Origin of the sequence: Streptomyces harbinensis, from assembly GCF_900116145.1 — a bacterium.
In the GTDB taxonomy this organism is placed as follows: Bacteria; Actinomycetota; Actinomycetes; order Streptomycetales; family Streptomycetaceae; genus Streptomyces; species Streptomyces carpaticus.
In genome coordinates this window covers 143,336-322,066 of sequence record NZ_FPAB01000007.1, presented here as the reverse complement: position 1 = coordinate 322,066, position 178,731 = coordinate 143,336, and the positions used below count along the sequence as shown (strand labels likewise).

At 72.6% G+C, this 178,731-nt stretch carries 166 protein-coding genes, 3 tRNA genes, 5 pseudogenes and 1 riboswitch (1 of these 175 running past the window's edge); of the genes and pseudogenes, 85 read left to right on the top strand and 89 right to left on the bottom strand.

From position 1 onward, the window contains the following. The 6 genes from BM385_RS20765 to hutU all read right to left on the bottom strand — a co-directional run. Positions 1-293: transposase (locus tag BM385_RS20765; RefSeq protein WP_139275215.1), on the bottom strand; the 293-nt coding region annotated here is incomplete at its 3' end. A 36-nt stretch (positions 294-329) separates the two neighbouring features. After that, a complete protein-coding gene (locus tag BM385_RS20760) occupies positions 330-1,622 on the bottom strand; it encodes an MFS transporter (protein ID WP_175543055.1) in 1,293 nt (430 codons plus the stop codon). A 50-nt stretch (positions 1,623-1,672) separates the two neighbouring features. Beyond that, positions 1,673-2,851 (bottom strand): imidazolonepropionase, encoded by a 1,179-nt coding sequence (gene hutI, locus BM385_RS20755; RefSeq protein ID WP_093843974.1) that lies wholly within the window; start codon positions 2,849-2,851, stop codon positions 1,673-1,675. 17 nt (positions 2,852-2,868) lie between these two features. After that, entirely contained in the window at positions 2,869-4,221 is a 1,353-nt protein-coding gene (locus BM385_RS20750; protein ID WP_175543054.1) for a formimidoylglutamate deiminase, read from the bottom strand. Further along, positions 4,212-5,399 (bottom strand): allantoate amidohydrolase, encoded by a 1,188-nt coding sequence (locus BM385_RS20745; protein ID WP_019435343.1) that lies wholly within the window; start codon positions 5,397-5,399, stop codon positions 4,212-4,214. The genes BM385_RS20750 and BM385_RS20745 overlap by 10 nt, the downstream gene beginning before the upstream one ends. A gap of 145 nt (positions 5,400-5,544) precedes the next feature. Then, positions 5,545-7,206, bottom strand: a complete 1,662-nt coding sequence (gene hutU / locus BM385_RS20740; RefSeq protein WP_093843973.1) for a urocanate hydratase — start codon at positions 7,204-7,206, stop codon at positions 5,545-5,547. Between the two features lie 109 nt (positions 7,207-7,315). Between hutU and BM385_RS20735 the strand changes: the two genes are divergently transcribed. Further along, entirely contained in the window at positions 7,316-8,680 is a 1,365-nt protein-coding gene (locus BM385_RS20735; protein WP_093843972.1) for a type III PLP-dependent enzyme domain-containing protein, read from the top strand. Positions 8,681-8,700: 20 nt separating this feature from the next. On the opposite strand, the gene BM385_RS20730 is transcribed toward BM385_RS20735, so the two are convergent. Then, a complete protein-coding gene (locus BM385_RS20730; RefSeq protein ID WP_093843971.1) occupies positions 8,701-9,588 on the bottom strand; it encodes a MurR/RpiR family transcriptional regulator in 888 nt (295 codons plus the stop codon). An 81-nt stretch (positions 9,589-9,669) separates the two neighbouring features. Between BM385_RS20730 and BM385_RS20725 the strand changes: the two genes are divergently transcribed. Further along, positions 9,670-10,080, top strand: a complete 411-nt coding sequence (locus tag BM385_RS20725) for a hypothetical protein (RefSeq protein ID WP_093843970.1) — start codon at positions 9,670-9,672, stop codon at positions 10,078-10,080. A 261-nt stretch (positions 10,081-10,341) separates the two neighbouring features. Here BM385_RS20725 and BM385_RS20720 read toward each other — a convergent pair whose 3' ends face one another. Beyond that, on the bottom strand, positions 10,342-11,739 hold the full coding sequence (locus tag BM385_RS20720) for a cystathionine beta-synthase (protein ID WP_019435338.1): 1,398 nt from the start codon (positions 11,737-11,739) through the stop codon (positions 10,342-10,344). Positions 11,740-11,946: 207 nt separating this feature from the next. Between BM385_RS20720 and BM385_RS20715 the strand changes: the two genes are divergently transcribed. The 6 genes from BM385_RS20715 (at position 11,947) to BM385_RS20690 (ending at position 16,930) form a co-directional block, all read left to right on the top strand. Beyond that, positions 11,947-13,107 (top strand): SGNH/GDSL hydrolase family protein, encoded by a 1,161-nt coding sequence (locus BM385_RS20715; protein WP_093843969.1) that lies wholly within the window; start codon positions 11,947-11,949, stop codon positions 13,105-13,107. A gap of 84 nt (positions 13,108-13,191) precedes the next feature. Beyond that, entirely contained in the window at positions 13,192-14,412 is a 1,221-nt protein-coding gene (locus BM385_RS20710; protein ID WP_026047708.1) for an acetyl-CoA C-acetyltransferase, read from the top strand. 253 nt (positions 14,413-14,665) lie between these two features. Next, positions 14,666-15,538, top strand: a complete 873-nt coding sequence (locus BM385_RS20705) for a hypothetical protein (protein WP_019435335.1) — start codon at positions 14,666-14,668, stop codon at positions 15,536-15,538. Positions 15,539-15,611: 73 nt separating this feature from the next. Beyond that, positions 15,612-15,926 carry a nuclear transport factor 2 family protein gene (locus BM385_RS20700; protein ID WP_019435334.1) on the top strand — a complete coding sequence of 105 codons (315 nt, stop codon included), beginning with the start codon at positions 15,612-15,614 and terminating at the stop codon, positions 15,924-15,926. A gap of 186 nt (positions 15,927-16,112) precedes the next feature. Next, entirely contained in the window at positions 16,113-16,586 is a 474-nt protein-coding gene (locus tag BM385_RS20695) for a carboxymuconolactone decarboxylase family protein (protein ID WP_093843968.1), read from the top strand. A gap of 26 nt (positions 16,587-16,612) precedes the next feature. Next, positions 16,613-16,930 carry a hypothetical protein gene (locus tag BM385_RS20690; RefSeq protein WP_019435332.1) on the top strand — a complete coding sequence of 106 codons (318 nt, stop codon included), beginning with the start codon at positions 16,613-16,615 and terminating at the stop codon, positions 16,928-16,930. 92 nt (positions 16,931-17,022) lie between these two features. Here the strand turns inward: BM385_RS20690 and BM385_RS20685 are convergent, their stop codons facing one another. Together BM385_RS20685 and BM385_RS20680 are read right to left on the bottom strand one after the other, a co-directional pair. Continuing rightward, a complete protein-coding gene (locus BM385_RS20685; protein WP_093843967.1) occupies positions 17,023-17,880 on the bottom strand; it encodes a Bax inhibitor-1/YccA family protein in 858 nt (285 codons plus the stop codon). Between the two features lie 146 nt (positions 17,881-18,026). Continuing rightward, complete coding sequence (locus tag BM385_RS20680; protein WP_093843966.1) at positions 18,027-18,671, bottom strand: TetR/AcrR family transcriptional regulator; 645 nt, start codon at positions 18,669-18,671, stop codon at positions 18,027-18,029. Between the two features lie 93 nt (positions 18,672-18,764). Between BM385_RS20680 and BM385_RS20675 the strand changes: the two genes are divergently transcribed. After that, positions 18,765-19,703 (top strand): zinc-binding dehydrogenase, encoded by a 939-nt coding sequence (locus tag BM385_RS20675; protein ID WP_093843965.1) that lies wholly within the window; start codon positions 18,765-18,767, stop codon positions 19,701-19,703. Between the two features lie 103 nt (positions 19,704-19,806). Continuing rightward, complete coding sequence (locus BM385_RS20670; protein ID WP_093843964.1) at positions 19,807-20,040, top strand: hypothetical protein; 234 nt, start codon at positions 19,807-19,809, stop codon at positions 20,038-20,040. A gap of 64 nt (positions 20,041-20,104) precedes the next feature. On the opposite strand, the gene BM385_RS20665 is transcribed toward BM385_RS20670, so the two are convergent. From BM385_RS20665 to BM385_RS20620, 10 genes are all read right to left on the bottom strand, one after another. Beyond that, positions 20,105-21,106, bottom strand: a complete 1,002-nt coding sequence (locus BM385_RS20665; protein WP_093843963.1) for an alpha/beta hydrolase — start codon at positions 21,104-21,106, stop codon at positions 20,105-20,107. A gap of 115 nt (positions 21,107-21,221) precedes the next feature. Then, positions 21,222-21,605: a hypothetical protein gene (locus tag BM385_RS20660; protein WP_093843962.1), complete on the bottom strand. Its 384-nt coding sequence runs from the start codon at positions 21,603-21,605 to the stop codon at positions 21,222-21,224. Next, positions 21,602-21,847 (bottom strand): hypothetical protein, encoded by a 246-nt coding sequence (locus tag BM385_RS27310; RefSeq protein WP_093843961.1) that lies wholly within the window; start codon positions 21,845-21,847, stop codon positions 21,602-21,604. The genes BM385_RS20660 and BM385_RS27310 overlap by 4 nt, the downstream gene beginning before the upstream one ends. Then, the gene (locus tag BM385_RS27305; protein ID WP_158687244.1) at positions 21,844-22,359 is read right to left on the bottom strand and encodes a hypothetical protein; all 516 of its coding nucleotides are present in this window, start codon (positions 22,357-22,359) and stop codon (positions 21,844-21,846) included. The genes BM385_RS27310 and BM385_RS27305 overlap by 4 nt, the downstream gene beginning before the upstream one ends. A gap of 113 nt (positions 22,360-22,472) precedes the next feature. Next, positions 22,473-23,693: a helix-turn-helix domain-containing protein gene (locus BM385_RS20645; protein WP_019435323.1), complete on the bottom strand. Its 1,221-nt coding sequence runs from the start codon at positions 23,691-23,693 to the stop codon at positions 22,473-22,475. Positions 23,694-23,933: 240 nt separating this feature from the next. Next, positions 23,934-24,881: an ABC transporter permease gene (locus tag BM385_RS20640; RefSeq protein ID WP_019435322.1), complete on the bottom strand. Its 948-nt coding sequence runs from the start codon at positions 24,879-24,881 to the stop codon at positions 23,934-23,936. After that, a complete protein-coding gene (locus BM385_RS20635; protein WP_093843960.1) occupies positions 24,878-25,858 on the bottom strand; it encodes an ABC transporter ATP-binding protein in 981 nt (326 codons plus the stop codon). The genes BM385_RS20640 and BM385_RS20635 overlap by 4 nt, the downstream gene beginning before the upstream one ends. After that, positions 25,855-26,274 carry a transcriptional regulator gene (locus BM385_RS20630; protein WP_093843959.1) on the bottom strand — a complete coding sequence of 140 codons (420 nt, stop codon included), beginning with the start codon at positions 26,272-26,274 and terminating at the stop codon, positions 25,855-25,857. Before BM385_RS20630 ends, BM385_RS20635 begins: the two co-directional genes overlap by 4 nt. Then, the gene (locus tag BM385_RS20625) at positions 26,271-26,780 is read right to left on the bottom strand and encodes a hypothetical protein (RefSeq protein ID WP_175543053.1); all 510 of its coding nucleotides are present in this window, start codon (positions 26,778-26,780) and stop codon (positions 26,271-26,273) included. Before BM385_RS20625 ends, BM385_RS20630 begins: the two co-directional genes overlap by 4 nt. Positions 26,781-27,233: 453 nt before the next feature. Continuing rightward, positions 27,234-27,315 (bottom strand) — tRNA-Leu (locus BM385_RS20620). A 408-nt stretch (positions 27,316-27,723) separates the two neighbouring features. Between BM385_RS20620 and BM385_RS20615 the strand changes: the two genes are divergently transcribed. Together BM385_RS20615 and BM385_RS20610 are read left to right on the top strand one after the other, a co-directional pair. Next, positions 27,724-28,494, top strand: a complete 771-nt coding sequence (locus tag BM385_RS20615) for an ABC transporter ATP-binding protein (protein WP_026047705.1) — start codon at positions 27,724-27,726, stop codon at positions 28,492-28,494. A 101-nt stretch (positions 28,495-28,595) separates the two neighbouring features. Next, on the top strand, positions 28,596-31,136 hold the full coding sequence (locus BM385_RS20610; protein WP_093843958.1) for an ABC transporter permease: 2,541 nt from the start codon (positions 28,596-28,598) through the stop codon (positions 31,134-31,136). Here BM385_RS20610 and BM385_RS20605 read toward each other — a convergent pair. After that, the gene (locus tag BM385_RS20605) at positions 31,123-32,436 is read right to left on the bottom strand and encodes an SAM-dependent methyltransferase (protein ID WP_026047704.1); all 1,314 of its coding nucleotides are present in this window, start codon (positions 32,434-32,436) and stop codon (positions 31,123-31,125) included. The genes BM385_RS20610 and BM385_RS20605 overlap by 14 nt on opposite strands. Positions 32,437-32,618: 182 nt before the next feature. On the opposite strand from BM385_RS20605, the gene BM385_RS20600 reads away from it, so the two are divergent. The 3 genes from BM385_RS20600 to BM385_RS20590 all read left to right on the top strand — a co-directional run bounded on the left by BM385_RS20600 (position 32,619) and on the right by BM385_RS20590 (position 34,240). Next, positions 32,619-33,041, top strand: coding sequence for a hypothetical protein (locus BM385_RS20600; RefSeq protein ID WP_093843957.1), 423 nt, complete (start codon positions 32,619-32,621; stop codon positions 33,039-33,041). 251 nt (positions 33,042-33,292) lie between these two features. After that, on the top strand, positions 33,293-33,778 hold the full coding sequence (locus tag BM385_RS20595; RefSeq protein ID WP_139275214.1) for a hypothetical protein: 486 nt from the start codon (positions 33,293-33,295) through the stop codon (positions 33,776-33,778). Positions 33,779-33,832: 54 nt separating this feature from the next. Further along, positions 33,833-34,240: a hypothetical protein gene (locus BM385_RS20590; protein WP_139275213.1), complete on the top strand. Its 408-nt coding sequence runs from the start codon at positions 33,833-33,835 to the stop codon at positions 34,238-34,240. A gap of 85 nt (positions 34,241-34,325) precedes the next feature. Here the strand turns inward: BM385_RS20590 and BM385_RS20585 are convergent, their stop codons facing one another. Further along, positions 34,326-35,714 carry an NAD(P)/FAD-dependent oxidoreductase gene (locus BM385_RS20585; protein ID WP_093843954.1) on the bottom strand — a complete coding sequence of 463 codons (1,389 nt, stop codon included), beginning with the start codon at positions 35,712-35,714 and terminating at the stop codon, positions 34,326-34,328. A 309-nt stretch (positions 35,715-36,023) separates the two neighbouring features. Here BM385_RS20585 and BM385_RS27300 point away from each other — a divergent pair, with 309 nt between their 5' ends. Next, entirely contained in the window at positions 36,024-36,164 is a 141-nt protein-coding gene (locus tag BM385_RS27300) for a hypothetical protein (protein ID WP_019435308.1), read from the top strand. 6 nt (positions 36,165-36,170) lie between these two features. Here the strand turns inward: BM385_RS27300 and BM385_RS20580 are convergent, their stop codons facing one another. The 8 genes from BM385_RS20580 to BM385_RS20545 form a co-directional block, all read right to left on the bottom strand. Then, entirely contained in the window at positions 36,171-37,145 is a 975-nt protein-coding gene (locus tag BM385_RS20580; RefSeq protein ID WP_093843953.1) for a Ppx/GppA phosphatase family protein, read from the bottom strand. Then, entirely contained in the window at positions 37,097-37,669 is a 573-nt protein-coding gene (locus BM385_RS20575) for a DUF501 domain-containing protein (RefSeq protein WP_019435306.1), read from the bottom strand. Before BM385_RS20575 ends, BM385_RS20580 begins: the two co-directional genes overlap by 49 nt. 5 nt (positions 37,670-37,674) lie before the next feature. Further along, positions 37,675-38,184 carry an FtsB family cell division protein gene (locus tag BM385_RS20570; RefSeq protein ID WP_019435305.1) on the bottom strand — a complete coding sequence of 170 codons (510 nt, stop codon included), beginning with the start codon at positions 38,182-38,184 and terminating at the stop codon, positions 37,675-37,677. A gap of 93 nt (positions 38,185-38,277) precedes the next feature. Next, on the bottom strand, positions 38,278-39,558 hold the full coding sequence (gene eno, locus BM385_RS20565) for a phosphopyruvate hydratase (RefSeq protein ID WP_019435304.1): 1,281 nt from the start codon (positions 39,556-39,558) through the stop codon (positions 38,278-38,280). A gap of 266 nt (positions 39,559-39,824) precedes the next feature. Further along, positions 39,825-40,517, bottom strand: coding sequence for a LysM peptidoglycan-binding domain-containing protein (locus BM385_RS20560; protein WP_019435303.1), 693 nt, complete (start codon positions 40,515-40,517; stop codon positions 39,825-39,827). Between the two features lie 3 nt (positions 40,518-40,520). Continuing rightward, a riboswitch (cyclic di-AMP (ydaO/yuaA leader) is annotated at positions 40,521-40,727 on the bottom strand. A gap of 258 nt (positions 40,728-40,985) precedes the next feature. Next, positions 40,986-42,020, bottom strand: coding sequence for a LysM peptidoglycan-binding domain-containing protein (locus BM385_RS28275; RefSeq protein ID WP_026047701.1), 1,035 nt, complete (start codon positions 42,018-42,020; stop codon positions 40,986-40,988). A gap of 114 nt (positions 42,021-42,134) precedes the next feature. Then, positions 42,135-43,385: a cytochrome P450 family protein gene (locus BM385_RS20550; protein WP_093843952.1), complete on the bottom strand. Its 1,251-nt coding sequence runs from the start codon at positions 43,383-43,385 to the stop codon at positions 42,135-42,137. Between the two features lie 10 nt (positions 43,386-43,395). Then, positions 43,396-44,784, bottom strand: a complete 1,389-nt coding sequence (locus BM385_RS20545; protein WP_019435299.1) for a sensor histidine kinase — start codon at positions 44,782-44,784, stop codon at positions 43,396-43,398. 136 nt (positions 44,785-44,920) lie between these two features. On the opposite strand from BM385_RS20545, the gene BM385_RS20540 reads away from it, so the two are divergent. Next, positions 44,921-44,993: transfer RNA gene (locus tag BM385_RS20540), tRNA-Gln, on the top strand. Positions 44,994-45,091: 98 nt separating this feature from the next. Here the strand turns inward: BM385_RS20540 and BM385_RS20535 are convergent. The 3 genes from BM385_RS20535 to BM385_RS20525 all read right to left on the bottom strand — a co-directional run bounded on the left by BM385_RS20535 (position 45,092) and on the right by BM385_RS20525 (position 48,960). Then, positions 45,092-46,357 carry a serine/threonine-protein kinase gene (locus BM385_RS20535; RefSeq protein ID WP_093843951.1) on the bottom strand — a complete coding sequence of 422 codons (1,266 nt, stop codon included), beginning with the start codon at positions 46,355-46,357 and terminating at the stop codon, positions 45,092-45,094. Continuing rightward, entirely contained in the window at positions 46,354-46,995 is a 642-nt protein-coding gene (locus tag BM385_RS20530; RefSeq protein ID WP_093843950.1) for a hypothetical protein, read from the bottom strand. The genes BM385_RS20535 and BM385_RS20530 overlap by 4 nt, the downstream gene beginning before the upstream one ends. A gap of 78 nt (positions 46,996-47,073) precedes the next feature. Further along, positions 47,074-48,960: an N-6 DNA methylase gene (locus BM385_RS20525; protein WP_254791679.1), complete on the bottom strand. Its 1,887-nt coding sequence runs from the start codon at positions 48,958-48,960 to the stop codon at positions 47,074-47,076. A 177-nt stretch (positions 48,961-49,137) separates the two neighbouring features. Between BM385_RS20525 and BM385_RS20520 the strand changes: the two genes are divergently transcribed. Then, positions 49,138-49,800 (top strand): DUF4352 domain-containing protein, encoded by a 663-nt coding sequence (locus tag BM385_RS20520; RefSeq protein WP_093843948.1) that lies wholly within the window; start codon positions 49,138-49,140, stop codon positions 49,798-49,800. A 214-nt stretch (positions 49,801-50,014) separates the two neighbouring features. On the opposite strand, the gene mfd is transcribed toward BM385_RS20520, so the two are convergent. Next, complete coding sequence (mfd, locus tag BM385_RS20515; protein WP_093843947.1) at positions 50,015-53,566, bottom strand: transcription-repair coupling factor; 3,552 nt, start codon at positions 53,564-53,566, stop codon at positions 50,015-50,017. Between the two features lie 228 nt (positions 53,567-53,794). Between mfd and BM385_RS20510 the strand changes: the two genes are divergently transcribed. Then, complete coding sequence (locus BM385_RS20510; protein WP_093843946.1) at positions 53,795-54,298, top strand: hypothetical protein; 504 nt, start codon at positions 53,795-53,797, stop codon at positions 54,296-54,298. On the opposite strand, the gene BM385_RS20505 is transcribed toward BM385_RS20510, so the two are convergent. The 4 genes and pseudogenes from BM385_RS20505 to BM385_RS20490 all read right to left on the bottom strand — a co-directional run bounded on the left by BM385_RS20505 (position 54,246) and on the right by BM385_RS20490 (position 59,176). Then, positions 54,246-54,884 (bottom strand): Uma2 family endonuclease, encoded by a 639-nt coding sequence (locus tag BM385_RS20505; RefSeq protein WP_051131197.1) that lies wholly within the window; start codon positions 54,882-54,884, stop codon positions 54,246-54,248. The two genes, BM385_RS20510 and BM385_RS20505, sit on opposite strands and share 53 nt — an antisense overlap. Before the next feature lie 97 nt (positions 54,885-54,981). After that, positions 54,982-55,602 carry a TetR/AcrR family transcriptional regulator C-terminal domain-containing protein gene (locus BM385_RS20500; RefSeq protein ID WP_093843945.1) on the bottom strand — a complete coding sequence of 207 codons (621 nt, stop codon included), beginning with the start codon at positions 55,600-55,602 and terminating at the stop codon, positions 54,982-54,984. 68 nt (positions 55,603-55,670) lie between these two features. After that, positions 55,671-58,304: pseudogene (locus BM385_RS20495) on the bottom strand (ABC transporter permease). 221 nt (positions 58,305-58,525) lie between these two features. Beyond that, positions 58,526-59,176, bottom strand: a complete 651-nt coding sequence (locus BM385_RS20490; protein ID WP_093843944.1) for an antibiotic biosynthesis monooxygenase — start codon at positions 59,174-59,176, stop codon at positions 58,526-58,528. Positions 59,177-59,451: 275 nt separating this feature from the next. On the opposite strand from BM385_RS20490, the gene BM385_RS20485 reads away from it, so the two are divergent. The 8 genes from BM385_RS20485 to BM385_RS20450 all read left to right on the top strand — a co-directional run bounded on the left by BM385_RS20485 (position 59,452) and on the right by BM385_RS20450 (position 66,683). Continuing rightward, positions 59,452-60,660, top strand: coding sequence for an acyltransferase family protein (locus BM385_RS20485; protein ID WP_093843943.1), 1,209 nt, complete (start codon positions 59,452-59,454; stop codon positions 60,658-60,660). Positions 60,661-60,664: 4 nt separating this feature from the next. Further along, on the top strand, positions 60,665-61,987 hold the full coding sequence (locus tag BM385_RS20480; protein WP_093843942.1) for a DUF6716 putative glycosyltransferase: 1,323 nt from the start codon (positions 60,665-60,667) through the stop codon (positions 61,985-61,987). Between the two features lie 128 nt (positions 61,988-62,115). Continuing rightward, positions 62,116-62,775 carry a SurA N-terminal domain-containing protein gene (locus tag BM385_RS20475; RefSeq protein ID WP_093843941.1) on the top strand — a complete coding sequence of 220 codons (660 nt, stop codon included), beginning with the start codon at positions 62,116-62,118 and terminating at the stop codon, positions 62,773-62,775. Beyond that, positions 62,772-63,755, top strand: a complete 984-nt coding sequence (locus tag BM385_RS20470) for a nucleoside triphosphate pyrophosphohydrolase (protein ID WP_093843940.1) — start codon at positions 62,772-62,774, stop codon at positions 63,753-63,755. The genes BM385_RS20475 and BM385_RS20470 overlap by 4 nt, the downstream gene beginning before the upstream one ends. Before the next feature lie 213 nt (positions 63,756-63,968). Then, positions 63,969-64,784, top strand: a complete 816-nt coding sequence (locus BM385_RS20465) for a helix-turn-helix domain-containing protein (protein WP_093843939.1) — start codon at positions 63,969-63,971, stop codon at positions 64,782-64,784. After that, positions 64,781-65,020 carry a DUF397 domain-containing protein gene (locus BM385_RS20460; protein WP_093843938.1) on the top strand — a complete coding sequence of 80 codons (240 nt, stop codon included), beginning with the start codon at positions 64,781-64,783 and terminating at the stop codon, positions 65,018-65,020. The genes BM385_RS20465 and BM385_RS20460 overlap by 4 nt, the downstream gene beginning before the upstream one ends. A gap of 10 nt (positions 65,021-65,030) precedes the next feature. Continuing rightward, the gene (locus tag BM385_RS20455; protein ID WP_093843937.1) at positions 65,031-65,852 is read left to right on the top strand and encodes an APH(3'') family aminoglycoside O-phosphotransferase; all 822 of its coding nucleotides are present in this window, start codon (positions 65,031-65,033) and stop codon (positions 65,850-65,852) included. A gap of 30 nt (positions 65,853-65,882) precedes the next feature. Continuing rightward, a complete protein-coding gene (locus BM385_RS20450; protein WP_093843936.1) occupies positions 65,883-66,683 on the top strand; it encodes a protein kinase family protein in 801 nt (266 codons plus the stop codon). Between the two features lie 30 nt (positions 66,684-66,713). Here BM385_RS20450 and BM385_RS27940 read toward each other — a convergent pair whose 3' ends face one another. Next, the gene (locus BM385_RS27940) at positions 66,714-67,124 is read right to left on the bottom strand and encodes an SUKH-3 domain-containing protein (protein WP_237751361.1); all 411 of its coding nucleotides are present in this window, start codon (positions 67,122-67,124) and stop codon (positions 66,714-66,716) included. A gap of 162 nt (positions 67,125-67,286) precedes the next feature. Next, positions 67,287-67,694, bottom strand: a pseudogene (locus BM385_RS27935) (YwqJ-related putative deaminase); the annotation flags it as partial. A 164-nt stretch (positions 67,695-67,858) separates the two neighbouring features. On the opposite strand from BM385_RS27935, the gene BM385_RS20440 reads away from it, so the two are divergent. From BM385_RS20440 to pth, 6 genes are all read left to right on the top strand, one after another. Next, positions 67,859-68,833 (top strand): HNH endonuclease, encoded by a 975-nt coding sequence (locus BM385_RS20440; protein ID WP_093843934.1) that lies wholly within the window; start codon positions 67,859-67,861, stop codon positions 68,831-68,833. Positions 68,834-68,840: 7 nt separating this feature from the next. Beyond that, positions 68,841-71,240, top strand: a complete 2,400-nt coding sequence (locus BM385_RS20435) for an SUKH-4 family immunity protein (protein WP_093843933.1) — start codon at positions 68,841-68,843, stop codon at positions 71,238-71,240. Positions 71,241-71,358: 118 nt separating this feature from the next. Beyond that, on the top strand, positions 71,359-72,828 hold the full coding sequence (gene glmU / locus BM385_RS20430; protein WP_093843932.1) for a bifunctional UDP-N-acetylglucosamine diphosphorylase/glucosamine-1-phosphate N-acetyltransferase GlmU: 1,470 nt from the start codon (positions 71,359-71,361) through the stop codon (positions 72,826-72,828). 133 nt (positions 72,829-72,961) lie between these two features. Further along, positions 72,962-73,939, top strand: a complete 978-nt coding sequence (locus BM385_RS20425; protein ID WP_019433574.1) for a ribose-phosphate diphosphokinase — start codon at positions 72,962-72,964, stop codon at positions 73,937-73,939. A gap of 172 nt (positions 73,940-74,111) precedes the next feature. After that, complete coding sequence (locus BM385_RS20420) at positions 74,112-74,702, top strand: 50S ribosomal protein L25/general stress protein Ctc (protein ID WP_019433573.1); 591 nt, start codon at positions 74,112-74,114, stop codon at positions 74,700-74,702. A 50-nt stretch (positions 74,703-74,752) separates the two neighbouring features. After that, complete coding sequence (gene pth, locus BM385_RS20415) at positions 74,753-75,328, top strand: aminoacyl-tRNA hydrolase (protein ID WP_093843931.1); 576 nt, start codon at positions 74,753-74,755, stop codon at positions 75,326-75,328. 59 nt (positions 75,329-75,387) lie between these two features. Here pth and BM385_RS20410 read toward each other — a convergent pair whose 3' ends face one another. After that, entirely contained in the window at positions 75,388-76,362 is a 975-nt protein-coding gene (locus tag BM385_RS20410) for a DMT family transporter (protein WP_093843930.1), read from the bottom strand. A 160-nt stretch (positions 76,363-76,522) separates the two neighbouring features. On the opposite strand from BM385_RS20410, the gene BM385_RS20405 reads away from it, so the two are divergent. Next, positions 76,523-76,759, top strand: a complete 237-nt coding sequence (locus tag BM385_RS20405) for a FitA-like ribbon-helix-helix domain-containing protein (RefSeq protein ID WP_093843929.1) — start codon at positions 76,523-76,525, stop codon at positions 76,757-76,759. 194 nt (positions 76,760-76,953) lie between these two features. After that, positions 76,954-77,655 carry a hypothetical protein gene (locus tag BM385_RS20400; protein ID WP_093843928.1) on the top strand — a complete coding sequence of 234 codons (702 nt, stop codon included), beginning with the start codon at positions 76,954-76,956 and terminating at the stop codon, positions 77,653-77,655. Between the two features lie 10 nt (positions 77,656-77,665). On the opposite strand, the gene BM385_RS20395 is transcribed toward BM385_RS20400, so the two are convergent. Beyond that, on the bottom strand, positions 77,666-78,349 hold the full coding sequence (locus BM385_RS20395) for a hypothetical protein (protein WP_093843927.1): 684 nt from the start codon (positions 78,347-78,349) through the stop codon (positions 77,666-77,668). 127 nt (positions 78,350-78,476) lie between these two features. Further along, positions 78,477-81,230 carry a phosphoenolpyruvate carboxylase gene (ppc, locus tag BM385_RS20390; RefSeq protein ID WP_093843926.1) on the bottom strand — a complete coding sequence of 918 codons (2,754 nt, stop codon included), beginning with the start codon at positions 81,228-81,230 and terminating at the stop codon, positions 78,477-78,479. Positions 81,231-81,485: 255 nt separating this feature from the next. Between ppc and BM385_RS20385 the strand changes: the two genes are divergently transcribed. Then, positions 81,486-82,514, top strand: a complete 1,029-nt coding sequence (locus BM385_RS20385; RefSeq protein ID WP_093843925.1) for an acyl-CoA desaturase — start codon at positions 81,486-81,488, stop codon at positions 82,512-82,514. A gap of 7 nt (positions 82,515-82,521) precedes the next feature. Further along, the gene (locus BM385_RS20380; protein WP_019433565.1) at positions 82,522-83,208 is read left to right on the top strand and encodes a TetR/AcrR family transcriptional regulator; all 687 of its coding nucleotides are present in this window, start codon (positions 82,522-82,524) and stop codon (positions 83,206-83,208) included. Between the two features lie 186 nt (positions 83,209-83,394). Here BM385_RS20380 and BM385_RS20375 read toward each other — a convergent pair whose 3' ends face one another. The 3 genes from BM385_RS20375 to BM385_RS20365 form a co-directional block, all read right to left on the bottom strand. Beyond that, positions 83,395-83,799 carry a rodlin gene (locus BM385_RS20375; protein WP_026047394.1) on the bottom strand — a complete coding sequence of 135 codons (405 nt, stop codon included), beginning with the start codon at positions 83,797-83,799 and terminating at the stop codon, positions 83,395-83,397. A 139-nt stretch (positions 83,800-83,938) separates the two neighbouring features. After that, a complete protein-coding gene (locus BM385_RS20370; RefSeq protein WP_380980019.1) occupies positions 83,939-85,837 on the bottom strand; it encodes a rhamnogalacturonan lyase in 1,899 nt (632 codons plus the stop codon). A gap of 111 nt (positions 85,838-85,948) precedes the next feature. Further along, positions 85,949-86,755: a trans-aconitate 2-methyltransferase gene (locus BM385_RS20365; RefSeq protein ID WP_093843923.1), complete on the bottom strand. Its 807-nt coding sequence runs from the start codon at positions 86,753-86,755 to the stop codon at positions 85,949-85,951. Between the two features lie 88 nt (positions 86,756-86,843). Here BM385_RS20365 and BM385_RS20360 point away from each other — a divergent pair, with 88 nt between their 5' ends. From BM385_RS20360 to BM385_RS20340, 5 genes are all read left to right on the top strand, one after another. Next, positions 86,844-87,335, top strand: coding sequence for a MarR family winged helix-turn-helix transcriptional regulator (locus BM385_RS20360; protein ID WP_019433561.1), 492 nt, complete (start codon positions 86,844-86,846; stop codon positions 87,333-87,335). Between the two features lie 47 nt (positions 87,336-87,382). After that, positions 87,383-88,318: an SDR family NAD(P)-dependent oxidoreductase gene (locus BM385_RS20355; RefSeq protein WP_093843922.1), complete on the top strand. Its 936-nt coding sequence runs from the start codon at positions 87,383-87,385 to the stop codon at positions 88,316-88,318. Between the two features lie 195 nt (positions 88,319-88,513). Next, entirely contained in the window at positions 88,514-89,449 is a 936-nt protein-coding gene (locus tag BM385_RS20350; RefSeq protein ID WP_254791685.1) for a bile acid:sodium symporter, read from the top strand. A 114-nt stretch (positions 89,450-89,563) separates the two neighbouring features. After that, positions 89,564-89,989, top strand: coding sequence for a hypothetical protein (locus BM385_RS20345; RefSeq protein WP_019433558.1), 426 nt, complete (start codon positions 89,564-89,566; stop codon positions 89,987-89,989). Positions 89,990-90,040: 51 nt separating this feature from the next. Continuing rightward, on the top strand, positions 90,041-90,460 hold the full coding sequence (locus BM385_RS20340) for a hypothetical protein (RefSeq protein WP_093843920.1): 420 nt from the start codon (positions 90,041-90,043) through the stop codon (positions 90,458-90,460). Between the two features lie 41 nt (positions 90,461-90,501). Here BM385_RS20340 and BM385_RS20335 read toward each other — a convergent pair whose 3' ends face one another. Beyond that, positions 90,502-91,152, bottom strand: a complete 651-nt coding sequence (locus BM385_RS20335; protein WP_026047393.1) for a LuxR C-terminal-related transcriptional regulator — start codon at positions 91,150-91,152, stop codon at positions 90,502-90,504. 470 nt (positions 91,153-91,622) lie between these two features. Here BM385_RS20335 and BM385_RS20330 point away from each other — a divergent pair, with 470 nt between their 5' ends. Next, the gene (locus BM385_RS20330; RefSeq protein ID WP_019433555.1) at positions 91,623-92,372 is read left to right on the top strand and encodes a sterol desaturase family protein; all 750 of its coding nucleotides are present in this window, start codon (positions 91,623-91,625) and stop codon (positions 92,370-92,372) included. On the opposite strand, the gene BM385_RS20325 is transcribed toward BM385_RS20330, so the two are convergent. From BM385_RS20325 to rsmI, 12 genes are all read right to left on the bottom strand, one after another. Further along, positions 92,342-92,617 carry a hypothetical protein gene (locus BM385_RS20325; RefSeq protein WP_019433554.1) on the bottom strand — a complete coding sequence of 92 codons (276 nt, stop codon included), beginning with the start codon at positions 92,615-92,617 and terminating at the stop codon, positions 92,342-92,344. The genes BM385_RS20330 and BM385_RS20325 overlap by 31 nt on opposite strands. A 35-nt stretch (positions 92,618-92,652) precedes the next feature. After that, complete coding sequence (gene galK, locus BM385_RS20320; protein WP_093843919.1) at positions 92,653-93,819, bottom strand: galactokinase; 1,167 nt, start codon at positions 93,817-93,819, stop codon at positions 92,653-92,655. Further along, positions 93,816-94,793 (bottom strand): UDP-glucose 4-epimerase GalE, encoded by a 978-nt coding sequence (gene galE, locus BM385_RS20315; protein WP_019433552.1) that lies wholly within the window; start codon positions 94,791-94,793, stop codon positions 93,816-93,818. Before galE ends, galK begins: the two co-directional genes overlap by 4 nt. Then, entirely contained in the window at positions 94,790-95,845 is a 1,056-nt protein-coding gene (galT, locus tag BM385_RS20310) for a galactose-1-phosphate uridylyltransferase (protein ID WP_093843918.1), read from the bottom strand. The genes galE and galT overlap by 4 nt, the downstream gene beginning before the upstream one ends. A gap of 760 nt (positions 95,846-96,605) precedes the next feature. Further along, positions 96,606-97,298 carry a response regulator transcription factor gene (locus BM385_RS20305; RefSeq protein ID WP_093843917.1) on the bottom strand — a complete coding sequence of 231 codons (693 nt, stop codon included), beginning with the start codon at positions 97,296-97,298 and terminating at the stop codon, positions 96,606-96,608. After that, entirely contained in the window at positions 97,295-98,620 is a 1,326-nt protein-coding gene (locus tag BM385_RS20300; protein ID WP_093843916.1) for an outer membrane protein assembly factor BamB family protein, read from the bottom strand. Before BM385_RS20300 ends, BM385_RS20305 begins: the two co-directional genes overlap by 4 nt. Before the next feature lie 724 nt (positions 98,621-99,344). After that, positions 99,345-101,183, bottom strand: coding sequence for an ABC-F family ATP-binding cassette domain-containing protein (locus tag BM385_RS20290; RefSeq protein ID WP_019433548.1), 1,839 nt, complete (start codon positions 101,181-101,183; stop codon positions 99,345-99,347). A 2-nt stretch (positions 101,184-101,185) separates the two neighbouring features. Next, complete coding sequence (locus tag BM385_RS20285; RefSeq protein WP_019433547.1) at positions 101,186-102,121, bottom strand: 4-(cytidine 5'-diphospho)-2-C-methyl-D-erythritol kinase; 936 nt, start codon at positions 102,119-102,121, stop codon at positions 101,186-101,188. Between the two features lie 113 nt (positions 102,122-102,234). Beyond that, positions 102,235-103,098 carry a 16S rRNA (adenine(1518)-N(6)/adenine(1519)-N(6))-dimethyltransferase RsmA gene (rsmA, locus tag BM385_RS20280; RefSeq protein WP_019433546.1) on the bottom strand — a complete coding sequence of 288 codons (864 nt, stop codon included), beginning with the start codon at positions 103,096-103,098 and terminating at the stop codon, positions 102,235-102,237. Next, entirely contained in the window at positions 103,091-103,933 is an 843-nt protein-coding gene (locus BM385_RS20275; RefSeq protein WP_019433545.1) for a TatD family hydrolase, read from the bottom strand. Before BM385_RS20275 ends, rsmA begins: the two co-directional genes overlap by 8 nt. Positions 103,934-103,978: 45 nt before the next feature. Continuing rightward, on the bottom strand, positions 103,979-104,260 hold the full coding sequence (locus BM385_RS20270) for a hypothetical protein (protein ID WP_019433544.1): 282 nt from the start codon (positions 104,258-104,260) through the stop codon (positions 103,979-103,981). Between the two features lie 37 nt (positions 104,261-104,297). Beyond that, a complete protein-coding gene (gene rsmI / locus BM385_RS20265; RefSeq protein ID WP_175543050.1) occupies positions 104,298-105,188 on the bottom strand; it encodes a 16S rRNA (cytidine(1402)-2'-O)-methyltransferase in 891 nt (296 codons plus the stop codon). A gap of 32 nt (positions 105,189-105,220) precedes the next feature. Between rsmI and BM385_RS20260 the strand changes: the two genes are divergently transcribed. Both BM385_RS20260 and BM385_RS20255 read left to right on the top strand, forming a co-directional pair. Next, positions 105,221-106,948, top strand: a complete 1,728-nt coding sequence (locus BM385_RS20260; RefSeq protein WP_019433542.1) for a dolichyl-phosphate-mannose--protein mannosyltransferase — start codon at positions 105,221-105,223, stop codon at positions 106,946-106,948. Positions 106,949-107,012: 64 nt separating this feature from the next. Beyond that, positions 107,013-108,647, top strand: a complete 1,635-nt coding sequence (locus tag BM385_RS20255; RefSeq protein WP_175543049.1) for a penicillin-binding transpeptidase domain-containing protein — start codon at positions 107,013-107,015, stop codon at positions 108,645-108,647. 21 nt (positions 108,648-108,668) lie between these two features. On the opposite strand, the gene BM385_RS27285 is transcribed toward BM385_RS20255, so the two are convergent. Then, positions 108,669-109,442 carry a hypothetical protein gene (locus BM385_RS27285; RefSeq protein WP_019433540.1) on the bottom strand — a complete coding sequence of 258 codons (774 nt, stop codon included), beginning with the start codon at positions 109,440-109,442 and terminating at the stop codon, positions 108,669-108,671. Between the two features lie 172 nt (positions 109,443-109,614). Beyond that, positions 109,615-111,849, bottom strand: a complete 2,235-nt coding sequence (locus tag BM385_RS20245) for an MMPL family transporter (protein ID WP_026047388.1) — start codon at positions 111,847-111,849, stop codon at positions 109,615-109,617. Positions 111,850-112,027: 178 nt separating this feature from the next. Here BM385_RS20245 and BM385_RS20240 point away from each other — a divergent pair, with 178 nt between their 5' ends. Further along, entirely contained in the window at positions 112,028-115,339 is a 3,312-nt protein-coding gene (locus BM385_RS20240; RefSeq protein ID WP_093843913.1) for a S41 family peptidase, read from the top strand. Positions 115,340-115,411: 72 nt separating this feature from the next. Beyond that, positions 115,412-115,600, top strand: coding sequence for a hypothetical protein (locus BM385_RS20235; RefSeq protein WP_093843912.1), 189 nt, complete (start codon positions 115,412-115,414; stop codon positions 115,598-115,600). Positions 115,601-115,684: 84 nt separating this feature from the next. Here BM385_RS20235 and BM385_RS20230 read toward each other — a convergent pair whose 3' ends face one another. From BM385_RS20230 to BM385_RS20215, 4 genes are all read right to left on the bottom strand, one after another. After that, complete coding sequence (locus BM385_RS20230) at positions 115,685-117,079, bottom strand: LCP family protein (RefSeq protein ID WP_019433536.1); 1,395 nt, start codon at positions 117,077-117,079, stop codon at positions 115,685-115,687. Between the two features lie 88 nt (positions 117,080-117,167). Then, positions 117,168-119,840: a magnesium-translocating P-type ATPase gene (gene mgtA / locus BM385_RS20225; protein ID WP_093843911.1), complete on the bottom strand. Its 2,673-nt coding sequence runs from the start codon at positions 119,838-119,840 to the stop codon at positions 117,168-117,170. Beyond that, the gene (locus BM385_RS20220) at positions 119,824-120,207 is read right to left on the bottom strand and encodes an ArsR/SmtB family transcription factor (RefSeq protein WP_380980034.1); all 384 of its coding nucleotides are present in this window, start codon (positions 120,205-120,207) and stop codon (positions 119,824-119,826) included. The genes mgtA and BM385_RS20220 overlap by 17 nt, the downstream gene beginning before the upstream one ends. Before the next feature lie 35 nt (positions 120,208-120,242). Next, on the bottom strand, positions 120,243-120,842 hold the full coding sequence (locus BM385_RS20215; protein ID WP_019433533.1) for a TetR/AcrR family transcriptional regulator: 600 nt from the start codon (positions 120,840-120,842) through the stop codon (positions 120,243-120,245). A 93-nt stretch (positions 120,843-120,935) separates the two neighbouring features. Between BM385_RS20215 and BM385_RS20210 the strand changes: the two genes are divergently transcribed. Beyond that, positions 120,936-121,931 carry an ABC transporter permease family protein gene (locus tag BM385_RS20210; protein WP_093843909.1) on the top strand — a complete coding sequence of 332 codons (996 nt, stop codon included), beginning with the start codon at positions 120,936-120,938 and terminating at the stop codon, positions 121,929-121,931. Between the two features lie 4 nt (positions 121,932-121,935). Here BM385_RS20210 and BM385_RS20205 read toward each other — a convergent pair whose 3' ends face one another. Then, positions 121,936-122,430: a GNAT family N-acetyltransferase gene (locus BM385_RS20205; RefSeq protein WP_019433531.1), complete on the bottom strand. Its 495-nt coding sequence runs from the start codon at positions 122,428-122,430 to the stop codon at positions 121,936-121,938. Between the two features lie 154 nt (positions 122,431-122,584). Here BM385_RS20205 and BM385_RS20200 point away from each other — a divergent pair, with 154 nt between their 5' ends. From BM385_RS20200 to BM385_RS20180, 5 genes are all read left to right on the top strand, one after another. Continuing rightward, positions 122,585-123,385 carry an exodeoxyribonuclease III gene (locus BM385_RS20200; protein WP_093843908.1) on the top strand — a complete coding sequence of 267 codons (801 nt, stop codon included), beginning with the start codon at positions 122,585-122,587 and terminating at the stop codon, positions 123,383-123,385. Positions 123,386-123,589: 204 nt separating this feature from the next. Further along, entirely contained in the window at positions 123,590-124,579 is a 990-nt protein-coding gene (locus tag BM385_RS20195) for an ABC transporter permease (protein WP_019433529.1), read from the top strand. 59 nt (positions 124,580-124,638) lie between these two features. Further along, complete coding sequence (locus BM385_RS20190) at positions 124,639-125,514, top strand: carbohydrate ABC transporter permease (RefSeq protein ID WP_175543059.1); 876 nt, start codon at positions 124,639-124,641, stop codon at positions 125,512-125,514. Positions 125,515-125,531: 17 nt separating this feature from the next. Next, positions 125,532-127,199 (top strand): extracellular solute-binding protein, encoded by a 1,668-nt coding sequence (locus tag BM385_RS20185; RefSeq protein WP_093843906.1) that lies wholly within the window; start codon positions 125,532-125,534, stop codon positions 127,197-127,199. A 133-nt stretch (positions 127,200-127,332) separates the two neighbouring features. Further along, entirely contained in the window at positions 127,333-129,147 is a 1,815-nt protein-coding gene (locus tag BM385_RS20180; protein ID WP_019433526.1) for a Dyp-type peroxidase, read from the top strand. Here BM385_RS20180 and BM385_RS20175 read toward each other — a convergent pair. Both BM385_RS20175 and BM385_RS20170 read right to left on the bottom strand, forming a co-directional pair. Next, positions 129,141-130,211 (bottom strand): LLM class flavin-dependent oxidoreductase, encoded by a 1,071-nt coding sequence (locus tag BM385_RS20175; RefSeq protein ID WP_019433525.1) that lies wholly within the window; start codon positions 130,209-130,211, stop codon positions 129,141-129,143. The genes BM385_RS20180 and BM385_RS20175 overlap by 7 nt on opposite strands. A 46-nt stretch (positions 130,212-130,257) precedes the next feature. Beyond that, the gene (locus tag BM385_RS20170; RefSeq protein WP_093843905.1) at positions 130,258-131,130 is read right to left on the bottom strand and encodes a putative RNA methyltransferase; all 873 of its coding nucleotides are present in this window, start codon (positions 131,128-131,130) and stop codon (positions 130,258-130,260) included. Between the two features lie 218 nt (positions 131,131-131,348). Here BM385_RS20170 and BM385_RS20165 point away from each other — a divergent pair, with 218 nt between their 5' ends. The 7 genes from BM385_RS20165 (at position 131,349) to BM385_RS20135 (ending at position 136,687) form a co-directional block, all read left to right on the top strand. After that, positions 131,349-131,672, top strand: a complete 324-nt coding sequence (locus tag BM385_RS20165) for a WhiB family transcriptional regulator (protein WP_093843904.1) — start codon at positions 131,349-131,351, stop codon at positions 131,670-131,672. Between the two features lie 80 nt (positions 131,673-131,752). Beyond that, complete coding sequence (locus tag BM385_RS20160) at positions 131,753-132,004, top strand: type B 50S ribosomal protein L31 (protein ID WP_019433522.1); 252 nt, start codon at positions 131,753-131,755, stop codon at positions 132,002-132,004. A gap of 49 nt (positions 132,005-132,053) precedes the next feature. Further along, positions 132,054-132,593: an MSMEG_1061 family FMN-dependent PPOX-type flavoprotein gene (locus BM385_RS20155; RefSeq protein WP_093843903.1), complete on the top strand. Its 540-nt coding sequence runs from the start codon at positions 132,054-132,056 to the stop codon at positions 132,591-132,593. A 66-nt stretch (positions 132,594-132,659) separates the two neighbouring features. Further along, a complete protein-coding gene (locus tag BM385_RS20150; protein ID WP_093843902.1) occupies positions 132,660-133,697 on the top strand; it encodes a FecCD family ABC transporter permease in 1,038 nt (345 codons plus the stop codon). Next, the gene (locus BM385_RS20145) at positions 133,694-134,737 is read left to right on the top strand and encodes a FecCD family ABC transporter permease (protein WP_093843901.1); all 1,044 of its coding nucleotides are present in this window, start codon (positions 133,694-133,696) and stop codon (positions 134,735-134,737) included. The genes BM385_RS20150 and BM385_RS20145 overlap by 4 nt, the downstream gene beginning before the upstream one ends. Positions 134,738-134,851: 114 nt before the next feature. After that, positions 134,852-135,655: an ABC transporter ATP-binding protein gene (locus tag BM385_RS20140; protein WP_093843900.1), complete on the top strand. Its 804-nt coding sequence runs from the start codon at positions 134,852-134,854 to the stop codon at positions 135,653-135,655. Positions 135,656-135,676: 21 nt separating this feature from the next. Then, positions 135,677-136,687 (top strand): iron-siderophore ABC transporter substrate-binding protein, encoded by a 1,011-nt coding sequence (locus BM385_RS20135; RefSeq protein WP_093843899.1) that lies wholly within the window; start codon positions 135,677-135,679, stop codon positions 136,685-136,687. Positions 136,688-136,768: 81 nt separating this feature from the next. Here BM385_RS20135 and ulaA read toward each other — a convergent pair whose 3' ends face one another. From ulaA to BM385_RS20115, 4 genes are all read right to left on the bottom strand, one after another. Further along, positions 136,769-138,175 carry a PTS ascorbate transporter subunit IIC gene (ulaA, locus tag BM385_RS20130; protein ID WP_019433516.1) on the bottom strand — a complete coding sequence of 469 codons (1,407 nt, stop codon included), beginning with the start codon at positions 138,173-138,175 and terminating at the stop codon, positions 136,769-136,771. Positions 138,176-138,298: 123 nt separating this feature from the next. Then, positions 138,299-138,580: a PTS sugar transporter subunit IIB gene (locus tag BM385_RS20125; RefSeq protein WP_019433515.1), complete on the bottom strand. Its 282-nt coding sequence runs from the start codon at positions 138,578-138,580 to the stop codon at positions 138,299-138,301. Then, positions 138,577-139,032, bottom strand: a complete 456-nt coding sequence (locus BM385_RS20120; RefSeq protein ID WP_019433514.1) for a PTS sugar transporter subunit IIA — start codon at positions 139,030-139,032, stop codon at positions 138,577-138,579. Before BM385_RS20120 ends, BM385_RS20125 begins: the two co-directional genes overlap by 4 nt. 34 nt (positions 139,033-139,066) lie before the next feature. Next, positions 139,067-139,795: a GntR family transcriptional regulator gene (locus BM385_RS20115; protein ID WP_175543048.1), complete on the bottom strand. Its 729-nt coding sequence runs from the start codon at positions 139,793-139,795 to the stop codon at positions 139,067-139,069. 244 nt (positions 139,796-140,039) lie between these two features. Here BM385_RS20115 and tkt point away from each other — a divergent pair, with 244 nt between their 5' ends. From tkt to BM385_RS20100, 3 genes are all read left to right on the top strand, one after another. Then, entirely contained in the window at positions 140,040-142,067 is a 2,028-nt protein-coding gene (gene tkt / locus BM385_RS20110) for a transketolase (protein WP_093843897.1), read from the top strand. Continuing rightward, complete coding sequence (locus BM385_RS20105) at positions 142,064-142,714, top strand: HAD family hydrolase (RefSeq protein WP_019433511.1); 651 nt, start codon at positions 142,064-142,066, stop codon at positions 142,712-142,714. The genes tkt and BM385_RS20105 overlap by 4 nt, the downstream gene beginning before the upstream one ends. A gap of 63 nt (positions 142,715-142,777) precedes the next feature. Continuing rightward, positions 142,778-144,148 (top strand): carboxyl transferase domain-containing protein, encoded by a 1,371-nt coding sequence (locus BM385_RS20100; protein WP_093843896.1) that lies wholly within the window; start codon positions 142,778-142,780, stop codon positions 144,146-144,148. A gap of 54 nt (positions 144,149-144,202) precedes the next feature. Here the strand turns inward: BM385_RS20100 and BM385_RS20095 are convergent, their stop codons facing one another. Together BM385_RS20095 and BM385_RS20090 are read right to left on the bottom strand one after the other, a co-directional pair. Further along, positions 144,203-145,711, bottom strand: coding sequence for a cytochrome P450 family protein (locus BM385_RS20095; protein ID WP_254791677.1), 1,509 nt, complete (start codon positions 145,709-145,711; stop codon positions 144,203-144,205). Between the two features lie 63 nt (positions 145,712-145,774). Further along, on the bottom strand, positions 145,775-148,129 hold the full coding sequence (locus tag BM385_RS20090; protein WP_139275212.1) for a right-handed parallel beta-helix repeat-containing protein: 2,355 nt from the start codon (positions 148,127-148,129) through the stop codon (positions 145,775-145,777). A gap of 138 nt (positions 148,130-148,267) precedes the next feature. Here BM385_RS20090 and BM385_RS20085 point away from each other — a divergent pair, with 138 nt between their 5' ends. From BM385_RS20085 to BM385_RS20060, 6 genes are all read left to right on the top strand, one after another. After that, positions 148,268-149,353, top strand: a complete 1,086-nt coding sequence (locus BM385_RS20085; protein WP_093843894.1) for an epoxide hydrolase family protein — start codon at positions 148,268-148,270, stop codon at positions 149,351-149,353. Between the two features lie 99 nt (positions 149,354-149,452). Then, entirely contained in the window at positions 149,453-150,199 is a 747-nt protein-coding gene (locus BM385_RS20080; RefSeq protein WP_093843893.1) for a glycosyltransferase, read from the top strand. Beyond that, complete coding sequence (locus BM385_RS20075) at positions 150,196-151,353, top strand: putative hexosyltransferase (RefSeq protein WP_093843892.1); 1,158 nt, start codon at positions 150,196-150,198, stop codon at positions 151,351-151,353. Before BM385_RS20080 ends, BM385_RS20075 begins: the two co-directional genes overlap by 4 nt. Before the next feature lie 256 nt (positions 151,354-151,609). Continuing rightward, positions 151,610-152,230, top strand: a complete 621-nt coding sequence (locus tag BM385_RS20070; RefSeq protein ID WP_019433504.1) for a sporulation delaying protein family toxin — start codon at positions 151,610-151,612, stop codon at positions 152,228-152,230. Between the two features lie 75 nt (positions 152,231-152,305). Further along, positions 152,306-152,887 (top strand): SdpA family antimicrobial peptide system protein, encoded by a 582-nt coding sequence (locus BM385_RS20065; RefSeq protein ID WP_093843891.1) that lies wholly within the window; start codon positions 152,306-152,308, stop codon positions 152,885-152,887. Then, positions 152,881-153,801, top strand: coding sequence for a sporulation-delaying protein SdpB family protein (locus tag BM385_RS20060; RefSeq protein ID WP_093843890.1), 921 nt, complete (start codon positions 152,881-152,883; stop codon positions 153,799-153,801). The genes BM385_RS20065 and BM385_RS20060 overlap by 7 nt, the downstream gene beginning before the upstream one ends. A 1-nt stretch (position 153,802) precedes the next feature. On the opposite strand, the gene BM385_RS20055 is transcribed toward BM385_RS20060, so the two are convergent. From BM385_RS20055 to BM385_RS20040, 4 genes are all read right to left on the bottom strand, one after another. Further along, the gene (locus BM385_RS20055; RefSeq protein WP_254791675.1) at positions 153,803-153,973 is read right to left on the bottom strand and encodes a hypothetical protein; all 171 of its coding nucleotides are present in this window, start codon (positions 153,971-153,973) and stop codon (positions 153,803-153,805) included. A 129-nt stretch (positions 153,974-154,102) separates the two neighbouring features. Beyond that, complete coding sequence (locus BM385_RS20050) at positions 154,103-154,537, bottom strand: SANT/Myb-like DNA-binding domain-containing protein (RefSeq protein ID WP_093843889.1); 435 nt, start codon at positions 154,535-154,537, stop codon at positions 154,103-154,105. A gap of 150 nt (positions 154,538-154,687) precedes the next feature. Continuing rightward, positions 154,688-155,098, bottom strand: coding sequence for an ATP-binding protein (locus BM385_RS20045; RefSeq protein ID WP_093843888.1), 411 nt, complete (start codon positions 155,096-155,098; stop codon positions 154,688-154,690). Positions 155,099-155,144: 46 nt separating this feature from the next. Beyond that, the gene (locus BM385_RS20040; RefSeq protein ID WP_093843887.1) at positions 155,145-155,576 is read right to left on the bottom strand and encodes an NUDIX hydrolase; all 432 of its coding nucleotides are present in this window, start codon (positions 155,574-155,576) and stop codon (positions 155,145-155,147) included. Positions 155,577-155,663: 87 nt separating this feature from the next. On the opposite strand from BM385_RS20040, the gene BM385_RS20035 reads away from it, so the two are divergent. Together BM385_RS20035 and BM385_RS26870 are read left to right on the top strand one after the other, a co-directional pair. Continuing rightward, positions 155,664-156,452 (top strand): GntR family transcriptional regulator, encoded by a 789-nt coding sequence (locus BM385_RS20035; protein ID WP_093843886.1) that lies wholly within the window; start codon positions 155,664-155,666, stop codon positions 156,450-156,452. 777 nt (positions 156,453-157,229) lie between these two features. Beyond that, complete coding sequence (locus tag BM385_RS26870; RefSeq protein WP_139275211.1) at positions 157,230-157,913, top strand: BglII/BstYI family type II restriction endonuclease; 684 nt, start codon at positions 157,230-157,232, stop codon at positions 157,911-157,913. A gap of 44 nt (positions 157,914-157,957) precedes the next feature. On the opposite strand, the gene BM385_RS20030 is transcribed toward BM385_RS26870, so the two are convergent. The 3 genes from BM385_RS20030 to BM385_RS20015 all read right to left on the bottom strand — a co-directional run bounded on the left by BM385_RS20030 (position 157,958) and on the right by BM385_RS20015 (position 160,691). Continuing rightward, positions 157,958-159,019, bottom strand: coding sequence for a DNA-methyltransferase (locus BM385_RS20030; protein WP_254791673.1), 1,062 nt, complete (start codon positions 159,017-159,019; stop codon positions 157,958-157,960). A gap of 1,010 nt (positions 159,020-160,029) precedes the next feature. Further along, entirely contained in the window at positions 160,030-160,299 is a 270-nt protein-coding gene (locus BM385_RS20020; RefSeq protein WP_093843883.1) for a hypothetical protein, read from the bottom strand. Beyond that, entirely contained in the window at positions 160,293-160,691 is a 399-nt protein-coding gene (locus tag BM385_RS20015) for an ATP-binding protein (RefSeq protein ID WP_093843882.1), read from the bottom strand. The genes BM385_RS20020 and BM385_RS20015 overlap by 7 nt, the downstream gene beginning before the upstream one ends. Positions 160,692-160,905: 214 nt before the next feature. On the opposite strand from BM385_RS20015, the gene BM385_RS20010 reads away from it, so the two are divergent. The 10 genes and pseudogenes from BM385_RS20010 (at position 160,906) to BM385_RS19970 (ending at position 168,442) form a co-directional block, all read left to right on the top strand. Then, positions 160,906-161,220, top strand: coding sequence for a putative quinol monooxygenase (locus tag BM385_RS20010; RefSeq protein ID WP_093843881.1), 315 nt, complete (start codon positions 160,906-160,908; stop codon positions 161,218-161,220). Further along, the gene (locus tag BM385_RS20005; protein WP_254791671.1) at positions 161,201-162,436 is read left to right on the top strand and encodes a helix-turn-helix domain-containing protein; all 1,236 of its coding nucleotides are present in this window, start codon (positions 161,201-161,203) and stop codon (positions 162,434-162,436) included. Before BM385_RS20010 ends, BM385_RS20005 begins: the two co-directional genes overlap by 20 nt. A 310-nt stretch (positions 162,437-162,746) precedes the next feature. Then, positions 162,747-163,094, top strand: a pseudogene (locus BM385_RS20000) (SCO3933 family regulatory protein). A gap of 49 nt (positions 163,095-163,143) precedes the next feature. Continuing rightward, a pseudogene (locus BM385_RS19995) lies at positions 163,144-164,422 on the top strand (FtsK/SpoIIIE domain-containing protein). 89 nt (positions 164,423-164,511) lie between these two features. Beyond that, positions 164,512-165,123, top strand: a pseudogene (locus tag BM385_RS19990) (DUF2637 domain-containing protein); the annotation flags it as partial. Positions 165,124-165,150: 27 nt separating this feature from the next. Further along, the gene (locus BM385_RS27930; protein ID WP_175543058.1) at positions 165,151-165,342 is read left to right on the top strand and encodes a mobile element transfer protein; all 192 of its coding nucleotides are present in this window, start codon (positions 165,151-165,153) and stop codon (positions 165,340-165,342) included. A 14-nt stretch (positions 165,343-165,356) separates the two neighbouring features. Beyond that, entirely contained in the window at positions 165,357-165,551 is a 195-nt protein-coding gene (locus tag BM385_RS19985) for a hypothetical protein (protein ID WP_093843879.1), read from the top strand. 139 nt (positions 165,552-165,690) lie between these two features. Beyond that, positions 165,691-167,004, top strand: coding sequence for a replication initiator (locus BM385_RS19980; protein ID WP_093843979.1), 1,314 nt, complete (start codon positions 165,691-165,693; stop codon positions 167,002-167,004). Beyond that, positions 167,001-167,204, top strand: a complete 204-nt coding sequence (locus BM385_RS19975; protein WP_093843878.1) for an excisionase family DNA-binding protein — start codon at positions 167,001-167,003, stop codon at positions 167,202-167,204. Before BM385_RS19980 ends, BM385_RS19975 begins: the two co-directional genes overlap by 4 nt. Continuing rightward, positions 167,201-168,442 carry a site-specific integrase gene (locus BM385_RS19970; protein ID WP_093843877.1) on the top strand — a complete coding sequence of 414 codons (1,242 nt, stop codon included), beginning with the start codon at positions 167,201-167,203 and terminating at the stop codon, positions 168,440-168,442. The genes BM385_RS19975 and BM385_RS19970 overlap by 4 nt, the downstream gene beginning before the upstream one ends. 120 nt (positions 168,443-168,562) lie before the next feature. Here BM385_RS19970 and BM385_RS19965 read toward each other — a convergent pair. From BM385_RS19965 to galU, 7 genes are all read right to left on the bottom strand, one after another. Continuing rightward, positions 168,563-168,636 (bottom strand) — tRNA-Ala (locus BM385_RS19965). Positions 168,637-168,688: 52 nt separating this feature from the next. Next, positions 168,689-169,612, bottom strand: coding sequence for a divisome protein SepX/GlpR (gene sepX, locus BM385_RS19960; RefSeq protein ID WP_026047381.1), 924 nt, complete (start codon positions 169,610-169,612; stop codon positions 168,689-168,691). Between the two features lie 128 nt (positions 169,613-169,740). After that, a complete protein-coding gene (locus BM385_RS19955; RefSeq protein WP_093843876.1) occupies positions 169,741-170,367 on the bottom strand; it encodes a GNAT family N-acetyltransferase in 627 nt (208 codons plus the stop codon). Next, positions 170,364-170,858: a MogA/MoaB family molybdenum cofactor biosynthesis protein gene (locus BM385_RS19950; RefSeq protein WP_019433496.1), complete on the bottom strand. Its 495-nt coding sequence runs from the start codon at positions 170,856-170,858 to the stop codon at positions 170,364-170,366. The genes BM385_RS19955 and BM385_RS19950 overlap by 4 nt, the downstream gene beginning before the upstream one ends. After that, positions 170,855-171,334, bottom strand: a complete 480-nt coding sequence (gene moaC, locus BM385_RS19945; RefSeq protein ID WP_019433495.1) for a cyclic pyranopterin monophosphate synthase MoaC — start codon at positions 171,332-171,334, stop codon at positions 170,855-170,857. The genes BM385_RS19950 and moaC overlap by 4 nt, the downstream gene beginning before the upstream one ends. Next, positions 171,331-172,641: a molybdotransferase-like divisome protein Glp gene (glp, locus tag BM385_RS19940; RefSeq protein ID WP_019433494.1), complete on the bottom strand. Its 1,311-nt coding sequence runs from the start codon at positions 172,639-172,641 to the stop codon at positions 171,331-171,333. The genes moaC and glp overlap by 4 nt, the downstream gene beginning before the upstream one ends. Beyond that, on the bottom strand, positions 172,634-173,548 hold the full coding sequence (gene galU / locus BM385_RS19935; protein ID WP_026047380.1) for a UTP--glucose-1-phosphate uridylyltransferase GalU: 915 nt from the start codon (positions 173,546-173,548) through the stop codon (positions 172,634-172,636). Before galU ends, glp begins: the two co-directional genes overlap by 8 nt. Positions 173,549-173,602: 54 nt before the next feature. Between galU and BM385_RS19930 the strand changes: the two genes are divergently transcribed. Beyond that, positions 173,603-174,220 carry a 5-formyltetrahydrofolate cyclo-ligase gene (locus BM385_RS19930; RefSeq protein ID WP_093843875.1) on the top strand — a complete coding sequence of 206 codons (618 nt, stop codon included), beginning with the start codon at positions 173,603-173,605 and terminating at the stop codon, positions 174,218-174,220. 103 nt (positions 174,221-174,323) lie between these two features. On the opposite strand, the gene BM385_RS19925 is transcribed toward BM385_RS19930, so the two are convergent. Continuing rightward, positions 174,324-177,065 carry a penicillin acylase family protein gene (locus BM385_RS19925; protein WP_175543047.1) on the bottom strand — a complete coding sequence of 914 codons (2,742 nt, stop codon included), beginning with the start codon at positions 177,063-177,065 and terminating at the stop codon, positions 174,324-174,326. Between the two features lie 280 nt (positions 177,066-177,345). On the opposite strand from BM385_RS19925, the gene BM385_RS19920 reads away from it, so the two are divergent. The 3 genes from BM385_RS19920 to BM385_RS19910 form a co-directional block, all read left to right on the top strand. After that, positions 177,346-177,729: an FmdB family zinc ribbon protein gene (locus BM385_RS19920; RefSeq protein WP_019433490.1), complete on the top strand. Its 384-nt coding sequence runs from the start codon at positions 177,346-177,348 to the stop codon at positions 177,727-177,729. Continuing rightward, positions 177,726-178,559 carry an S-methyl-5'-thioadenosine phosphorylase gene (locus BM385_RS19915; RefSeq protein WP_093843873.1) on the top strand — a complete coding sequence of 278 codons (834 nt, stop codon included), beginning with the start codon at positions 177,726-177,728 and terminating at the stop codon, positions 178,557-178,559. The genes BM385_RS19920 and BM385_RS19915 overlap by 4 nt, the downstream gene beginning before the upstream one ends. A 98-nt stretch (positions 178,560-178,657) precedes the next feature. Further along, positions 178,658-178,731, top strand: partial view of a hypothetical protein gene (locus BM385_RS19910; protein ID WP_175543046.1) — the 5' portion only. Its footprint extends 706 nt past the window's final position; the window shows 74 of its 780 coding nt (coding positions 1-74); it begins with the start codon at positions 178,658-178,660; its stop codon lies off the right edge, out of view.

Sequence of the window (178,731 nt, the reverse complement as noted above, 5' to 3'; positions counted from 1 at the left end):
GTGGAGTCGACGGCGACGACCCAGTCGAGGTCGCCTTCGGCGTCGGCCCGGGCGAGCAGGGCGGTGAAGACCTTCTCCCACGTGCCGTCGGCGGCCCACTTCCGCAGTCGGTTGTGGACGCCCTTCCACGACCCGAAGTGTTCGGGCAGGTCCATCCACGGCGTGCCGGTGCGGTACTTGAACGCGATCGCGTCGATCACCAGACGGTGATCACGCCACCGCCCTCCCCGCTTCGGAGTCCGATCCGGCAGCAACGGCTCGATCCTCGCCCACTGGGCATCAGTCAACGACACACCAGACCAACGATCCGGTGATCCGAAAGAAACGCCCTAGCCGGGCAGCGTACGGGCGGTGAGGTGCCGCCGCAGGTACCAGAACGTGCCGCAGGTGAGCACGGCCGCCAGCACGAACGGCGTGCGCAGCCCCGCCTCGCGCCCCACCCCGTGCTCCACCAGCGTCACCAGGGCCCCGCTCACCACCATCCCCACCGGGAGGCAGCCCCAGCCCAGCAGCCGGTAGACGCTGTTGACCCGGCCGAGCAGTGCGTCCGGGACGAGCGCCTGGCGCAGCGACACGGTGACCACATTCCACAGCACGGCCCCGAACCCGGCGACCGCCACCACCGCGCCCACCAGCAGGGCGCTGGAGGACACCGCGCCCACCGCGTACGCCCCCAGCTCGAGGACGAGCAGCAGCATCAGGGAGCGGACCCGGCCGATCCGGCGGGTGACGCGGTGGGCCAGCAGCCCGCCCAGCAGACCGCCGACGCCGGAGGCGGCGGTGAAGACCGCGAAGCCGAGCGAGCCGAGACCGAGGATCTCGCGGGCGTACAGCACCTGGATCGCCAGCACGGCCGCGCCGGCCGTGTTCAGCAGGGCGAGGGCGACCGCGAGCGGACGCAGCGGCGGGTGCGCCCACAGCCACCGCACACCCTCGGCGATCTCCGCACGCACCGGGCGGCGCGGCCCGGGCGCGGGCCCGGCGGCCCGGTACGTACCACGGAGGGTGAGCAGCAGGACGGCGGCGATCGCGGCGGCCCCGGCCCCGAAGGCGAACGGCAGCGCCAGCGACACCCCGAGCAGGACCCCGCCGAGCGGGCGGCCGACGAAGTCGTCGGTGACGATCTGGGTGCTCATCAGCCGGCCGTTGGCGAGGGCGAGGCCGTCCTTGCCGACGACCGCGGGCAGGATGACCTGCGCCGTGTTGTCGACCAGCACCTCGGCGAAGCCCAGGGCGAGGGCGCACAGATAGAGCACGGGCAGGGAGTGCGCGTCGGCGGCGACCAGCAGCCCGAGGAGGCAGATGACGAGCGCGCGGGCGGCGTTCATGGTGACCATGACCCGCCGCCGGTCGAGGCGGTCGGCGAGCACCCCGGCGGGGAGGGAGAACAGCAGCCACGGCAGCCGCAGGGCCACGCCCATGGCGGCGATGAGGAAGGCGTCGTCGGTGAGGGTGGTGGCCAGCCAGGGGAAGGCGACCATGGTGACGCCGTCCCCGAGGTTGGACGCCGTGGACGCCCCCCACAGCCGCGCGAAGCCACCGCGGGCGGCGCCCGGCGGTCCCTCTCCGGCGGCCGAGGGCGGCTCGTCGGCGGCGGCCGGGGCGCTGGTGCTCTCGCTCACCGGCACACCCTGACACCGGGGCGCGGGGCGCGCCAGGGTGCGGCCCGCCGCTACGGCGCCGGGGGCACCGGGCGGCCGTCGCGCCATACCGCGTGGACGAGGGGGACACCGGGGCGGTAGGCGAGGTGCACCGGGGAGGGGGCGTCGAGTACGGCGAGGTCGGCGCGGGCGCCCGGGGCGAGGTGGCCGATGTCGTCGCGGGCGAGGGCGGCGGCGCCGCCGGCCGTGGCGGACCACAGGGCCTCGTCGGGGGTCAGGCCCATCTCGCGGACGGCGACCGCGAGGCAGAAGGGCATGGAGGAGGTGTACGAGGAGCCGGGGTTGCAGTCGGTGGCCAGCGCGACGGTGACGCCGGCGGCCAGCAGCCGGCGGGCGTCCGGGTACGGGGAGCGGGTGGAGAACTCGCAGCCGGGGAGCAGGGTGGCGACGGTGCCGGCGTCGGCGAGCGCGGTGATGTCGGCGTCGGTGAGATGGGTGCAGTGGTCGGCGGAGACGGCGCCCGCCTCGACGGCGACCTGGACGCCGGGGCCCGGTCCGAGCTGGTTGGCGTGCACGCGCGGCAGCAGGCCCCTGGCCCGGCCGGCGGCCAGGATGGTCCGGGCGGCGTCCGCGCCGAACGCGCCGCGCTCGCAGAACACGTCGATCCAGCGGGCGTGCGGCGCGCAGGCGTCGAGCATCGGGCCGGTGACGAGGGCGACGTAGCCGTCCGGGTCGTCCGCGTACTCGGGGGCGGTGATGTGGGCACCGAGGTAGGTGGTCTCCGGGGTGTGCGCGCGGGCGACGCGCAGGGCGCGGGACTCGTCGGCGGTGGTGAGCCCGTACCCCGATTTGGTCTCGACGGTGGTGGTGCCCTGGCGGTGCATCTCGGCGAGGTGGGCGGTGAGGTTGGCGGCGAGCTGCGCGTCGGTGGCGCGGCGGGTGGCGGTGACGGTGGAGCGGATGCCGCCTGCGGTGTAGGGGCGGCCGGACATGCGGGCGGTGAACTCGGCGGTGCGGTCGCCGGCGAACAGCAGATGGGAGTGGGCGTCCACGAAGCCGGGGATGACGGCCCGGCCGCCCGCGTCGTGGTGACTGTCAGTGGCGGGTGTTTGACTGGTGGTACCGATCCAGGCGATGCGGTCGTCCTCGATGACGAGGGCCGCGTCGTGGAGTTGTCCGAGGGGGCCGTGGCCCAGGGAGGGGGTGTTGGTGATGAGCGTGCCGATGTGGGTGATTGCCGTGCTGGCCATCGTCGTCCCTCGGGGTGTCAGCGGGGGTGGTTCAGGGCGCGGATGCCGCGGGCGAGCGCGGCCGGCACGTCGTGGACCGTCTGGTGCACTCCGTCGCGCACGATGTGCCGGCCGCCGACCACGGTGTGCCGGACGTCGGCCGCGGTGGCGGAGTGGATCACCGCCTCGGTGGCCAGCGCGGGGGCGGGGCCCGCCGTGCGGACGGTGTCCAGCGCCACGGTGGTGAAGTCGGCGAGGGAGCCCGGTTCGAGACGGCCGGCGTCCGCCCAGCCGAGCGCGGCATGGCCCTCCTCGGAGGCGGTGCGCAGCAGTTGGGCGGCGGTCCAGTGGCCGCGGGCGCGGGTGCGCAGCCGTTCGTGCAGTTCCAGGGCGCGGGCCTCTTCGAGGATGTCGATGACGGCGTGGCTGTCGCTGCCCAGGCTCAGCGGGCTGCCGGCGCGCTCCAGGGCGGCGGCCGGGCCGATGCCGTCGGCGAGGTCGCGTTCGGTGGTGGGGCACACGCACACACCGGTGCCGGTGGCGCCGAGCAGGGTGATGTCGTCGTCGGTGAGATGGGTGGCGTGCACGGCGGTGGTGCCGGGGCCCAGGATGCCGTGGTCGGCCAGCAGCCGGGTGGGCGTGGTGCTGTGGGCGCGGTGGCAGGCCTCGTTCTCGGCGGGCTGTTCGGAGAGATGGAGGTGGAGCGGGGCGTTGCGCTCGCGGGCCCAGTCGGCGACGGTGCCCAGCGCGGTGGCGGGGACGGCGCGCACCGAGTGGATGGCGGCGCCGATCCGGGCGTGGCCGGTGGCGGTGAGCGCGGCGGCGCGGGCGGCCCAGGCGTCGGCGGTGCCGTCGCTGAAGCGGCGCTGCCGGGCGGTGGGCGGGGTGCCGAAGCCGGCGGAGAGGTAGCAGGTGTCGAGGAGGGTGATGCGGATGCCGGCGTCGGCCGCGGCGGCGATCAGGGCCTCGCCCATGGCGTTGGGCTGGTGGTACGGGGTGCCGTCGGGCTGGTGGTGCACATAGTGGAACTCGCCGACGCAGGTGATGCCGGCCAGCGCCATCTCGGCGTAGACGGCGCGGGCGAGTTCGTGGGCGGAGTCGGGGGTGAGCTGGGAGGCGACCAGGTACATGGCCTCGCGCCAGGTCCAGAAGGTGCCGCCGCCGATCTGGGCGGCGGAGCGCAGCGCGCGGTGGAAGAAGTGGCTGTGGGCGTTGGCGAGCCCGGGGACGGTGAGGCCGCCGAGCGGGACGGCGCCGATCGGGGGTTCGGGCACGCCGGTGCGCACCTCGGTGATCCGGCCGTCGGGTCCGGTGGCGATGACGACGCCGTCCTGGACGGTGCCGTTCAGCCAGGCGTGGGCGGCCCAGTAGCTCTGCGCGCTCAGCGACACACCAGTTCCTCCAGTACCTCGGCGAGGGCGGTGACGCCGGCCTCGCAGTCGTCCTCGGTGGCGTGCTCGGCGGGTGCGTGGGAGACCCCGGTGGGGTTGCGCACGTAGAGCATGGCGGTGGGCACGGCGGCGGACAGGATGCCGGCGTCGTGTCCCGCGCCGGTGGGCAGCAGCGGCGCGCCGCCGTGCCGTTCGGTGAGCAGGGCGGCCAGCCGGTCGCGCAGCGCGGTGTCGAACTCGACGAGGGCGGTGCGGGATTCCTCGGTGACGGTGACCGTCACCCCGTCCCGGCCGCCGCGTTCGCGGGCGGCCTGTTCGATGGCGGCCACCACGGTGTCCAGGGTGGGCCGGTCGGCGGCGCGGGCGTCCAGCCAGCCCCGCACCAGGGAGGGGATGGCGTTGACGCCGTTGGGTTCGACGGCGACCTTGCCGAAGGTGGCCAGCGCGCCCGCCAGCCGGGCCTTCTTGCGGGCGCCGAGCACGGTGGTGGCGTAGGTCAGCATCGGGTCGCGGCGGTCTTCCAGCCGGGTGGTGCCGGCGTGGTTGGCGGCGCCGTGGAAGTCGAACCGCCAGCGCCCGTGCGGCCAGATGGCGGAGGCGACGCCGACCGGGTGCGGGGTGTCGGCCAGGGCGCGGCCCTGTTCGATGTGGAGTTCGACGAAGGCGCCGATGCGGGCGAGGCGTTCGGGGTCGGGGCCGATGGCGTCCGGGTCCCGGCCGGCGCGTTCCATGGCCTGCGGCAGGCTGATGCCTTGCGCGTCGCGCAGGGTGCGGGCGCGTTCGGGGGTGAGGGTGCCGGTGGCGAGCCGGGAGCCGACGCAGGCGACGCCGAACCGGGCGCCTTCCTCGTCGGTGAAGTTGACGATGCCCAGCGGGCGCCCGCCGTCCGGCACCCGGTCCACGGCGGCGAACGCGGACACCACCCCGAGCGGCCCGTCGAAGGCGCCGCCGTCCGGTACGGAGTCCAGGTGCGAGCCGGTGACGACGGCGTCGCCGCGCTCCGGGTCGCCGCGCCAGGCCCACTGGTTGCCGTTGCGGTCCACCTCGTACCGCAGCCCGCGCGCCCTGGCCTGGTCCCGGAACCAGTCCCGGCACTCCCCGTCGGCGCCACCCCACGCGAACCGCCGGTACCCGCCGGACCCGGCGTCCCGCCCGATGGGCTCCAGGTCCCGCCACAACGAGAGAAATCCGTCCGCCACGGCTATCCGTCCTCCCCGTTCCGCCCCGACACCCTGGCCTCCGCCCCCGCCGCACGCCCGCCACCACCCGGCACGGCCCCCACCGCCCGCGCCCGGCCGGGCCGCGGCCCGGCCGCCGCCCCGCTCACGGGGCCTCCTCCCGCATCGGGACGCGGACGCCGCGCGCCGAGGCGACGTGTTCCGCCGTCTCGTAGCCGGCGTCCACGTGCCGGATGACGCCCATGCCCGGGTCGTTGGTCAGCACCCGCCGGATCTTCTCGCCCGCCAGCCGGGTGCCGTCCGCGACCGTGACCTGGCCCGCGTGCAGTGAGCGGCCCATGCCGACGCCGCCGCCGTGGTGCAGGGAGACCCAGGAGGCGCCGGAGGCGACGTTGACCATGGCGTTGAGCAGCGGCCAGTCGGCGATGGCGTCGGAGCCGTCCCGCATCGCCTCGGTCTCCCGGTAGGGCGAGGCGACCGAGCCGCAGTCCAGGTGGTCGCGGCCGATGACGACCGGAGCGGCCAGTTCCCCGGAGGCGACCATGTCGTTGAAGCGCTCCCCGGCCCGGTCGCGTTCGCCGTAGCCGAGCCAGCAGATGCGGGCGGGCAGGCCCTGGAAGCGGACGCGTTCGCCGGCCAGCCGGATCCAGCGGGCCAGCGACTCGTTCTCGGGGAAGAGGTCCAGCACGGCCCGGTCGGTGGCGGCGATGTCGCGCGGGTCGCCGCTGAGCGCGGCCCACCGGAAGGGGCCCTTGCCCTCGCAGAACAGCGGCCGGATGTAGGCGGGCACGAACCCAGGGAAGTCGAACGCCCGCTCGTACCCGGCCAGCCGGGCCTCGCCCCGGATCGAGTTGCCGTAGTCGAAGACCTCGGCCCCGGCGTCCTGGAAGCCGACCATCGCGGCCACGTGCCGGGCCATCGACTCCCGGGCCCGTGCGGTGAAGGCGGCCGGGTCGCGCCGCGCCTCCTCGGCCATGCCGTCGAACGCGGTCCCCAGCGGCAGATAGGCCAGCGGGTCGTGGGCGCTGGTCTGGTCGGTCACGATGTCGATCGGGGCGCCGAGCGCCAGCAGCCGGGGCACGGCCTCGGCCGCGTTGCCGAGTACGCCGATGGACAGCGGACGGCGCGCCGCCTTCGCCTCCTCCGCCTGCCGCAGCGCGTCCTCCAGGGAGTCGGCGCGGACATCCAGGTAGCCGTGCTCGATGCGCCGGGCGATGGCGCGCGGGTCGCAGTCGACGCAGATGACGACGCCGCCGTTCATGGTGACGGCCAGCGGCTGGGCGCCGCCCATGCCGCCCAGGCCCGCCGTCAGGGTGATGGTGCCTGCCAGGGTGCCGCCGAACCGTTTGGCGGCGACGGCGGCGAAGGTCTCGTAGGTGCCCTGGAGGATGCCCTGGGTGCCGATGTAGATCCAGGAGCCCGCGGTCATCTGCCCGTACATGGTCAGGCCCAGCTGCTCCAGGCGGCGGAACTCCTCCCAGGTGGCCCACTCCCCGACCAGGTTGGAGTTGGCCAGCAGCACCCGGGGCGCCCACTCGTGGGTGGTGAGGACGCCCACCGGCCGGCCGGACTGCACCAGCAGCGTCTCGTCGTCGTGCAGGGTGCGCAGGGTGCGGGTGAGGGCGTCGAAGGAGGGCCAGTCGCGGGCGGCCCGGCCGGTGCCGCCGTAGACGACCAGGTCGTCGGGGTGTTCGGCGACCTCGGGGTCGAGGTTGTTGTGCAGCATGCGCAGCGCGGCTTCCTGTTGCCACCCCCGGGCACTCAGCTCGCTGCCGCGCGGCGCGCGCACGGGTCGCGGTCCTGACATCGCCCCTGCCTCCCTGCTGAGGATCCATATTCAGCCACAACTGTCGCTGAATAATTTCAGTCATCCAGCGTTCTGCCCATCGACGCCCCGCTCATGCTTATGTGGCCGTATGCCTGACGTCCCGCCCGCGGCCGTCCCGGCCGCCGACCGCTCCCGGCGCCGCGACCTGGCCGTCGCCGCCGCCGTGGCCCACGACCTCCTCGACGACGAACACCCGCTGATCGGCCTCCTCGATCTCCAGGACCTGCGTGAGCGTGCTTCCGCCCTCCATGCTGCCTTCGATGAGGTCACCGCGCCCGGCCAGCACGTCCTGCACACCTTCGCCGTCAAGGCCGCCGCCCTCCCCGCCGTGCTGCGCCGCCTCGCCGCCCTCGGCATCGGCGCGGAGGTCGCCAGCCCCGGCGAGCTGGCCCTGGCCCACGCCGCCGGCCTCGACCCCGCGCGCATCGTGCTCGATTCCCCCGCCAAGACCCGCACCGAACTCCGCACGGCCCTGCGCCAGGGCATCGCCCTCAACGCCGACAACCCGCAGGAACTGGACCGCCTCACCGAACTCCTCGCCACCGGCACCGGCACCGAAGCCGGCCCCGGCGGCGCCCACGGCCCGATCGGCATCCGCGTCAACCCCCAGCTGGGCGGCGGCAGCATCGACGCGATGAGCACCGCCACCGCCACCTCCAAGTTCGGCGTCCCGCTCCGCGACGAGGGAGGACGCGCCTGGGTACTGCGCGCCTTCGCCGAACGGCCCTGGCTCACCCGGCTGCACTGCCACACCGGCTCCCAGGGCATCCCCCTGGAACGGATGGCCGCCGGCGTCCGCGCCACCTACGAACTCGCCGAGGAGATCAACACCGCCGCCGGCCGCCGGCAGATCGACACCCTCGACATCGGCGGCGGCCTCCCCGTCCACTTCGGCGGCGACGACACCACCCCCACCTTCGCCGACTACGCCCGCCTGCTGCGCCGCGAGGTGCCCGGCCTCTTCGGCGGCCGCTACGCCCTGGTCACCGAGTTCGGCCGGTCGCTGCTCGCCAAGTCCGGAATGATCCTCACCCGGGTGGAGTACACCAAAACGGCGGGCGGCCGGCCCATCGCCGTCACCCACGCGGGCGCCCAGGTCGCCACCCGCACCGTCTTCGCCCCCGACGCCTGGCCGATCCGGGTGGCCGCCTACGACGCCAAGGGCCGCCCCAAGACCGGCACCCCGGTACGGCAGGACGTGGCGGGACCGTGCTGCTTCGCCGGCGACCTGGTGGCCCGCGACCGCGCCCTGCCCCCGCTGGCCCCGGGCGACCTGGCCGCCCTGCTGGACACCGGCGCGTACTACTTCTCCACCCCGTTCGGCTACAACTCGCTCCCCCGCCCCGCCGTCCACGGCTACGAGCCGGGCCCGGACGGCCGCCTCGGCTTCACCGTGCTGCGCCGCGCCCAGACCCTGGCGGAGGTGGTCGCCGAAGCGGGCGGCGACCTGTGACCGCCGCCGGCCCCGCCGGTTCACTCCAGGAACAGCGCCCGCTCCGCCGCCCGGGCGTCGAACGCCTCCAGCCGGGCCGGCGCCTGAGGCAGCGCGTCGCACATCGCCTCCAGCAGCACCCGGCCCAGCAGCATCGGCGCGCACACCGTGTCGAAGGCGAGCAGGGTGCTCACCGGGGCCGGCAGCAGCAGATCGTCCGGATGCACCACCGGCGCGAACGGGCTGTCGGCCACCGTCACCACCCGCAGCCCCGCAGCCCGGGCCAGCTCCAGCGCCTGCGCCGTCTCCCGCGGATGGCGGGGCAGCGCGAAGCACAGCAGCGCACTCGCCCCGGCCGCCACCGCCGCGTCGATGCGGTCGGCCAGCATCGAGCCGCCCTCGTCCAGCAGCCGCACCTCGGGGTGGACCTTGGCCGCGAAGTACGCGAACCCGCGCGCCTGCGCCGCCGCCGCCCGCAGCCCCAGGACCGGCAGCGGCCGGGACGCGGCCAGCAGCCGCCCGGCGCGCGCCACCGGCGCGGGGTCGGCGAGGGTGTCCGCCAGCTGGCGCAGATTCGCGATCTCGGCGGCCACCGCCCGCTGGTACAGGTTCCCCCCGGCGTCCGCCCCGGTGCCGTCCCCGGCCCCGGCTCCGGTCCCCGCGCCGCCACCCGCCGGCTCGGGACGCTGCGGGCCGCGCAGCGCGCGCCGCAGCGCCGGATAGCCGTCGAAGCCCAGCGCCACCGCGAACCGCGTCACCGACGGCTGGCTCACCCCCGCCAGCCGCGCCAGCTCCACACTGGACAGATACGGCGCCTCCCCGGCCCGCTCCACCATGCAGTGCGCGATGCGCCGCTGAGCCGGAGTCAGCCGGTGCCCCGCGAACAGCTCCCGCAGCCGCGCGCCCGCGCTTACGCTCGCCTCACTCATCCGCCGCAGTCTATGCAGCGCGCCCGGAAGTGGGGCTAGCCCCACTGCCCGCCGTCCGGTGGCGCGCGTACGGTAGCGCCCATGAGCGACCCGGAGCTGGCCACCGATCTCGACGCGGCCGTGCAAACGCGCAAGGAACTCGGCGACGCCTACGAGTCGGAGCTGATCGTGTCCTTTCTGGAGAAGGTCGAGCAGCGCATCGACACGGCCGTCGACAAGCGGGTACGCCGCCAGGTCGCCGAGCAGCAGATGGTCGTCGCGCGCGGCGGCCGGCCCGAGGGCGCGCCGCGCATGGGCGCGGGGTACGAGGGGCCGGGCGCGGCGTTCGGGCTCGCCGCGGTCTCGCTCGTCCTGGCCATCCCGCTGTCGGCGATCGCCGCCGTGAATCTGGGCCTGCCCGGCCTGCTGGTGTGCTGGGGCGGCATCGTGGGTGTCAACGCCTGCTTCACCGTGGGGATGGCCCTGCGCCGCTCCGGCCCGGAGGCGCCGTGAGGCGGGGGACGAGGTTGGCGGGGACCGCCGCACCCCGGTGAGAACACCAGGGGCGGGACGACGGCGGTCCCCGCGGGGACACGGGCCGGGTCGGGGCCGCGCGTCCGGGCGACCAGGGAGGTCCGGGAGCCGCTCCGGAGGTCCTTGGTGCCGACACCCAGAACAATGCCGGAGCGGTGTTAACGACGCGTTGCCCGGCCGTGACACTTCGGAATCCGTTGCGGATATCCCGCGCGCCGTCGTGACATCTCCCGCCGGCGGTTACTTCTCCGGCCGCCGCTGTGCCGCGAGGAACGCCAGCAGGTCCTGCCGGCTGACCACCCCGGTCGGCTTCCCCTCCACCAGCACGACCGCCGCGTCCGCCGACTCCAGCACCGCCATCAGGTCCGCCACCGGCTCGCCCGAGCCGACGTGCGGCAGCGGCGCGCTCAGGTGCTTCTCCAGCGGGTCCTCCAGCGCCGCCCGCCCGGTGAACAGGGCGTCCAGCAGCTCCCGCTCCACCACCGAGCCGACGATCTCCGCCGCCATCACATCCGGGTGCCCGGCCCCCGGCTTGACCACCGGCATCTGCGACACGCCGTACTCGCGCAGCACGTCGATCGCCTCGCCGACCGTCTCCTCCGGGTGCATGTGCACCAGCGAGGGCAGCTCGCCGCCCTCCTTGCGGCCGAGGACGTCGCCGACCCGGGTCTGCGGCTCGCCGCCCTCCAGGAAGCCGTAGTCGGCCATCCACTCGTCGTTGAAGATCTTGCTCAGATAGCCGCGCCCGCTGTCCGGCAGCAGCACCACGACCACGTCGTCCGGGCCGAGCCCGCGCGCCGTCTCCAGCGCCGCGACCACCGCCATGCCGCAGGAGCCGCCCACCAGCAGCCCCTCCTCGCGGGCCAGCCGCCGCGTCATCCGGAAGGAGTCCTTGTCCGAGACCGGCACGATGGCGTCCGCCACCGTACGGTCGTACGCGGTCGGCCAGAAGTCCTCGCCCACCCCCTCGACCAGGTACGGACGCCCGGAGCCGCCGGAGTACACCGAGCCCTCCGGGTCGGCGCCGATCACCCGCACCCGGCCGCCGCTGACCTCCTTCAGATAGCGGCCGGTGCCGCTGATGGTGCCGCCGGTGCCGACGCCCGCCACGAAGTGGGTGATCTTCCCACCCGTCTGCTCCCACAGCTCTGGTCCGGTGCTCTCGTAGTGCGAGAGCGGGTTGTTGGGGTTGGAGTACTGGTCGGGCTTCCAGGCGCCGGGCGTCTCGCGCACCAGCCGGTCGGAGACGTTGTAGTACGAGTCGGGGTGCTCGGGGTCGACGGCGGTCGGGCAGACCACCACCTCCGCCCCGTACGCGCGCAGTACGTTGATCTTGTCGGTGGAGACCTTGTCCGGGCAGACGAAGATGCAGCGGTATCCCTTGCGCTGGGCGACGATCGCCAGCCCCACCCCCGTGTTGCCCGAGGTCGGCTCGACGATCACGCCGCCGGGGCGCAGTTCGCCGGACTCCTCGGCCGCCTCGATCATCCGCAGGGCGATCCGGTCCTTGACCGACCCGCCGGGATTGAAGTACTCGACCTTGGCCAGCACCGTGGCCCGGATGCCCTCCGTGACGCTGGTGAGCTTCAGCAGCGGGGTGTTGCCGACAAGGTCGATCATCGACTCGTGATACTGCACTGTGGTCTCCGCACATCTACGGGGCGGGTTCGTCCACCCACTGAGTGCACCCTATTGCCCCGCGCGTGGACGTGGACGCGCGTTGCGCGGCCCAGCACCCTGGGCAGACAACACACCAGAGACCCGGAAGACGACGGGACGGCCGGCGGGCCGTTACGGAACGGACGAGACGGGAGGCGTGGCGGCCCCATGTCCAGCAGAGAGCGTGTGGCGCGGCGGATCGCGACGGCGGCGGCGTACGGCGGCGGCGGTGTCGGCTTGCTGGGCGGTGCGGCGGTCGGTCTGGTACTGACGGAGGTGCAGCTGGCGCGGCGGCAGTTGCTGCGCAACGGCCGGGAGGACCCGCCGCCGCTGGCGGACGGCGTGTACGGCGCCGAGTACGCGGCGGGCGCGGGCGCCGGGCCGGCGGCGGTGCCGTGGCGGCTGGCGATGCTCGGCGACTCGACGGCGGCCGGGATGGGCGTGCACCGGGCGCCGCAGACGCCGGGCGCGCTGCTGGCCTCCGGTCTCGCGGCGGTCTCCGAGCGGCCGGTGGAGCTGCACAACGTGGCGCTGTCGGGGGCCAAGTCGGACGACCTGGAGCGGCAGGTGTCGATGCTGCTCACCGAGCCGGGGCGGGCCCCGGCGCCCGATGTGTGCGTGATCATGATCGGCGCCAACGACATCACCGGCCGGATGGCGCCGGCCGAGTCGGTGAAACATCTGTCCGACGCGGTGGCCCGGCTGCGGACGGCCGGCTGCCAGGTGATCGTCGGCACCTGCCCGGATCTGGGCTCGGTGGAGCCGGTGGCGCAGCCGCTGCGCTGGATCGCGCGGCGGCTGTGCCGTCAGCTGGCGGCGGCGCAGACGATCGCGGTGGTGGAGCTGGGCGGCCGGACGGTGTCGCTGGGGGATCTGCTGGGGCCGGAGTTCGCGGCCCGTCCCGGGGAGCTGTTCGGCCCAGACCGCTACCACCCCTCGGCGGCCGGGTATGTGACGGCGGCGATGGCGGTGCTGCCCACGCTGTGCGCGGCGCTGGGCGTGTGGCCGGAGGAGGAGCGGGTGGAGCCGCTGCGCAGGGAGGGCTATCTGCCGGTGGAGCGGGCGGCGACCCGGGCGGCGGCGGTCGGCGGTACGGAGGTGAGCGCGGCCGGGGAGGAGTCGGCGGAGCGGCGCTCGCCGTGGGCGCTGCTGAAGCGGCGGCGGCGCCGCCAGCTGCCCGCGCAGCCGGCGGAGCCGGACGGCGCGGACCGCGACGGTACGGAGGGGGACGGCCCGGACCGGAACGACCCGGAAAAGGAAGGAACGGATCGGAAAGCGCCGGAAACCGACAGCACCGGTCGGGTCGCGGACGCGGACCGCGAGGAGCGGCAGGAGTTGTCGCCGTAGGTCTGGACGCGGGCACATTACCTGCCGGTAGCTTATGAGGGCGTGTCCATCCGTGCCGATGGACCTCGACCCGGAGGGAATTCCATGCCAGAAGCAGTGATCGTCTCCGCCGCCCGCACCCCGATCGGGCGGGCCGTCAAAGGCTCGCTCAAGGATGTGCGGCCCGATGATCTGACCGCCGGGATCGTGCGCGCCGCACTCGACAAGGTGCCGGAACTCGACCCCGCCGACATCGACGACCTGCTGCTCGGCTGCGGCATGCCCGGCGGCGAACAGGGCCACAACCTGGCCCGCGTCGTCGCCGTCCAGCTCGGCCTCGACACCCTGCCGGGCGCCACCGTCACCCGCTACTGCTCCTCCTCGCTCCAGACCACGCGCATGGCGATGCACGCCATCAAGGCCGGCGAGGGCGATGTGTTCATCTCCGCCGGCGTCGAGACCGTCTCGCGCTTCGCGTACGGCAGCAGCGACGGCCAGCCCGGCACCCGCAACCCGCTGTTCGAGCCGGCCCAGGCCCGTTCCGCCGAGCGCGCCGAACACGGCGGGGTCGGCTGGCACGACCCGCGCGAGGACGGCGCGCTGCCCGACATCTACATCGCCATGGGCCAGACCGCCGAGAACCTCGCCCGGTACAAGGGCGTCACCAAGGAGGACATGGACGCCTTCGGCGTCCGCTCGCAGAACCTCGCCGAGAAGGCCATCGCCGACGGCTTCTGGCAGCGCGAGATCACCCCCGTGACGCTGCCGGACGGCACGGTCGTCAGCAAGGACGACGGCCCGCGCGCCGGCGTCACGCTGGAGGGCGTGCGCGGCCTGAAGCCCGCCTTCCGCCCCGACGGCCTGGTCACGGCGGGCAACTGCTGCCCGCTCAACGACGGCGCCGCGGCGCTGGTGATCATGTCCGACACCAAGGCGCGGGAACTCGGCGTGACCCCGCTGGCCCGGATCGTCTCCACCGGCCTGTCGGCGCTCTCCCCCGAGATCATGGGCTACGGCCCGGTGGAGGCGTCCAAGCAGGCGCTGGCCCGCGCCGGGCTGACCATCGACGACATCGACCTGGTGGAGATCAACGAGGCGTTCGCCGCCCAGGTCATCCCCTCCTACCGGGATCTGGGCATCGACATCGACCGGCTGAACGTCAATGGCGGCGCCATCGCCGTGGGTCACCCGTTCGGGATGACCGGCGCCCGCATCACCACCACGCTCATCAACTCGCTCCAGTGGCATGACAAGCAGTTCGGTCTGGAGACCATGTGCGTGGGCGGCGGCCAGGGCATGGCCATGGTGCTGGAGCGCCTTGACTGAGGTGATAGAAGAGAGGTTCCGCTTCCGCGATCCGCGCGCCCTCGCGCGCCGGGTCGCGGTGGCGATACCGAAGTGTGCCCGGGATGTGATGCACGCCGCCATCCCGGGCGAATCCGCAGGTCAGCGGAGCGAGCGGGGTGGGCCCAGGGACTGAGGTCCTGTCCGTTTCGTGACGTTTCACCCTGCCCGGCGTGGCCGCGTCCCGGAAACCTGAGATAGGAAGTCAGGGACCGAGAGCACTGGGAGACAGTCAGTGAGCGCCATATCCGTCATCCTGCTGGTGACCGCAGGCACCTCCGTGGCCCTGAGTGCGGCTGCCCTGCACACCATCCGTGGTCTGCGTACCGAGGTCACGAGTCTGCGCCGCGCGCAGCTCCCCGCCGCGCGCGGACCGGTACCGGCCGAGGAGATCCGCGCCGCCGTCGCGGACGCCCTGGCCGACGAACGGGAGCGGGAACTGGCGGAGGCGCGGGCCTTCTGGGCCGAGCAGGACGCCCGCGAGAGCGAGGGCCCCGGGGCGCTGCTCGCCGGGCGCGGCCTGGAGTACGAGGTGGCGGAGGCCGACGAGGACCTGCTGGACGCGCTCCTGGAGCGGTACCTGCTCAGCGACTCGGGGCAGGAGAGCGGCGACGGCACCGTGTTCGTCCCCCGGCAGCAGGACCTGTGCAGCGCGGCCGAGCAGCAGCGGCAGCCGGCCACCGAGCGCGAGGCGGCCGGCGAGGAGGGCGAGTCGGCGGAGCTGGCCGCCGCCCGCCGCCGTCACCCCTCCCACCCCGGCTACACACTGGCCGGCGAGCCCGTCGAGGGCGGCACGCGGCCCGGCATCGAGGAGCAGCAGCGCCGCACCACCGACCAGCTGAGCCAGCTGGCCGAGTCCCGCACCCCGCTGGCGGACGTCCGCCCCGGGCCGCTGGGCACCCTGGACGTGTACCTCTTCGAGGACGGCACCACGCTGTGCCTGTCCCCCAGCCAGCAGGAGACGGCGGAACGGCTGGCCGCGGCCGTACGGGACGGCGAGGCGCCGGTCCTGATGGGCGGCTCGGGCGTCTCCGGCGCCTACGCCCTGACCTTCGCCTGCGGGCAGGACAGCGTCTACCTCCTGGCCGACCGCATCGTCTCCACCTGAGCCCCGCCCCGCCCCTCCCCCGGGCGGACGACACCGGGCTGCGGCACCGCCGGGCCCGGTGTTGGCTTGAGGCATGGACATGCTCACCGACCCCGCCGTACGCGCCTTCGTGGCGGCCGTGAACGCGGGCGACCGCGAGGCGTTCCGCGGCGTACTCACCGAGGACGCGACGATGTCCGACGACGGCTCGGAACGCGACCTCGCCCAGTGGACCGACCGCGAGATCTTCGACGCCGGCGGGCACATGGACATCGAGTCGGAATCGGAGGACGGACGCGCCCTGATCGTCCGGTTCCGCAACGACACCTGGGGCGAGATGCGGACGTCCTGGCGCTTCGAGGTGGCGGACAACGGCCGGGTGTCCCGCTTCGAGACCGGCCAGGTCTGAGGGGGAGCGACGGGCGGGGGCGCCCGGGCACGCGGTCCGGGCGGGCACGGGCGGGGCCCGCCGCCACGGTACGCACCCGCCGCGCCCCGGATGTGACGCACGCCACGGCGCGGGCGGTCACACACCCCGGTCGCCCGGTGTCAGTGAGGTGTCAGCACCCACCACCTCCGCACACCGGGAGACACCATGGACGCCCGCCTGAATCTCTTCGGCAGCACGGTCGGGGCCAAGGCCCTGCGCCACCTCAACGCGGCCGGGCAGGCCCTCACCGACTCCGGGCTGCCGCCCACCACCCAGGAACTGGTGAAGATCCGCGCCAGCCAGCTCAACGGCTGCGGCTTCTGCCTCGACATGCACACCAAGGAGGCGTCCGCCGCCGGCGAGAGCGCGCTGCGGCTGAACCTGGTGGCCGCGTGGCGGGAGGCGACGGTCTTCACCGAGGCCGAGCGCGCCGCCCTGGAACTGACCGAGCAGGGCACCCGGCTCGCGGACGCGGCCGGCGGCGTCACCGACGCCGCCTGGGCGGAGGCGGCCCGGCACTACGACGAGGAGCAGTTGGCCGCCCTGGTGTCCCTGATCGCCGTCATCAACGCCTACAACCGGCTGAACGTCCTGGTACGGCAGCCCGCCGGCGACTACACCCCGGGCCAGTTCGGCTGACGGGAGCGCTCGCTAGAGTCGGGGCCGTGCACGAGAGCGACGAGCGGCTGACGGCCCTGGAAGAAGCGGTCGAGGAACGGGCCGACCGGCTGCGGGGGCTGGCGGAGAGCCGGCTGAGACAGGGGGCCGCAGCCGAGGGCCTGGCCCTGGCCCGGGAGCTGGCCCGCCGGGCGCAGCTCATCGAGCGGCCCGGGGCCGAGCCGCTGACCATGCCGGACGCCGGCCTGTTCGCGGTCGGCGACCAGGTGGCCGTCGCGGGCCACGACCTGGTGCGGGCCCTGCGCGACCACCCCGACCCGGCTGCCGTGGCCGCCGCACTGACCCTGCTGCGGCCCGCCGGCTGACCGGCCCGACAGGCGGCGGCACGTGACGGAGGGCCCCACAGGACACGCGTCCCGTGGGGCCCTCCGTCGTGAAGCCGTTACCCGGCGCCCGCTCAGTCGCCCTGGAGGATGGCGATCAGCCGCAGGAACTCCAGGTAGATCCACACCAGGGTCATGGTCAGACCGAACGCGGCCAGCCAGGACTCCTTCTCGGGGGCACCGTAGGCGATGCCGTCCTCGACCATCTTGAAGTCGAGCGCCAGGAAGCAGGCGCCGAGCACGATGCCGACGACACCGAACAGGATGCCGAAGCCACCGGAGCGCAGACCCAGACCGTCACCGCCGCCGATCAGGGCGACGATCAGGTTGACCGCCATGAGCAGCGTGAAGCCGATCGCGGCGGCCATCACGAACTTGGTGAAGCGTGCGTTCACCCGGATGATGCGCTGCTTGTACATGAACAGCACACCGGCGAAGACCGCCATCGTGCCGAGCACGGCCTGCATCGCGGCGCCGGGCGCCCACTGGTTGATGTAGTTGCTGATGACACCGAGGAACAGACCCTCGGCCACCGCGTACGACAGGATCAGCGCGGGCGAGGCCTCGCGCTTGAAGGACTGCCACAGGCCGAGCCCCATGCCGACGAGGGCGAAGAGGATACCGGCGCCGATGGGCAGGTCGGTGATCCAGGCAACGGCCGCCGCGACGATGACCGTGCCGAGAGTCAGGGCGGTACGCGAGACGACCGAGTCGATCGTCATCACACCCGGACGGGTGGCGCCCGGCGCCATCACACTGCCGTCGGGGCCCACCTGGGGCTGCGCATAGGGGTTGCCTGGCTGCGCGTAGGGGTTGCTCGGGCTGCCCGCGTACGGAGTCCCGGTCTGCGGCTGCGGTCCGGCGTTGAAGCCGGCGTAGCCGCCGTCCCGACTGAACCCCCGACGCGTGAAGACCGGGTTGCTGCTCCTCATCTCACTCCTCCATGGCCGCACGGCACGGCCTTGCGTATCAGGGTAATGCGTTCGCAAAGACCGCACGCTAGTGCACCCGTCATAACGCTGGAAAGGGGCGAGAAGGTTCCCACCGGGGCCGCGTGCCGCACTCTGTGTCCCGATTGTCACCCGGCCAGGCCGATGCGGGCCTGAGAGCCCGTCAGCGCGGCCACCCGGGGGATGGTGGCGAAGGCGGTGCGCATCCGCTCGTACAGCTCCTCACGACCGGGGCCCGCGCCGTCCTCGTACGCGGCCGACCACTGTCTCAGCGCCCAGCGCCAGGCGGACAGCATCAGCTCGAACGTCAGTCTCAGGAGGAGTTCCCGGTCGCGGTCGCCCCGGGCGAGCCGGCCCACCACGCGGTCGGTGACCTGGGCGCAGTGCTCCAGGCTGGACGCCACCAGCGCGGGGGTGCGGTCGCACAGGGCGCGGCTGACCACGAAACGCCGCTCCCAGCCCTCGGCCATGCCGGCCACGGCGGTGAACAGGATCTCCTGGAAGTCGGCCAGGGCGAGCCCGTCGGCCGGCCGGCTCTCGATGTCGGCGGTGTAGGCGGCCCACAGTTCGCGCTCGGGGGCGAGGGCGACGTCCTCCTTGGACGTGAAGTTGCGGAAGAAGGTCCGCTGCGAGACCTCGACCGAGTCGACCAGCTCGTCGAGCGTCGTCTCGGCGAACCCCTGTTCGCTGAACAGCCGCAGGGCCTCTTCCACCAGGGCACGCCGGGTCCGGAGTTTCTTGCGCTCGCGCAGCGTCAGGCCGGTCTCGGTCACGGGGCAAGTGTACTCGGTGAGGACACGTCATATGCTGGCAACCCGCAGATGCCAGCGACCGGCATTTCTGCGCCGACGACGAGGGAGACCACCGTGCACGCCTGGACCATCGACCCCGACGCCCCTTCCCGGCTCACCCTGAACGACGTCCCCGACCCCGAGCCGGCACCGCACCAGGCGCTCATCGAGGTCACCGCCTACTCCCTCAACCACGGCGAGGTGCTGCACGGCCTGCGCCACGGCGCCCCCGGCACCGTCCCCGGCTGGGACGCGGCCGGAACGGTGGTACGCCCCGCCGCCGACGGCTCGGGCCCGGCCGCCGGAACCCCCGTGGTGAGCCTCGCCCCGGACGGCGCCTGGGCCCGGCTGCGCGCCGTGGACACCGCGCTGCTCGGCACCGTCCCCGCCGACGCCGACCCGGGCGCCATCAGCACGCTCCCGGTGGCGGCGGGCTCCGCGCTGCGCGGCCTGCGCAGGCTCGGGCCGGTTCTCGGCCGCCGGGTCCTGGTGACGGGCGCGGGCGGCGGGGTCGGCCGGTTCACCGTGCAGCTGGCGCGCCGGGCGGGCGCCCATGTCGTCGCCACCACCACCGACCCGGGCAAGGAGGCGCTGCTGCGCTCGCTGGGCGCGGACGAGGTGGTGTACGGCGCGGCGGGCATCCGCGACCGGCTGGACGCGCCCGTCCACGGCGTCATCGACACGGTGGGCGGCGACCACCTGGTGGCGGCGTTCGGCGCGCTGGGCCGGCACGGGACGCTGGTGGCGATGGGCCACACCGGCAACGCGGACGCCGTCCTCCCGTACGAGGCGCTCCTCGGCCCGCTGGGCACCGGCCGGTCGATCGAGACCTTCTACCTGCTGGACGACCACGACGGGCTGGCCGACGACCTGACCTGGCTGGCCGCTCTCACGGCACGCGGCGCGCTGGACACCCAGATCGGCCGGCGCGACCCCTGGTCCCGCACCCCCGAGGCCGCCGCCGCCCTCGCGGCGGGCGAGGTGCCGGGGAAGGCGGTCCTGGACGTGCGCTGAGCGCCGCGCCCGCCCGGCGCAGGGGACTGGCGCGCGGGCGCGCGGGTATCTCTGCGGGTATCCCTGGGGAACACGGGGCGTGAGCTGAGGCGCGGGGGGCGTGATGGCGGGGATACCGGGCCGGAACCGGGCGGTGGCGGCGGCAGCCGGAACGGTGGCCGCCGCGCTCGTGGTGGTGACCCTGCTGACCGGCCCGGACACCGCCGACCGCGCCGTCCACCTGGCGGGCGCGCTGGCCGGGATCGTGACCGCGCTGGTCGCGCTGACCGCCGGTGGCACCGCCGGGAAGGACGGGGACGGCGAGGCGGACGGGGACGGTGCGGCGGGCGAGGGCTGACCCCCGCCCGCCGCCGCTCACCGCACCGTGCCCGCACCCGGCCGCACCGCGAACGCCCGCCGGATCAGCGGTCGTGCGACGCCGCCGCACCGTCCTCGTCGTGCAGCGCCGCACGCAGGGCGTCCACCGCCAGATGCCGGGCGACGTTCGCGGCCTTCGTGTCGCGGACGCTGTCCAGCAGCAGGAAGTCGTGCACCATTCCGGCGACCCGGACGGCGGTGACGTCCACGCCCGCCTCCCGCAGCTTGTTCGCGTACTTCTCGCCCTCATCCCGCAGCACGTCCGCCTCATCGGTGATGAGCAGCGTCTTCGGCATGCCCTTCAACCGGTCGACGTCGGCCCGCAGCGGCGCGGCGAACACCTCGGTGCGCTGGGACGGTTCGGAGTACTGGTCCCAGAACCACTTCATGCCGTCCCGCGTGAGGTAGTAGCCCTCCGCGAACTGGATGTAGGAAGGGGTGTCGAAGTCCGCGTCGGTCACGGGGTAGAGGAGCACCTGCGCCGAGATGTCCAGGCCGCCGCGCTCCTTGTTCATGAGCGCGAAGACCGTCGCCATGCAGCCGCCGACCGACTCCCCGGTCACCGCGACCCGGCTGACGTCCAGACCGTGCTCGTCGCCGTGCTCGGCCAGCCACCGGCCCACCGCGTAGTTCTGCTCCACCTGCGTCGGGTACTTCGCCTCCGGCGCGCGGTCGTACACGGGGAACACGCCCGCCGCCCCGGCGCCGACCGTCAGCTCGCGGAACAGGCGGTCGTGCGTCTTGTCGTCGCCGAACACCCAGCCGGCGCCGTGGATGTAGAAGACGACGGGCAGCGGTCCCGTGACGCCCCGGGGCCTGATGATCCGGGTGCGGACCTGCCCCCACTCACCGGCGTCCACGGTCACCCACTCCTCGTCCACCTCGGGCCGGGGCACGTCCTCGCCGCTCTGGAGTCCGAGCAGGATCTCGCGCCCGCGCTCCGGCGGGACCTCGTAGATGCGCGGATGCGGATCGGTCGCCTCGGCCAGCTCCCGGGCGGCGGGTTCCAGGTACGGGGTGACGGGCGGGGGGATGACGGCGGTCATGATGCCTTCCTTTGCGTACGAGGGAACAGCGGCTGCCCGCGTGCGGGCTGTCGACCCCCCGAGTGCGCAGGTCCGCGCGCGGCGAAACCCCGTCCGTCCCGCGATCTCCCGTACGTCACACCGTGCGCCACAGCGTGACGGCCAGCGCCGCCGCCAGCAGCGGCAGCAGCGCCACGCAGCCGCCGACCGCCCAGCGCAGGGCCCGTACGGCCTCGTCGTCCGGGGCTCGCGGCAGCCGGTACGCGGGAACGCTGCCCGTCGTCCCGGTGGTGCGCCGGGTCGCCGGAGCGGGCCCCGGCTCCGGTATGAGGCGGACGTCCGGCAGACAGCCGGCGCACACCAGGACCGGCCGGTACGGGCCGCCCTGCGCCGGTGGGCCGACCCAGGTGACGGGACGGTCCCGGGCGCCGCAGCCGCCGCAGACGCCGCGCTCCCACCAGCCGTTCACCGTCCCGGACCGCCCGAACCCCGCCCGGACGGCGCGGCGCGGCCGGCTCACGGCGCGTCCTCGCCGGGACGGTGCCGGTCGTGCGGCACGAGCGAACGGTACGGACCCGGCACCTCGGGCAGCCGCGCCTGGCCCGCCACCGTGTGGCAGGGGCAGGCGCAGTCGCTGAGCAGCGTGTAGGTGGCGGTGACGCGCGTGGCGCCGGGCCCCGGACAGGTCCAGTGCCACCAGCCGGGGCCGCTGCCCGCGCTCGCCGCGCGGCACACGCCGGTGATGGTGCGGGCGTCGTTCACCGGCCCGTCCCCCGGGCGGCGGCGGCGCGCAGCACGGCCGTCATGGTGTCCGCGCACCGCTGGCAGGTGGTCACCGTGACCGTGCCGCCGCCCGGGGCGGCACCGGTGATCGTCGCGGCGGGGGCGGCGAGCTGGTGGCAGCGGTCGCACCGCACCGGCAGGTCGGCCAGCAGGGCGCGCAGGACGGCGGGATCGGTGAGGCCGGTCCCGCGCGGCGGGGTGCGCCAGGTGAGCCACCACCCGGTGCGCCACTCCCCCGGCGGCATCGGCAGGTGGTACCCGCGCCCCAGCACCCGCACCCCGCCCCGCCCCCACCCGGCCGCCGCGCCGACGGGCAGCAGCCAGGTGAGCACGTCGTCGGACCGGTCCTCCAGCACGCCGTTCCCCGGCGCTTCCTCCGCGAGATCACGCCACCGCAGCCGGGGAACCTGAACGGCATCCCACCACCGCCCGCACGGCACCAGCCGGATCCCCTCCCCCGCGTGCGGAATCCAGCTCCGATAAGCGTTCATGTGCGGCTCCTGTGACGTGACGATCGCTGACCGTCAGCACTGTGCCGAATCGGAAGGGCTCCGGCTTTCCACTCTCTGTGAAAGCCGGAGCCCTTCCGTGAGTGCCCGTGCTGCTACACGCCGACCCACCGGGCGTAGCCGGACAGTTCGCGGGACGGGGTGCGGTGGCGCCGCAGCAGTGCCAGGACCGTTTCGCGGGTGGTCGGGTGGTAGCGGGTCTGCACCGGGGCGGCCACCTTGGCCGCCATGAGTGACTGGAGCGCGTCGGTGGGGCGGCCGAGCTTTTCGTAGGCCCGTGCCATGTCCATGTGGTGGTGGCCGGAGCGGTTGAGTGCCCACCCGCCGGGGAGCCTCAGCTGCTCACCGTGTTCCGCCGCGCCCCCCACGTCGCCGAGGTCGATCTTGGTGGAGGTGGCGTGGATCTCCACGTTGGGCCGGTCGAAGGTGAGGCCGTACGGGTCGGGCTGATCGGCTAGGCGGCCGGCCAGTTCGCGGGCCTCGCCGATGCGTTCGGCGACGTCGGTGGTCGAGGTGGGCCGCCTGCGCCGGGAGTGCATCACGGCTGCCTTGAGGTGCATGGTCCCCATCAGGGAGAGCGCTCGCGGGTCCCCGCGTCGCACCGGGTCCGTGAGCGATTCCTCCATCGTGGCGATCTCGCGCAGGCCGATGTCGTAGGCGCCGTGGTGCAGGAAGTAGTTGCTGCGGTAGTGGCACACGACGACCGCCAGATACGGGTCCGGGCCAAGGGAAGCGGCCTGCTCCATGCGGTCGAGGGCGAGCAGGGCGAGGTCGAGGAATCCGAGCTTGTAGACGAACGCGTGGGCCATGCGGTACGTGTGCGCGAGCGTGCCGTGGATCTTTTCGCGCTCGCGGCCCTCCGGTGTGGTGTGCGCCAGGTGCAGCAGTTCGTCGATGAGCGCGGGGGCGATGGTGCCGATCTCCATGTACTGGCCGCGCAACCGGGCCTCGTCCAGGTAGACGACGTCGGCGCGGATCGCCTCGGGGTCCCGGGGCGAGACCTCGCCCACCGGCAGCATGGGATTGGCGATGGCGTGCCGGATCGGCTGGATCAGCTCCTCCATCTGATCCCGCTTGAGTGCGTCGAAGTACGGCTGGCCGGTCAGGTCGGTCACCGGAACGCGCAGAGCCCGGGCGCAGGCGGCCGTGAGGGTCGGTGTGGCGGCACGGTGGCCCGACTCGACCTTGGTGATGGAGCTGTAGGAGACGTGGGCCCGCTGGGCGAGGCCCTGCTGGGTCAGTCCGCGTTGCAGGCGGATCGCCTGGATACGCTGACCGATCGCGGCGTCGTACCGGTTGTCGCTGCTTTCGGGCATAATGAACTCTCCCCTCTGAACTGGACATTCAGACGGTACTCCGGGCTCAGCCGGGGCAACAGCGGTCGGTTTTCCGTGCTTTGGGCACGGGGGGCCGACCGCTGCGGCGTTCGGGCACCGTTCGCCGCGCGCCCGGGGGCGGACGGGGCGTCCGGGTTCACCCGCACGGGGGCGGCCCGGACACCCGTCCGGGCCGCCCCCGTGGCGGATCCGCCGTCCGCGCGTCCGGCGGGGGTGGGGCTACGCGGGGAACGCGCCGTTCATCGCGGCCTTGTGGTGGCGCGCGGAGAGGCGGGAGCCGGATTCGCGGCGGGCCGCGCGGCGCAGCAGCGGGATGGCCAGGAGGAATCCGGCGACCGCCCACGCCGCCAGTACCAGGGCCACCATGGGCAGTTCCCACGAACCGCTGGGCTCCGCGATCCGCGCGGCGTCCGGCAGCAGGGCCGAACGCAGGCCCTGCGCCATCCACTTGAGCGGGAACACCGACGCCACCTGTTGCACCGGCCCCGGCAGTGAGGTGATCGGGAAGATCGCGCCGGAGGTGAACAGCAGCGCCATCACGGGCAGCACGATCAGCGCCAGCGCCTCACGCGGGTTCGGCAGTACGGCGCCCAGCGCCGCGCCCAGCGGGACGACGGCGAGCAGGCCCAGCGTCGTCACCCACAGCAGCGTCAGCCACCCGGCCGGGTCCCTCGGCAGCGGCCCGTCCGCCAGCAGGGCCGTACCGGCCAGCAGCAGAACCAGGGTGCCGACCGCCACCACGACGATCAGCACCGACTTGGCGATGAGGTACGCCGGGATGCCGCCGGGGGTGGCGCGCAGCCGCAGCAGGGTGCCTTCCTCGCGCTCGGTGACGAGCATCTGCGGCAGGTTGAGCAGCCCGATCTGGAACAGCAGGTACGCGGCGAAGCCCGCGAGAACCAGGTGCGCCATCGGGGTCTCGGTGTCGGGGACGTCGCCGCTGATCCAGGAGGCGAGCAGCAGGGCGACGACCACGTTGGCGAGATGGCCGGACATCTCCTTGGGGTTGCGCAGCAGCTGGCCGAGTTCGATGCGCCCGCGCAGCAGACCGGCCCGCCAGTAACGGCGTGCGGGGCGGTGCGGGGGCCGGGGGCCGCCGTGCTGCGGGGCGGGTCCGTCCGTGCCGGGGGCCGGGCGCGCGGTGCCGGTTCCGTCCGTCGCTGTCATGCGCTCCGTACCTCCGCGCTCTCGTTCTCGTCGCCGTTCCCGTGCTCGCCCGTGGCGGGGTCGTGGCCGTCGCCTTCCCGGTCCGCCCGGTCCGCCGCGTGCACCATGTGCAGGTAGGTGTCCTCCAGGGTGGGCCGGCGGACTTCGAGGCCGGGGATCGGTCCTGCCGCGTCCCGGTGGAGTTCCCACACCAGCCGCGAGGGGTCGGCGGTGCGTTCGCGGCGCGGCGTGCCGTCGCGGTCCGTCCAGCGGACCTCGGCCCGGGCGGCGGCGCGCCGGGCGAGTTCGGCGGGGGTGCCGACGGCGCGGACCCGGCCGCCGACGAGCATCGCGATGCGGTCGGCGAGCCGTTCGGCCTCGGCCAGGTCGTGCGTGGTGAGCAGGACGGTGACGCCTTCGTCGCGGGCCAGCCGTTCGACCAGGAGGTGGAACTCGTGCCGGGCCTGCGGGTCGAAGCCGGTGGTCGGCTCGTCCAGGAAAAGGAGTTCGGGGCGCCCGACGATGCCGAGGGCCACGTCGAGGCGCCGCCGCTGGCCGCCGGAGAGCCGTTCCACCAGCCGGCCGGCCTGGCCGGTGAGACCGACCACGGCGAGCAGTTCGGCGGGGTCGCGCGGGTCGGGGTAGTACGTGGCGAAGTGGTGCAGCAGTTCGGCGACCCGCCAGCGGCGGTGATCGCGCCAGGACTGGAGGACCAGGCCGATGCGGCCCCGCCAGGTGTCGTCGCCGTGGGCCGGGTCGGTGCCCAGGACGCTGACCTCGCCTCCGGAGCGGCGCCGGAAGCCCTCCAGGATCTCGACGGTGGTGGTCTTGCCCGCGCCGTTGGGGCCGAGCAGGGCGAAGACCTCGCCGCGCTGGATGTCCAGGTCGACACCGTGCAGGACGGGGGTGTCGCCGTACGTCATGGTCAGTCCGCGGGCCCGGACGACGGGCGGTGCGGGGTGCGGTGCGGCGTGCTGTGCGGTGTCGGCGCTGTTCATCGGCCCGCCTCCGCTCCGGCCGGGGCCACGGCGGCCGGTGCCGCGGCGGCGCCGGCCCGGTCCGCGTCCGTCCCGGGTCCCGTTGCCGTTCCCGTCCCGAGTCCCGTCACCGCCGCCGGACCGGCCGCGCCCTCGACGATGGCGCGCAGGGCCGCCACATGCCCGTCGAACGCGGTGCGGCCCCGTTCGGTGAGCCGGACGCGCGTGCGCCGCTTCCGGCCGCTGCTCTCCTTGCGGAGGTCCAGGTAGCCGGCGTCCTCCAGGGTGTGCAGCTGCTTGGAGAGCGCGGAGTCGCTGAGCGAGAGGCTGTCGCGGATGAAGCCGAAGTCGGCCCATTCGGTGGAGGCGAGGAGCGCCACCACCGACAGCCGGGTGGCGGGGTGGATCAGCTCGTCGAAGCCGCTGGGGGTGCTCATCGGGCCGCCTCCTCGCGGGCCGCGCGGCGCGCGCCGCGGGTGCGCAGGGCACCCACGGACCAGCGGGTGGCCGGTCCCAGGAACAGCAGGAACACGCCCGCCGAGACGGTGGCCTGGATCAGTCCGGCCGTCAGCGGCGCCAGCGGCTCGACCAGCCGGCCGGAGAGTACGACCGTCGCGCCGGTCACCGTCGCGCCGCCGAGGAACATGACGAGCGACCGCCCGTCGTAGCGGGAGTGGTGGAGCCGCATCCGGCTCCTGCGGTGCTCGGAGACGCCGAGCGCGCCGAGCAGGACGAGATAGCCGGCGAGGGCGAGCAGGCTGCCCCACAGCGGCGGTTCCAGGCCCTGCCCGGCCAGGAAGAGCCACATGAGGGCGGCGGTGAGGTAGGCGGAGCCGGGGCCGCCGGACGCGCCCCGTTCCACCTCGTCGTACACGCGCTCCTGCGTCACTCTGATGCGCTGGAGATCGGTCCAGGCCTGTTCGGCGTCCACCGGTGTGCTCACGGCCGTCGCCCTCCCGTGGTGGTCGTGCTGGTACGGAACGGTGCGGGCAGCGGGGCAGGGGCCGGTACGGGCGCGCGGCGGCCGGGTACCTCGGCAGCCCGCTCCACTTTCCCACCAGGAAAGCTACCGTTGACTTTCCCGTCGGGCAAGTGAAGGGCGCGACGGAACGGCAGCGGGCACCGGTGATCGGACATCGATGCGCAGAGGGAAGAGGGGGAGGGACTGTGCCACACGGGGCGGGGGGCGGGGGGGTGCCCGCACGGTGCCGTCACCGTGGAGTGGAGCGGGGGTGGCGTCCGTACGCTCACCCGTACGTTCCGCCGTACGGTCCCGGGTACGCTCCCCGGCCGCCCGGGGCGCGTGCCCCACGGGTGTTCCCACGGTGTTCCCACGGGGTGCGAAGACCAGGCCGGGACCTGGCGTTTCCGCAGGTCAGCGGCTAATGCTGTGGAGTGCCCGGAGCCGGACTCGAACCGGCACGGCCCGAAGGCCAGCGAGTTTTAAGCTCACCGTGTCTGCATTCCACCATCCGGGCACAGAATCCCCAAGCCGTACCAAGCGCGTGCGCGCAACAGGGTGTGTCCGAGCTTATCGGGGTGACGACGGGCGAACACCGGTGCCTGTCACCGTTGTTGTCTGATTTTATGAGGCCCTGATGGGTCATCAGCTCCCGACCCGCTCCTCAGCGGCCCCTCCGTACCCCGCCCGTCCCCGAGGAATGACGCAAATCAACCCTCGGGAGCACCAGGGGTGACGTCATACCCAGGGATGAGAGCCCGGCCCCGGCCGTACCCCTCAAGAACGCCCCACAACCACCAGCGGGACGGATCCCCGGGGGGCGCGCGGCCGGAAGGATAGGGCGTGGGATGTCGTGCACGCGCCGTCGGTGCCGTACGGCCTCCCGCCAGACCGTCCCGTCCGACAGGAGTCCCCCGTGTCCACCATCGCCACCGAGACCCCGACCACCCCGACCGGCTCCGCGGCGGCCCGGGCCACGGATCTCACCAAGATCTACGGCGAGGGCGAGACCAAGGTGGTCGCCCTCGACCACGTCTCGGTGGAGTTCCGGGCGGCCGAGTTCACCGCGATCATGGGGCCCTCCGGGTCCGGCAAGTCCACCCTGATGCACTGCATGGCGGGCCTGGACTCCATCTCCGCCGGGTCCGCCCGCATCGGCGACACCGAGCTGACCGGCCTCAAGGACAAGAAGCTCACCCAGCTGCGGCGCGACCGGATCGGCTTCATCTTCCAGGCGTTCAACCTGCTGCCGACCCTGAACGCCCTGGAGAACATCCGGCTCCCCATGGACATCGCCGGCCGCAAGCCCGACCCGGAGTGGCTGGACCGCGTCATCGAGACCGTCGGCCTCTCCGGCCGGCTCAAGCACCGTCCCGCGCAGCTCTCCGGCGGCCAGCAGCAGCGCGTCGCCGTGGCCCGCGCGCTGGCGAGCAAGCCGGACATCATCTTCGGTGACGAGCCCACCGGAAACCTCGACTCGCGCTCCGGCGCCGAGGTGCTGGGCTTCCTGCGGAACTCGGTCCGCGAACTGGGCCAGACCGTGGTGATGGTGACCCACGACCCGGTGGCCGCCTCGTACGCGGACCGCGTGGTCTTCCTCGCCGACGGCCGCATCGTCGACGACATGGCCGACCCCACCGCCGAGCGCGTGCTGGAGCACATGAAGCAGTACGACGCCAAGGGCCGTACCAGCTGACGCCCGCCGGCTGACCCGTACCGGCCGGCACCGTACCGCCGTACCACCGCCGCGCCGCCTCCCTTCCGCAGACTTCACCCACCACCTTCCGGGACCGCTCCATGCTCCGTACCGCCCTGCGCAATGTGCTCGCGCACAAGGCCAGGCTGCTGATGACGACGCTCGCCGTACTCCTCGGCGTGGCCTTCGTCTCCGGCACCCTCGTCTTCACCTCGACCATCTCCTCCGCCTACCAGAAGAGCGCCGAAGAGGGCCTCACCCACGTCGACGTGGCCATCCGGCCCGACAACGACGCCGAGGCCGCCGGGCCCGGCGCCGCCGCCGACCTCGGCCAGGAGCTGCTGGACCAGGTCGCCGCGCTGCCCGGCGCCGACAGCGCCATAGGCGAGGCGTCCGGCTTCGCCGCCCTCGCCGGCAAGGACGGCAAGCTCGTCGGCGGCGGCTTCGACTCCCGCGGCGGCAACTACTTCACCGGACAGAACGGCAGCGGCGAGGACACCCGCTACCCGATGTCCGAGGGCCGCGCCCCCGAGCGCACCGGCGAGATCGCCCTGGACGCGCGCACCGCCGAGCGCACCGGCTACGCCGTCGGCGACACCGTACGGATCTCCGTCAACGGCCCGGTCCGCGAGGAGACCGTCACCGGCATCTTCACCACCGACGACGGCAACGTGGCGGCCGGCGGCACCCTCGTCCTGTTCGACAACGCCACCGCGCAGAGCCTGTACACCGCGCCCGGCGCCTACGACCAGATCACCGTCGAAGCCGCCGGGGGCACCTCCCAGCAGCAGCTCAAGGACGCGATCACCGCGCTCCTGCCCGCCGACGCCGAGGCCATCACCGGCCAGCAGCTGGCCGACGACCAGGCCGAGATGATCAACAGCCAGATGAGCGCCATGCGCACCGGGCTGCTCGCCTTCGCCGGCATCGCGCTGTTCGTCGGCATCTTCATCATCGCCAACACCTTCACCATGCTGGTCGCCCAGCGCACCAAGGAACTCGCCCTGCTGCGCGCGGTCGGCGCCAGCCGCCGCCAGGTCACCCGGTCCGTGCTGATCGAGGCGCTGTTCGTCGGCCTGGTCGCCGCCGTCTCGGGCCTGCTGGCCGGCGTCGGCATCGCCGCCGGGCTGCGCGGACTGATGAACGCCTTCGAGCTGACCGTCCCGGACGGCCCGCTGGTGATCACCGCCGCCACCGTCATCGCCTCCCTGGTGGTCGGCGTCGGCGTGACCATGCTGGCCGCCTACCTGCCCGCCCGCCGCGCCGCGAAGATCCCGCCGGTCGCCGCGATGAGCAGCGTGCACGCCGCCGCCACCACCCGCGGCCTGCTGGTGCGCAACACCATCGGCTCGATCCTCGCCGCCATCGGCGGTGTCCTGGTCGTGGCCGGCATCAACCAGGACGACCAGGGCGCCACCATGGGCCTGGGCGCGGCCGTCCTCGTGGTCGGTGTGTTCGTGCTGACCCCGCTGCTGTCCCGCCCGGTGATCGCCGCCGCCTCCCCGCTGCTGCGGATCGGCGGCATCTCCGGCAAGCTGGCGCGGCTCAACGCGGTGCGCAACCCGCGCCGTACCGCCGCCACCGCCTCCGCCCTGATGATCGGCCTCACCCTCATCACCGGCATGACGGTCATCGCGGGCAGCGTCCAGAAGGCCATCGACAAGCTGGCCGCCGAGGCCATCACCGCCGACTACGTGGTCTCCACCGCGAACTTCTCCCCCATGGACCCGGAGATCGCCGGCACGCTCAGCGAGCGCTCCGACGTCACCGCCGTCTCCGCGCTGCGTGCCTCGCCGGCCTACCTGGCGGGCACCACCAAGGACGAGTACCTGACCGGCGTCGACGGCGACTCCATCGCCGACCTGATCAACCTGCCCTTCGAGGAGGGCTCCTTCGACGGCCTGGCCGACGGCAACGCCGTAGTGGACACCACCACCGCCGAGAAGCACGGCTGGGCGCTCGGCGACACCATCGGCCTGACGTACGCGGACAACGCCACCGGTGAGCTGACGATCTCCGGCCTCTACGAGGCCAACGAGATGATCCGCGGCATCATCCTCGACAACGACACCCTCACCCCGCACATGCAGCGGGTGCAGGACATCCAGGTGATGCTGAGCACCACCGGCGGCGTGTCGGACGCGGCGAAGTCGGCGCTGGAGGAGGCGCTGGGCAACAACCCGGCCATCCTCGTCCAGGACCAGCAGGACATCTCCGAGGACATCGCGTTCATCTTCACCCTGATGCTCAACATCCTGTACGGGCTGCTCGCCATGGCCGTCGTCGTCGCCATCCTCGGCGTCATCAACACCCTGGCCATGTCCGTCTTCGAACGGCAGCAGGAGATCGGCATGCTGCGCGCCATCGGCCTGGACCGGCGCGGCATCAAGCGGATGGTCCGGCTGGAGTCGGTGGTGATCGCCCTGTTCGGCGGGGTACTCGGGATCGGCCTCGGGGTGTTCTTCGGCTGGGCGGTCGGCGAGATGATCCGCACCGGCATGGACACCTACGAGCTGGTCCTGCCCTGGGGCCGGATGGCCGTCTTCCTCGGGCTCGCCGCCCTGGTCGGCGTCCTGGCCGCCCTGTGGCCGGCCAGGCGCGCCGCCAAGCTCAACATGCTGATGGCGATCAAATCGGAGTGATCCAGTCCCGGGTGCGCAGCGGCAGTCCGGAGGAACCCTGGGGGGTCATCCGGACGGCGAGAATCTGATTCACACCGATGCGCGCCCGTTCGAACGCCAGCGCCGAGGCGGCCATGTAGAGGCGCCACACCCGGGCCCGTCCCGGGGTGGTCAGCCCGGCCGCCTCGGTCTGGCGTTCCTCCAGATTGCGCACCCACTCGCGCAGCGTCAGGGCGTAGTGCTCGCGCAGCGCCTCCACGTCCCGCACCTCGAACCCGGCCTCCTCCAGCAGCGACACGGTGCGGCCCACCGGGGCCAGCTCGCCGTCCGGGAAGACGTAGGCGTCGATGAAGGCGTCCACGTGGTACGCCTTCTCGCCCCGCTCCCCGCCGGGCGCGGGGCGGCGCGCGATCTGATGGTTCAGCAGCCGCCCGCCGGGGCGCAGCAGACCGTACAGCCGGGCGGCGTACTCGCGGTAGCGGTCCGCGCCCACGTGCTCGGCCATCCCGACCGAGGAGATCGCGTCGTACGGCCCGTCCCCGGTCTCCCGGTAGTCCTGCACCCGGATCTCGGCCCGCTCCTCCAGCCCCTCCTCGGCGATCCGCCGGCGGGCCAGCGCCGCCTGCTCCCCGGACAGGGTGATGCCGGTGGCGTGCACCCCGTAGTGCCGGGCGGCGTGCAGGACGAGCGAGCCCCAGCCGCAGCCCACGTCCAGCAGCCGCTGGCCCTCGCGCAGGTCGAGCTTTCGGCAGATCAGATCCAGCTTGGCGGCCTGCGCCTCCTCCAGGGAAGCGGTCTTGTCGTCCCAGACGGCACACGAATAGACCAGGGAGGGGCCGAGCACCAGCCGGTAGAAGTCGTTGCCGACGTCGTAGTGGTGGGAGATGGCGCGTCGGTCGCGGCGCAGCGAGTGCAGCGGGCCGCCGCGCCGCTGCCGCACCTCCTCGCGGGGCGGGGGCGGCGGCAGCCCGGGCCCGGCCAGCGCGGCGAACTCCCGTACGGCGGCCAGCCGGCGCCGCCCGGACGGCGCGGCGAGCCCTTCGTCCGCCCGCTCCCAGACGAGCGGGGCGAGGGCGCCGAGCACCTCGTACAGATCGCCCTCGACATCGACATCCCCGGCCACCCAGGCGCGGGCCAGACCGATCTCGCCCGGCTTGTACAGCAGCCGCCGCAGCGCCCGCCGGCTGCGCACCACGACGACGGGCCCGCCCTCCGTGCCCGGCGGGCCCGCTTCGCTGCCGTCCCAGGCCCGGATCCGTACCGGAACGGCGGCACCGAGCATCTGCTCGGCGAGAGCGACGAGTCGAGGGGCAACGGCCATGCGGACACACCTCCGTCACATGAGGGGGACAATCCCGCTCACCATGGCATGGAACCCCCCGAATGCCCCGGGGATTCCGCCAGGGGTGGGGGCGGCGCGCCGTACGGAACCCGGGTACGGTGGGCGGCCCGGCCTCCCGGGAACCGCCACGCGGGCCTGCGACCGTGCCGAGGGAGGCGCTGATGTCCGAGAGGGTGTCGATCGTCGCTTCCGACGGCCGGGGCCGGCAGGAGGTGCTGGATCTCGCTCTTTCCTCCACGAGGCCTCCCTTCCGCATCGAGGTGACCCGGCGGAGCGGAAGTTCCGGCTATGAAGGGAATGCCCATTTCATCTGTCTGGCGAAGCTCCAGCGAGACATGTACGAGGAAGGCATGCTGCTCTGCTGTCAGGGGAGCCGTCCTGACATCACCTCCTCGTCGATGCTCAAGGCATCCGGAGGCCGGCAGATGTACGTCTTCGATCCGGAGACCAGGGAGCTCACCGGTGAGCTGGTGGACATCTTCGCCCCCGCGCCGTACGAGGCGGTGGCGACTCCGGATGAGCAGCGGGCGGCGTTCTTCGCGTTTTCCGGGCTCGTGGACAGGGGCTGGCGGATGCCCCGGTGAGGGGAAGGATGCCCGATGAATCCGTTCGCCCGCAGCCTCGTCGAGGACTGGTTTCCGGCGTGACCGTCGTCACCGGGGTGGCGGTTTCACCGTCGTCGTCGGGGCGCGGGGTGGGGAGCTGACGGTGTCGCGAAGGGCAGCTGATGGAGAATTCAGCGGTTCCTGGCAGGCCATGGAGACGCCGTACGACGTCCTGGCCGCACGGGCTGAAGAGGCATGGCTGGACACGCTCCAACGACCCGATGCGGCGGATGCTGACGGGTATCGACCTCGGAGAACTCGACAGCGGTGACCTCTCCGCGGCTCATCGGCAGGTGATCGAGGACGGCTGGACGAAGACCGACGACGGCGCCCTTCTGTTGCGCGGCCTGCTGGAGCGGTACGCCGGGGACCTCCACGCGTTCCACGATGTCGTCGCGCTGGAGTCGGCCGTGAACGGCCGGGGGGTGGTCGACTGGGATCTGCCCATGGACGACGCGCGTCGGCGGCAGCCCTTGGTGCGCAGGGCGTTCACCTTCGCGTACGCGGCGCTCGCCAGGGCGCGGGAGCAGGGCTTCGCGGTCCTCGCCCTTGTGTCGATCTCGCGGGCCGACACCGATGAAGCGCCTCTCACCGCGTATGTCACCTTGTACGGTGTCCACCCGGAACTGCCTTCCTACCTCGCCGATCCGGCATCGGCCAGGGAAGCGGTCGCGGAAATCGGCCACGCGGACCTGCCTCCCCGGGGTGCACGGTGAAAGGACCGTCCGGGGCAGGGGCCGGCGGATGCCCCGGTGAGGGGAGGGGTGCTGATGGAGCCGACGGGGGCGCAGAGCGTGTTTGTCGCGGGGGGTGACTTTCCGGAGCGGGTGCGGGTCTTCATCGGGCGGCAGCTCGACCGGTGGCCGGGGCTGCTGCTCGACGAGGAGCGGTTCGACCGGGGGATGCTCGGTCGCTGGGAGCTTCCCGGGTCGCCGGAGGACCCGTATCCGGAGTGCGTGACCTTCTGCCGTGACGACGCGATGAACGCGTTCTGGGAGGAGAACGGCTACGACCTCGACGCGTCCGGGGAGGGCCCGTTCGCGCTCTTCTTCCGTTGGCGTGCCGCACCTCCCGGAGCGGGGGTGGGCGGGCACTGGGCGGTCACGCTGCTCACCCCGGACGAGCCGGCGGTCGATCCGTTCTCCCGGAGCGTCGTCGCGGACTGGTTCCGGCCGTGACCGTGGTGACGGCGGTGGCGTTTGGGGAGGGCGGAACGGCGAGGGGCCCCACCGTGTGGTGGGGCCCCTTGTGCGTGCTGGGGTGTCAGCTCGCCGTCGCCTTCGGCTTTTCGGCCTTCTTCGCTTCCGCCGCCGCCGTCACCGGGGCCGCGGCCTCGTAGAACTCTTCGCGGGGGTTCTCCACCGCGCCGAGGGAGACCACCTCGCGCTTGAGGAACATGCCCAGCGTCCAGTCGGCGAAGACCCGGATCTTGCGGTTCCAGGTGGGGACCGCCATGCCGTGGTAGCCGCGGTGCAGGTACCAGCCGATGCGGCCCTTGAAGCGCAGCGTGAACTTGCCGAACTTGAGCGCCGCCACGCCCTTGTGCAGGCCGAGGCCGGCCACCGCGCCCTTGGAGGCGTGCTTGTACTCGCCCTGCGGGAAGCCGCGCATGCCGGAGATCACGTTGTCGCCGAGCACCTTGGCCTGGCGCAGCGCGTGCTGGGCGTTCGGCGGGCACCAGGCGTTCTCCACGCCCTGGGCGCGCAGCACCAGGTCGGGGACCTGGGCGTTGTCGCCGGCGGCCCAGACGTAGTCGGTGCCGCGCACCTGGAGGGTGCCGTCGACGTCCACGTGGCCGCGCGGGCCGAGCGCGATGCCGTAGCGGGCGAGCGCCGGGTTGGGCTTGACGCCGGCGGTCCACACGATGGTGTTGGAGTCGGCGACGACACCGTTGGACAGTTCGACGTGGCCGTCCACGCAGGAGTTCACGGAGGTCTTGAGGTGGACCTCGACGCCGCGCTTCTTGAGGTGTTCCAGACCCCACTCGCCGAGCTTGGGCCCGACCTCGGGGAGGATCTTGTCGGCCACGTCCACCAGGACGAAGCGCATGTCCTCGCGCTTGATGGAGGCGTAGTACTTGGTGGCGTCGCGCGCCATGTCCTCGACCTCGCCGATGGTCTCCGCGCCGGCGAAGCCGCCGCCCACGAAGACGAAGGTCAGCGCCTTGCGGCGGACCTCCTCGTCGGTGGTGGAGTCGGCCTTGTCGAGCTGCTCCAGCACGTGGTTGCGCAGCCCGATGGCCTCTTCCACGCCCTTCATGCCGATGCCCTGCTCGGCCAGGCCGGGGATCGGGAAGGTGCGGGAGACCGCGCCGAGCGCGACCACCAGGTAGTCGAAGGGGAGTTCGTAGGGGGTGCCGACGATCGGTGCCACCGAGGCGACCTTGCGGTCCTGGTCGATGGAGGTGACCCGGCCGGTCAGCACCTCGGCCTTGGGCAGAACGCGACGGAGCGGCACCACCACGTGCCGCGGGGAGATACTGCCGGCGGCAGCCTCGGGAAGGAAGGGCTGGTACGTCATGTACGAGCGCGGGTCGACGACGGTGACGGTCGCCTCGCCGTAACGCATCTTCTTCAGGATGCGGCGGGCGGCGTACAGACCGACGTACCCGCCACCCACGACGAGGATTCGGGGACGCTCCGTGGTGCTCATGCCATCGAGTATCCACCCACCCCGAGGGGGGACCTCGTGAGGCCCTTCACAAGGTTCTGCGACCCGTCTGATACACTACGCGCCCCTTTCCGCCCCTTACCCCCGCGACCTGCGGGGTTGTCCCCCGGCCCCCGGAGCGCCGGGTGGTGCGCCGGGGGCCGGGGGGTCCGGTGGATCATGATTCGGCCGTCCTCGGCCGCTCACCGCGGCGCGCCCATGTGAAAAACTTCACGAAGTTCTTCGCCGCCCCGGCATCCGCGTACTGCCCCTACGGTGAAATCCCGCCGATCACCGGAAGGACCGTACGCCGTGCCCCAGCTCTCCGCCCCGCGGCCCGCCGAGCCGCGCCAGGTCGCCGGCCCCCTCGAGCGCCTGCTGGTGGGCGTCGGCTGCCTGATGGTGATCGGGGCGCCGCTCATCGCGCTGGCCTCCTGCGCCGTGGGGCGGTGACGGCCCTCAGGACGCCCGTTCCACCGCGCTCCACAGCAGGCCGTCCAGGATGTCGTGCTCCGAGACGACCACCTCGGCCGCGCCGGTGCGCGCCATGATCCGGGCCAGGATCAGCGCGCCCGCGCCGATCACGTCGGTACGGCCGGGGTGCATCACCGGGATCGCCGCGCGTTCGGCGTGGGAGGCGGTCAGCAGCCGGTCGGAGACGGCCCGCACGGTGGCCGCCGGGATCCGGGAGTGGTGGATCGCCGCCGGGTCGTACGCGGGCAGTTCCAGGGCGATCCCGGCCACCGTGGTGACCGAGCCGGCCAGCCCCACCAGGGTGTCGGCCCCGGCGAGCGCCACCGAGCGGCCCGCCTCGTCCAGCGCCGCGTCGATGTCCGCCGTCATGGCCGCGATCTGGCCGGCCGTCGGCGGGTCGGCCAGAGCGTGCCGCTCGGTCAGCCGGACGCAGCCGATGTTCACACTGCGGGCCGCGCTTACCTCGCGATTCCCCAGTACGAATTCGGTGGAGCCGCCGCCGATGTCCACCACCAGGGCGGTGCCCGCGCCGGTCAGCTCCCGGGTGGCGCCGGTGAAGGACAGCGCCGCCTCCTCCATGCCGGTGATCACCTCGGGCTCGGTGCCCAGGATGTCGCGGACGCCGGCGACGAAGTCCGCCCGGTTCTCCGCGTCCCGGGTCGCCGAGGTGGCCGCGAACCGGATCCGGTCCGGGGTCACCCCGTGCGCCTCGATCGCCCCCGCGTAGCGGCGGCACGCCTCCAGGGTGCGGGCCAGGGCCTCCGGGGCCAGCCGGCCGGCACGGTCCACGCCCTGGCCGAGCCGGACGATCTCCATCCGGCGGTCCAGGTCCTTCAGCGCGCCGGTGGCCGGATCGGCGTCCGCGATCAGCAGCCGGATGGAGTTGGTACCGCAGTCGATCGCCGCCGCTTTCACCGGTCCGTCTCCTCCGCCGTCACGCACGGTCCCTTCCGCCACCATTCGGGAAGCATTTCGAGTGCCTCGTCACCCAGCGGGTTGACGCCGGGGCCCGCCGCCAGCGAGTGCGCCACCAGGACGTGCAGGCACTTCACCCGGTCCGGCATCCCGCCGGCGCTGGGGAAGCCCGCCAGCACCTCGATGGCGTCCCGGCGCGCGATGTAGTCCTCGTGCGCGGCCCGGTACGCGGCGGCCAGCTCGGGGTCGGTGGCAAGCCTCGCGGTCATCTCCTTCATCACCCCGTTCGCCTCCAGGGTGCCGATCGCGGAGGCCGCGCGCGGGCAGGTCAGGTAGTACGTGGTGGGGAACGGGCTGCCGTCCTCCAGCCGGGGCGCCGTCTCCACCACGTCGGGGTTGCCGCACGGGCAGCGGTGCGCCACCCCGCGCAGGCCGCGCGGGACGCGGCCCAGCTGGGCCGCCACCGCCGCGGTGTCCGCGTCCGTGGCCCCGTCCGGGGCCGTGGCCTGGTCCGGGGCCGTGGCCCCGTCCGGGGCCGTGGCCGTGTCGCTCTGGTTCTCGTTCTTCATCGCTCTCATCGCGTCAGGGGTGCCGCTCGGTCGGCCTTGTCGATGCCGTCCCACAGATTGTCGTACCAAGGGCGGTTGGCGGGGGCACCGCGGGTGTGCAGCGGATCGTCCTCGTCGCCCTCCGTGCCGCCCGGCGGGTCCGGCAGGATGTAGCCGGTCTCCCCGGGGCGCACGTAGTGCAGATGACGGCGCGCCTGCTGCTCGACGTACGCCGGGTCCTGCCAGCGGGCCTTCTCGTCCCGCAGTTCCTCCACCCGCTCCCGGGCCTCCTCGGCCTTGCGCCGTTCGTCGCCGATCTCCGAGCGCTGCGAGACGTACTCGCGCAACGGGTAGGCCAGCGCCACGATCAGCGTGCCGATGACCAACGCGAGGAGCGCGGCCCGGCCGGTGAGCCGGCTGCGGCGCACCGGGCGGCGCAGCCGCCGGTTCTGCGCCCGGTAGACCCGGGCGGCGGCCTGCTCGCCCAGCGCCCTGATCCGCGTCGCGGTGGAGAACCGGTCCCGGTCCGCCGCCACATCAGCCTCCCCGTCACGCCGTTGGTACACACAGCTGTCCCCGCCACCGTACGGGACGGGTGGCGGGGACGGCGGCAGCGGCGGACGGGGTTCTCAGCCCTGGAAGCGCGGGAAGGCGCTGCGGCCCGCGTAGACGGCCGCGTCGTCCAGGATCTCCTCGATCCGCATGAGCTGGTTGTACTTGGCGACCCGCTCGGAACGGGCGGGGGCACCGGTCTTGATCTGGCCGCAGTTGGTGGCGACGGCCAGGTCGGCGATGGTGACGTCCTCGGTCTCGCCGGAGCGGTGCGACATCATGCAGCGGTAGCCGTTGCGCTGGGCCAGCTCGACGGCGTCCAGGGTCTCGGTGAGGGAGCCGATCTGGTTGACCTTCACCAGCAGCGCGTTGGCGGTGCCGGAGTCGATGCCGCGCTGGAGCCGCTCGGGGTTGGTGACGAACAGGTCGTCGCCGACGATCTGCACCTTGTCGCCGAGCTGGGTGGTGAGGGTGTGCCAGCCCTCCCAGTCCTCCTCGTTCAGCGGGTCCTCGATGGAGACCAGCGGGTACGCCTCGACCAGCTCGGCGTAGTACGCGGTCATCTCCTCGGCGGTGCGGGTCTTGCCCTCGAAGGTGTAGACGCCGTCGCTGTAGAACTCGGTGGCGGCCACGTCCAGGGCGAGCGCGATGTCCTGGCCGGGGGTGTAGCCGGCCTTCTGGATGGCCTCGATGATGAGGTCGAGGGCCTCGCGGTTGGAGTCCAGGTTCGGCGCGAAGCCGCCCTCGTCGCCCAGGCCGGTGGACAGGCCGCGCTCCTTGAGGACGGACTTGAGGGTGTGGTACGTCTCGGCGCCCCAGCGCACGGCCTCCGAGAAGGACTCGGCGCCGATCGGGGCGATCATGAACTCCTGGATGTCGACATTGGAGTCCGCGTGCGAGCCGCCGTTGAGGATGTTCATCATCGGCACCGGCAGCAGGTGCGCGTTGGGGCCGCCCAGGTAGCGGAAGAGCGGCAGGTCACGGGACTCGGACGCGGCGTGGGCCACGGCCAGCGACACACCGAGGATGGCGTTGGCGCCGAGCGAGGACTTGTCGGCGGTGGCGTCGAGGTCGAACATCGCCTGGTCGATCAGGCGCTGCTCGGTGGCGTCGTAGCCGACCAGCTCGGGGCCGATCTGCTCGATGACGGCCAGCACGGCCTTCTCCACGCCCTTGCCCTGGTAGCGGCCGGCGTCTCCGTCGCGCAGCTCCAGCGCCTCGAAGGCTCCGGTGGAGGCGCCCGAGGGCACGGCGGCGCGGCCGGTACTGCTGTCGTCGAGGCCAACCTCGACCTCGACCGTGGGGTTGCCCCGCGAGTCGAGGATCTCGCGGGCTACGACGACGTCGATGGACGGCACAAGGGGCTCCTTCGTCTGGATGGACGTCTTATGGCGTCTTGAAACCCTCTGAGCCTAACCGGCCCGGGTCCCGCTGCCGCTCACAAGCTCACCACAAACCCCGTCATCGTCCGCGTTCAAGCAGGTCAGAGGCGGTTTGCGGGCCGGGCATCTTTTTGTTTACGGGCGGAAGAAAACCCGGCGCGGGGCGGGGACACGGCGGGTTGCGCCGCCGTTCACCACCCCGCGCCGGGCGGGAGGATCGTTTCGCCGGACCGTCGGTCAGCTCACAGGGCGAGCTGCTGGCCGGGGAAGATCAGGTTGGGGTCGTCGCCGACGACCTCGGTGTTGCGCTGGTACAGCTCCTGCCAGGTGGTGCCGTGGGCGGCGGCGATCTTGGACAGGGTGTCGCCGGACACCACCGTGTAGGTGTCGCCGGTGGCGGCCGGGGCGCTCTCGGCGGGCGCGGTGGACTGCGGGGCGGGAGCCGGGGCCGGGGCCTCCTCCTGCACCGGAGCCTCCTCGACCGGAGCGGGGGCCTCCTCGGCCGGGGCGGGGGTCTCCTCGGCGGAGCCACCGGGGTCGACCTCGGCGGCCGGGCCGCCGGCGGACAGGCCTGCCTGCGCGCCGCACACCGGCCAGGCGCCCGGGCCCTGCATGGAGAGCAGCACCTCGGCGGTGGCGATCTGCTGGTCCTTGGTGGCCTGGTTGGCCTGCGCGGCGTACTGGGTGCCGCCGGCCGCCGCCCAGGAGGAGCTGGAGAACTGGAGGCCGCCGTAGTAGCCGTTGCCGGTGTTGATGGACCAGTCGCCGCCCGACTCGCACTGGGCGACGGCGTCCCAGGTGTCGACCGAGGCGGCGTTGGCGCCGGTGGCACCGATCAGGGGGATGGCGACGGCGGCACCGGTGACACCGGCGGCGGTCGCGAGGCGGGTCGGCTTGGAGGGACGGCGGTGACGGCCCTTGCCGGAGAACAGCATGACGATCCTTCTCACCGGACGCCTGCGAGGTGAGCTGTCGGGTTCGGGTCAGTGAGTTGCCCGGCCGGGACGGACGGATCCGTCCCGGCTTCACCCCGAGCCGTACCGGAGGGTTCCGGTCCGGCGTTCCGCTGCCCGGCCTTGCTGATGGCCGCCGGGTGGCGGACTGGGTCCCCCGCTCCTGCCAAGCGGTTGTGGCGCAGTGGTGGTCCCCCGGCCGGCGGCAGGATTCGGCGTACGGCCGGGGTGCCCGGTATGTAAAACCGAGCGGGGGACACTAAACACACGCCGACTAACGATTCAAGAACGATGAAGATCGCGGCGCGGGCGTGGCTTGACTCCGAACGGGGGATGTCTGCGCAGGTCAGCGGGGAAACGGACAGTGCGGACCTGTCGGGCGCGATCGTCGCATAGAGAGACGATGGTCACACTTAACACCCTACGGAAGTCGTCCTGCCATACCGGCCCTTAATCGGCCTTCGCGCCCAACTCCAGCTCAAGACCGGGGACTATATGGTCGGGGTTGTCGCCAATGACCGATTCGTTCGCGGCGTAGAGCGCGGGCCAACCGCCCTCCACGGTCAGGGTGTCGGCGATCTGCGAGAGCGTGTCCCCGCTGATCACCTCGTACGAACCCGCCGCCGTGGTGCCCTCGGCGGCCTCCGGCGCGGTGGCGTCCCCGGCCCCGTCCGCGTCCGCCTCCGTACGCTCCCCGGCCCGGTCGGCGGGCCGTTCGGCGTGCCGACCGGTGCCGTCCGCGTTCTCACCCGCCCGGCCGTCCTGTTCGTCGGCGGCCTCACCCCGGTGGCGGCCGGTGCCCTCCTCGTCCGCCGTGGCCCCGTCCTCCTCACCGGTGGCGGAGCCGGCGGGCTTGCCGGTGCCCTGCCCGGTCTTCTCGTCGGCGGCCGTGTCGCCCGGCGTGTCGGCGGATGCGTCGGCGGACCGGTCCGTGCCGCTCCCGGAGCCGGCGGAGTCCCGCGCCGTCTCCCCCGGCGTGCTCTCCCCGATGCCGCTCTCGGTGCCGCCGGAGCCGCTGCCCCGCGCGTCCTCGGCCTGCCCGGCGCCCTCGGCGCTCTCCGCGTCCCCGGCGTCCGTCTCCGGCGCGGCCTGCTGCGCGTCCGCGCGGAACTCCTGCCACAGGCCGGTGGTCAGCGCACAGCTGGGGAAGGCGGACCTGCCCTGCGCCGCCAGCATCCGCTCGGCGACCTTGATCTGCTGCGCCCGGGAGGCGAGGTCGGGGCGCTCGGCGAAGTCGGTGCCGCCGTGGGCCTCCCACTGCGCCAGCGGGATCTGGAGCCCGCCGTAGTAACCGTTGTCGGTGTTCGCCGTCCACACGCCGCCGCTCTCGCACGCGGCGGCGGCGTCCCAGGTGTCGGGGCTCACCGCGTTCGCGGACGCCGTGCCCAGCAGTGGCAGGGCGATGCCCGCTCCCGTGACGCCGGCGGCCACCACGAAGGCGGGGGGCTGCTTGGGACGACGATGACGACCAGTGCCGGAGCGCATGTGACTGCCTCTCGTGCGAACAACATTGACGAGGTGGTGCGGTTGAGCGCAGAACCTAGCCCGAGGCCCGGTGCGATCACAAGCTGATCCCACCGAGATCACATACAGATCACACTACTGACTCTCCGTCATATGGCTGGGGGTGAATTGTACCGGCAGTGAGCGCAGTCCCCGCATGATCAGGCCACCGCGCCAGCGCAGTTCGTCCGGATCCACCGCCGGCCGCAGATCCGGCAGCGCACTCAGCAGCATCCCGATCGCCGTCCGTCCCTCCAGCCGAGCCAGCGGGGCGCCCAGGCAGTAGTGGATGCCGTGGCCGTACCCCAGGTGCTGATTGTCCCGGCGGCGCAGATCCAGGACGTCCGGGCGCGCGAACCGGCGCGGATCGCGGTCGGCACCGGCCAGCACCACCAGCACCGGATCACCCGCCGCCACCCGCTGCCCGCCCAGCTCCAGCGGCTCGCGCGCGAACCGCCAGGTGGCCAGCTCCACCGGCCCGTCGAACCGCAGCAGCTCCTCCACCGCACTCGCCAGCAGCTCCTCCTCGCCCGCCGCCAGCGACCGGCGCAGATCGGCCAGTTCCGCCGGGTGGCGCAGCAGGGTGTAGAGGCCGTTGCCGATGAGATTGACGGTGGTCTCGAACCCGGCGAACAGCAGGATGAAGGACATCGCCGCGGCCTCGTCCTCCGACAGGTGCTCCCCGTCGTCCGAGGCCCGGATCAGCTCCGAGATGAGGTCGTCCCCCAGATCCGCCCGCTTGCGGTGGATCAGGTCGCCCAGATAGGCCCGCATCCGCTTCACCGAGCGCCCGACCCCGCCCCGTTTCCCCGACGGATGCAGCATCATCCCGGCCCAGTCGCGGAAGTCGTCCTGATCCTCCCGGGGGACGCCGAGCATGTCGCAGATGGCGTAGATCGGCAGCGGGAACGCGAAGTCGTGGATCAGGTCCGCCTCGCCGCGCCCCGCGAAGGAGGCGATCAGCCCGGCCGTCAGCTCCCGCACCCGCGGCTCGAACGCCGCCACCCGGCGCGGTGTGAACGCCTTCGCCACCAGCCGCCGCAGCCGGGTGTGGTCGGGCGGGTCGATGTTCAGCAGATGGGTCATGACGTTGGCGCCGCGCTCCCCCGGGATGCCGACCCGGCCGCTGTGGTGGGCGGCGGCGCTGTGCCGGTCGGGGTTCTTGCTCAGCCGGGGGTCGGCCAGCGCGGCGCGGGCGTCCGCGTACCGGGTCACCAGCCAGGCCGCCACCCCGCTGGGCAGCTCCGCCTTGTACACCGGGGCGTTCTCCCGCAGCCAGGCGTACGCCGGGTACGGGTCGGCGCCGAACTCGCGGCCGAACAGCTGGGGGCATTCACTTCTCTGCACCCCTGTGACGCTACGACGCCAGCCCCACGCCCGGTGCGGCCGGGGACCTGTCCCGGTCCGGGATCACCGCCGAGACCCGGAAACCGCCGCCGTCCACCGGGCCCGACACAAAGCCGCCGCCCAGCGCCGTGACCCGCTCCCGCATCCCCACCAGGCCGTTGCCGCCGGAGGGCAGCGCGGCCGGTCCGGTGCCGGCGGCGCCGCCCAGCGGGGCCTCGTTGAGCACCTGGACGGCCACCTCGCCCTCCCGGTGCGCCAGCCGCACCCGGGCGGCGGCACCGGCCGCGTGCTTGTGCACATTGGTCAGCGCCTCCTGCACCACCCGGTACGCGGTGGACTCGACCTGGTCGGTGTAGCCGCGCGGCTCGCCCTCCACGCACAGCTCCACCGTCATCCCGGCCGCCCGCGACTGCTCCACCAGCGAAGCCACCTCGCTCAGCCGGGGCCCGCGCGCCGCCGGGCGCCGCCCGGCCGCCGCGATCTCCGCCAGCCGGGCCGCCGCGGCCGCCGTGTCCGCCGGCTCCACCGCCACCCCGGTACTCTCCCCGGCCGGGGCCTCGCGCGGCTTCTCCTCGGCCCGCAGCACGCCCAGCATGGTCCGCAGCTCGGTCAGCGCCTGCCGTCCCATGTCCGCGATCAGGCCCGCGTTCTTCGCCGCCTTGTCCGGGTCCTTGGCGGCCACCGCCTGGAGCGCGGCGGCGTGCACCACCATCAGCGAGACCCGGTGCGCGACCACGTCGTGCATCTCCCGGGCGATCCGGCGCCGCTCCTCGCCGCGCGCCCACTCGGCGCGCTCCTCGGCCCGCTCGGCCAGCAGCCCCAGCTCCCGCTCCAGGCCGTCCGCCCGGTCGCGCAGCGACTCCACCAGCCGGCGGCGGGCCCGGACGTACATCCCCAGCAGCACCGGCGGGACCGTGAAGGCCACCCCGAACAGAATCGCCACGAACGGGGTGAACCACAGCGGTATCGGCTGCTCGCGCAGCCCGGCGTCCTGGTCGATGAGGAGGAAGATCACCAGCGTGTTGCCCACGCACAGCATGGACGCCATGACCCCGATGATCCGGCGCGGCACCTCGGTGGTCGCCAGCGTGTACAGGCCGACCAGTGCCATGGCCATGCCCATCTGGGCCGGCAGGACCGCGATGGACACCAGGATCACCGCCAGCGGCCACCGCCGGCGCACCACCAGCACGGCCCCGGCCGCCGCGCCGATCAGCGCGGTCGCCACCACGGGCAGCCCGGTGCGGCCCGCGAACGTGATCCCCTGGACGGCGCACTCCACCGCAGAACCCAGCGCCAGCGCCACGTCCAGCACGAAGCCGCGCCGCCGCTCCCACCACCACAGCGCGGTGCCCCCCGGCTCCGCCTCCCCTGCCCGGCCCGCCCCCGACTCGCTCATGGCACCCACCCTACGGGCGCGGTCCAGCCCTTTTCCCCGGGCGGCGGCGATCGCCTCCGGGCGGCCGGCCGAAGTGGCCGGAGCCCAGGCGGATTCCGGGTGCCGGGGGTGGCTCGGGTAGGGTCTGTCCCGGTGATCCGCCGTGGGGTAATCGGTAGCCCGCAGGACTTTGAATCCTTGTAGTGCTGGTTCGAGTCCAGCCGGCGGAGCGCAACCGCGGGGGTCCGGCCGGCGGCCGGGCCCCACGCATCGCCGCCCCTCCCCTTCTTCTCCGCGCCCCGCGCCCGTGTCCGTGTCCGCCGTACGGTCAGTGGTGGCCGAGCCGGCGCAGGCACTCCGCCTCGTCCGCCCGCAGCTGGACGACGGTCGGGTCGTACGGGCCGCGCTCGGTGCCGAAGTCCTGGAGCAGCCACTGGATCTCCGGCAGGGCACGGGCGTACTGGCCGGTGTCCATCAGCGTGGCGGCGTACTGCTTGCGCAGCGTGCGCACCACCGGCGAGTGCCGGCCGTAGCGGGCGGCGGCCCGGGGCAGGGTGTGGCTGAGCAGTTCGGCGGCCTCCGCGTACCGGTGCTGGGCCAGCAGCCGCCGTACCTCCTCCACCACCGCCGACAGGTCCTGCTCGCGGGCGCGTGGCCGGGTGGCGGGCCAGGGCGCCATCGGGTGCGCGAAGGGGCGGGTGGGGTCCATGGGGACGGCCGGCGGGGCGCCGGTGGGGCCGGGGCCCGGCAGCAGCGGGGCGAGCGCCGCGAACACCTCGTGGGTGTCGGCCGGGCGGCCGAAGGGGTCCTTGGCGAGCAGCCGGTGGACGAGCGCGGCGAGCGCGGGCGGGATGTCGGGGCGCAGGTGCTGGAGCGGCGGCGGTTCCTCGTGCAGCTTCTTGTAGAGCAGTCCGGCGGCGTTGGGCGCGCGGAAGGGCGGCGTTCCGGTCAGCAGCTCGTAGCCGATGGCGCCGAACGCGTACAGGTCGGCGGCCGGGCCGACCGGCGGTCCGCCGACGGCCTGTTCGGGGGCCATGTAGACGGGGGTGCCGAGCAGGGCGCCGGTGCGGGTGAGGCGGGTCTCCTCCTGCTCGCCGCGTACGGCGGCGATGCCGAGGTCGAGGACGGTGACCCGGCCGTCCATGCGGATCATCACATTGCCGGGTTTGAGGTCGCGGTGCACGATCTCGACGGCGTGCACGGCGGCCAGCGCGGAGCACAGCTGGGCGAGGGTGGCCACCGCCCACTGCCAGGGGTAGGGGTCGTGCTCGGCGAGGTGGTCGGCGAGGTCACAGCCGTCGATGAGCTGCATGACCAGGTACAGCTCGCCGCCCTCGCTGCCCGCGTCGTGCACGCCGACCAGGCCGGGGTGGTCGATCCGGGCGGTGGCGCGGGCCTCGCGCAGGAAGCGGCGGCGCAGTTCCTCGGGGTCGGTGGTGCCGGAGAGCGAGGCGAGCCGGTCTGTGTGCAGCAGCTTGACGGCGACCCGGCGCCCGCCGAGCGCGGTGTCCTGGCCGGCCCAGACCTCGCCCATGCCGCCCTTGCCGAGCGGTTCGGTCAGTTCGTACCGGCCGGCCAGCCGCCGGGGGGTCACCGGCTACCGCCTTCTTCCTCTTTCCTGAGGTACGCGCCCAGCTCGTCGAGTTCGTCGGCGACCTGCCGCATCCGGGGCGAGGCGCCCGGGGGCGGCGCGGCGGGCGCGGGGTACGGGCCGGGCGAGGCGGCGGGCGACGGCGGCGGGTAGCCGGACGGCGGGGTGTAGCCGGTGGGCGCGGGGTACGGGGCGGGGGCGTACCGGGTGGGCGGCAGGGCGGCGGCCGGGCGGGGGCGCTCGAAGCGGTCGCCGCGTACCGCGTGGATGGTGGCGGCGACGATCAGCGACAGCCAGAAGAATCCGAGCAGCGCGGAGACCTCGGCCACCTCCTCGCCGTCCCCGCCGCCCGCGCCGCCGGTGCCGCCGTTCTCGGTCCCCTCGGCGGGGAGCAGGTCGAGCCAGAGCAGCAGACCGGCGGTGAGCAGGACGTACAGCGCGAAGACCGCCCAGTCCAGGCCGCGTTTGCGCTGGAGCGCGAACCGGAGCATCGGCACCCAGGAGAGCAGGCCGAGCGACCACACGGGGAAGGTGGCGAACAGCCACCGCACGATGAGCGCGCGGGCGCCGGGGCCACGGCGCTCCACGGCGGCCGGGCCCGGCGGCGGACCGGCGGGCGTGGGCGGACCGTACCCGTACATCTGCGCTCCCCGTTTCACCCGTTCGCTCGACCCCCGCGAGTGAGGATGATATCCGGGGCGGGGCCGGCCGGGAGCGGGTCAGTCGCCGGGTGGCAGGGCGCCTTCGGTCAGTCCGTCCACGGTGCCCTGGGCGAGCCGGCGGCCGAGGTCGGCGGTGTGCCGCAGGGCCTCCTCGAAGGCGGCCAGTTCCCGGAAGCGGCGGCCGTAGCGGCGCTGCGTCTCCAGCGGCAGCCGGGGCACCTTCAGCCGGCGTACGTCGACGCGGGTGGCGCTGGAGGCGTAGCTGCTCGCCTGCCGGGTGTTGGCGGTGCCGCGCAGGAATCCGGCCAGGAACCAGGGGTCGAGCGCGGCGGTGTCCGGGCGCAGCAGGGACATCCGGCGGTCGGGGGCCTCGCCGCCCGCGTCGTCGGCGACGACCTGGGTGGCGGTGCCGTCCAGGAGCAGCGGGACCAGGACGTCGCCGGGCCGGGTGGGGGGCGGGGGGTCGCCGGCGGCGGAGTGGGTGTGGAGTTCGAGGGCGCCGGTGCGGACGAGTTCGCCGATGGTGACGGTGGACCAGTGGGCGCCGGGTGCGCTCTCCTCGCTGTCGGGGTGGACGGCGGCGGCGAGCTGGGCGGTGCGGTGCAGGGTGCCGCGCAGCTGGGTGCGGACGGCGGTGAGGGCGGCGGCGCCGTCGGCTTCGGCGGGCGGCGGGAGGTGGCGGGCGGGGGCCAGGTCCACCTCGTCGTCGAGCAGGTCGATGACGGGCAGGGCGCGGCGGACGCCGGGGACGGCGGCGATGTCGCCGTCGCGGCGGAAGTCCTGCCAGGCGTCGAGGACGGTGCGGTGCAGGGCCGCCCAGTCGAGCCCGGCGCGGCCGGTGCCGCTCGCCGGGCGGAGCGCGGTGGCGCTGTCCACGACGAGCAGCCGGGGGTCGTGGGCGGTGGTGCCGTCCGGTTTGCGCAGCACCCACAGATGGAGCGGGAGGCTGTGCGGCGGGGCGGCGCCGGCCGGCAGGGCGATGACGGCGCGCAGGGCGGCGCGGCGCAGCAGGGCGGCGCGGACCCGGCGGCCGGTGCGGCGGGAGGCGGCGGCGGGCGGCATCAGGACGACGGCGGTGCCGCCGGGGCGGAGCCGGGCGAGGGCGTGCTGGACCCAGGCGAGTTCGGATTCGGCGCGGGCGGGCAGCCCGTACTCCCAGCGGGTGTCGTAGGTGAGTTCGGCGTGGCCCCAGTGGCGTTCGTTGAACGGGGGGTGGCACAGCACGGCGTCGGCGGCGAGGTGGGGGAAGGCGTCGGCGAGCAGGCTGTCGCCGTCGCGGACCTGGACGGTTGCGGTGCCGTGCAGGGCCAGCCGCAGCGCGCCGAGCCGGGCGAGGACGGGGTCGGTGTCCTGGCCGTACAGCTCGGTGGGGGGTCCGCCCGGCTGCCGCTGGGCGGCGGCGAGCAGGCTGCCGGCGCCGCAGGCGGGGTCGAGGACGGTGCCGGCCGGGCCGGCGAGGGCGGCCATGAGGGCGGCGGTCTCGGGCGGGGTGGGGGTGAGGCGGGCGGCGGCGCCGTCGGTGTAGCGGGCGAGGGCGAAGGCGTACGCGTCGGCGGGGCCGGTCTCGGCGGCGAGGGCGGCGGCGGTGCGGGCGAGGGGGTCGCCGTGGCCGCCGCTGTCCGGCGGGGGCCGGTCGCCGTGGGCGAGGTACTGCTCGCCGAGGGCGGTGAGCGCGGCGCTGTGGCCCCTGGGGTCGGCTTCGATCAGCTGCCACAGCCGTTCGCGCAGCGGTACTTCGGCGAGTTTGCCCTGGTCGCGCAGCCACTGCTCGACCTCGGGGAGGGAGAAGGTGGGGCTGGTGTCGGTGCCGCCGACGGGGCGGGGGAAGTGCGCGTAGCGGCGCCGCCAGTTGCTGACGGCGGCCCGGCCGACGCCGGCGAGCCGGGCGATCCCGGCCGCGGTGACCTCGGTGACGTCGGTGTGGTGGCCCGGCACCTGTCTCACTCCCATCCCTCTCCCCTGTTCGTGCAACGGACCTTACCTACCCCAGGCTGCCCGCTCGATACACAGAACGCCAGTACCGGACCATTCGTTCCCGTGTTGACTCGGTTCACAGGCTGTGCTGTGATTACGCCATCGGTTCACGGAGGGCCGCGACAACACCCTGGGAGGGGATCCCGCATGACCGCCACCGTCCACGCTGAGCACCGGACCGCACCGCAGTCGCCCCGTACGCCCGTCCGGCGGCAGCGGCTCCGGGCCGTCGCCGGCCTCGCCGCCGTCACCCTCGCCCTCGGCGCGCTCACCGCGTGCGGGGACGAGGAGCCGGCCAAGAGCGACAAGAGCGCGGGCACCGAGGACAACGGCGCCGCCGACGACAGCGCGGACACGGCGGACGACGGGGACGACGCGGACGGCGGGCAGGGCGCCGACGACGGCGGCGCGGACTCCGGCTCCGACTACTTCACGCTGGACGACGTCGCCGTGTGGGAGGACAGCGGCCTGGAGATCAGCGTCGAGGCCGTCTCCCCGTACACCCCGGGCGAGTGGGCGCTGCTGGAGAACGAGGACTACGACACCTACAAGGTGGACTTCGCGCTCACCAACAACGGCGACGAGCGGATCAGCACCGTGCTGATCCTGCCCACCGGCTACGACGAGAACGGCATCGAGGCCGCCCGCGTCTACGACGGCGACATCGGCATGGGCTTCCAGGAGAACGTGGACCCCGGGGTCACCGTCACCGCCGAGTACGCCTTCGAGGTCCCGCCGGGCAGCACGTCCTTCACCGTCGAGATCGGCGACCTCATGACCGAGGCGGCCGTATGGAAGTTCGACATCTGAGGCGGCACGGCGCTCCGCACCGCACAGCGCGCACCGCACACCACCCCCCGAGCCGGGGTGCCGTACCGCTCACGGCACCCCGTCCTCCCCGCGCCGGCCCCGCGCACCGGGCCGCGCCCGCCCGGACCGGAGCCGTACGGACCGGGGGCCCGCCGCTCTCCGCAGCGGCGGGCCCCCGGCCGGAACGCAGGAACCCGGTCTCGGGGCCCCGCTCTCAGGACCCCGGGATCGTGGTCAGGAACTCACCCGTCCACGCCAGCAGCTCCCGCCCGGTCAGCGGCTTCCCGCCGATCTTCCCGGTCGTCGGACGCGGCACCAGCACCTGCCCGGCCGCCCGCTTCACCACCGAACCCGGGTACACCCGGTTCAGCCGCAGCTCCTGCGACTCCCGCAGCTCCACCGGCGAGAAGCGGATCTTGTTCCCCTGGAGCGTGATGTCCCCCACCCCGCACGAGCGCGCCAGCATCCGCAGCCCCGCCACCAGCAGCAGGTTCTCCACCGGCTCCGGCAGCGGCCCGTAGCGGTCCGTCAGCTCCTCGCGCACCGCCGCGATGTCCTCCTCGGTGTTCGCCGCCGCGATCGACCGGTACGCCTGGAGCCGCAGCCGCTCCCCCGGCGCGTAGTCGTGCGGCACATGGGCGTCCACCGGCAGCTCGATCTTCACCTCAAGCAGCGACTCCTCCGGCTCGCCGCCGCCGGCCTCCAGCGTCGCCCGGTAGTCCGCCACCGCCTCGCCGACCATCCGCACATACAGGTCGAAGCCCACGCCCGCGATGTGCCCGGACTGCTCCCCGCCCAGCAGATTGCCCGCGCCCCGGATCTCCAGGTCCTTCATCGCCACGTACATGCCCGCGCCCATCTCGGTGTGCTGCGCGATGGTGGCCAGCCGCTCGTGCGCGGTCTCCGTCAGCGGACGCTCCGGCGGGTACAGGAAGTACGCGTAGCCGCGCTCCCGGCCCCGGCCCACCCGGCCGCGCAGCTGGTGCAGCTGGGACAGACCGAAGGTGTCGCCGCGCTCGACGATCAGGGTGTTGGCGTTGGAGATGTCGATCCCGGACTCCACGATCGTCGTGGACACCAGCACGTCGAACTTCTTCTCCCAGAAGTCCACCACCACCTGTTCCAGCGCCGACTCGCTCATCTGCCCGTGCGCCGTCGCGATCCGCGCCTCCGGCACGATCGCCCGCAGCCGCGCCGCCGCCCGGTCGATGGAGTCCACCCGGTTGTGGATGTAGAAGACCTGGCCCTCGCGCAGCAGCTCACGCCGCAGCGCCGCCCCGATCTGCTTCTCCTCGTACGGGCCGACGAACGTCAGCACCGGGTGCCGCTCCTCCGGCGGCGTGGTGATCGTCGACATCTCCCGGATGCCGGTCACCGCCATCTCCAGGGTGCGCGGGATCGGCGTCGCCGACATCGTCAGCACGTCCACGTTCGCCCGCAGCTTCTTCAGCTGCTCCTTGTGCTCGACGCCGAACCGCTGCTCCTCGTCCACGATCACCAGGCCGAGGTCCTTGAACTTCACCTCCGAGGAGAACAGCCGGTGGGTGCCGATCACCACGTCCACCGAGCCGTCCCGCAGCCCCTCCAGCACCGCCTTGGAGTCGGTCTCCGACTGGAAGCGGGACAGCGCCCGCACCGCCACCGGGAACTGCGCGTACCGCTCCGAGAACGTGCCGAAGTGCTGCTGCACCAGCAGCGTGGTCGGCACCAGCACCGCCACCTGCTTGCCCTCCTGCACCGCCTTGAACGCCGCGCGCACCGCGATCTCGGTCTTGCCGTAGCCGACGTCGCCGCAGATCAGCCGGTCCATCGGGACCGACTTCTCCATGTCGTCCTTGACCTCGCCGATCGTGGTCAGCTGATCGGGGGTCTCGGCGTACGGGAAGGCGTCCTCCAGCTCCCGCTGCCACGGGGTGTCCGGGCCGAACGCGTGCCCGGGGGCCGCCATCCGCGCCGAGTACAGCTTGATCAGATCGGCGGCGATCTCCTTGACCGCCTTCTTCGCCCGCGCCTTGGTCTTGGTCCAGTCCGCGCCGCCCAGCCGGTGCAGGGTCGGCGCCTCGCCGCCCACGTACTTGGTGACCTGCTCCAGCTGGTCGGTCGGCACGAACAGCCGGTCGCCGGGCTGGCCGCGCTTGGCCGGCGCGTACTCCACCAGCAGGTACTCACGGGTGGCGCCCTGGACGGTGCGCTGCACCATCTCGATGTAGCGGCCCACCCCGTGCTGCTCGTGCACGATGTAGTCGCCCGCCTCCAGGGTCAGCGGGTCCAGCGTCTTGCGCCGCCTGGCCGGCATCCGGGTGCCGTCCCGGCCCGCCGCCTTCTGGCCGGTCAGGTCGGTCTCGGTGAGCACCGCGAGCCGCAGCGCCGGATCGGTGAAGCCGTGTTCGAGCGCGCCGCACGCCACATGGACGACGGCCGGGGTGATCGCGCCGGCCTCCAGACCCCGGTGCGCCAGCCGGGCCGCGATGCCCTCGCCGGTCAGCACCTCGGCGGTACGGGAGGCCGGGCCCTGGCCCTCGGTGAGGTAGACCACGCGCCAGCCGTCGGCCAGCCAGCCCTTGGTGTCGGCCAGCGCCCGCGCCGTGTCGCCCCGGTAGGACTCGGCGGCGCGCAGCCCCAGCCGTACGGTGTCCTCCTCCGCCTCGGCCGAGGCGTCCGCGCTGAACGGGCTGACCGTCCACCACGGCATGCCCAGCTCCGCCGCGTGCTCGCGCACCTCCGCGATCCCGCGCAGCGAGGCCGCGCCGACGTCGATGGGCGCCTCGCCGCCGCCCGCGCTCGCCGCCCAGGAGGCCATCAGGAACTCCTGGCTGGTGGCCACCAGGTCGGCGGCCCGGGAGCGGACCCGCTCCGGATCGCACACCACCGTCATCGACCCGGCGGGCAGCACGTCCAGCAGCAGTTCCATGTCGTCGACCAGCACCGGGGCGAGCGACTCCATGCCCTCCACCGCGATGCCCTCGGCGATCCTGCCCAGCAGCTCGCCCAGCTCCGGGTGCTCCTCGGCCAGCGCGGCGGCCCGCTCGCGCACCGCGTCGGTCAGCAGCAGTTCCCGGCAGGGCGGCGCCCACAGGCCGTGCTCGGCGATCTCCAGGGACCGCTGGTCGGCGACCTTGAAGTACCGGATCTCCTCGACCTCGTCCCCCCACAGCTCCACCCGCAGCGGGTGCTCCTCGGTGGGCGGGAAGACGTCCACGATGCCGCCGCGCACCGCGAACTCGCCGCGCTTCTCCACCAGCTCCACCCGCTGGTACGCGGCGGCGGCCAGCGCCTCGGTGAGCCGCCCCAGCTCCACGCTCTGCCCGCCGCGCAGGCTCACCGGCTCCAGGTCGCCGAGCCCGGCGACCTGCGGCTGGAGCACCGAGCGGATCGGCGCGACCACCACGGAGACCGGGCCCGCGCCGGGGTCGTCGGTACGGGGGTGGGCGAGGCGCCGCAGGACGGCCAGCCGGCGGCCGACGGTGTCGGCGCGCGGCGACAGCCGCTCGTGCGGCAGCGTCTCCCAGGAGGGGTACTCGACCACGCCGTCCGGCGGCAGCAGCGAGCGCAGCGCGGCGGCCAGGTCCTCGGCCTCCCGGCCGGTGGCCGTCACCGCCAGCACGGTGCGCCCGGCGCCGCGCGCCAGGGCGGCCACGGACAGCGCCCGGGCCGCGGGCGGCCCGACGAGATCGACCTGCCGCCGGTCGCCGCCGCGCGCGGCGGCGACCGCCTCGGCGAGGGCGGGGTCTTCGGTGACGGCATCGAGCAGGCCGTGCAGGCTCATGGGGGCATCCATCCGGTGACGGTCGCGGGGCGTGGGGCACGGGGGCACGCACAACAGCCCGGTACGGGCGCCGCACCGGGTTTCCCCCAGCCTACGCCCCCACACCTCCACCCAAATGGGTGCATCGTGCAAGCGGATGGATACGGCGGGTGAGCGGCGGTAGAGGGTGCCGGGGACGGGGAACGAACCTGGTGGGTCGTTGGCGGTTCGGAGCTTCGGGGTGGTCGTGTGCACAGGCAGCCGGGCACGTACGCGCGCTCCCGCCGCCGCAGACCGGGCCGGCCGCCCGCCTTCCGTTCGCTGGTGGCCGTGGCGCTGGCCATCACCCTGAGCGCCTTCGCCGGACAGTGGTACCTGGACCGCACCGTGAACCACGCGGCGGGCGGCTGGCGGGAGGCCTCCTGCGAGGAGGCGTACGCGGCGGCCGGCTTCGAGCCGCCCCGCGAGGCGGCGGACACCCGGTGCGCGCGCCGCGCGGGCGCCTGGGCGGCGGTGTTCACGGTGGGCGGCGCGGACTTCGAGGACTGGCTGCGCGAGGAGCACGGCGTGAGGGCGGAGGCCCTAGGCCACCCGCCCGCCACGCCGGGCAGCTCGGCGGACCACACATTGGGGTGGTCCCCACCCGACAACGCCCCGACACTGACCCGCTCGCTGCCCGAGGTGACGGTGGCGGCGTACGTCACCCCAGATGACGGAATCCGCGTCCGTTGGTTGCTGCACGGGCAGGGTTGAGCAGGAGATCAACCTCGATTTCGATCTTGGCTCCGATGGACTCGGGGAAGACGAAAGATTCTCCGGCCCTGTGCTCGGACCGTGTGCGGTATTCATCATCCACGGGGTCCGTGAGGACGATGACGTTCTCATGCCTGCGGTCCACGATCACGTAGACCGGTACGCCCGCAGCGGCGTAGGCGGTGGGCTTGCGCTCCAGGTCATCGCGCCAATTGGAGGAAGTGATCTCCACGACCATGCGGAACACGGAAGGCGGATAGCAGTTGTAGGCGAGTTCATGGTCTTCGAAGTCCTCGTCCACCACAGCCAGATCCGGGATCGCATGATCTTCCCTGCCGGTGGTGAGCCACAGGCCTACTGCTTGGACCACATCGGTCTCTCCACCCATCAACGGGTCAAGCGCCTGCATGAGACGGGAAAGCGAACGTGCGTGCACACCGCTGGCGGCTGGAGTCACGATGAGCTGCCCTTCCAGGATTTCCGAGCGATGGCCGGGCAGCACCGTGTTGGTCAGCTCAGCCAGATCCATGAGGGTCTTGGCCCGCACCGCCACGGGCAATTCCGTTCGCTCGGGGGCAACAGTCATGTCGTTCCTCCTGCGGGGCTTATCGGCCATGTCGCCTCTCCGTCCATCATGAAATCCACCCACCCCCGTCAGAATCGATTCTGCTACGCGGGACACGTCAACGGGGCGCGGCGCTCAGGCCCGACAGGAGGAGGTCGAGGCCGGCCCGGAACTCCTCCGCCGCCGGGACCCGGGCGGCCTCGCTCGCGGTGCCGGACAGCAGCGGGTACGCGTCGGGCGGCAGCTCCGCCAGCGCCGTGGTCCCCTCACCGGCGAGCGGGGCGAGGTGTTCGTTCTGGAGCGCGCCGGTCAGGTAGGCGAGCAGGGCGCGCAGCGCCAGCGCGCGCCGGCGGGGGGTGAATCCGGCCGCCGCCAGAACGCCCAGCACCGTCTCGGACCACTGCCGGACCGCCTCGGAGGTGTGCCGGTGGGTGACCGTCAGCGGTACGGTCCCGGGGTGGGCGGCGACCGCCGTCCGTACCCGTTCCAGCAGCCCGGCCAGCTGCCGCTGCCACGGCTGGCCGGCCGGCGGCGCGGTGTCGACGCCGGCCAGGACCAGGTCGACGACCTGCCGTTCCAGGGCCTCGCGGTCCGGGACGTAGCGGTAGAGCGACATGGTGGCGATGCCCAGTTCGGTGGCCACCGCCCGCATGGACAGCCCGGCGAGGCCGTCGCGGTCGATGACGGTGAGCGCGGCGGTCGCGAGGTGCTGCGGGGTCAGGGAGCGGGGACGGGGCACGGCCGAAAAGCGTACACCGCACGCTCACCCGCCCCGTACCGCCCCTGGGTCGGTCGGCACCGGTCGCATCACTCCGTCCCGATCGCCGTGAGGATGTTCATCCGCCCCGCCCGGAACGCCGGGGCCACCGCCGCCACCAGACCGACCAGCGCCGCGCCCGCGAACACGACCGTGATCACCGGCCACGGGATCTCCAGCACCCGCATCCCCTCCAGCGCCATCAGCCGGTGGCTCGCCGCCCCCACGCCAGCCCGAGGCCGACGCCCAGCAGCGCCCCGAACAGCGCGATCACCACCGATTCCAGCCGGATCATCCGCCGCAGCTGCCGCCGGGAGAGCCCGATGGCGCGCAGCAGCCCGATCTCGCGGGTGCGCTCCACCACGGCCAGCGCCAGGGTGTTCACCACACCCAGCACCGCCACCACGATCGCCAGCGCCAGCAGCCCGTAGACCATGTTCAGCAACTGGCCGATCTGCTCGCGGATCTGCTCCTTCAGCTCGTACTGGTCGCGCAGCTCCATCTGCGGGTACGGCTCCAGCGCCGCCTCCAGCGCCACCCGCGCCTCCTCGGCCCGCCCCTCCCGCGCCGTGACGAACAGCAGGCTGGGCAGCGGCAGCGCCTCCGGGCCCAGGTGGGCGCGCGCGGTGTCCAGCGAGACGGTCCACACCCCGCCCTCCAGCGCGGACTTCTCGGTGATCGCCCGCACCGTCAGCGCGGCGGGGCCCGAGTCCCCGGCGAAGTCCACGCGCACCTCGTCGCCCACGCCCAGCCCGAGCGTCGCCGCCTCGTCCTCGTCCAGGGCCAGCCCGCCGCCAGGTTCCTCGTACACCTGTGCGAGATCGCCGGCCACCGTGCTCACCCGCAGATCCTCCAGCATCGAGGGCTGCGCGGCGGCCAGCTGCCGGTCCACCACCGTGCCGTCCGGGGTGGTGGCCGTGGCGGACAGCACCCGGTACTCGGTCACCGACGCCACCGCGTCGCCGTCCGCCCGTACCTCCTCCACCGCCGCGCTCACATCCGGCAGCACCGGACCGAAGTTGCTCGGGCTGAGCATGAAGTCCGCGCCCACCGACGCGTCGATCTCGTCCGTCGCCGAGGCCACCATCGAGGACCCCACCACGGAGAGACCCGACACCAGCGCCAGTCCGATCATCAGCGCGGCGGCGGTGGCCCCGGTACGGCGCGGATTGCGCAGCGCGTTCCTCCCCCAGCCTTCGGCCGGGAGGTGCCCCCATGGCCAGCCGCCCCACCGGCCCGAAAACGCGCAGCAGCAGCACGCCCAGCACCCGCACCACGAGCCCCACCAGCGCCGGGGCCGCCAGGATCAGACCCAGCAGGCTCAGCACGATGCCCGCCGCCAGGAACAACACCCCGTCCGCGGCCGACTCCACCACCGCGGTGCCGGCCAGCAGCCCGAGCCCGGCCACCGCGCACCCGGCGCCCAGCGCCGCCCGCACCCGTCCGGCCCGCACGTCGCCCGGCGTCCCGGCGTCCCGCAGCGCGGCCATCGGCGTGATCCGCCCGGCCCGCCGCGCCGGGACATACGCGGCGAGCAGCGTCACGGCGGTGCCCAGCACCACCCCGGTCACCGGCACCGACCAGCCGATGGTCAGATCGTCCGTGCTGAGGTTCAGGCCGAACGCGCGCAGCGCCACCATCAGCCCGACCGCCAGCCCGATGCCCGCGCCGAAGCCGAGCACCGAGCCGATCAGCCCCAGCAGCAGCGCCTCGATCAGCACCGAGCGGTTGATCTGCCCGCGCCCGGAGCCGATCGCGCGCAGCAGCCCGATCTCCCGGGTGCGCTGGGCGACCAGCATCGAGAAGGTGTTGACGATGAGGAACACCCCGACCAGCAGCGCGATCCCGGCGAACCCCAGCAGCACGTACCGGACCACCGACATCACCTCGCCGATGGCGTCCCGGCTGTCGTCCGCGTACTCCTGGGCGGTCCGCAGCTGGTATGTGCCGTCACCGCCGACCGCCGCCGCGATCGCGTCGCGCAGCGCCTCGTCGGTGAGCGAGCCGTCGCCGTCGACGTACAGCTCGGTGAACGCCTCCTCCCCGCCCAGCAGGAACTCCCGCGCGGCCGGCCCGTCGAGGTACAGGCGGGTCGCGCCCGGGTTGGTGACGGTGTAGGCGGCTATGCCGCTGATCCGTACCGGGAAGTCGCCGAACGCCGTCAGCAGCCGCAGCCGGTCGCCCACCGCCAGGTTCTTCCGGCCCGCCGTGTCGGCGTCCACCATGATCTCGCCCGGCCCGCTCGGCGGCGTGCCCTCCCGCACCTCCATGGAGCGCGGTTCCACCGCGGACCAGGCGCTCGCGAGGGTGGGCGCGCCGGTGGTCGGCCCGATGTTCTCGTTCGCCGCGTCCACGACGACCACCAGCGGCGAGGACACGGACCCGGTGACCCGCTCCACGCCCGGTACGGCCGCCACCTCGCCGGCCAGCGCGGCCGGTACGGTGTCGGGCTTGCCGACGGCGGACGGCAGATCGAAGCTCCCGCCGCGCGACCGCTCGGCCGGGCCGACCATCACATCGGAGGCCGTTCGGGCGAACAGCTTGTCGAACGTCGTGGTCATCGTCGCCGTGAACACCAGCGTTCCGCACACGAACGCCACCGACAGCAGCACCGCCATCCCGGACAGCGCCATCCGGCCCTTGTGGGCCCACAGATTGCGCACCGAGGCCCTGAGCACCGCCATGCCCCGCCCCCTCCCCATGCTTCCGGTCCGATGGCCCGCTGATCCGAACGTCCGATGGTCCGAACGTCCGATGTGCGCCTCTCAGACTAGAAAGCCGCCCCTGCCCCGTCCTCCTCCCCCGGGACGAGCCCTCCGGTCACCCCACCTAGGGGCCGGCCGAGCCCGGCCGGCCCGTCGTCCAGGTCGGAGATGGTGAACTCCCCCTGGAACGGCTGTGCCGTTCAGAACACGGACTCCGCACCCGACGGTCCCGCGCCGTCCACACCGGCGCTTGGCCCTGCGACGGTACCGAGCAGCCGGTAGAGCCGCGCACCAGCGACATCGTTCGCCTCGGTCACCGGCGCGTAGAGCAGGCCACGCGCACGGTCTGCGCTGACGAAAACGTGCGCGACGCCCATCCCGGGGGGCGGAGTCGTCCGTAGCCGGTCGGCGGTGGCCTCGGCCCAGCGCGCGGCGTCGGACGCGGGCTCACTCTCTGCGCGTGCGACGATCACGTCGGTCGTGTCGTCGCACGCGTCGTCCGGCACGACGGTGTGCGCCAACCGGTAGCGGACCAGCCCGGGACGGCGGATCCCCGGGATCTCGCGGTCGATGCGGCCGACCATCTCAGCCCGGTGTTCGCGGACGAAGGCGAGGTGGGCGTCGTCGCTGGTCCACTGCGCGACACAGAGCAGCACCCGCCCGTCCACGCCGGCGAAGCAGCTGAGCCGCAGGAAAGCCTCGGGGCGAAACCTGGCCGACAGCTCGCTCCACTCCCCCAGCAGCGCACGGCCCGCCCGGTCCTGCCGGTCCGGCGTGTCCACCATCCACTCGCTGATCAGCGTGGTTCCGGCGTCGGGCCGGGCCAGATCCGGCAGCTGAGGCGTTGTCACACGAACCTCCTGTTGTCGTCGTGTGCCCAGCGTGAAACGTCAAGTGCGGTTGAGGTCAAGCCGGAGCCCGGAGCCCGGGGCCCGCGTTACCGCCCCGCCACCGTCAAAGCCCTCGACGGGATCGGCCGGCGCACCACCATCACCCGCACCACCGGGGCGTACCCCCGACCGGTACACCGCGTTCACCCGCGCGTTGCCCGCCGTGCATCCGACGACGCACCGGCCCCGCTAGCCTCCACCGGCCCGTTCCCGCACCACCGTTCCCGAGGTCGCCCATGCGCCTGCCCCTCCCCCGGCTGTGGCCCCGCACCAGCAAGGCCCGCCGCGCCAGCCGCGACCCGCACTGGGACAACATCCGCTACTTCTCCGGCGTCCTCGTCGTCTTCGGGCACGCCATGGACTCCATCGCCGACCGCGACGGACTGCGCTGGCTCTACATCGCCAGCTGGGCCATGCGCGTCCCCGTCTTCGTCATGGTCGCCGGCTACTTCTCCAGCGCCGGCGCCCTCACCCCGCGCGAGGGCCGCCGCCTCATCGAGTCGATCCTGCTGCCCTACCTCGCCATCGGCCTGCTGCACACCCTCCAGCGGCACCATTACGACGACGGCGAATGGACGTACTACACCGTCGAACCCGCCTGGGGCCTGTGGTTCCTGCTCTCCCTGCTCTTCTGGCGCGCCGGCCTGCCCTACCTCGCCCAGCTCCGGTACCCGCTGGCCACCTCCGTCGTCGTCGCCCTGCTGGCCGGCTACATCGCCGACATCGGCAGCGCCTTCTCCTTCTCCCGCACCCTCACCTTCCTCCCCTTCTTCCTGCTGGGCTGGCGGCTGCGGCAGGGCCTGTTCCGCGACGCGATGCGCGCGCCCTGGAGCCGGTACGCCGCGCTCGGCGTCCTCGCCGTCACCTTCACCGTCTCCTGGTCCGCCCGCCACGACATCAAGCTCGGCTGGCTCTACATGAAGGGCCCCTACGGCCAGGGCCACCTCTTCGACGCCCCGTTCGCCTGGACCACCCGCGCCGCCGTCCTCGCCGCCGGCGCCGTCATCGCGCTCGCCTTCATCCGGCTCGTCCCGCGCCGCCGGCTGCCCGTCATCACCTACCTCGGCGCCGGCGGCCTCACCATCTACCTGCTGCACCCGCTCGTGCTGCGCCCGCTGCTGGAGCGGTACGGCGTCGACTGGGTCGGCCCCTGGCCCGAGCAGGCCGCCCTGCTGCTGTTCGCGATCGCGCTCGCCTCGCTGCTCGCCACCCCGCCGGTACGGTGGCTGTCCCGGCCCCTCGTCCAGCCCCGGATCGGCTGGCTCTTCCGCCCCGAGACCGCGCCGCGCGCCACCCGCCCGGTACGAGCCGAGGACCCCGCGCCCGCCGACACGCCGGACACCTCCGGTTCACCCGGGCGCCAACTGGCCGTCGTCCCACCGGTGTACAACGGGGTGACGCCCAGCATGACCGAGGACCTCGCGTCCCATCGAAGGGAAACGTAAACGGATGGGAAGCGGAACCCCCCGCGTCGTCGTTCTCGCCGACTCCGACAGCCGCTGGAAATGGGCGGCCTCCGTCGCCCGGCGGATCGCCCCCGACCACGCGATCGACGCCCGCTTCCTGGCCGTCGCCACCATGCCCACCCAGCGGCAGATCGCCGAGGTCGGCATCGTCCCCGACACCACGGCCGTCGTCGACTGCGTCCAGCTGCTGGAGGACCCCGCCGTGCACGCCGCCGACCTGGTGGTGCTCGGCACCACCGGCGGCACCGTCCTCTCCCTCATCCACGCGCTCGGCATCGCCTGGGAGGGCCGCCCGCACCGCCCGCTGCTCGTCACCGGCTACGTCGGCGTCGTGTACGAGAACCTCGTCGACGGGCTGCTGCTGCGCGTCGGCTCCGACCTGATACTCGCCAACTGCGCCCACGACGCCGAACGCTTCCGCGCCGTCTACCGCAGCATCGGCGCCGACCCGGCCGACATCGTGGAGGCCGGACTGCCGTTCCTCGGCGGCGCCCCCTACGACCCGCCCGCCGTCCACGGCGCCTTCGGCCGCACCGCACCCGGCGCCGCCCGCCCGTTCACCGTCACCTTCGCCGTCCAGCCCTCGGTGCCCGGCACCCGCGCCGCCCGGCTCGGCATGCTGGAGAAACTGGCCCGGCACGCCCGCCTGCACCCGGACCGCGAAGTCCTCATCAAGCTCCGCAACCGCCCCGGCGAGGCCGTCACCCACACCGAACGCCACTCGTACCAGTCGCTGTACGACGAGCTGCCCGACCCGCCGGCCAACCTCACCCTCGTCTACGGCGACATGGGCGAGGTCCTGGACCGCACCGACCTGCTGGTCACCGTCTCCTCCACCGCCGCCATGGAATCCATCCACCGCGGCATCCCCACCGCGATCCTCACCGACTACGGGGTCCGCGAGGCGCACGGCAACCACTACTTCATCCACTCCGGGCTGCTCGCCTCCTGGGCCGAACTCGACAAGGGCCTCGTCCCCGGCGTCGACCCCGACTGGGCCGCCAGCCGCGGCGTCGGCCACCCCGACCCGTACGCCGACGCCCGCGCCCGGATCGCCGCCCTGCGCGCCGCCGCGCCCGGCACCCTCAAGGCCACCCGCCCCTACTACACGCCGCAGAGCGCCTCCGACTACCTGGAGACGCTGCTGGCCCGGCGCGGCCTCGCCCTGGACGGCCGGGCGCTGCCGCCCAGCTCCGAACGGCCCGACACCGCCGTCCGCCGCCTCATCCGGCGCGGCGCCGGCGGCCTCTACCAGGTCGGCCGCAAACGCGTCGCCCCGGTGATCCGGCGGCTCGCCAAGGGCTGAACCGGGCGCGGGTGGAAAGGCGGGCTGCACAGGGTAGTCACCGTGGTGCAGCCTGCTTAAGATCGACTGACCCAACCGCACCGGACCCACCCGACACCCGGACACCACGCCACCAGCGGGGAGCCGCAATGAAGCGCCGCACCACTGCCCTGTCCGTCACCGCCGCCGCCGTCCTGGTGGCCGCACCGCTGCTGACCGGCTGCTCCACCGGCGCCCATCCGGGAGCGGCGGCCGTGGTCGGCGGGGAGCGCATCTCCATCTCCCAGGTCCAGGGCCACGTCGACGCGGTCCGCGCCGCCCAGCGCGACCAGCCCGACGCCGACCAGCTCATCGCCGCCAGCAGCACCCTCACGAGGGAAACCGTCAACTTCCTCGTCTACCTCCAGGTCGTGGACCGCGCCGCCCAGTCGCAGGGCGTGGACATCACCCGCCGCCAGGTCCAGGAGGCCCGCGCCGACGCCGAGGCCAACGCGGGTGGCCCCGACGCCCTCGCCCAGAGCGCCATCAGCGGCCAGGGCGGGCTGCCGCTCACCGCCGAGCAGATCGACGACGTACTGCGCAGCAACCTCCAGATCCAGGGCATCGCGGAACGGCTCGGCGTGCTGGAGGACCCGATGGGCGGCGAGAAGATCGGGCAGCTGCTCGCGGAGACCGCCGACGAGGCCGGCGTGGAGATCAACCCCCGCTACGGCACCTGGGACGCCCAGCTCGTCTCCCTGGTCGATCTGGACGAGCCGTGGCTGCGCACCACCGACCGCGATCAGCAGCCGGTTACGCTCGACGGGTGACCTCCGCCGCAGCCGCAGACCCCGGCCGTATCGTCCTGCTCACCACCAGCCACCGGGTGGCGCCCGGACTGCTCTCCTGGCCCGCCTGGGAGCTTCTGCGCGCCGCCGACCGGGTGTACGCGCGCGACGGCCACCCGCTGCTCCCCTACCTCAAGGAAGCCGGGGTGACGGCGGCCGGCCCGGCGCCCGGCGCCACCGGTCTGATGGCGGAGTGCGCGGGCGGCCGGACGGCCGTGGTGCTGGCCGGCGCGGACGGCGAGAGCCGGCTGACCGCCGAACTGGCCACCCTGGCCGGCTCCGGCCGCCACACCATGCCCGCGCTGGAACTCCTGCCCGGCGCGTACGACCTGCCCGGCGCCCGGCTGCTCGACCTCGTGGAGGTCATGGACCGCATCCGCGCCGAGTGCCCCTGGTCCTCCACCCGCACCCACCGGGACCTGGCCAAGCACGGCCTGGAGGAGATGTACGAACTGGTCGAGGCCATCGAGGACGGCGACCGGACCGAACTGCGCGAGGAGTTGGGCGACGTCCTGCTCCAGGTGGTCTTCCACGCCCGCATCGCGGCCGAGGACGCCGAGGAACCGTTCGACATCGACGACGTGGCGGGCGGCCTGGTCGCCAAGCTGATCCACCGCCACCCGCACATCTTCGGCGACGAGCGGGCGGATACGCCCGAGGAGGTGCGCGCGCTGTGGCTGCGCACCAAGGCGGAGGAGAAGCGCCGCGCCTCGGTGACCGAGGGCGTCCCGCTCGGCCAGCCGGCCCTGGCCCTGGCCGCGAAACTGGCGGGCCGCGCCCGCACGGCGGACCTCCCCGTCGAACCCCCGGTCTCGGCCGGCCCGGCCGACTTCGGCGCCCGGCTGCTGGCCCTGGCGGCGGAGGCGGAAGCGGCGGGCGTGGACCCCGAGACGGCCCTGCGCGCGACGGCCCGCGCCTACCGCGACGCGATCCGCGCGACGGAGACCGCCACCACCGACTGAACAGCCCGGAAGGGCAACCGGAAGGGCAGAATCGTCAACCCGGTGCTCGGCGCGTTGCCGTATCGCCCCTCGAACGGGCGGAAGTTTCGCCGATCAGTAGATATGAGTCGATCACCGCACGGATACTCGCAGGCAGTGACCAGGCGGGTACGGCGGGCGGACACGGGGCCCAGGGGACGGCTGATACGCGCCGCGTGAGGGAAGGCAGGGCGTATGTCCGACGAGATTTCCGAACTTCCGACCACTTACCGCTACTTCGGCCAGCAATTCCAACTCTGGCGCCAGGCCGCACAGGTACGGCGCGAGACGGTGGCGGAAGCGACCAGTTACTCCGTGGACATGGTGAAGTCCGTGGAACAGGGCCGCCGGAAGGTGCCCGCGCGGATGGCGGAGATCGCCGACGAGATGTTCGGCGCGAAGGGCATCCTGCTGGCGGGACTGAGCCACTTGAAGCGGGACAAGTTCCCGGTTCGTGCAATGGATTTCATGATCTACGAGGACCAGGCCATCCTCCTGAACTGGTATGAAAACGCCCTGATCCCAGGGCTGCTCCAGACAGAGGAGTACGCATTGGCCCTCATCAGTGGTCGCTGCCCTCCGCTGGACGAGGAGACCGTGGCAGAGCGAGTAGCAGGGAGGATGGAGCGCCAGGCTCTGCTCACCCGCACACCACCAGTCGCGTTCAACTTCGTCATCTACGAGGCAGCTCTGCGAGCTGCCATCGGTGGTCCGGAAGTCCACCGCAGGCAACTGCTGCACCTGTTGGACGCCGGGGCTCCGCACAATGTGGCCATTCATGTGCTGCCGTTCGACCGGACCATCCCCCCGGCGCTGAACGGGCCGATGGTGCTGCTGGAGACTGCCGAACACGAGCACTTCGTCTACTTCGAGGGACAGTCGCAGAGCCAGCTGACTTCAGACCCGGACGAGGTGAGCACACAAGCACAGCGCTATGGGATGATCCGAGGAGAAGCCCTGGATTGCGCTGAGTCGGCGCGCTTCATCGAGCGAATGGTGGCCGAGGGATGAGCAGCGAGCTGCACTGGTTCAAGTCCAGTTACAGCGACGACGAAGGCGGCGCCTGCGTCGAAGTCGCCCTCGGCTGGCACAAGTCCAGTTACAGCAACGGCGAGGGCGGCGCCTGCGTCGAGATCGCCGCCACTCCCGCCTCCGTGCACGTCCGGGACAGCAAGCGCCCCACCAGCGTCCCCCACCTCACCTTCCGGCCCGCCGCCTTCACCGCGTTCCTCGGCTCCCTCCGCTGACACCGCTGAAATCCGCTGGCCCGGCCCCTGCCCGGGGCCTAGGGTCGGCCGGGTGACGCGTCCCGATGATCTCTGGCCCTCCGCCGGGCCCTGGCAGCCGGTGACCACCGGCGAGTCGGGGGCCGCCGTGTTCCGGTCCGCCGATGGCGGGCGGTACGCCAAGTCCGTGACCGGCGCCGAACGTTCGGCGCTCGCGGGCGAGCGGGACCGGGTGATCTGGCTCGCCGGCCAGGGGATTCCGGGGCCCCGGGTGCTGGACTGGCGGGATACGGATGACGGGGCCGTCCTGGTGACCAGCGCCGTACCGGGCGTGCCCGCCGATCAGGTGGGGATCGGTACGCTGCGCGCCGCCTGGGAGGCGATCGCCGATGCCGTACGTGCGTTGCACGGGTTGCCGCTCGCCGGGTGTCCGGCCGGCCGGGATCTGCGCACCATGTACCGGCTGGCGCGGGACGTGGTGGCCCGTGGGGCGGTGAACCCGGAGTTCCTGTCCGAGGAGCAGCGGGGCACACCCCCGGCCGAACTGCTCGCCCGCCTCACCCCGCAGCTGGACCACCGGCTGGCGCAGGAGGCCGACGACGCGGTCGTCTGTCACGGGGATCTGACGCTGCCCAACATCCTGCTGGACCCGGACACCGCCCGCGTGACCGGCTTCATCGACCTCGGGCGGCTCGGCCGGGCCGACCCGTACGCCGATCTGGCGCTGCTGTTCGGCACCGCGCGTGAGGCGGGGCTGGACGGTGCCGCGTCCTTCACCCGCCGGTACGGGATCGCGCACGACCCCGGCCGCGAGCGGTTCTATCGGCATCTCGACCCGCTCACCTGGGGCTGAGCAGTTGCCATCCGCGAAGGGAGAGCCCTTGTGGCTGTCGATCCGGACCCCCAAGTCCTGGCGCTGATCCGGCCGCACACCGGCCGGATCGTGCGGGTGGGCCCGCCCGATGGGCGTGGGTTCAGCACCGACCTGTTGGCGGTCGTCACCGGCGAGAAGGGGCGGTTCTTCGTCAAGGCGATGCGGAACCGTCCGGGTGGTCGGCGGGATCAGCTGCTGCGGGAGCGGGCGATCAACCCGTTCGTCCGCTCCCTCTCCCCGGCGCTGCTGTGGGCGGTCGAGGACGCGGAGTGGATCGTCCTCGGCTTCGAGCTGGTCGACTGCCGGGAGACGGACTTCTCCCCCGGCTCTCCGGATCTGCCGGTGATCGTGGACCTCGTCCGCCGCATCGGGGCGCTGGAACTCCCGCACGTCGCCCGGGACTGGCACGAAACCCGCTGGGACTGGTGGGCCGACAGGGGCGCCGCGCCGCTGTTCCAGGGGGACTGTCTGGTGCACGCGGACATCAACCCGGCAAACCTCCTGCGCGGGCCCGAGCGCCCCTGGGTCGTGGACTGGGCCTGGCCCACCCGTGGCGCGGCGTTCATCGACCCGGCCATGCTCGTGCTCCAGCTGATCGCGGCCGGGCACAAGCCGGAGAGCGCGGAGGGCTGGGCGTCCGGTTGCGAGGGCTGGGCGAGCGCCGACCCCGGGGCCGTCGATGCCTTCGCGGTCGCCACCGCCCGCATGATGGGGCACCAGGCGGCGCGTAACCCGGACGAGCACTGGCTGAAGGCCATGGCGGACACCGCCTCCGCCTGGGCCGCCCACCGTGGGCTGGACCCGGCGTAGGCCCTTGCCCACCGCCGGGCGGCACGCGCTCTACTCGGGGCTGAGCAGCCGGACCGGGCGGCCTCCGGTGAGGAGGGTGATCAGGGCCGTGCGCAGGTCGGGGCCCAGGTACCAGTCGCCGGTGTGGTCCAGGGCGTATATCCGTGCCTCGCGGTCCATCGCCAGCAGGGCGGTGCCGCCGCCCTCCGCGCCCAGGGGGCACAGGTCGGTGTCCAGGGCGCGGCCCAGGTCGCCGAGGGTGCGGGCCCAGTGCAGGCCGCGCAGTGGGTCGATGACCACCGAGCCGGGTGCGTACCAGTGGCCCGGTCCCATCGGGTGCAGCCGCAGGCCGCCGTACTCCGCCCAGGTCTCGAATGCCGCCGGGAACAGCACATGCGGGTGGCCCTGTGGTGAGCGGTGGCCGCTGAGGGTGTCGGCCCAGCGTTCGGCCTGTTCGGTCATGCGGCGGCCGGGGTGCCAGCCCGCGTAGCCGAGGGCCTGGTCCAGGTCCAGATCGCCGGGCGCCTGCGGTGGTTCGCCGTCCGGGAGCCGCAGGGTCAGGGTGGGGCCGGTCAGTCCGGTGTCCGGCTCGCCGCCGCTCACGCTCTGCACGCCGAAGTGCCCCAGCAGCGCCGCGCAGGAGCGGCAGTGCGGGGCGTACCTGCCGTGCTGCGGGTCGCCGTCCTCCCTGATGTGCCGGGTGGTGATCTCCGCGCCGCGCAGGTGCCGGGCGTCGCCGCCCTCGTTCAGGTACCGGGAGATCAGCGCGGCCTCGGGGCAGCGGCCCGCGTGCCGTTCGCGGTCGGCGGGGCCGAGTCCGTCCAGTAACCGGCGCACCTGCGGGTGCAGGCGCGGCGCGTCAGGGGCCGAGCGGTGCACGGCGGCGCCCTTGAGCGGGTGTGCGTGGCCGGGCAGGAGGAGGGCGGCGGCGGTGGTGGGCAGGATGCCGTCCCGCCGGTGCCGGAGTACGGGGGCGGCGGGCCCGGCGTCCGCCGGGCCGTCCTGGCTGTCAAGATCCAGCGTCACCGGCATCCTCGCGCTTTCTCCCCCGGTTCTCCCCACCCTGCCGATCAGCTTGCCACAAGCCGTTGTCACGACCGGTTAAGGCGCCCGGGGGCGGTGCCCATGACACATGGACCTCGTAGGCTGTGCGGAACAGCGTGACCGCGTGTAGGAGCAGCAGGGGGCCAAACGCCATGACGACAGGTCGGCTCGGGCAGCATGCCGCGCCACCGAACGGGGCCTATGCGGGACAGCTGGTGCAGTTCCCGGACCCGGTACGGGCGGCCCGCTATCCGCAGGGCGTCCGGGTGGACGCGGAGGGGTATCCGGATTTCTCCCCGTTCGCCAGAGCCGCCGCCGAGATCGCCGAACCGCCCGAGGGCTTCGGCATCGACGAGCTGCGGCTGACCGACTACGTGTCGGCGAACGCCGCGCTGCACGCCGCCGGGCACGAGCTGTGGGCCGATCTGCCGCCGGTGGCCACGCCGCACGGCTGGACCTGGCACCACGTGGCCCGCACCCGGCGCCTTGAGCTGGTCCCGGTCGAGGTGAAGGCGCTGCTGCGGCATCACGCGGGGCTCGCGACCACCGCCGTGGACCAGGACAAGCGCGGTACCCGTCCGCTCCAGGACCCCAAGCCGGCCCACTTCGCCGCCCCGTACTCGGTGGCGGTGGAGGAGGACCGGCTGCGCGCGGCCGAGGAGAAGCTGGGGTACGCGCTGCCGGGCGCGTACCGCTCGTTCCTCAAGGCGGCCGGTGGCTGCGCCCCGGTGGGGCTGGCGCTGGACGCGGAGCTGGGGCTGCTGATCGACCAGCCGTTCTTCACCCTGAGGGAGGAGGCGGCGGTCAACGATCTCGTCTACATCAACAAATGTCTGCGTGATCATCTGACCAAGGACTATCTCGGGGTCGCGTTCGTCAACGGCGGCATCCTCGCGGTGAAGGTCAAGGGCGAGGACACCGGTTCGGTGTGGCTGTGCGCCTACGACGACGCCCGGGACCGCGACGGGCTGACCGTCCAGGAGCGGGTGGAGACCCTGCTGCTGCCGTGCGGCACCGATTTCGACGACTTCCTGCTGCGGCTGGCGGGCTCGCCGCCGGAGCTGGAGACGGTGGCCGATCTGATGGTGGACGGCGGCTTCGCCCGCGCCGTCCCGGTGGAGGGGTGAGGCGGCGATGGTGACCTTCGCACAGGCGCAGGAGCGCGCCGACCGCTGGGTGAACGGCTCCGCCACCGGGGAGCGCAGCCGCGAGGTGCGGGTGCGCGAGTTCGATCTGGGCTTCGTCGCCTGGGCCGAGGACTGCGGCGGCAAGCTGGTGATCGCGCGGGACAGCGGCGAGTCGACGCTGTGGCCCGCGCTGCCGGTGAGCGAGGTGATACGGCGGTACGAGGAGGCGTACGGCGGCAGCCAGTCCGCCCCGGTGCCGGCCGCCGAGCCGCCGCGCATCGATGTGGAGGCGACGTCGTTCCTGCTGACGCCGCCGGACTGGCTCAAGGAGGCCGCCGACCGGGCGAACGCCGAGGCGGAGGCGAAGGCGGAGGCACGGGCGGCGGCCGAGGCCGAGGCGGAGCCGGAGCCGGTACCGGAGCCCGTCGCCGCGTCGGCCGCCGCGCCGGAACCCGAACCCGCGCCGGAGCCGGTGGCCGCGCCCGTGGCCGCCGCCGAGCCCGAGGCCGCCCCGGACCCGGACCCGTGGGCCGGGACCGACACCGGCGGCCCGCCGTCCTCCGGCGGCTCGGTGTGGGACGCCACCGACACCTCGGGCAGCGGTACGGACATCCCGTCCGTGGCCCCGCCCGCCACCGTCTTCTCGCCCCCCGTGGTGCTGGACCGCGAGCCCCCGGCCGGGCTCGGCGGGACCGGGGGCGGCGCCGAGCCGCCCGCGCAGCCCGCCTCGGAGGCCCGTACCTCGGTGATGCCGCAGGGCAGCGCGCTGCCCAAGACGCAGCTGCACGACGCGCTGCCGCCGGCCGCCACCCCGCCGCCGGGGCTGCCGCCGGTGCCGCCGGCGCCCGCGCTGCCGGGCGGGACCCCGGGCGGCGCCGCCGATCTGGCGTCCGCCGACACCGCCAAGGCGGCCATGGCGCCCACCGCGCCGCAGGGCGGCCCGCCGCCGGCCCCGCCCGGCCTGCCGCTCCCCCCGCCGCCCGCCCCCGGCGCGCCGCCGGCGCCCGGCACCTCCGGCGGCGGCAGCGACGCCTACATCCCCACCCAGCAGGTCTCCCCGGAGGAGATCGCCGCGCTGAAGGCGGCGGCCTCCCGGCCCACCGAGCCGAACCCGTCCGTGCCGCCGCCCGGCAGCATCGGCGGCATCGGCGGGGTGGGCAGCGGCAATGTGCACGCCGCCGCGACGATGCTCTCGCCCGCGCCGGGCACCCCCGGAGCCCAGGGAACCCCGGGCGCACCCGCAGCACCCGGCGCCGGGGACACCGGCGGCGTACCGTTCCCGCCGCCGGCCCCGGCTGGCCCCGGGCACGGCACCCCACCGCCCCCGCCGCCCGGCCCGGCCATCCAGGCTCCCGGCGGCCCGGGCACCCCGCCGCCGCCCGCGCAGCACGGGCCGCCCTCCCAGGGGTACGGCTATCCGCCGCCCGGCATGCCGACCGTCGGCTCCGGCTACATGGCGGTGCTGCGCTACCGCGCGCCCGACGGCTCCGAGCAGCAGCTGATCCGCCGCTCGGCGCCCGGCATGCCGCACCCCGAGTGGCAGTTGCTGCACGAGCTGCACGCCATGAACGTGCCGCCGCAGCAGGTTCTCGAACTGCACACCGAGCTCCAGTCCTGCGAGCTGCCCGGCGGCTACTGCGCCCGCATGATCCGCGACAACTGGCCGCAGGTGCGCATCACGCACACCGCCTCGTACGGCCACGACCACGCCACCCGGCAGGCCGGGGTGCGGCATCTGGTGGAGCACCAGGACGAGCTCCAGCAGTTCGCGGACGGCCCGCCGCGCTCCGCGCCGGTGCGGGCGCCGCTGCCGCAGCAGCAGCCGGCCCCGGCGGTCGGCCTGGACGTGATCGGCCAGGAGCTGGCCGAGGCGTACGGCCCGCAGGCCGTCTTCCGCTACGACCAGCAGTCGGTGTCCCGGCAGGGCGTGCCGGAGATCGTGGCGCACACCCTGCTCTGGGCCGGGCTGCCGCTGGAGATCGCGCCGCTGTTCTGGGCGTACGCGCAGCCGGGCCGGCTGGTGCCGACGCTGGCCGAGGTGGCGGCGGAGCGCGGGGTGCAGCCGGCGCCGGACGCCGGCTCGTACCTGGTGATGGGCACCGACTTCGGCAAGCAGCTGTGTGTGCAGTACGGCACGGCGCACATCGTGGCCGTGCCGCTGGAGGCGGGCCCGGGCGGGGCGCCGGTGGCGCCGCAGTTCGTGAACGCCTCGCTGCCGCAGTTCGTGCGCTGTCTGGCGCTGCTGGGGCGGATGTGGCGGCTGCGGTACGGGCTCAACCCGGAGCAGGCCGGACGCTGGACGACGGACTTCCAGGCGCAGCTGGCCTCGCTCGACCCGCAGGCGGTCGCCGACCCGGAGAACTGGTGGTCGGTGCTGCTGGAGCAGATGTGGGACGGGCTGCTCTGACCGGCTGACGGGCCGCTCCGGCCGGCTGCCCCGGCGGCCCCACGCCGCGGGACCCCCGGCCGGGGGTCCTGCGGTTATCCTGCGGGAACCGGCCATCTCCTTCGAAGGGCACAGTCACGTGAGTTCCGTTCGCCCGGCAGCCGTCATCGTTCTCGCAGCGGGTGAGGGGACCCGCATGAAATCCGCGACCCCCAAGGTGCTGCACGAGATCTGCGGCCGGTCGCTGGTGGGCCACGTGGTGGCCGCCGCCGGTGAGCTGGACCCGGAGCGGCTGGTCGTGGTCGTGGGCCACGCCCGCGAGCGGGTGGCCGCGCATCTGGCGGAGATCGCCCCGGCGGCGCTGACGGCGGTGCAGGAGGAGCAGAACGGCACCGGGCACGCGGTGCGGGTGGCGCTGGCCGAGCTGGGCGGGGCCGGTGAGCTGTCCGGCACGGTGCTGGTGACCTGCGGGGACACCCCGCTGCTGACGGCGGCCACGCTGGCGGAGCTGACCCGGGTGCACACGGCGGAGGGCAACGCGGTCACGGTGCTGACCGCCGAGGTGCCCGACCCCACCGGCTACGGCCGGATCGTGCGCGAGGACGGCGCGGCCGGCGGCGCGGTGACCGCGATCGTGGAGCAGCGGGACGCGACCGAGGAGCAGCGGGCGATCCGGGAGATCAACTCGGGGGTGTTCGCGTTCGACGCGCGGCTGCTGGCCGAGGCGCTGGGGCAGCTGTCCACGGACAACAGCCAGGGCGAGGAGTACCTGACCGACGTGCTGGGCATCCTGCGCGCGGCCGGGCACCGGGCGGGCGCGGCGCGGGCGGCCGATCACGCGGAGATCGCCGGGATCAACAACCGGGTGCAGCTGGCGGCGGCCCGCCGGCTGCTGAACGACCGGCTGCTGGAGCGGGCGATGCTCGCCGGGGTGACGGTGGTGGACCCGGCCACGACGTTCATCGACGCGACGGTCACCTTCGAGCCGGACGCGGTGATCCACCCGGGGACGCAACTGCTGGGCACCACGCACATCGGCGGCGGCGCCGAGATCGGCCCGAACACGCGGCTGGCGCACACCTCGGTGGGCGAGGGCGCCACGGTGAACAACACGGTGGCGGACAGCGCGCGGATCGGCGACGGCGCCAGCGTGGGCCCGTACGCCTACCTGCGCCCCGGTACGGTGCTGGGCCGCTCCGCCAAGGCCGGCACGTTCGTGGAGATGAAGAACTCCACGGTGGGCGAGGGCACGAAGGTGCCGCATCTCTCCTATGTCGGGGACGCCACGATCGGTGACTTCACGAACATCGGTGCCGCGAGTGTGTTCGTGAACTACGACGGGGAGTCGAAGCATCACACCACGATCGGTTCTTACTGCAAGACCGGCTCGGACAATATGTTTGTGGCGCCTGTCACGGTCGGGGACGGTGCTTATACGGCGGCGGGTTCGGTGATCACCAAGGACGTACCGCCGGGTTCGCTGGCGGTGGCGCGCGGCCAGCAGCGGAATGTGGAGGGCTGGGTGGCCCGCAGGCGGCCCGATTCGCCAGCCGCGCGGGCGGCCGAGGCGGCGCTCCTGGCGGACGTGGACAAGCCGGCGGAGCTCTGATCAGCAGGTCGGGTACGGGACCGGCCGCCGTCCGCAGGGCGAACCGCGCCAAGGGGCGCGATGGGCGGGAAGTACCGTAGAGGTGCCCCGAACGGGCCGATACGCGCAGAAGCGGACTCCAAGGAGACACACTGTGACCGGGATCAAGACGACCGGCGAGAAGAAGATGATGCTCTTCTCCGGGCGCGCCCACCCCGAGTTGGCGAAGGAGGTCGCCGCCGAATTGGGCGTGGCGCTGGTCCCGACCACGGCTCGGGAATTCGCGAACGGCGAGATCTATGTACGTTTTCAGGAGTCGGTGCGCGGTGCCGACTGTTTTCTGATCCAGAGCCACACGGCGCCGATCAATACCTGGATCATGGAACAGCTGATCATGATCGACGCTCTCAAACGGGCTTCCGCGCGCAGTATCTCCGTGATCATTCCGTTCTACGGCTATGCCCGGCAGGACAAGAAGCACCGGGGCCGCGAGCCCATCTCGGCCCGGCTGATGGCGGATCTGCTGAAGACGGCCGGCGCGCACCGGATCATCACCATGGATCTGCACGCCGACCAGGTCCAGGGCTACTTCGACGGCCCGGTCGACCACCTCTTCGCGCTGCCGGTCCTCACCGACTACATCGCGGGCCGGGTGGACCACGCCAAGCTGACGGTGGTCTCCCCGGACGCCGGCCGGGTGCGGGTCGCGGACCGCTGGGCGGACAAGCTGGGCGCCCCGCTGGCGATCGTCCACAAGCGGCGTGACCCGGACGTGGCGAACCAGGTGACGGTGCACGAGGTCGTCGGCGACGTGAACGGCCGGGTGTGCGTGCTGGTCGACGACATGATCGACACCGGCGGCACCATCTGCGCGGCGGCGGACGCGCTGTTCGCCAACGGCGCGGAGGACGTCATCGTGGCGGCCACCCACGGGGTGCTGTCGGGTCCGGCGGCGGACCGGCTGAAGAACTCCAAGGTCTCCGAGTTCATCTTCACCAACTCGCTGCCCACCCCGAGCGAGGTGGAGCTGGACAAGATCACCGTGCTGTCGATGGCGCCGACCATCGCGCGCGCGGTGCGCGAGGTCTTCGAGGACGGCTCGGTGACCAGCCTGTTCGAGGGCAACGCGTAACACGATTCCTGCGGCGCCTCCCCCGCCGGGTACACTGCCCGGGTTGCTCGGCGAGGGAGGCCCCCCGGGGTCGTCCGTAATCGACGCGCTCGTGTTCCACGCGGCAGGTCCCATCACGGGCCGGGTGACAGTTGTGTGTTTGTCCACCACCCGAGCCAGAGGGAGAACCACCATGGCCGATGTGAAGATCGAGGCCGAGGTCCGCGAGGAGTTCGGCAAGGGCGCCTCGCGCCGCATCCGCAGCGCCGACAAGGTCCCGGCCGTCATCTACGGTCACGGCACCGACCCGGTCCACGTGACCCTGCCGGGCCACGCCACCATGCTGGCGCTGAAGAACTCCAACGTGCTGATCACCCTGGACATCGCGGGCCGCCAGGAACTGGTGATCCCCAAGGCCGTCCAGCGCGACCCGCTGAAGGGCTTCCTCGTCCACCTCGACCTGCTGGTCGTCAAGCGCGGCGAGCAGGTCTCCGTCGAGGTCCCGCTGAACGTCGAGGGCAACCTGGCGCCGGGCGGCGGCCTGCTGGAGCACGTGCTGTCCGCGCTGCCGGTCGAGGCCGAGGCCACCGACATCCCGCAGTCCCTGACCGTGTCCGTGCAGGGCCTGACCATCGGTGACTCGGTGCTGGCCAAGGACGTGCCGCTGCCCAAGGGCACCTCGCTGGCCATCGACGGCGACGACATCGTCGTGCAGGTCGTGCAGCCGCAGGCCGAGGAGCCGGCCGCCGGTGGCGCGGGCGAGGGCGAAGAGGCGTCCGCCTGACGCACGGGCTGCGCCCGGGCCGGTGACGGCGGGAATGGAAGGATGCAGACATGACGGAAAGCACCTCCCCCTGGCTGATCGCCGGCCTGGGCAACCCCGGTCCGGGTTACGCGGGCAACCGCCACAACGTGGGCTTCATGGTGGCCGATCTGCTGGCCGACCGGATCGGCGCGCGCTTCAAGGCGCACAAGTCCCGCGCGCTGGTGGCGGAGGGCCGGCTGGCCGGGCACCGGGTCGTGCTGGCCAAGCCGATGACGTACATGAACCTGTCCGGCGGCCCGACCGGCGCGCTCAGCGCCTTCTACAAGATCCCGGCCGAGCGGGTCGTCGCCATCCACGACGAACTCGACATCGGCTACGGCGTCCTGCGCCTCAAGCGCGGCGGCGGGGACAACGGCCACAACGGGCTGAAGTCGCTGACCGCGACGCTGGGCCGGGAGTACTACCGGGTCCGCTTCGGGGTGGGCCGGCCCCCGGGCCGGATGGACGTGGCGGCGTTCGTGCTCAAGGACTTCTCGTCGGCCGAACGCAAGGAACTCGACTACTTCGTGGACCGCGCGGCGGACGCCGTGGAAGCCCTGATCACCGAGGGCCTGGACCGGGCACAGGGCACGTACAACGGCTGACCGCACCTCATCCGGCGCGGGCGGGGGCGTTCGTTCCTGTTGGGAAGGCTCATGGAGCGTCAGCGGGCCGGTTGACCGACCTCTCCCGGTTGCCCGGCGTCCCGCGCCGCCACGGCGGCATCGGCCGGGGGCGGGGCCGCGTCCGTCCGGGGGCGGTACCGGGAGACGGCGACGCCAGCGAGGCACAGGGCGCCGCCCAGCAGGCCGAAGAGGCCGGGGACTTCGCCGAGCAGCACCCAGGACATCAGCACCACCAGGGCGGGCACCACATAGGTGGTGGCGCTCATCCGTCCGGCGGTGGTGCGGGCCAGGGCGTACGCCCAGGTGGTGAAGGCCAGGGCGGTGGGGAACAGGCCCAGATAGATCATGTTGAGCGTCGCGGACGCGGGCGCGTCGGCGATCTCGGAGACCAGCGCGCCGCTGAAGGGCAGGGCGGCCACGAGGCCGACGAGCGCGCTGAAGGTGACCACCTGGAGCGGCCCGGCGTGCCCGAGCGCGGGCTTCTGGAGCACCACCCCGGCGGCGTACGTCACGGCGGCCACCAGGCACAGCAGCACCCCGAGGGCGGAGGCGTCGCCGTCACCGGACATGGACACCCCGACGACCACGGCGCCCAGGAACGACAGCCCCATTCCGGCCAGCAGGGTGCGCGGCAGTCCCTCGCCGAGCATCCGGCCGCCGATCAGGGCGACCAGCAGCGGAGCGATGTTCACCAGCATGGCGGCGGTCCCGGCGTCCACCTCCTGCTCTCCCCAGTTGAGGGCGACGTTGTAGACGCCGAACCACAGAAAGCCGGAGGCCGCGATCCACGGCCACGCCGCCCGGGACGGCCACCCCACCCGCCGCACCAGACACACGGCCCCCAGCGCCAGCACGGCGGCGAGCAGCCGCCCGAGGGTGAGCGCCCCGGGCGAGTACGCCTCACCGGCGCTGCGGATGGAGACGAAAGCCGAGGCCCACAACACCACGGTCACCCCGGCGGCGCCCAGCGCCAGCCACTTCTGACGCCCACTGTCAGGCGCATCAGCACTCATGGTGCTGACAGTAGATCGCCGACCGATGCTTTCTCAACGCCCTTTGACCACCCGTTACCGATGCGCCCCCTCCGATACCGCAACGGCCGCACTGGGCCAGCGGCAGCACCATGCATCGATGGGCGGTGCACAGCGGCACCAAGGGATGCATAGTGCTTGCATGGCAAGCCTTCATGTACGAGAGGTGTCGGACGACACCCTCACCACCCTGAAGGTCCGTGCCGCCAGGGCGGGCCTGTCGCTCCAGGCGTACATCCGCCAGTTACTGGACAGCGAAGCCGCCACCCCGACACCCGAGGAGGCCGCCGCCGAGGCCCGAGCCATCGCCGCACGTACCTCGGTCACCAGAGACGACATCCTGAAGGTGATCGCGGAGACCCGCGAGGCGCGACAGTGATCGTTCTGGACGACTCGCGTGCGCGTCCTGCACGCCCCTGGCAGGCGACTGTCAGGCGCATCAGCACTCATGGTGCTGACAGTAGCCGGTGCGGGGCCCGTTCTCCATGTTGTTTCGGCCACCGATATGCCAGCGGCACGAACCCTCTGGCCGGGGCGGACGTCGTGTCCTCCGGGGCTCGGTAGGGTGCGGACGTGGTGATCGATGACAACCGGCTGGCCGCCCTGCACAACGAGGCCGTGACCGGGAATCCGCGGGCGGCGCGGGAGTTGGGGCGGTTGTTGTGTCTCCTGCCGGACGGGGCCGACGGCGCGGCGTGGCCGTTACGCCACTGGCCCGGTGAGCCCTGGCTGCGGGCGGCGCTCACCGCGCGGCCCGGGGACGCCGAGGCCGCCGTCCTGCTGGCCGGGGTGCTGGCCCAGCAAATCGAGTGGTCCTACCTCCTCGGGGACCCCGGCTCCGCCCTCGCCCGCCGCCAGGGCGAGGCCCTGCACCTGTACCGGGGCGTGTTGCGCGCCGATCCGGAGCATCCGGCCGCGCGCGCCGGTCTGGACGCGCTGCGCCGGCCGGCCACCGCGCTGAGCGGTGACAGCGGCTACAGCTACTACCGGCTGGAGGCCACCCTCCCGGACGGCTCCGCCGCCCGCCTGATCACCGCCGACCCGGACGAACTGCACTGGGTTGCCCAGCCCCTGCCGCCCGGCGCGGACCTGGCCCTCACCGTCCACACCCCCACCGACAAGCCGCACACCACCGTGCTGCCGCACGGCCGGCTCCCCCACCCCCCGCCGGCGATCCCCGGCCCGGCCCTGCCGCCCGGTCACCCGGTGCGGCTGGTCCTGGACCGGGCCGAGGTCATCGCCTACTACGGATTCAGCCTGTACCCGGTCCGCTGACCGGGGGCGATCAGGCCAGGTTCCAGATCAGGTTGGCCGGATCCGAGCGGAAGTAGCTGGGGCCCATGTAGATCTCGACCTCCGCCGGATCGCTGTCCTCGGGCACCAGCACCGTCTTGCACTTCTCGATGACGGCCCCGGCCGGCAGTTCCTCCTGCGGGCTGCCGACGTCGTCGGAGCAGGCGCCCTCGAACTGGAGGTTGCCGATCATGGCGATCTCGGTCGAACTCTCGCCCTCGGCCGTGCGCACCCGCAGATTGGTACCGGCGTAGTTGTACGTCAGGTCGTCACCGCTCACGTGCGCGAGGGTGATGTAGACGGCGGCCGGTCGCAGCCCTTCCACGTCCTCGGCGTCGAAGTGGCCTTCCAGTGCGGCGTTCTCCCCCAGTTCCACCCGGTCCACGGTGACCTCCACCGTGGCTTCCCAGCGCTCGCCGTCGCTGTGCTCGATGACGAACGGCACCGGGCCCGAGGACTCCCCGAGCGCCAGCGCGGAGTCCTGCTCCGGCGCGCTCTCCTCCTCGGTCTCGTTTTCTCCGGCCGGCTCCTGGTCCGAGTCGGCGGTCACTTCCGGCTCCGGCGTGCCGGAGGCGGCGTCGGTGTCGGAGTCCGACCCGTCGCCCCCTCCGCACGCGGTCGTCAGAGCCAGCAGAAAGGCTGCCGCGGTCACCGGCAGCATCTTGGTCCCACGCACGGGCAACTCCCCGTTTCCCCTTGAGTGTTTGACTCAAACACCCTATCCAGCCGCCCTGTTGGCGCCGGACGGCCCCGCCGGGCACAGCGTGCCGGACGGGGCCGTGGGGACGACGGGGGCGGGGCCGTCAGCCGGTGTTGCGCAGGCCGGCCGCCACGCCGTTGACCGTCAGCAGCAGCGCCCGGGTCAGCAGCGGGTCGGGGGCCTCGCCCCGCTCGGCCGCCTCCCGCTGCCGGTGCAGCAGCGAGACCTGGAGGTAGGAGATCGGGTCCAGGTAGGCGTCCCGGATGCGCAGCGTGCGCTGGAGCGCCGGGTTGGCGTCCAGCAGCTCCGACTCACCGGTGATGCGCAGCACCTCGGAGACGGTGAGCGCGTGCTCCGCCTCGATCACGTCGAAGATGTGCTGCAACTCGCGCGGCACCAGGGTGTCCACGTAGTGCCGGGCGATCCGCAGGTCCGTCTTGGCCAGCGTCATCTCGACGTTGGACAGGAAGTTGCGGAAGAAGTGCCAGCGGTTGAACGCCTCGGCGAGGGTGTCCTCCAGGCCCGCCTCGCGGGCCGCCTTCAGCCCGGAGCCGGCGCCGAACCAGCCCGGCACGATCTGCCGGGACTGCGTCCAGCCGAACACCCACGGGATCGCCCGCAGCCCGTCCAGGCCCGCGCCCGAGTCCGGCCGGCGCGAGGGGCGCGAGCCCAGGTGCAGCTCCGCCAGCTGGTCGACCGGGGTCGCCGCGAAGAAGTACGCGGGCAGGTCCGGGTCCTCCACCAGCTTCCGGTAGGTGGCGTGCGCCGCCTCCGAGACGGTGTCCATCGCCGCGTCCCAGCGCGCCAGGTCCTCGTCCGACTGGCGGGGCGCGGTGTGCAGCGCGGACGCCTGGAGGGTGGCGGCGACCGTCAGTTCCAGGTTCTCCCGGGCGAGCGAGGGCACCAAGTACTTGTCGGAGATGACCTCGCCCTGCTCGGTCACCTTGATCTCGCCCTCCAGCGTGCCCCACGGCTGCGCCAGGATCGCGTCCTGGGTCGGCCCGCCGCCGCGGCCCACGGTGCCGCCACGGCCGTGGAAGAGCCGCAGCCGGACCCCGTGCCGGTGCGCGACGTCGCGCAGCCGGCGCTGGGCGCGGTGGATCTCCCACTGGGAGGTGGTGATCCCGCCGAACTTGGAGGAGTCGCTGTAGCCGAGCATGACCTCCTGCACGTCGTCGCGCAGCGCCACCAGCCGCCGGTAGGAGGGGTCGGAGAGCATCGCGTCCAGCAGTTCGTCCGCGATCCGCAGCTCGTCGGTGGTCTCCAGCAGCGGGACGATGCCGATCTTCGCCCAGCCCGCGTGCAGGTCGAGCAGCCCGGCCTCGCGGGCCAGGATCGCCGCCGCGAACACGTCGTCCGCGCCCTGGCACATGGAGATGATGTAGGACTCGATGATCTCCGGGCCGAAGGCGTCCAGCGCCTTGCCGATGGTGCCGAAGACGCCGAGCGTCTTGGCGCCCGCCGCGTCCAGCGGGGCCGGGGAGGGGGCCAGCGGGCGGCGCGAGCGCAGCTCCTTGGCGAGCAGCTTGGTGCGGTACTCGCGCGGCATGTCGGCGTACCGCCAGGACTCCTCGCCGAGCCGGTCGAAGAGCTGGCCGAGCGCGTGGTGGTGGGCGTCGGCGTGCTCGCGCACGTCCATGGTGGCCAGCTGGAGCCCGAACGCGGCCACGGTGCGGATCAGCCGCTCCAGGCGGCCGTCCGCGATGAGCCCGCCGCGGTGCTCGCGCAGCGAGCGCTGGACGAGGGCGAGGTCCGCCAGCAGCTCCCCGGTGCCCAGATAGTCGTGCCCGGGGACGTGCGCGGCGCCGGCCGCCAGCCGGGCGCGGGTGTTGAGCAGCTTCTGCCGTACGCAGGTGACCTTGAGCCGGTAGGGCTCCTCGGCGTTGAGCCGCTTGTAGCGCGGGGTGATCTCCGGCAGCGCCTCCAGGTCGGCGGCCAGCGAGGCCAGCAGTTCCTCGGTGGCGCCGCTGTTGCGGATGGAGTTCGACAGGGCGCTGCGCAGTTCGTCGATGTGGTCCAGCGCCATGGTGATGCCGTGCTCGTGCTGGAGCAGCAGCACGTCCCAGGTGACGGACGGGGTGACGTTGGGGTTGCCGTCGCGGTCGCCGCCGATCCAGGTGCCGAACGTCAGCGGGCGGGAGCCGGGCGGCAGCGGGGCGCCGGCCCGCTCCAGCTCGTCCGCCAGGTCCTCCAGCAGGTCGCCGACGGCGCCGTGGTGCAGCTCGTCCAGGTAGTAGACGGCGTTGCGCGCCTCGTCGGTGGGCTCGGGGCGGGTGACGCGCAGTTCGTCGGTCTGCCAGATGAGGTCGATGTTCTCGGCCAGCCGCAGTTCGGTGCGGCGGCGGTCCGGACCCAGCTCGCTCTCCGGCCGCTCCAGGAGTTCGGCGATCTTGCGCAGCTTGGTGAGGACCGAGCGGCGGGCCGCCTCGGTGGGGTGGGCGGTGAACACCGGGCGGACGCCGAGGTGGGCCACGGTCTGCCGCAGATGGGCCGGGTCGGCGTCCTTGAGCATGTCGGCGGTGCGCGTCAGCGGCCCGCCCTCGGCGGCGCGCCGGGCCGCGAGTTCGCGTCCCCGGTGCACCTGTTCGGTCACGTTCGCCAGGTGGAAGTAGGTGGAGAACGCCCGTACGAGCTTGGCCGCGGTCTGGAGGTCGGTGTCCCCCAGCAGGGCGGCGGCGGCCTCGCCGTCGGTACGGGTCAGGGACCGCACCCGCTCGACGAGATCCAGCAGTTCGGGGCCGTCCTGCCGGACCAGCGTCTCCCCCAGGAGATCCCCCAGACGGCGGATGTCCGCGCGCAGCGCGCTCCCACTTTCGGGGCTTTCTGTTCTCTCCGGCTTGCTGTCGGCACTGCTCACAGTTGCGGCTCCTCGCAGCTGAATGAACCTGAATGGACGAGAATCTGGCAGGTCACGGACCGCGCTGTCCGACGGACCCCCATGGTAATGAGGCCGCCCCCGGCGGGCCGGGGGGCTTCAGGGCGTGAGATGACCTCACGGATTGCGATACTTACGTCGCCGTAGGTTACGGTCCCGTAGGTAAGCCGTAGTGGGCGACATCAGCCTCTACGTACCCCCCTTTCCCCATTTCCCTCACCCGAGGAACGCTGCCTCATGACGACCACTCCCGACCTCGTACCCAATAAGGCGGCGTCCCCGGACCCCGCGGCACCCGCCGAATCCCCGCCCCTGTCCGGCACGCTGGGCGGTGAGCGGCGCGGTTCGGTGGAACAGGCGGCCCTCGCCGTCTTCATCGTCCTGCCCTTCCTCGCCCTGCTCGCCGCCGTCCCGCTCGCCTGGGGCTGGGGGGTGAGCTGGCTCGACCTGGGCCTGCTCGTCGCCTTCTACTTCATCGGCTGCCACGGCATCACCGTCGGCTTCCACCGGCACTTCACCCACAGCGCGTTCAAGGCCAAGCGCCCGCTGCGCATCGCCCTGGCCATCGCCGGCTCGCTGGCGCTGGAGGGCCCGGTGGTGCGCTGGGTCGCCGACCACCGCAAGCACCACCAGCACTCGGACGCCGAGGGCGACCCGCACTCCCCCTGGCGGTACGGGGAGAGCGTCCCGGCGCTGCTCAAGGGCCTGTGGTGGGCGCACACCGGGTGGCTGTTCAACGTGGAGCAGACCCCGCAGCACAAGTACGCACCGGATCTGATCAAGGACCCGGACGTCCGCCGGGTCTCGCGGCAGTTCGTGCTGTGGACGGCGGTGTCACTGCTGCTGCCGCCGCTGATCGGCGGCCTGGCCACCTGGTCCTGGCAGGGCGCGCTCACCGCGTTCTTCTGGGGGTCGCTGGTGCGGGTGGCGCTGCTGCACCACGTCACCTGGTCGATCAACTCGATCTGCCACGCCACCGGCAAGCAGCCGTTCCGCTCCCGGGACCGGTCCGGCAACGTCTGGTGGCTGGCCGTGCTCTCCTGCGGCGAGTCCTGGCACAACCTGCACCACGCCGATCCGACCTGCGCCCGGCACGGCGTCGACCGGGGCCAGCTGGACTCCAGCGCCCGGCTGATCCGCTGGTTCGAGAAGGCCGGCTGGGTGTACGACGTGCGCTGGCCGAAGCCCGAACGGCTCGCCGCGCGGCGTGCTCCGGAGACTCCGCAGGCAAACCCCGGGGAAGCCGAGCCCGCCAAGACGGCATGATGGTGGGGTGGCGACCGACGAGAGCAGCAGCAACGGCAAGGAGCGAGCGGTCCGGGGCAAGGAGCGTCCGCCCCGGCGCGCGCGCCGGCGGATGACCGGCACCGAGCGCCGTGAGCAGTTGCTCGACATCGGTCGCACCCTGTTCGCGGAGCGCGGCTTCGAGGGCACCTCGGTGGAGGAGATCGCGGCGAAGGCCGGCGTCTCCAAGCCGGTGGTCTACGAGCACTTCGGCGGCAAGGAGGGGCTGTACGCGGTCGTCGTGGACCGCGAGATGACCCGGCTGCTGGACATGGTGCAGAGCGCGCTCACCGCCGGGCACCCGCGCGAACTGTGCGAGCAGGCGGCGTTCGCCCTGCTGGACTACATCGAGAAGTACACCGACGGGTTCCACATCCTGGTGCGCGACTCCCCGGTGGCCCAGTCCACCGGCACCTTCGCCTCCCTCATCGGGGACATCGCCACCCAGGTCGAGGACATCCTGGGCCTGGAGTTCAAGGCGCGCGGCTTCGACCCGAAGCTCGCCCCGATGTACGCGCAGGCGCTGGTGGGGATGGTGGCGCTGACCGGGCAGTGGTGGCTGAACGTGCGGCGGCCGAGGAAGTCGGAGGTGGCGGCGCACCTGGTGAATCTCGCCTGGAACGGCCTCCAGGGTCTTGAGCACCACCCGCGCCTGGTGGGCCACCGCCGGGTGTGAGCGCCCGCGCCCGTGCCGTGCCCGTCTGCAGGCAGGTACCGGAAAGGGAACCGCCCCCCGGCCGCTCGCGCAGCCGGGGGGCGGTTCTGATGCGGGGCATTGCCGCCGGGTGGCGCCGGGGCCGTACCGGAGGTCGTACGGCCCGGGCGCCGGTGTTCCCGGCGGACTTGGTCAACCGGGGCTGGGTCAGCCGTTGTCGACACCGTTGTAGCCGAGGATCCCCAGGCCGTTGAGCAGGTGCGACAGCGGGGCGTCGCCCTGGACGGAGCTGGAGTTCTCGGCGCAGGTCTGGTTCTGCTTCTGGGTGAGCAGGTCCTGGATGCCGACGTTGACCAGGCCGACGACGTTCTGGACGTCGACGCTGTTCAGCGGAACCGCGATGCACGGCTTGTTCAGCGAACCGTTGATCAGCGCGAAGTTCGGGGAGAACTTGCCGCTGGTCGTGGTGTTGCCGTAGATCTGGTCCGAGGCGTTCCCGTTGCTGGAGATCGGGCCCAGCTGGTCCTCGACCGCCATCGCCGGAGCAGCGGCCGCGCCCGCCATACCAACAGCCGAGACGGCGACGGCGACCGTGGCAAGGGTCTTGTTCACGAGATGTTCCTTCCGTGTGTGGATGCCCCGCTGCGGGAGCATCCTGAACAACACGGCAGAGCGGATTCGGTTGTCATTGTTCACTCGGTCGGACCTATTACGTGCCCCGTTCAGGGGAGATACAGGCTTGAACCATTACCTATTCACCCACAGGTGAGGCGGTGACGGCGGTGGGCCGAGGCGCGGTGCCCATCCCGTGCCCGAGGTAGAAGCTGGTGTGCGGCGGCTGGTTGTAGGCGGTGTTCTGCCACGCGAGCCCGGTGCGGTACATCCGGTCGTGCAGCAGCGTGGTGATCTTGCGGTCCGTCTCGATCGGGGTGGAGTAGATCCGCAGCGCCCGGTTGTCGCTGGTGCGCCAGACCACCTCCTCGCGCCAGTCGCCGAGGATGTCGCCGGAGAGCACGGGCGTCGCCTTGGTGCCGTTGTTGGACGCCACCCCGGAGCCGGTCAGCAGCCGGGTGTCGCCGCTCGGCCCGTACTTGTCGATGCGGGTGTCATCCAGCAGCTCGCGCACCGGGTCGCCGTCCCACCAGACCAGGAAGTTGATGCTGGAGGGCTTGCGGCCGATCTCCTGGCCGTTGACATTGCGCAGCTGCCCGTCACGCGCGGACCACATCTGGGCGCCGGTCGAGCCGGACCAGATGTTGCCGGCCACGCCGCGCCCGTTGTCGCCGCCGGAGGCGGTCTGCCAGCGGATCTGGCCATTGGCCGGGTTGATGGAGAGCGAACCGGGCTGCCCGCTGCTCTCGGAGACCTTGAAGTAGTCGAGGCCCGGGGTGGCCGGGTCGAAGTTGCCCAGGTGCTGGGCGTCGCCGTGGCCGGTGCGGGTGGTCCACAGCCGGGTGCCGTTGTCGTCGACCGCCATCGACCCGTACACGATCTCGTCGCGGCCGTCGCCGTCCACGTCGCCGATGGACAGGCTGTGGCTGCCCTGCCCGTCGTAGCCCTGTCCGACGTTGGTCGAGCTGTTGGTGTCGAACGTCCAGCGCCGGGTCAGCTGCCCGTTCCGCCAGTCCCAGGCGGCGATGACGGTGCGGGTGTAGTAGCCGCGCGCCATGATGATGGAGGGGCGGGAGCCGTCCAGGTACGCGGTGCCGGCCAGGAAGCGGTCCACCCGGTTGCCGTAGTTGTCGCCCCAGGAGCTGACGTTGCCGCGGGCCGGCACGTAGTCGACGGTGGCCATGGCGGCGCCGGTCTGCCCGTTGAAGACGGTGAGGTATTCGGGCCCGTCCAGGACGCGGCCCGCGCTGTTGCGGTAGTCGGCGTTCGCGTTGCCGATCACCCGGCCGGTGCCGTCCACCGTCCCGTCGGCGGTCTTCATGACCACCTCGGCGCGGCCGTCGCCGTCGTAGTCGTACACCTGGAACTGGGTGTAGTGCGCGCCGGAGCGGATGTTGCGGCCCAGGTCGATGCGCCACAGCCGCTGGCCGCTGAGGGTGTAGGCGTCGATGACGGTGTTGGCGGTCACGCCGTCGTGGGCGTTGTCCTTGGAGTTGGACGGGTCCCACTTGAGGACGATCTCCAGCCGGCCGTCGCCGTCGAGGTCGCCGACCGAGCCGTCGTTGGCGTGGTAGGTGTAGCCGGAGCCGCCGGGCGGCTGCTGGATGGGCACGTCGTGGTAGCCGCCGCGGAACTGGATGGCGTGCGGGGACCACTCCTGCTCGACGCCGTTCACGACGGCCCGCACCCGGTAGTCGGCGCTGTTGGGGACGTCGCGGTGGAGGAAGTTGGTGGAGCCGGTGATGGGCTGGTCGTTGACCTTGACGCTGCCCCGGTAGACATTGAAGGCGACGTTGTCGGGGTCGGTGGCCAGGTAGCGCCAGCTGACCAGGTTGTTGCCGCCGGAGTGCACGCTGACCAGGCCGCGGTCCAGGTTCTCCAGCTGGGAGGCGGCGGCGGACACATCACGGGTGCCGGGGTCCTCGCCGGCGGCGGCGGGCGCGGTCGGCGCGGCCAGCACACCGGCGAGTACGGCGGCGCCCAGCAGCAGCCGGGCGCGGCGGCGGGAACGGCGTGGGGACAAGGGGGGAGGTGCCACGGCTCTCTCCTCGACGTTGGGGGGTGACGTCAGCGAAAGGAAGTCGCCACAACCCATCAGAAGGTTGCCGAAGCGCTCAGGCCGGTGCCGGGAATCCGGCTCCGGCGGCCGTCAGGGCGCCACCGCCACCACGAAGATGCGGCGGAAGGGGAAGAGCGTGCTGCCGTCCGGCTCCGGCGGGTAGGCGGCGCGCAGCGCGTCGCGGTAGGCGAAGAGGAAGTCGACGCGGGCCTGCGGCGCGTCCTCCAGCGCGGCCAGGACGGGGCGCAGCCCGGTGCCCATGACCCAGTCGAGCACCGGGTCCTCGCCCTCCAGCCGGTGCAGATAGGTGGTCTCCCAGGCGTCCACGGCGCAGCCGAGACCGGCCAGGGCGGCGTAGTAGCCGGCGGGGGTGTCCACCGGGTCGCCGGTGCGCAGGACGCCCGCGAGCCGGTCGCGCCAGGGCCCGTCGGCGGCCAGTTCGCGCATCAGGGTGTGGCTGGGGGCGCCGAAGTTGCCCGGCACCTGGAAGGCGAGGACGCCGCCGGGCTCCAGCGCGGCGATCCAGCGCGGGAAGCGGGCGGCGTGGTCCGGCACCCACTGGAGGGCGGCGTTGGAGAGGATCAGCCGATAGGTGCGCGGCTCGGGGGCCCACGCGGCCAGATCGGCGCGGGCGAAGTCCACCGAGCCGCCGCCGGGCGTGTCTCCGGCGTACGCGGCGGCCTCGGCGAGCATGGCGGGTGAGGAGTCGTAGCCGGTGATCACGGCGCCGGGCAGGTGCTGGGCGAGCAGCCGGGTGGGCGCGCCGGGGCCGCAGCCGAGGTCGGCGACGCGGGGCCGGCCGGTCAGCCGGGGCAGCCGGGCGAGCAGGTCGCGCAGCGGGCGGGTGCGGTGGTCACCGAAGTGGCGGTACTGGCCGGGGTCCCAGAGATCGTTCATGCCACGACCCTGCACGCTCAGCTATCTCGATGTCAAGATAAACGGCTTCAAGAGACTTCACATCGACAGAACTACTACACTGCCTTGCATGAAGGACGAGGTCGATCGACTGGTCGCGGCCTGGCGTCGGGAGCGCCCCGATCTCGACGTGGAGCCGCTGGAGGTGCTGAGCCGCGTCAGCAGGCTGGCCCGCCACCTCGACCGCGCCCGCCGCCAGGTGTTCGCCGAACACCAACTGGAGACCTGGGAATTCGACGTGCTCACCGCACTGCGGCGGGCCGGCACCCCGTACCAGCTCTCCCCCGGCGCGCTGCTCACCCAGACCCTCGTCACCTCCGGCACCATGACCAACCGCATCGACCGGCTCGCCAAACGCGGCCTCGTCGAACGCCTCCCCGACCCCAGCGACCGGCGCGGCGTCCTGGTCCGCCTCACCCCCGCCGGACGCCAGCACGCCGACGCCGCCCTGGCCGGCCTCCTCGACCAGGAGCGCGCCATCCTGGACGGCCTCACCGCCCCCGAGCGGCAGAACCTGGCCACCCTGCTCCGGACCCTCACCGCCCCCTTCGACAACACCTGACCGGAAAACGTTGACTTCGAGCGCGCTCCCGCTCGTACGGTGAGGGGATGACCACCACCGCACAGCAGCACATCGGTTCGGGGTTCGGCGCCCACAGCACGGCCGAGGACGTCCTGCGGGGGATCGACCTCTCCGGGAAACTCGCGGTCGTCACCGGTGGCTACGCCGGGCTCGGCCTTGAGACCACCCGCGCGCTCGCCGGCGCGGGCGCCCATGTCGTCGTCGCCGCCCGGCGGCCCGGGACGGCCGAGAAGGCACTCGACGGCCACGCCGAGGTCGCCGAACTCGACCTCGCCGACCTGGAGAGCATCCGGCGCTTCGCCGACGCCTTCCTGGCCTCCGACCGGTCCGCCGACATCCTCGTCAACAACGCCGGCATCATGGCCTGCCCCGAGACCCGCGTCGGACCGCACGGCTGGGAAGCCCAGTTCGCCATCAACCACCTCGGCCACTACGCCCTCGCCAACCGGCTGTGGCCCGCCCTCGCCCGGGACGGCGGCGCCCGGGTGGTCGCCGTCTCCTCCGCGGGGCACATGCGCGGCGGCATCCACTGGGACGATGTGCAGTTCACCCACGGCTACGACAAGTGGCGGGCGTACGGCCAGGCCAAGACCGCCAACGCGCTGTTCGCCCTGCACCTGGACACCCTCGGCCGGGACGCCGGCGTGCGCGCCTTCTCCGTGCACCCCGGGCCCATCATGACCACCCTCCAGCGCCATCTGACGACGGAGGAGATGACGGAGCTGGGCTGGATCGACGAGCACGGCACCGTCCGCACCGACTTCAAGACCCCCGCCCAGGGCGCCGCCACCCAGGTCTGGGCCGCCACCTCCCCGCGCCTGGCGGGCGAGGGCGGGGCGTACTGCGTGGACTGCGACATCGCCGGCCCCGACGCGGTACGGGAGTGGGCCACCGACCCGGACCAGGCCGCGCGGCTGTGGGCGCTGTCCGCCGAGCTGACCGGAGTCGACGCCTTCGCCTGACCGGCGGGGCACGGCGGGCGCGACGGGACGACGGGGTGGCGGGGCGACGGACGGCCCCGGCCGAGGACGACGGCGGGGCGCTCGGCTACCGTCGCGGGGCGGCCCCCTCAGAGCGGGAGGTCGTCCAGGGCACCGGTCGCGCGTCGCAAAAAAGGAGCACCCACGTTGTCGCAGTCAGCCGGCCCCGTCGCGGCCATGGAACGGCACCAGGTCGCCGTCTATCTGGGCGCCCTGGCCGCCGGGGCCCTGGCGGGGTGGGTGGCTCCGGGGGCGGGGCCGTCGCTGGAACACGCGATCAACCCGGTGCTCGCCGCCCTGCTGTACGTGACGTTCCTCCAGGTGCCCGCGGCCCAGCTGCTGCGCTCGCTGCGGGCCGGCCGGTTCCTGGCGGCGGCGCTCGTGGTGAACTTCGCGGTGGTGCCGCTGGTCGTCGCCGCCCTGTTCCCCTTCCTGCCCGCCGACCGGGCGGTGCGCCTGGGCGTGCTGCTGGTGCTGCTCGCCCCGTGCGTCGACTACGTGATCGTCTTCAGCGGACTGGCCGGCGGCAGCGCCGAGCGGCTGCTGGCGGCCACCCCGCTGCTGCTGCTCGCCCAGTTGGTGCTGCTGCCCGGCTTCCTGCTGCTGTTTCTCGGCTCCGGGCTGGGCGATGTGATCGAACCCGGGCCGTTCGTCGAGGCGTTCATCGTCCTGATCGCCGGCCCGCTCGCCCTCGCCTGGCTCACCCAGGCATGGGCCGCGCGCCGGCCCGCCGGGCGGCGGGTGAGCGAGGCGGTGGGGACCGCCATGGTGCCGCTGATGGCCGCCACACTGCTGACGGTGGTCGCCTCGCAGCTCCCCAAGCTCGGGGACAGCGCCGGCGACGTGGCCCGCGTGGTGCCGTTCTACGTCCTCTTCCTGCTGGTGATGGCCTTCGCCGGCCGGGCCGTCGCCCGGCTCTTCCGGCTCACCACCCCGGACGCCCGCGCCATCGTCTTCACCGGCGCCACCCGCAACTCCCTGGTCGTCCTGCCCCTGGCCCTCGCCCTCCCCGACGCCCTGGCGGTCGCCGCCGTGATCGTGGTGACCCAGACCCTGGTGGAGGTCGTGGGAATGGTGGCATACGTCCGGGCGATCCCCCGGCTGGTGCCGTAGCCCCCCATTCGCGGTCTCCGTGCGGGTGACCGCGCGGCGTGTGGGCTCCCGGTCGCCGGCCCGGCGTGAGGGCATGGGCGGGTACGTTCCCCCACACCCGAGGAGCACCACCGCATGCGCGCCACCCGCGTATCCCTTCCGCTGGCGGCCGTGGCCGCTCTCACCCTGGTTCCGGTGACCCAGGCAGCCGCCCAGCCGGATGACCTCGTCCCCTGCGGGCACAACGAACTCTGTTTCTACTCCGAGCCGGACGGCGGCGGCGAGATCGTCTACCGGACGCCGCTGACCGTGACCTGGACCCAGTCGGAGGAGGGCGAGTGGGAGCCGTGGCGGATCGGGTTCGCCGATGTCGAGTCCATCGACCCGCCGTTCGTGGCCAGTTCCGCACGCGGCCCGCTGCCGGCCGTGACGGACTGCGCCATCGGGGTCTACTCCGAACCGCACCAGGGCGGCGAGGGAGACGCCCAGTGGGTGGGCTCGTTCCTGGTGAACCTGGCCCCGGACTCCCCGGTCGGCTCCCTGGTCATGGACTGCGGCTGACGCCATGAGCACCTTCGTACCCACGCACCCCCACCCCGAGGAGTCCCCCGCATGCGCGCCACCCGCCTGGCCCTCCCGCTGGCCGCCCTGCTCGCCCTGCCCGTGACGCTCGCTCCCGCCGCGCAGGCCGTGCAGCAGGAGTCCGTCCCGTGCGGATTCGACGAGGTCTGTTTCTACGCCGAACCGACCGCCCAGGGCGAGATCGTCCACCGGGTCCGGATGACGGTCGGCTGGGGCTGGAACGAGCGGGACGAGTGGCATGTCCAGGAGATCGAGTTCGCCGACGAGGAGGTGATCGACCCGGCCTTCACCGCGAACTCGGTCCGCACCCCGATCCCGGCGGTGCACGACTGCGGGGTCGTCGTCTTCTCCGAGGAGGAGTTCGGCGGGGACAGCCAGTGGGCCAGTGGCCCGATGACCGACCTCGCGCTGAACTCGGAGATCCGCTCTCTGATGATGGACTGCGGCTGACCGCCACCGCCACCGCCACGTCGCCGTGGCCACGGCCCGGGTCAGTCGGCCGGGGGGACGCCCGCGCGGCGGGCGAGGGCCACGGCGGCGAGTGTGGAGTGGACGCCGAGCTTGCCGAGGACGTTCTGCATGTGGGTGCGCACCGTGTGCGGGGAGAGGTACAGCCGCTCGGCGACCGCCTTGCGGCCCAGGCCCGAGAGCATGCAGCGCAGCACCTCCAGTTCCCTGGGGGTCAGCGAGGCGACCAGCCGCTGGTGCTCGGTGCGGTTGCGCCGGTCGTGGGTCAGCTCGCGTAAGACGCCGGTCAGCAGGGCCGGCGGCACATGGGTCTCCTCGCGCAGCACACCGCGCACCACCACCAGCAGCCGCGCCAGCGAACTGTCCTTGGCCACCCAGGCGTTGGCGCCGGCGGTGAGCGTCTGGGCGGCGCGGCGCGGATCGTCGTACGTCGCGAGCATCACGGGGCGCAGCTCACCGTGGCGCTCGCGGACCAGGGTCAGCAGGGTCTGCGCCTCGGCCATGTCCACGTCCAGCAGCAGGACGTCGTAGGCCGCCCGTTCCAACTGGTGCACCGCCGCGGGGACCGTGCCCACGGCCGCCGCTTCCACATCCGTCTCGGCCGTGAGCGCGGTGGCCAGCGACTCGGCGAAGATGCGGTGCTCGTCCACCACCAACACGCGTATGCGATCCACTGGATTCCGCCCCCTGACGCGAACGGGCGGGCCTGGTGGGCGCGTTCGGGTACGGCCGCCGCCGTCCCGTAGCACCCACCGCTCTCGCCCCCTGAAAAACAGCTGTCGGCCCCCACCGATGCTGTCCCTCCAATGTACGGGCGGAAACGTCTGGGTGAAGGGGTTTGACGGAAGTCGGCCATCCCGGAAAGCCGTGCGAAGACGGGATCGCACGCCGTGGGAAGCGCCGTGCCCTGCGGGGCGCACACCCATCGTCCGCTATTCATCAGATAAACGCTCTTATCCGATGGAGGGGTGGTATATCAGCCCTCTGGGTAACATCCGCCGTGGACACTCTCGCCAAGACAGAATTTGTCCCTATCCGATCACGTCTTCTGCTGCGCAAGGCCGCGTATCCCTTTCTTCTGATCGCGCTTGTCGCAACGGTCTGGTCCACCCTCGCCTTCGGCTGGGACCTGAGCACCGCCAGCATGCCGTTCCTCATCGGCACGATCGCCTATCTGGCCATCCTGGAGCGGCTGATCCCGCACAACCCCGACTGGCACCCCAGCCGCCGCGAGTGGGGCCGGTACGGCCTCTACTACCTCCTCACCACCATCGGCAGCGTCATCGCCGAACTCGCCGTACTGGCGGGCGTGCAGCGGCTCTCGCCCGACGTGCCGCGGTTCGGGCTCGCCGTCGAGATCCCGCTGGCCGTGCTGCTCGGCTCACTCGCCAGCTACCTCATCCACCGCTGGGGCCACACCAACAAGTACCTGTGGCGGCTGCACGGCGTGCACCACGCACCGGACAAGGTGAACGTGGCCAACAACGGCGTCAATCACGTCCTTGACATCATGATCTCCCAGGGGATCGTGCAACTCGCCCTGGCCCTGGCCGGGTTCTCCGCCGAGGCGGTGTTCGCGGTCGGCCTGTTCGTCGTCGCGCAGGGCTTCTTCGTGCACGCCAACATCGAGGTGAGCACCGGCTGGGTCGGGTACATCCTCGCCAACCCCGAGCAGCACCGGCTGCACCACAGCACGGAGCTGTCCGAGGCCGGCCACTACGGCAGTGATCTGTCCATCTGGGACACGCTGTTCGGCAGCTTCACCTGGTACCCCGGGCGCCGGCCCGACCGGGTCGGGCTGCACGACCCCGCGTCGTTCCCCCCGACCGACGCGGTGGTCGCCAGCATGCTGCACCCGTTCCGTCAGAGGGACAAGCGCCCCACGTCGAGCTGACCCGCCTCCGAGGCGCCGCGGTCGAAGGAGAAGAGCACAGAGTAGGCGTCCTGGACATCGACCCGTACCGGCCGGTCCAGACGCACGCACAGCGCCCGGGCCACCTCGGTGAGCCGGGTGCGCTCCTCCGGGGAGTACGCCGGGCACCTGGCCCAGCTCTTCTCCTCCAGCTCCGCGGCGATGTGCTCCATCAGCACCGTGCGATAGCGCTGTTCCTCTTCCGTCGTGCGGACGTCGCCGATCACTAACTCTCCCGTTCAATAAGCGAGTTGAACGGCGATCAGCGTACGGGCAGCCTCCGCGCGCCCGGCGACGGGATGGCGGTGAAGATCCGCGGGGCGGTGTGCCCGGCCACCGCGAAGGCGTCCGACACGGCCTTGCCGATCGCTTCCGCCGCGTCCTCCTCCACCAGCACGATGGCCGAACCGCCGAAGCCCCCGCCCGTCATCCGGGCGCCCAGCGCACCGGCCGACGCCGACGCCTGAACGGCCAGGTCGAGTTCCGGGCAGGAGACCTCGAAGTCGTCGCGCAGCGAGGCGTGCCCCTCGGCCAGCAGCGGCCCGATGTCCCGGACCCGGCCCGCGTCCAGCAGGGCCACCACCCGCTCCACCCGGTGGTTCTCGGTGACCACGTGCCGCACCCGGCGGCGTACCTCCGCGTCCTCGATCCGGGCCAGCGCCGCGTCCAGGTCCGCGAACGGGATGTCGCGCAGCGCCCGCACCCCCAGGGCCGCCGCGCCCGCCTCGCAGGAGGCCCGGCGCCTGCCGTAGGCCCCGTCCGCGTGCGCGTGCTTGACCTGGGTGTCCACCACCAGCAGCCGCAGCCCCTCGGCGGCCAGGTCGAAGGGGATCTGCCGCTGGGACAGATCGCGGGTGTCCAGGTGCAGGGCGTGGCCCTCGGCGCAGCAGGCCGAGGCCATCTGGTCCAGGATGCCGGTGGGGGCGCCCACGAAGCCGTTCTCCGCCCGCTGTCCGATCCGGGCCAGGTCCTCGTGGCCGAGCCCGAGACCGTACAGCTCGCTCAGCGCCAGCGCCGTGACCACCTCCAGAGCGGCCGAGGAGGACAGGCCCGCGCCGACCGGTACGTCGGAGGCGACGTGCAGGTCGGCGCCGCCGACGCGGTGGCCGGCCTCGCGCAGCGCCCACACCACGCCGGCCGGGTAGGCGGCCCAGCCGGTGACCGAGCCGGGAGCGAGGGAGGCCGGGTCGACGACGGCCGGCGGGGTGCCGATCTCGCGGGAGTGGACGCGCAGTACGCCGTCGGCACGCCGGGAGACGGTGGCGGTCGCGCTGTGCGGCAGGGCGAGCGGCATGACGAAGCCGTCGTTGTAGTCGGTGTGCTCACCGATCAGGTTGACCCGCCCGGGGGCCGTCCATATGCCCTCCGGCGCGCTCCCGTACAGCCGCTCGTGCTCGGCGGCCAGGCCGGCGACGTCCTCGGTGGTCATTCCGCGCTCTCCTGCTGCCGGGCGAACGTCCACGCGTCCGCGATGATCCCGGCCAGGTCGGTCCGGGAGGGGCGCCAGCCCAGCACCTCGCGGGCGCGGTCGGCGGAGGCCACCAGGACGGCCGGGTCGCCGGCCCGGCGGCCGGCCGCGGTCTCGGGGATGTCGCGGCCGGTGACCTTGCGGGCGGTCTCGATGACCTCGCGCACCGAGAAGCCGTTGCCGTTGCCCAGGTTGCAGATCAGATGCTCGCCGGAGCGGGCGGCGGTCAGGGCGAGCAGATGGGCCTCGGCGAGGTCGTCGACGTGGATGTAGTCGCGCACGCAGGTGCCGTCGGGGGTGGCGTAGTCGGTGCCGAACACCGAGATGGAGTCGCGGCGGCCCAGGGCGGTGCGCAGCACCAGCGGGATGAGGTGGCTCTCGGGCTCGTGCCGTTCGCCGTACGCGCCGTGGGCGCCGGCCACGTTGAAGTAGCGCAGCGAGACGGCGGCCAGGCCGTGGGCGGCGGCCTCGCTGGTGATCATGTGGTCCACGGCGAGCTTGGTGGCGCCGTAGGGGTTGGTGGGCGCGGTGGCGGCGTCCTCGCGGATGGGCGTGGTGTCCGGCTCGCCGTACACGGCCGCGGTGGAGGAGAAGACCAGGGTGCCGATGCCCGCCGAACGCATGGCGGCGAGCAGGTCGATGGCGCCGCCGACGTTGTTGGACCAGTACTTCGCCGGGTCGGTGACCGACTCGCCGACCTGCGAGCTGGCGGCGAAGTGCAGCACGGCGTCGTACCCGCCGTCCAGGTGGCGGGCGGCGTCCTGGACCCGGCCCTCGATGAACTCGGCGCCGGCCGGGACGGCTTCGCGGAAGCCGGTGGAGAGGTCGTCCAGGACGGTGACGCGGTGCCCGGCGGCCAGCAGATGGGCGGCGACCACGCTGCCCACGTAGCCGGCGCCGCCGGTGACGAGGTATCGCTTGCCGGTGCTGGTCATGCGGTGGCCACCTCTCGCAGCCGGGCGGCAGCGGCCTCCGGCAGGGAATCACTGACGAACACATTCATACCGGACTCGGATCCGGCCTGGTACTTGAGCTTGTCCGGGCCCCGGCGGATGGTGAACAGCTCCAGGTGCAGGGCGAAATCGGCGCGTGCCTCGTCGCCGATCCCGCGGAAGGGCGCCTGGTGCCAGCCGGAGATGTACGGGGTGGGGGGCATGTCCGGGCCGAAGACCCGGTCGAAGCGGCGCAGCAGGTCGAGGTAGACGGCGGGGAACTCGGCGCGGGCCGCCTCGTCCAGGGTCCGCAGGTCGGGGACGCGGCGGTTGGGGTACAGGTGCACCTCGAACGGCCAGCGGGCGGCGTACGGCACGAAGGCCGTCCAGTGGTCGGTGGCCAGCACGACGCGGGAGCCGTCGGCGCGTTCCTCGGCGAGCAGGTCGTCGTAGAGGTTGCCGCCGCCGGTGGCGCGCTTGTGCTCGGCGACGGCGGCCAGGGCGCGCTCGGTGTGCGGGGTGACGAAGGGGTAGCCGTAGATCTGGCCGTGCGGGTGGGCGAGGGTGACGCCGATCTCGGCGCCGCGGTTCTCGAAGGCGTAGATCTGGGTGACGGCGGGGTTCTCGGCGAACTCGGCGGTGCGGTCGGTCCAGGCGTGCAGGACGAGCGCGGCCTGGTCGGGGGTGAGGTCGGCGAAGGAACCGTCGTGGCGCGAGGAGAAGCAGACCACCTCGCAGCGGCCGAGGTCGCCGGAGAAGGAGGGGAAGCGGTTCTCGAAGACGACGACGTCGTAATCGGCGGCCGGTATCTCGCTGAGCCGGTCGTCCCGCGACGGGCACAGCGGGCACTGGTCGGCCGGGGGGTGGTACGTGCGGCTCTGGCGGTGCGCGGCGTAGCCGACGTACTCGCCGCGCAGCCGGTCGCGACGGATCTCGGAGGAGGGCGCGGCGAGTTCCAGCGGCCTCCGGTCGAGTGCGGTGCGGTCGGCGTCCTCGCGGGAGTCGAAATAGATCAGCTCTCGCCCATCGGCCAGCTTGACCGTGGTCCTCTTCATGCCGTCCTCACTTGCCAGCACCCACTCCAACAGAATCAAACATAATGAAGCATACCCCTGCAGGGGGCGTCAACCGCGTAGGCGGCTTACCGCCGGGCGGGCGGGCGCCTGCCGCGGGCGGGGACGCGGGCGGGGCGGTGGCGCAGGGGCGGGCAGGGTGGCACGCGCGCGGCGGAGCTCGCGTGCCAGGGGCGCAGGGCGCGGGCCAGGGGCCGGGCGCAGGGCCGCGGTACCGCGGGCCAGAGACGCGGGGCAAGGGCGAAGAAGAGGGTAAGCGCGGGCCGAGTGGCGCCGGGGCGCAGCGGGGCGGTGGCGCAGGGGCGGGCAGGGTGGCACGCGCGCGGCCGGGCTCGCGTGCCAGGACGCAGTGCGCGGGCCAGGGGCCGGGCGCAGGCCCGCGGTACCGCGGGCCAGAGACGCGGGGCAAGGGCGAAGAAGAGGGTAAGCGCGGGCCGAGTGGCGCCGGGCGGAGCGGAGCGGGGCAAGGCGGCGCAGGGCGCGCGGGGCAGGCGGAGAGGGCGCGCGGGCCAGGGCGCGCGGGCCAGGGCGCGCGGGGCAGGGCGCGCGGGGCAGGGCGCGCGGGGCAGGGCGGGAAGGTCGGGGCCCTTCCGGCCTTCCCGCCCTGCCCGTGCCGGGACCGGCTCGCCGCCCAGCGGGCGTCGGCAAGGGCCGGCAGGGGCCGAGCCCGGGCGGGGGCCGGCAGGCGCCGCGTCCGGCTGGGGCCGTCCGCCGCTCTGCGGGGTGCCGGCAGGCGTTGGGCTCAGGACGGAGGGGCCTGCCGTGCCGGCCGGTTCGGCAGGTGGTTCAGCAGACCGGTGCGCACCGCCAGCGCCGCCGCCTCCAGCCGGGAGGCCGTGCCGAGTTTGGTCAGCAGGCGCTGGACATGGGTACGCGCCGTGCTCGGGGCCACCCCGAGACCCGCGGCGATCAGCCGGGTGTCCTCGCCCTCCACGATCCGCAGCAGCACATCGGTCTCCCGCTCGGTCAGCAGCGCCGCCAGCCGCGCGCCCTCCGCGTCGGGACCGCTGCTCGGGCTGAGCAGTTCGGTGAACGCCTCCCGCAGCAGGCCGGGCGCGACCGCCGACTCGCCCGCGCGGACCTTGGCCATCGCGCGTTCGACCCCCTCGATGCGCTCGTCGTGCCGCACATACCCGCGCGCCCCGGTCGCGAAGGCGACCGCGACACCGCGCGGGCTGGGCACCGGGCCCAGCACGAGCACCCCCACCCGCGGCGCCTCGCGCCGCAGCCGCTGCACCAGATCGAGCGCCCCTGGCGCCTCCGGCGCCGCCGACCCCAGCAGACAGACCTCCGGCTGCTTCCCCAGCACCAGATCCGCCGCCCGCCCGGCCGGCGCCCCCGCCCCCAGCACCCGGTGTCCGCGCACCCGCAGCGCCGAGGCCAGCGCCTCCGCCACCAGCCGCCGGTCGTCGACGACCACGACCCGGACGCTCATCGGTAGACCAGCACGGCCGGAGTGCCGGGCTCGTCGTGGCTGTAATACTTCTCGTTCACCATGATGAACGCGCCGTTGTGCCACAGCAGCGCGACGTCGTCGCCGATGACATCGCTCATCAGCGTCCGTTCCGCCTCCCGTTGCGCACGGTCGAGCGTCATCAGCGGTGTGGCTTGCTCGGTTTCGGGATCAAGGGCGACCACCATGCCCTCAGTCTGCGAGTCCGCCAGCTGATACGCGAGCACTTGACCGTGCACGACCGCGAACGGCTTGATATCGCCGCCGCCGATCGGCTCCACGTCGTACAGTGCGGTCCCGGTGCTCAGGTCGAAGGCGATCACGGCGTTGCCCTCGCCCTCCGGGGTGCTGCCGAGGAACAGGAAACCGTCCGAGACCATCGCGCCCCGGCACTGGTCCAGCACATTGGTCGTGCAGGGCCGCAGCTGGCGCTGCGGGTCGAAGTCCACGACGTGCGCGATCTCCTCGTACGCGTCGTCGATCACCCAGATCTGCGTCACCGGCTGCTCGGTCATCGCGCCGACCCGGGCCTGGACGACCAGCGGCGAGGTCGAGATGACGGAGTCCACCGTGAACGGCTCGCCCTCGTGCTCGGCGCCGAACTCCCACTCCCACAGGTCCTCGCCGGAGGGCGCGGTGGCGCGGATGCTGCCGCTGTCGAACTCCAGCACGTTGCCGCACGTCATCAGCGCGATCAGCGTCTCGTCCACATTGGCGTAGCCGCGCTCGCGGCAGTCGTCGTCGCTGCGCGGCTCCCATATCTTCTGGGCGTCCGTGATGCTGTAGCCGGAGCCGCCGCTCGCGGTGCCGATCGCCACGATGTCACCGACGATGGCCGGATAGTCCCAGCTGCCGAGCGCGATCCCGGACGTGGCCTCGTGCGGGATGGTGAACAGTTCCTCGCCCACCGCGATGTCCACCACCGTCAGGAACTCGCAGTCCATGCCCTGGAGGACGGCCACCCGGTCCTGGGAGGCGGAGATCGACGCCCGGCAGTTGCCCGCGTGGTGCTCCAGTGGAACGGTCCACAGCTCGGTGCCGTCCGCCAGGTCGTAGGCGACCAGGCCCTCGGGCATCAGCCGCACCAGCTGGTCGCCGGACACCCAGGTGCCGGGTGCGTCGATCATGCCGTCGCTGACGTCGGGTATCGGCTGGTCCCAGGCGAGCGAGGCGTCCACGGTCTCGGTGGGCAGCGGGTCCTGGCCGCCGGGCGCCGCGTCCTGGCCGCCGTCGCCGGTGCCGGCGATCAGCCACACCGCCCCACTGCCGATCAGCGCCAGCGCCAGCACCCCGGCCAGCCCCATCAGCGCCAGCTGCCAGCCGGGCCGCCGGCCCTCCCTGACCTCGATGACGGGATGCGGGGGCGGCGCGGCGGCGGGGCCGGCGGGGCCGCTGTACGGGGACGGGGCGGGCCACGGTGTGCCGGGCGGCGGCTGCGCGCCGGACGCGGTCGGCGGGCCGAACCCGCCCGTCGGCGGCCCGGCGGGTGGCGGTGTGGCCGGACCGAATCCCCCGCCGGGGGCCGGGGTGGTGGGACCGGACGGGGGCGGCGTCGGCGGGCCGTAGCCGCCGCCCGGCGGCGGGGTCGCCGGACCGTAACCGGAGCCCGGTGCCGGGGTCGGCGGGCCGTACCCACCGTCCGGGGCGGGCGGCGGATTCGGCGCGGGCGGACCGTACCCCGAGCCCGGTGCCGGAGTCGGCGGACCGTACCCACCGTCCGGGGCGGGCGGCGGAGTCGGCGGGCCGTACCCCCCGGCCGGCGGCGGGGTCGCGGGGCCGAACCCGCCACTCGGCGGCGGCGTCGCCGGACCGAACCCGTCCGCCGGCGGCCCGGCAGGGGGCTGCCCGCCCTGGCTGTACGGCGAAGGCGGCGGTGTGGGTGGCGGCTGAGACATCTACTCCCCCTGAGCGGCGGCACGCCCGTTCTTTGTACCACCGCGCGCCGACACCCCGGGGCGCCAGTCCCCGCTCCGGGCCCCGCTCCGGCCCCTGCCGCAACGGCCCGGCCCCGCCGGCCACCGGCCGCCCTCAGCTCCCCTCGGACAGCTCCAGCCAGCGGGTCTCCAGTTCGTCCCGGCGGGCCGCCAGCTCCCGCAGCTGCGCGTCCAGACCGGCGACCCGCGCGAAGTCGGTGGCGTGCTCGGCCATCTCCTTGTGCAGCTCGCTCTCCTGGCCCTCCAGCCGCTCCAGTTGCCGCTCGATCTTCTGGATCTCCTTCTGCGCGGCCCGGGACAGCTGCGCGGGCGCCGGGGCGCCGGCCGCCGCGGCGGGGGCCGCCGCCTGGCCGGCCGGCGCCGTCTGCTTGCCGGCCGCGCGCCGCTCCAGGTACTCGTCGATGCCGCGCGGCAGCATCCGCAGCGTCCGGTCCCCGAGCAGCGCGAACACCCGGTCGGTGGTGCGCTCCACGAAGTACCGGTCGTGGCTGATCACCACCAGCGAGCCCGGCCAGCCGTCCAGCAGGTCCTCCAGCTGGGTCAGGGTCTCGATGTCCAGATCGTTCGTCGGCTCGTCCAGGAACAGCACATTGGGCTCGTCCATCAGCAGCCGCAGGATCTGGAGCCGGCGCCGCTCACCGCCGGACAGATCGCCGACCGGCGTCCACTGCCGCTCCTTGCTGAACCCGAACCGCTCGCACAGCTGGGAGGCCGTCATCTCCCGCCCCTTGCCCAGCTCGACGCGGGCCCGCACCGACTCCACCGCCTGGAGCACCCGCCATGTCGGGTCCACCTCCCGTACCTCCTGGGAGAGATACGCCAGCCGCACCGTCTTGCCGACCTTGATCCGGCCGGCCGTCACCAGCGGCGAGCCGCCCCGCTCACCGTCCGGGTCGGCGGCCGACTCCGCCATCGCGCGCAGCAGCGAGGTCTTGCCGGCGCCGTTCACACCCACCAGGCCGATCCGGTCGCCGGGGCCGAGCTGCCAGGTGAGATGCCGCAGCAGTTCGCGGTCCGCACCGACCCGGACCGTCACGTCCTCCAGATCGAAGACGGTACGGCCCAGCCGGGCGTTCGCGAACCGCATCAGCTCGGCGCTGTCGCGCGGCGGCGGCACGTCGGCGATCAGGTTGTTGGCGGCCTCGATCCGGAACCGGGGCTTGCTGGTACGGGCCGGGGCGCCGCGCCGCAGCCAGGCCAGCTCCTTGCGCATCAGGTTCTGCCGCTTGGTCTCCTCGGTGGCGGCGATGCGTTCGCGCTCGGCGCGCGCGAACACGTAGTCGCTGTACCCGCCTTCGTACGCGTGCACCGCACCGCGCTGCACGTCCCACATCCGGGTGCAGACCTGGTCGAGGAACCAGCGGTCGTGGGTGACGATGACCAGCGCGGAGCGGCGGGCGCGCAGATGGCCGGCGAGCCAGGAGATGCCCTCCACGTCCAGGTGGTTGGTGGGCTCGTCCAGGACGATCAGGTCCTGCTCGGCGATCAGCAGCTTGGCGAGCGCGATCCGGCGCCGCTCGCCGCCGGAGAGCGGGCCGATGACCGTCTCCAGGCCCTGCGGGAAGCCGGGCAGGTCGAGTCCGCCGAACAGGCCGGTCAGGATGTCGCGGACCCGGGCGTCGCCGGCCCAGGCGTGGTCGGGCAGGTCGCCGATGACCTCCTGCCGGATGGTGGCGGCCGGGTCGAGCGAGTCGTGCTGGGTGAGCAGGCCGAGCCGCAGCCCGCCGACGTGGGTGACCCGCCCGGCGTCCGGCTCCTCCTGCTTGGCGAGCACCCGGATGAGGGTGGTCTTGCCGTCGCCGTTGCGCCCCACCACGCCGATCCGGTCGCCCTCGCCGACGCCGAGGGAGATGCCGTCCAGCAGCGTACGGGTGCCGTACACCTTGCTGACGGATTCCAGGTTGGCGAGGTTGCGGGAAGAGGGGGTGGACAAGGTCAGGCTCCTGAGATGGTGAGAACGCCGGCACCGGGGGCCGGGGAGGTGGTGGCGCGGGCGGCGCGGCAGGTGCCCGAGCCCTCCAGCACGGTGGCGATACGGGCGGCCGTCGGGGCGTCGGGGGCGAGGAAGGCGCAGGTGGGTCCGGACCCGGAGACCAGTCCTGCCAGGGCGCCCGCGGCGTTGCCGGCCTCCAGGACGTCCTCCAGGGCGGGCCGCAGGGATACGGCGGCGGGCTGGAGGTCGTTGCTGAGGGCGGCGGCGAGCGCGTAGGCGTCCCCGTCGCGCAGGGCGGCCAGCAGCGCGGGGGCCGGCTCCGGGGCGGGCACCGGGGCGTCGCCGCGCAGCCGGTCGCATTCGCGGTACACCTCGGGGGTGGACAGACCGCCGTCGGCGAGCGCGAACACCCAGTGGAAGGTGCCGCCGACCGGCAGCGGGGTGAGCAGTTCGCCCCGGCCGCGGCCCAGGGCGGCGCCGCCGACCAGGGCGAACGGCACGTCCGAGCCGAGCCGGCCGGCCAGCTCCAGCAGTTCCTCGCGGGGGGTGCGGGTGCCCCACAGTTCGTCGCAGGCGAGCAGGGCGGCGGCGGCGTCCGCGCTGCCGCCGGCCATGCCGCCGGCCACCGGGATGTCCTTGTCGATGTGCAGGTGCACGTCGGCGCTGCCGCGGCCGGTGTGCGCGGCGAGCAGTTCGGCGGCGCGGGCGGCGAGGTTGGAGCCGTCCAGCGGGACCAGGGAACTGCCGGGGCCGGCGCAGGTGATGGAGAGCCGGTCGGCCGGGCGGGCGGTGACCCGGTCCTGGAGGCCGACGGCGAGGAAGACGTTGGCGAGGTCGTGGTAGCCGTCCGCACGCGGCGGGCCGACGGCCAGCTGCACATTGACCTTCGCGGGAACGCGGATGGTGACGGCCGGCACGGAGGCAGCGGGATGGGACATGACCCACAGCCTAGGCCGTGTCAGCGACGGGCCGGCCACGTCCTCCGGGACCCGGCACCACCGGGCGGGCGGGACGGCCCGCCCGGTCCGCCGCCGCGGCGGCTCCCGCGCCGTCAGGCGGGCCGGTGCTCGGCGATGCGCGCGAAGTCCTCGACGGACAGCGCCTCGCCCCGTGCGCCGGGGCTCACGCCGGCCGCCGTGCACGCCGCCTCGGCCGCCGCCGGGGAGCCGGCCCAGCCGGCCAGCGCCGAGCGCAGCGTCTTGCGGCGTTGGGCGAACGCCGCGTCCACCACCGCGAACACCTCGGCCCTGGAGGCGGTCGTGGGCGGCGGTTCGCGGCGGGTGAGGGCCACCAGGCCCGAGTCGACGTTGGGCGCCGGCCAGAAGACGGTGCGGCCGATCGCCCCGGCCCGGCGGACGTCCGCGTACCAGGCGGCCTTGACCGAGGGCACCCCGTACACCTTGGAGCCGGGCGGCGCGGCGAGCCGGTCGGCGACCTCGGACTGCACCATCACCAGGCCGCGCCGGATGCCGGGGAAGAGCGCCAGCATGTGCAGCAGCACGGGGACGGCCACGTTGTAGGGCAGGTTGGCGACCAGCGCGGTCGGGGCGGGGCCCGGCAGTTCGGTGACGCGCAGCGCGTCCTGGTGCACCAGCGCGAACCGGTCGGCGCGCTCCGGGAGCCGGGCGGCGACGGTGGCCGGCAGGGCGGCGGCCAGGGTGTCGTCGATCTCGACGGCGGTGACGTGGCCGGCCGTGCGCAGCAGGGCGAGGGTGAGCGAGCCGAGTCCCGGCCCGATCTCCACCACCACGTCGTCCTCGCCGATGTCCGCGGCGCGCACGATGCGGCGCACGGTGTTGGCGTCGATGACGAAGTTCTGGCCGCGCTGCTTGGTGGGGCGCACGCCGAGGGCGGTGGCCAGTGCGCGGATGTCGGCGGCGCTCAGCAGTTCGCCGTCCAGGGGGTCCTCACGCATCGGCGAACACCCGCGCCGTGTTGGCCGCGATGTGGGCGGCGAGGTCGTCCTCCGTCATGCCCTTGACCGCCGCCATGGCGCGCAGGGTGACGGGGATGAGGTACGGGGCGTTGGGGCGGCCGCGGAAGGGTGCCGGGGTGAGGAACGGGGCGTCCGTCTCGACCAGCAGCAGCTCGGGCGGGGCGACGGCGAGCGCGTCGCGCAGCGGCTGGGCGCTGGCGAAGGTCACATTGCCCGCGAAGGACATGTAGTAGCCCTCGGCCGCGCAGATCTCCGCCATCGCCGTGTCGCCGGAATAGCAGTGGAACACCGTGCGCTCGGGGGCGCCTTCTTCCTTGAGAATGCGCAGCACGTCGTCGTGGGCGTCCCGGTCGTGAATGACCAGTGCCTTTCCGTGTTCCTTGGCGATCGCGATGTGCCGGCGGAAGGAATGGTGCTGGGCGGCTTTTCCCTCGTCCCCGGTGCGGAAATAGTCAAGACCGGTTTCGCCGATCGCCCGGACCTGCGGCAGCGCGGCGAGGGCGGCGATCTCGTCGAGGGCCGCGGCCAGGCCGTCGCCGAGCCGGGGTGCCTCGTTGGGGTGCAGGGCGACAGCGGCCCAGATCCGGTCGGGGTGCTCGGCGGCGGTGCGCGCGGCCCAGTGGGCGCGCTCCACGTCGCAGCCGATCTGGACGACGCGGGTGACCCCGACGGCGGCGGCCTGGGCCAGCGCCTCCTCGACGGTGGTGTCCTGCATGTCGAGGTGGGTGTGCGAATCGGCGACCGGCACGGCCAGCGGCGCGGGCGGCGGAGGCGGTACGGACTGCTCCGCCTTCGCCTTGGCGGACTTGGGCATGGGGTCGATCCTACGGCGCCCGGCACCGGGTGCCGCGCCCCGCCCTCAGCGCCAGACCCGCCGCACGGCCGCCACCCGGCCCGGGCGCATCACCCGCACCCGGTGCCCGTCGCAATTGGGACAGGTGGGGTAGGTGAGCGGTGAGCGGACCCGCCGCCCTCCGACCCGGTATTCGACCATGGGCCGGCCGTGCGGGTCGCGCAGATGCTCGATGCTGAATTCCTGTTCCCAGCCGTAGCCGCAACTCAGACACGCGAACGAATACGCGGCGCGGGTGGTGTAACCCTCCGCTCCGCCTTGTTCCGGTGGCACATTCGGATCGTTCATGGTGGCTCCTTGGAGACCTTCCACCATTTTAATCCGATCAGCCGGATTTCGCCGCCACGACCGCGTCGAAGACCTCCCGCTTGGGCAGCCCCGCCTCCTTCGCCACCTGCGCGATGGCCTCCTTGCGGCGCTCCCCCGCCTCCTCGCGGGCCGCCACCCGCCGGGCCAGCTCGTCCGGGCCCACCTCGGCCGGCCCCGGCGCCGGGGCGCCCTCGACGACCACGGTGATCTCGCCGCGCACCCCCTGCTCCGCCCAGCGGGCCAGGTCGGCGAGCGGCCCCCGGCGTACCTCCTCGTACGTCTTGGTCAGCTCCCGGCACACCGCCGCCCGCCGCTCCGGTCCGAACACCTCCGCCATGGCGGCCAGCGTGGCGGCCACCCGGTGCGGCGACTCGAAGTACACCAGCGTGCGCTGCTCGGCGGCGACCTCCCGCAGCCGCGCCGCCCGCTCCCCCGCCTTGCGCGGCGGGAAGCCCTCGAAGCAGAACCGGTCCACCGGCAGCCCGGACAGCGCCAGCGCCGTGAGCACCGCCGAGGGGCCGGGGACGGCGGTCACCCGTACGCCGCGCTCCACGGCCGCGGCGACCAGCCGGTAGCCGGGGTCGGAGACCGACGGCATCCCGGCGTCCGTGACCAGCAGCACCCGGGCGCCGCGTACCAGCTCCTTGATCAGCTCACCGGTACGGACCGTCTCGTTGCCCTCGAAGTAGGACACCACCCGGCCGCCCGGCTGCACCCCGAGCGCCTGGCCGAGCCGGCGCAGCCGCCGGGTGTCCTCGGCGGCCACGATGTCGGCACCGGCCAGTTCGGCGGCCAGCCGGGGCGGGGCGTCCGCGAGATCCCCGATCGGAGTGCCCGCCAGCACCAGGGTGCCGGTCTCCCCGGTGTACGCCGTGTACCGCGTCTCCTCGGTCATGTCCTCCGTCATGCGCCCCATCCTTTCAGGACCCGGATGTCAAGATGGCCCGCGTGAGGAGTACCGACAGCGGCCCGACGCCGACCGACGCCCCGCCCCGCCCCGAGCCCGGCGGCTGGGCGCGGCGGCTGCGGTCCTTCGGCTATGCGCCGCCGGCCGGCCCCGGCGGGATCCGCGAGCGGCTGGTGCCGCCCCACCCGCCCGGGGCCGGCCGGCTGTGGCGCTGGCTGGGCGTCGCCCCCGGCGCGGCGGCCCGGCTGACCCGGGCGCTGGGCTGGCTGGGCCCGCTGCTGGTGGCGACGCTCGCCGGGGCGCTGCGCTTCACCCGGCTCGGCGAGCCGGACGCGGTGATCTTCGACGAGACGTACTACGCCAAGGACGCCTGGTCGCTGCTCCAGCACGGCTACGAGACGATCTGGCCGGACGACGCCAACGAACGCATCATCAACGGCGACGTGCCCGTCACCGACACCGCCGCCTACATCGTGCACCCGCCGGTCGGCAAGTGGATGATCGCGCTGGGCGAGTGGGCGTTCGGCATGAACCCCTTCGGCTGGCGCTTCATGATGGCGCTGCTGGGCACCGTCTCGGTCTTCCTGCTCTGCCGCATCGGCCGGCGGCTGTTCCGCTCCACCGCCCTGGGCTGCCTGGCCGGGCTGCTGATGGCGGTGGACGGGCTGCACTTCGTGATGAGCCGCACCGCGCTGGTCGACCTGGTGCTGATGTTCTGGCTGCTCGCCGCGTTCGGCGCGCTGCTGGTGGACCGCGACCGGGCCAGGGAACGGCTCGCCGCCGCGCTGCCCACCGCCGGGGAGACCGTACTGCGCCCGGACCGGACCACCGCCGAGCGCCTGGGCCTGGGCGCGCGCCCCTGGCGGCTGGTGGCCGGGGTGTGCCTGGGCCTGGCCTGCGCCACCAAGTGGAACGGCCTGTACGTCCTGGCCGCCTTCGGCATCCTCACCGTGCTGTGGGACGCCGCCGCCCGCCGCACCGCCGGCGCCCGGCACGCCCCGCTGGCGGCGCTGCGCAAGGACGCGCTGCCCGCGTTCGTCTCCCTGGTACCGGTGTCGCTCGCGGTCTACCTGCTGTCGTGGACGGGCTGGTTCGCCACCTCCGGCGGCTACTACCGCGACTGGGCGGAGCGGGCGGGCGCCGGGCCCAGCGACTGGGCGTGGGTGCCGGGGCCGCTGCGCAGCCTGTGGCACTACACCAGCGAGGTGTACACCTTCCACCTCGGGCTGACCTCGGAGCACACCTACGAGTCGCACCCCTTCAGCTGGCTGGTGCTGGGCCGGCCGGTGCTGTACTTCTACGAGTCCCGCGACCCGGGCGAGGACGGCTGCGCCCGCGAGGGGGGCTGTGTGCGGGAGGTGCTGGCGCTCGGCACCCCGCTGCTGTGGTGGGCGGCGTGCGCGGCGCTGGTGTACGCGCTGTGGCGCTGGGCGCTGCGCCGCGACTGGCGGGCGGGCGCGGTGCTGTGCGGGGTGGCGGCGGGCTATCTGCCGTGGTTCCTGTACCAGGAGCGGACGATCTTCTCGTTCTACTCGGTGGTGCTGGTGCCGTTCCTGTGCCTGGCGGTCACGCTGCTGATCGGGGCGCTGCTGGGGCCGCCCGGCTGCCCGGAACGCCGCCGGGCGCTGGGGGTGGTGGCGGCCGGGGTGCTGGTGCTGCTGATCGTGTGGAACTTCATCTACTTCTACCCCGTTTACTCCGGCCAGGAGATCTCCCTGGACGGCTGGCGCGCGCGGATGTGGCTCTCCAGCTGGGTGTGATCACGGGGTGTCAGCGCGTGCTTGTAGGCTGCGCACGCGGGGTGGATCGAGGGGCAGGGACGGGATGCGGAACGGGCAGAAAGTTGCCGTCATCGCTGGGGTTTTCGTGGTGGTGGCGGCGGGCGCCGGGTTCGGTGCCTACAGCATGCTGGGCGACGACGGGCCGGGCACACAGAACGCGGCGGCCACCTCGGACGACACACCGGACGACGGTGCGGCGCCGCCGTCCGAGGCGGAGGTGCTGGAGGTCTCCGGTGACTTCCTGGACGCGTGGGCGGCCGGTGACGCCGCCGGTGCGGCGGCGCTGACCGACGACGCGGCGGCGGCCGAGGAGGCGCTGGCCTCGCTGGCCGAGGGCGCGGCGGTGACGGACCTCACGCTGAGCGCGGGCACACCGGAAGGCGAGTCGGTGCCGTTCAGCGTGGCGGCGAGCATCGGCTACGAGGACCTGCCGGTGCGGGAGTGGTCCTACGACTCCGAGCTGACCGTGGTGCGGGACGCGGCCAGCGGCGAGATCGTCGTCGACTGGGAGCCGTCCGTGCTGCACCCGGGGCTGGACGAGGGGCTGCGCATCGAGACCGGTCCGGGCGACGGGCTGCCGCCGGTGACGGTGCTGGACGCGGAGGGCGGCGAGCTGACCGCCGCGGCGCATCCGACGCTGGCGCACGTGCTGGAGGACATAGCCGGGCGCTTCGCGGCCCACGCGGGCGGTTCCCCGGCCGTCGTCACCCGGATCGCGGACGCGGAGGGCGGCACGGTCGAGGAGCTGCTGGAGCTGGCGGAGCCGGTGCCCGGCGAGGTACCGACCACGATCGTGCCGGCGATCCAGGCGGCGGCCGAGGCGGCGGTGGCGGACAAGGACCGGGCGGCGGTGGTGGCGGTCCAGCCGAGCACCGGCGCCATCCAGGGCCTGGCCAACGCCCCGGCGGACGGCTTCGACACGGCGCTCCAGGGCAGTTACGCGCCGGGCTCCACCTTCAAGATCGTGACGGCCGGGCTGCTCATCGACGAGGGCCTGGCCTCGGCCGGGGCGAAGCACCCGTGCCCGAAGTACTTCGAGCACGGCGGCTGGCAGTTCCAGAACCTCGACAAGTTCGAGATCAAGGACGGTACGTTCGCGGACAGCTTCGCCGCCTCCTGCAACACGGCGTTCATCAGCCAGGCCCCGGAGCTGTCGGACGAGGCGCTGGGCGACTACGCGCGGGACGTGTTCGGGCTGGGCCTGACCTGGAGCGTGGGCGTCGCCACGCTGGACGGCGCGGTGCCCACCCAGTCGCTGGCGCAGATGGCGGCCTCGCTGATCGGCCAGGGCGGCGTGCGGATGAACCCGATGACGATGGCCTCGGTGTCGGCGACCGTGAAGTCCGGGACGTTCCGGCAGCCGTATCTGGTGCCGGCCGGGATCGGCGGGCGCGAACTGGCCACGGCCACCGGCCCGTCGGCGGCCACCGCCGAGGAGCTGCGGTCGCTGATGCACCGCACGGCGGTGGGCGGCACGGCGGCCGAGGCGATGTCCGGCCTCGACGGCGACATCGGCGCGAAGACCGGCTCGGCGGAGGTCGACGGCCAGGACAAGCCGAACGCCTGGTTCACCGGCTACCGCAACGACCTGGCGGTGGCGGCGGTGGTCCCCGACTCCGGCCACGGCGGCAGCAACGCGGGCCCGGTGGTGGCCCAGGTCCTGGCCGCCGCGCCGTGAGCGCGCCGGCCGGGGCGCCGGTCAGCAGCTGACGTCCACCTCGGTGGGCGGGCTCAGCGCGAGGGCCCGGTTTTCGGTGGAGGTCCAGCCGAAGGCCGGGCCCTCGGCGTGTACGGCGAGGCTGTCGATGCTCGTGGCGTGCCAGGTGTGGGCGAAGGCCGAACGGACCGTCAGCGGGCCGCAGGTGTCCTGCGCCGTCTCGAAGACCAGCGCGGTGCGTCCGGTGGCCACGTCGGTGTCGGTGGCGTTCTGCCGCGGCGTCATGAGGAAGCCGGTGCCGTGGGCGTTCACCTCGGCGGCGTCCTCGCGGCTGACGCTGGGGTAGGCGGGGGTGGTGCCGCTGTGGTGCAGGACCTGGAGGACGGGCTCGATCGCGCCGTCGAACCAGGTGGCCACGGCCTGGGCGCCGTGCATCGGCGGGCCGGGGACGGTCTGCCACTGCCAGGCGCTGATGGCGACCCAGCGCTCGCGGCCGTCCACGGTGGTGATGACGTAGACGTCGGGGGCGTCCAGGGCGATCAGGTCGGTGCCGGGGACGTCCGGCTCGGTGTCCGCGCGGACCAGGCAGGCGCGGGCGGCGAGTTCGGTGTCGACGGCCCGGTCGTCCGCGCCGTGTGCGCGCAGGGTGTCGACCAGGGTGAGCAGCGCGTCGGCGCCGGCCTCGGTGCCCGGGTCGAGCGCGGCCTCGGGGACACAGCCGGCCGGGCCTGCGGCTGCCGGAGCGGCGTGGCCGGTTCCGGCGGTGGTGGCGGCGAGCGTCACCACGAGCGCGACGGTGCCGACGGTGCGTCGCATCCTGGTCCCTCCCGGGGTCGCCGGCTGCCGATGCTAGCCGAGCGGCCGGACCCGGAACAGGCGGGCGGGGCGGGACGGCCGGGAACGGCCCGGAACGGCCCGGAGCCCGGCCACCGCGCACCCGTGCGGGTGTACGGCGGCCGGGCTCCGCGGGGGAGGCGTCCCGGACGGGTCAGCTGACGCCGGCCGGCTCGGGCTCCTTGGCCTCGGCCGCGGCGCGGCCCTTGCCGTTGGACTCCAGGTACTTCTCCAGCGTCTCGCCCTCGACGTCGACGTTGGGCAGGATGCGGTCCAGCCACTTGGGCATCCACCAGGCGCGCTCGCCCAGCAGGCCCATGACGGCGGGCACGATCGTCATCCGGACCACGAAGGCGTCCAGCAGGATCGCCATCGCGAGACCGAAGCCCATCATCATGACCATCGACTCGCCCATGGTCATGAACCCGGCGAAGACGGAGATCATGATGACGGCGGCGGCGGTGACGACCCGGGCGTTCAGGTTGAAGCCGGTGACGATCGCCTGGCGCGGGTCCTCGCCGTGGACGTGGGCCTCGCGCATCCGGGTCACGAGGAAGACCTCGTAGTCCATGGCGAGACCGAAGACCACACCGATCATGAAGATCGGCATCATGCTCATGATCGGCTGCGGCTCGGCGCCGAACGCGCCCAGCCAGCCCCACTGGTAGACCGCGACGACAGCGCCGAGGGAGGCGAGCACCGACAGCAGGAAGCCGAGGGCGGCCTTCAGCGGCACCAGCACGGAGCGGAAGACGAGCATCAGCAGGATGAAGGCGAGGCCGACGACCAGCGCCAGGTACGGGACGAGCGCGTCCGAGAGAACCTGCGAGAAGTCGCTCTGGGCAGCGGTCTGGCCCGACACCAGGATGTTCACGCCGGTCTCCGACTCCAGCTCCGGCGCCAGGTCGTTGCGGATCTCGGCGACCAGGTCACTGGTCTCGGTGCTGGAGGGGTTGCTGCCCGGGAACACCGACATCATCGCGACGTTACCGGCCTCGTTCGGGAACGCGGGGGCGGTGGCCACCACGTCGTCCAGGGCGCCGATGCGCTCGGCGATGGTGTCGGCGGAGGCCATCACATCGCCGTCGGGGGCCTCGATGACCACCATGAGGGGGCCGTTGAAGCCGGGGCCGAAGCCCTCGGAGAGCAGGTCGTACGCCTTGCGCTGGGTGGTGTCCGGCGCCTGGGTTCCGTTGTCGGGCAGCCCCAGTTCCAGGCTGGCGACCGGCGCGGCCAGCAGGCCGAGACCGGCGACGGAGGCGATCAGCACCGTCCACGGGCGGCGCAGCACGCCCTTGGCCCAGCGGGAGCCGAAGTTCTCCTTGCCGTTGCGGCTGAGGGTGGTGGGAACGCCGGTCTCGGGGTTCTGGCTGCGGAGCTTCTTGCCGAAGATCCGCTTGCCGACGATCGCCAGGGCGGCCGGCACCAGGGTGAGGGCGACCAGCACCGCGACCACGACGGTGGCGGCGGCGGCCAGACCCATCTTGGTGAGGATCGGGATGTTGACGACGGCCAGGCCCGCCAGGGCGATGACGACGGTCAGACCGGCGAAGACCACGGCGGAGCCGGCGGTGCCCACGGCGCGGCCGGCGGCCTCCTCGCGGCTGTGCCCGGCGATGAGTTCGGCCCGGTAGCGGGAGGCGATGAACAGGGCGTAGTCGATGCCGACCGCCAGACCGATCATCATCGCGAGGATGCCGGTCATCTCGGTCAGGCCGAGGGTGGCGGAGAGCGCGGCGATGCCGGACATGCCCACGCCGACCCCGATGAGGGCGGTGAGCAGCGGCAGGCCGGCGGCGACGAGCGAGCCGAAGGTGATGACGAGCACGATGGCGGCGACGATGATGCCGATGATCTCGCCGCTGCCCATGTCCATCTCGGCCATGGCCAGCTCACCGCTGGACTCGACGGTCAGCCCGGCGTCGCGGCCGGTGTCGACGGCGGCGGCGAACTGGTCGCGCATGTCGTCGGTGACGTCCGCCCAGCTGCCGTCGTAGGTGACGTCGAGGTAGCCGATGGAGCCGTCCTGGCTGAGCTGGCCGCCCTCGTACGGGTTGGTGACGGATATGACGTTGTCACCGGTGGACAGCTCGTCGATGACGGACTGGACGATGGCCTGGTTGGCGGGGTCGCTGATGTCCTGGCCCTCGGGGGCCTGGAAGACCACCGTGGTGCTCAGCGCCTCGGCGTTGGCCTGGGGGAATTCCCGCTCCAACAGGTCGAACGCCTGCTGTGCCTCGGTCCCGGGCAGCGAGAACTCTTCCTCGGCGGGGTCACCGGCGGTGGCCGACGCGGCGCCGATGGCGACCAGCAGGGCCATCCATACGGACACCACCAGCCAGCGGCGCCGGAAACTCAGGCGGCCGAGCTTGTATAGAAACGTAGCCACGGGGCAGGTTCTCCTGTCCGGGTATCTGGGCGTGTGCAGGGAAGAGATGTGTCAGTTCATGTCACGAGACGCCGACCCGGTCGGGCGGGATGAGAGAAATTGCCATAATGTGGCCTAGATCACATGAACTGATCCTTCACGAGTTGCCCTGGGGCATGCTGCGCCGAAGCATGGAACCGTGAGCGACGAAGCCGAACACGTTGACAGCTATCTGCGGTTCCCCCATCTGAACGGTGATCTGGTCTGCTTCACCGCCGAGGATGATCTCTGGCTCGCCCCGCTGCCCGCCCCCGGCCACCGTACCGAGCGGGCCTGGCGGCTGACCGTGGACCGTACCCGCCTCGGCACCCCGCGCTTCTCCCCCGACGGCCGGTGGATCGCCTTCACCGGCTGGCGCTCGCTGGACCCGGAGATCTACCTCGCCCCGGTGACCGGCGGCCCGGCGCGGCGGCTGACGTACTGGGGCTCCACCGACACCCGGGTCTGCGGCTGGACCCCCGACCCCGGCGGCGGCCACGAGCCGCGCATCCTGGCGGTCGGCTCGCAGGACCAGCCGTTCTCCCACTTCACCTGGGCCTACCAGGTCGCGCTCGACGGCAGCCCGGGCGAGCAGCTGCCCTGGGGACCGGTCTCCGACATCGCCGTCAGCGGCTGCGGCGGCGAGCGGCGCACCCTGCTGCTGACCGGCAAGGCCCCGCACGAGCCGGCGGCCTGGAAGCGGTACCGGGGCGGGGCGACCGGCCAGCTGTGGCTGCACGGCGAGCGGCTGCTGCCCGACCTGCCCGGGCACATCGAGTCCCCGATGTTCGTCGGCGACCGCATCGCCTTCCTCTCCGACCACGAAGGGATCGGCAACCTCTACTCCTGCCGCCCCGACGGCGGCGATCTGCGCCGGCACACCGACCACGACACGTTCTACGCCCGGCACGCCGCCACCGACGGCGAGCGGGTGATCTACGGCTGCGCCGGCGAGCTGTGGCTGGCCGGGGACCTCAGCGACCCGCGCGCCGTACCGCGCCGGCTGGAACTGCGCCTGGGCGGCCCGCGCGCCGGACGGCGCCGCTACCAGGTCCCCACCGCCAGCCACGTCGACTCGCTCGCCGTGGACACCACCGGGCGCGCCTCCGCCGTGTGCGTGCGCGGCAGCCTCTACTGGCTCACCCACCGCGACGGCCCGGCCCGGGTCATCGCCGCCACCCCCGGGGTCCGGGTGCGGCTGCCGGAGATGCTCGGCGACACCGGCCGGATCGCGTACATCACGGACGCGGACGGCGCCGACACCATCGAGGTCGCGCATCTGCCGCGCGCCAGCGGCGGCCGGGACCCGCGCCGGCTGCGGGCCGGGGACCTGGGCCGGGTGCTGGAGCTGGCCGCCTCGCCGGACGGCAGGACGCTGGCGGTGGCCTCGCACGACGGCCGGCTGCTGGTGGTCGCCGTGCCGGAGGCGGAGGACGAGATGGACGCCGCGCCGGTGGAGCTGATCCGCTCGCTCAACGGCCCGGTCCGCGACCTGGCCTTCTCGCCCGACTCGCGCTGGCTGGCCTGGGCGCACCCGGGCATCGGCCGCTCGCTCTCGCAGATCAAGATCGCCCGGCTCGCGGAGAGCGAGCGCACGATCCTGGATGTGACGGACGGCCGGTTCGAGGACGAGGAGCCGGTCTTCACCAGCGACGGCCGGTTCCTGGCGTTCCTCTCCTGGCGCGGCTTCGACCCGGTGTACGACGTGCACAGCGGCGATCTGTCCTTCCCGCTGGGCTCGCGCCCCTACCTGGTGCCGCTGTCCTCGGCGACCCGCTCGCCGTTCGCGATCACCCCGGAGGGGCGCCCGGCGGCCGGCGGCCTGGACCCGGACGAGACCAGCAGCGCGACCGGCGCGGACGGCTCGGTGCGGGTGGAGGCGGAGGGCCTGGCCAGCCGGGTGGTGCCGTTCCCGGTGTCGGCGTCGAAGTACTCGGCGCTGCGCCCGGTCGCCGGCGGCGGTCTGGTGTGGCTGCGCTGGCCGATCTCGGGCGCGCTGGGCGAGACCTTCCTCAATCCGGCGGACACCTCGGGCAAGCCGACGCTGGAGCACTTCGACCTGGTGAAGGCCAAGCGCACCGAGCTGACCGACGACGTGGACTGGTTCGCGCTGAGCGTGGACGGCACCCGGATGGTGGTGTGCGAGGACGACGAACTGCGCGCCGTGCCGGCCACCGAGCTGGGCGACGGCGATTCCACGGTGCAGCTGGATCTGCGGCGCATCGTGCACGAGGCGGACCCGCCGGCGGAGTGGCGGCAGGCGTACGCGGAGGCGGGCCGGATCGTCCGCGCGTACTTCTGGGACCCCGGCATGTGCGGGGTGGACTGGGACGCGGTGCTGGAGCAGTACCGGCCGCTGGTGGAGCGGGTGGCGACGCCGGACGAGTTCGCGGATCTGCTGCGCGAGGTGCTGGGCGAGCTGGGCACCTCGCACGCCTATGTGACCGGGGCGCGGCGCAGTGAGGGGCCGCGGCACTACCAGCGGGCGCAGGGGCTGCTGGGGGCGGACTTCACCCGGGCCAAGGAGGGCGGCTGGCAGCTGGCGCGGATTCTGCCGGGCGAGTCCTCGGACCCGAAGGCGCGCTCGCCGCTGGCGGGCAGCGGGGTGCGCGAGGGCGCGCTGCTCACCCATGTGGACGGGCGGCCGGTGGACGAGGTGGCGGGCCCCTATCCGCTGCTGGCGGCGACGGGCGGGACGTCGGTGGAGCTGACGTTCGCCGAGGAGGGCGGGTCGGGGCAGCGCCGGGTGGCGATCGTGCCGCTGGTCAACGACCGGCCGCTGCGGTACCAGGACTGGGTGGCGCGGCGCCGGGCGGTGGTGCGCCGGCTGAGCGGCGGGAAGTGCGGCTATGTGCACATCCCGGACATGGGCGGCTCGGGGTGGGCGCAGTTCAACCGGGATCTGCGGCGGGAGTTCGCCTATCCGGCGCTGATCGTGGACGTCCGGGGCAACGCGGGCGGGCACATCAGCGAGCTGGTGGTGGAGAAGCTGACCCGGACGATCGTGGGCTGGGATCTGACCCGGGACGCGCAGCCGGTGACGTACGCCTCGGACGCGCCGCGCGGTCCCGTGGTGGCGCTGGCGGACGAGGCGACCTCCTCGGACGGGGACATGATCACGGCCGTCTTCCGGTTGCAGGGGGTCGGCCCGGTGGTCGGCAGCCGCACCTGGGGCGGGGTGGTGGGCATCACCGGGCGGCACCGGCTGGGCGACGGCTCGGTGATCACGGTGCCGATGAACGCGGCGTGGTTCGAGGGCTACGGCTGGGGCGTGGAGAACTTCGGCGTGGCGCCGGACATCCCCTCGGTGCGTACGCCGCTGGACTGGGCGGAGGGCCGGTACGGGGTGCTGGACACGGCGGTGCGCACCGCGCTGGACCTGCTGGAGCGGCATCCGCCGCTTCAGCCGCCGGGCTACGGGGACGTGCCGGACCGGCGGCGTCCGGTGCTGCCGCCCCGGATGCGGGACTAGGCCGTTCGTGGGACGGTGGATAAAGGGGATGCATCGGACATTTCTTTCTGCCGATTCTGCGAAGGAGCACCGATGGGCATCGGAGACCAGTTCAAGGACAAGGCGCAGGAGCTTCAGCAGCGCGCCAAGGACGCCATGAACAAGGACAAGGACGAGCAGAACCAGAACCAGAACGAAAACGAGAACCAGCAGCAGCGAGGCCGGCAGCAGACCTCCGAACAGGAGCAGCAGGGATACGGCGACGACCGGAACAATCCCTGACGGCCGGCCGCCCTCCGTGCGCCATGCCCCCACCGTCCGCGGTGGGGGCAGGTGCGGTACCGGGCGCCCGGCCCGGGCCGGCGCTCAGCCCCGTACGCCCTGGAAGTCCGCGCCGATCGTCAGGGTGAGCACGCCGGGCAGATCGTCCGTCGTCTGCTGGGTCTGTGCCCCCGGCACCCGCGAGCCGAGCACCTCGGCGTGGCCCTCCAGACCCTCCGGGTAGCTGATGGTGCTGACCTCGGTGCCCGGGTCGGCGTTGCCGGTGGAGACCACCTGGAAGCCCAGATTGCGCAGCCGGTCGGCGACCTCGGCGGCCTGGCCGGTGGTGCCGGTGCCGTTCAGCACCCGCACCCGCACCTCGGACGGGGACGGGGCGGCCTCGGCGGCCTCCTCCAGCTGGTCCTTGGTGATCGGCTCGTCCTTGGCCAGCGAGGTGAACAGCAGCTCGGTGGCCGGGTAGTCCCACACCACATTGGCCTTGTCGGTGGGGACGTCCAGCTCGCGCGGGTAGTTGGGCACCGTGATGAAGTTCAGCTTGTCCTTCGGTACGCCCTGGAGTTCGGTGGCCAGGTTGTACAGCGCGTCCAGGCTGGCCAGTTCCGGGTCGGTGGTCAGCGACTTGGTGACCGCGTCCATGAACCCGTACAGCGAGGTGGGGCTGGTGAGCTTGGACTGCGCCTTCTCGGCCAGCGCGTTCATGAACTCCTGCTGCCGCTCGATGCGCCCGATGTCGCTGCCGTCGCCGACGCTGTAGCGGACCCGGACGAAGCCCAGCGCGTCCTCGCCGTTCAGCGTCTGGCAGCCGGCGTCCAGCGTCACGTGCGCCTTGACGTCGTCGATCGGCTCGTCCAGGCACATGTCCACGCCGCCCAGGGCGTCCACCATGTCCTTGAAGCCGAGGAAGTCGAGCGAGACGAAGTTCTCGATGCGCAGCCCGGTGTTCTGCTCCAGGGTGCGGATGGTGCAGGCCGCCGCGCCGCCCGCGTCGCCGTTGATGCCGCCGAGCGCGTACGACTCGTTGATCTTGGCGTGGTGCGGGTCGGACATCACGCCGTCGCCCATGTCGCAGGCCGGGATCTCCACCCACGAGTCGCGCGGGATGGACACCACGGTGGCCCACTCCCGGTTCTCCGCGATGTGCAGGATCATCAGGGTGTCCGAGCGCATGCCCTCGACCGCGCCGTAGTCGTCCATGCCCTCACGGGTGTCGGAGCCGGCCACCAGGATGGTCTTGGCGCCGGGGCTCAGGTCCTCGGGCCGGTCCTCGCCGAGCTTGTCGTCGATGGTGGCGGAGGTGATGTTGCCGTTCAGCTTCTGGTATATCCAGTACACGCCGCCGGCACCGGCCAGGATGACGAAGGCGAGCACGGCCGCGGACCACAGCAGGACCCGCTTGCCGCGCCCCCGTCCGCCACTCTTGGCGTCCGTGCCGCGCTTGCGTCGCGTCGGCGCGTTCTTCGAGCGATGTGAGCCGGCCACGCTGCTCCCCCCGTTGCGAATTTCGCGCGTATTGGGTCGTTCGATCCGACGCCCTGGAGCGGACACCAGTTCCCCGATTGCGCAAACTCTAAAGTATGGAAATGGCGCTCCGGTAACGCGCCCTGGTGAAGCACAGTGCTCCGGCGTACAGCGCGAGCACGCCCCCCAGCAGCGGATAGTACGCGCCGGGCAGGGTGGCGGTCAGCCCCAGGGCCCCGGCCAGCGGGGACAGCGGCAGCAACAGCCCGACGGCGGTCAGCCCGGCGACCGCCAGCGCGACGGGCAACGGCAGCCGGCGCGCGGAGCCCGGCCGCAACAGCCAGATGACCAGCGCCTGGGTGAGCAGGTTCTCGGTGAACCAGCCCGCGTGGAAGACCGCGTGCGCGTCGAGGCCCGCGGCCGAGTCCTGACTCAGCAGCCAGCCGAGCGCGGCGAACGTGGCCAGGTCGGCGGCGGCGTTCAGCGCCCCGAACCGCAGCACGAAGGAGGTGAAGGCGCGCGGGCGCAGCCCGGCGGGCCGGGACGGCGCGGCGGGCCCGCCCCCGGGTGCCGGGCCGGCCCGGTCGAAGGCGAAGGCCAGCTGGGCGGCGTCGAAGCACAGATTCTGCACCAGGACCTGGAGCGGCAGCATCGGCAGGAACGGCAGCAGCAGCCCGGCCACCAGCATCGCCAGCACATTGCCGAGGTTGGAGGAGAGCACCACCCGCAGATAGGTGGTGATGTTGCGGGTGGTCTCCCGGCCGCAGGAGAGCGCCCGGTCGATCGCGGTCAGGTCCTTGCCGGTGAGCACCACGTCCGCGCCCGCCCGGGTCACCTCGGCGGCGCCGCGCGGGCAGATGCCCACATCGGCGGCGCGCAGCGCGGGCAGGTCGTTGACGCCGTCGCCCAGGAAGCCGGTGGGCTGACCGGCGGCGCGCAGCACCTGCACGACGCGCGCCTTGTGGGCCGGGGTGCAGCGGGCGAAGACGGTACGGGAGCGGGCCAGTTCGGCCAGCTCGGCGTCGTCGAGGGCATCGGTCTGCGCCCCGGTGACCACCGCGTCCGGCGGCCCGGGGTCCAGGCCGAGGTCGCGGCAGGCGCGGGCGGCGGTGGCCGGGTGGTCCCCGGTGAGGACCTTGACGGCCACCCCGTGCCGGGCGAGTGCGGCCAGCGCCTCACCCGCGCCCGGCGCCAGATCGTCGCGCAGCGCCACGAAGCCCAGCAGGGTCAGCCCGCGTTCGGCCGTGGTCGGGGTGCGGCCGGGGCGGCGCGCGGTCGCGACGGCGAGCAGCCGCAGCCCGGCGTCGGCCTCGCGCCCGGCGCGCGCCAGCACCCGCGCCCGGCGCACCTCGTCCAGTTCGAGCTGCTCGCCCGCCGCCGTCCGCAGATGCGAGCAGCACCCCAGGACGTCCTCCACCGCGCCCTTGACCACCACGGTGTGGGTGCCGGGGTGCTCCGGCTCCCGGACGACGGCGGTGGCCCGGCGGCGTACCGGGTCGAACGGCACGGCCGCCACGCCGGTCTCCCGGCCGGGTCCCGCCGCCCGCAGCAGGGCCTCGTCCAGCGCGTCCGGGGCGGGCAGCTCGGCCAGCTGGAGGGTCCAGTGCGCGTTGACGGCGGCCCAGCGCAGCACCTCGGGCGCGGGCCGGCCGGCCGGATCGAGCGCGCGGTGCACCACGGGCCGGTCCCGGGTGAGGGTGCCGGTCTTGTCGGTGCACAGCACCCGCATCGCGCCCAGATCGTGCAGCGCGGGCAGCCGGCGCACGATCACCGAGCGCTCCCTGGCGAGCCGCACCGCGCCCCGGGCGAGCGACACGTTCACCACCACCGGCAGCATCTCGGGGGTGAGGGCCACCGCGACGGCCACCGCCAGCGGCACCGTGTCCAGGGCCGGGCCGCGCAGCAGGGTGTGCGCGGCCAGCACCAGCACGGCGGCGCACAGCATCAGCCGGATCAGCGTCCAGGTGATCCCGCCCAGCGCCCGGTGGAAGACGGTGCCGGCGGCGGGCCGGCACGGCACCGCGCGGGACTGCCGGGCCCGGAAGGTGTCCGCGCCGGTGGCCAGCACCACCCCGGTACCGCTGCCGGTGGCCACGCTGCCGCCCTGGAGGCACAGCTGCGGCTGTTGCGGCAGCTCGCCGGGCGGCGGATCGTCCACGGCGGCCCGGGCGACCGGGGCCGACTCGCCGGTGAGGGCGGGCTGGTGCAGGGTGAGCCCGGTGGCCCGCAGCAGCCGGACGTCGGCCGGCACCACGTCGCCGGGCGCCAGCAGCACCACATCGCCGGGGACCAGCTGGTCGAAGGGTATCTCGCGTACCCGCGGGTCCGCGCCGGGCGCGGGGCGGCGGCGTACCGTCGCGGTCGCGGCGACCAGCTCGCGCAGGCCGGCGGCGGCGCGCTCGGCGCGGTGTTCGCCGGTGGAGCGCAGCACGGAGCTGACGAGCACCAGCACGGTGATGACGGCGGCGGTGGCCCAGGCGGCGACGGCCGCCGACACCAGGCCGAGGACGAGCAGCACCACGCTGAACGGATCGCGCAGGCTGCGCGCGAAGCGCAGCGGCCGGCCGGGCGGCCGGGCCTCGGGGACGGTGTTCTCGCCGTAACGCTCCAGCCGGAGCTGGGCCTGTTGCTCGTCCAGGCCGCGCGGTGAGGCGTCCAGGGCGCGCAGGGCCGCCAGCGGGGTGAGCCGGCCGAGGGCGGCGGGGTCGGGCGGGGCGGGGCGCGCGGCGGGGTGGTGCGGGGGTCCGGCCGGGTGCGCGGACGCCTCAGAGACCCAGGCCATGCGCGCGCCGGGGCGCCGGGGGGCCCGCGCTCCGGCCGCCGGTGCGGTCGGCGAGCTGGCCGACCATCAGCCGGACGACGGTGACCACGTCGGGGTCGTCGACCAGGTAGACGACGCGGCGGCCCTCGCGGCGGGAGCGGACCAGGCCCGCCAGTTTGAGCTTGGCGAGGTGCTGGCTGACGGCCGGGAGCGTGCCGCCGACGCGTTCGGCCAGGCCGCTGACGTCGGACTCGCCCTCGGCGAGCGCCCACACGATGTGCAGCCGGGCGGTGGAGGCGAGCAGTCCGAAGGCGGCGGCGGCCTCCGTCAGCAGTTCGGCGGACGGGTCCCCGTCGCGCCCTCCCACCGCCCCCGCCACTGTGCCCACCACGGTCCTTCCCCCATCGCTGCGTGCTCGAAGGGTCAGTCTAGAGTCAACGACGTCAGGCCCCGAAGACCCGCGCGGAGCACGTCGGGCGGGAGATCGGGGGCGATCAGGGCGCGCTGGACGAGGAAGCCCTGGGCACAGGCGAGGATCGTGCGCGCCACGTGCTCCGGGGGGACGTCGGCGCGCATCAGGCCCCGGCGCTGGTAGTTCTCGGCGATGGTGGTCCAGGACGCCAGCACGCCGGCGATGCCGCGCTGGAGGACGGCGTCGAGTTCGGGGTTGCGCAGGGTCTCGGCCCAGACCTGGAGGATCAGCGAGGGCGGCACGTCCAGGCCGGCCAGCACCGCGTTGAGGGTGTCGGCGAGGACGTCGCCGGGCTGGGCCGGGGGGTCCGGGTGCGCGGCGGCTTCGCTGAAGGCGCCGCCGACCTGCCGCAGCACGTCGAGGGCGAGGGCGACGATGATCGCGTCCTTGGAGGGGAAGTAGCGGTAGACCGCCCCGGCGGACAGGCCGGTTTCCCTGAGCACGTCCTGCATGGACGTGGCGTGGAAGCCGTCGCGTGCGAAGCAGCGCGCGGCGCCCGCCACGATCTGCCGGCGGCGGGCATCGAGATGTTCCTGCGAGACACGGGCCACGGGCGCACCCTAAAACGAACGTTCCTTCTTGACAACTCGCGCGCCCCGGTCGTAAAACGAATGCTCATTCTCTTTATCGCTGGAGCAACCGCCATGCCCTCCCAGAACCGGAAGCTGATCACCGTCCTGGTGGCGCTGCCGCTCGCCGTCACCTTCATCCTGTGGGCCTTCGCCTGGCCCGCCGCCAGAACCGGCCCGCACGACCTGCCCATCGGGGTGGCGGGCCCCGCCGAGGCCACCGCGCCGGTGACCGCCGCCCTCCAGGCCCGCGACGGCGCGTTCGACGTCCACAGCTATCCGGACGCCGCTGCCGCGATCACCGCCATCGAGAGCCGCGACATCTACGGCGCGCTGGTGCCGGGCCCGGACGGCGCCGAACTGCTGACCGCGTCCGCCGCCGGCGCCTCCGTCGCCCAGCTGCTGGAGCAGGTGGCCGCCCAGGGGCTGCCCGAGGGCGCCGCGCTGACCGTCACCGATGTCGTCCCCGCCCCCGCCTCCGACCCGCGCGGCGCGGTCTTCGGCGTCAGCGTGCTGCCCATGGCCATGGCCGGCATCGCGCTCGGCGCGCTGGTCACCCTGCTGCGGCTGCGCGGCCGGTACGCCCTGGCGGCGCTGGCCGGGACCGCCGCCGCAGTGGGCACGGCCGGGGCGCTGATCGGGCACAGCTGGCTGGGCGCCATGGCCGGCGACTGGTGGACGGTGGCCGGGGCGCTGGCGCTGCTGACCCTGGCCGGCGGCGCGACGGTGGCCGCGCTCGCGGCGCTGCTGGGGCCGCGCGGCATCGGGCTCGGCGCGGTGCTCCTGATGATGCTCGGCAACCCGTGGTCGGGCGCCACCTCGGCGCCCGAGATGCTGCCCGCCCCGGTGGGGACGCTGGGTCAGCTGCTGCCCACCGGAGCCGGGTCGACCCTGCTGCGCGGGGTGTCGTTCTTCGACGGCGCGGGCACGGCGTTCCCGCTCGCGGTGCTGACGTGCTGGGCGGTGGCCGGGCTGGCCACGGTCGCGGTGGTGCACCACCGCCGCCCCGCCCCCACGCGCCCGGCGGGCGGACCACCGGCCGGGGCGGCGGCCCCTGCCGTGGCGGTCTGAGGGGTCAGCCCAGCGGCTTGGTGTAGCAGCGGCTGCTGGTGTGGAAGCGGTAGTAGCCGAACTTGCCGCCGTCCGGCACCAGGGCGTACCCGCTGGTCTCGTACAGGCTGATCGCCTCCGGCTGCTTGGTGCCGGTCTCCAGCACCATCCGCCGCCGGCCGGCGGCGCGGGCGGTCTCCTCCAGGTGCGCCAGGATCAGCCGGGAGAAGCCGTGGCCCCGGGCCTCGGGGACGATGTACATCCGCTTGATCTCGGCGTCGCCCAGCGCGTAGCCCTCGCCGAGGGACGCCTCGTCGTGGGAGCGCCAGCCGCCGGTGCCGATGGGCACCCCGTCGGCGTCGTAGGCCAGGACGTACAGCCCGGCCGGCGGGTCGAACATCTCGGGGGCGAGCGGGGTGAGGTCTCCCTCGTCCCCGTAGCGCTCCGCGTACTCCGCCTGCACCCGGTCGTTGAGCTTGCGCGCGTCGGGGTGATCGAAGCGGACGGTGACGAGCTTCATGCAGGTCATCGTACAAAGCAGGGGCGTTGCGACGGTACGCCGCCCGGCGAGCGATTGATCACCATCTGGCCGGATTGTCCACCGGGCGACGCGGTGCGGTAGGTTCGCGGCCGGACACCGCGTCACCAGGGCATCAGCCGGGAGGGCACCCACCGTGCACACCGTCACCACGGTCAACGTCAACGGCCTGCGGGCCGCCGCCACCAAGGGATACCGGGAGTGGCTGGCCGCCACCGAGGCCGATGTCGTCTGCCTCCAGGAGGTGCGCGCCGAGGGGCACCAGCTCCCCGGTGAGGTGCGCGAGCCGGCCGGGTGGCACGCCTTCTGGGCGCCGGCCGCCGCCAAGGGCCGGGCCGGTGTGGCGCTGCTCACCCGCCGCGCGCCGGACGCGGTGCGCACCGGGTTCGGGGTGCCGGAGTTCGACGCCTCCGGCCGCTATCTGGAGGCCGATCTGCCGGGCCTGACCGTGGCCAGCCTCTATCTGCCCTCGGGCGAGGTGGGTACCGAGCGGCAGGCGGAGAAGGAGCGGTTCATGGCCGCGTTCCTGCCGTATCTGATCGGGCTGCGCGAGCGCGCCGCCGCGCAGGGGCGTGAGGTGCTGGTGTGCGGCGACTGGAACATCGCCCACCAGGAGGCCGACCTCAAGAACTGGCGTGCCAACCGCAAGAACTCCGGCTTCCTGCCCGAGGAGCGCGCCTGGCTGTCCCGGGTCCTGGGGGCCGAGGGCGGCTACACGGACGTAGTGCGCGCCCAGCACCCCGGGCAGGAGGGCCCGTACTCGTGGTGGTCCTACCGGGGCCGGGCGTTCGACAACGACGCGGGCTGGCGGATCGATCTGCTGGCGGCCACGCCGGGGCTGGCGGGGCGGTGCGTCAAGGCGTACGTCGAGCGGGCCGCGAGCCACGGCGAGCGCTGGTCGGACCACGCTCCGGTGACGGCGGTGTTCGGCGACTGACGCCCGTTCGGTTCTGTCCGTTCGTGATGGCTGACCGGCCGCGGGCCGCCGTGGCCGGTCACCGCAGCGATACGTTTGCTACCCCTCTCAACAGGCACTTCTGTGCGAACTGTTGACCTCCCTCAGTAATCGCTCTACCTTCCGTGAATCGTTTGAACCTGTTGGTTCCGTTGGGCAGATCGCTCTGAGCTGAGGGAGTGTTCGATGACGAGCACCATCGAGCAGGCCGGCGGTTCCCCCGCCCCGTCCGCCGACCCGCCCGACCGGCCACCGGGCGCACCACCCGGGCGCGAACCCCGCTCCGTACGCTGGCGGCGGGCGCTGCGCGGCCAGCGCACCCTGCTGCTGCTCGCCGTCCCCGGGATCGCGTACTTCCTCGTCTTCCACTACGCGGCCCTGTTCGGCAACGTCATCGCCTTCAAGGACTTCGTGCCCTTCCAGGGCCTGTGGGAGAGCCCCTGGGTCGGACTCGACAACTTCCAGCGGATGTTCGAGGACGCCGCCTTCTGGCAGGCCGCCTGGAACACCCTGTCCATCGCCGTGCTCCAGCTGGTGTTCTTCTTCCCCCTCCCGCTCGCCCTGGCGCTGCTGCTGCACAGCCTGGCGCGCGGCGGGGTCCGCAAGATCATCCAGTCGGTGGTCTACCTGCCGCACTTCCTGTCCTGGGTCATCGTGGTGGCCCTCTTCCAGCAACTGCTCGGCCCCACCGGGATGTTCGGCGGCAACGTCGCGTTCGTCACCGATGTGCTGACCAACCCGGACGCGTTCAAGCCGCTCATGGTCGTCCAGATCATCTGGAAGGACTGCGGCTGGGGCACCATCATCTTCCTGGCCGCGCTCAGCCAGGTGAACCAGGACCTGTACGAGTCGGCCGCGCTCGACGGCGCCGGGCCGCGCCGCCGCTTCTGGCACGTCACACTGCCCGCGATCCGGCCCATCGTGATCCTGCTGCTCATCATGCGACTCGGCGACATCCTCACCGTCGGCTTCGAACAGATCCTGCTGCAACGGGACGCGGTGGGGCCGGAGGCCGGTGAGGTGCTCGACACCTTCGTCTACTACCAGGGCGTCCTCGGCGCCGACTGGGGCTACTCGGCGGCGGCCGGTCTCTTCAAGGGCGTCGTCGGCGCGCTGCTCGTCTACAGCGCCAACAAGATCGCGCACCGGCTGGGCGAGCAGGGGGTCTACAAGTGAGCAACCGGAACACACTGCTCGACAAGGCCCTCGGCCCCAGGGAACACCGCCCCTCCTGGATGGAGAAGCCGCACCCGCTCACCCAGGCGGGCAAGGCGGTCGCCCTGGTCGTCATCTGCGCGCTGATCCTGGTGCCGATCCTGGTGGTCGTCTCCACCTCGCTCGCCTCCCCCGCCGAGGTCACCGCGAACGGCGGCTGGGTGCTCTTCCCCACCGAGCCCACCCTCCAGGCGTACCAGGACATCCTCTCCGGCGGCACCATCACCCGCTCGCTGGCGGTGAGCGTGGGCATCACGGTGGTGGGCACCGCCGTCAGCCTCTTCGGCACCATCACCCTCGCCTACGCGCTCTCCCGCGAACACTTCAGCCTGCGCAAGCCGCTGCTGCTGATGGTGCTGTTCACCTTCCTCTTCCCGCCCGGCATGCTGCCCGGCTACCTGGTGGTCAAGGGGCTCGGACTCCTCGACTCCTACTGGGCGCTGATCCTTCCGGTGGCCATCAACGTCTTCAACCTGGTCATCATGCGCGGCTTCTTCCAGGGGCTGCCGCAGGAGCTGTACGACGCGGCGCGCATCGACGGCGCCGGCGAACTGACCGTGCTGCTGCGGATCGTGCTGCCGCTGTCCAAGGCGGTGATCGCGGTGATCGGACTCTTCTACGCGGTCGGCTACTGGAACAGCTTCTTCTCCGCGATCCTCTACCTCAACGACTCCTCCAAGTGGCCGCTCCAGGCGGTGCTCCAGACGGTCGTCACCAAGGGCGCCAACCTGGGCGGCAACACCACCGACGCGCTCTCCGACTCGGGCGCGGTGGCGGCGCCGCAGACGTACCAGATGGCCACGGTCGTGGTCGCGGTGATCCCGATCCTGATCATCTACCCCTTCATCCAGAAGTACTTCACCAAGGGCGTGCTGACCGGCGCCATCAAGAGCTGAGCCAGGAGGAGCCGGACATGACCGTGAACCCCCGCGCCGGTGGCCCGTCCCGGCGGCGCTTCCTGCGGACCTCGCTGGGCGCGGGCGCCGCGCTCGCCGCCGCCCCCGCGCTGGTCGGCTGCGCCACCTCGCAGGTGCGCAGCGCCCGCAACGCCGGCACCGATCCGGTGCCGTGGCCCGAGTACGTACCGGTGGAGGGGCCGCGCCCCGATCTGCCGCCGGACCCGCGCGGGGTGGACGCGGGCTTTCTGCGCTACCCCGACCACCTGGTCTCCTCGGTGCCCGAGCGGCCGGGCAGCGGGCGCGAGACCCTGACCGCGATGGTGGAGACGTACGAGGCACCGCCGCGCGGGCCCGGCGCCAACCGCTACTGGGCGGCGCTCAACGAGGCGCTCGGCGTGGACCTGAAGCTCCAGCTGGTGCCCAGCGGCAACCTCCAGGCGAAGATCGCCACGATGATGGCCAGCGGCGACATGCCGGACCTGCTGATGGTGCGCAACTGGATCCCCCGGGTCGCCGACTACGCGGCGAACGTGGCCGCCGATCTGAGCGAGCACCTGGCCGGCCCCGCCGTGCGCGCCTACCCGAACCTGGCCAACCTGCCCACCTACGCCTGGCGCGACATGGGGCTGATGGGCGGCCGGATCATGGGCGTGCCGATCACCCGCCCGCGCACCGGCTCGGCGATCCTCTCCCACCGGGAGGAACTGGTGGAGCTGGCCGGGGGCACGTACAACGACTGGACGGCTGAGGAGTTCGTCGACACCCTCAAGCGGGCCACCGGCGGCAAGAAGTACGGCTTCGGGGTGGCCTCGGGCGGCTGGCTGTTCGGGGTGCCGCTGCTGGCGTCCTGGCACGGCGCGCCGAATCTGTACGGGCTGCGGGACGGGGAGTTCGTCAAGGCGGAGCTGACGGAGGAGTACCGGGCGGCGGTCGAGTTCGCGCGGCGGCTGCACCAGACGGAGAAGGTGTACTACCCGGGGACGGCGACCATGCCGACCGAGACGATGAAGTCGCTGTTCTTCAACGGGACGGTCCGCGCCCAGCTGGACAACCTGCCCGGCTACCAGGCGGCCAACATCGCGGTGGGCGACGCCTTCACGGTGGATCTGCTGCGTCCGCCGACCGGTCTGGGGGCGGGGCTGACCTCGCACTTCAGCGGCGGGACGTACGGCTACACGCTGCTGAAACCGGGGCCGCCGGAGCGCATCCGGCTGCTGCTGCGGGTGCTCAATTATCTGGCGGCGCCGTTCGGGACCACCGAGTACGAGCGGACGTACTACGGGGTGGAGGGCGAGCACTTCGAGCGGGTGGACGGCGACCTGGAGCTGACGGAGCTGGCGAAGACGGAGAACCCGAGCACGGTGCCGGTGAAGTACATCACCGCGCCGCCGCCGGTGCACTTCTACCCGGGCAACCCGGACGCGGTGCGCCGGGTGCACGCCTTCCAGACGGCGGACGTGGAGACCGGGATTCCGCCGCTGACCAGCGGTCTGGTGGTGCGGGACGCGCTGCGGCCGTACACCAGGATGCGCAAGCTCTTCGAGGACGCGGTGATCTCGGTGGTGCAGGGGCACAGTTCGATGAAGCACTGGGACGACGCGGTGCGCACCTGGCGGACGCAGGGCGGGGACCGGGTGGACGCGGAGCTGGCGGAGGAGTACGCGGCGGTCAACGAGGTATAGCAGGGCCACTCTTTGGGGTGATTCGGGAGGAGATACCCCCACGGGGCCTTTACTTTGAGTAACGTGGTCCGTGCGAACATCGACGTTCAGTTACCAGGGGTGGTGACTGGCAAACCCGCACGGGGGGCGTGCCATGGGTAATGAACTGCCACTGCGAGAGAGCACCGAGATCCAGGGCGACATCCTGGCCGGGTTCAAGAAGGATCATGTCCGGCTGCTGTTGCTGCGTTTCGGGGACCGGCGCCGGGCGCGGGCGTGGCTGGGGCGGCTGCGGCACCGGATCGCCACCACGGCGGACGTCGCCGCGTTCAACTCCGCCTTCAGCCGGGCCAGGCGGACGGCCGAGGGGGCCGACCCGGTGGATGCGGCGGCGGTGTGGCGGGGGGTCTCCTTCACCTACCCCGGGCTCGCCGAGCTGATCGGCGGCCCGCCGCTCACCGACGTACCGGCCGGCAGCACCCAGGAGGCGCTGGCCCAGGGGTCCGCCCGGCGCAAGGACCTGCTGGGCGACACCGGCGAGTCCGATCCGGCGCACTGGCTGTTCGGCGCCGGGCACCAGGAGCCGGTGCACGCCGTGCTGACCATCGCCGCCGACCGGCCGGCCGATCTGCGCGGCGCGGTCGAGGAGGAGCGGGCTGAGTGCGAACGGCACCGGGTGTTCCTGGTCTTCGAGCAGCGCGGCGCCACCCTGCCCGGCCACCGGCGCGGGCAGGAGCACTTCGGCTTCCGGGACGGCGTCAGCCAGCCGGGGGTGCGCGGCTTCGATCCGCCCGACCCGGTGGATCCGGTCCATGTGAAGGGCAAGCCGGGCACCCGGCTGATCGCGGCGGGCGAGTTCGTGATCGGCCACGAGCCCGACCACCGGGTGGTGACCTGGCTGCCCGGCTGGATGCGGGACGGCAGCTTCCAGGTGGTGCGGCGCCTCGCCCAGGACGTCCCCGGCTGGTGGGCCCAGGCCGAGGAGCACGTCCGGGTGCTGCGCGAGGCGGGCGTCGTCCCGCCGGACGCCACCGGGCCCTGGTACGCGGCCCGGCTGATGGGCCGCTGGCCGTCGGGCACCCCGCTGGCCCACTCGCCCGACCGGGATGTGCCGCTGCCGCCCTGCGCGGAGGTGAGCAACGACGTCACCTTCGCCGACGACCTGGACGGCCGGCTCACCCCGCTCTTCTCGCATCTGCGCAAGACCAACCCCAGGGACGGGCTGAAGGCCACCGAGGACGACGAGGCCGCGCTGGCGCAGGAGGGCATCCTGGACGGGCGGCGGGTGCTGCGCCGGGGCATCCCGTTCGGGCCGCCCTACGATCCGGCGGCCGTGGACACCGCCCGGGGGCTGCTCTTCATCAGCTACCAGTCGGATCTCATCGCCCAGTTCGAGTTCATCCAGCGCACCTGGGTGGAGGCGGGCGACTTTCCCGAACGGACCAGCCCGGTCGGGCGCGATCCGGTGATCGGGGGTGCGGGCTCCGCCTCCTTCCCGGCCGGGGAGAGCGACTTCCACCAGGTCGAGTTCAAGAAGTTCGTGCGCACCGAGGGCTCGCTGTACACCTTCGTGCCCTCGCTCTCCGCCCTGAAATGGCTCTCCCAGGGGGTGATCCCGGTGGGCGGCGGCCCGCTGGAGGACCAGGTGTTCTCAGCCCCGCTCACCCTGCGGCGCGGTGAGGTGATCAGCTCGGGCAAGGCCCGGCTGCGCTTCCAGGAGAGCGGGGACCTGACCGTGCACGACGAGCACGAGAGCGAACGCTGGCGCTCCGGCACCGACAGCGGCGCGGTGCTGGCCCAGTTGCGGCCCAGTGGTGAGCTGGCCGTGCTGTCGGCGGAGGGTGAGCCGCTGTGGGCCACCCCCACCGCCGGGCACCCGGGCGCCACGCTGGTGGCGCGCACCACGGGCGATGTGGAGATCCGCTCGGCGGAGGGGGAGTTGCTCTGGCACACCGATACGGCTCATTGAGCGTAGGCGCCGGCGATCAGCTCGTAGCTGCGCAGCCGGGCGTCGTGGCCCTGCCCCATGGCGGAGAGCATGAGTTCGTCGGCGCCGGTGAGCTTGGCCAGCTCGTCGAGCCCGGCACGGACCGTCTCGGCGGTTCCGTGGATGACATTGCTCAGATACTCCTCCACCACGGCGCGCTCCGGCTCGCTGAACGGATACGCCTCGGCCTCCTCCGGAGTCGGCACCAGCCCGGGCCGGCCCGTGCGCAGCCGCACCATGGACAGCCCGCCGGCCAGCGCCTGACGGTAGGCGTCGCGCGGGTCGTCGGCGGCCAGGGCGTTGGCGGTGACGATCGCGTAGGGCTCGGACAGCGTCTCGGAGGGGCGGAAGGACTGCCGGTACAACTGCAGAGCGGGAAGCGTGTGCGCCGAGGAGAAGTGGTGGGCGAACGCGAAGGGCAGCCCGAGGCGGCCGGCGAGCTGCGCGCTGAACCCGGAGGAGCCCAGCAGCCACACGGGGGGCCGGTGGTCGGACTGCACCCCGCCGGGCACCCGGCCCTGGACGGGGCCCGGCACGGCGTGGATGCGGGAGTAGGGGTGTTCCGGGGGGAAGTCGTCGTCGAGGAAGCGGACCAGTTCGGCCAGCTGCTCGGGGAACTGGTCGGCGCCGTCGGTGCGGCCCCGGCGCAGCGCGGCGGCGGTGGCCTGGTCGGTGCCGGGCGCGCGGCCCAGCCCCAGGTCGACGCGGCCGGGGGCCATGGCCTCCAGCGTGCCGAACTGCTCGGCGATCACCAGCGGCTGGTGGTTGGGCAGCATGACGCCGCCGGAGCCGAGCCGGATCCGCTCGGTGTGGGCGGCGAGGTGGGCGAGGATCACGGCGGGCGCGGAGCTGGCGACGCCGGGCATCGAGTGGTGCTCGGCCACCCAGAACCGGTGGTAGCCCACGCGCTCGGCGAGCCGGGCCAGTTCCACCGTGGTGCCCAGCGCCTGGGTCGCCGTCCGGCCGCTGCCCACGGTGGCCAGGTCGAGCACCGACAGCGGTACGGGGGCGCTCCCGAGGCTGCGTCCCCTGATGGCGTCCGACACGGCGATGTCCTCCCTGTTGCGCTGGTGCGGTCGGCAGGGACAACCGTCAGCCGGTCCCGGTCATTCCCTCGCGGGGGTGGTGGCGGGAGAGTGTGACGGAGATCGTCACCGGCACCGGTCCCGGCCGCTCGGCGAGCCAGGCGCGGGTGGCGTCGCTGTCGAGGTGGTGGGCGGAGGGGCCCATTCCCACCAGGTGGGCCACGTCCGGGGCGGGGAGGTGGGCGGTGTACTCCAGCCGCCGGCTGCCGGCCGGGGCGAAGTGGCCTTCGAGGGTGCGGCGCAGCCGGCGGTCCTTGTCGGGGTCGATGGCCAGCAGTCCCAGGCGTTCCCGGGGCAGGCCGGACAGATGGCGGGCGGTGGGGGTGATCACCAGGAGGGTGCCGCCGGGGCGCAGCACCCGGTGGAACTCGGGGCCGTTGCGCGGGGCGAAGACGTTGAGCAGCAGATCGACGCGGGCGTCGGGCAGGGGCAGCGGGCGCCAGACGTCCCAGACGGCGGCGGCGAGCCGGGGGTGGGCGCGGGCGGCGCGGCGCAGCGCGTATTTGGACAGATCCAGGCCGATTCCTTGCGCTGCGGGGAGGGCGTCGAGGACGGCGGCCAGGTAGTAGCCGGTGCCGGTACCGGCGTCCAGCACGGTGCCATCCGGGGGGACCTGTGCCCCGGCGGCTTCCTCGGCGAGCGCCCGGGCCAGCGGCGCGTAGTGGCCGGCGGCCAGAAAGGCGTCGCGGGCGGCGACCATGGCCTGGGTGTCGGCCCCGGCCGGGGCCCGGCTGCCGGTCAGCAGGCTGGCGTAGCCCTGCCGGGCGAGGTCGAAGGCGTGCCCCGCGGGGCAGCGCAGGGAGGTGGCGCGGCGGCCGAGCGGCTGCCGGCACAGCGGGCAGCGCAGCGCGTCGAACGGGGGCGGTGTGGAGGCGGACACGGAATTCCCTGGAGGGTGCGGGGCACCCGTCACCCTATCTCCGCGTGCTCCGCTCCGTCCCACACACCACTGTTGTCACTCCTGGGGGTGACTTGGCCTGCGGCATGGTCCCTTCGGGCCATGCCAGATGGGACCGACTGGGGGTGTTGCCACGCCGTCGCATTCCGTAACGTCCTCAGCTGAGAATGGTCGTGTGACCGTGGGAGGACGGCAGCGGCATGAGTTGGGAAACCGACTGGACCAAGCACGGGATCTGTCGCAAGACCGATCCGGACGAACTGTTCGTGCAGGGAGCTGAGCAGAATCGCGCCAAGGCGCTGTGCACCGGCTGTCCGGTGAAGACCGAGTGTCTGGCCTACGGCCTGGACCACCGGATCGAGTTCGGCGTCTGGGGCGGGATGACCGAGCGGGAGCGGCGGGCGCTGCTGCGCCGGCGGCCGACGGTCACCTCCTGGCGGCGGCTGCTGGAGACGGCCCGCGCGGAGTACGAGCGGTCCGCCGCACCGTCCGGCGAGGCGCGGGGCGCCGCCGACGCCGCCTGAGCCGGTTCCGGTCCGGGTTGCGGGGGCGCCCGGGTGCGTCGAGCATGAAGGGAGGCATCCGCCGCACACCGGGAGGAACCGTGCAATCGGACATCCACCCCCCGTACCGGCCGGTGGTCTTCCGGGACCGCTCCGCCGGGTACGCCTTTCTGACCCGCTCCACGGCGACCAGTGAGCGCACCATCGAGTGGGACGACGGGGAGACCTATCCGGTGATCGATGTGGAGATCTCCTCGGAGAGCCACCCGTTCTACACCGGCAAGGCCCGGGTGCTGGACTCCGAGGGCCAGGTGCAGAAGTTCGAGCAGCGGTACGGCCGCCGGGAGCGCTGAGCCCACCCGGCCGCACCCCGGGCCGGGCCCGGGTGAGAGCATCGGCCGGATGATGTACGAGCACGCTGTCACCTCCGCCGGTGAACTGTCCGAGATCGTGGGCACCCCGCACCCCGTCGTGATCGACAAGGTCAAGAAGGAGCTCGGGGAGTTCGAGCGGAAGTGGCTCGCCAAGTCCCCGTTCTGCGTCCTGTCCACCTCGGCCGCGGACGGCAGCTGCGATGTCTCGCCGCGCGGCGACCCGGCCGGGTTCGCGCTGGTGCTGGACGACACCACGATCGCGATACCCGACCGGCTGGGCAACCGCCGGGTGGACAGCTGGCGCAATGTGCTGAGCAACCCGCAGGTCGGGCTGGTCTTCATGATTCCCGGGGTGAACGAGACGCTGCGGATCAACGGCCGGGCCACCCTGGTGCGGGACGGGGAGTTCTTCGACCGGATGGCACTCAAGGGCCGGCGCCCGGCGCTGGCGCTGATCGTGCGGACCGACGAGGTGTTCCTGCACTGCTCCAACGCGCTGCGCCGCTCCGGGGTGTGGGACCCGGAGTCCTGGGACGAGGACACCTCGGAGCTGAAGGTCATCTACTGAGGCGCATGTTAGGGTAGCCTTCCCTAACTCAGCTGGACCGGCGCACAGGCAGACGCGAACACACCCATGGGCATACGCACCGAGACGGCCGCGCCGTCAACCCGCAGCCGCCCGCTGCTCGCCGCCGGACTGGTCCCGGCCGCCGCGGCCCTCGTGCTCGCGGTGGCCGCCTCCCTCGCCCTCGGCACCGCCCACATCCCCCTCTCCTCGGTGTGGCAGGCGCTCACCGCCTACGACCCCGGCGACACCCAGCAGCTGATCATCCGTGAGGTGCGCGTCCCGCGCACCGTCATCGGTGTGCTGACCGGGGTCGCGCTCGGTCTGGCCGGCGCCGTGATGCAGGCCGTGGCCCGCAATCCACTGGCCGACCCGGGCATCCTCGGGGTGAACGCCGGCGCCGCCCTGTTCGTCGTCGTCGCCATCAACTCCCTCGGCCTGGACACCCTCAGCGGCTATGTGTGGTTCGGCTTCGCCGGAGCGCTGTGCGCCTTCGCCCTCGTCTACGGGGTCAGCTCACTGGGCCGCGAGGGCGCCACCCCCATCAAACTGGCCCTGGCCGGCGCCGCCACCACCGCCGCCCTCGGCTCCATCACCAGCGCCATCATCCTCACCAGCAACAACGCCTTCGAGCAGTACCGCTTCTGGCAGGTCGGCGCCCTCACCAGGACCGAGGACGGACTGCTCGTCCAGGCCGCGCCGTTCATCGCGGCCGGCGCCGCCTGCGCCCTGCTCAGCGGCCGGTGGCTCAACACCCTCAGCCTGGGCGACGACACCGCGAGGGCGCTGGGCCAGCGGGTCGGCGCGGTCCGCGCCCTGGCGGCCTGCGCCGTGGTGCTGCTGTGCGGCACGGCCACCGCCATCGCCGGACCGATCGCCTTCGTCGGCCTGGTCATCCCGCACATCGCCCGCGCCTTCACCGGCCCCGACTACCGGTGGATCCTGCCCTACTCGGCGCTGCTGGCCCCCACCCTGCTGCTCACCGCCGACGTGGTGGGCCGGCTCATCGCCCGCCCGGGCGAGCTCCAGGTCGGCATCGTCACCGCGGTCATCGGCGTACCGCCGTTCATCGCCCTGGTGCGGCGCAGAAGGACGGGCGCGCTGTGAGCACCGACCTGCAGGTGACCGGCTCCGTGCGCCGCGCCCGCCGGGCACGGCAGCGGCGGACCCTCGCCGTCTGCGCCGGCCTGCTGGCCGCCGCGCTCGCCGCCTTCCTGCTCTCGCTGGCCACCGGGGACAAGTCGATCCCGCTGCCCGACCTCCTGGCCACCCTCGGCGGGGGCGGCAGCCGGGGCGATGAGTTCATCGTCCTGGAGCTGCGGCTGCCGCGCGCCGTCACCGCCGTCGGGGTGGGCGCCGCGTTCGGCCTGGCCGGGGCCATCTTCCAGTCGCTGCTGCGCAACCCGCTGGCCAGCCCCGATGTCATCGGCATCAGCGCCGGGGCCAGCGCCGCGGCCGTGATCTCCATCGTGCTGCTCGGCCTGAGCGGCCCCGCCGTCTCGCTGACCGCGCTGGCCGGGGCGCTCACCGCCGCCGTCCTGATCTACGCGCTGGCCTGGCGGCGCGGGGTCACCGGCTACCGGCTGGTGCTCATCGGCGTCGGGGTGGCCTCCGCTCTGACCAGCACCGTCTCCTATGTGATGACGCGTTCGGAGACGATGGTCGCCCAGCAGGCGTTCGTCTGGCTGGCCGGCTCCCTCAACGGCCGCTCCTGGGACCAGGCCCGCCCGTTGCTGCTCGCGCTCGCCCTGCTCATCCCGCTGACCGCCCTCGCCGCCCGCGCCCTGCCCGCCCTCCAGCTCGGGGACGACACCGCCCGGGGCCTGGGCGCCCGCACCGAGCCCTCCCGGGTGGCGCTGCTGCTGTGCGCGGTGGCGCTGGCCGGCGTCGCCACCGCCGCCGCCGGCCCGGTCGGCTTCGTCGCCTTCGTCTCCGCCCCCATCGCCCGCGGCCTGCTGCGCCGCCAGGACGCCGCCCTGCTGCCGGCCGCCCTCACCGGGGCCGTGGTGGTGCTGCTCTCCGACTACATCGGCCAGCATCTGCTCGGCCCGCACCAGATCCCGGTCGGCGTGGTCACCAGCGTGGTCGGCGCCCCGTATCTGCTGTGGCTGCTGGCCACCGCCAACCGCGTCGGCCGCGGCGGCTAGGGGGTGTCTGATGAAAGATCCCGCCTGGCCCGCGTGCCCCGGCACGGCGCTACCCACCAGCCACCCCCTCCCCACGCCCGTACCCGGCCCCCGTCCGAGGGAGAACCTCCGCCCATGACCGTTCAGCACACCCTGCGCGCCGACGCGCTGCGGCTCACCTACGACCGCCACGAGGTGGTCAAGGGGCTGTCCCTGGACATCCCGCCGGGGAAGCTCACCATGATCGTGGGCCCCAACGCCTGCGGGAAGTCCACCCTGCTGCGCGGCCTGGCCCGGCTGCTGACCCCGGCCTCCGGCGCGGTGCTGCTGGACGGCGCCAGCATCCACTCCCGTCCCACCCGCGAGGTGGCCACCACGCTCGGCATCCTGCCGCAGACCCCGGTGGCGCCCGACGGCATCACCGTCACCGATCTGGTGGGCCGGGGCCGCTATCCGCACCAGGGCTGGTTCCGGCGCTGGAGCGATGAGGACGAGCGGGCGGTCGCCGAGGCGCTGGAGGCCACCGACGTGGCGGAGCTGGCGGACCGGTCGGTGGACGAACTCTCCGGCGGCCAGCGGCAGCGGGTGTGGATCGCGATGGCGCTGGCCCAGGGCACCGATCTGCTGCTGCTGGACGAGCCGACCACGTACCTGGACATCACCCACCAGGTGGAGGTGCTCGATCTGCTGACCGATCTCAACACCTCGGCCGGCACCACCGTGGTGGTGGTGCTGCACGACCTGAACCTGGCCTGCCGGTACGCCGATCACCTGGTGGCGATGCGGGACGGGCGGATCGTGGCGGAGGGGCCGCCGGCCGAGGTGGTCACCGAGCAGGTGGTGTCGGACGTGTTCGGGCTGCGCTGCACGCTGGTGGACGACCCGGTCTCCGGGACGCCGCTGATCGTACCGATGGGGCGGCATCACTCGGCCAAGTAAGGGCAGGCTAACCTAAGCGGCATGAGACATCTGCCCCGTGTGCGGCTGGCCCTGCTCGCCGTCGCCGCCCTCGCCCTCCCCCTCGCCGCGTGCGGCTCCGACGACGACACCGCGGCCCCCGCCGCCGGTCAGCAGGAGACCGCGTCCGACGGCGCCTTCCCGGTCACCGTTCCCACCGCCTTCGGCGACATCACCATCGAGGAGGAGCCGCAGCGGGTCGTCGCCCTCGGCTGGGGCGACGCCGAGACGGCCCTCGCGCTCGGCGTGCAGCCGGTCGGCGCCAGCGACTGGCTGGCCTTCGGCGGCGAAGGGGTCGGCCCCTGGGCCGAGGGCCTGTACGACGAGGCCCCCGAACTGATCGGCACCATGGAGCCCGAGCTGGAGCGCATCGCCGAGCTCGACCCGGACCTGATCCTGGACCTCAACTCCAGCGGGACCCAGGAGCGGTACGACATGCTGGAGCGGATCGCCCCCACCGTGGGCATCCCCGAAGGGGGCCAGCAGTACAAGATCTCCTGGCGCGAGCAGGTCACCATGATCGCCACCGCGCTGGGCCGCGCCGAGGCCGGCGAGCAGCTGATCGCCGACACCGAGGACGCCTTCGCCCAGGCCGCCGCCGACCACCCCGAGTTCGAGGGCAAGACGGTCGTGGTCTCCGCGGTCACCTCCGGCGGCTACGGCGCCTACGTCCAGAACAGCGGCCGGGTGGACTTCGTGGAGGCGCTCGGCTTCACCAACAGCCCCGCCGTCAACGAGCTGGCCGGTGAGGACTTCTCCATCCCGGTCTCCAAGGAACGGCTGGACCTGCTGGACGCCGATGTCACCATCGTCACCCCGATCGGCGTGCCGCCCACCGACATCAGCGAGGACCCGCTCTACCAGGCGATCCCCTCGGTCGCGGACGGCCGCGGGCTGGTCCTGGACGACCCGGAGATCTCCCTGGCGTTCGCCACCAACACGGTGCTCTCCCTGCCCTACGCCCTGGACCTGGTGGTCCCCCTGCTCTCCGACGCGGTGGCCGGCAACGCCTGACCGGCGCCCGGAAACCCGACGGCCCGGGCCCGTACGGTACGTACCGTACGGGCCCGGGCCGTTCGTCGAGGGCCGGCCGGGTCAGGAGACGGGCTGCGTCTCCTGCTCCGGGGCTGCCTCGTCCGCGGGCGGAGCGTTCCGCTTCTCCCGCCGGTCGACCAGCGCACTGCCCACCAGCACACCCACCAGCGAGCCGAGCACCAGCACGATCACCGCGATGTGACCCCAGTTGGCGGCGTTGCCCACCAGGAACCCGGCGACACCGAAGTCGGCGTCCGAGAAGGTGGAGTTCGCCAGGCCGACATCGCCCAGGCGGGGCAGGATCAGCAGCGGCAGGAAGGTGATCAGCAGACCGTTGGCGATCGAGCCGAGGACGGCGCCACGCCGGCCGCCGACCGCGTTGCCGATGACACCGGAGGCACCACCGGTCATGAAGTGCGCCACGATGCCCGGGATGATGATCGTGCCGCCGACGGCCGCCAGCACACCCATGCCGATCAGGCCGGCCGCGAAGCTGGCCAGGAAGCCGATCAGCACCGCGTTGGGCGCGAAGGTGAAGACGATCGGCACGTCCAGGGCGGGCTTGGCGTTGGGGACCAGCTTCTGCGAGATGCCCTTGAAGGCGGGGATGATCTCGGCCAGCACGACCCGCACACCGGCCAGGATGATCGTCACACCGGCCGCGAACATACCGGCCTGCATGATCGCCCAGATCACGAACCACTGGCCGCCGCTCAGCTCGCTCTCCACGTAGCCGGGCCCGGCGATCAGCGTCACCAGCAGGTAGATGACACCCATGGACAGCGCGATGACGACCGTGGTGTCCCGCAGGAAGCCCAGACCGGAGGGGATCTTCAGGTCCTCGGTGGACTTGGCGGCGTCACCCTTGGTCAGCTTGGCGACCCAGCCGGAGGTGGCGATGCCGACGTTGCCGGTGTGACCCAGCGCCACGTTCTCCTGCTTGGTGACCTTGCGCATGAACGGCTGCACCAGGGCGGGCGAGACGGTGGTGACGATGCCCTGGGCGAGGGAGCCCCACAGCACGGCCTCCCACGACTCGAAGCCGTTGGCCATCAGGATCACGGCGGTCATCGCGGCCAGGTACAGCGCCACGTGGCCGGACATGTAGATGTACTTGAGCCGGGTGAAGCGCGCCAGCAGCACGTTCACCACCATGCCGAAGAAGAAGATCAGCGCGGCCTGGGTGCCGAAGTCGGTGAGGACGGTACCGACGATGGCCTCGTTGTTCGGCACCACGCCCTGCACGTCGAAGGCGTGCTGGAACATGTCGCCGAACGGGGTGAGGGCGCCGGAGACGACCCCCGCGCCCGCGGCCAGCACGAGGAAGCCGACGAACGCCTTGATCGTTCCCTTGAGGGTGTCCGAGGCGGACTTGCGCTGGAGGACCAGACCGAGCAGAGCGATCAGGCCGATGATCACGGATGGTTCGCGGAATATGTCCACGAGGGTGTTGAGGAAGCCGTTCACGGTGGCGCCTTTCTACGGCACGACTGGCGGTTCGGTCGCGATGCAGGTGACGTCAGCAGTGGACAGACGTTCCTTGCTGTGGATCGGGGAGCGAGCGGGGGGACGGGTGGAGCCGGGGAAGGGTTACAGCAGGCCCTTGCGCACGGCGGCCGCCTTGACCGCCTCGCGCAGTTCCTCCTTGTCGATGATGCTTTCGAGCACCACCACGTCCCCGAGGCCGGCGGCGGTGTCCGCCAGGTCCTTGGCCACGAAGAAGACATCCGCGCTCTCGGGACCCGCCGAGCCGATGTCGGTGTGGTCGACCTCGACGCCACTGACGCCGAGTTCGCCCAGGACCTCGTCGATGTTCATGTGGACCATGAAGCTGGAGCCGAGGCCCGAGCTGCACATCGCCAGAAACTTCATTTCTTCTCCTCGAATGCGGTGATGAGCCGGTGGACGTCGGAGGCCGAGCGGGCGGCGCGCAGCGCCTCCCGGGTCTCGGTGTCCGACAGAATGCGGGCCAGGGACGACATGGCCTGGGTGTGCGCGGTGGCGTCGACCGCCGCGAAGCAGAAGTAGAGATCGACGGCGTGCTCGGGCTGGTCGAGCAGCGGGGCCGGCTCCTCGAGACGCAGCATCGAGATCGAGGTGCGCACCGCGCCCTTCTCGGGGCGGGTGTGGGCCAGGGCGATGCCGAAGCCGAGGTCGATGTAGGTGCCGCCCGCCTCGATGGAGGCGATCATGGCGTCGACGTACTCGGCGGTGATGTCGCCGGCGGTCAGCAGGGGTTCGGCGACCTGGGTCACCGCTTCCCGCCAGCTGAGGCGGTCGGCGGAGAAACGTATCTTCTCCTCGGTCAGCAGTTCGCTGAGCATGGCACTTTCTCCGTGATCTCTCGTGCTCGTGGTGCTAGTCGGCGTCGGCGAGGATGTCGAAGGACAGCTCGGCGCTCTCCGGCAGGAATTTGGACGTCCCGTGCACCACCGGCCGCCGCTCCAGGTCGAAGACCGTGGAGGTCGCCAGCAGCAGGGGCGAGCCGTCCGCCACATCCAGCAGATGGGCCTCGCGCCCGTCACAGGTGTGCAGGCCGACGACGATCTCGTTCCGCGTGAGCACCACGTCGTGGTGCGCCCGCAGGTGGGCGTACAGGGAGGTGGCGGTGAAGTCCGCCCCCAGCACGTCGGGGAACCGCTCCTCCGCCACGAACGACTCGGCGAGATGGTGCGTGACGCCGTTCACCCGGCGCAGCCGCTCCAGCCGTACGACCGGGGCGGCCGGCGAGATGTCCAGGGCGGCCGCCAGCCGGCTGCCGGCCCGCGTCCGCTTCTGGGTCAGCACCTCGGAGGTGACGGCGTGGCCCTGCCGGGTCATCTGCGTGAAGAAGCCGGTGACCTCGCTCACGAACCGCTCGCGGTGCTTGAGGGCGTAGCGGGGCCGGGAGACGAAGGTGCCCCTGCCGTGCTGGCGGATCAGATATCCGTCGTTGACCAGCTCGTCGACGGCCCGGCGCAGTGTGATGCGGCTCACGGCGTACTCGTCGCAGAGCGCTGCCTCGGCGGGCAGTTGTCCGCCGACCGGCAGACCGCTGACCCGTCGCAGCAGATGGTCGCGCACCTGGGCGTACTTGTGCTCGGCCACCGCCGCCTCCTCACTGAGAACGTGTCGTCGAGACGTCATGATGACTAGAAACCCAGAGGACGTCAATAGGTCAATTCGTTGTAACCGTACTGCGGCGGCGAAGCTTCCGGAATAGGGCAGATCCCCGGTAAATCACTCCCCACAAAAGGGACAAATCACCCTCTAGCGACTGCGAAGCCCCATGAGTTACGTTGTTTCAAGTCATCATGACGACATGATCTCGTAGCTCACAGAGGAGCCCGCCGTGCCCGGAACCGGATCCATACTCGGCCCATCCGACCGCGAGGCGATCGCCGTCGCCCGCGCCCTGGCCATGGACGCCGTCGAAGCGGCCGGCTCCGGCCACCCCGGCACCGCGATGGCCCTCGCCCCCGTCGCCCACCTGCTCTACCAGCGGCACCTGCGGCACGACCCGGCACACCCCGACTGGGAGGGCCGGGACCGGTTCATCCTGTCCTGCGGCCACGCCAGCATCCTCCAGTACACCCAGCTGTACCTGACCGGCTACGGGCTGGAGCTCGAAGACCTGCGGCGCTTCAGGCAGTTGGACTCCCGCACCCCCGGCCACCCCGAACTCGGCCACACCGCAGGCGTCGAGACGACCACGGGTCCGCTCGGCCAGGGCGTCGCCACCGCCGTCGGCATGGCCATGGCCCTCAAGCGCGACGCCCACCGGCTGTCCGGCGCCGACGCGAGCGGCCTCCCCGACCGCACCGTCTGGGTCCTCGCCTCCGACGGCGACCTCCAGGAAGGCATCTCCTACGAGGCCGGCGCCCTCGCCGGCCGCCACCGGCTCGACAACCTCGTCGTCATCTGGGACGACAACAGCATCCAGATCGAGGGCGGCACCGACCTCGCCACCCACGAGGACACCGGCGCCCGGTTCGCCGCCCAGGGTTGGAGCGTGCGGCACGTCGGCCTCGGCCCGGACGGCGACATCGACACCGCCGCCCTGGACGCCGCCCTCACCGAAGCCCGCGCCGAACGCGGCGCCCCCGCCCTGATCGTCCTGAAGTCCCAGATCGCCTGGCCCGCCCCGCACGCCGTCAACACCCCCGCCGCGCACGGCGCACCGCTCGGCGCCGCCGAAGTCGCCGCCACCAAGGAGCGGCTGGGCGTCGCCCCCGAGCCCTTCACCGTGCCCGAGGCCGTCCTCGCCCACACCCGCGGCGCTCTCGCCCGCGGCACGGAACTGCGCCGCGCCTGGGACGAGGCCCTCACCGGCTGGGCCACCGCCCACCCCGAGCGCGCCGCCGCCCGCGCGCACGCCATCACCGCCCCCACCCCCGCCGACATCGCCGACGCCCTGCCCGGCTTCACCCCGGGCGACACCATCGCCCCCCGCGACGCCTCCGGCACCGTCATCCAGGAACTCTCCGCCGCCCTCCCCCGGCTGTGGGGCGGCTCCGCCGACCTCGGCGACTCCAACCGCACCACCATCAAGGACGGCGGCTCCTTCCTCCCCGAGGCACCGGCCGGCCGCAACACCCACTGGGGCGTACGCGAACACGCCATGGCCGCCGCCCTCAACGGCATCGCCCTCATCGGCTACGACACCCCGTTCGCCGGCACCTTCCTCGTCTTCAGCGACTACCAGCGCCCCTCGCTGCGGCTGGCCGCCCTGATGCGGCTGCCGGTGATCCACATCTGGTCGCACGACTCCGTCGCCCTCGGCGCCGACGGCCCCACCCACCAGCCGATCGAGCACCTGGCCGCCCTGCGCGCCATGCCCGGCCTCACCGTGGTCCGCCCCGCCGACGCCACCGAGACCGCCGCCGCCTGGGCCGCCGCCCTCGGCCACCGCGGCCCGGTCGGCCTGGTCCTGGCCCGCCAGGGCCTGCCCGTCCTGCCGACCGCGCCCGCGACCGTACGCGAGGGGGTGGCACGCGGCGCCTACCCCGTCGCCGACGGCACCGACGTGCTGCTGCTGGCCAGCGGCAGCGAGGTCGCCCTCGCCCTCGCCGCCCGCGAGAACCTGGCCGGGCAGGGCGTCTCGGCCCGGGTCGTCTCGGTCCCCAGCAAGGAATGGTTCCTCGCCCAGGACCGCGCCTACCGCGACTCCGTGCTGCCCCCCGCCGTCCGGGCCCGCGTGGTCGTCGAGGCCGCCTCCCCGTTCGGCTGGCACGACCTGCTGGGCGAGGCCGGCACCACCGTCACCATCGACGACTTCGGCCTCTCCGCCTCCGCCGGGGACGCGCTCGAAGCCAAGGGCATGACCGTCGAGGCGGTCACCACCGCCGCCCTCGACTCCCTGAAGGCGGCCGGCCGGTGATCGACGCCACCGTGGACCTGGTGATCTTCGACTGCGACGGGGTCCTGGTCGACACCGAGACCATCGGCCCCGCCGTGGTCGCCGCGCTGGCCGGCGAGGCCGGCTGGCCGCTCACCCCCGACGAGGTGCGCGCCCGCTTCCTGGGCCGCCCCGAGGCGTACCTGTACGAGCAGGTCCGCGCCCACGCCACCGTGCCGGTCGGCCCCGAATGGCTGCTGACCTACCGCGAGCGGGTCAGCGAGGCGTTCGCCGCCGCGCCGCACACCATGCCCGGCGTCACCGGCCTGCTCGACGCCCTCGACGCCCGCGGCCTGCCGTACTGCGTCGGCTCCAGCGGCAGCCACGCCCGCATCCGGCACTCCCTCACCCACGCCGGACTGTGGCCGCGCTTCGCCGGCCGGATCTTCAGCGCGGACGACGTGGCCCACGGCAAGCCCGCCCCCGACCTGTTCCTGCACGCGGCCCGCACCCTGGGCGCCGAACCCGCCCGCTGCCTGGTCATCGAGGACAGCCCGGCCGGTGTGGACGCCGCCCTCGCGGCCGGCATGCCGGTCATCGGCTACACCGGCGGGCCCACCGAACCCGCCGCGCTCGCCCACGCCAGCCACGGCGTGATCGCCGCACTGCCCGAACTCGCCACCCCCTGACGGCGCCGCCCCACCGTGCGACGCTGGGTGCCGACCGCGCGCCCGACTGAAAGCGAGCACCGCATGCGTGACCTCGTCCGGCGGCTCACCGACCCCGGCAGCTTCACCGAACTCGCGGTGGAGCGCCGCGCGCAGCCGCCGGACGGGCCCATCGGCTGGCCCGGCTACGACGCCACCCGCGCCCGCGCCGCGACGCGCACCGGCGAGGACGAGTCCGTCCTGGCGGGCACCGCCACCCTCGGCGGCGTACCGGTCGTCCTGCTGTCGTTCGTCTTCGGCTACCTCGGCGGCTCGCTCGGCGAACGCACCGGCGACCGCATCGAGGCGGCGTACGCGACGGCCCTGGACCGGCGGCTGCCGCTCGTCTCGCTGATCGCCACCGGCGGCAGCCGGATGCAGGAAGGCATGCGCGCGCTCAGCCAGCTCCAGCGGGTGGCCCGGCGCGCGGCGGCCCTGCGCGACGCCGGACTCCCGCAGCTCGCCGTGCTCCAGGACCCGACCACCGGCGGCGGCTGGGCGGTGCTCGGCGGCGCCGCCGACATCGCCCTCGCCCTCCCCGGCGCCCAGGTCGGGTTCGCCGGCTCACGGGTACGCCCGCCCGGCGCCGACCCGGCCGCCTACACCGCGGAGAGCCATCTGGCGACCGGTCAGCTCGACGCCGTCGTCCCCCCGGACGCGCTGCGCACCACCCTCACCCGCTACGTCACCGCGCTCGCCCGCCCCTACCCCGGCACCCCGCCACCACCCGCGCCCCTGACCCGCGCCCCGCTGCCGGACACCGGCTGGGCCGCCGTCCGGGCCGCCCGGGCGATGGAGCGCCCGCGCGCCGACGCCTACCTGGCGGCGTACTTCACGGACCTGCTGCCGCTCGGCGGCGACCGGGCCGGCGGGCTCGACCCCGGCCTGCGCTGCGGCATCGGCCTGCGCGACGGACGGGCCATCACGTACGTGGCGCAGTGCGGCACGGCCAACACCCCCGCCGGATTCCGCACCGCGAGCCGGATCATCCGGCTCGCCGGCCGGCTCGGCCTGCCGGTGCTCACCCTCATCGACACCCCCGGCGCCGCGGGCGACGCCGCGGCCGAGCGGGCCGGGGCGGGGCCGGCCATCGCCGACACCTTCCTGGCCCTGGCCACCGCCCCCGTCCCCGTCACCTCCCTGGTGATCGGCGAGGGCGGCTCGGGCGGCGCCATGGCACTGGCGGCGGCCGGGAACACCTGGGCCACCCCGGACAGCTACTTCTCCGTCATCGCCCCCGAACTCGCCGCCGCCATCCTCAAGAAGCCGGCCGCCGACGTCCCCCACCTCGCGGACGCCCTGCGGCTGCGCCCCCAGGACCTCGCGGCCCTGGGGGTGGCCGGCATCGTCAGCCCGCCGCCGCGACCGGAACGGCAGCCGGATGCAGCACCACCGGCGGATCCCGGCAGCCGTTGACCGACAGCGGGCCCGGTCAGCGGTGGACGGCCCCACGGCCGGGGCCGGGACCCCTCACCGCTTGGGCCACCACGCCACCAGGGCCCGCCACCCCGGCAACAGGCCGCGCGGCCCGGCGGGCTCGTCCTTCCCCGCCGTGGAGCGTGTCCGGGGCGGGGCGGACGGGAACGGGCTGTGCCGCCGCTCCGGCTGCGGGACGACCGGCGTCGCCGGGGAACCCGGAACCGGGGCCCCCTCCCCGGCGTCCGCCCCCGCCTGCGACGCCTCGGCCACCGGCCGGGGGAAACGCACCGGCAGGGCAGTGGGTGTCCGGGCGACGTGCGGCAGCACCCAGTCCAGCCGTTCCCCGGGGACGGCGAGTTCCAGGTCCGGCAGCCGCTCCCACAGCCGTTCCAGACCGGTGCGCACGATGAGCGCGCCGAGTTCCCTGGCCGGGGCCGGGCAGCCGTGGGCCCCGGCGCCCCAGCCCAGATGGGCGTTGTTGGTGCGTGAGGTCTCCAGCCCCACCGCGCGCCTGACCGGGTCGGCGCCCGACGCCCCGAGGCCGACGATCGCCATGTCGCCGACGTCGATCCGGTGACCCCCGAGCCAGGTGGGTTCGGTGGCCCAGCGGCCGATGATGTTCTGGATCGGCGCGTTGCTCCACATGACGTGATTCATCGCCTCATCCATGGAGCAGCGGGCAGCCGCGAGATCCTCGCTGAGCCGCTCGTTGGTCAGCAGCTCCAGCACGGTGTTGCAGATCCAGGCGGTGCTCGCACCGTGTCCCACGGCGATCTGGAGCCAGACGTCCTCGCTCAGCCCGGCGGGCGTGAGCGCGCCGTCCTCGTTGAAGTGCAGCATCCAGGAGACGAGGTCGGCGCCCGGCTCCTTGCTCTTGTGCGCCACGAGGTTGTCCATCAGGGCGGCCAGTTCCCCGGTGGCGTGCGGTGCCCCGGCCGCGCCGGACAGCATGGCGTGGAGGGCGGAGCCGGAGGTCAGCGCGTCGTGCTCGTCCATGCCGGTGAGCCGCATCAGCACCAGCAGGGGAAGCGGCAGCGCGAACTGCCGCAGCAGATCCACCTCGACGGTCTCCGCCCGCGGTCCTTCCGGCACGAAGGAGTCGATGAGCTGATCGGCGAGGTCCTGGATGAGATCGCCGACGCGCAGCATGTCCATCCGGGCCAGCGCCTTGTTGCCCGGGCCCGACAACTGGGCGTGCTCGGGCTCTCCGGCGGACAGCCGGCCGCGGCGGTGGGCGGACAGGTCGATCAGCGGATGGCCGGCGGGCAGGGCGCCCTCGGCGAGGTCGCGGTACCAGCGCGCGTCACGGGACCAGATCTGCCGCTGATTGCGGAGGATGTCCAGCTGGAGCGAGTGGTCGATGACGAGATAGCCGCGCAGGGAGTGGGACTCCTCCAGCGCGACCGGGACCACCGGGCCGACATGGCGGCGCAGATGGTCGTAGTACGCGAAGGGGTCGCGTGCGAAGTCGGGCCCGTGGAGGGGGTAGAGGTGGTCCGGCCAGGCGGAACGCTCGGGCCACGGGGTACCAACCGGGGTTAAGGATACGGAAGTTGCCACAGTGACCAGAGTTGCCGACGGCGCCCCCGGGGTCAAAGGGACCCGGGGGCGCCGCGGCCGTGGTCAGCGCCGGGAGCCGTCCAGCGCGCCGATCACCGAACGGTGGGTGCCCGCCCGGTTCAGCGGGCTGGTGCGCTCGGGCCGCAGGAAGTCGCCGTGCTGCGGCGTGCCGTCCCGGCCGCGCGGGTAGGCCGCGGGCAGGCCGAGCGAGCGGAAGTCGGCGGCCGTGGCGAGCGTCGTCCCGTCCGCGTTCGCCGCCCGCTCCCCGTCGAAGAGGACGTTCGTGCGGTCCACGTCCCCGGAGATGAAGTCGGCCTGCGGGTCTTCGCCGCCCCGGCCGTCGGGGGTCCGGAAGGACAGGTTGTTGCGGTAGACGCCCTGCTCCTCGGGGGTGAAGTACGGGTTGAAGCGGATCAGGTAGTTGAACCGCTTGTTGTCGTACGCGGTGTTGTTGGTGAGGGTGAGGCGGCCCGGGTTGAAGTTGTCCGAGAAGCCGTCCATGTTGTTGTCGTAGGCGATGTTGCCGCGCACCACGTGGTCCACCGGCAGGCCCTCGCCGCCGAGCTTGAAGCCGTTGCCGGTGTTGCTGTCCTCGTTGTACCCGTCGGAGAGCCGGCCGTTGGCGTAGGAGACGTTGTTCTCCAGGGTGATGGGCATGTTGGCGCCCTCGTTGGTGCGGTTGTACAGGTCCCAGCCGTCGTCGATGTTGTGGTGGGCGATGTTCCCGCGGAAGACGTTGCCCTCGCCGACGCCGAGCTTGGCCGCGAAGCCATCGGCGTTGATGTCGCTGGCGTCACGGTTGTCGTGCGACTCGCTGCCGGTGATCAGGTTGTGCGAGGGCCAGTACGCCGGGTCGTCCCCGCTGCCGGTGATCTGGAAGCCGGTGTCGCCGTTGTAGTTGAACGTCATGGCGCTGATGGTGTTGTGGCTGCCGCTCATCCGCAGCGCGTTGCTCGCCGCCCGGGTGATGGTGAAGCCCTCCACCCGCCAGTGATCGGCGTCCAGCCGCAGCACCACCGGGAGCGCGCCGCGCCCGTCGATCACGACGTCCTGGCCGCGGTAGGGCTTGAGCGTCTTGGGCTTGTGCGGCAGTCCGCTGTAGCCGGCGGAGAGGTTCAGTGTGCCGGCCGGCTCGTACGTTCCGCCGTGCAGCAGCACCTGCCCGCCGGGGGCGACGTTGCGCAGCGCGGTCTCCAGGTCCACCGGGCGGGCGGCGGTACCGGGCGCGGCGGCGGTGCCGGTGGGCGCGGCGTGGATGACCGCGCCGTTGCCGCGCTCGCCGTACGCGGTGCGGGTGACGGTCAGCGACCGGGTCACCTCCGCGCCGGTGGCCGGCCGCAGGGTGAAGGTGAAGTCGGTGCTGTCGGCGTGCAGCCGGACCGGGTGCGAGAAGTAGTCGCCGGCCGCCAGCCGCTTCTGGGCGACCTTCTTGCCCTTGCTGTCGGTGACGGTGAGCGTCCCGGCGGTGTTGGTCCTGGCCCGCAGGGTGTACTGGGCGCTGCTGCTCCGGTCCGCGGAGTGCAGGGTGAGGGCGGGCTGGACGGGCGCCGGCTCCACCGGGGTACGCGGCCGGGTGTCCGCCTCGCTCAGCTCCAGCCGGGCGTTGTCGAAGGACACCTTGGCGTTGCGGGCGGCGTAGAAGCCGACGTACATGTGGTCCGGGTCGATGTCCTGGACCCAGTCGGCGCCGTCCACCCGCTGCTCGAAGGTGGCGGGCTCCCCGGCGTGGGTGAAGGTCGCCGACATCACGAACTCGCTGTCGGTACGCTCCAGCCGCAGGGTGACCGGGGTGCCGACCGGCAGGGTGTAGCGGGAGTCGGTGGTGAAGGGGGTGGCCTTCAGGGCGCTGCCCGGGTTGCCCCACGGTTCGGTGACGCCGGTGCGCACCAGGGAGCTGATGCCCTGGCGCATCATGCCGGCGCCGAAGATGTTGGAGGCGGCCGGGACTTCCTCGAAGCCGTCGACCATCGGGTCCTGGCGGGGCGCGCCGTTGACGTCGCGGACCATGATGCCGGCGCTGTCCTGCGAGTTGGGGGCGGCGCCGGTCTCGGGCCCGAACTGCTCGACGGTCATGTCGGCGGTGAGCACGAAGTTGGTGGTGCCGGCGTCCAGGGCGGTCTGGTAGAAAGTCAGTCCGTCGTGGCCGGGGGCGAGTTTGCCGCCGCGGCTCTCCATGACGATGGTTCCGTCGATGGTGCCGGGGTGCTCGGGGGCCGCGTAGTTGGTGCCGATCTTCTCCGGCAGCACGTTGGTGGCGAAGTTGAGGTCGGTGGACTGGCCGAAGGTGATGGCCTCCCACGTCTGTGCGGCGCTCGCCGCCGGTGCGGGTGCGGCGGTCGCCGTGCCCGCACCGGCGGCCAGCAACGCGACCGCGAGGCCCCCGGCCCCGGCTCTTATCCACGTGGAGACGACTCTCATGACCACCACTCCCTTGTCGTTTGGCCGGGCACAGTCAAAGGGAGCCCGAGGCGCGGGGTCAACAGGTAGGAAGCGCTTTCTTTTCGCCCGGACCCTTCCGGACGGAAAGTGACCGCAAGCCCGCCTACCGTCGGCGGCATGAGCACCCTCACCCCCTTCCGCATCGCCGTCCCGCAGGCCGATCTGGACGATCTGGCCGCCCGCTTGGACCGCACCCGCTGGCCCGCCGAACTCCCCGGCACCGGCTGGGAGCGGGGCGTCCCCCTGGCGTACCTGCGGGAGCTGACCGAGCACTGGCGCACCGGTTTCGACTGGCGCGCCCGCGAGGCCGGGCTCAACCGCCACCCGCAGTTCCGCACCACCGTGGATGGCCAGCCGCTGCACTTCGCGCACCTGCCCTCCGCCGACCCGGACGCCACCCCCTTGCTCCTGCTGCACGGCTGGCCTGGCGGCTGGACGGACTTCCTGGACGTCATCGAACCGCTGTCCGGCTTCCACCTGGTGATCCCCTCGCTCCCCGGCTTCGGCTTCTCCACCCCGCTGGCCGGCCCCGGCATGAACGCGGCCCGGATGGCGGACGTCCTGCTGGAGCTGATGACCCGGCTGGGCTACCGGCGCTTCGGCGTCCACGGGTACGACACCGGTTCCTGGGTCGCCCCGGCCCTCGGCCGGCGGGCACCCGAGCGGGTGACGGGCATCCACCTGAACGCGCTGCTGGCCTTCCCGGCGGGCGAGGAGGGCGAGTTCGACGGGCTCGGCGACCGGGACCGGGAGCGCTGGGAGCGGATGCAGAACTTCAACGACGGCTACCTCCAGTGCAACTCCAAGCGCCCGCAGACCGTCGCGTACGCGCTGCACGACTCCCCGGTGGGCCAGCTGGCCTGGATCGCCGAGAAGTACGCCGAACTCTCCGACCTCCCCATCGACCGGGACCGGATGCTGACGAACGTGGCCCTGTACTGGTTCACCGGCACCGCGGGCTCGGCCGCGCAGATCTACTACGAGGAGATCTCGGCCGCCGACTGGTCCGGCACCCAGGACCGGGGCACCGTGCCGACCGGCGTCCTGGTCTCGGCGCACGATGTGACGATCCGCCGCTGGGCCGAGCGCGACCACCACATCGTCCACTGGAGGGAACTCGACCGGGGCGGCCACTTCCTCTCCCAGGAGGCACCCGGCGTGCTGGCCGGTGACATCCGCGCCTTCTTCACCACGCGCGCCTGACCCGCGCCTCACCCGAACGCCGCACAACGGCGGCGATCCCCGCCCGCCCGGCGCGACCATGGCCAGTGTCAGCTCCCGCGGATCCAGGGGTGTGAGCACATGGCAGCAGCGGACGGCCGGGATGTCTCCCTCACCGTCGTGATGCCCACCTACAACGAGGCCGAGGCCCTGCCGGGCATCTCCGCGGAACTGCTCGGCCTGCCGCTGCCCGGGCTGCGGCTGCTGATCGTCGACGACGCCAGCCCGGACGGCACCGGCCGCCTCGCCGACGCCCTCGCCCGCGACCATCCCGGCCGGATCCAGGTACTGCACCGGGCCGGCAAGGACGGTCTCGGGCGGGCGTACGCCGCCGGGATGGCCGCCGCCGTCGCGCACGGGGCGCGGTACGTGCTCCAGATGGACGCCGACGGCAGCCATCCGCCGCGGCACGTCCCGCAGCTGCTCGACAGCGCCCGCGCCACCGGCGCCGACCTGGTGATCGGCAGCCGCTACGTACCCGGCGGACAGCTCACCACCGCCTGGCCCGCCCACCGCCGGCTGCTCTCCCGCTGGGCCAACCGCTACGCGGGCGCCGTGCTGCGCACCGGCCTGCGCGACCTCACCGCCGGCTTCGTGCTGTGGCGCGCCGCTGCCCTGGCCTCGCTCCGGCTCGAACACACCCGCAGCGCCGGCTACAGCTTCCAGATCGAGCTGAAGCACGCGGCGGTGCGGGCCGGCTGCTCGGCCGTCGAGGTCCCCATCCGCTTCGAGGAGCGGCGGCACGGCGCCTCCAAGATGTCCGCCGCCGTCCAGCTGGAGGCCGCCCTGCTGCCCTGGCGGCTGCTGCTGCGGCGCACCGGCCCGTGACCACCGCACGCACCGCCGTCCCCGCGCGCGGCACCTCCCGCCGCACCCGGGCCCGTACCGCCCTGCGCGCCGCCGCCCCGGCACTGCTCGTCTACGCCGCCGTACGCGCCACCGGGCTGCTGATCCTGGCCCGGTGGACGGCCGCCGGGGAGCACAGCGCCCACACCCTGCTCGCCGAACGCTGGGACGCCGTCTGGTACGCCCGCATCGCCGAGAACGGCTACGGGTACACCGCCCACCTCGGCGAGCGCACCGAACACGACCTGGCGTTCTTCCCGCTCTACCCCGCCCTGGAACGGGGCCTGTCCACCGTTCTCCCGCTCTCCGTCCCCGACGCGGGGCTGGCCGTGAGCTGGACGGCGGGCCTGGCCGCCGCCTGGGGCCTGTACGCCGTCGCGTTCCTGGTGACCGGGCGGCGCGCGGCGGGCGTGGTGCTGGCCGCCCTGTGGGCCGCCGTGCCGCCCGGCTTCGTGCAGTCGATGGCGTACACCGAGACGCTGTTCACGGCGCTGGCCGCCTGGGCGCTGTACGCCGTCCTCACCGGGCGCTGGTACACGGCGGGCGCCCTCGCCGTCGCCGCCGGGCTCACCCGGCCCTCCGGGCTCGCGGTGGTGGCGGCCGTCCTGGCGGGCGGTGCGCTGGAACTGCGGCGGCGGCGCCGCGCCGACCCCCGCGTCCTCACCGCGATGGCCCTGGCCCCACTCGGCTGGCTGGGGTACGTGGGGTACGTCGGCGTCCGGCTCTCCAGTCCCACCGGCTACTTCGATGTCCAGAAGGACTGGGGCAACGGCTTCGACGGCGGCGCCGGCTTCACCCGCTTCGTGCTGACCCGGCTGCGCACCGACCCGGGCCACGGGCTGCTGATCCTGGCGGTCCTGGCCTGCGGGACCGCCCTGCTGGTCCAGTGCGTCCGGCAGCGCCAACCGCTGCCGCTCCTGGTCTACACCCTGCTGATCGCCGCGAGCGCCCTGGTCAGCGAGAGCTACTTCGCCTCCCGCCCCCGCCTGCTGATGCCGGCCTTCCCGCTGCTGCTGCCCCTGGCCGGCCTGCTGCTCCGCCTCCCCCGCCCGGCCGGCGCCGCCGCCCTGGTGGCCGCGGCCCTCGGCTCGGGCGGGTACGGAACCTGGTTCCTGCTCACCCAGTCCCCGCCCTGACCGGCGGGCGGAAACAACCCTTCCGCTTCGTGCGGGGATCACCCCGATGCTGGCGCTTTATCTCTTGCCAGAACCGGCAATGAATTGAATCCCCAGGCCATTGGAATACCAAGAATTCCACTGGTCCAGACCACTTATCAATGACACCGGAGAAAATCCATCTCCCTTTTCTCAAAAGGTGGTTGACCGGCGAAGATTTCAAATGCGATGCTCTGCCGCGGGGTTGAGATTCAGCTCCCATGACCAGGGAGGGCCCATGAAGGCTCGCAAAGTCATCAGAACCGTCGCCGCCGTCACCGCCGCCGCCGTCATCGCCGGTGGCGCCGCGAACATGGCCAATGCGTCGACCGCCGACGACCGTCCCGCCATCGAAATCGTCAGCGAGAACAGCGCGGACGACGGCCTGGCGCTCTTCACCGGTATCTACTTCGCCCAGGGCCAGGTCGGTGAATACCTCACCGACACCCTCGCCTTCAGCGACCCCGACGGCGAACTCGCCGCCAACAGCACCCCCGAGGCGCTGGAAACCGTCGCCGAGATCACCGACGCGATCGCCGCCGGAAACCCCGGATTCTTCGCGGCCTTCTCCGAGGACCTCCGCAGCGGCGACCCGCGCCGCGTCGAGTCGGCACTGGAGCGCGGCATCGCCGAGATCGACAGGTACGTCGAGGCCGCCGACGCCGAGGTCCGCTCCGACATGAGCGGCCTGTGCCTCGGCAATGTCTTCGCCGTCGTCAACGTCTTCACCGTGGCGGCGGCCGTCAACATCGCCGCCGTCTACACCGCCGTCAAGTACTGGGCCCCGTCCATCGACGGCGAGCCCCTGGACCGGGACGCCGCCGTGGCCGAGCTGACCACCGTGCTGCGCGCCGCCTGACCCGGCCCTCCCCCGCGGCGGGGCCCCCGGGCCCCGCCGCGCCCCCGCCCACCGACGAGAACGGGGCGCACCCCCATGACCACGCACCACCGGTGGCGCAGCCGCCCGCCGGCCGTCCTGGACGTGCCCACAGCCTGGCTGCGGGCGGTCGCCGGCCTGTGGCTGGTGGCCATCGTCTACATCGCCCAGATCCACCTGCCCAGCAACGTGGTGACCCTGCCCGGACAGACGGCCGCCGCCCCGGCCGTGCGCACCCTCGCACCACAGGGCTGGAGCTTCTTCACCAAATCCCCGCGCGACCCCGAACTGACCGCGTACGCGCTGCGCGAGGGCACCTGGCAGGAACTGCGCCGCGCCCCGCACGCCGAGCCCCGCAACTGGTTCGGCCTGGACCGCGCCTCCCGCGCCCAGGGCGTGGAAACGGCCCTGCTCCTGCACCAGCTGCCCGAACCCGACTGGCAGCCCTGCGACACCGACCTCCCCGCCTGCCTCGCCGCCGCCCCGCCCCCGGCCGCCGTCACCAACCCCTCCCCCGAACCCACGCTGTGCGGCCGGATCGCCGTCGTCCAGCTGCGACCCGTCCCCTGGGCCTGGCGCGACCTGCTGCCGGACACCCACACCCCCGACAGCCTCGTCTCCCTGGACGTCACATGCTGACCCGCGTCCCCGTGCCCTGGACCAACGCCTACGGCATCGCCCGCACCCTGATCGCCCTGGGCACCGCCGGCACCTTGCTGTTCAGCAGCACCGCCACCCTCTTCCGCCCGGTCGCCACCCTGGGCGACCACCCCCGCTGCGAGGGCCTCGGCTCGGCCGGCGCCTTCTGCCTCGTCCCGCGCGAACACCTGGGCTGGATGCAGTGGGCGTGCGTCATCATCCTCCTGATCACCGCCTCCGGCTGGCGCCCCCGCCTCACCGCCCTGCCGCACGCGTACGTGGCCTTCAGCGTCTTCACCGGCATCTCCCTGGTCGACGGCGGCGACCAACTGGCCGCCATCCTGGCCCTGCTCCTCACCCTCCCCGCCCTCGGCGACCCCCGCCGCTGGCACTGGCACCCCCTGCCCGAGGACCCCACCCCCGCCACCCCGTCCCGCCGCGCCTGGGCCCTCGCGGGCGTCAGCGCCCTGGTGATGGTCCGCCTCCAGATGTCCTTCGTGTACTTCCAGGCGAGCATCGCCAAACTCCCGCACGCGGAATGGGCGGACGGCTCGGGAATGTACTACTGGGCCAACGGCCTTTCCTTCGGCGCCCCGCACTGGATGCGCCCGGTCACCGAACCCCTGGTTTCCCACCCCTGGGGAACGGCGCTGCTCACCTGGATTCCCCTGTTCATCGAAATAGCCCTCGCGGCAACCCTCCTGATCCCCCAACGCTACCGCTGGCACCTCCTGGCCGCCGGCCTGTCCTTCCATTTCTGCATCGCCACGATGATGGGCCTGTGGAGCTTCGCCCTGACGATGTGGGGCGGCCTCTTCCTCCTCTGCCTCCCCCTGGGCGGCGCCCTCCACCGCACCCCGAAAGAAACCCCGGAAATGGCTGCGGACCGGATGGGTCGGCACGAGGTTCGCTGATTCAAAGGTCCGCCACGAGAAGCCGGTAACCGGCGTCAAGCGCGTCGCGGCCGAGCAGGCCGGCATGACGCTGGTGCCACCGGCCGGAGACCAGATCGTCGGCGAGCCGGGCCAGACCCGGCCGGAGAACCTCGTCGCCGATCTGGGCGAACAGCGAGACACCGGCCCGCACGCTGGATCGAGGCCACGCTGCGCAGTGTGCGTTCAGCGCCGCGACCTATCCCAGGGGAGATGACCGTTTCCGGCCTGCGTCGTGACCGGCTCGCATGTCCCCGACCACAGACCTCCGAGCCGTGAACGGTCAGGCGAGGCTTTCCAAGCCGAGCTTGGCCAGTCGTGATCGGATAGCACTGGGCTTCCGGCCGAAGTACCTCCCGAGGGTGCCGAAGTCACGCTCCCCTTTCTGGTACAACGCCAGGAGACGAGCGTCGTCCTCCGATGACCAGGGTTGCCCCATCCGCGGATAGCGGGCACGCAGTTCTTCCAGCGGTTCTCGCCCGCTCCCGGACTCGCCTTGCGGACAGACGGACTCGATGATGTCCAGCGGATACTCGCCGACGTGCGTGCCTTCGAGCCAGAGGTTCAAGCGCCCGTCATCGAACGTGATCCGATCGGCTTGAACCGTGACGGCCCGTCGAAGGACGTCGCTGTCCTCCGGGTCCTGGTGATAGTCGGTGAACGTCAGACGGAAAGCTGCGGGCACGGTTGATACCCCCATGACGACATCCTGGCGCATCAGCTGAGTACACGGAAGATCGCTTTCCGCCCCCGCCCACCGGCACCCGGCGCGAGCCCGCGGCGCGCGGCTCGATGAGGTCAATGTGCGAGTCTGCTCCAGGATCGGTTCGGGAGTCCAGAAGCCCCCGGCCTGTTTCGGCGGTCGTCGTCAGGACAGCCCGGCCGTGAGGTCGAGTTCGACGGTGACGGTGTGGCTTCGCCCCCGGTTGTGGATTTCCAGGCGGGTCGCGTACGCGTGCACCATCCCCAGTCCCCGGCCGGACGGCGTTTCCTCATCAGGTCGCACCAGCTGTGGGCGGGTAGCCGCTCCTCCCGCGTCAGTGACGGAAATCGTCAGGATGTCCGGCGAGTGAGCGATGACCAGGCGGAAGTTTCCCAGCCCGCTGGCCGTGTGCACGACGGCGTTCGTGCCCAGCTCGCTCACGATCAGGACCGCGTCGTCCACGCGGGGCACGCCGGTGAGGATGTCGCGGGCCCAGCGGCGGACCCGTCCGATCTCCTCCGGCCTGCCCGGGCAGGTCAGTTCCCAGATACGCACTGCACTCATATACTCGTGCATACAAGTTCCTCCATGCTGATGAGCGGCCCTGTGCCGGACAGGTGAGCTAGATGAGCCTCACGCCGTCATGGGCGCGCACGGCCGGCGGGTTCGTGGTGTTCATGGCGTCGAGCACGCGGATCGCGTAGGCCTCGCTGGCCAGTTCGGCAACCTCGTCCCGGGTGGCCCAGCGCCACGCGCGGGTCTCGGGGCCGGTGGCCGGGCTGCCGTCGGCCGCCTCGCAGCGGAAGACGAGCGAGACGATGAGGCCCGTCATGTTCTGGTAGACACCGGTCAGGGCGGCCGGGAGAGCGATCTTGACCCCGGTCTCCTCCAGCACTTCGCGCTGCAAGGCCTCCGGGATCGTCTCCCCCGCCTCGACCACCCCGCCCGGCGGCTCCCAATGGCCGTTGTCCCGGCGCTGGATCAGCAGCGCACGTCCGGCGCCATCGATGATGACCCCGGCGACGCTGACGGAGTGCGGGCGGTCGATCGGCACAGTGACGGACTCCCCTTCAGGTGACTAGTCTCACCGCAGCAACCACACACAGTAACTTGTCTAGATATCTAAAGGAGTACATCCACGATGGCCACCCTCCCCTCCGGCACGCTGGGCACCCTGGACCCCGCCAGCGACCGGGCGGTGTTCCGCCAGATCGCCGACCAGATCCGCGACGCGATCACCAAGGGGCGCTTCACCGAGGGAGCCAAGCTGCCCTCCGAAGCCGAACTCGTCGAGCACTACGGCGTATCCCGGATGACCGTCCGCAACGCCCTCGGCGTCGTGCAAGGCGAAGGCCTCGTCCGCGCCGAGCACGGCAAGGGTGTCTTCGTCCGGCCCCGTCCCCCGGTGCGGCGCCTCGCCTCCGACCGGTTCGCACGCCGGCACCGGGAAGCGGGCAGGTCCGCCTTCACCGTCGAAGCGGAGGCAGCGGGCAGCCGACCCGAGGTGGACAGCCTGGAGATCAGGGAAGAACGGCCCTCAGCCGATGTCTCTACCAGGCTCGGCGGGCCGCGCCGCGTACTTGCCCGGCGACGGCGCTATCTCCTGGACGGCCGGCCCGTGGAGTTCGCCGCCTCCTATCTTCCCCTCGATATCGCCCAGAGCACCCCGATCACGGAACCGAACCCCGGCCCGGGCGGCATCTACGCCCGGCTTGAGGAAGCGGGGCACACGCTTGATCGCTTCGACGAGGAGATCCGGGCCCGGATGCCCAGCCCTCACGAGATCAGGGCCCTGGAACTCGCCCCGGGCGTGCCCGTCATCCACCTCATCCGCACCGCCTTCGACACAGCAGCACGGCCCGTGGAGGTCTGCGACACCGTCATGGCCGCCGACGCCTATGTCCTCGCCTACCAACTCCCCGCCACCTGACACTCAGCGGTTCGGGAACGCGAAAGCCCCCGTCGATCGAGTCGACGAGGGCTTTCGCCTGTCCGTTCCACCTGGTTCTGGGAACGGCCCTTGTTGTGGACCTGAGGGGATTTGAACCCCTGACCCCTTCGTTGCGAACTACGGGCGAGGCGGTCGTTGAGGTTTCCTAGGCTGGCCGACGGTCATCCGGGGGTGGTACCGGTTGCCTGTAATCAGGGCGGTTGCTGTACTCCGCGGCTGTACAGCAAACGGCTCCGGAGGCCGTGAGCCATTGAGGCGGCGTCGCTGGTCGGAGCCCTGCAAATGTTCGGTCTGCTGCGGCCTGTCCAGGTCTGGTCCACAGCTGTGCGACTGATAGTGCTGCTGGCTATGCCGCCCATCGCCCCTGGACGTGCACGGGTTGCCCCTTTCGGGAAGGGGTCGCCCTTCGCGACCTGGTGTCACGGCTTTCAGTGTTCCCAGGCCCGGCGACTTGGAACGTGCGGATTTGGCGGACCTCTCTCCCTTTTCCATTGAGTGACGCGGACCTGGTGCGCGCCCAGTTGGAACCGCCACTTCGACCCTATAAGGAGATGATCGAGGCCTATTGTTAGAAATTCGGCTAAATAAGGCAATATAGACGTCTTTGCTGCTGACCGGTGCGTGTGCGTGCTTACGCGAAGCCCTACGACTGCGCCGGCATGCCTGGAGCTCACCCGGAAGCCGCCAACTAGTACACGGCTCAAGGGCCGCTCCTGTAGCATCCCTGGCTGTTGATCATCTCGGCTTGGGGGCTCGATGCAGTTTGAGGTCTGCGATTTTTTCGGAGCGGAAAGATTTTACCGAACAGAAGGGCGTCTTGAGTGGCTGGAGATTGAAGATGTAATCTCCAGGATGGATCTACAATTGCAGCCGAGTGGTCAAAATGGATTGCAAGGTCAGGCCATCTTTGACCCGAAAGCGACCAATAGGATTCTTACCGAAGAGGCCGCGAAGTACGGATGGAGTAAGATTCCCGTCCCGGAATCGTTGAGGGCCTTTGGGAGTGACTGGGACGCGGGAAAGAATGCCGTCCTGGCGGAGTGGCAGTTTTCCAACTATCCATTCCTGTGGAATAACATCATCAGAAGTCAAGTCGTTGCCGGTAATGGCTGGGAGCTCCAGGGATTGCATTCAGCCCCTAGGGCCATGATCGTCGTGACTAAAAGTGGGTCTCTTCCAGCCTCGCAGAGTACTCTATATTTTGAGCAGGCGAAGGCCCAGATGGAATCGGTATTCAGTGCACTCGATCTGAATCTGGCTATACGTCTTGTTGGGCTGACCATTCCGGTGGGCATTGAGACGATCCAAGCATCCTGGAACGTCTACTCTGGTCGAACGTCACGAAACGTCGTTTCGTTGGAGACTAAGCACTTCCATGTGACATGGCGTAACCGTGTGCGAGTCGGCGGGGCAATAGCCAGCATTACGCCAGTAAGCTAATCTTAGTGGCGGGCGGGCCTGCGGTCAGGCCCGCCTGCGGTTGTCTAGAAGAGTCCCAAAGGCTCTGTGTCGTCTCCAGTTGCCAGTTGGTGCTTCTGCTGGCTCGGCAACTTGTGAGGTCCGTCCGATTCGCCGCGAACACGCTGCCCGAACGCAGTCTCTTCACTCTCCAGCCTCGTGTGAAGTTCATTGAGGTGGTGTGCCTCATCAAACATTCGAGACTTGCTACGCTCTGTGGGCTTCTTTCCCACCTGTACCTGGAATCGAAACTTTTCGACAGGATCGCCCGTGCGCGCGGTATAATCGCGAAGCGTTTTCAGGTTGGGGAAGACACCTTCAGAGTCCGGCTCTCCGGAAATCCTTTGTAGGGCGATGGCGTGGTAGCTCGGGTCCAGTTCAGCCCCGAGGAAGTTGCGTCCGTGGTCGCGTGCAACGACGGCGACCGTTCCCACTCCCATGTACGGATCTAGGACGGTATCCCCTGGCTTGGTCGTCGAGAGAAGCATGCGGGCGACCATGTCTTCTGGGAACTGAGCGGGGTGGACCGTCTGCTCCTCATGGTTGTGCTTTACATTCTGGAACAGCCAGATGTCTCCTGGGTTCTTGCCGAGAGGGTTACAAGTCAGTTCACCTTTGTTTGCTCCCCTCCATGACTTCTTGTTCTGATACTTCTGGGGAACTCGAATTTCATCGAGGAAGAAGTTATATTCCTCGCCCTTTGTGAACCAGAGGATCGTCTCGTGGCGCGCAGAGAACTTATTCTTGGCGTGAAGTCCGTGCGGCCGAACCCAGACAATCCTGTTCCGTGGGATCATCCCGAGGTCCTCGAGGATAGGGAAGAACTTGACATCAAGAGGGATATGCATCCCCCTGTCGGCGTAAACGCCCACCTGCCAGAAAATCGACCCCGTACTCTTTAGGACTCGGTGGCATTCACGGAGTACCTCACGCTGCATTGCGAGGTACTCATTCAGCTCCCTGCGTGACTCGTAGGATTTTCCAATGTTGTACGGCGGGGACGAGATAATGGCGTCGACGCTCTCAGAAGGGATTCTAGCGAGCCCCTCAAGGCAGTCGCCCAGGTGGATTTCGTTAAGCTTCAGCAATGCGACTCCTTGAATCGTTTGCTCCGTCTTGCCGACGTAACGGCGAACACATCATACGGCAGCGAGCGCCTGGGGAGGGATCGAATGGCTGAGGTAGCATAATCCCCAGGCTGTGGACAGGTTGGATGCAATTTGAGATGTATCTCTCGCCCATGCAGTCCCGCGAAGGCTCGTGGACGAGGCGAGTACCTGGCCGATTGAAGGAGGGTCGCTCGGAGGCATGGGCACAAGGTCGGCGGAGCGGCTTTGGGCTGGAGCTGCTTTGGGGCGAGTGATCATGACCCCGTAAGCTTCCGGCGAGTCGGGCAGTCTGTTGACCTGCCCGTTAAAGCACGGCGTTGGGGCCATGATCTTAGAGGCTCGCCCCAAAGTGGCTGCCTAAAGCCGTGGAGCCGGCCGCCCCAGCCACGACGGGGTTCTGACCTCTGCATCGCCTTCTTACCCAGCCCCGGCCTGGTTTTCGCCCCCTTACGGGCGCGGGCGGGCGGCGACGCGCGGCCCCGGTGACGAAGGCAAGGAGGGGCCGCGCGGCGGCGACCGACCAGCGCCGCCGCGCTGTGCGCGGCACCTCCGATCTGTGATCGGACTGCTTGCAGTTCCAGGAGGTCGGGCGCGACAGCGAGCGAAGCGAGCCTTGAACTCGTAGAGAAGGTTGTAACTCACTGGCTCCGTTGGCGGTCCTGCTCGATGTCGTAGGCAACAGTCTCGGCTGCGGCGACTACCACTTGAAGCTTGGTCAGGATGTCGCGGCGGGCCGCTTCGATGAGGTCGATGTGCAAGTCGGCTCCGGGGTCGGTGTGGGGAGTCCAGAAGCCGCGGTGGCTGTGTTCACGTGCGATCTCGTGGCCAGGCGCGGACCACATGGTTCATGGCGGCGGTGATCTCGTAGCGGTAGAGCTGCTCATGCTGGTACTCGTGCTCGCTCACCATGCTGGCCTCGGCAAGGGCGTGTGTTTCGCTGGCCGGGCGGACAGCAAGTAGCGCATCGCGCCGTCCGGGATCGTCAGCGTTTATAGATCCCCGCTCACCAGAACTTCCAGGGCCCGTTCGTGCTCAGCCTGGTCCGCGAGCCAGCACCGCACCGGATACGCGGCCGGCGGGTCCAGTTGGTCGCTGATGTGGCCGGCCCTCCAGCGAAGCCACCGGATCGCGATCCGGGCCGTCGAGGACAGGGCCGAGCCCAGCCAGTGCGTGGGCAGGCCGTTGGAAGTGTAGGCAATGGCCTCACACCAAAACTCTGTGGCGAGTTGGAGCGGCAGCGCCTTGGTGGTGATCAGCATGTACGGGTGCCGGTCGGCTTGCCGGTGAGTTCAGCGGTCACGGTGTGGCCGTGATGGTCACCTCTGATGTCGACGGTCGACGCGCAGGCGAAGACGAGGAATAGACCTCGGCCGTGAGGGGAGCTGTTGTCCTGGTGCTCGATGTGCGGGCGGTGGTGGGCGCCACCGGCATCGGTGACGGCGATCTTCACCGTGTCTCCGGTACAGGTCACTGCGATGCGGAAGGCAGCGCCTGCACTGTTTGTATGAGTGATGGCGTTGGCGCTGAGCTCCGTGACAATCAGCTCGGCGTCCTGCGCGCAGGGGTGGCCGCCGAGGATCTCCCGGATCCAGTGACGGGCACGGCTGACTTCCTCAGGTAGCCCTGGGAAGGTGCGTCGATGGGTCGGCATGAGCGCTCCTTCATCCTTGGTGACCTGCGGTTTCTTGCACCGATTCGTGCGTTCTGATGACGTCAACCGCAATGACACGTAGAATTAGTACTAGCACTGTACTAAAAATGTGCGTTGCGAAAGTGCGAGATCGTACTTTTCGTGCGGGTGATGCCCGCATAGCGTGCGCGGTGGCGCGATGCCCGGCGCGTACGTCGACGAGAGAGGAACCCCGATGTTCGGATTGATGGTGCGGTTCACCTGTAAGGACGAGGCCGCAGCCGCTGCGTTCGATGAACTGGTCGCGCGGACCGGGGAGCAGATTCGTGCGAACGAGCCGGGAACGGTGATCTACACCGTGCACCGTGTTGACGGGCGGCCGCTGGAGCGGATCTTCTACGAGCTGTACCGCGACGTGGCAGCCTTCGACACGCACGAGTCGCAGGACTACGTGCGCTCCTTCCTCGCCGAGCGGGAGCAGTACCTCGCCTCGACTGAGGTCGACCGCCTGGACTTCGTGTCCGGCAAGGGTGTGGACGTTGAGCACTGACTACGAGAAGACCCTCGGCCGCAAGATCGCGTTCAACCGCAAGCGGCGCGGGCTGTCCCAGAAGGAGTTCGCCGGCCTGCTGGACCGGTCGGAAGCCTGGGTCTCCCAAGTGGAACGGGGCGTGCGCCGCATCGACCGAATGACGGTCCTAGAGAAGGTCGCCGAGGTCCTGGACCTGCCGGTCGCCGAGTTGGCCGCCGAGGCTCCGATCGTCGCCTCGGTGACGGAGCACGAGGCACCCGGTGCGAGCCGTCTCCGGCTCGTGCTCAGCTCCGCGCACTCCCTGAAGGCCATCCTCGGCCAGCCGGAATCGCCGGACATCCCCGCTCTGCGCACCGATGTCGATCGAGCTTGGTCGCTGACACACGAAGGCAACTACGCGGACCTGGCGGAGCTGCTCGAAGGTCTGGTTCCGCGACTGGAGTCAGCCACTCGTGCCGGCAGTGACGGAGAACGCCCCGGACTCTTCCGGCTGTTGGCCTCGATGTACCACACGTGCAGTGCGGCCCTCGCGAACATGGGAGAGCCCGAAGCGGCGTGGATCGCTGTCGACCGCGCCGTCGTCGCAGCTGAGCGGGCAGGAGATCCGCTGCTGATGGCGGCCGGCGAGTTCAGGCTGTCAATCGTCTTCCTCGGGGCACGCCACTACGACCAAGCCGCCCAGGTCTCCGGCAGCGCGGCTGACGCGCTTGCCCCCCTGGCCGACGGCGGTGAACCAGAAGCCATCGCGCTGCGCGGCGCCCTCACCCTTCAGCGCGCGCTCGCCGCCGGCCGCCTCAACCACGCCGACGAGGCATACACGCATCTTCGGGAGGCCAAGGAGCTAGCCGATCGAATTGGCGACGGACGCAACGACTACAACACCGAGTTCGGCCCCACCAATGTCGCGCTCCACGAAGTCGCCGTGGCCGTCGACCTGGGCGACGCTGGAGTAGCCCTGCGCGCCGCCGAGAGCGTGGACCCATCCGACCTGTCCTCGGAACGCCAGGCACGCTTCGGCATCGACCTCGCCAAAGCCCACGCCCAACGCCGCCAGATCGACAGGGCCGTCCACTCCCTCAGCAACGTGCGCGAGTTGCTGCCAGAGATGTTCCGCGCGAAGCCCGCCGTCAGGCAGCTCGTCGCCGATCTCGTGGCCATGAGTCCGCTGCCGTCCGATCAGCTACGAGCACTGGCAGGGGAGTTGGGCGTACAAGAAATGCGAACTGGTACTTGAAGTACTAGACAGTACTTCAGGTGCGGGTTACTGTGGACACTGTCAGCACTCACCTCCTCGCATCCGGCGGGGAGGACTTGCGGACATGCGAACGCGCCGGTCAGGAAGGCAGACCTGTCCGGCGCGGGAGTACGGCCACAGAGATGAATGTGGCCTGAGCGGGAGGCAGCCCACTCAGGCCGGGCGCGCCTTTGGCATCAACGCTCCCTGAGCGTATCGCGTCCGACCCGTATACGGTCAACCTCCCCATGTGCACCACTTAGTGATCTATTGCGCCCTTATTTGGGTGCTGCACAAGGGAGAACTCATCATGCGTTCCATTCGTGTCGAGACGTCCGCTGCGACGATCTTGCTGACCGAAGCTCCTGCGCCGAAGGTGCGGGACCGGCAGACCGGGGAGATCGCCAAGGACCCTGTCAGCGGTGAGACCTGATGCGGATCGGTGTTGTTTACATCGAGGACGGTGAGTCCTCGCTGATCCTGGTCACCGTGCCGGAGAGCGGGGTCTCCGAAGGGCTGGCGCTCGGGGCTCCGGTGTCCCTGCCGGGGCTGGTCGCGCGGCCTTGGGAGTCGGTCTTCAACGGTCAGGAGCGGCACGGCATCGCCTACCGGGCTGCTGCGGTCTCCGGCGGCGTTCCCGGTTCCGGCGGGGGTCTGAGGTGTCTGAGCTGCTGACCGTGTCCGGGGTTGGCGGGCCGCTCGCTGTGATGGGTGGGACGGTGGCTGTGGCCCGGGAGAAGTGTCCTTCCGTGTACTGGTCCGCGGGTGGGGCTGCCGCTGTCCACGGTGCGGCTGTTGGGTTCCTACGGCTCGGTGATGGATGCCTGTGGGCTGACGGTTGCGCCGTCCCGGCTGCGGACCCTGGCAGTGCGGGCCGCGACCCGGCGTGAAGTTCGGCCGGTTCCGCCCGGTCGCGGGCTCCTGTGGCCCACGTCGACCGGGTTGCGGCTTCGTCTGCGGCTGGCCGCCGGCCAAGAGGTGGCGGATGTGGCCGCCTCTGCGGAACGGCTGCGGCACGCCTGGGGCGTTCATGCCGTCCACGTGTCGGAGATACGGCCGGGCACGGTCGAACTGCGGCTGGTCGGCTTCGACGTGCTGAAGGACGTCCGCATGTCCCGCCACATTCACGGCGGGTATCTGCGGGTGCCGGTCGCCCTGTGGGAGGACGCGACGGCGTTCGTCCGCGACTATCGGGCGATTCCCCATCAGCTCACGCTCGGTGCGACGCTGTCGGGGAAGTCCATGTACCTGCGGCACCTGGTGGCCGGCCTGGCCGGACAGGATGTCGCCCTGGTCGGTATCGACTGCAAGCGAGGCGTGGAGCTGGCGCCGTTCGCCTCCCGGCTCTCCGCGCTGGCGACCGACCCGGCGGAGGCGGCCGAACTGCTCTCTGTGCTGGTGCGGCTCATGGACCGACGCTACGACCTGATCCGTAACCGGCAGAACATCCCAGTCGGCACGCCGGACCAAGCGATCACTTCCGATATCTGGGGCCTGCCGGAGGAAGAACGGCCGGTGCCGGTGGTGGTGTTCGTCGATGAGGTGGCCGAGCTGTTCCTGACGGCGACCCGCAAGGACGAGGAACGCCGGGACAAGATGGTCACTCAGCTCATCCGGCTCGCTCAGCTCGGCCGTGCCGCCGGGATCTATCTGGAGGTCTGCGGTCAGCGCTTCGGCGCCGAGCTGGGCAAGGGCGCCACGATGCTGCGGGCTCAGTTGAGCGGCCGGGTCTGCCACCGCGTGAACGATGAGGCGTCGGCGAAGATGGCACTGGGCGACATCGCCCCCGAAGCGGTCATCGCCGCGTGTTCCGTCCCCGCCGACCGTCCCGGTACCGCTGTCGCGGGGGATACCTCCGGCGGCTGGTCTCGCATCCGCACCCCGTATCTGTCTCTGGCCGATGCCGCCGACCGCTGCGTCAAGACCGCGCACCTGGTGCCGGAGCTCCCCGAACTGGCGCCGTTCAAGCCGGTCCACTGCGGTTGAGGCCGGCGGCCTTCCGGCCTGACCACACCGCGATTCCGCTGTGCCACTCCCCTGCCCCGCCATGCCGAAAACAGGAAGGGAGGTGCCCCGTGCGTGCCCGTCTGGCCCGCGTGGATGCCGTCCTGGTCCACGCCGTCATCGCCGCCGCACTGTCCTTCGCCCACATTCACGACCTAACGGCGGCGGCCGGACAGGACGGCTGGAAAGCCTGGGCCTACCCGATCTCCGTAGACCTGCTCCTGGTCGCCGCTTGGCGACGCCTGCGCACCAGCGACACGGGAAAGACCGCCGGTTGGTGCTGGTTCCTGATCGCCCTGACCGCGTCCCTGGGCGCCAACCTCGCCACCGCCGGCCTCCTTGACCTCGACGACGTACCCGTGTGGCTGCGCATCCTCGTCGCCGGCTGGCCCGCTGTCGCTTTCCTCGGCGGCACCCTCCTCGCCCACACCCCACACCCGCTCCCACCCGCCTCGCCGGTAGAAGAACGGCCTGCCGTATCCGCCCCGGCCACCGGGCCACCTCTCGACCCGCCAGCCGTGTCGGAGCCGACGGAGAGGCCGCAGGAAGTCGCTGTTCCCGCCGCGCTGCTGGAGCACGCCCGCAAAGTCGCCGCCGAACACCTCGCCCGGACCGGCACACCGATCGACACGCCGACGCTGCGCGCCCGTCTCAGCGTCCCCGAGCCCTTCGCCGAATCCATCCGCACGCCGCCTCTGAAGGGAGCCCTCGTGGCCCGCTTACACCGCTTCCGTGACCTCGTCAGGATCGGTCCCGTCCAGGTCGGCACCGCCAACGACCGCCGGGGCCGTGAGAAGCACACCGCCGCCTGGACCGCACCGCGCTGTGGCTTCTCCGCCGAGTACGACACCCGGTCCGCCGCCGAACTCGCCGCCCGCACCCACCGCTGCCCCGTCCGCTGAAAGGAACACCTCCCGTGACCGTCAGCCTGCCGCTCGTCCTGGTCCTCGGCCTGGTCGCCTGGGGCTCCATCCGGTTCCTGGGTGTCCGCCCGTGGCTCGTCGTCGTCATCGCGCTCTTCGGCTTCTACCTCGCCGACACCTCGCTCGCCCCCGTCGTCGACTCCGGTACGCGTTCCGGCGTCGACATCGTCAACGGCGACAGCGACTGACCCACCGGATCACCCACTCAGCAGAAAACCCCGGGGCGGCGCCGATACCGCCAAGCATCCGCCGCCCCGGGGCCCAACTCCTCACGACCAATCGCCGCAAAGGAGAAGTCCCATCATCACCCCCGCCGTCCCGCCGCCGCTGCCCGAACTCGGCAACCTGGCCGCGACAGGCATCCTGCCCGCCCTCGGCCGTCAGCTCTCCGGGCTCGGTGGCTGCACCCGGCCCATCCGTCTCACGGGCCACCGCACCGAACACCATCTCGACACCAACACCGGCGAAATCGGCCCCGTCCTGCACCACCTGGACTCCGCCGACCTGCCCGCCGGCCAGCTCCTCACCCGCTGCAACAACCGCCGCGCGACCCGCTGCACGGCCTGCGCCGAGACCTACCGCCGCGACACCTACCACCTGATCACCTCCGGACTACGGGGTGGCAAGGGCACACCAGAAGTCGTCGGCACCCACCCGCGCGTGTTCGCCACCTTCACCGCACCCGGCTTCGGGCCCGTCCACAACCGCCGCAGCGACCGGCTGGCCTGCCGCTGCGGCACCCCACACGACCCGGCCGACGAAGCACTCGGCACCCCCATCGACCCCGACCGCTACGACTACGAAGCCGCCGTCCTGTGGAACGCGCACGCCGGGGCCCTGTGGCGGCGCTTCACCATCTACCTCCGCCGGGAGATCGCCAAGCGAGCCGGGCTGACACAGCGGGCCTTCGCCGACCATGCCCGCGTCTCCTTCGCCAAGGTCGCCGAGTACCAAAAGCGCGGGGCCATCCACTTCCACGCCGTCATCCGTCTCGACGGTCCCGGCGGCGGACACACGCCCCCACCGGGCTGGGCCACCGCCACGCTGCTGACCGACGCGATCCGGGCCGCCGCCTCGGCTGCCACCGTTAACGGCCCTGTCCTCGACGGACGGGCCCACCGCTTCGTCTTCGGCCGCCAGCTCGACATCCGCACCATCCGCAGCGCGGACTTCGACCACGGCACCGCCCTCACCGAACGGGCTGTCGCCGGCTACATCGCCAAGTACGCGACCAAAGGGGCCGAGACGGCCACCGGTGCCCTCGATCGGCCGCTGAAGTTCCTCGCCGAACTCGCCCCGCTCAACATCACCGACCACGCACGCAGCCTCATCCGCACCGCTTGGACCCTCGGCGCCCGCACCGACCTGGAACACCTCCGCCTGCGGGCCTGGGCCCACATGCTCGGGTTCCGCGGTCACTTCTCCACCAAATCCCGGCGCTATTCCACCACCCTCGGCGCCCTCCGCGTCGCCCGCGCCGAATGGCGCCGCCAGCAAGCGGGCCTCGCTCACGGCCCCGGCGACACCACTCTCGTCCTCGCCCACTGGACCTACACCGGCACCGGACTCTCAGCGGCCGAGAAGTGGCTGTCCGCCTCGCTCACCCCCGCCCTTGGAACCGAAGGAGAACCCGCGCGATGACCACTATCACCCGGAAGTGGCACACCACGGCCGAAGTGGCCGCCATGCTCGGCTTCGGGCTCTCCAAGACCAAGATGCTCGTCCTCACCGGAGAGATCCGCTCGGTCAAGATCGGCCGCAACCGCCGCATCCTCCCGGCCTGGGTCGACGAATACGTCGAGCGCTGCACCGCCGACACCTTCGGGGAGCGTGTGGCATGAGCGGCAAGCGAAGCAACGGCGAAGGCTCGATCTACCCCTACCGCAACGGCTTCGCCGCCTACGTCTGGGTCACCACCCCCGAAGGCAAACGCACCCGCAAGTACGCCTACGGACCTACCCGGACGGCCGTCCACGAGAAGTGGATCAAGCTCCACTCGGAAGCCGCCAAGGGGCCGGTCGCCACGGCCGTTCCGACGCTCGGCCAGTACCTGGCGTACTGGCTCCGTGAGGTGGTGCAGCCTGAGCTGAAGCCCAAGACCACAGAGACCTACGCGATGCACGTCCGCCTCTACATCACGCCCGGCCTCGGGGCGAAGCGGCTCGACAAGCTCACGGTCCGGGACGTCCGGAAGTGGATCAACGACTTGATGGTGCAGTGCCAGTGCTGTGCCCAGGGTCGGGACGCCAAGCGTCCGGAGCGCCACCGCGACCCTCGCCAGCGGCAGCACTGCTGCGCGGTGGGCCGGTGCTGCCAGCGGGTGCCCTCCCGGCGGACGGTGCAGGACGCTCGGACGGTGCTGCGGTCGGCGCTCACACACGCCATGACCGAGGAGATGATCGCCAAGAACGTGGCCGGCCTGGTCAAGGTGCGGTCCGTGCGTCGGAAGAAGCCGCAGCCGTGGTCGGTTGACGAGGCGCGGACCTTCCTGGACGCGGCTCGGGCGGCCGGCGATCCGCTCTACCCGGCGTACGTCCTCACCCTCGTGCTCGGCCTCCGCCGGGGCGAAGTCCTCGGTCTCACGTGGGCCAGTGTGGACCTGGACGCGGGAGAGCTGACCGTCGAGCACTCCTTGCAGCGCATTCAGCGGCGCCTGGTGCACGACGAGACCAAGACCGAGGCGTCCACCGCCTTGCTACCGCTGCCCGACATCTGCGTCGCGGCGCTGCGGCTCCGCAGGGAGACCCAGGCGTCGGCCCGGAAGGCGGCGGGAGAGCTGTGGGATGAGTCCGGGTTTGTGTTCACCACCCGCAACGGGACGCCCATCGATCCGAGGAACTTCAACCGTGAGTTCGCCGCCCGGACCGACCGGGCCGGCGTCCGACGTATCCGGCTGCACGACACCCGGCACACCTGCGGGTCGATCCTGGCAGCGCTGGACGTGCACCCGCGCATCGCGATGCAGATCCTGCGGCACAGCAAGATCGCGGTCACCATGGAGGTGTACACGCATGTCCCGTCGGAGGCGACGCGGAAGGCGCTGAGAAAGCTGGGCCGGCAGCTCGACGGTCCCCGATAGCGAACTCAGAACGTCGTTGCTGTACTTCGCTGCTTGCACGCACGCGAAAGCCCCCGTCGATTGACTCGACGGGGGCTTTCGCCTGTCCGTTCCACCTGGTCTTGGGAACGGCCCTTGTTGTGGACCTGAGGGGATTTGAACCCCTGACCCCCTCGTTGCGAACGAGATGCGCTACCAGGCTGCGCTACAGGCCCTTGCAACGAGGAAAACGATAGCACCCGATCCGGGGCGGGCCGAAATCCGGTGTCATTCGCCGGCCGCCCGGGGGTGGTTCTCCTCCTCGAACTGGTCGAAGAGCGGGGTGCGCTGCGGTCCCGGCTGGCCCGGGGTGGCCTGGGGGGGCTGCTGGGCGGGCTGCGGGGGCTGCTGGGCCGGGGTGGAGCGGGCGGCGCTCCAGGTGCCGGGGGCGTCCAGGTCCACGCCGCGGGTGGTGCGGGGGGCCACCGGGGCGCTCACGTAGGTGGGGAGCGGCACCGGGGCGGGTTCCCAGCCGGCCGGCTCGTCCTCGGCGGCCTGGCCGCGGCGGCGCTGCTGGTCGACCCACTCGGCGTGGTCGGTCTGCTCGACCACCGCCCGGGAGGGCTGTTCGGGGCGGGACGCCGCGTTGGCCTGGGTGCGTTCGCGCAGGCGTCGCGCGGCGTCCTCGGCGCGGCGGCGGTCCATGGCGACCGCGTACCGGCGGCGCTCCCGTGCCCGGACGTTGATGATGTACGCGCTGAGCAGCAGGCCCGGCACCGCCGGGATCCACAGGGAGCCGCCCCCGGCGCTCAGCGCGAAGATGCCGCTGCCCGCGAAGGTCACGAACAGCACCATGGTGGTGCGCCGCCGGCGCGCCAGGACCTTGGCGCGGGCGGCCGTGACCGGTTCCGGCTCGGGTTCGGCCTCCGGTTCGGGGGCCGCCGGCTCGGCCGGGGGCTCGGCGACGGTGGTCACCGGCTCGGCGTACGCGCGCACGTCGGCGTCCCGGGCCCCGCTCGCGTCCCCCTCCGCAGCACGCCGGGCGGCGCGGCGCTCCAGTGCCGCGCGGCCGGACAGCAGCCGGATCGCGGTGCTGAAGCGTTCCGTGGGACGGGCCTCGTTCAGCTCGTCCTGTCTGCGGAGCCACATGGGCACGAGGTACGCGGCCCAGGCCCCGACGATCATTGCGAAGATGAGGCCACTGCTGCTCACGCTCACACGGTAGAGGGGTTTGCATGAGTCCATCTGCCAAATAGCGCGGTGTGTCGCACGATCCGAGGCTCATACCGGGCATTTCTTCGGATTTTATGGATCAGTTAAGGGTTATCCGAATAAGCGTTCTATTTGTTGTTCTCGCGCTGCGCCGTCCGTCGGTGCCAGCGCTCGACCAGCCCTTCCGGCACATCCTCCACCGTCAGCGCGTAAATCAGATGATCCCGCCACGCTCCGTCGATGTGCAGATACCGCGGGCGCAACCCCTCCGACCGGAACCCCAGCTTCTCCACCACCCGGCGCGACGGACCGTTCTCCGGCCGGATGCAGATCTCCACCCGATGGAGACCCACCGAACGGAAACAGTGATCCGTCACCAGCGCCACCGCCGCCGGCATCACCCCGCGCCCCGCCACGTCCTGGTCGATCCAGTACCCGATGTGCGCCGAGCACATCGAGCCCCAGGTGATGCCCGCCACCGTCAGCTGCCCGGCCAGCCGCCCCTCGTACGTCACCACGAACGGCAGCATGCGGCCCGCCTGGGCCTCCGCGCGCAGATGCCGGACCATCTGCCGGTACGTCGGCCGGTGGCCCGGCAGATGGCCGGGCGGCGGGGGCGGGATGGTCGCCTCCCACGGCCGCAGCCAGTCCCGGTTGCGCTGGTTCACCTCGCGCCACACCCGCTGATCGCGCTGGCGGATGGGACGCAGCGCCACCGCGCCGTCCCGCAGCTCCACGGGCCAGGAAACGCTCACGGCCGGTGATCGCCGCCGTGCAGCTGCTCCACGGCGTGCAGCGCCAGCGGCTCCAGCACCGCCAGACCGTCGCGCACCCCGCCCGTCGAACCCGGCAGGTTCACGATCAGCGTCCGCCCCGCCACCCCGGCCAGCCCGCGCGAGAGCGCCGCCGTGGGCACCTTCGCCAGCCCCGCCGCCCGGATCGCCTCCGCGATGCCCGGCACCTCGTAGTCGATCACCGACCGGGTGGCCTCCGGCGTGCGGTCCCCCGGCGTCAGCCCGGTGCCGCCCGTGGTCAGCACCAGGTCGTACTCCGCCGCCACCGCCGCCCGCAGCGCCGCCGCCACCGGATCGCCGTCCGGCACCACCTCGGGCCCCTCCGCCGCGAACCCCCACTCGCGCAGCGCCGCCACCAGCAGCGGCCCGCCCCGGTCCGGGTACACCCCGGCCGACGCCCGGTTGGACGCCGTGATCGCCAGCGCCCGGTACGTACGGGCCTCCGCGCTCATTCGGCGCGGCTCCAGCGCCCGGACTTGCCGCCCGTCTTCTCCTCCACCCGCACCCCGTCGATGACCGCGCCCGGGTCCACGGCCTTCACCATGTCCACCACGGTCAGCGCCGCCACCGACACCGCCGTCAGCGCCTCCATCTCCACCCCGGTACGGTCCGTGGTGCGCACCGTCGCCGCGATCTCCACCGCGTCGTCGGCCACCGTCAGCTCCACCGCCACCCCCGACAGGGCCAGCGGGTGGCACAGCGGGATCAGCTCCGGGGTGCGCTTGGCGCCCATGATGCCCGCGATCCGGGCGACCGCCAGCGCGTCCCCCTTCGGCACCCCGGCGCCGCGCAGCAGCTCCACCACGGCGGGCGCGACCCGCACCCGCCCCACGGCCCGCGCCGTGCGTACGGTGATGTCCTTGGCCGAGACGTCCACCATCCGGGCCGCGCCCGAGGCGTCCAGATGGGTCAGATGAGGGCTGCTCATGAGGAGCTACCGTACTCCTGCCCGCCACCGCCCAGCGGCACCACCGTCAGCTCGGCGCCCGCCTCGGCCGTCGTCGCCGCCTCCGGGATCTCGATCAGCGCGTCCGCGCGGGCGAGCGCGGCCAGCAGATGCGAACTCGCCCCGCCCACCGGCCGTACGGTGCCGAGCCGTTCGCCCGGTGCGGGCGGCGTGTACGCGCCGCGCAGATACTGCCGGCGGCCCGCCGGGGACGTCAGCGGCGCGTCGCACACCAGCCGCGCCCGCACCCGGGGCCGCGCCACCTGCGGATGCCCGGCCAGCGCCCGCAGCGCGGGCCGCACGAACAGCTCGAAGGAGACGTAGGAGCTGACCGGGTTCCCCGGCAGCGCCAGCAGCGGCACCCGCTGCCGGCCCACCAGGCCGAACCCCTGCGGCTTGCCCGGCTGCATCGCCAGCCGCCGGAACTCCACGCTGCCGCGCAGCGCCTCCTTCACCACGTCGTACGCGCCGACGCTCACCCCGCCGCTGGTGATCACCAGATCGGCGCGCGAGAGCTGGTCCTCCAGCGCGGCCCGCAGCCGCTCCGGCTCGTCCGCGACGGTGGCCGCCCGGTACGCCACCGCCCCGGCGGCGCGGGCGGCGGCGGTGAGCGTGAACCCGTTGGAGTCGTGGATCTGCCCAGGACCCAGCGGGGTGCCGGGCGGCACCAGTTCGCTGCCGGTGGACAGCACCACCACGCGCGGGCGCGGCCGTACCTCCACCCGCGCCCGGCCGAGCGCCGCGAGCAGCCCCAGCTGCGCCGGCCCCAGCACGGTGCCGGCCGCCAGCGCCAGGGTCCCGGCGGCAGCGTCCGAGCCGCGCCGGCGGATGTGCGCCCCGGGCGCGGCCGGCCGGTGCACCCGCACCGGCGCGCCCTCCCGGAGATCCGCGGCCGGCATCGCCGCGACCGGGCCGCCGCCGAGACCGCCGTCCGTCCACTCCACCGGAACCACCGCGTCGGCGCCGGCCGGCAGCGGCGCGCCGGTCATGATGCGCAGCGCCTGCCCGGGCCGCAGCACGGGCAGTTCGTCCACGCCGCCCGCCGCGCTCTCCCCCACCACCGCCAGCCGCACCGGCCGCTCCCCGGTCGCGGCGGCCACGTCGGCGGCGCGCACCGCGTACCCGTCCATCGAGCTGTTGTCGAACGGCGGCAGCGCGGCCGGGACGGTCACGTCCTCGGTCAGCACGCAGCCGTCCGCGTCCAGCAGCGGCAGGGCGATCGGGTCGAGCGGGCGCAGCGCCCGCAGGATGTCGGCAAGGTGGTCATCGACCGACCACAGGTCACTCAAGTGCCCGCATCTCCTCGTTGACATAGGTCTTCAGCCAGGCCCGGAACTCGGGCCCGAGGTCCTCACGTTCGCACGCCAGCCGGACGATGGTGCGCAGATAGTCGGCGCGGTCGCCCGTGTCGTACCTGCGGCCCTTGAACACCACCCCGTACACCGGGCCGCCGCTGACCTGCGAGGTGGCCATCGTCTCCAGCGCGTCGGTCAGCTGGATCTCGCCGCCACGCCCCGGCGGGGTCTTGCGCAGCACCTCGAACACGCCGGGGTCCAGGACGTAGCGGCCGATGACGGCGAGGTTGCTGGGCGCGTCGGCCGGGTCCGGCTTCTCCACCAGGCCGGTGACCCGGTGCACCCCGTCCTGGCCGGTGGCCTCGACCGCCGCGCAGCCGTACAGGTGGATCTGGGAGGGATCCACCTCCATCAGCGCGATGACGGACCCGCCGCGCTCCTCCTGGACGGCGGTCATCCGGGTCAGCAGCGGATCGCGCGGGTCGATGAGGTCGTCGCCCAGCAGCACCGCGAACGCCTGGTCGCCGACGTGCGGGGCGGCGCACAGCACGGCGTGGCCGAGCCCCTTGGGGTCGCCCTGGCGCACGTAGTGCATGGTGGCCAGCGCGGTGGACTCCTGGACCCGGGAGAGCCGGTCCAGATCCCCCTTGCGGCGCAGCGCGTCCTCCAGCTCGTAGTTGCGGTCGAAGTGGTCTTCGAGGGGACGCTTGTTGCGCCCGGTGATCATCAGCACATCGGTGAGACCGGCGCTGGTGGCCTCCTCGACCACGTACTGGATGGCCGGCTGGTCGACCACCGGCAGCATTTCCTTCGGGGTGGCCTTGGTGGCGGGGAGGAAGCGTGTACCGAGCCCGGCGGCGGCGATGACAGCCTTGCTGATCCGGGGGCGAGGTGATGTCATGCCCGTCACTTTATCCAGCTAGTGTGCTTGGACCCTTTACGCGAGGATGACGAAATGGATCATGTCGCAGGGACCGCGCACGACGGCAAACGGGCGGTGCGCCGCGATCTGCTCGCGGTACGCGCCGCACTGAGCGACGACGAGGTTCTCGATGCCGCCGCCGCGCTGGCCGGGCAGGCGATGGGCCTGCCGGAGCTGGCGGCGGCGCGCACGGTCGCCGCGTACGTGTCGGTCGGCCACGAGCCCGGCACGCTCGCCCTGCTCGACGCGCTGCGCGAGCGCGGGGTACGGGTGCTGCTGCCGGTGCTGCGGGAGGACGACGACCTCGACTGGGGCACGTACGAGGGCCCCGGCGCGCTGGTGGAGACCGAGCGGGCCGGCCGGATGCGGCTGCGCGAGCCCGCCGGGGAGCGGCTGGGCCGCGAGGCGGTGCTGGCGGCGGACGTGGTGCTGCTGCCGGGCCTGGCCGTGGACGCGCGCGGGGTGCGGATGGGGCGCGGCGGCGGCTCCTACGACCGGGTGCTGGCGCGGCTGGCGGCGGCCGGGGCCGACCCGGTGCCGGTGGTGCTGTTGTACGGGCACGAGGTGGTCGGCGAGCTGCCGGTGGAGCCGCACGACCGGCCGGTGCGGGTGGCGGTCACCCCGGAGGGCGTGCACCGCTTCCCGGGCTGAGGGGCGCGCGTACGGCGGCGCGCCCCGACGCGTACGACGGCGGGGCGGGACGGGCCGTACCGCACCCGTTCCCGCCCCGCTCCGGTCCGCATGACCGCGGTGGTCACTCCTCGCCGGCGCCGGCGCCTCCCGGCGTCAGCGTCAGCGTGTCGCGGGTGCCCTCGGCGACCGCCTCCGCCGAGGACGGCCACGGCAGGAACTCGCCGCGCGCCCACATCCCGGTCTGATCGGTGTAGTGCTCGTGGTACGCGTGCCCCGAGGCGCCCGACAGGTTGATCCACAGCGACTCGTCGAAGTCCGCCAGCGAAACGATCATCCGCATGGACGGCACCCAGGTCGTCTCGTAGCCGCCGGCCGCGTTCCAGGCGGTGGCGTTGACCGCGTCCGCGCCACCCGCCAGGTTCCACGGGCCGCGGTTCAGCATCCAGCGCAGCGGTCCCGGGCCCTCCTCGCCGAGCGTCTGGTTGGTGAGCGTCAGCTGGTGCAGCCGGCCCCAGCTCCAGGTGCCGATGTCCTTGCCCAGCTTCGCCGTCAGCTCCCAGCGGGCGTCGCGCAGGGCGCGCGCCAGCAGCTCGTCACGGTCGGTGGCGGCCGGCTCGGTACGGGTCGCGGGCGTCGTCCACCAGTCGCTGTCGGGCTGCTCGATCAGCTCGCGCACCACCTCGAACCAGCGGTCACCGCCGTCCGGCCACGCCGAGTCCGGGGACCGCTCCCCGCACTCCGTGTCGAACAGCGCCTGCCCGTTCGCGTCCTCCAGCGGCGCCGAGTCGTCCGCCGGCCGCACCCGCAGGCACTGGCCCTCCACCCGCAGCTCCTTGGGCAGCTTGTGGCCGAAGGCGAGCTGGAGCATGTTGGCCCACACCGCGTTGTAGTAGGCCGCCGCGGCCGAATCCGAGTCCTGGCTGAAGTCCCAGCCCTCCAGCAGCTCCTGCGCCTCCCGGATGTACGGGTCGGAGATCTCGATGTCCAGCAGGTACGGCACCAGGACGCGCGCCATCTCGTTGCTGTTGTCCAGCTGGATGGACTGCATGTCGCCCATCGAGATCTTGCCGCCGTCCTCGATCTTCGAGACCAGCAGCTCCTCGATGCGGGCGCTGCGCGTGCCGTAGCTCCAGTCGTCGGTCAGGAAGTGGTCGTAGCCGGCCGGGTCGATGACGGCCTGGTTGGCGGTGACGATGTAGCCGCGCTCGGGGTTCAGCTCCCAGGGCAGCTCCTCGGTCGGCACATAGCCGTCCCAGTCGTAGGAGGAGTCCCAGCCGGGCGCCGGGTAGCGGCCGTCGCCCGCGCCGCGCACCGGTATCCGGCCGGGCGCCTGGTAGCCGATGTTGCCGGCGGTGTCCGCGTAGATCATGTTCTGCGCGGGGACCGCGAAGTCGGCGGCGGCGGACCGGAAGTCGTCGAAGTCGGCGGCCGTGTTGAGCGCGAACACCGCGTCCATGGTGTTGGACGGCTCCAGCGCGGTCCAGGTCAGCGAGACGGCGTAGCCGTTGCCCCGGTCCGGCGCGCCGGACTCCACCGGCGCGGTCCTGCCGGTCTCGGCGAAGTCGTCGTGCCGGTCGGAGACGATCGGGCCGTTCTCGGTGGACCGCACCGTGATCTCGCGGTCCTCACCGCCGGCGACCCGGATCGTCTCGGTGCGGGTCTCGTACGGCTTCTCCTCGCCGTCGCGCAGGTAGTTGCCGTTGTCGAGCTTTTCGAGCCGCAGGTCGGTCACGTCCGCGCCGAGGTTGGTGAAGCCCCAGGCGATGTCCTCGTTGTGGCCGATCACCACGCCGGGCATCCCGGAGAAGGTGAACCCGGACACCTCGAACGGGCACTCCTCGGTCACCTCCGTGCAGTACAGGCCCATCTGGTACCAGACGGACGGCAGCGAGGGGCCCAGGTGCGGGTCGTTGGCCAGCAGCGGCATCCCGGTCGTCGTGTACTCGCCGGAGACCACCCACGAGTTCGAGCCGATGCCGCTGCCCGCCGGGCCCAGCAGCGCCGGGATCTCGTCCAGCGTCGCCGCCAGCGCGCCCAGCTGCGTCGTCACGCCGTCGGCCGCGTCACCCGGGGACGTACCGTCGCCCTGGACGTCGCCGCCCGCCGTGTCGCCCGTGCCGCCCGTGTCGCCCGTTCCGCCCGCGAAGTCACCGATCTCCTGGACGATCGGGTTGTTGCGGTCGTACGGGTAGCCGGGGTACAGCTCCTCGATCTGCTCGGGGCTGAGCCGGGCCGCGAGCAGCGACCGGTCGATCTCGTCCTCCATGTTGCCGCGCAGGTCCCAGGCCATGGCCTTCAGCCAGGCCACCGAGTCCACCGGGTCCCACGGCTCGGGCGCGTAGTCGTTGAGGAAGCCGAGCGCCGCGTACTCCACGGACAGCTCCTCGCCGCTGCGCGTGCCCAGGTAGGCGTTCACGCCCTCCGCGTACGCGTCCAGGTACTCCTTGGTCTCCGGTGCGAGCTCCTCGTCGTACTCCTGCTGCGCGACCTGCCGCCAGCCCAGGGTGCGCAGGAACGCGTCGGTCTCCACCTGCCCGTCGCCGAACATCTCCGAGAGCCGGCCGGAGGTCATGTGCCGGCGGACGTCCATCTCCCAGAACCGGTCCTGGGCGTGGACGTAGCCCTGGGCGCGGAAGAGGTCGAGGGCGGAGTCGGCGTACAGGCGCGGGATGCCGTTCCCGTCCCGCTGGACCGTGACGGGGCCGGAGAGCCCGTCCATTTCTATCTCTCCCGACACCTGCGGGTAGGACGCCCGCACGGTGCTCACGGTCCAGAAAGCGCCGTACCCCAATCCGGAGAGGACGACCAGTACGACAGCGATCACGAACACGCGGAGGCGTCGCGAGGGCTTCTTGGCGGGCATCTGTGTCCTTCACAGGCCAGGTAAGCGGATGGAAGCAACCATAGACATACGGCCACTGGGGTGAGCCTACGGGGAGTCAGCCGGGGGCCTCGCGCCTGCCGCAGCCCGCTGAAAACGGCGCGAACCGGGCACGCGCGCCCTGCGGCCGGTGCGCGCGCCCCGGGGTGGCGGGCGGCCGGTGCGGCGGGGTGGTGGGCGTCGGCAGTGGACTTCCGTACCCGGAATGTTGCACGATGGACCGTCGTTAGCACTCGGTGGAGAAGAGTGCCAGGAGGATCACGTGCCGACGTATCAGTATCAGTGCACCGCGTGCCAAGAGGGCCTCGAAGTGGTGCAGAAGTTCACCGATGACGCGCTCACCGAGTGCCCCAGCTGCCAGGGGCGGCTGAAGAAGGTGTTCTCGGCGGTCGGCATTGTCTTCAAGGGCTCCGGCTTCTACCGCAACGACAGCCGCAACAGCTCTTCCAGCAGCAGCCCGGCCGCGTCCTCGGCGCAGAAGGCGGGCGGCGGCGACGGCAAGGACGCCAAGAGCGGGACGGGCGAGAAGAAGAACGGCGGCTCGGACAGCTCGGGCGGCGGCTCCACGGCCACCGCCACAGCGTCCGCGTCCTCCGGCTCGTCCTCCTCGTCCTCGTCCTCGTCCGCCGGTACATCGGCCGCATGAGCGGGGCCGCCGCGGAGATCGGCGTCATCGGCGGGTCCGGGTTCTACTCCTTCCTGGACGATGTGACCGAGGTCACCGTGGAGACGCCGTACGGGGACCCCAGCGACTCCCTCTTCCTCGGCGAGATCGCCGGCCGGCGGGTGGCCTTCCTCCCCCGGCACGGCCGCAAACACGGGCTGCCCCCGCACCGGATCAACTACCGGGCCAACCTGTGGGCGCTGCGCTCGCTGGGTGTGCGCCAGGTGCTCGGCCCGTGCGCGGTCGGCGGGCTGCGCCCCGAGTACGGGCCCGGCACGCTGCTGGTGCCCGACCAGCTGGTGGACCGCACCAAAAGCCGCGCCCAGACCTACTACGACGGCGTGCAGCGGGCGGACGGCCAGGTGCCGAACGTCGTCCATCTGACGTTCGCCGACCCGTACTGCCCCACCGGGCGCCAGGTGGCGCTGGCCGCCGCCCGGGGGCGCGGCTGGGAGGCGGTGGACGGCGGCACGCTCTGTGTGATCGAGGGGCCGCGCTTCTCCACCCGCGCCGAATCACGCTGGCACGCGGCGCAGGGCTGGTCCGTGGTGGGCATGACCGGCCACCCGGAGGCGGTGCTCGCCCGGGAGCTGGAGCTCTGCTACACCTCGCTGACCCTGGTCACCGACCTGGACGCGGGTGCGGAGAGCGGCGAGGGCGTCTCGCACGCGGAGGTGCTGGAGGTCTTCGGCGAGAACATCGGCCGGCTGCGCGAGGTGCTTTTCGACGCGGTGGCCGCGCTGCCGGCGGGCCGGGACTGCCCGTGCGCGACGGCGCTGCTGGGCCAGGAGCCGGGGATCGAACTGCCCTGACGCACGCCCCTCACCCGTATGGGTGAGGGGTTTTTCCACAGGGCCGGAGTTGTCCACAGCCCTCGGCGGGGATCGTGCGAGGCGGCCAGAGTGGCCGCATGACACAGCACGTTGCCACGCCGGGCCCCGCCTTCCCGTCGCTCCCCGCGCCCGTCCCGCCCGCCACGACATC

Coding starts and splice junctions, on each gene's coding strand:
- hutI (WP_093843974.1), bottom strand. CDS start 2,851: ATGGCCAGCACGGCAATCACCCACATCGGCACGCTCATCACCAACACC.
- hutU (WP_093843973.1), bottom strand. CDS start 7,206: ATGTCAGGACCGCGACCCGTGCGCGCGCCGCGCGGCAGCGAGCTGAGT.
- BM385_RS20735 (WP_093843972.1), top strand. CDS start 7,316: ATGCCTGACGTCCCGCCCGCGGCCGTCCCGGCCGCCGACCGCTCCCGG.
- BM385_RS20730 (WP_093843971.1), bottom strand. CDS start 9,588: ATGAGTGAGGCGAGCGTAAGCGCGGGCGCGCGGCTGCGGGAGCTGTTC.
- BM385_RS20725 (WP_093843970.1), top strand. CDS start 9,670: ATGAGCGACCCGGAGCTGGCCACCGATCTCGACGCGGCCGTGCAAACG.
- BM385_RS20710 (WP_026047708.1), top strand. CDS start 13,192: ATGCCAGAAGCAGTGATCGTCTCCGCCGCCCGCACCCCGATCGGGCGG.
- BM385_RS20700 (WP_019435334.1), top strand. CDS start 15,612: ATGGACATGCTCACCGACCCCGCCGTACGCGCCTTCGTGGCGGCCGTG.
- BM385_RS20695 (WP_093843968.1), top strand. CDS start 16,113: ATGGACGCCCGCCTGAATCTCTTCGGCAGCACGGTCGGGGCCAAGGCC.
- BM385_RS20685 (WP_093843967.1), bottom strand. CDS start 17,880: ATGAGGAGCAGCAACCCGGTCTTCACGCGTCGGGGGTTCAGTCGGGAC.
- BM385_RS20670 (WP_093843964.1), top strand. CDS start 19,807: ATGGCGGGGATACCGGGCCGGAACCGGGCGGTGGCGGCGGCAGCCGGA.
- BM385_RS20665 (WP_093843963.1), bottom strand. CDS start 21,106: ATGACCGCCGTCATCCCCCCGCCCGTCACCCCGTACCTGGAACCCGCC.
- BM385_RS27305 (WP_158687244.1), bottom strand. CDS start 22,359: ATGAACGCTTATCGGAGCTGGATTCCGCACGCGGGGGAGGGGATCCGG.
- BM385_RS20645 (WP_019435323.1), bottom strand. CDS start 23,693: ATGCCCGAAAGCAGCGACAACCGGTACGACGCCGCGATCGGTCAGCGT.
- BM385_RS20640 (WP_019435322.1), bottom strand. CDS start 24,881: ATGACAGCGACGGACGGAACCGGCACCGCGCGCCCGGCCCCCGGCACG.
- BM385_RS20635 (WP_093843960.1), bottom strand. CDS start 25,858: ATGAACAGCGCCGACACCGCACAGCACGCCGCACCGCACCCCGCACCG.
- BM385_RS20630 (WP_093843959.1), bottom strand. CDS start 26,274: ATGAGCACCCCCAGCGGCTTCGACGAGCTGATCCACCCCGCCACCCGG.
- BM385_RS20610 (WP_093843958.1), top strand. CDS start 28,596: ATGCTCCGTACCGCCCTGCGCAATGTGCTCGCGCACAAGGCCAGGCTG.
- BM385_RS20605 (WP_026047704.1), bottom strand. CDS start 32,436: ATGGCCGTTGCCCCTCGACTCGTCGCTCTCGCCGAGCAGATGCTCGGT.
- BM385_RS20600 (WP_093843957.1), top strand. CDS start 32,619: ATGTCCGAGAGGGTGTCGATCGTCGCTTCCGACGGCCGGGGCCGGCAG.
- BM385_RS20595 (WP_139275214.1), top strand. CDS start 33,293: ATGCTGACGGGTATCGACCTCGGAGAACTCGACAGCGGTGACCTCTCC.
- BM385_RS20590 (WP_139275213.1), top strand. CDS start 33,833: ATGGAGCCGACGGGGGCGCAGAGCGTGTTTGTCGCGGGGGGTGACTTT.
- BM385_RS20585 (WP_093843954.1), bottom strand. CDS start 35,714: ATGAGCACCACGGAGCGTCCCCGAATCCTCGTCGTGGGTGGCGGGTAC.
- BM385_RS20580 (WP_093843953.1), bottom strand. CDS start 37,145: ATGGTGGCGGAAGGGACCGTGCGTGACGGCGGAGGAGACGGACCGGTG.
- BM385_RS20575 (WP_019435306.1), bottom strand. CDS start 37,669: ATGAAGAACGAGAACCAGAGCGACACGGCCACGGCCCCGGACGGGGCC.
- BM385_RS20560 (WP_019435303.1), bottom strand. CDS start 40,517: ATGCTGTTCTCCGGCAAGGGCCGTCACCGCCGTCCCTCCAAGCCGACC.
- BM385_RS28275 (WP_026047701.1), bottom strand. CDS start 42,020: ATGCGCTCCGGCACTGGTCGTCATCGTCGTCCCAAGCAGCCCCCCGCC.
- BM385_RS20545 (WP_019435299.1), bottom strand. CDS start 44,784: ATGAGCGAGTCGGGGGCGGGCCGGGCAGGGGAGGCGGAGCCGGGGGGC.
- BM385_RS20530 (WP_093843950.1), bottom strand. CDS start 46,995: ATGTACGGGTACGGTCCGCCCACGCCCGCCGGTCCGCCGCCGGGCCCG.
- BM385_RS20520 (WP_093843948.1), top strand. CDS start 49,138: ATGACCGCCACCGTCCACGCTGAGCACCGGACCGCACCGCAGTCGCCC.
- mfd (WP_093843947.1), bottom strand. CDS start 53,566: ATGAGCCTGCACGGCCTGCTCGATGCCGTCACCGAAGACCCCGCCCTC.
- BM385_RS20505 (WP_051131197.1), bottom strand. CDS start 54,884: ATGACTGTTGCCCCCGAGCGAACGGAATTGCCCGTGGCGGTGCGGGCC.
- BM385_RS20485 (WP_093843943.1), top strand. CDS start 59,452: ATGCGCCTGCCCCTCCCCCGGCTGTGGCCCCGCACCAGCAAGGCCCGC.
- BM385_RS20480 (WP_093843942.1), top strand. CDS start 60,665: ATGGGAAGCGGAACCCCCCGCGTCGTCGTTCTCGCCGACTCCGACAGC.
- BM385_RS20475 (WP_093843941.1), top strand. CDS start 62,116: ATGAAGCGCCGCACCACTGCCCTGTCCGTCACCGCCGCCGCCGTCCTG.
- BM385_RS20465 (WP_093843939.1), top strand. CDS start 63,969: ATGTCCGACGAGATTTCCGAACTTCCGACCACTTACCGCTACTTCGGC.
- BM385_RS20460 (WP_093843938.1), top strand. CDS start 64,781: ATGAGCAGCGAGCTGCACTGGTTCAAGTCCAGTTACAGCGACGACGAA.
- BM385_RS27940 (WP_237751361.1), bottom strand. CDS start 67,124: ATGACCGAACAGGCCGAACGCTGGGCCGACACCCTCAGCGGCCACCGC.
- BM385_RS20440 (WP_093843934.1), top strand. CDS start 67,859: ATGACGACAGGTCGGCTCGGGCAGCATGCCGCGCCACCGAACGGGGCC.
- BM385_RS20435 (WP_093843933.1), top strand. CDS start 68,841: ATGGTGACCTTCGCACAGGCGCAGGAGCGCGCCGACCGCTGGGTGAAC.
- BM385_RS20420 (WP_019433573.1), top strand. CDS start 74,112: ATGGCCGATGTGAAGATCGAGGCCGAGGTCCGCGAGGAGTTCGGCAAG.
- pth (WP_093843931.1), top strand. CDS start 74,753: ATGACGGAAAGCACCTCCCCCTGGCTGATCGCCGGCCTGGGCAACCCC.
- BM385_RS20410 (WP_093843930.1), bottom strand. CDS start 76,362: ATGAGTGCTGATGCGCCTGACAGTGGGCGTCAGAAGTGGCTGGCGCTG.
- BM385_RS20405 (WP_093843929.1), top strand. CDS start 76,523: ATGGCAAGCCTTCATGTACGAGAGGTGTCGGACGACACCCTCACCACC.
- BM385_RS20385 (WP_093843925.1), top strand. CDS start 81,486: ATGACGACCACTCCCGACCTCGTACCCAATAAGGCGGCGTCCCCGGAC.
- BM385_RS20365 (WP_093843923.1), bottom strand. CDS start 86,755: ATGAACGATCTCTGGGACCCCGGCCAGTACCGCCACTTCGGTGACCAC.
- BM385_RS20360 (WP_019433561.1), top strand. CDS start 86,844: ATGAAGGACGAGGTCGATCGACTGGTCGCGGCCTGGCGTCGGGAGCGC.
- BM385_RS20355 (WP_093843922.1), top strand. CDS start 87,383: ATGACCACCACCGCACAGCAGCACATCGGTTCGGGGTTCGGCGCCCAC.
- BM385_RS20350 (WP_254791685.1), top strand. CDS start 88,514: ATGGAACGGCACCAGGTCGCCGTCTATCTGGGCGCCCTGGCCGCCGGG.
- BM385_RS20345 (WP_019433558.1), top strand. CDS start 89,564: ATGCGCGCCACCCGCGTATCCCTTCCGCTGGCGGCCGTGGCCGCTCTC.
- BM385_RS20340 (WP_093843920.1), top strand. CDS start 90,041: ATGCGCGCCACCCGCCTGGCCCTCCCGCTGGCCGCCCTGCTCGCCCTG.
- BM385_RS20330 (WP_019433555.1), top strand. CDS start 91,623: ATGCCGTTCCTCATCGGCACGATCGCCTATCTGGCCATCCTGGAGCGG.
- galK (WP_093843919.1), bottom strand. CDS start 93,819: ATGACCACCGAGGACGTCGCCGGCCTGGCCGCCGAGCACGAGCGGCTG.
- galE (WP_019433552.1), bottom strand. CDS start 94,793: ATGACCAGCACCGGCAAGCGATACCTCGTCACCGGCGGCGCCGGCTAC.
- galT (WP_093843918.1), bottom strand. CDS start 95,845: ATGAAGAGGACCACGGTCAAGCTGGCCGATGGGCGAGAGCTGATCTAT.
- BM385_RS20305 (WP_093843917.1), bottom strand. CDS start 97,298: ATGAGCGTCCGGGTCGTGGTCGTCGACGACCGGCGGCTGGTGGCGGAG.
- BM385_RS20300 (WP_093843916.1), bottom strand. CDS start 98,620: ATGGGGCTGGCCGGGGTGCTGGCGCTGGCGCTGATCGGCAGTGGGGCG.
- BM385_RS20285 (WP_019433547.1), bottom strand. CDS start 102,121: ATGTCCCATCCCGCTGCCTCCGTGCCGGCCGTCACCATCCGCGTTCCC.
- rsmA (WP_019433546.1), bottom strand. CDS start 103,098: ATGCGTGAGGACCCCCTGGACGGCGAACTGCTGAGCGCCGCCGACATC.
- BM385_RS20275 (WP_019433545.1), bottom strand. CDS start 103,933: ATGCCCAAGTCCGCCAAGGCGAAGGCGGAGCAGTCCGTACCGCCTCCG.
- BM385_RS20270 (WP_019433544.1), bottom strand. CDS start 104,260: ATGAACGATCCGAATGTGCCACCGGAACAAGGCGGAGCGGAGGGTTAC.
- rsmI (WP_175543050.1), bottom strand. CDS start 105,188: ATGACGGAGGACATGACCGAGGAGACGCGGTACACGGCGTACACCGGG.
- BM385_RS20260 (WP_019433542.1), top strand. CDS start 105,221: ATGGCCCGCGTGAGGAGTACCGACAGCGGCCCGACGCCGACCGACGCC.
- BM385_RS20255 (WP_175543049.1), top strand. CDS start 107,013: ATGCGGAACGGGCAGAAAGTTGCCGTCATCGCTGGGGTTTTCGTGGTG.
- BM385_RS27285 (WP_019433540.1), bottom strand. CDS start 109,442: ATGCGACGCACCGTCGGCACCGTCGCGCTCGTGGTGACGCTCGCCGCC.
- BM385_RS20235 (WP_093843912.1), top strand. CDS start 115,412: ATGGGCATCGGAGACCAGTTCAAGGACAAGGCGCAGGAGCTTCAGCAG.
- mgtA (WP_093843911.1), bottom strand. CDS start 119,840: ATGGCCTGGGTCTCTGAGGCGTCCGCGCACCCGGCCGGACCCCCGCAC.
- BM385_RS20210 (WP_093843909.1), top strand. CDS start 120,936: ATGCCCTCCCAGAACCGGAAGCTGATCACCGTCCTGGTGGCGCTGCCG.
- BM385_RS20205 (WP_019433531.1), bottom strand. CDS start 122,430: ATGAAGCTCGTCACCGTCCGCTTCGATCACCCCGACGCGCGCAAGCTC.
- BM385_RS20195 (WP_019433529.1), top strand. CDS start 123,590: ATGACGAGCACCATCGAGCAGGCCGGCGGTTCCCCCGCCCCGTCCGCC.
- BM385_RS20190 (WP_175543059.1), top strand. CDS start 124,639: ATGGAGAAGCCGCACCCGCTCACCCAGGCGGGCAAGGCGGTCGCCCTG.
- BM385_RS20185 (WP_093843906.1), top strand. CDS start 125,532: ATGACCGTGAACCCCCGCGCCGGTGGCCCGTCCCGGCGGCGCTTCCTG.
- BM385_RS20180 (WP_019433526.1), top strand. CDS start 127,333: ATGGGTAATGAACTGCCACTGCGAGAGAGCACCGAGATCCAGGGCGAC.
- BM385_RS20165 (WP_093843904.1), top strand. CDS start 131,349: ATGAGTTGGGAAACCGACTGGACCAAGCACGGGATCTGTCGCAAGACC.
- BM385_RS20155 (WP_093843903.1), top strand. CDS start 132,054: ATGATGTACGAGCACGCTGTCACCTCCGCCGGTGAACTGTCCGAGATC.
- BM385_RS20150 (WP_093843902.1), top strand. CDS start 132,660: ATGGGCATACGCACCGAGACGGCCGCGCCGTCAACCCGCAGCCGCCCG.
- BM385_RS20140 (WP_093843900.1), top strand. CDS start 134,852: ATGACCGTTCAGCACACCCTGCGCGCCGACGCGCTGCGGCTCACCTAC.
- BM385_RS20135 (WP_093843899.1), top strand. CDS start 135,677: ATGAGACATCTGCCCCGTGTGCGGCTGGCCCTGCTCGCCGTCGCCGCC.
- BM385_RS20125 (WP_019433515.1), bottom strand. CDS start 138,580: ATGAAGTTTCTGGCGATGTGCAGCTCGGGCCTCGGCTCCAGCTTCATG.
- BM385_RS20120 (WP_019433514.1), bottom strand. CDS start 139,032: ATGCTCAGCGAACTGCTGACCGAGGAGAAGATACGTTTCTCCGCCGAC.
- BM385_RS20100 (WP_093843896.1), top strand. CDS start 142,778: ATGCGTGACCTCGTCCGGCGGCTCACCGACCCCGGCAGCTTCACCGAA.
- BM385_RS20090 (WP_139275212.1), bottom strand. CDS start 148,129: ATGAGAGTCGTCTCCACGTGGATAAGAGCCGGGGCCGGGGGCCTCGCG.
- BM385_RS20085 (WP_093843894.1), top strand. CDS start 148,268: ATGAGCACCCTCACCCCCTTCCGCATCGCCGTCCCGCAGGCCGATCTG.
- BM385_RS20080 (WP_093843893.1), top strand. CDS start 149,453: ATGGCAGCAGCGGACGGCCGGGATGTCTCCCTCACCGTCGTGATGCCC.
- BM385_RS20070 (WP_019433504.1), top strand. CDS start 151,610: ATGAAGGCTCGCAAAGTCATCAGAACCGTCGCCGCCGTCACCGCCGCC.
- BM385_RS20065 (WP_093843891.1), top strand. CDS start 152,306: ATGACCACGCACCACCGGTGGCGCAGCCGCCCGCCGGCCGTCCTGGAC.
- BM385_RS20060 (WP_093843890.1), top strand. CDS start 152,881: ATGCTGACCCGCGTCCCCGTGCCCTGGACCAACGCCTACGGCATCGCC.
- BM385_RS20050 (WP_093843889.1), bottom strand. CDS start 154,537: ATGCGCCAGGATGTCGTCATGGGGGTATCAACCGTGCCCGCAGCTTTC.
- BM385_RS20045 (WP_093843888.1), bottom strand. CDS start 155,098: ATGCACGAGTATATGAGTGCAGTGCGTATCTGGGAACTGACCTGCCCG.
- BM385_RS20035 (WP_093843886.1), top strand. CDS start 155,664: ATGGCCACCCTCCCCTCCGGCACGCTGGGCACCCTGGACCCCGCCAGC.
- BM385_RS26870 (WP_139275211.1), top strand. CDS start 157,230: ATGCAGTTTGAGGTCTGCGATTTTTTCGGAGCGGAAAGATTTTACCGA.
- BM385_RS20020 (WP_093843883.1), bottom strand. CDS start 160,299: ATGCTGATCACCACCAAGGCGCTGCCGCTCCAACTCGCCACAGAGTTT.
- BM385_RS20015 (WP_093843882.1), bottom strand. CDS start 160,691: ATGCCGACCCATCGACGCACCTTCCCAGGGCTACCTGAGGAAGTCAGC.
- BM385_RS20010 (WP_093843881.1), top strand. CDS start 160,906: ATGTTCGGATTGATGGTGCGGTTCACCTGTAAGGACGAGGCCGCAGCC.
- BM385_RS19975 (WP_093843878.1), top strand. CDS start 167,001: ATGACCACTATCACCCGGAAGTGGCACACCACGGCCGAAGTGGCCGCC.
- BM385_RS19970 (WP_093843877.1), top strand. CDS start 167,201: ATGAGCGGCAAGCGAAGCAACGGCGAAGGCTCGATCTACCCCTACCGC.
- BM385_RS19950 (WP_019433496.1), bottom strand. CDS start 170,858: ATGAGCGCGGAGGCCCGTACGTACCGGGCGCTGGCGATCACGGCGTCC.
- moaC (WP_019433495.1), bottom strand. CDS start 171,334: ATGAGCAGCCCTCATCTGACCCATCTGGACGCCTCGGGCGCGGCCCGG.
- galU (WP_026047380.1), bottom strand. CDS start 173,548: ATGACATCACCTCGCCCCCGGATCAGCAAGGCTGTCATCGCCGCCGCC.
- BM385_RS19930 (WP_093843875.1), top strand. CDS start 173,603: ATGGATCATGTCGCAGGGACCGCGCACGACGGCAAACGGGCGGTGCGC.
- BM385_RS19925 (WP_175543047.1), bottom strand. CDS start 177,065: ATGCCCGCCAAGAAGCCCTCGCGACGCCTCCGCGTGTTCGTGATCGCT.
- BM385_RS19915 (WP_093843873.1), top strand. CDS start 177,726: ATGAGCGGGGCCGCCGCGGAGATCGGCGTCATCGGCGGGTCCGGGTTC.